The organism is Streptomyces collinus (genome assembly GCF_031348265.1).
Taxonomy (GTDB): domain Bacteria; phylum Actinomycetota; class Actinomycetes; order Streptomycetales; family Streptomycetaceae; genus Streptomyces; species Streptomyces collinus.
In genome coordinates this window covers 8327369-8551158 of record NZ_CP133771.1, presented here as the reverse complement: position 1 = coordinate 8551158, position 223790 = coordinate 8327369, and the positions used below count along the sequence as shown (strand labels likewise).

The window sequence follows — 223790 nt, the reverse complement described above, 5'->3', positions numbered from 1 at the left end:
CCGTGCGCCCTGCCGGAGACCCCCTCCCCCGTCCACACGGAGAAGTCGAGGTCCACGGCGGCCACGTCTCCCCAGGCCAGCAGGGACTCCGCCAGCGATTGTGCGGTCTCGCCGATGTCCAGCGAGGTGCCGATCGCCGTCTCGGCGGCGTAGAGGTGCAGTCTCCTGGCCATGGCGATCACGGAGACCGTCAGGCCGCCCTCCGGCGCAGCGGAGGGCAGGATGCTCATCGAGACCACCAGCTCCGACCCGTCGCCGCGCCGCAGGCGCTGGATGCGGGCGACATGCGCCTCACCGCTGTCGATCACCTGCCGCAACCGCCGTGTCACCGTCGGTACGTCCCCGGGCGGCAGGAGGTCGACGAACGGCCGGCCCGCCGCCGCGTCCAGACCCGCGAACACGGGGGCTTCCAGATTGCAGCGGGTGATGATCAGGTCCCGGTCCAGGTTGACCGCGCCGAGGATCTGCTCCTGTGCGCCGGCAGCCGGGTTGTCGGGCACCTGCCGGCGCGTGGTGCGGTCACCCCGCGGTTCGGCCGCTGCCGCTCCGCCTTGCGGGATGTAACGCCCGAGGGCGCGGCTCACCAGGTCGAACGCCGAGGAGGACGAGGGCGAGGGTGTGGAGTCCATGCGGCTCTCTCAGCAATCCCCGACGCGATGCCGGGGCCGGGTCCGGACCCGTGCGGTCGGGGCCCCGAGCTCCCTGACCACACACCTCATTGAATAACACCGCGGGCGGCTTCGCACACATCAGCGAATCGCGGGAGGCCGGCCGTCCGGAGCGGACGCAGCCGTCAGAGCCCGGCCAGGGGCCTTGCCCGGGCGATGAGCAGCGCGACGTCATCGTGGTCGGCGGGGCCGCGCAGTTGCCGGAGCAGCAGGTCGCAGGTCTCCTCCGCGGAGCGGCAGGGCGGGGACAGCAGGCGCAGGAGGTCGTCCAGGCGCTGGTCGATGGGGTCGTCGCGGGTCTCCACCAGGCCGTCGGTGTACAGGACGAGTTGATCGCCGGGGTTCATGGTGAGGGCGGCGGTCTCGAAGGGACCGCTGCCGACTCCCAGCGGGGTGCCGGTGGGCAGGTCGAGCAGTTCGGGCGGTCTGCCGTCGCGCACCAGGACCGGGGGCAGGTGGCCGGCGCAGGCGACGTGCAGGCGGGAGTGGTGCGGGTCGTAGACGGCGTACACACACGTGGCGATGAAGGGGTCCAGACCCTGGGTGATCCTGTCGAGGTGGGTGAGGATCCGGCTCGGGGCGAGGTCGAGGTCGGCGAGGGTGGAGGTGGCGGTGCGCAGCCGGCCCATGGCGGTGGCGGCCGGGATGCCGCTGCCCATGACGTCACCCACCGCCAGGGCGGTCCGGTCGCCGCTGAGAGGCAGGACGTCGTACCAGTCGCCGCCGACTTCGCTGAAGGCCTGGGCGGGCCGGTACCGGGCGGCGATCTCCAGACCGGGGCGGCGGGGCGAGGGCTGGGGCAGCAGGCTGCGCTGGAGGGTTTCGGCGGCGCTGCGGATGTGCTGGTGCAGGACGGCGTTGTCGATGCTGAGCGCGGCGGACGAGGCCAGTTCGCAGGCGAGGGTGAGATCGTCCTCGTCGAAGGGCTGGGGGTTGCGTGCGCGGGCGAGGCCCATCACCCCGATGATCTCTCCGCGCGCGATGAGAGGGACGGCCATGTCGGTGTGGACACCGGCTTCGGCGAGCAGGCCGGCGGCAGCGTCGTCGGCAGCGATGCGGCTGAGATCGCCGCTGTCGAGATGGGTGATCAGCAGGGGCTTGCGGGTGCGGAAGCAATGGGCTGCCGGGTGGTCCGCGTGGTACGTGGCGAGGTGGCCGGGCGCGATGATCGCATCGGAGGCGGCGGTGGGATAGGCGGTCTTCACCGCCAGGGCGCGGAACAGTGCCGGGCCCTCGCCGCGGTCCGGACGGCCCGTCCGCAGGACGGAGTCCAGGATGTCCACCGCGATCATGTCGGCCAGGTCGGGCACCAGGACGTCCGCCAGCTCCTGGGCGGTCCGCTCCACCTCCAGGGTGGTCCCGATGCGGGCCGAGCCGTCGGCCATCAGGCGCAGACGCTGCTGGGCCCGCTCGGCCTGCCTGGCCGCCTCGTACCGGTCGGTGACGTCCACCACCACGCTGGCGATCCCGAGCACGTGGCCGCCGTGGTCCTCCAGGCGGTAGAGCGACACGGCCCAGGCGTGGTCGTTGTCGGGGTCGGCGCGGGTACGGCCCACCACCTGCTCGTCCACCATGGGCCGGCCGGTCTCCAGGACCTCCAGCATCTGGTTCTCCGCGGTCGTGAAGGGCGCTCCGGGCAGGATCTCCCGGAAGTGGCGGCCCACATGGTCGGCTTCGGGGACGCCGTGCATCGAGGCGAGGGCCCCGTTGACGGCCACGTACCGCAGCTGGGTGTCCAGGACGGACAGGCCGATCGGCGCCTGGGTGACCAGCTGGCTGGACAGGGCCACCTTGCGCTCCACCTGCCGCACCGTGGCCCTGTCGGTGGCCAGCCCCAGCGCGTAGTGATCGCCGAGGCTGTCCGTCAGCCGCATGTTGCGGAACTCGATGATCCGGGTGCTGCCGTCCTTGAGCCGGACGGGGAAGGGCCCCGCCCAGTGCCGGCCGGTCTCCATCACCTCGGCGAACAGTCCCATCCCCGCCTCGCGGTCTTCGGGGTGGAGAAGCAGGATGGCGGCGTACTGCCCGACCGCTTCGTCGCCGGTGTAGCCGAACAGTTCCTCGGCCTGGGGACTCCACATGTCGATCCGGCCGTCGGCCTCCACGAGCACCGCGGCGACGCCCAACAGGTCCATCAGCCCGCTCGGGTCCGATGCCGCCTTCTCCGGATCGGCCGCCCGCTCCGGAGGCTGCTTCGCTCGGCTCATCACATTCGCCCCTTAGGCCTGTCGACCTCACCGGCGCACCCGTCTGGCTCAGCAGACGTCCACGGCGGTCTCCCTGCAGGTCAGCAACCCGTTCACGATGCGGTACGCGACCTGCGAACGGCCAGGGGACGCGCCGGTCGGGCGCCGTGCGCAGTCGAACCCCGCGGCCCCGGGGCGGCCAGAACGAACATCACGCGTGCCGGTTGGCTGGGTCGTTCCTTACCCTTCCACCCTTCCACACCTGCCGGCTCCGGCCGAGGAGGTCAGCCTCCGGTCGGCCCGCCGCGCGGGGCCGGAAGCTCTCGCCCCAGGCGTGCGAGCGGGGAGAAGGCCATCACCACCGGGGACAGCATCATGCCCGCGGCCGCCACCAGCAGGCCGGTGCGCAGCCCCCACTCCCCCGCGAGGAATCCGCCGGACAGGGAGCCGAGCGGGGCCAGCCCCATACCGGCGAACGTGATCGTGGCGGCCGCGCGGCCCTGCATCCCGTCCGGCGTGACGGCCTGGCGGACGGCCATGATCGTGACATTCACCAACTGGCCGCCGAACCCGAACACGAATCCGACCGCGAGCAGCGCGGGAACGGTCGCCGCGGAAGAGCCGTGCAGCGCGGGCACACACAGGAACATGCCGTCGCCGAGCGCTGCCGCGCACACGAGCACCGTGCCGTGGCCGAACCGGCGCGGCAGCCGGGCCGCCAGCAGCGAGCCCAGCAGCGCGCCCGGTCCCGCCGCCGCGAGCGCCAGCCCCACGACGGTGCCCGGCAGGTGCAGCTCCCGCGGCAGGAACAGCAGGTAGACGGTCATCATGGCCGCGAAGGAGAACTGGAACGCGGCCGAGGCCAGGCACACGGCACGGAGCACGCGGTCGCGGGCGACGAAGCGCAGGCCCTCATGGATCCGGTGCCCGACCCCCGGCGGGTGTTCCGGGCGCTTCGGGACCGCCTCGGCTCGGCGGATCCGGCGGATCGACAGGAACGACAGCGCGAAGAACAGCGCGCCGGAGGCGGCGGCGATCGGTGCCGACAGCAGGGACACCAGCGCACCGCCGAGCGCGGGACCCCCGATCTGTGCCGCGGACCGGCTGCCCTCCAGCGCGCTGTTCCCGCGCAGGAGTTGGTCGCGATTGACCAGACGTACGAGGGACGCCTGGTACGCCACGTCGAAGAAGACGGACAGGGCCCCGACGGCGAAGGCGAGCACGAACAGGCCGGGCATGCCGAGCCGGCCGAAGAGGCAGGCCAGGGCCACGGCGCCGAGGGCCAGGGCCCGGCCGGCGTCCGCGAGCACCATCGTCGTACGGGTGCGCCATCTGTCTACCCAGGCACCGGCGAAGAGCGAGAGCAACAGGATCGGGGCCTGCCCCACCGCGCGGAGCACGCCCAGCCGGCCGGCACTGGCGTCGAGTGTCAGGACGGCCAGGAGCGGCAGAATCACCAGGCTTGCGTGTTCACCGAGTTGGGAGGCCGTCTGCCCCAGCCAGAGCCGCCGGAAGTCGGCGTCCCGCCGCAGGCTGGACGGAACAGGACGGAAGGAATCGGAGGAACCGGAGGAAGCGGAGGGCACAGGGATCCCTTGTGGCAGCGACAACGAGACCCGGCACCGGGCGCAGGAGGGCGCGTCGGCGGTCCGGGCAGGGGAAGGCTCGCTGTGCCGCGACATCAAGGGCGGCACGCGATGACAGGCCGGTCACGGCCGACGACGTCAACGCGCGCTCGGGAAACCGACCATGTCTCAGCTCCTCGTGGATCACTGGCTTCGCGCCGACCCTAAGGTCGGCGGGCCCCGCACCGCACGCGGTTTACGGCTGGGCTCGTGACGTGTGGCGCAGGATCTCAGCGGCCAGCCGGTCGTCCAGGCAGCTGGGCAGGGTGTGACCCATGCCGTCGATCATGATCAGACGGGCGCCGGGGATGGCGGCGGCGGTGGCCTCGGCGTGCTCGGGCGGGAACATCGGGTCCTCCGTGCCGTGCAGCACCAGCGTCGGTGCGGTGACCGAGGCGAGGCCTGCCGTGGAATCCGAGCCGGCGGCCCCGGCGAGCGTGTGGTTGAGCCCGGCCGTGAGATCCCGCGCCCGCTGGTACACCCGCCGTTCCATCGCGCGGTACTCGCCCTCGTCGAACGGCAGCACCCCTGCGTGCAGGACGCGCCAGAGCGGCATGCGGGCGGCTAGGTACTCCTCCGGATCCGCGTCCGGCCGGGGGAAGGCCGTGGTGAGCGCGGCCAGCAGTTCGGGACGGGGCGGGGGCAGTTCCCCGGGGATCGGGGACGCACCCTCCAGGGCGCGCTGCACCACCGCCGCGGTGTCCGTACCGAGCGGCTGCGACGACAGGCTCGTCAGGGTCAGGACCCGGGGGGCCTCGGTGACGGCCAACCGTTGGGCGATGAGACCACCGAGGGATGCGCCCACCAGGTGGGCCCGTGCTGCTCCGAACGCGTCCAGGACGGCGAGCGCGTCGGAGGCCAGGTCGGCGACGGTGTAGGGGTGGGTGGTGAAGTCGACGGTGGAGGAGCGGCCGGTGTCGCGGTGGTCGTACCGGATGACCCGCCGGCCCCCGTCGACCAGCCGGCGGACGATGCCGTCGTTCCACTGGACGCCCTGTGCCTGGGCGCCCATCACCAGCAGCACCGTCGGGTGGCCGGGATCGCCGAAGTCCTCTGCCCACAGCTCCACGCCGTTCGCCCGGACGATCTGCTCGCGGCCCGTCAGGTACTCGTTCTCGATTTCATTTTCCTGCATGGTCATTCAAGATAATGGCTCCGGGCACGACGCGCACCGGATTTCCCGTCACATCCGGGTTGGACGCCACGGGCCCCGTCCGGGCAACCTGATCGCATGACCGGAGTCAAGGGGCAGGTGCAGAAGCGAGGCGTGGAGCGCCGACGCGCCATGGTCGACGCCGCGATCGACCTGTTCGCACGTCAGGGGGTGCGGGGCACCGGAGTCGCCGCGATCGCCGAGCGCGCCGGCGCGACGCCCTCGGCCCTCATCCACCACTTCGGCAGCAAGGACGGCCTCGTGCGGGCCGTCCTGGAGGAAGCCGACCGGCGCGCCCTGGCGCGGTTGTCCGTCCCGGCCGGGGCCGAACCCACCCTGGACCAGGCGTTCGACTGGTTCATCCGCGACGCCGGGCACACGGCCGCCACGGAAGGCCAGTTGGCCGCGCTGCACACCACCCTCACCGCGGAGAACCTGCAACCCGGCTCCGTGCTCCACACCTGGTTCCGGGACCGCGGCCGGGCGCTGCGGACCCATCTGTCCGACCTGTTCACACGCGCCGTCGCCGACGGCTCGGCCCGGCCCGGCCTCGACCCGGTGGTCCTGGCGGCGGAGACTGCCGCGTTCCTCGAAGGGGCACACCTGTTGTGGCTGCTCGACCCCGAGCAGGTGGACCTCGTCGGCGTCCACCGCAGCTACTTCGAGGGCTTGGCGGCCCGCCTCCGGCCGTGATGAGACGTGCAGCGGTTCGCGACCGGTACCGCGTGCCGGGCCGCCTGCCCGGACGCCGGCCGTGGTAGCCCGCCCGTAGCCACTGGCCGCGTGTCCGGGCGGCGGTCCGGTGACGGGCCGTCGCCGCTGCTCACACTGGCCGCATGTCCGATGCGTCCCCGGTCCTCGCGACCGATGCCCGGCGGGTGGCCGTCATGACCGTGCTCACCGTGCTGGCGGGTGCGGTCGACGCCGTGAGCTTTCTGACCATGGGGAAGGTCTTCTGCGCGCTGGCGACCGGCAACGTGCTCTTCCTGTCGTTCGCGCTCGCCGGGGAGGGCGATGTCCCGGTGGCGCGGCCCGCCACCGCGATCGGCGCGTTCGTGGCCGGGGCGGCCGTCGCGGGCGTCGTACTGAAGTGGCTCGCGGACCGCGGACGCCGGTGGTTCCCGGCCGGGCTCGTCTGCGAGGCGGTACTGCTGGTGTGCGCCGGTTTGCTGGCCCTGGCGAGACACGGCACCGGGCCCGTTCCCGCCCAGGACGACCGCGGGGTCGTCGCACTCGTCGCGCTGGCCATGGGAGTACGGGCCTCCACCGCCCTGCGCGTCCATGTGCCGGGCATGCCGACACTGCTGAGCCAGACCGCCATCGCCGAGCTCCTCAACGACGTGCTGAGGCGCCCACGGGCAGCGCTGCGCGGGATGACGGCGAAGCAGCGGCTGGCCCGGACCAGGTGGACGGCCACCGTGGGCGGGATCTTCAGCGGGGGTGTGCTCGGCACGCTGCTGCTGGTGCCGCTGGGCACGGGGCGAGCGCTGCTCGTCATCGCGGCGGCCGTGCTGCTCCTCGCGGCGGCGGGCCTGATCGTACGGCCGGGCGCGCGGGAACGGGTCCCGGGCGGTCCATGACCCTCGGTGCGGAGCCGGGCGGACATCGCGGGACGGGCTTCGCGAGCCGCAGTTGCGACCAGCGGCACCCGCAGATGAAGGCGTGAACTCCGCCGTCCTGGGCGACGTTGACGAAACCGGCCGGTGTTGGGCCAGGTCCGGCATCGTGGCGTGACGCTCCACCGGCCCCGCTCACCGCCGGAGTGCGCCGCCGCGGTTCGCGATCCCTCCGCCGCGTCGGCAAGATGGGATCATGACCGACATCCGCACACCCCGCCTCGTCCTGCGCCGATGGCTCGACGACGACCTCGTCCCCCTCTCCGAGATCCACGCCGACCCGGCGGTGATGCAGCGCATCGGCGACGGCGTGCCTCGCTCCATGGAGCAGACCGCCCAGGACATCGAGACCTGGGAGGAGGAGTGGGACGAGGAGGGGTTCGGGATGTTCGCCGTCGAACTCCTGGGCTCTGGCGAGCTGGTGGGCGCCGTCGGTCTGTCCGTGGCCGACGCTCCGGCCGAGATCGCCGGCCAGGTGGCGATCAGCTGGCGGCTCGGGCGGGTGTTCTGGGGGCAGGGATACGCGTCGGAAGCGGCGCACGCCACCCTGGAGTTCGCTCTTCAGGACCGGGGCCTGGACCGGGTGGTAGCCGTGTGCCGCACGGACGACAGTGCCTCGGCGAACGTGCTCGGCAAACTCGGCATGGAGCCGGAAGGCGCCGCTCAGCACCCGGTCCACGGCCACGACCTCACGGTGTACGGCATCGACCTCACACAGTACGAGGGGTAGCTCCGGCGCGCGCTCAGCCGCCCGGCGGGCGCACGGCCGCATCGAGGACGGGGCCGAGTTCCCGGGCCACGGTCGTCAGGGCCCGGACGTCACGCTCGGCCCGGGCGAGCAGGATCGCCCCCTCCAGGCTGCTGATCATGAGCGTGGCGAGTGCCCCGGCCCGTTCCCCGGGAACGCCCATCTCGGTCAGGGCCTGGGCGACCGCGCCGGTCCAGGTGGCGAACGCGGCCGATGCGGCCTTCCGCGTGGAGGGGACCGACTCCGCGCAGTCCACCATGGCGGCGGCCACCGGGCAGCCGCCCGCGAAGCCGGCAGCCTCGTACTCGTCGGTCCACTGGCGCACCATCGAGCCGAACAGCCCGCTCGGCGTCGGCTCGGGCAGCGCGGCCAGGAAACGGGCGACACGGCCTGCCGCGTAATCACCTGCCCAGCCCACCGCCTCGTCGACCAACTGCGCCTTGCCGCCGGGAAAGTAGTGCTGGAGCGAACCGCGTGGCGCGGCGGCGTCGAGGGCGACTTCGCGCATGCCGGTGGAGACGACTCCGTCGCGCCGGATGAGCTGGGCGGCACTGAAGATCATCCGCTCACGCGGCCCCCGCTCGGCTGTCGCCATCGTCGACCTCCGTCAACTCGCTCACACGTCTTTCCCGGGCTCCACTCTATGACCGCCGTCATAACCACGGCTACTATGACCACGGTCATAGTCGAGGACGGCGGTGGCGGCTCGGCCCCGGCCCGAGCCGGAGGAGGCGGTGCGTCATGTACGTCGGTTTCATCGGTCTGGGGGTCATGGGGCAGCCCATGGCACTGAACCTCGCCCGTGCCGGGACGCGGCTCGTCGTCTGGAACCGCACCCCCGGGCGTTGCGAACCGGTGCGGGCAGCCGGCGCCGAGGTGGCGGCGAGCAGCGCCGAGGTCTTCCGGCGGGCGGCCACCGTTTTCCTCATGCTGGCCGACGAGCCCGCCGTGGACGCGGTGCTGGGCCGCGGCACCCCGGGCTTCGCTCAGCGTGTCGCCGGTCGGACCGTCGTCCACATGGGCACGACCTCCGCCGAGTACTCCCGCACCCTCCAGGAGGACATCCAGGCCGCGGGCGGCCGTTACGTCGAGGCCCCGGTCTCCGGCAGCCGTGTCCCTGCCGAACGGGGCGAACTGGTGGGGATGCTGGCGGGTGACGGCGACGCCGTGACGACCGTGCGGCCCCTGCTCGGTCCGGTGTGCCGGGAGACGTTCGTGTGCGGGGCCGTCCCGGGTGCGCTGCAACTGAAGTTCTCGGTGAACCTGTTCCTGATCACCGTGGTCACGGGCCTTGCCGAGGCATTCCACTTCGCCGAGCGGCACGGGCTTGATCAGCGCCTCTTCCGGGATGTGCTGGACGCGGGCCCGATGGCCAGTGCCGTCTCCCGGGTCAAGGCTTCGAAGCTGCTGGAGCGCGACTTCTCGGTCCAGGCAGCCGCAGCGGACGTCCTCAAGAACAATCGCCTCATCGCCGAGGCCGCCCGCGAGGCAGAACTGGCGTCCCCGCTCCTGGACGTGTGCCACGCCCTCTACACCGAGACCGTCCAACAGGGCCACGGCGGCGAGGACATGGCGGCCGTCCTGCGCGCCCTGGAGGCCCGGACCGACGGAACACCCGTCACGGCGCAGGGAGTCGCCGGCACGTCCGCATAGGCTGGGTGGAAACGACACCTGTTCATGAGCGCCAGGCGCGCGAGGAGGCCGACCGGATGGGGCTCATGCTCTGCCCTGCGGACGACGAAGTGACGAGCCCGGACATCTCGTGGTCCTACTACGGGTTCCGCCTGTTCAGGGAGTGGCTGGCCCAGACCGAGGGCTTCGCCCTCCCGGAGATGGCCGGCTTCGGGGGAAACCGGCCGTGGAGCAGCCTGACCACCACGCTGGCACCGCTGCTCGACCATCCGGACGACGACGGTGACATCGCACCCGCGCACTGCGCGGCCATGCTGCCCCGCCTGGAAACGATCATCGAGGAGCGGCCGCACGCCGCCGACGATCCTGTTCTCCGACGACGCATCGATGACACCCGCCGGCTGATCGACGTCATGACGTACTGCGTGGACAAGGACATCCCGCTCGCCTTCTGCTGAGCACGGGACGGGACTCGGCCGGTCCGGCAGCCACGCCGCGAAGCCATGCCGTCACATCACCGGCCTCGGCCGCCCGTCATCGACATCAGCAGCGCGTGGGCCTCCTTGTCGGCAGCGACCACGAGCCCACGGCCCGCCTCCTCCAGCGGACCACCGTCGATCCCGGTGACGACGCAGCCGGCCGCCCGGCACAGAGCGATCCCCGCCGCGAAATGCACGCTGCCGGTGAAGCCGCCGCCATCGGTGACATAGGCGGCGCGCTTGCCGGCGGCGACCCAGGCCAGGGCCAGCGTGGTGGACACGACGCGCGGCCGGAAACGTGCGACGAACTCGGGGTGGGCCAGCAGGTCGACAGCCCGGAATCCGGGAGCGTTCGGGAACGGCGGATCCAGGTTGACGTCCACCAGGCGGGTGGCCGACGTGGGCGTCAGCAGCGCGTCGCCGGACCCGTCGTGCCGGACCCGGGCGCTCTCCCCGTCGGTGAAGAAGACCTCGCCGCTGAACGGGTCGGCCACCGTCGCCGCCCCGTCGCGCAGCGCCACGTTGACGGCCACCAGCATGGTGCCGACGGCGTAGTTCAACGTGCCGCACAGGGGATCCACCAGCCATTGGCGCCGGGCGCCGGCGGTGCCCTGCTGCCCGCCTTCCTCGCCGAGCACCGCGTCATCGGGCCGTGCGGCACGGATGACGGCGAGGATCGCCTTCTCGGCCTCCACATCGGCGGCGGTGGCGAAGTCCCCGGCGCCCTTGTCGATGCGGCTGAGTTCCCGGCCGTACATGGCGCGCACCACCGCCGCGCCGGCCGACGCCCCGGCTGTCGCGACCTCGGTGTCGCTCACAGATGACTTGGTCATGCCGTGCAGGCTATCGAGGCGAACCCCCGCCTGCGGCGAGGACGGTGTGCCGTCAGGCATGGGACAGCGCGAAGGAGACCAGGAAGCCGCCGACCGTGACCAGCCCGATCGCCAGGTGGGCTTCCTGGAACGCCTCGGGGATCATCGTGTCGGCGATCATGGCCAGGATCGCACCGGCGGCCACGGCCGTCACCCCCGCGATCACGGTGGGTGAGAAGCCCCCGAGGACGGCGTATCCCAGGACTGCGGAGACGGTGCTCGCGACCGCGATGGCGCCCCACACACCGAAGACGTACGCCTTGCCGCGCCCGGACTTCTTCATCCCTGCCGAACTGGACAGGCCCTCCGGGATGTTGCTGATGAACACCGCCGCGACGGTCACGAGGCTCACCGCCCCACCGTCGAGCAGACTGACGCCGATCACCGCCGACTCGGGTACTCCGTCCAGCAGCGCGCCCAGCGCCAGCGCCAGGCCCGAGCCGCTGTTCTGCGCCTCGGACGGCTGGGTCTGCTCCGTGTGGTGGCCCGATCGCTTGCGATGGCGGGCACCCCGGCCGGCCAGCCACAGATTGCCCGCCGTGTAGGCCGCCGCACCGGAAAGTGTCCCCACCACCGCCGGGCCCAACCCGCCTTGCTCATACGCTTCGCCGACCAGCTCGAAGGAAACGGCCGAGAGCAGCACACCGGCGCCGAAGGCCATCACCAGCGCGATGACCTTCTGCGACACGCGCATCCCGTACCCGAACACCGCTCCCAGCAGCAGGGCACTCCCCGCCAGCAACCCCCAGCCACCTGCTTGCATCACCTCGGACATACAGCGCCGCGTACCCGCGCGAGCAAGCATCACGTCACTCATCGAGCAGCCGGCATGGCAGCGCTCGCTCGACGGCCTCATCCGCGCCGTCTGCCTGCACCCAGTACAGGCGGGCATCCGGAGTCCGGCTGACCGCTTCGTCGAGACGTCCGTCCGCGAACAGGGCACCCACTCCGTCCTCGATCGCCCACCCGGCGGACAACCTGCCGGTCGCCACGGCTTCCCGGTAGGAAGCGCGACGCCCTGGTTCGCTGTCGTAGTGCGGGCACACCGAGCCCGGCAGGAGACCCAGCCCGTCCTGGAGGAACGTCAGCGGACCGAAGGAGTCCGTGTGCGAGCCGCTGGCCCAGCAGTTGGCGCCGGCACTGATGCCGCACAGCAGCGTCCCGCGGTTGCAGGCCTCGCCCAGCACCCGGTCGACCCCGTGCGCACGCCACACCGCCAGAAGGTTCGCGGTGTTGCCGCCGCCCACGTACACGACATCCTGGTCGAGCAGGAACCTCCGTAGAGCCTCGTCATTCAACTCCCGCCGGAACAGCGACAGGACGGACGGCTCACACCTGCGTGGCGCGAACGCGCTCAAGAACTGATCGATGTATGCGGGTGCGTCACCACTGGCCGTGGGGACGAAACACACCTTGGGGCGTGGGCGGCCTACGTGGCCGAGCAGCCAGTCGTCCAGCAGCCCGTCCTCGTCCGTCGAGAAGCCTCCCCCCAGAAGAGCTACGCGTCGAGCCGGTGTGACCATCGCTGTGCCTCCGGAGGCGTAGGTGTCGTGTGGTCAGGAACGGGACACTTGCCCCGGTTCACTTTTACGTTCACGCGAAGGTGACACCCACCCGGCCCTCGGCCAGGACGTCGAGGACCAGGGCGACCAGGTCGTACGGTTCACCCTCTGCGGTCAGGACGTGGGAGAGGTGCTCGCGTGCGGGTGCGATGTCCCGCCAGAGGAGGGTGGCGGGGGCGGTGTACCCGAAGTCGCCCCGGAGGCAGTCCGCGAGGGCGGCCACGCAGGCGCCGAAGTAGCCTCCCGGCCCGTTGAAGGCCTCGCCGAGTGCCAGGTAGAGGCTCGGCTCGTCGGTGATGTGGCGGCCGTCCAGCTCGTACGACTGTCCGGCCGGCCGGTCCTGGTGCTTGAGCAGGCAGCCCCGGTCGCGGACGAGTTCGAGCCAGGCCTCGCGCTCCCGGGTGTCCAGGCCGGCCCAGGCGCCGGGGGCTTCCGGCGGGCCGGCGAGCCAGCGATCCCAGAGGGGCCGGGCGTATCCGGGGACGGGTCTGTCGAGTTCTTCGTCGAGTTCCAGGTCGATGAGATCCGGCCCGTGGGAGGAGGGGCGCCACGAACGGACCTTGGGCCGCAGCAGCCGGTCGGCGAGCGGCTCGCCGCTGTCGTCCCGGATCTCCAGCCAGGCCTGGTCCAGGTCCAGGGCGCGCCGGGTGCCCGTCGCCAGTGCCTGTCGCAGCCGGTCACCCGGCGAGAGTCCCCGCAGGACGAGCGAGGGAGCGGCCTGCTCGTCCGGCAGGACGCGCGTGAACTCCCGGCACGTGCCCAGCCATCGGTACCCGTCGTGCAGGCGGACCGGAGCCCGGTGCCCTTCCGGTGGGCCCATGTGGTCGTCCAGGCCCGTCAGCACGAGAGCATCCGTTCGCCGTTGCCGTCCGAGGCTTGCCGCGTCCTCCAGCAGCCATGGGTCGAGCGCTTCGTCCTGCGGTACCAGCCACACCCGGCATCCGACCCAGCCGCGCACCTCGGCAGCGTCCGGCACCCAGTCGAAGAGTTCGTAGGTCGCGCGCCCGGGCTCCCTGAAGAGTCCCTCCACCTCGGCACAGACTCCCCAGACGTGGCCGTGCTCCGACTCCGTAAGGGCGTACCGCCACCGACCGCCTCGTCCTCTGCCTCCATGCACGGGGGGAATCATGCCGTGATCAGGGCCGTCTGTCTCCGCCGTTCGAGCGGTCCGGGGCCACGTGTGGCGGGCGGAGCGATGAGTTTCGCAAGCGCGCCGGGTCCAAGGGTGCGACGGTCACCGGAACGCATCCGAAGACGATCGCCCGTTGTGTACGTCCCCCGACCGACCGCACGCGAGGAGAGCCACATGACCGCCACCTACACCTTCGACGTCTTCTCCAGCCTCGACGGCTACGGCGCCGCCGGCGCCGACTGGACCGGCTACTGGGGCAAGCAGGGCCCCGAGCTGCTCGACCACCGCCTCGCCCTCTACGGCGAGGAGCAGCGGATGGTCTTCGGGGCGCGTACGTACCGGGCCTTCACACAGATGCTGGCTTCGAGCACCGAGGAATCCGACGTGCGCGACCCATGGGTGACGCGGATGCGGAGTTTGCCGGCGACGGTGGTGTCGAGGACGTTGGAAGGTCCCCTCGACTGGCCCGACGCGACACTCGTCAGCGGTGACGCCGTCGAGGTCGTCGCCCGGCTCAAGGAGGAGTCCGAGGTGCCGTTGCGCTCCCACGGCAGTCTGTCGTTGAACCGCGCGCTGATGGCGGCCGGACTGGTGGACCGCTTGCAGGTGACACTCTTCCCCGTCATCACCGGCCGGACCGGGCTGGACCGGATCTTCGAGGACGCAACGGACTTCGATCTGGAGCTGGTCGAGAACCGGACGCTCGACGGACACATCCAGGAGCTGGTCTACCGCCCCACCCTCCACTGACCCCCGGTAGCCTCACGCTCATGGACCAACTGCCCGCGAGCGTGGACCACGACATTCTGGCGCACCGGAGCATCGCCGCGATCGCAACGATCCGCGAGACGTTCGGCTGCACGATCCATCAGGCACTCGACGCCTATGCCCAACGGTACGAGGAACTCCGTCGCGACCGCCCGGGCGACTTCCACCCCTCCTAGGCGTTGGCGTGGCGACGCCAAGCCGGCCTGCGCGGAGCTGCGTGATGCGCGGGCTCGTCCGGGTGGTCGGCCTGCTGACGCCTCAGCCAGATGGCCGTCATGACGAGCAGGGCGGCGAAGACCACCAGGAACGCCACCGAAACCCACATCTGCCTGCTGCCGGGGTCGTCCCACCCCGCCGACACGGCCGAAACGGCCCACAGGAAGGCGCCCCCGGCGTAGAACGTGCGCATCCGGCGCAGCTGCCGGAGGGCTCGTACGGATTCAGCGTGATCGTTTTCGGTAGCCATGCCGACGCAGGTACCCCGATCCGCGCCGCCTATCAGCCCTCGCCGATTTCCCGCCTCGCGGCCACGCCCGGACGGTGGTGTGAGACGAGGTACGGCTCGTCGAGGCGGGCGTCGTCGGCGCGGTCGCGCACCTCGGTCAGCAGCCAGCTCAGCAGCTCGGCGGAGGCGTCGTACTCGTCGTAGAAGCCCATGTGCAGTTCGGTGATCTCGTACTCGACCAGCACGTCGTCGATGAAATCGGCCAGTTGCGCGTCGGCGGCGTCGGTGCGGGTGGCGGTCCAGATGTCCAGCCAGGGGCGCAGGGCTCCGGTGGCGACGGTGATGAGGCTGAGGGTATCCCTGACGGAGACGGGACCGGGACGGCTGTGCAGGGTGGCGTGCCACCAGACGGCCCAGACGTCGTGAAGTGCGCCGGCCAAGGGCGCGTCCCAGGTGGTCCATTCCGCTGCGACCAGGCGTGAGGCGATGAGGTTCTCGTCGACATGGAGACGGCCGGTGACGGCGCTGCGGACGATGCGCGGGGCGAGGCGGCGGTAGAGGCGGGGGAAGTCGTCCCAGTGGCTGGGGACTTCCGCTGCCACGGCGCACAGCAGGTCGTCGGTTATCAGGTCGAGCGGTCCGGAGAGTTCGGCCAGACCCTCGTCGCCGTAGCAGTACGTGCATCCGCTGACGGGGAAGGGTTCTTCCGAGGCGAAGGCGCGGTCCAGGGCGTCGAGCGCTGATGCGAGCTGCTGTTGGTGGCGGGACATGGCGACCTGCAAGGGGGACTCCGACCGGATGACCGGCGAAGATCGCAGGGTATCAGGTGTCTTGCGAGAGACTCGGGCCATGGGGGGCGTACAGGCCGACGGTGGTGGCCTCGTTCAGGCCTCGTGGCTCCGGCGCGCGAGGTGGACGGTGATGTCGGAGGTCATCTCGACCGTGTCCGGGAGGACCTGCCGGATCCGGCTGAACACCTGATCTCGCACCGAGGCCGGCAGAACGAGATAGGCCGAGACGGTGGACAGTTGCCCGACGTAGTCGCGGGCGGTCATCGTCACCTGCCGTTCGATCACGGCCTGTCGGACATCGGTGAACCACTCGGACCGTTGCAGCTCGCTCCCGGGCCACTGCATCTCATGACCGGGAGGGGTCCCGTCGGGGGACGGAATCTCGTCGCTCTCCAGGAACGGTGCCCTCGCCGCGTGGACGGCTTCCCGCACGGCCGGGTCGGTCAGCCGGAACGGCCCGCCGAACGAGGCGAACACACCACCCGGCTCCAGTAGCGCGGCGACGCGTGGCCACCGGCCCTCCGGGTTCGTCCAGTGCAGCGCTGCCGCCGCGTAGACCAGCCCGTAGCGCTCCCCCGGCCGCAGGCCCTCGAACGCGGTCTGCACCGTGGTGACGTTCGCCGGCACGTGCTTGCGCAGCTCGGCGAGCATGGACCCGTCGGGCTCGGTCGCGGTGACCGCGATCCCCCGCCGGGCGAACAGCCGGGTTGCCTTCCCCGTCCCGGCACCGATCTCGAGGGCGGTCCGAACCGGGCGGCCCGCGTACGCCGTCACCATCTCGAACAGCTCCACGGGGTACCCGGGCCGGAAGCGCTCGTAGGCTTCCGCGACCCCTCCGAAGCTCAGGGCACGACCCGACATGCCGAGCATCCTGACACACGGGTATGAGGGACGAGCGGCCGGGGAGATCATCCGCCGTGCGGGTCGGGGCGGCTCAGGAGCCCCGGGTGTGGTGGTCCAGCAAGCGAGTGAGCAGCTGCACGAACTGGTCGCGTTCGGCCCGGCTCAGCGGTGCGAGGAGCCGGTCGTGGAGGTCGTCCAGGACGTGGTCCAGGCGGCGCAGGTGGCGGCGGCCCCGGGCGGAGATCGTGATGACGTTGCGGCGCCGGTCGTCGGGATCCGGCGCCCGCTCGACGAGGTCACGCTCTGCCAGTTCGTTCAGCACGCCCACCATGTCGCTGCGGTAGATGCCGGAGCGTCTGCTCAGCTCCGCCTGGCTGGCCGGCCCGTACTCGTGCAGTGAGGCGAGCACGGCGTAGTGCCACTTGCGGGCATCGGCCTCGGCCAGGCCCTCGGTGATCAGCCGGTCCGACCGGGTGGTCAGGTGCGACAGCAGTCGGCCGGCCTGCCGGCGCAGCCTGTCGGGCGTCCGGAGGGCGCCGTCATCGGGCAGGTCGGCTGCTTCGGCTCTGGTCACGGCACCGACCCTACCCGTTGTGTTAGTCCCACTAACGATGTACGTTCGCCGAGCCAGAACGTCAGTGCGACCAACGCCAGTTGAGTGCTTTCACGACGGGACGATGTTGCCCACCAAGACACTGCTGATCCCCACCGAGGACGGCCGGGCCGACGCCTTCGCCGCCCATCCCGACGACGGCGAACGGCACCCCGGGGTGCTGATGTACCCCGACGGTTTCGGCATCCGGCCCGTGCTGCGGGAGATGGCCCGCGAACTCGCCGGGCACGGGTACTACGTGCTCGTCCCCAACGTCTTCTACCGGCACGGCCCGGCTCCGGTCATCGAACTTCCCGAGCACATCGGGGAAGAGGCCCGGCCCGCGATCTTCGCCCGGCTGATGCCCATGATCGAGGCGCACGGCACCGAACGCGTCCTGAGTGACGCCGCCGCCTACCTCCGGTTCCTCACCACCCGGCCCGAGGTCGGGGCCGGGCCGGTGGCGGTGACCGGCTACTGCATCGGCGGCCTCCTGGCGATGCGCACCGCCGCGGCCCGTCCCGGCCTGGTCGCCGCCGTCGCCGGGTTTCACGGCCCCGTGGCGGCCGACGGGCCCGAGGGTCTGCACCGCCTCCTGTCCGGGCTCACCGCCGAGGTGCTGCTCGGTCACGCCGCATCCGACCTGACGCCCGAGGCGCTCGGCGAGCTCAACGGTGCATTGGATGCCGCGGGGGTCTCTTACACCTCCGAGATCTATCCCGGCACCGTCCACGGCTTCACGATGTCCGACACCGACGCCTTCGACCCGAAGGCGCTGCGACGGCACTGGGACCGGTTGCTTCCCCTCCTCGGACGCACGCTGGCCGTCGGCTGACACCCGCTCGACATCGCGACCGGCGCACAGGCCCGGGCTCATCATGAAGGCATGACCCACCGTGACGACTTCCTGGCGTGGGTCACCACCGCCCTGTACGAGGCGGAGCTCGCCCTGCACAACGGAGACGCCTCTCCCCGCCGGGCGCTCTGGTCGCGCAACGAGCCCGGGTGAGAGTGCCCGCCCCCGACCGGTAGTCCGCGACCTGCGCCGGACGCTCTCGCCCTTCGGTGCCTCACCGGGAAGTCGCGACCCCCGTCCATGACTCCCCGGCGCGTTCGGCCCACTCCCGGGCCGCTTCCTGGCGGCCGGTGAGCAGCAGGAGAAGGGCCGCGATCGGGCCGCGGACCTCCGGGCCGGCCCCGCGCGTGAACTCGATGTCGGTGGCGACGAGCCGGGCCTTCGGCAGGGGCCACGGGCGGGGCGGGATGCGCATGGTCCACACCCGGTCGGCGGCGTCACGGGCGGCGGCAGGGGGCATCCGGCGCGTCCGGCCGAGCGCCAGGGCGATGTCCTGCCCATGGACGAGGAGGTCGAGGAGCGGCTCGCGGGGCGAGGTGGTGGGCGCCAGGCGGCGGGAGCCGACGATCGAGCGGAGGTGGGCGGCGATCTCGGCGACGGGCAGCGCCCCTTCGCGCACCGCCGAGTTCAGATGCGCGGCCACGTCCCGCACTCGCCAGTCACCGCACCGCGTGCGCGTCTCCCATCCCTCGGGGCTCAAGCCGTCCAGCAGGTCGGCCAGGCTCGTCCGCTCCTGGTCGACGATCCGCCAGAGCTCGTCGGTGTCCAGCACTGCACTCACGACATCACCCACCCAAATGGTAAGCTTCTCTGACCAAAGTAGTCAGGGAAGCTGACTAATGTCAAGAGGAGCGGGGTATCCACGGCCATGGGTGCGGGAAGCGAGCCGACGCCGGCGACGGAGAGCGACCTGAACACGGGGGTGCTCCTGTTCCTGCCCTACCGGGCCCTGGAGAACCGAGTCTTCGCCGCGCTCGCCGAGGCCGGTTTCGACGACTTCACGCCCGCCCAGGCCCGGGTCATGCAACGCATCGGCCCGGAGGGCACGCGCCTCACCGAGCTGGCCGAACAAGCCCAGATCACCAAGCAGACCGCGGGCTTCCTCGTCGACCAGCTGGAGAAGGCGGGCTACGTCACCCGGGTGCCCGACCCGACCGACAAGCGGGCCCGCCTCGTCCGCGGAGCGGAGAAGGCCTGGGCGGCCAAGGAGGTCGCCGACGCGGTGGTGGCCGAGGTGGAGAGGGAGTGGGAGGAACACCTGGGCAAGCGGCGGATGAAGCAGCTGCGGGAAGCGCTCACCCTGCTCAGGCAGATCACCGACCCGTGGGCCGTGTGAGGTAGAACCACCAAGAGGGTCCCGGCGGATCAAAGAGACCTGAGATCCGAACCGAATGATGAGCGGGCCGCTGCGATCGCGGCGCTGTGGACGCCCCCTCAGACGTTCATGACCGGTGCGCGTCGTGGTACCTGCGCAGCCGGGGGGTGCGTATGGCGGGCAGGCCGACCAGGGTGTACTCGAAGGCGCGGTGGTGGGGCGTCAGCGGGCACCAGGGGCGCGGCGGCAGGGGATAGTCGTCGCGCAGGACTCCGTCCGGAAGCACCCCGGTCGCGGGCATCGGTGAGGTCTCGCCCTGGTGGGCGAGGTACGCCCAGACCCCGCTGTCCAGCGGCACCAAGACCCCATCGTCGCCGGGTGGGCGCCAGGGTGTGCCCGTGAGGGGGTGCCGGGGGACGAGGAGGACGTCGGGACGAGGGTGGGGCGTGCGGATTCCCGGACCGGCCAGCCCCACGGTACGGGCATCGGGCCCGGCTGGCAGGTACCGGCCGACGGCGTGGCCGAGCAGCTCGGTGACGGGGCCGGCGGGAAGGATCACGGGGCGGTCCTCAGTGGCTGCCACGAGGTGGGCCAGCGCGACCCCGAGCGCCGCCTCCCAGCGACGGCTCCACGACCCGTCGGGTTCGACCGGTGGGACGCGGTGCTCGGGGCGCTCCAGCTCGTCCCAGTCGGGAGGCGGACCGGCGGGGAGTCCCGAAGGGTGGCGTACGACCGCGTCGGGCTCCAGCCACACCGTCTGCCACATTCCGCAGTCGTCCATGCGGGTCGCCACGGCCCGCCCGCACCCCTCGCACGCCAGGTTGGGGCCGTTTCGGCCGTCCACACCCCGGCAGTAGCCCTCGCACTTCTCGGGTATCAGGGCCATGGACCGGGAGTCTCCGGGAGCGATGACGATCCTGTTCCGTGCGCCGAAGGAGACGGAGTACACCGGCGCGTACACGCCCTGCCGGGCAGCCGCGTCCTCTCCGGCCTCCTCCCACAACCGCCACGGCGGTCCGGTGGGCCGGGGGTCGACGGCGTACGTCGCGGGCTCCATCAGCGGAGGATGAAGTTCCTCCCATCCCCCGTGATGGGTGTGGACCGGGAGGGCCACTCGGGACACCGGCGCAGTCAACTCCGTGCCGCACCCGGCACACGCGAACACGTCCAACCAAGCTCCCCCTCGCCCCGATTCCCCGGGAATTGTGACTCACCCATGGCGAAGGACCCACCGGATTTTCGGTAGGGCCGGTTCGCGGCGCGAGCGTTTGCCGACCCTGGACGGCGTTCTCGGCGTCCTCGGCGTCCTGGGGCCGGCGCAGTTCGGTGGTCGGTGCGAGCTCGCAGGAAGGAGCCGCGGTCGAAGCCGTAGACGCCGATCGTCACCATTCTGAGCATCACCCATCACCCACCTGCCCGCTGCACGTGCCGGTGCGTTGTGGCCGGCACGGGCAGCACGAGGGGGCGAGGTCGCGTCACGCGACGGCGGTTCCCTCAAGTTCCACCATCTGACCGGGGACGGCCAGCCGCGTCACCCCGAGCATCGTGGTGGCCGGTGCCACCCCGGCGGCGCCCAGCCGCGACGCCAGCACTCCGTAGTGCGGGAACAGCAGATCGACGTCGGTGGTGTAGACGTTGAGCCGGACGAGGTTCGCGAGGGACATGCCGGCCTCGCCGAGCACGGCCTCCAGGTTGTCGAGGCTCAGCGCCAGCTGTGCGGCCATGTCACCGTCGTGCCGGGGCTTGCCGTCGCCGCCCATCGCGGTCTGTCCGGAGCAGTACAGGGTCCGGGTGTGCTCGGAGACGACCTCACCCTGGTTGAATCCCATCCCGGCCGACCAGGTCACCGGGTTGATCGCCGTTCGTTCCACTGCCACATCCGCTCCATTCGGGTCATGGGGATGGCGTACGTCCATCGGCGCGGGTGCCACCGTCGTCGACGTCGCTGCTGGAGAGCCTTCCAACGAATCACGACACCCTTGGTCATGTATTCGTTAAGGTCCCCGTATGCGCGCCGATCGGCTGGTCTCCTTGGTGCTGCTGCTGCGTCAGCGCGGTCGGCTGACCGCGGACACGCTGGCCCGCGAGCTGGAGGTGTCCACCCGTACGGTGCTGCGCGACATCGAGGCGCTGTCGGCGGCCGGGGTCCCGGTGTACGCCGAACGCGGCCGGCACGGCGGGTTCGCGCTGCTGCCCGGTTTCCGGACCGAGCTCACCGGCCTGAACCACGACGAGGCCCTTGCGCTGCTGACCGCCGGATCGGGGCGCGGTGAGCAGGCGTTCGGCCTCGGCTCGGCGCTCGCTTCGGCCATGCGCAAGGTGGTCGACGCACTGCCCGAAAGCCATCAGACCACCGCGAGCCACGCGGCCCGGCGATTCCTCGTCGAGCCGGAGACCGACCTGCTCTCACGCCGGGCGGTCACCGATGAGATCCCCGAAGCGACCATGGTCGAGATCCGGCGCGCGGTGCTCGCCGGACACAAACTGCGCGTCCACTACGCGGCCACGGGCCAGTCACCGCAGTGGCGCACGGTGGACCCGATCGGCCTGGTAACCGTGCGCGACCGGGGCTACTTGCTGGCCACGAGATCCGGCGCGGACCGCACCTACCGGTTGTCGCGGGTGCTCGCGGCCGAGGAACTCCCCGAAACCGCGCAGCGACCGGACCGGGTCGATCTGGACCGGATCTGGCGGGAACGCTGCGCCCAGTTTTTGTCCGGTGACCACATCGCCGTGCTGGTACGGGTGGACCCGAAGCGGCGGGAAGAACTGCTGGGCAGCGCGGTGGCCGTCCGCACCGCGGAACTCGACGCCGACGGCCGACTGCGGCTGGAGGTGACGTTCCAGGATCTACGACACGCCGAGTGGGCACTGTGGCAGCTCGGCACGGACGCGGAAGCCCTGGCTCCGGGGGCGTTGCGCACCGCCCTGCGCGACCGCGCCGCCGCGATGGCCGCCCGGTACGCAGACACGTAGGAGGCCGATCGCTCCTCCGCGTCCCGGCATGCCGTTCCAGGCAGCTGGCATCTGTGCTGGTCAGCGCCCGTTCCAGCGTTCCGGCGTCCCGAAGTGACCCTCTTGTGTGGCGGCTGGGACGCGTCGCGGAACAGGCTGAGGTCGTCCGAGCGGCTTGCCGGACAACCCACTTCGCACCATGGAGATCTCGAATGCGCTCGCGCTTTGCCGCCCCGTCCGCCCGCCTCGCTCTGGCCGCGGTCGCCGCGGTGGCCATCACCGCCACCGCGACCGCCCCGGCCACGGCCACCGCCGACAGCCGAAGCACCGCCGTGCGGGCCTGCGTGACCAAGGACCTGACCTACAAGGTCAGCCTGAAGACGCAGGCGGGCGGCTACTTCCTCGTCACCGCCAAGGCCAAGTCCGGCGTGACCTGTTACCTGGAGGGCGTCTTCCCCTCCGCCTCCTTCGGCTCCTCCGCCGACACCGAGGTGTCGCCGGCCGAGCACGCCGTCAGCGACAGGGTCACCGTGTCCGGCTCCACCGCCGCGTACGCCGGCATCAACCCGAAGACCACGAACAACGACCACGGCAGGGAGTTCGGCTTCCTCCACCTCGCCGTCGCGGGCGACGAGAGCAACGCCGTCACCCTCGCGCTCCCCGAGACCGCCACGGTCGACCGGCCCATCGCCACCAACTGGCACGCCGACCCCGACGACGCGGTTCCCTTCTCCGCCTGACGGCTCCGGCACCAGCCGCGCCCCGGCCCAGGGTGTGTCCCTGGGCCGGGGCGCGGCCGTCTCCTCGGCCGCACGGGGCTCTTTGCCGTAACGGCAAGATTCCGTACCGAGCGCGAGGCGCCCGTCGAGACTGGGCCTCCACCCGCACAAGGAGGCCCGATGAGCACCACCGATGCGCTCGCGTTCTGGGACGGCGTCTACGCGGCCCGGCCGGCAGCCGACGCCCCGCGGCCCAACGCCCGCCTCACCGAGACGGTTTCGGACCTGCCACCCGGTCAGGCACTGGACCTCGGATGCGGCGAGGGCGGCGACGCACTGTGGCTCGCCTCCCAGGGCTGGCATGTCACCGCGGTCGACATCTCGGCCGTGGCGGTCGAGCGGCTCACCGCCCTCGCCGGCTCCCAGGGGCTGGGCGATCGCGTCAACGCCGTGTGCCACGACCTGCAGGCGTCCTTCCCGCAGGGCGGGTTCGACCTGGTCTGCGCCCACTACCTGCACACCCCCTTCGGCCTGGACCGTTCGACCGTCCTGCGCTCGGCCGCCCACGTACTGCGCCCGGGCGGACGGCTGCTGGTGGTCGACCACGGATCGACCGCGCCCTGGTCGTGGAACCAGGATCCGGACATCCGGTACCCGAGCCCGCGGGAGGTCGCCGCCGGAATCGGCCTGGACCCGGAGACCTGGACGGTCGAGCGGGCCGAGACACTCCACCGGGTGGCGACCGGCCCGGACGGCCGCACCGCAGAGGTCACCGACCACGTCCTCCTGATCCACCGCGTCGCCTGACCGCCGCCCGGAACGAGCGACGCCGCCCGCGTCGGTCACATCACTCCGAGGCCTCCGTGAGGAGGGTGCGGCCGGCTGCGAAGAGTCGTGCGCAGCGCTGCGCCATGGCTTCGGGGGACTCGTCGGGGTGGCTGACCCACCAGCGGACCAGTGCGGTGCACAGACCGCGCCAGGCGTAGGCGAGGGCGTCGGCGTCGAGCGGGTCACTGGAGCAGGTCGTCCGCAGGAGGTCGGCGGTGCCGGTCGCGGCGAGGTCGTCGATGGCGCGGCGGTAGTACGCAGCGCGCCGTGCGGCGTCGCTGTCGGGCGGCAGCGTGGTGTCGTAAAGGACGAACCATGCCTCGCGCTGCCCGTCCAGGGCGGAGAACAGGGCGTGCAGCACGCGCAGGGCGGTGGGCTGCCCGACGGAGGCGGGTCCGGTCACGGCGGTGGACTGCGCGGCGGAGGCAGGTCCGGTCACGGCGGTCGACTGCGCGGCGGAGGCGGGTCCGGTCATGGCGGTGCGGACGGCGTGCAGCAGCCGGTCGCCCACGGGGTTCAGACACGCGAGGTAGAGGTCCTGCTTGCTGCCGAAGTAGTGGTGCAGCAGGGGCTTGGTGACACCGACCCGGGTGGCGACGGCGGCCACGGTGGTGGCTTCGTAGCCGCGGCGTCCGAACTCCTCGGTCGCCACGTCCAGAACCTGTCGTTCGCGGGCGGCCCTGGGGACCCCCTTGGTGCCGGCCTTCGAGGGAGGCGTTGTCATGAAGTGGATATTACCCTACGGTAAATTTCCGATGGGTCACTTCACCGGCCTCGATGGGAGCGCGCATGCCTGCCTCACCCTCCGGCCCCGTCACCTCCCGCACCCGCTCCTGGTGGGGCTGGGGGTACACGGACGCACACCCCGACGACGCCGAATGCGTGGCGCTGGGGGCCCTGTTGCCGGGCACCCCGGGCCGTCCGCTGCCGGTGCCCCGGGTCGCCGACCTGTCGATCGGCCGCCCCGGCGTGACACCCCCGACCGCGCTGGCTCACCTCGTCACGACCGATCCCGGCGTGCGCGCCGCCCACGCCATGGGCAAGGCCTACCGCGACGTCATCCGGGCCCTGCGCGGCCGGCCGGGCCGGATCCCCGACCTGGTCGCCCGCCCGACCGACGACCGGGAGGTGGCCGACCTGCTGGACTGGGCCGGCGGGCGGGGTGTGGCCGTCATCCCCTTCGGCGGCGGCTCCTCCGTGGTCGGCGGCGTGGAGTACCGCGGCGACGCCCACCGGGCCGTGCTCTCACTCGACCTGACGTCGATGGACCGGGTCCTGGAGGTCGACACGGTCAGCCGTTCGGCCCGCATCCAGTCAGGGGCGCTCGGTCCCGTGCTGGAGGCGCAGTTGCGGCCCCACGGCCTGACCCTGCGCCACTTCCCGCAGAGCTTCGAGTTCTCCACCCTCGGCGGCTGGCTGGCCACCCGGGCCGGAGGCCATTACGCCACCGGCCGCACGCACATCGACGACTTCGTGCAGTCCCTGAGCGTGGTCACGCCCGCCGGACCTGGCACGTCCTGGCGGCTGCCCGCCTCCGGTGCGGGACCCTCGCCCGATCGTCTGTTCCTCGGCTCCGAGGGCGCGCTCGGCATCATCACCGAGGCGTGGATGCGCCTCCAGGAGCGGCCACACCACAAGGCGTCGGCGTCGGTGGCGTTCGCCGACTTCCAGCAGGCGCTGGAGGCGGTGCGCGCCATCGCCCGGTCCGACCTCTCCCCCGCCAACTGCCGTCTGCTCGATCCCGGCGAGGCGCTGCTGTCCGGCGCCTCCCACGACGGCTCCTCCGTCCTGGTGCTGGGCTTCGAGTCCGCCACCTCGCCCGTCGACGACCGCCTCGCGAGCGCCCTGGACCTGGCCCTCGCCCATGGCGGGCGTGGCGCCCATGGCGGGCGTGGCGGCCATAGCGGGCGTGGCGGCCATAGCGGCCTTGGCGGGACGCCGGCAGCGGACGGCGGGGCCCCCGCCGACACGGCGGTGAGCGCCTGGCGTTCGGCATTCCTGCGCATGCCTTATCTGCGGGACGGTTTGGCCCGCATGGGCGCCGTCGTCGAGACCTTCGAGACCGCCGCCACCTGGGACCGGGTTCCGTCCCTGATCGACGCCGTCCGCACCGAGGTGAGCTCCGTCGCCTCGAAGGCCACCGGGCACCCGGCCACGGTCAACTGCCGCCTGACACACGTCTACCCCGACGGCGCCGCGCCCTACTTCACCGTGGCCGTCGCCGGCCGCCCGGGCGACGAAGTGCGCATCTGGGACGACATCAAGGCTGCCGCGAGCGAAGTCCTCCACCGCTACCGCGCCACCATCACCCACCACCATGCCGTCGGCCGCGACCACCGTCCCGGCTACGACCTCCAGCGCCCGGATCCCTTCGCGCTGGCGCTGCGCGCCGCCAAGGACGCCCTGGACCCCCATCGCATCCTCAACCCGGGCGTCCTGATCGACTGACCGTTCGCCTCAACTCCGGTGCGTGCCGGTCGTTATGCGAGCCAGAGCGAGCTACGCCGATGACGCGCCGGCACGATGTCGATCGTGTCCACCGCATCGAGCGCGAGCTCGTCGGCGGTGGAGTTCACCAGCCGCAGGAGAGCGCCTGCCTGAGCTCGTAGCCGCTGCCGCGCCCGGCGTTCCTCCGTGACGGACCACTCGGCCACGGAGCGGTCCCGCTGGTGTCGGGCGAAGGAGTAGATCGCAACCGTCCGGCGGACCGTGCGAGGTTGGGGCCGCCTGGACTGTCGTGCGGCGTCGGTGAAGGTACGCGCGCTGTACCTGAGGTCGTAGAGGATCACGGAGCGCCAGGGCTTTCCCGACGAGGCGATGGCACTCCGGCTGTGCGCAGGGGGAAGGTGATGAGCGGTGCGTGTCACGGAACTCCGATCGCAGCCACCGCCAGGTATGTCCTGGCGGGCTACCGGAAGCCCGTCGGTCCTGTCGAACGCATGTTTCCCATGGGCGTGAGCCTATCTCGCTGCGCCGCTACGTGCGGCCGATGTCCGGCAGACGCAGTCGCCCGGGGTCCGGTGTGTGCGGGCTTGGCGCGGCTCACAGTCGCCAGGTGTTCAGGACCGGTCGCGGAGGTCTTCCATGCCCGGACCATGTGATCAGGCGCCTCCCGCGCGGTCTCTTGACCGTGCCTGTCAATGTCGAGTGCGCCATCGAGGACCACAGCCTCCGGGTCCATCAGGACCACCTCAAGGACATGGGCCGCGTCCGCGAACGGAAGTACTACGCGAGCCTTGATGGCTCAAGTCCCGATGTGCAGCCAGCTGTCGCCGGCGCGGAGCCAGAGGACACCGTCGCGGCCCTGGGCGCAGTACATGACCACCGGCCCCGGTAGTCGCAGCTTCTCCTGAGTGGTGATCACCCAGGCATCGTCGACGAGCTCCGCGCGGCTCAGTCCGACGCCGGGACGGTTGTGGAAGCGGCGAGTGAGGAGCATCCGGGTGCCGCGGACGGCGATGCCGTCGGTGTCTCTCAGGGGGGTGCGGTAGTTGGTGAGGTCGCCGGTGCCGGGGACGACTCGGGAGAGGAAGGCACCCTTGTGGCTGTACCAGGCGAGCCAGGTCATGCCATCCTCGGTGGCTGCCGCGTGTCCGCCGAGGGGCCATACGGGGAGTCGTCCTCGAGGGCCCCAGGTGTGGGCACCGTCGGCGTCCCAGCGGGCAAGGCCGGCACCTGACTCCGGGTGATCCCCATAGATGCCCTCGTCACCGTGCGAGGTCCAGATGCCGCCGTCGCGGTCGGTGAGGATGAAGTCGATGTCGTCGCCGATGCACAAGCGGCTCACCGGCTGTCCGTCGCCGGAGTACACGACCGCGTTCTTCTCCCAAGTCCCGTTCCGATCCCGGGATGTGCGGCCTGACGCCAGCAGGAACCGGGACCGCGGGAGCAGGGCCAGGTGGCTGGTCCACGCGGGTATGCCGGTCACGGAGACGCGATGCTCAACACCGCCCGAGACCACGACCAGGACGCCGTCACACGGAGCCGCCACGCTCCATCCCACCCATCCCTTGACATGCGGGGAATGGCGCAGGTGCCTCTCCTGGACCAGCATCACCGCGAGTACGCCGCTCGGTCCGACGGTCCAGCACAAGGCCCGCCATCCAGCTCGGGCGTCCTCTGGGGGCACGCTCCATGCGACAGGCAGTTCACCAAGCGTCATCGGCCGTTCACCTCTTGGACTCCGGGACCCAACGGCGCCCGAAGAGATGTACGTTACCCGGCGGGATCCGCGCCCCGTACGGCCTGGACCTGTGGCAGGGCCTGCCGGAGGCCGAGGAGCCGCGGTTCCTCAGCACGCTGCCGATGCCGCCGACGCCCGAGCAGCAGGCCGAGATCGACGCCCCCCGTACAGCCCGTACATCTGGGCGGCATGGCGTTCAACGAGCACGCGCCCAACAGCGTCGAGCTGGAGGACTTCGCGAACTCGCGCCTCGTCCGCGCGAAGGCCGGCTGCATCCGAGGCGGCATCAACGGCCAGGCGAGTGCGGCGATGGGCGAACAGCCCGGCGATCAGGCGCGGGCAGCTGTGGCAGGATGCCGGCATGGTTCTGATCCGAAAGGGCAATGCCGCGTAGGCGCCCGAAGGCCGTCCGCGCCGAGCGGTGGCGGCCCCCCAAGCACACGCCGGTTCGCCGGATTCCGGCCGTGTCGGCCCGAACTCGGGCAGCAGTGCGGCGTGTTGAGGCCGAACGTCTGTGGCCCGACGCCGTTGCTGTAGCTCTCAGCCGCTTCGAGAGGGCCTTCAGCCAGCCGGGGCGTTACCTGGAGGGCCCCTACGAGAGTCCCGGCATCGAGATCGAAGACGGTCGTGACGACCTGGAAGAGGTCCTGCGACACCTGCCCACAGGTGCCCGGGCGGATCTGGGCCGCCTGGTGGAGCGGATCGACGCGGAGTTCGAGCGCCGCACGCTTCCGAATCCGGGGTGGGTGAGCGAGTGGACCGCGGGGCGCTGGTGGTGGTGGCGCCTCCGGGAACGATGACGCGGCGCGACCGGCGGCCCCGGGCGGGTGTCGCAACCGGGGGCCGGAGCGGTGAAGCCGGTGATCTTGGGAAGACGGTGGGAGTGATCTTGCTGTTGGTCCCAAGAGGGGGGATGTAGTGACAGTGCCTCCGCAGCGCACTCGGCTCATGAAGCGCCGTCGGTATGGGTTCGATCTTCGGTCGACGGCCCTGTTCTTCGTGTTTCTCGCGGTGGTCGTGATCGTCCTGGGCCTCGCCGCCCGTGTGGCGGCGAACACCGTCGAGCAGCGTCCTGCCTGGGTGTTCGTCCTGGTCGTGATAGGTGTCGCGGGTTGCCTGAGCCTACGGCGCCGGATGCGCGTGGCGGGAGTGGCACGCCGGGCCGCCGCAGCACTCGACGAGGCGGCCAGGGCGGCGGCCGAGGAGCTTCAGGCTCCACCGGTTCCCCGCCGGCGGGCGGCCGCCGAGGTCGTCGTCGACTACGAAGCCCTGACGCCGGAGGAGTTCGAGGAGGCGATCGCGGCGCTCTGCGAACGGGACGGCTGCTCAGGTGTTGAAGTCGTGGGAGGCGCTGGGGACTTGGGCGCCGACGTCCTGGCCGCGACGCCCGACGGGCGTCGCATCGTCATCCAGTGCAAGCAGTACGGCGAGACCCACCGGGTCGGTTCGCAGGATCTGCAGCGTTTCGGCGGCACCTGCTTCACCGTGCACGAGGCCGACGTCGCCGTGCTGGTCAGCACGAGTGACTTCACAGCGCCGGCGCTGGAGTACGCCGAGCAGTGCGGGATCGTGTGCGTGGACGGGGAGACGCTGGAGGCGTGGACGGACGGCACCGGTCCCCGGCCCTGGGACATGGCCCCGGGCGTCGGGGCGGCCGGGTGGGAGACGGCCGGTGCCGAGTTCTGAGATGCCCGCGAACGCGGCCCATGTGTCCCGGCCGCGGTCCCTTCGATGCCGCCGGGACCGCGGCCGGGATCGTGCCCGCATGCCGACGGAGATCGCGGGGTCCCGGGGATATTCGCTTGATCGGGCGCGGGGCGGGCGTGGCAGGCTTGCGCGGTGATACCTGTGCTGGCACCTGGGTTCCTGAGCTGGGACGAGGCGGACCCCGCCCGCCACCCCTTCGACGCCGCGTCCGCGGAGCAGGTGGTCCGCTCGCTCGGGCCGGCCCGCTGTGTGCCGCGTCGGCCGGATGTCGCGTTCGCCGATCCGGTGATGAGCGACTGGAGTTGGGGTGAGGCCAGGCGGTGGGCCGATGCCATGTCGCATGCCTTGATGGAGCATTACGGCCGTTGGGCGGCGGGCTGGCGCTGGTCGCACGACGAAGGAGACTTCGACGGCGGGCCGGTCGGGCACTGGTGCTGCCCGCGCGACTCGATCACCACCCCCGAGGAGACGCTCACCCGCGTGGTCGCGGCCCTGTGCGAATGGCGCGCATGGCTCGAAAGTCTCGCCGGGTGGATCGAGGCGTACCCGCTGGACCTGGACACCGTCGAGGACGACCGGATCCTGTGGGACCGGGCCGCCCGCAACCTGATCCTTCAGGTGACCGACCGCACCGGCTGCGGCAGCGGCTGGCACAGGCACTGCCACCAGGTGCTCACCTGGTTCCTCGACCGCTGGACCGTCCCACCCGACCTCGCGGAGGAGCTGGTCGACCGTGCCATCGGCGGGCGGTTCCTGAGCTGGACCGGCCCTGACGCTGCGCTGGTCGACGACGTCGCGGAGCGGCTGGCGCAGTCCTTGCGGCCGGCCGACCGGGCGCCGTCCGCCGAGCCGCTGCCGGACCATCTGGAGCGCTGGCTCGCCGTACGGGAGAGCGTGCCGTGGCAGCGGGCCCCGGACAGCGGGGCGGACGGGCCGGTGACCCCGTCCCGCGACGGCGCGGCAGAGGACGTCCGCGAATTCGACGGCGCTCTGGACCCGGACCGGGCCCGCGGCCTGCTCACCGCCCTGGAGCTGCTGCGGGCCGACGCCGCCCGCGACGCCCGCCTCGACTTCGGGCTGCTGCAGCGCTGGCAGCAGCACGTCCTGGGGACGGAGGAGCCCCCGTCGCTGCGCAGCCGGCCCGCCTTCGCGAAGGGCGGCCGGGAACGCTACGGCATCGGCCCCGGCATCCGGGCCCGCCTGGACGCCTGCCTGGCCGAGAGCGCACGCGACACCGCACGGCCCCTCCCCCTGACCGCTCGCGGCGCCCGCGCCTACCTCGACGTCTGCTTCTTCCACCCCTTCGACGACGGCAACGCCCGCGCCGCCTTCCTCACACTGGTCTACGTCCTCGCCCGCGAAGGCATCACCCTCGACGGCGTCATCCTGCTGCGCCGGGTCGCCTTCCACGCCGACGAGCCCAGGGACCCGCTCGTCCTCGCCTCGTACATCGACACCCACATCGCCGAGACCCGGCGCCGCGCCGCCACCCCCGCATGAGCCTCGTCCCCCGTCAGCCGAGTGGTGTTCCCTCTCAGCGGTGATCGGGCTGTATTCCGCGCGCGGCGGGGTAATGGGATGTCGATCAGCACCCTGGAGTGAAGGAGCCGAGGATGACCGACGACGCCTACCTGTTTCTGCTTGACGACGCGTCCGCGCAGCTCGGCGTGGTTCCGGCGGCCGTCGGTGAACTCGCGTGCATGGAGACTCCCGCGGTGCGCGCCTGGCTCGACGCTCAGGGAAGCACGCCGACCTCGCCGCACCTGCGTCTGCTGCCGCCGGAGGAGAGGGCAGCCGTGCCGGAGGGAGCGGAGCGGCTGCCCGTCCCGCTGAGCGAGGAGGAGCTGAACCGCCTCCGCCACCAGATGGCGCCGGAGCCGCTGGCCCGGGTCGAGGAGGAACTGCTCGCCTACCGCGACTGCGCGGACGGGCGGGACGGCCTGATCGGACGAGCACTGGCCGCCGGTGTGGCACCGCACCGCATCGTCGAACTGACCGGGGTGGATCCCGCCACGGTGACCGCCGCCGCGAGCAGTTGACGCCGCGGGGCACCCCGTCGGACGAGAACCGTCTGACGGGGCCGGGCATCAGTCCGCGTGTCTCATCCCTGACCGCCGAGGCCGGATCAGCGACTGCGGGTGAAGACCTTGTCCTGGGCGGAGCCGCCGGCGCACAGCTGCTTCTCGCCGGAGGTCATCTTGCGGGACTTGACCACGACGGCGCTGTGCTTGCCGTCCGTGCCGTTCGGGGCCGGGCCGGTGACCGTGTCGGGCACGAACCAGTAGTAGTGGCCCCACTTGGGGTCGTCGTAGTGGGTCTGCCACGTGCCGGATATCTGCTGCATGACCTGCGCGCGGGAGATCCAGCCCACTTCTCCGGGCTTCACGGTGACGGTGAAGGAACTCGTCTCCGTGTGCGAGCTCTGCCAGGTGTAGTTGTACGTCGCGGTCACACTGGCCGTGATGATGCCCTCGATACCGCCGCCCACGGTGACCGAGCCTCCCACCGAGTGGGATGAGCCCACGGTGTCGGCCCATGACATCGACTGGGAGGCGGGCGACTCGGTGCAGTTGAAGAGCAGTTCAGAGACCTGGCGGGGCTCACCGAGATAGGCCTTGCCGAGCTGCGGCGAGTTGAAGCTGCACTTGCCTTCTCCGGAAGCGCAGTCGGCCAGGATCTGCTCCGCCGTGGGCTGTTCGTCGGCGGCAGCCGGGACGGCCGTCGCGATCACCCCGAGTGCGGTCGCCGTCAGCGCGAGCGTGCGGCTGCCGTACCGCAGGGCGTGGTTCATCGTCATCGTCGGTGCCTCTCACCAGTGCGTGGGGGGAGAGTGACCGCAATTGCCCTTGCTCTGGGAGGGGTTGTGGTCACCGGGTGATGCTCATGAGGCTCACGTAATCGCCGGTCGAGCTACACCAAGGGATGGCAAAGTTGTATTTGATTTTCAAAACTGATGAAGAGCCAACTATATGGTCGTGGAATGGCCAGGACCTGTCCGGTGTGGGGCGGGTGATCTTTCTGATGACGAGTGGGCTCGACTCGAACCAAGTCCGGATGTCAGCCACTGCACGTCAGTCATCGGCGGCGACGATGAGCGTGATCCGCCCAACCGAGCGGTCGATGAGCACGAACTCGTGGAAGCAGTCGTGTACGCGTCCCCAGTCATGAATCGCCTCATCACCGAGATCGCCGAGGTAGTAGATGCCATCGGCAGCGGCCAGGCGGGCGAACACCTCCCGCTGCAGATCTGCGTCCAGCTCGGTGGGCACGTCCCAGAGCGGATCCATCCACTCCCGCAGGATCTGCACGGCCTTCTCCTGGCTGATGTACTCGTACAGGTCGGCAGTGATCAACCGCAGCCAATACGGACCGTGCCGGGTCCCGTCCGGCAGCACTCCACCACGTGCATAGTCGTCCCAGAACTGCTCATGCCCGATCAGCGTGGCAAGCAGCCCTCTATCGGCCACCGACTCCGCAGAGAAGCGGAGCTGCTTGATGTCGACCCACCGAAACCCGTGCTCCTTCGGATCCGGGACGTAGCGCCGAAAGTTGATGAACGCGCTTTCCTCGTGAGCGAGCCCCTTGTCCATCGCGCCAGCCTAGAGGGCAGGCACGGGGACCTGCCGACTCAAGTGACTCAGTGCGGCCTCGCTCTGCGTGCTGTCGACGGCGAAGGCCGCAGTCGGTCATGTGCAGTCTCCAGCCCGCTCGCAGGTGCCGGAGCCCCCTGACCACACCCCCGGGCGACACGGCAAAGCCGCCGCCACCGCGTTGAGTTCGCGGTGCCGGCGGCAATGTCTCGCCGCTCAGCTGAGGGGATCCAGCGTGAGGTAGGCCTGCCGCGGGCTTCCGTCGTGGACGAGTGATTCGTGATGGCCCACGTCGTCGAACGCGAAGGCGTATGCCTTTCCGTCCGCCATCTGGGCGTGGATCTTGCGCGCGTAGTGATTGGTGACGTTGTCCTTGTAGAAGTCGGCGGCACTGGCGTCGGGCTGGCTGGAGTTGACCAGCAGTGTGGAGCGGTTGAAGCCGGCACACAGGGTGCGTGATATCGGCCCGCGCACCTGGTCGTTCGGGGCGTCGAGCCTCCTGTGGCAGCCGAAGACCGAGGATGCGTCCGGCTTCTGGAAGCTCGTGACGACGGCACCGGCGCCGTCGGTGAAGTTCATGACGCCGCCGGAGACCCTGCCGTAGTACTTCGTTCCGGGCCGGTCGGCGAAGGGGGTGACCGTCAGGGTCGACGTGGAGTACTTCTGCCAGACACGGTTGATGTAGTCGTCCATGACGGTGGCCGGCAGGGCGCCGGTCTCCAGGCCGTACAGCGGTGACAGGGCGCGCAGTACGGTGCCGTCGGAGCGGGTCTGGATCAGGTTGGCCCAGCCTCCGGGCTGCCCCCTGAGGGCGTTGAAGAAGCCGTTGTACCCGCCGGGCTTGAGCCGGCCGGTGCTCGCGGTGCTGCCGTCGGCTCGCTGCACTCCCACCGCGTAGGGAGCGGAGAACATGTCGACCTGTGTGCTGTTGATCCACAGGCCGGAGTCGTTGAGCGTGTACTCCGACCAGTTGAACAGAATGTTCCGGTTGGGGTCGGACGGGTTCTGCACCGCCGGCTGGACCAGGCCACCGGTGGTGAGCTTGAAGACCAGCTTCTGGCCGTAGGAGAAGTACACGCGGCCGGAGAACTTCGGCATGCGGATCGTCGCCGACTGGCCCGCGGCCGGGCCCGGGATCGAGGCGTCGGGAGCGGGGGTCGGCGGGTTGCCGCCCGCCGGCCAGGGGTGGAAGGTGCCGGCCGCGTCGGCCCAGCCCTGCCGACCGGTCGAGAGTTCCGTGCCGAGGTTGTAGATGTACAGCTGCTCGCCTCGGGCCGAGTTGTTGGTGATCTTCAGTGGGATCGTCGCCGGGACGGCGGCGTGGGCCGGAGCACCCGTCCCGGTCGCCAGCAGTGAGCCGGCGAGGATCGTGGCGAGGGACAGCCCAGCGGCCGTGGCCCGGCGCCTGAGAGTTCGCAACACGCGCTGCCTCCGTTCGAAAGGTGGCCGATTCGAAACTCTGAGAGCGCTCTCAGATTCACCTCTTGGTCCGGACCTGTCAATGCTTCGGACCGCGCGGTCAGCGCGGACGCCCGAGCGGCCTCGGCTCCCCCGAGCCGCCGCGCGGGGATCCTCGCAGGCAGGAGAGGACGACGACGAAGGGCCAGACCGACTGGAGGGTCGTCACCGCGCGCTCGGCCACACCGGCCACGCCGTGGAGGTTCAGCTCGATCAGGAACCAGGCCGCGCCGGCCGCCATGACCGCGGTCGCCCCCAGGGAGGGGAAGGGGCGCAGGGCCCACGGCACGCCGGTACCGGCCCGGGCCGCCAGGACGGGCCAGGACGCCAGGACGGTGAAGCCCAGGACGGCCAGGGAACCGTGACTCAGGGACCCGCCGCTGCTCGGCGCCGGAACCATCGCCACCGCCAGCGCCGACACGCCCCCTGCCGCCAGGGCCGTCCGCCCCGCGGTCGCGGCCGGGCGCAGACCCCAGGCCGTCAGCAGGTGGCAGAACCCCAGTGCGATGAACGCCGCCGTCATCACCCAGGACCCCGAGTTCCCGGGCGCGGCCAGGACGCTGATCGTCTGGGCGGCGGGGTCGTAGTGGGGGCCCTGCAGCGACGCCGCCACCAGCCAGCCCATGATCAGGAAGAGCGGCGCGCATCCCGACGACACCAGAGCCCATGTAGGAACAGATCGCATCAGGGCACCGTAAAGCGCGGCATCCGTGTGCCCGGGTTCCATCGGGCTGCTCGCCCCGCGTGGCGTAGCTCCCCCTCCGTCCGGGGAGCGCACGATGGAGGCGTGCGGCCGGGCGTCGGAAGGTGATCGGGCATGGAGCTGACACTCGTGGTGCTGATCATCATCGTGGGACTGACGTTCGACTTCACCAACGGTTTCCACGACGCCGCGAACGCGATCGCCACGTCCATCTCCACCCGGGCCCTGACGCCGCGTGTGGCCCTCGCCATGGCCGCGGTGATGAACTTCTTCGGCGCCTTCCTCGGCACCGGGGTCGCCCAGACCGTCGGCAGCGGCATCATCGGGGCACCGGAGGCGACTTCAGGGCTGCTGCTCGTCCTGTGCGCGCTCATCGGCGCCATCGGGTGGAACGTCTTCACCTGGTGGCGGGGGCTGCCCACCTCGTCCTCGCACGCCCTGATCGGCGGGCTGGTCGGTGCCGCGCTCGCGGCATCCGCGACGGTGCACTGGTCGGGCATTCTGGACAAGGTCATCCTGCCGATGCTGCTGTCCCCGCTGGTCGGCGTGGTCCTCGGGTACCTGCTGCACACGGGCATCCTGTGGGCGTTCCGCCGTTCGGCGCCTCGGCGCACCACTCGGCGGTTCCGTATGGCGCAGACCGTTTCCGCCGCCGCCATGGGCCTGGGGCACGGTCTGCAGGACGCGCAGAAGACCATGGGGGTCATCGTCCTGGCGCTGGTCACGGCCGGCTGGCAGGACGACTTCTCGGTGCCGGTGTGGGTGATCGCCGCCGTGGCGGCCGCCATGGCCGCCGGTACGTACACCGGTGGACGTCGCATCATCACCACCCTGGGGCGGCGTATCGTGCACCTCGATCCGCCGCGCGGTTTCGCCGCCGAGACCGCTGCCGCGGCCGTCCTCTACACGACCGCGTTCCTGGTGAAGGCCCCGATCTCCACCACGCAGACCATCACCGCCGCCATTCTTGGCTCCGGCGCCACCCGGCGCTTCTCCGACGTACGCTGGCAGGTGGCCCGTTCGATCGGCACCGCGTGGCTCCTCACGTTTCCCGGCGCGGGGATCCCGGCCGCGGCGCTCTACCTCTTCCTGCACGCCGTCACCCCTGTGTGAGCACAGCCGGGAGGCCGCCCATGATCGCTCTTCCCGGCCGCCGGGCGTCCATGGAGTCGCCGGCCGGGGCACCGTCCGGTCTTCCGGTGCCGGGGCGTTTCGCCCATCTGCACCCGGACGACGGTGCCTGCCTGATGGAGGCCGCCGCGCTGCTGGCCGCCGGCCGTTTCACCGACAGCCCGGCCGGGACGCATCCGGCGCTCGCGGCCCTGGCCCGGGTGGTCAACGACAACGTCGGCGACGACACCCGGCACGCGCTGTGGCCGCTGGCCGCCGACCTCGCCGACGCCCGCCCCGCGAGCCGTGCCTACCCGCCGCTGCTCGTCGGCACGGTCGTGGACGCTGCACGCCGGGTGCGTCCCTCGTCGCGGCGCCTGGCACGGAACGGCCGGGCGTGCCGGCGCAGGGCGGAGCGACTCGCCGGCGCGCCTGTGAGCGGTCCGGCGGTCCGGATCGCCGATCTGCTGTGGTGGCGCGGGCCGGGGCGTCGGCGCCTGGAGCAGGCGCTCCGGGTGCTGTGCGCCGCGCCGGAGGCCGACCGGCTGCTGTCCCGGCTGCTGCGCCAGGCCGTGACCCAGGCACGGGAGTACACGGGCGTCCCGGCTGCGAGCAGGGAGATTCACTGCAACCGGTAGGCGCACCGGCCCGTCCTACAGGGCACCATGATCCCTGCAAGCATCGCCGGCCCCTTGGCCGCTCCGGTTCGCCAGCTGCTCGCGTTCGCCTGGACCCAGACGCGGGCCTGCGCGTTCGCCTTCGCCCTGCTGTCCGGTGTGGCCGTGTCCGCGCTGCTGCCCGAACTGCCCGTGGCGCGCTACGACTTGCTGGTCGTCTACGGTGTGCTGCTCACGCTGCTGTTCTGGGCTCGCGGCTGGGAGAGCGGGCGGGACATCGCCGTCATCGCCGCCTGTCATGTCATCGGTCTCGCCTTCGAGCTGGTGAAGGTGGCGCTCGGCTCCTGGAGCTACCCGGAGCCGGCCGTGCTCAAGTTCGCCGGTGTCCCCCTGTACGGCGGGTTTCTGTACGCGGCCGTGGGCAGCTACGTCTGCCGGGCCTGGCATCTGTTCGATGTGGGGCTCGTGCGGTATCGGCCGCGGGCGACGGCCGTGGTCGCCGCGGCCATATACGTCAACTTCTTCAGCCACCACTGGCTGCCCGACGCGCGCTGGGTGCTGGCCGGGCTGCTCGTGGCCGTCACGCTGGGGACGTCGGTGTGTTTCACCGTGCGGGGAGTGCGCCGGCGGATGCCGCTGGCGTTGTCGTTCGTGCTGATCGGGTTCTTCCTGTGGGTGGCGGAGAATCTGGCGACCCTGGTCGGCGCGTGGCGCTATCCGTATCAGCAGCACGGCTGGGAGCCGGTGGGGGTCGAGAAGTTCGGGGCCTGGGCGTTGCTCATCAGCGTGACGTTCGTGCTGGCGGCGGTGGGGCGGCGGACGGATCCGGAGCCGGAGCGGGCAGCTCCTTGAGGGCTCCTGAAGAGCGTGGAGTCGTCGCGAAAGCGTTCGCCTGCGTATCATCCTATGGACGTAAATCGGGTGATTCGCCTTCCGGGTCATCACCTACCGTGGCCATCCTCGCCGGAGTGATCAATGTCCCGCACCGGCACGACGGACGACGGCGACGAGCTGCTGACCAGGCTCGGGGCCCTCACGGCTCAGGCGCGTGCGCATGCCGAGATGCAGCGGTCCCGGGTCGAGCTGGCGATCGCGCTGCAGCGCGGCATGCTGCCGCGGGACCTGCCCGTCGCCCGCCGGCTGCATCTGGCCGTGCGCTACACACCCGCGTGCCAGGGCCTGAACGTGGGCGGCGACTGGTACGACGCCTTCACCCTGGGCGACGGCCGGATCGGCCTGGCCATCGGTGACGTCCAGGGTCACAACATCGAGGCCGCGGCCTTCATGGGACAGGTGCGGGCCGGGCTGCGGGCACTGGCCTCCGTCACGAGTGAACCGGGTGAAGTGCTGGCCCGGACCAACGATCTGCTGCTGTCCCTGGGCTCCGACTTGTTCGCCACCTGCACGTTCATGCGGCTCGACCCGTGTGCCGGGGTGCTGGAGAGCGCGCGGGCCGGCCATCTGCCCTGCATCTGGGCCACGGCGGACGGGAAGTCCGGCGTCACCGAGGACGAGGGCGGGCCACCCCTCGGGGTGCAGGCGGGGATGCCGTACCCGGTGACGAGGTACGAGCTGACCACGGGCGGCGTGTTCGTCCTGCTCACGGATGGTGTCGTGGAGGGCCCGTCGATGCGGCTGGAGGAGGGCCTGGACCAGGTGACGCGGCTCGCAGGCATCGCGGCGGTGGCGGGCATGGACGTGGACGCGCTCGCAGCCGCCGTGATCAAGGGGGCCGAACGGGTGGGGCACGACGACGACGCCGCCGTCCTGGTGGTCGGCCTCGACGGGCCGGACGCTCAGCCATAGGGCCGCACGACACCGGCTCCCACCTCGCTGAGGCGGCGGCCCCGGTGTCTGATGGCTGCTGTGGTGGGTAGCAAGGATCTGCGTACGCCGGTCGTCGTCGCTCTGCAGACGTCGGCCGTCGCCGCCTGCTACTACGGGTCGGCGCAGCTGGGGCTGTTGCGGGAACTGGTCGTCGAGGGCGCGGTCGTCACCCCCATCTGGCCCCCCACCGGCGTCTCGGTGGCCTGCCTGCTCCTCCTCGGGCTGCGCTGCTGGCCCGGGATCGCCCTGGGCGCCTTGTTCGTCATCCTCTCCCTCACCTCCCTGACGCCGTCGGCCCTCTGTGTCCTGGCGGGCAACACGGCCGCCCCCGTCGCCGGGTACCTGCTGCTGCGGCGGGCCGGTTTCCGCACCGATCTCGCGCGGCTGCGGGACGGTCTGGCCCTGGTCTTCCTGGGCGCGTTCACCGCGATGCTGATCAGCGCGACAATCGGCGCCGGCACCCTGCTCGTGACGGACAAGATCGAACAGTCCGGCTTCTGGGCGGTCTGGCTGGCCTGGTGGGTCGGTGACGCGATGGGCGTGCTCATCGTCACGCCGGTACTGCTCCTGCTGTCCCGGGTCCGCCTGCCGCTGCCCCTGTCGCGCTGGAAGGAGGCCGTGGGGCTCGCGGTCATCGCCTGCTGCCTCGTACCCCTGGCCGCGCACAGCTCCGTCAGTCTGCTGTTTCTCGTCTATCCCCTGCTGATCTGGGCGGCTCTGCGGTTCCAGCTGGCCGGCAGCCTGCTGTGCGCTCTGTTCGCCTCGGTCATGACCACGGTGGCCGCGACCGACCGGGTGGGGCCGTTCGAACGGCTCAGCCGGGTCGAAGTGATGATGAAGCTGCAGGCCTTCAACGGGGCGATGGCACTCACCGCCCTGATCCTGTCCGCAGTGATCACCGAGCAGATCTACACACGGCGTTCCGTGGAGCGCGCCTGTCAGGAACTGGTCGAGGTCCTGGAGCACCTGACCGCGGGCGAGGCGGCGGACGGCCGGGCTCCGCTGGAGGACCGCGGGCTCGGGCGGCGGGAGTGACCGGCCGAGGCTCCGGTCCCCTCGGCGGTGGGTCACGAAACGTAGGGTGGGCGTCATGACCGAGGTGGAGGTTGTGCAGCTCCTGGTGTCGCCGGCGCACCGGATGTCCGGACGGCCGTCCGACGGGGTGTCCCCCGGTCCGTCCGACGAGCGGGTCAGCCGGGTCGAGGTCCGCGGCGAGCTGGGACTGGTCGGCGACCGCTACTACGCCCGGCCCGCCCACCGCAACGCGGCGGTGACCATCATGGCCGCGGAGAACCTCCCGCCCGACGCCGATCTGCGGCACACCCGCCGGAACATCCTGCTCCGGGGCGTCGACATCGATGCGTACGTCGGTGCCACGGTCTCGCTCGACTGCGGCACCGGGCCGGTGGTGTTCGCCGTGAAGCGCCCCGCCCGGCCCTGCGCGTGGATGGACGTGACCATCGGCCCCGGGGCGCAGCGGGCCCTGCGCGGCCGGGGCGGCGTGCGGTGCAGCCCCCTGAGCGACGGGGTGCTCACGCTCGGACCGGCCACGTTCCGGGTCGTGGCCGGGTCCGACGCCCCGTCGTGAAGCGCCCCGGCGCGGTCAGCCGCCCGCGGGCGGCGTACGGATGGCAGCGATGTCGAGCTGCAGGCGCACCTTCTCGCTCACCATCGCGCCGCCCTCGGCGAGCCTGCTGTTGTACGTCAGGCCCCAGTCCGAGCGGTTGATGGTGGTGGTGCCGTCGAAACCGACCCGGTCGTAGCCGAAGGGGTCGGTGACATTTCCGATATAGGTCATGTCGAGTACGACGGGGCGGGAGACCCCCTTGATGGTCAGTTCTCCCGACATACTGAACAGGTCGGCGCCCGTCTGCTGCACCCCCGTGCTCGTGAAGCGCATCCGCGGATAGGTCGCGGCGTCGAGGAAGTCACGGCCGACCAAGTGGGCGTCGCGTTGTTCCACTCCGGTATCCACACTGGCGGTGAACAGAGTGATGTCGGCCCGTGACCGTGTGGGGTCGTACGCGTCGAAGTAGAGCCGGCTTTCGTACTCCAGGAAACAACCGCGCACGGTGGTCACCATGGCATGCCGGACGGAGAAGCCGATCCTGCTGTGCGCGGGGTCGACGACCCATTCACCGGACAGATCGGCCAGGTTGGGGTCCGGCAGCACGGCAGTGGAGGATGCCGGTGAGCCGACGGGGCGCTGTGGGGGGAGCTGTGCCTGCCGGCGGGACGGCACAACGCGGTTGAACAGGTTCATGATTCATCTAGGTACTTGAGTTTGGTTATAGCCGCAAGTCCCCTCCCGATTTGCGGCTGTTGAGAACAAGCCCCTGACCCCTTTTGCCGCCGCTTTGCACAAAATCCACACATCGCTGTCGCGGCGCATCACCGAAACGACCATCCGAAACTCCAGGGATTTTCATTTCGGGCATTTCGGCGAATCGGTCTTACGTCGCCTCTATCGCGAGGTCGTTGTCGACGGTGTAGTAAGGGCGGAGAGCGGAACCGTCCGTCTCGACCGCCGGATAGACGTACACGTGCTTGCGGTCGGCCACGTCGTCGAGCAGCCGGCCGACCCTGATCGGCGGCACCCCGTCCGTGGGGCCGACGAAGACGTCCCAGACGCGGGCCGCTCCCCCGCCGCCGTCCGCCAGGTCCCCGGGGCCGACGGTGAAGGAGAAGCCCCTGGCGTCGCCGTCGGTCCGGGGGCGGACGGTCCGGACGGTGTCGGTGCCGCGCAGGCGCAGACGCACGGTGGCGTCCGCATGGAGCTCGGCGCCGTGCAGGCGGGCCGTGATCGTCATGGCCCGGTCCGTGACGTCGATGGCGCGGGCCTCCGCGTGGGCGGTGCGCCGCCACGCCCTGAGGGCGAGGAAGCCGTCCTTCGTGACGTACGGGATCCTGACCGCGACCGGCGCGGGGCGGTCGCGCAGGTGGCCGTCGACGAGGCTGCGCAGATCCCGCAGGCCGGGGCGCAGCCGCCGGCGCTCGGCACCGGGTTCGGGCAGCAGGTACACGTCCCAGCGGCCCTCGTCGAGGGCGGGATGCGGTTCCAGTACGGCGTGCCGGTGACCGTCGGACCCGTCGGACTCCAGGTCGAGGAGGTGACGGGTCGTCTCCGAGCGCCCCTTCTTGGGCCGCAGCCGCAGGAGCAGCTGGGGGTGTGCGCCGGGGACCGGCGGAAGACGGAAGGTGATCCGGCCGTCGCTGTCGGTCGCGCAGTCGGCGCGCAGGGGGGAGCCGTGCTGCGGGCTCGGCGCCGTGGTCTGCGGGGTGGTCGGCGTCGCGCCCTCGTGCAGCGTACCCGGCGGTTCCTGCGGCGCGCCCGGCGTCACACCCTCGTGCGGCCCGCCCGGCGTCACACCCTCTCGCGGCTCCCCCGGCGTCCTGTCTTCCGGTGTGCTCATCGGCGTCCCTTCCGTATCGAGCGCAGTACGCCGGAGGCAGCGGCGTGGGCGGCGTCGCGGGCGGCGTGGCCGCGGCCGGTCAAGGCGCTCTGGGTGCGGTGGTGCTGCGGGGTGGCCGTCCGGCCGGTGCTCCGGGCCGCGGCGGCGGCCTCCAGGAGGCGTTCGGCCTGGGCGACGACGGGGCCGGGGGCGAAGCGGCGCGCGTTGTCCAGGGCGGCCCGGCTCATGCGGCGGCGGCGCTCGTCGTCGCCGACGAGGTCCAGCAGGGCCGCGGCGAGCGCGTCACGGTCCCCGACCGGTACCAGCCTGCCGTCGGTGCCGTCCGCGATGATCTCACCGGGGCCGTAGGGGCAGTCGGTGCTGACGACGGGCAGTCCGCAGCGCATCGCCTCGACGATGGTCATGCCGAACGGCTCGAAGTTGGACGCGGCAGCGCCGATCGAGCCCTTGGCCCACTCGGCCTCCATGGGGGTGGCGGCCCCCATCAGGAACACGTTGTTCCACATCCTGAGCCGCTCGATGAGCTGCCGCAGCCTGGGCTGCTCCTCGCCCTTGCCGTAGATGCGCAGCTGCCAGTCCGGGTGCACGGCGGCGACCTGGGCGAACGCCTCGATGAGGAGGTCGTAGCGCTTGACCGGGACCAGGCGGCCCGCGGCGATCACCACCTTGGCGGTGCTGTCGGCGGGAGGCAGGGCGGGGTCGGGAACGCTGTTCGGAAGGGCCTCCACATGGACGCCAGGCAGCCACATCTTGCGCCGGTAGGCGGCGGCATCCGCTTCCGTGACCGTGGTGATCACATCGAGGCGGCGGTAGGCGCGACGCAGGGCGGTGCGCAGCCGCGGCGAGTGGTTGTCGAGCGTGAGGTGCTCCTGGCCGACGCGCAGGACGTGCCGCGGGGCCTGGCGGGCGATGTGCACGTTGAGACCCGGGCGGGTGCCGATGACGACGTCGGCGTCCAGCGCCCCGAGGCACTCGCCGATGCGCTGGTCGGTCAGCTCGCTGTACTGGTGATGGCGGTACTCGGCGGCCGGGAACACTTTCGCCGGTCTTTGGTGCAGCGGATGGTCCGCCTCCTTGCGCAGGTCCACCAGCGCCCGCAGCCGCACCCGTGGATCGGGGACGAGGTTGGGGTGTTCCCGGTGGCGTAACGCGGAGACGATCTCCACGTCGTGCCGTTCGGCCAGGGCCCCGGCCAGGTTGAACGTGGTGGTGATCGTGCCTCCGATTCCGTAGGCGTTATGGATCAGGAAAGAGATCTTCATGGTGGCCTAGACCGTGTCAACGGCCCGACCGTTGTTCGTCGTTACCACTCTGTGCCGTGCCCGGTGGCCGGGCCGGTCCGGCCGATTCCGGAATGATCTCGGACATAAGTGGTCTGGGCCATACCGGTTCGCCCCTGATGTGTGGATAGCTTGCTGTGTTTGCCCGCGCATCGTCGCGTCATCGGGTGCACCCTCGTATCGATCTTCTGGAGACCCATGCGCCCCCGTACCGCCCTCGTCCCGCGCATCACCTCCCTCCCGCCCGTCGCCCTGGCCGGCGGCGCGCTGGCCGTGGGGGTCGGTGGTCTGTATCTCGCCGGGTTGCTCCTCACGGGCGGCCAGATCGACTCCGGCACGACCGTGCGCGGGGTGGACATCGGAGGGCTGAGCCGCGCGGAGGCGGTGCGGAAGCTGGAGCGGGAGCTGGGCGCGGCCGGCGCCCGGGAGCTGCCCGTCAAGGCCGGGGACCGCACGGGCCGGGTCGATCCGAAGCGCGCGGGCCTCTCCTACGACATCGGGGAGACCGTCGACCGGGCGGCGCGCACCGGCGCCGATCCGGTCAGCGTGTTCGGCGGGTTCTTCCGCTCGGGCGGCGACGTCGAGCCGGTCGTGCACCTCGACGAGGACAAGGCGAGAGCAGCCCTCGGGCAGCTGGCGAAGGGCCTCGACCAGAAGGTCAGGGACGGCGGCGTCGCGTTCGACGACGGCCGGGTGAAGGCGGTCACGCCCCGGACGGGGTACGCGCTGGACGTGGACGCCGCGGTCCGGCCCCTGCGCGACTCCTTCCTGCGCGGTGACACCCGCACGGCCACTCCCCTGCCCACCCGCGAGACCCGCCCGGAGGTCACCGCCGGCGAGGTGGAGCGAGCGATACGCACCTTCGCGGAGCCGGCCATGTCGGGCCCCGTCACGCTCACCGCCGCCGGCCGGCCGTTCACGGTCGGCCAGGACGTGCTGGGCGAGCATCTGACCATGCGGCCGGACGGCAGCGGCGAGCTGAGACCGAAGCTGGACGTGAAGGGGCTGCGCGCCGAGCCGTCCGTGGCCGGTCCCCTGGACGACGTCACCACGACCGCCGCGAACGCGAAGCTGAAGCCGGAGGGCGACAAGGCCGTGGTCGCCGAGGATGCCACGGTGGGCCGGTCGGTCACCGACAAGGCGCTGGGCAAGGCCGTGCTGCCGCTGCTCACCGCGTCGGGCGCCGCACGCAGCGGCGAGGTGGAGGTCCGCGAGACCCGGCCGGAGGTGACCCGCGAGAACGCCGCGGAGCTGGGGCTGACGGAGAAGATGTCCTCCTTCACCGTCCACTTCGAACCGGCCGAGTACCGCACGAAGAACATAGGCCGGGCGGTGGAACTCATCAACGGCTCCGTCGTCATGCCGGACGAGACCTGGAGCTTCAACCGGACCGTCGGTGAGCGCACCGAGGCCAACGGCTTCATGGACGGCATCATCATCCTGGACGACAAGTTCACGAAGGCGTCCGGCGGCGGTGTCTCGTCCGTGGCGACGACCGTGTACAACGCGCTGTTCTTCGCCGGGCTCAAGCCCCTGGAGCACGGAGCGCACTCGTTCTACATCGAGCGCTACCCGGAGGGCCGTGAGGCGACCGTCGCCTGGGGCAGCCTGGACCTGCGGTTCGCCAACGACTCCGGCAAGGCCGTCTACATCCAGGCCGAGTCCACCGACACCTCCGTCACCGTCTCCTTCCTCGGCACCCGCAAGTACGACGAGATCAAGTCGGTCACGGGCCCGCGCACCGGCGTGAAGAAGCCGGAGAAGCAGGTGAGCGACGACAAGGAGTGCGTCCCGCAGACCCCGCTCGAAGGGTTCGACGTCACCGTGGAGCGGGTCTTCTACAACGACGGCCGGGAAGTGAAGCGGGAGCCGTACCGCACCCACTACACCCCGCGTGACGAGATCGTCTGCGAGTGATCCGCCCAGCGTCCGGCTTCCTCCCCGACCCTCCCTCGATTGCCAACGCTCCCTTGAGACCAGAGCGTTGACCCGGCCTCGGAGCGCCAGCACAATGAGCGCGCACGGGACTGAGAGCGCTCTCAAGGGAGATCCATGACTGGCAGACAAGGCCCGGCGCTCAGCCGGCGTTCGCTCATCGGTGCCGGACTCGGCATCAGTGCCGCGGGGCTCACCGCCGCCGGCTCGGGACAGGCCGTCGCGGCCGGTGCCACCGGTGCCCGCCCCGCATCGGCCCCGGCCCGAGGGCTGGCCTTCCTCGCCGCCGCCATGGACGCCTACCCCGACCACGGCGCCGTGCGTCTGGCCCAGAGCTACACCGACCAGGCCGGCCTGTTCAGCACCGCGTTCACCTACGACAACGCCCTCGCGATCCTCGCCCACCTCGCGGCCCGGACCCCGGCGGGCCTGGCCAGGGCCAGGGGGTTGGGCGACGCGCTGCTCCACGCCCAGGGCCACGACCCGGCGTACGACGACGGCAGGCTCCGGCAGGCCTACAACGTCGGGCCGTACACCTTCTACGACGGCTCGCTCCAGCCCGACGGCTTCGTGCGGGCGGACGGCACCGTGAACGTCGGGACGCAGTTCGGCTTCACCGGCACCGCCGTGGGTGACATGGCCTGGGCGGGCATCGCGCTGAGCGCCCTCGCCCGGCGTACCGGGGCGCGCCGCTTCCTGGACGGTGCCGTGCGGATCGGCGAGTGGATCGAGCGGAACGGCCGGACCGACGAGCCCCTCGGCGGCTTCAAGTTCGGGGTCGACGGGGCCGATAAGAAGCTGCCGTTCACCTCGACCGAGCACAACACCGACCTGATCTGCCTGTTCGGCCGGCTCGCCCGGCTCACCGGCGACCGGGTGTGGCTGGAACGGCGGGGGCGGGCCGAGGCGTTCGTGCGGCGGATGTGGGAGCCGTCCGGCGGGTTCTTCTACACCGGCACCAACGACGGGGTCACGGTCAATAAGTCCCCGGTCCCGGAGGACACCCAGACCTGGACGCACCTAGCGCTCGGCTCGCGCCGCTACTCCCGTTCGCTGGACTGGGCCGCGGCGGAGCTGGCCGTCACGGACCACTCGGGACGCGTCAACAGCACTGTGCCCGCGGGGCAGTCGTACGAGGGGGTCACCTTCAGTTCGGCGAGTCTCCTCGCGAACGAGGACGCCCCGATCGCGGCCGGTCAGCCCAAGCCCGACCGCAACGGCGTGTGGTTCGAGGGAACGGCCCACCTCGCGCTCGCCCTGCGCGACCGGAGGGCACGGGGCGACGAGGGGCGCGCCCGGCGTCTGATCGCGTCCACCGAGCAGGCCCAGGATCTGCTGGGCGGCGGTCAGACCGTCGGCGGGAAGGCGCTGCCCGAGCGCTGTGGGGTGGTGTCCGCGAGCAGTCCGCTGGACACCGGATTCGGCTTCGGCTACTACCCGTACCGGCACACGGGGGCGACCGCCTGGTACGTGATGGCGGCGGCGCGGTACAACCCGCTGCGGGCGTGATGGAGCGGCCCGGTCCGCTGCCTCGCGCAGCGGACCGGGCGGGTGGTCAGGCCAGGCGGTGGACCGCCTGGGTGGTCAGTTCGTAGCGGGCACCGACGATCGCCAGCTTGCCCGTGCCGATCCTGGCGGCCAGTTCGGGCTCGGCGGCCAGCCGGGAGCGCACGAGCCGGACGTTGGCGCTCACGGTCGCGTCGATCCGGGCGTCCCCTTCCTTGCCGTGGTCGATGGCCGGGCCTATCTGGTCGACGAGGTACTGCATGTGGGCGGGCAGTTTCGTCCCGGACTCCTCCGCCTCGACTGCGGCCCGGACCGCGCCGCACGACTGGTGTCCGAGGACGACGACCAGGGGAATGGCGAGTTCCAGGACACCGTAGGCGACGCTGCCGAGAACGGCCTCGTCCAGCACCTCACCGGCGGTGCGCACGGTCATCAGGTCGCCGAGGCCCTGGTCGAAGACGAGTTCCGGGGGCACGCGCGAGTCGATGCAGCCGAGGACGACCGCGAAGGGGTGCTGGCCGGTGGCCAGCGTCCGGCGCAGGGCGGGGTCCTCGTGCGGGTGGCGTTCCCGGAAGGCGCGCCAGCGGCGGTTGCCGGCGGCCAGTTCCCGCAGGGCTTCGGCGGGGGTGCCGGGCCTGGGGCGGGTGTCCCGGGTGGGGGCGGCGGCGGTGGCCGGCCGGGCGGCGCCGAGGCCCGCACCGAGCGCTGCGGCCCCGGTCAGGGCGGTGCGCAGCAGGGTGCGGCGGACGGTACCGCCGGTGGTGGGCCGTGCAGCGGCGGAGGGGTGCGGTGCACGGCCGGCGCCTCTATGGGCAGCGGAATCTGTGTTCACGGCCCGAACGTATGCCCGGTTCCGGGCGTGGGCGCGTTCCTTGCCCTTTCATGGTGAGAGTTGGGTAAGTGATGTTCTTACCTTGAAGTGCTTTTGACGATCCCTCAGGCAACGCTGCCGGGACAACGCGGGACGCCCCGGGCCGAGGGCCCGGGGCGTCCTGTCATGCGGAGGTGATCAGACCAGGTCGAACCGGTCCAGGTTCATGACCTTGACCCACGCCTCGACGAAGTCGTTGACGAACTTCTCCTTCGCGTCGTCGCTCGCGTAGACCTCGGCCAGGGCGCGCAGCTCGGAGTTCGAGCCGAAGACCAGGTCGGCGCGGGAGCCGGCCCACTTGACCTCGCCGGTGGCGGCGTCGCGGCCCTCGAACGTGGTCTGGTCCTCGGACGTCGACTTCCACTCGATGCCCAGGTCGAGCAGGTTGACGAAGAAGTCGTTGGTCAGCGAGCCGGGCGTCTTGGTGAGGGCGCCGAGCTGGGACTGCTGGTAGTTGGCGCCCAGCACCCGCAGACCGCCGACCAGGACGGTCACCTCGGGGGCGCTCAGGGTGAGCAGGTTCGCCCGGTCGAGCAGCAGGAACTCGGCCGGCAGGCGGTTGCCCTTGCCGTGGTAGTTGCGGAACCCGTCGGCGGTCGGCTCCAGCGCCTCGAACGACTCGGCGTCGGTGTGCTCCTCCGTGGCGTCCACACGGCCCGCGGCGAAGGGGACCTGCACCTGGAAACCGGCTTCCTTGGCGGCCTTCTCGACGGCGGCGGTGCCGCCGAGGACGATCAGGTCGGCCAGGGAGACCTTCTTGGTGCCGGAGTTGAACTCCTGCTGGATGCCTTCCAGGACCCGCAGGACCTGCGCCAGCTCGTCGGGCTCGTTGACCTCCCAGCCGCGCTGCGGCTCCAGGCGGATCCGGGCGCCGTTGGCACCGCCGCGCTTGTCGCTGCCGCGGAAGGTGGACGCCGAGGCCCACGCGGTGGACACCAGCTGCGAGACCGACAGACCCGACTCCAGGAGCTTGGTCTTGAGCGTCTCGACGTCACCGGCGTCGATGGTCTCGCCCTCGGCCTCCGGCAGCGGGTCCTGCCACACCAGCGTCTCCGCCGGGACCTCCGGGCCGAGGTACAGGGACTTCGGGCCCATGTCACGGTGGGTCAGCTTGAACCAGGCGCGGGCGAAGGCGTCCGCGAACTCCTGCGGGTTCTCGTAGAACCGGCGGGAGATGGGCTCGTAGATCGGGTCGAAGCGCAGCGCCAGGTCCGTGGTGAGCATCTTCGGACGGTGCTTCTTGGCGGAGTCGTGCGCGTCCGGGACGATCTCGGGGGCGTCCTTCGCCACCCACTGGTTGGCGCCGGCCGGGCTCTGCTCCAGCTCGTACTCGAACTCGAAGAGGTTCTTGAAGAAGCCGTTGCTCCACTGGGTGGGCGTGCTCGTCCAGGTGACCTCGAGGCCCGAGGTGATGGCGTCGCCGCCCTTGCCGGTGCCGTAGGTGCTGCGCCAGCCCAGGCCCTGCTCCTCCATGGAGGCGGCCTCGGGGTCGGCGCCGACGTTGTCGGCCGGGCCGGCACCGTGGGTCTTGCCGAAGGTGTGGCCGCCCGCGATCAGGGCGACGGTCTCCTCGTCGTTCATCGCCATGCGGCGGAACGTCTCACGGATGTCGCGGGCCGCGGCGAGCGGGTCCGGGTTGCCGTTCGGGCCCTCGGGGTTGACGTAGATGAGGCCCATCTGGACGGCGCCGAGCGGGTTCTCCAGCTCGCGGTCGCCCGTGTAGCGCTTGTCGTCGAGCCAGGTGGTCTCGGGGCCCCAGTACACGTCCTCCTCGGGCTCCCAGACGTCCTTGCGGCCGCCGGCGAAGCCGAAGGTCTCGAAGCCCATCTGCTCCAGCGCGACGTTGCCGGTGAGGATCATGAGGTCGGCCCAGGAGATGGACTGGCCGTACTTCTTCTTCACGGGCCACAGCAGACGGCGGGCCTTGTCGAGGTTGCCGTTGTCCGGCCAGCTGTTGAGCGGGGCGAACCGCTGCTGGCCGGCGCCGGCGCCGCCGCGGCCGTCGCTGATGCGGTAGGTGCCCGCGCTGTGCCAGGCCATACGGACCATCAGGGGGCCGTAGTTGCCGAAGTCGGCCGGCCACCAGTCTTGCGAGCTGGTGAGCACCTCGGCGATGTCGCGTTTGACGGCGGCGAGGTCGAGGGCCTGGAACGCCTCGGCGTAGTCGAAGTCCTCACCGAGGGGGTTGGCCACCTCGGGGTTCTTGGCGAGGATCTTCAGGTTGAGCCGCTCGGGCCACCACTGGCGGTTGCCGCCTCCCTGGGTGGGGTGCAGGGCGCGGCCGTGCGCCACGGGGCAACCGCCTCCCGTCTCCTCCGACTTGGAGTCGGTGACGATCGCGTCGTGGTTCTCAGTCATGGAAATCCTTCCGGACGGGGTGGATCACGGTGCTCGGGTGGATCACGGTGCTCGGGTGGATCACGTGCTCAGGAACTGCGAGCGGTGGAGCAGGCGGGGCACAGGCCCCAGTAGATGACCTCGGCCTCGTCGACGGCGAAGCCGCGGTCGTCGGACGCGGTCAGGCAGGGGGCATGGCCCACCGCGCAGTCGACGTCGGCGACGGATCCGCACGACCGGCACACGAGGTGGTGGTGGTTGTCACCGACCCGCCCCTCGTAGAGCGCCGGGCTCCCGGGTGGGTCGAGGCGGCGTATCAGCCCCGCCGCGGTGAGGGCGTGCAACCCCTCGTAGACGGCTTGGACGGAGATGTGGCCCACGCGGCCGCGCACCTCGGAGGCGATGGCCTCGGCACCGAGGTGGTCACCGTCCCGTACGGCTTCGAGCAGCGCGACGCGGGCGGCCGTCACCCTCAGGCCGGCACCGCGCAGCTCCTCGGCGGTGGTCGGGTTCCCGGATGCGGTCATGCGGACAACCTAGCCACACAAACACGACTGGTTCAAGAAAACGAACGGTTCAATTTTGGTGTCGTGCGTGTGGAGCCGTGTGGGACGGCTTACTTGAGGGGTGTGAGTTGAGTCACAGCCACATGATGACGCCCCGGCAGGCGTTGGGCGGCACGCACCGCCGCGCCGGTCCGTCGATCAGGCGTCCGATGAGGTGAGGCGTTCGAGCCGATCAGCGGCCGTCGCGGCCTTGCGGCCGGCCTCACGGACCCGGCGGCCGGCCGTGCGTGCCCGTTCCCGGGCCGTCCGTTCGGCGAAGCGGGCCTGCTGGTGTTCGCTCCTGACCCGTTCCAGCTCGCCGGTGAGCTCCTCCACCTGCCGCTGGAGGGCGTCCACCTGCCGCTTCGCCTCCCCCGCCGCCCGATCTGCCGCCGCCGCCTCGTCCCGCAGCCCCCGCAGTTCCCGCTCGGTGGCTTCGGCCTCCTTCCGGGCCCGATCCAGCCGGCGTCGCTGCTGCTCGCTCGCCTTCCTGCCCGGGCGGGAGGGGGCGGGGGCGGGCGCGGGGCGCTGCGGCCGGGCGCCCTCGGCCACGGCGGGAAAGCCGACGGCCGCGTCCAGCGGCTTGGTCAGGCGGGCGCCCGCCCAGGCGCGAGCGGCCTCGGGGTCGGCCAGGACGGCGTGCAGGGTGTTCTCGACCTCGCGCTGCACGCCCTCGCCGATCGGATGGCCGGCCTCTTTCGCGAGCTGCCGGGCCTGCAGGGACAGGGCCCGGATGAGCGCGTGCTGCCGGCGGCTCAGCTCACGCAGCTGCGCGCCGTCCAGGTCCTGATGGGCCTGCCGCAGCCCCTCCCCCAGGCGCAGCAGGGGCTCGACCTCGCCGGGGCTGCTGCGGACCAGCAGGTTGCTGACCCAGGCGGCGAGGCTGGGCTTGCGCAACGCCCCGATCCGTGCGGCGAGTTCCCGGTCGCCGGCGGTGCGGGCGGAGGCCATGGCGGAGGCGCGGGCGGCGGTGAACTCCTCCGGGCGCAGGGCGTACAGCTCGTCGGCCACGGAGTCGTAGTCCATGTGCACCCCTTTCGCATGGAAGACCCTCTTTCGATCGTCTCAGGACCTGCTCCGAGGGGCGCGCGGAGCGGCCGCCGAACGCATCGGAGGCCCCCGTTCATGACCCGGAAATCGACGGTTTAACATATGAGCGCCGCCTAGCTCGAAAGATGGACTCGTGACTCTCAACGACGACTCGTTCACCAACTGGAAGAACCGCGAGGAGATCGCGGAGTCGATGATCCCGATCATCGGGAAGCTGCACCGGGAGCGGGACGTGACGGTCCTGCTGCACAGCCGCTCCCTGGTGAACAAGTCGGTGGTCAGCATCCTCAAGACCCACCGGTTCGCCCGGCAGATCGCCGGCGCGGAGCTCTCGGTCACCGAGACCCTCCCGTTCCTGCAGACTCTCGCCCAGCTCGACCTCGGGCCGTCCCAGATCGACATCGGCATGCTCGCCGCGACGTACCGCGAGGACGACCGCGGTCTGTCGGTCGCGGAGTTCACCGCCGAGGCCGTCGCCGGTGCCACGGGCGCCGACAAGATCGAGCGCCGTGAGGGCCGGGACGTCGTCCTCTACGGCTTCGGCCGCATCGGCCGGCTCGTCGCCCGGCTGCTCATCGAGAAGTCCGGCTCGGGCAACGGTCTGCGGCTGCGGGCCATCGTGGTGCGCGGGGGCGGCGAGCAGGACATCGTCAAGCGTGCCTCGCTGCTGCGCCGCGACTCGATCCACGGTCAGTTCCAGGGCACGATCACCGTCGACGAGGCGAACAGCACGATCGTCGCCAACGGCAACGCGATCAAGGTGATCTACGCGAACGACCCGTCCGAGATCGACTACACGGCGTACGGCATCAAGGACGCCATCCTCATCGACAACACCGGCAAGTGGCGCGACCGCGCGGGCCTGTCCGAGCACCTGCGCCCCGGTATCGACAAGGTCGTACTGACCGCGCCCGGCAAGGGTGACGTCCCCAACATCGTGCACGGCGTCAATCACGACACCATCAAGCCGGACGAGCAGATCCTGTCCTGCGCGTCCTGCACCACGAACGCGATCGTGCCGCCGCTGAAGGCGATGGACGACGAGTTCGGGGTCCTGCGCGGCCACGTCGAGACGGTTCACTCGTTCACCAACGACCAGAACCTGCTGGACAACTACCACAAGGCCGACCGCCGCGGCCGGTCCGCGCCGCTCAACATGGTCATCACCGAGACCGGTGCCGCCTCCGCCGTCGCCAAGGCGCTGCCCGACCTCAAGGCGCCCATCACCGGCAGCTCGATCCGCGTCCCGGTGCCGGACGTCTCGATCGCGATCCTCAGCCTGCGGCTCGGCCGGGAGACCACCCGCGAGGAGGTCCTCGACCACCTCCGCGACGTCTCCCTGACCTCGCCGCTCAAGCGTCAGATCGACTTCACCACGGCCCCCGACGCGGTCTCCAGCGACTTCATCGGCTCGCGCCACGCCTCGATCGTCGACGCCGGCGCCACCAAGGTCGACGGCGACAACGCGATCCTCTACCTGTGGTACGACAACGAGTTCGGCTACTCCTGCCAGGTCATCCGTGTCGTGCAGCACGTGTCCGGCGTGGAGTACCCGACGTACCCGGCCCCGGCGGTCTGACCCCGGAAGACGGAGAGCGCGGGGCGTGCGGGCCCCGCGCTCTCCGTGTGTTCAGCGGCGGGTCAGCTCGATCCGGTACTCCCGTGTCCGTGAGCCGTCCTCACCGGTCACGGAGACGGTGTGGACCGTCCTGCCCCCGGCCGTGTCTTTGCGGACCGTCACCTTCGCGTAGGGGTCACGCGGTGTGGCGGTGATCCCGGCGCGGTCCGGGCGGTCGACCACCACCCGGTAGCTCGTCCGGTCCGGATCGAAGCCGCTCAGGGGCTTGCCGTCCACCGCGATCGACGCGGCCGCGGCGTCGGCGGAAGCGCCCGGCGCCTTGGCGAGGACCTCGATCTCCCCGAGGGTGATGTAGCCGCCCGGACGGGCCGTCATCACCACGCGCACGCCCGTCGCCGGTCCGGCCGCGCGCACCGGCACGTCGGCCACGGGCGTCCCCTCGGTGCCGACGGCGACCTGGTCGCTCGCGTCGGACCAGGTGCCGTCGGAGCCCCGCACCTGCACCTTGAGGGACTCCGCGAAGCTGACGTTGGTGCCGTCACGGTGGAAGTGGGTCACGACCCGGCTCACATCGCGGGCTTCCGGCAGCGTGAAGGTGATGGTGTCGGAGGGGTTCTTCGTGCCGGACTTCCAGTTCGACCAGGCCTTCTCGGACGTGGTGCCGTTGCGCAGGCCCTCGGCGGAGTAGCCGCTCTCGGTGTAGGTGGCGCCCACCGTCACGCCCTCCTCGCGCCCGGCGTCGGTCTCCCGGGGTGCGGTGACCTGGACGCGTACGGTCGCCGCGGCCGTGTCCGCGCCCGGGACCCGGGCCGTGCCGCGCAGGGTCACCACGCCGGTGTCGTCGAAGGCGCCTTCGGGTGCGGGCTCCCAGGTGACCGGGAGTTCGGCGGTGCCGCCGTGCCGTCCCACGCCGGTCACCGTGGCGGGCAGCGAGGGCCGTCCGCCGGTGTAGGCCTTGGCGCGGGCCGGGAGGGTGGCGGCGATGGTGTCCACGGTGACCACCGCTTCGGCCGGGACGGTCCGGCCGAGGGCGTCGGTGGCCCGGCCCTTGACGCGTACCGTCCCGGGCTTGCGCCAGCGTGCGTCGGAGGGCGGCGTCCACTGCACGGGGAGCGCGCCCCGGGCGCCGTCACGGAAGACGGGTGTCACGGTTTCGGGCAGTACGGGAGCGCGCCCGGGCACGGTGAACGCCTTCGCCGGCTCCGTACGGAGCACCGTCTCGTCGGTCACTCCCCAGCGCTGGTTCGCACCCGAGGTCGGGAGGTGCGCCGAGACGCGGGCGCCGTCCGCGGTCGACTGCCCGACGACGTCGAGGAGGCGGCCCGTCACGGCGTTGACGAAGGTCCAGGTGCCGTCGCCGGTGGTGGACATGATCCACTGGGCGGCCGGTGTGGCCCCGTCTTCGAGTACGGCCTCGTCGTCGCGTACGGCCAGACGCCTGCCGTTCGCGGCGTTGACGAGGGCGTAGCGTTCACGGTTGCCGTCGCCGCGGGTCAGCTGCTTCACCCTCCACAGCTGGGACCCGGCGGCGGGGTCGGCCGTACGGACGACGACGCCGTCGCCGTCGGCGGACGGTGTGAGGGACTTGCCGCTCTGGGTGCCCTGGAGGCGGTAGACATGGCCGGGCTGGACGAGCCCGGCGTCGGCGGCGGTGCCGGACACGCCGTCGACGAGGAGGGTGGTGACCGACTTGGCCGGGACGGTCACGGTGGCCGAGTCGTTCTTCACCCTGACGGGAGTGCCGCGGACGAGTGCGCCGTCGGCGCTGGTCACGATGGGGGTCACAGTGGCGCCGGGAGCGACCCGCCGGAACTTCGAGAGGTCCACCGTCACCGCGCGCGGGGTCGTGCCGTTGTTGACGTGCACCACCGTCGCTCCACGGCCGGACTTGCGCACGGCGGCGACGCTGGAGGGGTCGTCGGACTTGACGAAGTGGTCGCCGGGGCGGATGTGGTGGGTGAAGTTGCGCAGGGTGTCGAACTTGGTGTTGGCCTTGACCGGGCAGGTCTCCAGGGTGTCCTTGGCCGTGCAGTTGAACGGGATGTGGATGCTGCCCCAGTTCTTGCCGGCCTGCGCCTGCGGGATGGAGTCCTCGATCGGCTGCCACAACACCCAGGCCGACGGCTCCAGTTCACGCATGTCCTCGACGACCCGGGTGGCGATGCCGAGTCCCGGTTCCATGCCGGTGAAGTCGGTGCCGGTCCCCCAGGTGCCCTCGACCTCGCTCATCCAGAACGGCTTGTCCGCGGCCTTGGCGCTGTCGCGGGCGCTGGTGCGCATGCCGGTGCCGTAGGTGTGCACGTTGAGCTGGTCGACGGCGGCCCGGGCGGTGCTGTCGTAGGCGTTCCAGTTGCGGACGAAGGTGCTGGGGTTGGTCTCGTCCATCGCGGAGATCGTGGCGCGGGTTCTCGCCTTCCCCAGTGCGCGTTGCAGGGCCAGCACGACCTTCTGCTGGAGTTCGGGGCCGGCGTGCGCGCCCTCCTGGCGGCCACCGGTGGGCTGCCCGTCGGGACCGATCTGGGTACCCCAGTAGTTGGTGTTGGGCTCGTTGAGCGGGGCGATGGTGTCGAACTCGATGCGGTGCTTCTTCTCCAGCTGATCGGTGACCTTGACCAGATAGGTGGCGAAGTCGTCGACGCGGTCCGCGCGTATCTGGTCGGTGTTCGCGTCGAAGCCGCCCGAGACGTAGCCGCTGACGGTCTGGAACCAGGGCGGTGAGTTGCTGAACGCCTCCCAGCGGGTCACCTTGCTCTTGACGCGGTCCACCCACCAGCGCTGGCCCGGGTCGGCGGACCAGTCCCAGTGCCCCGGGTCGTCGGGGTTCCACCAGTCGGTGTCGTCCCTGGTGGTGCCCTCGGGCGCCTTCCAGAAGCCGTCCATCGTCGCGCCGGTCTTCATGTAGTCCTTGCGGACGTCGGGGGCGTTGCCGCCGCCGATGTTGTAGCGCGCGATGTTCAGGCGGAGTCCGTCCTCGCCGAACAGCATGTCGGCGAGCTTCTGCCGGATCGGTTCGGGGTAGCGGCCGGTGATGTTGGCGAACCAGACGAGGCTCGTCCCCCACCCTTCGAACTCCTGCTGCCGGTAGGACGGGTCGATACCTACCGTGACGGAACTCGCGGGCGGATCGGCGGCAGCGGCGGCGGGCGGCACGGCCATGAGGCCCGCACCGAGCGCCAGGGGGATGGTGATCGCCAGTGCCGTCCGGGCGAGGCGATGTCTGCTGGACATGGATTCCCTTCGGGAGCGAACAGAACCGCGCAGAATCAATCGAGTTTCCCGAATGTTTTAGGACGGCAATCAACACGTCAAGAGGTGGGGCGAGTTGAGAACCGGCGCGCACCCCTTGACGCGTTCCGGCCGGGCGCCTCCATAATGATCGTCCACATATCTAAACAGCGTTCTCTGTTGTGCACGCGAGTGAACGCGGAGGAACCGTGTCCGGCCCAGGCTTGTCCCGCAGTCGTCCGAACGTCACGTCCCTCGTCGTCCTGCTCGCCGCCTCCGGCTGTTCGGTGGCGGGTGCCGACCCCGTCGGCGGCGGCCCGGGCACCCTGCGCATCGTCCTTCCCGAGGAACCGCCCACCCTCGAACCCTGTGACGCCTCGCTGACGGCGACCGGCAGGGTGACGCGGGCCAACATCACGGCGCAAGGTGCAGATGGTCTTCCAGGATCCGTTCGGTTCGCTCAACCCCCGCCTCACCGCCGCGGAACTCATCGGCGAGCCCTGGCTGACCCACCGGTCCCTCGTGGCCGCGTCGCGGCGTGCGGCGCGCGTGAGGGAGCTGCTGGAGATGGTCGGCCTGCGTGCCTCGGACGCGCGTCGCCTTCCGCACGAGTTCTCCGGAGGGCAGCGGCAGCGGATCGGGATCGCCCGGGCCCTGGCACTGGAGCCCGAGGTGATCGTCTGCGACGAGCCCGTCTCCGCGCTGGACCTGTCGGTGCAGGCACAGGTGCTCAACCTCCTGTGCGACCTGCGGGACGAGCTGGGCCTGTCGTACGTGTTCATCCCGCACGACCTGTCCGTGGTGCGGCACCTGGCCGACCGGGTCGCCGTGATGTACCTCGGCAAGATGGTGGAGTCGGGCCCCACGGAGGAGGTCTACGAGCGTCCGCTCCACCCGTACACCGAGGCGCTGCTGTCCGCCGCACCCTCCCCCGTGGCCGGAGGGCGCCGAAGGCAGCGCATCCTGCTCACCGGTGAGCTCCCGTCACCGGCCGACCCGCCTTCCGGGTGCCGATTCCGGACCCGGTGCCCGCGCGTGCGGGACCTGTGCGCCGAGACCGCGCCCACACCACCGCCCGGTGCGCCGCTCCACGGAGCCGCCTGCCATTTCCCCCTGGAAGCGGCCTCTGCGGCGTGACGGGCCACTCCAGAATCGTGCAGCCCGGAACATGGCGGTGCCGCGTCCCCCACGGGGCGCGGCACCGCCACATGACTTCGGTTCTCGTGCGAGCGACTCAGTGCTTGAAGACGTCCTTCGTCTTCTCCTTGGCCTGCCGGGCGTCACCCTTCGACTGCTCGGCCCGGCCTTCGGCCTCCAGCCGCTCGTTGCCCACCGCGCGGCCGATCGTCTCCTTGGCCTTGCCCTTGGCCTGCTCGGCCTTCGCCTTGCCCTTCTGATCTCCAGCCACGGTTCGCTCACTCCATGTCGTGTCCGACTACGGGTCACCGCACGAGTGACCGGAGGAGCGGCAGCCCAAACGTGTCACAGCCCCGAGGTCCGTCGGCGGCGGTCAGTGGAGCAGTTCGCGCACCAGCACCCCGCACCACCACTGTTCCACCTGGTCGGGCGACCATCCACGTTCGCCGGTCAGTACGGCGTACACGTCGATGTTGCACAGCGCCGCGTAGACGTCGACCGCCGACGGCACGTCCAGTCCGGTTCGCAGGACACCCGGCGGCCAGGAGGAGAAGACCTGAACCCGGGTCAGGTCGCCGCGCCGGCGGCTGTCCTCGTACAGCGTGGCGAGCTCCGGCTCGGAGCGGCCCGCTTCCCGTACGAGGGTGATGACGTCGCCGGCGCGCTCGTACAGGCGCCGGTCGTAGCCGGCCATGGCGGCGAGTTGGCCTGCGGGGTCCGCGGTGGGTGACTCCAGCGCCGCGACGAGCCGGGGCACATCGGCCGAGAGGTCGGCCGCGTCGGCCAACGCCCGGGTCAGGCCCGACTTGTTGCCGTACGCGGCGTAGACGGTCGGCACGGACACCCCCGCCTCGCGCGCCACGTCCCGGATCGTGGTCGCCGCCCATCCCCGGGAGACGAACAGGTGCAACGCGGCGCGGGCGACGTCGGCACGGGTCTGCTGCGCCTGTGCCGTCCGGCGCAGCGAGTCGTACCGCCGTCGCCCCGGCTCCTCGCTCATGGCTTCTGCCCCTTCCACACTTTGGATTTACGGACCTTATAATCAATACATGTTACGTACACTGCCGGGGAGCGCCCCGGCCGCCATGAGTTTCACCCGTGTCAGCGGCTTGGCCGCGCTGGGGTTCGCCCTCCTGATCGTCGCCGGGAACGTGGTCCTGGTCCCTGCCGGCCTGCCGCGCACCGGTGCCGGCATCGAGGAGGTGGACGGGTTCTTCCGGGCCCACCACGACCTGGTCGGCATCGGTTCCGCGCTCACGCCCGCGGCCTGGGTCCTGGCCACGGTGTTCGGTGCCGGAGCGGTCCGGGTGCTGTGGCAAGCCGAGGGGGAGCGCGGCTCGGCGTGGGCGCTGGTCGGCTTCGCCGGGCTCCTGTCGCAGAACGCGGCTTTCGCCGGCGTCATCGCCCTACGGCTGGCCCTCGCGTCCACGGCGGCGGACGGCGTCGGCGCGGACCTGGGCCTGTGGGCACTCCACGACGCCCTGTTCACCCTCAACGGCACCTTCCTCGCGCTGGCCCTGGTCGGTCTGTCCCTGGGTGGGCTGCGTACCGGGCTGGTCCACCCCTGGCACAGCGCGTGGGGTCTGGTGTCGGCCGCCTTGATGTTCGGCTCGGCCGTGCTGACGCCATGGGTCATCGACCGCCTCGGCCCGCTCGGACTTCTCGGGCTCGCCGGATGGCTGATGTGGGTGGTGTGGCTCGTCGGGTACGGAATCGTCCTGCTGCGCGCCGAGCCAGGACGGCCAACCGGCCGTTGACCGTGGACCGTTCACCTCGTGAAAGCCTGGGCGTGATCATGACCGGTGCGACGAGCGGGGACAGTACATGACCATCAACCGGCCGGGGCTGCCCGGGGATCTGCCGCCGCCGGAGGTGCTGTGGGCGCGCTGGGCGCTCATCGCCGTACTGGAGGCCACCTCGGCGGACGAGGAGGCGTATCACCGTACGGGGACCTGGGTGGACGACACGGGGCTCCGTCTGGACGATGCCGGTTGCACGTGGTGGGGGCTCGCACCGCGGGGCGCGGGGCGGTACGTGCTCTACGGCGAGGACGAGTCGAGCGGATGCAAGTGGCACCAGCCGCCGGTCGACATGCTCGCCGGCGCCCCCGCATGGCTCCCCCACGATGAGCTGGCGGACTACCTGAGCGGCAATGAACTGGGCTGTGTCTACTGGTACGAGAACGGGTCCTGGGCCCGTGCCGCGTACCCCGGCACCCTGGGCGACGACGGCCTCGACTGCGGTATGAGCCGCTTCACCGACCGCGACGATGTGCTGCGCACGATCGCCGACGAGGACCACGGCGCCACGTCGGCCCGCGACGCGCAGGCCCTGCTGGCGAACGCCGAGGACCACCGGCTGACCCCGGAGCTCCTGATGTCCCTCACCGGCGACCCGGCCGGCCGACCGCGGGACCGGCCCGCGATGACCCGGGCGCTGGAGCTCGCGCGCCTGGACCGGCCCTGACCGCGGGGGTCACTGGCAGCACCCGCCGGCGGGCTCCGCGACCTCCAGACGGCAGAAGCAGGACGCCTGCACGGGCACGTCGGCCAGTGCGCTCGCCATCTTGAGCTGGTGGGCGACGAGGGCCGCCTCGCCGGTCTTGCCGGAGCGGAGCAGGCATTCGTGGAAGCCGTGCAGCGCCCAGACGTTGCCCGGGTGCTGGAGGGGCCGGGGCAGGGTGTCGTCGAGGCCGAGGTCGGCGCGGTAGACCGCCTCGGCCTCCGCCACCCGGTCCTGCTCCAGCAGCAGTGCGCCGTAGGCGTGGCGGGTGGGCTGCATCCAGCCCCAGGGCTCGTCGTAGGGGAGGTTGTCGTCCAGCTCGATGGAGCGCTCCAGGGCGGCGAAGGCGAGGTCGTGATGGCCCCTGCGGTATTCGAGTTCACCGTCCAGCATGGCCGCGGCGATCGCGAGGATGTCGTGGCAGGTGTTGTTGAACAGCATCCGCGTCTCGGGCACGCGGCCCACCGCCGCCCGGAAGAGCTCGCGCTCGGCCTCCGCCCGGTCGACCTCGCCGGTGGCGGAGAGCGCGACGCCCCGGGCGTAGTGCCGCATGGCGACGGTCATCGCGTACAGCTCCGGGTCGGCGGGGGCGGGCAGTTCGAGGATCTCCCTCCAGCGGCCGAAGCGGATCAGGACGTGAACGCGCATGGCCAGGAAGGCTTCCAGCCAGTCGGCCATCGGGGGGCTCGGTACGCGGAGCAGGTCTTCGGGGATGGCCGCCTCCAGCTGGGCGGCGGTGTCGAGGGCGACCTGCGCCTGGCCGAGGAACATGGCGCCGTAGATCTTGAAGTGGTAGTTGTGCGCCCGGTAGAGGGTGTAGAAGTTCATCGCCCCGGCCTGCCGGTGGTACTTCTCGTCGGCGGCGATCGCGTCGCTGTTCGCCGCGACGACCTGGCGGTAGTCGCCGCACAGGACGTCCAGGTGAGAGGGCATGTGGAGCAGGTGCCCGGCGTCGGGCACGATGCCGCGCAGCCGGTCGGCGACGGTGAGGGCCTGCTCCGGGGTCGGGGACATCTCCATGAGGTGGATGTAGAGGTGCAGGACACCTGGGTGCCGTACGCCGGCCTCGGTGGCGAGGGCGCCTTCCAGTACGGCCCTGGCCTCGGTGGTCCGGGCGCCCTCGGCCGGCTGACCGGTCTTGAGGTCCCACAGCTGCCACGGGGTGAGGTTCATCGCGGCGTCGGCGTGCAGGGTGGCGATGTCCGGGTCGTCGGGCGCCAGTTCGTACACGGCGCGCATCGCGTCCGCGTAGGGCTCGTTCCACACCGAGCAGTCCTCGACGGCCTCCGGCTGCGGATAACGGGCCCGCAGGGCGCCGATGAGGGCCCGCTCGACGGGGGTGGCGCGGGCGGCCTTCTCATGAGCGCGTTCCACGGCGGCGTGCGTGCGTTCCACGGTCCGCGCCAGTTCCTCGCCGTCGAAGAATTCCCAGGGCTTGTTGTAGTTCGGGCCGAGCGCGTAGGCGATGCCCCAATACGCCATCGCGCACTCCGTATCGGCCTCGGCCGCCTTTTCGAAGCAGGCGACGGCTTCCTCGTGATGGAAGGAGTACGTCCACACCAGGCCTCGGTCGAACCAGAGTTGAGCCTCGGCGGAGGACGTGGTGACGGGACGGCTGTGCGTGCCGAGGTCGTAATAGTCGCCCATGAGTTTCTCCTGGAAAAGCGGCCGGGGCCGTGAGAATAGCGGTTACGGACACGCCCTCGACTTTCCGATCAATTCTCGTATTTCCAGGTTAGCGGTTCGGATGGCGGTGAAGCGCGCGGGCGCGGCTCGTCCCCCTCCCACGCAGGGACGACGCACTGCCGCCGACGGGAACCCTCCCCGGGCGCCGGTGACACAAAGCAGGCGAACGACTACTCAAGGCACACAGGCCGACGCGGGAGGCGATCATCTTGTCGTTCGATCGTGGGCACCTTCGCCGGTGGGCTGGCACCGCCCAACTCCCGCTCTCTAGGATGTACTTCCCGTCCAGCCAGTCCGTTGGCGCGGCACCTTGCAGGGGGAACGATGCACTCCGAGAAGCAGCTGTCCACCGAGATCGACGCGAACGTGCCGACGGCAGCGCGCATGTACGACCACTATCTGGGCGGCAAGGACAACTACGCGGCGGACCGCGCCGCGTGCGAGGAACTCGACAAGGTCGTCCCCAGCACGCGCCGCCTGGCCCTGAACAACCGGCGCTTCCTCCAGCGGGTCGTGCAGACCCTCTCCGCGGAGTACGGCATCCGGCAGTACCTGGACCACGGATCCGGCCTGCCGACGCAGGACAACGTGCACCAGGTCGCCCAGCGCATCGACCCGACGACCCACGTGGTCTACGTCGACAACGACCCCATGGTGCTGGTGCACGGCCGCGCGCTGCTGGAGCAGGACGAGCGGACGACCGTGATCCACGCGGACATGCGCGAGACCGACCAGATCTTCGGCCACGCCGACACCAAGCGGCTGATCGACTTCGACGAGCCGGTGTGCGTGCTGTTCAACTCCGTGTTCCACTGCATCCCGGACAGCGACACCGACGGGCCGCTCGCGGTGGCCCGGCGCGTGCGGGAGCGGCTCGCGCCCGGCAGCTTCCTGGTGATGTGCCAGCTGGTCAGCGAGGACCCCGAGGTCCGTGCCTTCGTCACGAACTTCATGGACCAGGCGACCCAGGGCCACTGGGGCCGCGTGCGCGAACCGAAGGACGTGGAGACGTACTTCGAGGGCCTGGAGATCCTTGAGCCGGGGCTCGTCGAGGTGTCGACCTGGCGTCCGGACACCGAGGTGGCGCCCCGTCAGCTCACCCACGAATGGATCGAGTTCGGCGGTGTCGGGCGGATCCCCCTGGAGACGTGACCCGGAGATGCGACCGATGCGGTGCCTCGTGCGGGACGGCCGTCGCCCCTCACGAGGTTCCGCGGGTCACGGGTAGCGCTGCTCCATCGTCTGCCGCAGCAGCTCCATCGAGTCACGGGGCTTGAGCGCCTCGTCCGCGAGCCGGTCCAGCGCGATCCGGTACTCCTCGGTCTCGTCGCGGTCCTCGAGGAAGTTCGCGCTCTTGATGTGCTCCAGGTAGACCACGTCGGGCAGATCCAGACCGCCGAAGCGCAGATACGTGATCGGAATGGCGGGCGCCGAGGCGTTGGTGACGCTCAACGGCACGATCTGCAACGTCACATTGGAGCGTCCGGCCATCTCGACGAGGTGCGCGAGCTGCTCCCGCATCACGTCGGTGCTGCCCAGGACGCGCAGCAGCACGGACTCGTCGATGATCGCCCACAGCTGCGGGGCGTCGGTCCGCGACAGCAACCGGGCCCGGTGCCTGCGCAGTTCGACCCGACGCTCCACCTCGCTCGCAGGCGCGTTCGGCAGGCCGCGCTCCACCACGGCCCGGGTGTAGGCGGGTGTCTGCAACAGGCCGGGCACGTACTGGATCTCGAAGGTACGAATGGTGGCGGCGGCCTCCTGCAGCCCGACCAGCCGGTCGAACCACTCGGGCATCAGCCGCTTGTCGTACCGCTGCCACCAGCCGGGCTCGCCGGCCCGCTGCAGCAGCTTGAGCAGCACGGAGACTTCGTAGTCGTCGGTGCCGTACAGCTCCAGCAGGGCTCGGACGTCGTTCTCCGTCGGCGGGCGGCGGCCCTTGCCCGACTCGATGCGGGACAACTTCGCGGCACTGAACCCGACAGCGCGCGCGGCCTGGTCCTGGGCGAGCCCGGCGTCCTCGCGGAAGCCGGCGAGCTGTACACCGACCAGCATCTTCAGCAGAGTCGGCGCCGGCTCGCGCCTGTCCAGGTAGGGTTCCAGACGGGAGATGCGATGCGACGCGGCGGACATCCTGACTCCCAGCAGACCGGCACAAGGGCGACTAACACTATCGCACTTCACCGGGTCTTCACGCATCCGCCCGCAAAGCCCCCGCAGAAGTGGGGAGTTGGACTCCGCTCCTCCGCGAGGGCACCGCACAGGAGCGGGAGCAGGACCGTTCCTCACAGCAGGTGGTCGAACTCGCCGTCCTTCGCTCCGGCCAGGAAGGCCGCCACCTCCGCCGAGGTGTAGACGAGGGCGGGCCCGTCGGGGTCGCGGGAGTTGCGCAGGGCGATCCCGCCGTCGACGAGGGGGGCGACTTCGACGCAGTTGCCCTCGGCGTTGCTGTGCCGGCTCTTCATCCAACAGGCTTCCAACGAGCTTGCCCGCACTCCGTTCTGCACTGGTGGCACCGCAGTCTCCTCGCTGTTCTCGTTCCCCGCCGCGCACGAAGTGCCCGGCCGTCCGGACGAGTGGCGGGCGCATCCCTTCGACCGCACTCGTCCCGGCTTGCGTACCCACAACGGCTTGATTCTCACGCAATTTCTCGTGCAATTGCACGCGAGCTCCTTCAGCGTGGATAATAGCTGCGGCGTCAACCCCCGGGTGGGCGCCGCGTCCTGACGTCGCATCGGGGAGATGCCGTGTCATCACCTGCGCAGCACGTGCTCCGGCCGCCGAGTGGGGCTGCGGCACACGCAGGCGCACCCGCGGCGGACCACGCCTTCCCGGCCGGCCCGCACACGGCCTCGCCCTACGGGGCTCAGCTCTCGGTGCCGAGGACACTGCCGCAGTTCCCGGGTGCCCTGTCCGCCTCGGCCGCACTACAAGTCGAGTGCAGCCGGGAGGGGTTCGCGCGAGCCCGGTCCTTCACCCGCGACACCCTGCACGGCTGGTCGCTCGACCACCGCTGCGACGACGCGACCCTCGTCATCACCGAGCTGACCGCCAACGCCGCGACGCACGCGGCACCGAGAGCCTCGAAGGCACCGGGCGTGCCGGAGATCCGGCTCGGATTCCACCTGGACCCCGGGCACCTGCTGGTCACCGTCTCCGACCTCGACGACCACCCGCCCGTGTACCGGCCGGCGGGCATCGCCCTGGAGGAGCACGGCCGGGGGCTGTGCATAGTCGACGCCCTGTCCGAGGAGTGGGGCTGGGCCCCCAGTCCCCCGGCGGGCAAGACCGTCTGGGCCAGGATGTCGACCCGGCCCGCCACGCCCTGTCCACCCATCTGACACGACTGCCGCGGAAAGGCCCCTCGCCATGCGCAGCGCTTCGACGGAACACCCGAGCGGCGAGCGCCCCCAGCGCCCCGACGCCCCGGCCCGGAACACGCCGCTCACAGCACTGGACCGCGTGCCGTGGGGCGACATCCAGGACTCCACCGGTTCAGCTGCGGCCATCCCCCACCTGCTCACCGGCATCGCGGGGGGTGACGCCGACGCGGCCCGATCCGCCCTCGACGACCTGCGGAAACGGATCTGCCAGTTCGGTTTCGTGGTGGAGCAGGCGACCGCCGCCACGGTTCCGTTCCTGTGGGAGCTGGCGAAGCTGCCGCAGGTGACCTGCCGCGCCCAGATCATCCGGCTGCTCCAGAACATCGCCGACGCACGGCAGTGGGAGAGCACCGCCGCCGTCTATCCGAAGCTGCTGAACCACCGGGAGAACCCGGTGGTGTGGGAGCGTGCGGCGCGCCAGGCGGTGCGGTCCCGGCGCGGCGAGCTGGGCCGGCTGATGGCGGACGAGGACGGCGAGATCGCCCGGGCCACGACCGAGCTGGCCCGCTCGCTGGGCGCCTGAGACTGCCGTACGTTCTCCGTTGGGCAGGTCGCACGTTCACCGGTGGGTCGCGAGCCCATCAGGCCCGAGACGTGACGAAACGGTGAGGACCCCCTGTCACCATGGGTGATGCCCCTCGCCTCCCGGGGCCGGGCAGTGTAGACATGGCACATGGTCCGACTCTTGGGTCGATCCGGGACTCGATCGCCCCTGCGGCCCGGCGCTGCGCCGTCGGCACGGCAGCGGCGGGAGGCGGGCTCGCCACGGTGGCAACCGGGGGCGGGGCTGCGGTCGGTGCTGGGCGGACGCAGCGTCGCCGGACAGGTGTTCCTGCTCGTCGTGGTGATCGTGCTGCTGCTGGTCGTCGCGGCCGTGGTGGCACTGGTGCTGCAGGTGCGGCACGACACGACGAAGGAGGCCCGCAACCGTTCGCTCGCCGTCGCGGAGACCTTCGCCAACGCGCCGGGCACCGTCGAGGCACTCCAGAGCCCTGACCCCACCGCCGTGCTCCAGCCCAGGGCCGAGGCCGCCCGGGAGCGGTCGAAGGTCGACTTCATCGTCGTCATGAACACCGACGGGATCCGCTACACCCACCCCAAGCCGGACCGGATCGGGAAGAAGTTCGTCGGAACGCTCGCGCCCGCGCTGGCCGGGAAGTCGTTCACCGAGGAGATCGAGGGCACCATCGGCCCGCTCGTGCAGGCCGTGGTGCCGGTGAAGGACGCGGACGGCCGGGTCGTTGGCCTGGTCTCGGCGGGGATCACGACCAAGAGCGTCGGCGGCACCGCCGACCGTCAGCTGCCGCTCGTGCTCACGGCCGCCGCCGCCGCGCTCGTCCTGGCGACTGCGGGTGCCGCACTGGTGAGCCGGCGGCTGCTGCGCCAGACCCACGGGCTCGGTCCGCACGAGATGACCCGGATGTACGAACATCACGACGCCGTGCTGCACGCCGTCCGGGAGGGGGTGCTCATCGTCGACGACGGGGGCACCCTGGTCCTCGCCAACGACGAGGCGCACCGGCTGCTCGGCCTGCCCGCCGACGCCGAGGGCCGGCACGTCCTCAGTCTCGGTCTCGACCCGGGCACCGCCGACCTGCTGGCGTCCGGACGCGTCGCCACGGACGAGGTGCACCTCGTCGGGGACCGGCTCCTCGCCGTCAACCAGCGGACGACGGACCGTGCGGGCGTGCCGCCCGGCAGTGTCGCCACCCTGCGCGACTCAACGGAACTGCGGGCGCTGTCCGGGCGGGCCGAGACCGCGCGGGAGCGGCTCAACATGCTGTACGACGCCGGGGTGGGCATCGGCACCAGTCTGGACGTGACCCGTACGGCCGAGGAGCTGACCGAACTGGCCGTGCCGCGGTTCGCCGACTTCGTGACCGTGGACCTGTTCGACGCCGTGCTGGGCGGCGGGCAGCCGAACGCCGCGGCCTCGCTCAGCCGGACGGCGGTGAACGGGACCCGCAAGGACGCGCCGCTCTACCCGGTCGGCGAGCGGATCAGGTTCGTCGAGTCCTCTCCGCAGGGCCGCAGTCTCGCCACCGGCGGCCCCGTCCTGGAGCCCCGGCTGGGCGAGGCCCCGGGCTGGCAGGTACAGGACCTGGAGCGCTCGGCCGCGATCGTCGCGTACGGCATCCACTCGCTGATCACGGTGCCGCTGCGGGCCGGCACCCTGGTGCTGGGCGTGGTCAGCTTCTGGCGCTGCGAGAAACCGGAGCCCTTCGACGCGGACGAGCTGGCCCTGGCCGAGGAACTGGTCGCGCGGGCCGCCGTCTCCATCGACAACGCGCGCCGCTACACCCGCGAGCACAGCATGGCCGTGACGCTCCAGCGCAGCCTGCTCCCCCGCAACCTGCCGGAGCAGGGCGCCCTGGAGATCGCCTACCGCTACCTGCCCGCGCAGGCCGGGGTGGGCGGTGACTGGTTCGACGTGCTGCCGCTGTCGGGGGCCAGGGTGGCGCTCGTGGTCGGGGACGTCGTCGGTCACGGACTGCACGCCGCGGCCACGATGGGGCGGCTGCGCACCGCGGTGCACAACTTCTCCGCCCTCGATCTGCCGCCCGAGGAACTGATCGCCCTGCTGGACGAGTTGGTCGGCCGTATCGACCAGGACGAGACGGAGGACGAGGGCAGCGCCCCGGTCACCGGCGCGACCTGTCTGTACGCCGTCTACGACCCGGTGTCCCGGCGCTGCACCGTCGCGCGGGCCGGTCATCCCCCGCCGGCGCTGGTCCACCCGGACGGCACGGTGGAGTATCCCGACGTGCCCGCCGGCCCCCCGCTCGGGCTCGGTGGTCTGCCGTTCGAGACGGCGGAGCTGGAACTGGCCGAGGGCAGCCGGCTCGTCCTCTACACCGACGGGCTGGTCGAGGACCGGGAGCGGGACATCGACGTGGGCCTGGAGATGCTGCGCGAGGCACTGGGCCGGGCGGGGCAGTCGCCGGAGGACACCTGCCGGGTCGTGCTCGACTCGCAGCTCACGGCCCGCTCCAGCGACGACATCGCGCTGATCGTCGCGCGCACCCGGGCGCTGGCCCCCGGCCAGGTCGCCGAGTGGCCGGTGCCGGCCGATCCCGCGGCCGTGGGCGAGGTACGGGCGGCGGTGAGCCGGCAGCTGACCGAGTGGGGCCTGGACGAGCTGACGTTCAGCACGGAGCTGATCCTGAGCGAGCTGGTCACCAACGCGCTGCGGTACGGCGGCGACCCCATACGCGTCAGGATGCTGCGCGACCGCAACCTGATCTGTGAGGTGTTCGACAGCAGCAGCACCTCACCGCACCTGCGGTACGCGACCATGACGGACGAGGGCGGGCGTGGCCTGTTCCTGGTCGCGCAGCTCGCGGAACGCTGGGGCACGCGCTACCTGCCCGCAGGGAAGGTCATCTGGGCGGAGCAGCCCCTGCCATAAGGGGAACCATGGACTCCCCATAAAGTAGCCTTATGAGCTCATAGACCGGACCCTCGTACCGACTTAGGCATGCCTTAGTTTAGGCTTCCCGTCGAGATCGCTTGTCGCCGCTCGAAGGGAACCTGACCATGCCCCGCCCCCTGCGGGTAGCCATCGTCGGATCCGGCCCCGCCGGGATCTACGCCGCCGACGCCCTGCTCAAGTCCGAGGTGGCCGCCGAACCCGGCGTTTCCATCGACATCTTCGAGCGCATGCCGGCGCCGTTCGGTCTGATCCGTTACGGCGTCGCTCCCGACCACCCGCGGATCAAGGGCATCATCACGGCCCTGCACCAGGTGCTCGACAAACCGCAGATCCGGCTCTTCGGCAACGTGGACTACGGCACCGACATCGGCCTGGACGACCTGCGTGCGTTCTACGACGGCGTGATCTTCGCCACCGGCGCGACGGCCGACCGGGCGCTCTCGCTGCCGGGCATCGACCTGGACGGCTCGTACGGCGCCGCGGACTTCGTGTCCTGGTACGACGGCCACCCGGACGTGCCGCGCACCTGGCCGCTGGAGGCGGAGAAGGTCGCCGTGCTCGGCGTCGGCAACGTGGCACTCGACGTCGCGCGCGTCCTGGCCAAGACGGCGGACGAACTGCTGCCGACCGAGATACCGGCGAACGTCTACGAGGGTCTGAAGGCCAACCGGGCCAAGGAGATCCACGTGTTCGGCCGACGCGGCCCGGCACAGGCGAAGTTCAGCCCGATGGAGCTGCGGGAGCTGGACCACTCCCCCAACATCGAGGTCATCGTCGACCCCGAGGACATCGACTACGACGAGGGCTCGATCACCACGCGGCGCGGCAACAAGCAGGCCGACATGGTGGCCAAGACCCTGGAGAACTGGGCGATCCGCGACGCCGGAGACCGGCCCCACAAGCTCTTCCTGCACTTCTTCGAGTCGCCGGTCGAGGTCCTCGGCGAGGACGGCAAGGTCGTGGGCCTGCGCACCGAGCGCACGGAGCTCGACGGCACCGGCAACGTCAAGGGCACCGGCACGTTCAACACCTGGGACGTCGGCGCGGTGTACCGCGCGGTGGGCTACCTGTCCGACAAACTCCCCAAGCTGCCCTGGGACATCGACTCGGGCACCGTTCCGGACGAGGGCGGCCGGGTCATGCAGGAGTCGGGCGAACACCTGCCGTCCACGTACGTCACCGGCTGGATCCGGCGCGGCCCCATCGGCCTGATCGGGCACACCAAGGGCGACGCCAACGAGACGGTGGCGAACCTGCTGGACGACTACCGCAACGACCGGCTGCAGACGCCCGCGACTCCCGCCCCGGAGGCCGTGGACGCGTTCCTCGCCGAGCGCGACATCCGCTTCACCACCTGGGACGGCTGGTACAAGCTGGACGCGGCGGAGAAGGCTCTGGGCGAGCCCGAGGGCCGCGAGCGCGTGAAGATCGTCGAGCGTGAGGACATGCTGCGGGCCAGCGGCGCCTGACGCTGCACACCTGACGTTTTACCTCCCGCGGGGCGGGTTCGGTGGCAATGTCACCGGACCCGCCCTTCTGCGTACTTGAAGCGTGTACGATCCGGATGCTTCACCGAACCATCACATCGCCTTCACCTGAAGGCCATGCAGGGGGGACGAACGTCCATGCGCATACGCCTTGTCGCCACCACGGCTCTCGCCGCCGGGGCCCTGACCGCCCTGTCGGCGGTTCCGGCCCAGGCCGCCGAGTACGACTCCGCGCTGAAGATCCGGGGCATCCAGTACGACGCTCCCGGGAGTGACTCGAACCGCTGCTCGGGCGGGAACACCGCCGAGGAGTACCTGACCATCAAGAACTACTCGCGCTCCACGACGGTGAACCTCAAGGGGTACGTCGTGAAGGACGCGGCGGGGAACAAGTTCACCTTCACCGCGACCCACACCCTTCAGCCGGGTGACTACGTGAAGCTGCGCGGCGGCAACGGGGCCGACTCCGACACCAAGAACGTCGTCTACCGCGACAACTGCAACTTCATGTGGAACAACGACAAGGACACGATCTACGTGTACAAGCCGTCCGGCAGCCGTGCCGACGTGCACTCGTACACCAAGAGCGGCTCCGACCCGGACCGCAACGGGTACATCACCTTCCACGGCTGAGCCCCTTGCCGGACCGGCGCCGGCCTCCTGTCCTAGGAGGCCGGCAGCCAACGGTCCACGTAGGCGCGCAGGGCCGTGAGGTCGGTGCCGCGGGCCAGGTGACCCACGTATCCGTCAGGCCGTACGAGGGCCTGGGTGACGCCGGGCCACGGGCTCCGCGTACCCAGGCGGTGCACGCTCAGCAGGCCGTGCCGTTCGCCCAGCGGCAGGTCCTGGGGCCAGTGGTGGGCGGGGCCGGTGAGCAGAAGGTGGTAGCCCGGCCCGGCGATGCGCCGCTGGAGCCCGGCCGGGGTGTCGGGCAGGCGGTCCCCCGCGCGGGGGCCCTGCCGCGGGCGCTGCGGCCCGGTGGCGGAGGCGGGGCCGCTGCGGTAGTGGATGCCGAGTTCGGACACCGTACGGAACAGGCGTGCCCGGGCACCGGTCGCGCGCAGGAGCAGCGGGGCCAGGTGCGGGGCGAGGCGCGTCCGCGCCAGCCGCAGAGCCGGGTGGCCGCTCGTACCGACGGTGAACGCGCGGTCGGTGAGCCTGCGTACGCCGTGGCCGACCGGGGCGCGCTCGGCCTCGTACGTCTCCAGCAACTCCTCCGGTGCGGCCCCGCGGCAGACGTGGGCGAGTTTCCAGCCGAGGTTGAGCGCGTCCTGGATGCCGGTGTTCATGCCCTGTCCACCGGCCGGGCTGTGGATGTGCGCCGCGTCGCCCGCGAGGAAGAACGGGCCCTTGCGGTAGTGGGTGGCGCCGCGGTTGTGGATGCGGAAGCTCGTCATCCAGACCGGGTCGTGCAGGGACGGCTTGTCGGGCGTCCAGTCGTCGGCGATCCGCTGGAGAAGCTCCAGGGTCACCTCTCCGCCGGGGGCGCCCGGCGGCTGCATCGCGATCATCCGCCAGGTGGCCGGAGTGCCGAGCGGGAAGAAGAACAGCAGCCCGGCCGCCGTCAGGTACGTGTGCGCGGCGCCCTGCTCCAGCCCGTCGGCTTCCAGGTCCGCCAGCAGGAACGTCTGAGGATAGGCGTAACCCTCGAAGGCGATGCCCGCCCGGGCGCGCACGGTGCTGTGTGCTCCGTCGCAGCCGACGACATAGCGGGCCCGTACGGTCTCCTCGGTCCCGTCGCTGCGTCGCAGGCGGCAGGTGACGTACTCGCCCTCCGGTGCGGCGCCGAGCAGTTCGGTGCCCCGCTCCACCGTCACGTCCCGCTCGGCCAGATGAGCCGTCAGAGCGGCTTCCGTCTCCGACTGCGGGAGGAACAGCAGGAAGGGGTACGGCGTGTCGTCGCAGCCGACGTCGAACACCGGGACGCGCAGCACCCGTCGGGGCAGATGCAGGTGCAGCCGGACGGCCGTACTGCCCCGCTCGACGAGGTCGTCCGCCACGCCGAACGCGGACAGCATCTCCAGGGTGCGCGGCTGGATCGCGGGGGCGCGTGACTCCCGCGCGCGGTCCAGTGATCGGTCGACGATCCGGAACGGGGTTTCGCAGGCGCGCAGTTGCGTCGCGAGGGCGAGCCCGGTGGGGCCCGCGCCCACGACGAGCACGTCCAGAGGTGCCGTCATGGCACTCACCGTAGACGCGGCCGGCCGCGCGCGGGCCGTCGCCGTGCGGCGTGCCGGAGCCCTCCGCGACGTGTCCGTGGCGGAGGGCTCCCGTAGGTTGGTGCCGGTTCAGACCTCCAGGTCGGCCTCGATGCGGCGCAACTGGTGGCGGGCCATGGCGAGGTTGGCCCGGCTCCCGTCGAGCACGAGGTAGAGGAAGAGTCCGCTGCCTCCGCGGCCCTTCAGGAGGCGGATGAGGTGGTACTGGGTGTTCAGGGTGATGAGGATGTCCTCGATCTCCTCCTTCAGTCCCAGGTGCTCCATGGTGCGCAGCTTGGACCGCACGACGTCGGTGTTGCCCGCGGCGGCGACTTCCAGGTTGAAGTCCTTGCTGCCTCCGAGGGTGCCGAGGGCCATGCCGCTGGTGTAGTCGACGAGTGCGACGGCCGTCGCTCCGTCGATGGAGCTCAGGCATTCCTTCAGCGCGGTCTCCGTGTTGGCCATGCGCTCGGTTCCTTTCCTTCGGTCTGCTACTTCGGTGGGTCGGAAGGTTCGGTGGGTCTGGCGGTTCGGTGGGGCTGGTGGCTCTGTGGGGCTGGTGGCTCTGTGGGGCTGGTGGCTCGGTGGGGCTGGTGGCTCAGTGGGGCTGGTAGTTCAGGTGGCTCAGATGCCGGTCTGCGGGCGCGGCTGGTGTGTGGGCCGCTGCGGGGTGCGTACCGGGAGGGTGCCGATGGGACGGTCGGCGGCCGGGGGCACCGTGGCGAGGTGCTCTTCGGGTGCCGGCCGGTCGGCGTGGCGGCCGGTGCCCGGGCCCACGCCCGTGGCCACCAGGTCGGCGATCCGGGCACCGCTGCGCCGGCCTTCGAGGTGCAGACGGCCGACGTTGACGCGGTCCTCGGCGAGGAGGGTGAGCACGGCGGTGGTTCCGGCGGCGTAGGTCGCGACGTAGCCTCCGGAGCCCCGCACCAGCAGTTCGCGGAAGTCACCCCGGGCGGCGGCGTCGGTCATGCGGTAGGCGACGCCGAGGGCGGCGGCGGTCAGCGCCGCGAGTCCCTCCGGCTCGGTGCCCGGCACGTCGTGGGCGAGGACGAGTCCGTCGACGGTGGCCGCGAGGGAGCCCGTCAGCCGGGGTATGCGGGTGCGGAGCCGACGCAGTTCGTCCAGGACGTCGGTCTCGACGGCCATGAGCAGTCTCCTTTCGGCACGCTGTCTTCGCGCGCGGATCACAGTGCCTCCAAGGCGTGCAGGAGCCGTCGCAGCAGTGCGGTGTCGGGCTCGTCCGGTGCCGCGGGACGAGGTGAGGGGCCCGGCTCGGCGGACACGGTGGCGGGGGCGGACGCTGGGGCTGGGGCTGGGGCGGAGGTGGGGACGGGAACCAGGGGGGCCACGGGCGTGACCAGCCCCGCGGCCGCGAGACGGCGGAGCTCGACGAGGGTGTGGAAGGTGCGGCAGGCAAGGGCGGTGGCGATCTGGGCGGCGGTGCGGACGCCGTCGACCTGGGCGAGGGTCCGGCCGCGGCGGACCGGCAGGTCGGCGGCGTCCGGTCCGGGCACCCGGGCGAGGGGCGCGCGGTCGACGGCGGGCTCGGGCCATATGCGGTGCAGCAGTTCACGGCGGCGTCTGGACTCGCGTAGGACGGTGTCCACCGGTACGGAACGGACCGCGCCGAGCCAGTGAGCGGCACCGGGCCGGAAGCGGAGCGCCGGGCCGTCGTGGGCGAGGACGAAGTACGCCGCGTCGAAGAGGGCGCCCAGGTGGCACAGTTCGAGCGCGCCGGCGGCGAGGTGGCCGCTGTCGACCAGTTGCCGTCCGACACGGCAGCGGCGGCCTGCCTGGTCGATCGCCTCCCACCAGCCGTCCGGGGCGAGTGCGCCGCTGTGGGTGAGCAGGTCGCCGAGGTCGGGGGTGACGGCGGACTCGACGTGGACGACATGTCCCGCGGCGAGGTAGACGATCCCCGTCTCGGTGGACAGGGCGCCGGTCGCGCCCTGCTCGGCGAGGGTGCCGAGCCGGGCCGAGGCGGGTTCGCCGGTGCGCAGGGTCCCGGTCGGCGTGGTCATCCGAGCACCAGCCGGTCCGCCATCTCGGCCAGCCGGATGCGGGCCAGGGCCAGGTTTCCTTCGTCACGGTCCAGCCACAGGTGCACGAACACCGTGCTGTCGAAGGTCGTGGTGACGAACCTGAGCAGGTGGTACGAGTCGGCGTTCGTGATGATCAGATCCTGTACGGGGGGCTCCTTGCCGGAGGCCGCGTCGGACGGTCCGCCCGAGTCGTCGTCGGGCGGCCCGCCCGGGCCCTTGCCGGTCAGGGCGAGCGCGCCGCTCTCGGTGGCGAGGCGGGCGAGTTCGGCGGTTTCCGCAGCCGTCGCCTCCACATCGCCACCAGGCGCGTCACCCACCGCTCCCAGCGCAAGACCACTGATCCAATCGACCACCGACGCCCCTCGAGCACCTTGCAGTCGCATGGCGTCCAGCAGACTCTCGTCGATTCCGGGCACGCCGAATCCCCTCCCCCTGCACGGCCGTTCCCGCGAACGTGAGCACGACACTACGCACCGTGCTTGGCCCAGGTGAACGCTTTGGCATTTTCCAAAGGAATGTGCAGGGAAGCGGGCGGGGGGTGAGCGGGGTTGATCGGAAGCGGGCAGGATGGATCGCGGGGCGCAGCAGGGCAGTTGGCCGTCCGCCGCGACCTGCACCTTCAGGAGCCGGGCACACCACGGCATCCCTGCTGCGGCTCTCCTGTCCGGCAAGCTTTCGCAGGGTGCGCAGGACCGATGCCGGCCCCTTGCCGACTTACTGACGAGCCATCAGGTCAAGTCGATGCCTTCGTCCGCGGTGCCCCACATCCGCCGCAGAGATGCCGGTCCGAGTTGCCGGTCCGAGTTGCCGGTGAGCGATGAGGCAGCAGGCGAGTTCGAGGAACGTTCCCCTTCCCGGGTCAGGCCAGATTGAACTTCTCGGCGTGCACCTGTCGCGCGGGGACCCGGAGGTCTCGCAGGCCGGCGAGCACGGCCCTGGTCATGGCGGGCGGGCCGCAGACGTACACGTCGCGTTCGGTGATGTCGGGGACCAGCCGGTGCAGACTGTCCGGGCCGAACGGCGGGGTGCCGCCCTCGCCGGTTCTGCCGGTGAGCAGGTGCAGCCGTCCGCCCCGTAGCGCGACCAGGTCGCGCACCTCGTTCAGCAGCACCGCGTCGGCCTCGCTGCGCACCCGGTACAGCACGACGACGTCGCCGGTCGCCTGCTCCTCCAGCATGGCCCGCACAGGCGTGATCCCCACGCCCCCGGCGATCAGCAGGGTGCCGGGCCGGGTCCGGTGCAGCGAGGTGAACGCCCCGTACGGTCCCTCGACGAAGGCGCGGCTGCCGACCGGGAGGTTCCGCAGGCCGGCACTGACATTGCCCGCCGCCTTCGCCGTCAGGCGCAGCCCCTGTCCGCCCGGCGCCGCCGACAGGGAGAACGGATTGGCCAGCCACCAGTGGTTGTGCCCGGGGAACCGCCAGATGCAGAACTGCCCCGCCCGGGCCGGGAGTTTGTCGAGGTGCCGGCCGGTGATGTACACGGAGACCACGTGGTCCGACTCCGGAACCACGGCCGCGACACTGAACCGGTGGTAGGCATTGCGCCACAACGGCATGGCGACACGCCCCGTCAGCAGGGCGCCGAAAGCCAGCAGCCACAGAATCCACCAGTAGGCCGTGGCGAACGCGGAGGACGCGAAGGTCGTGGTCTCCTCCAACTGGTGGACGAACGACAGGCCCAGGGCCACGTAGAGCAGCAGGTGCAGACCGTGCCAGACCTCATACCGCAGTCGCCGCCGCAGGGGCCGGGTGGAGATCACGGCGATCACGACGATGACGGCCGCGGCGAGCATGCCCAGCAGGGAAGCCGGCACTCCGCTCAGTGCGACGAACGTCTTCCCCATGGACGCGTCGTCGAGGTTCGCGTACCCGAGCACCACCAGCGTGGCGTGGGTGAGGACGGTCCACAGCAACAGGAACCCGACCCAGCGGTGCCACACCGTGAGCCGGTCCATCCCGATACGGCGGTCCAGCCACGGCATCCGGGCCACCAGCAGCAATTGGAACAGCATCAGCAGGGCTGCATGCAGTCCGAAGAACTTGGCGATCGTGAGCACCCCGTTCTTGCCCGAACCGGCGCTGAGGAACAGCACCTCGACGATCACCGCGTTGGCGATGACGAAGGTCCACATCGCCCAGCGCGCCGCGTCCACTGGAAGCACGGTGCCTCTGCGCACCGTGTTGCTCGCCGTCGCCATGGTCGCCTCGCATCCCCCCGGGGCCGCGGCACTCGCGGCCCTTAAGCACAAACCGCATGAAGATCGAGAAATTCGTCCGGATACGCACCTCGATCGGATAAGCATACGGAGCCCCGATCCGATTCGTTCACGCCAGAACCGGCGAGTCGCAATTGCTGCTCGTCGTTCGGTGCGTCCTGTGGCACAGGGTTCTGCAGTAGTTCACGATCGGCCGTTGCAGGCCCTGGTAGAACACGCGTGTGACCTACAGATTCACTGCGAAGATCGCCTACGGGTGGCACGAGCCGGGGCCGGACGTCTATGCCCTGACTGCCGGAGTTGCCGAGTCAGAAAGCGGAGAAGGCTTCGCGCTCGAGTTCCAGTGTGGCTTCGAGGAACCTGATGCGCAGAACATCCGCAACGGCTGCGACTCGTACTGCGTTGTCACCCCCGGCCAAGGCACGGAGCTGGAAGGAGACATCCTGCGGGTCACGCTCGACCCCGATTCCTTGGAAGCCCTGTTCCTGGATGATCCGGTGGTCGAGGCAGTGCTGCATGCACCGGCCGCGGACACAGCCCACATGAAGCAGGCACTCACGCGCATCCTCGCTTACGGCCGGACGGACGCACTCCCGATCGTGGTCGGGGTCTGAATCACGGTCGCCTCTCGGGCCGTCTCCAAATCGAGGACGCCAACATCCCGAACGCCGCGATGGGCGTCGTCGCCGGCATCTTCGCCGCGGCCGGGCAGACCTGTATCGCGGGCAGCCGGGTGTTCGCGCACCGGTCGGTCTACGACGAGCTGCTGGAGCGGGTCACCGAGCGCGCCCGGACCATCCGCATCGGGGACCCCCTGGACGAGAAGACGGAACTCGGCCCGCTGGCCTTCGAGGACCAGCGCGACAAGGTCGCCGGGTACGTCGACCTCGGACGCGGCGAAGGCGCCCGGGCGCTCACCGGCGGCCGGGCCACCGACGGCGGCCTCGGCAGTCATGTCGTTCGACACCGAGGACGAGGTCGTACGCCTGGCCAACGACACCGACTACGGCCTCGCGGCCGGCGTGTGGACGACGAACCTCTCCCGGGCACACCGCATGGCGGCCCACCTGGCCGCGAGGACCTCGACCATCAGGCCGGGGGTGGGAAGATCGGCCGTACGAGTCCGAGCCGAGGAAGTCGGTATCACGCCGTGGAACGACCAGCCGTGCCTTTTCCTCCTTCACCGTGGCACCTCACCGGCGACATGGTCGTCTCGCTGTGCCGCGTCCCGGCGGACGAACTGCCGCCCTGGCCCCTGCCCCACGGGGTCAGCCCCTGGATCGTGCGGCGCCGTGCCACCCTGCTGACCTTCTGGGTGGACTACCGGCCCGGCGGCGTCCTCGCCTACCGCGAATTCCTCATCGCCCTGGCCGTTCGCCACGGCCGCAGCCTCGCCGGCAGCACCGTGGCCGCCTGGGTCGACGACGAGCGCTCCCTGGCCGGGGGACGCGCCCTGTGGGGTATCCCGAAGGAGCAGGGCGTGATCGCGCTCCGCGCGGACGGCCGGGGCAGCCGGGGCGAACTGACCGCCGACGGCATTCCGCCGGTCCGCGTCACCTACCGGGACGTGCTGCGGCTGCCCTTCCGGCTGCCTGCCCGCGCCCATCTGGTCCAGCAACTGCCCGACGGTACGGAGTGCCGCGTGCCCATGCGGATCAGCGGACGGCCGGCCCTCGGCCGCAGCCGCGTCACGACCGGGCCCGGCGTCCGGGGGCGGTCGCTCGACGGGGCGGCGGGCCGGCAGCCCGGAGATGCCCTCGGCGCGGGCGCTCCGCTGTCCGTCCTCGCCCGGCATCGGCCGCTCCTCTCCCTCGCCGTCCGCGACTTCCGCGGCACCGTGGGCAGGTGAGCCCGTGCGGTGCCGCGGGAGCCCTTCAGCAGCAGCGGCTGCGGGTGCGGGCCTCCTGATGCCGGGTGCGCAGCACCTGGTACTCCCGGCGGGTGGGCACCGGGGCGAGCGGATGGTGACGTCGGTGCCGCTCGCAGTGGCGGTCGTACTCGGCCTCTCCGGTCAGCTCGCGCAGATACCAGCGCACCGCCCGAGCCCAGTGCCGGATCCTCACGAGCGGGCTCCGGCCAGGGGCTCGACGGGGTCGCCGGGTGCGTCGATGCGTGATTCGACGTACGGGGCCTCGGTGGTCGGCAGCGGCGTCGCGGACCGTATCGCGCGCACGCAGACCACCGCCGCGTTGCCGATCACCACGGCGACCAGGAGCAGGAAGAGGGCGATGAGGACGCCGTCGACGGTGGAGTTGGTGACCACGGTGTGCATGTCGGCGGTCGTCTTGGCGGGGGCGAGGATCTGCCCGGCGTCCAGGGCGTCGGCGTAGTGGGCCCGTTGGGCGAAGAAGCCGATCTTCGGGTCGGCGGAGAAGACCTTCTGCCAGCCGGCGGTGAAGGTGATCGCGGTGACCCAGGCGAGGGGAACGCCGGTGACCCAGGCCCAGCGCAGCCGCCCGGACTTGACGAGGACGGTGGTGCAGACGGCGAGGGCGATGGCGGCGAGCAGCTGGTTGGCGATGCCGAAGAGCGGGAAGAGCTGGTTGATCCCGCCGAGCGGGTCGGTGGCGCCGGTGTAGAGGAAGTAGCCCCAGGCGGCGACGACCAGGCCGCTGCACAGCCAGATGCCGGGCTTCCAGTTGACCCGGCCGATGGGCTTCCAGACGTTGCCGAGCATGTCCTGGAGCATGAAGCGGCCGACGCGGGTGCCGGCGTCCACCGTGGTCAGGATGAACAGTGCCTCGAACATGATCGCGAAGTGGTACCAGAAGGCCTTCATGGCAGCCCCGCCGAAGACCCCGGAGAAGATCTCCGACATGCCGACCGCGAGGGTCGGGGCGCCGCCGGAGCGGGCGATCAGGGTGTGTTCCTCGACCGCCTTCGCGGCCTGGGTGAGCTGGTCGGGGGTGATGGTGAAGCCGAGGCCCGCCACCGCGTGGGACGCGGACTCGGCGGTCGCGCCCAGCAGACCGGCCGGTGCGTTCATCGCGTAGTACAGGCCCGGCTCCAGCGTCGCCGCGGCGATCAGCGCCATGATCGCGACGAACGACTCCATCAGCATCGCGCCGTAGCCGATCAGCCGGACCTGGGACTCCTTCTGGATGAGCTTCGGGGTCGTTCCGGAGGAGACCAGGGCGTGGAAGCCGGACAGCGCGCCGCAGGCGATCGTGATGAAGAGGAAGGGGAACAGCGCCCCCGCGAAGACCGGGCCCGCTCCCGACGTCGCGAAGTCGCTCACCGCGTCGGCCCTGAGCACGGGCGCGGCCACGATCACGCCCACCGCGAGCAGGGCGATCGTGCCGATCTTCATGAAGGTGGAGAGGTAGTCGCGCGGCGCCAGCAGCATCCACACCGGCAGCACCGAGGCGACGAAGCCGTAGCCGATCAGGCAGAAGACGAGGGTGGTGGGGCTGAGGGTGAACGTGCCGGCGAGGGAGGAGTTCTGCACCCAGCCGCCGCCGACGATCGCCAGGAGCAGCAGCGCCACGCCGATGAGGCTGGTCTCGACGACCCTGCCGGGACGGACGCGGTGCATCCAGAAGCCCATGAAGAGGGCGATGGGGATGGTCATGGCGACGGAGAACGTGCCCCACGGGGAGTGGGCCAGGGCGTTCACGACCACCAGGGCGAGCACACCGAGCAAAATGATCATGATGGCGAACACCGCGACCAGGGCGGCCGCCCCGCCCGCCCGGCCGATCTCGTCGCGGGCCATCTGGCCGAGCGACGTGCCGTCCCGGCGCATGGACAGGAACAGCACCACCATGTCCTGCACCGCCCCGGCGAAGATCACCCCGGCGACGATCCAGAGGGTGCCCGGGAGATAGCCCATCTGGGCCGCGAGCACCGGGCCCACCAGCGGCCCGGCGCCGGCGATCGCGGCGAAGTGGTGGCCGAGCAGCACGCGGCGGTCGGTCGGCTGGAAGTCGACGCCGTCCTCCAGGCGCTCGGCGGGCGTGGCCCGGCGGTCGTCCGGCCGGAGTACCCGGCGGGCGATGAACCGCGCGTAGAAGCGGTAGGCGATGGCGTACGAGCCGAGCGCGGCGACCACCAGCCAGACCGCGGAGATCTTCTCGCCTCGGGCGAGCGCGAGGACGCCCCAGGCGACGGCGCCGAGCAGGGCGACGCCGGTCCACAGCAGGGCGGATCGAAGTGATATACGCGACTTTTCGGGCGCGGTCGGGCCGGATTCGGGCAGGGTGGACGCAGGCATGGCGGCTCCTCACCAGGGCGGTGCGGGACACCTCGTGACCCGAGGTGCCCGGGGGATCAGCGAAGCGGCGGCTCTCCCGCTCGCTGTGGGTCTGTGCAAGAGTTGCCCACCCCCCGGAACCGGTTGACAGCGAACTTCCAGAGGATTTTCCGCCGGTTCCGTGTCCTCCGATCCGGGCCGCCGCGCAACTCTTGCGCGAGGGATCAGGCACACCAAGGACGGTGACCCATGGCCGACGGCACCATGACCGCGACGTTCCTCGCCGTGACCGGCGGAGCGTCGCTGCTCGCCGTCACCGCGCGGCGCCTGCGGCCCAGCGGCCGGCTGCCGTCCCTGGAAGGCTGGGCGCTGGCCGACCGCAGCCTGGGCCCGGTGTGGACCTGGTTCCTCTTGGGCGGCACGATCTTCACCGCGTACACCTTCACCGCCGTGCCGGGTCTGGCGTACGGCAACGGCGCCGCGGCGTTCTTCGCCGTGCCGTACACGGTGATCGTCTCCCCGCTCGCCTTCGTGCTGCTGAGCCGGCTGTGGACCGTGGCCCGCGCCCACGGCTACATCACCGTCGCCGACTTCGTCCGCGGACGGTACGGGTCACCGCCCCTCGCCCTGGTGGTCGCACTGACCGGGATCCTCGCGACCATGCCCTACCTGGCGCTCCAGCTGCTCGGCATACGAGCCGTGCTGACGGCCGGCGAGGTGTACCCGCGCGGTGCCGCCGGGGATCTGGTGATGGTGGCGCTGTTCGCGGGACTCGCCGTGGCCACGTACCGGCACGGGCTGCGGGCACCCACCGTCATCTCGGCGCTGAAGGCGGTGGCCGTCTTCGTGTCGCTCACCGCGGTCACCTGGCTGGTCCTGGAGCGGCTCGGCGGTCCGGGTGCCGTCTTCGACGGAGCGGCCCGACGGCTCGGCGGCGACGCGCTGGCGCTGACCCCGGCCCAGCAACCGGCCTACGCCACCCTCGCGCTCGGTTCGGCGCTCGCCCTGATGATGTACCCGCACGTGCTGACGGCGGGGTTCGCCGCCGACGGGCCGCGCACCCTGCGCAAGGTCGCGGTGGCGCTGCCCGCCTGGACGGGACTGCTCGCGCTCTTCGGCGTCCTCGGCTTCGCGGCGCTCGCGGCCGGGGTGCGGGCGCCGGAGGGCGGGGCGGAGGCGGCCGTGCCGATGCTGGTCGACCGGCTGATGCCGGGGCCGCTGGCCGGGCTGGTGTTCGGCGCGATCACCGTCGGGGCGCTGGTCCCGGCGGCGGTGATGTCGATCGCGGCCGCCACCAGTTTCGTCCGCAACGTGTACGTCGAGTACGTGCATCCGACGGCCACGCCCAAACGGCAGGTCCGCATCGCCAAGGCCGTCTCGCTCATCGCGAAGGCCGGGGCGGTCGCGTTCGTCTTCGGGCTGCGCGACCAGGACGCGATCAACCTCCAGCTGCTCGGCGGGGTCTGGATCCTGCAGATCTTCCCGGCCGTCGCCGTGGGGCTGTTCACCGGGCGGCTGCACCCGCTGGCGCTGCTCGCCGGGTGGGGCGTGGGCATGGCGGCCGGGACGTACCTGGTCGTCCGCGAGGGCTTCTCGTCCATCGTGGGCTTCGGTTCCGGGCCGCTGGAGATCTACGCCGGACTGGCCGCCCTGCTGCTCAACCTGATCGTCGCGGTGGCCGGCACCGCCGTACTCGAACGTCTCGGCGTCCCGCGCGGCGCCGACCTGACCGACCTGCCGTCCCGCCTGACCGTCAGGCGGCGTCCGGAGACGGGAGCGAACCAGCAGTGAGACACAGACACCCGATACCCGTGCCGGAGCCCGAAGTCGAGGCGCTGGCGCCCGCGCCGGCCGACCCCGCGGAACGGGAGCGCGAGGCCGGACTCGCCGGGCTCTTCGAGCTGCACTACGCCTCGATGCTGCGCCTGGCGGTGCTGCTGGGCGCGGACGACCCGGAGAACGTGGTGGCCGAGGCGTACTACCAGATCTACCGGAAGTGGCGGCGCCTGAGGGACATCGAGGCGGCGGAGGCGTATCTGCGCTCCACGGTGTGCAATCTGACCCGGATGCGCATCCGGCACCTCCAGGTCGCCCGCAAGCACGTGGAGAGTCCGCCGGAGGAGACCGTCGTCTCCGCCGAGAGCGCGGCGCTGCTCCGCGACGACCAGCGCGTCCTGATCGACGCGCTGCAGCAGTTGCCGGCCCGGCAGCGCGAGGCACTCGTGCTGCGGCACTGGCTCGGACTGAAGGAGGGCGAGATCGCCGCCGCGATGGGCATCTCCTCCGGTTCGGTGAAGACACACACGGCGCGCGGTCTGGCCGCGCTGACCCAGGCGATGGAGGCCCGGCGATGAACCACACCGATCCGGACCGTACGGAGCGGGAGCTGACCGAGGCCCTGGCCGCCCTCGCCGGCGGGGTGCGGGCCGCCCCTGACGCCTACCGCACGGCACGCGGCGAGTGGCTCCGGCGCGAACGCCGTCGCCGGCTCGTCCTCGCGGTGCTCATCACCGTCGTGTTCGCGCTGGCCACGCTGATCGGCCTGTGGGTGCTGAACGAGGCTCCGTCCGACCCGGGAGTGATCTTCTCCGGTCTTCCGAGCGCTCAGGTCGGCACGAGGTAGGTCACGGGTGTGACCCGGCCCGCCGCCCGCGGGGTAGCGGTTGACGGTGGGCGCACCGCCGAGGACGGTGACGCCGCCGTCGGTGAGCACTCCGGGGCCCCGCACGCGCCGCGCGGATGCGAAGGTTTGATCGCCCGTACGACGCATCGGAAGGGAACCCTCGGCATGGCCGTCATCCACCACACCACCCTGAAGCCGACCAAGCTGGAACTGCTCACCGCCTGGCTGCCGTCCCGTCCGTGGTACCGCGGCACGGGGGAACCGGAGTTGGCGAAGGCGGGCGGCTTCCGGCTCGACGATCCGCAGGGCGAGGTGGGGATCGAGTTCATGGTGGTCACCGACGCCTCCGGCCCTCGGCCGGTCGCGTACCTGGTGCCGCTGGCCTATCGCGGTGCCCCGCTCGAAGGGGCGGAACACGCTCTCGTCGGCACGATGGAGCACGGGGTGCTGGGGCAGCGCTGGGCCTACGACGGCTGTCATGATCCCGTGCTGGTCGCCCGGTTGGCGGCCCTGATCGAGGGGCGGGCGCAGGCCCAGGACCAGAACGTCAGCGACACGCCCGCTCAGGATGTCGTCGTCTCCCGCGCCGAAGAAGGCTCCCTCTCCCCGGACTTCACCGTCACCGACGACCGGGACGGCACCGCGCTGACCACACCGCAGGGCCCGTTCCTCCGCGTGCACCGGGCCCTGCCACCCGCTGCGGACGGCCTGTTCGTGCCTCCGCAGGGTGCGATCGGCCATGTCTCCGGCTCCTGGGAGGCGCCGGACGGCACCCGCGCGCAGGGGGCGCTGGCTGTCCTGCACGACGGCAGCAGGGCGTAGCTCGCCGGGATCAGCGTGCCCGCGAGCGGAACGTCCTGCGGTACGTGTCCGGGGGCACGCCGACCGTGCGGTTGAAGTGGCGGCGCAGCGTCGTGGCGGTCCCCATGCCGGTGGCCGCCGCGATGGTGTCGACGCTGTCGTCGGTCTTCTCCAGCAGTTCCTGGGCGTGCCGGATGCGCTGGGTCAGCAGCCACTGCAGAGGGGTCGTGCCGGTGACCGCTCTGAAGTGCCGGCCCAGGTGGCGGGAGCTCATTCCGGCCCGGCGGGCCAGGTCCTCCACGGTCAGCGGCTGGTCGAGCCGCTCGATGATCCAGGGGAAGAGGGCGGCGAGCGGGTGGTCGTCCCGGTCGGGCACCGGGCTGGTGACGAACTGGGCCTGGCCGCCTGCCCGGTGCGGGGGTACGACCAGGCGGCGGGCGACGGCGTTGGCGACCGACGAGCCCAGGTCGAGCCGGACGAGGTGCAGGCACAGATCCAGTGCGGCGGCCTTGCCGGCGGAGGTGAGCACCCTGCCGTTGTCGACGTACAGCACGTCCGGGTCGACCTCCACCAGGGGGTGACGGGCGGCCAGTTCGCCGGTGTGCGCCCAGTGCGTGGTGGCGCGCAGCCCGTCGAGAAGCCCTGCCGCGGCCAGTACGAACGCGCCCGTACACAGGGAGACCACCCGCGCACCCGCCTCGTGGGCCTCGCGCACCGCGTCGACCAGGCCTGCGGGCGGATCTTCGTCGACGTCGGCCCAGCCGGGGACGATCACGGTGCCGGCGTGGCGGAGCCGGTCGAGGCCTGCATCGGGTTCCAGCCGGAACCGGCCGATGTGCACGGCGGCCGGGCCGCAGACCATGAGGTCGTACCAGGGGCCGGTCACGCCGGCCGGGGCGGCGGCGAACACCTCGTGGGCCAGGGCCAGTTCGAAGTGCAGCATCCCGTCGGTGGCGGCCAGCGCGACAGTGGTCATGTCCGTAATTGTATGGCACGTGTCGTTCCGGACACTCACGATCGGATGTCCGTCGCCGTCAGGATGGTCTCAGTTGATCAGTCGAGCACAGGGGAGAGCTCATGGGACCGGGTCAGACAGTGACGGTATTCGGCGCGTACGGTCACACCGGGCGGTTCATGGTGGCGGAACTGCTGGAGCGCGGGTTCGTCCCGGTCCTCTCGGGCCGCGACGAGGTGAAACTCAAGGCGCTGGCGGCGTCGTATCCCGGGCTGGAGGTCCGTCCGGCGGCCGTCGACGATCCGGACGCGCTCGACCGCGCGCTGGCCGGGGCGGCGGCGGTGGTCAACTGTGCCGGGCCGTTCGCCACGACGGCCGCTCCGGTGATCGAGGCGGCCCTGCGCGCCGGCGTCCCGTATGTCGACGTGGCGGCCGAGATCGAGGCGAACGCGGACACGCTCGCGCACTTCGCGGACCGCGCCCGCGCCGCGGGAGCGGTGATCGTCCCGGCGATGGCGTTCTTCGGCGCGCTCGGTGACCTGCTGGCCACCGCGGCGATGGGCGACTGGACCGGTGCCGACGAGGCGCACGTGGCGTACGCGCTGAGCGGTTGGCAGCCCACGGACGGGACACGGGCCGCCGGCGCGGTCTCCCGGGAGCGGCGGGGCGGTGCGCGCGTGGTGTACCGGAACGGGCGGCTGGACTACCGCCGGGACCAGGCCACGACCCTCCAGTGGCCCTTCCCCGAGCCCGTGGGCTCCCGGGAGGTCATCGGGGAGTTCACGATGGCCGACGTCGTCACCATCCCCAGCCACCTCGCCGTCCCCGAGGTGCGCACCTACATGACGGCCGAGGCCGCCCGGGACGTGTCGGCGCCCGGCACCCCGACGCCGACCGCGGTCGACGAACACGGGCGGTCCGCACAGACCTTCCTCGTCGACGTCGTCGTGCGCTCCGGCGGCGCCGAACGGCGCGCCGTGGCGCGAGGGCGGGACATCTACGCGGTCACGGCGCCCCTCGCGGTGGAGGCAGTGCACCGCATCCTCACCGGGCGGACCCGGACGGCCGGTGTCGTCTCCGCCGGCGAGATCTTCGACGCGGCCGACTTCCTCCGCTCGCTGTCCTCGCACCTCTCGGTGGAACTGCGCCACTGAGGGGCCCGCGGGGGAGGGTGCGGCGGCCGTGCGGGGCACCAATGGTCTCCGGGGCCCCCGCCGCAGGCTCTGTGAAGAAGGCACTTTTCCTGGTAAACACTGACCAAAGATGCACGAGGCAACAGGCCGACCAGGAGACACCCTCCGTCACGGATCATCCAGAGGGCACTGTGGAGGCAGCCGGTGGGAGACATCGCACTCGACCGCAGAGCCTTCCTGACCGGAGTCGGAGGGCTCGCCTCCGGCGCGGCCGCAGCCTCGCTCACGGGGTGTGAGACCCGTACCGGACGGAGTGCCGCCGAGAGCAGCAGAGTGCTCGTCGTGCGGAACTTCGGCGGTTCCTACGGCGAGGCGAACCGGAAGGCCGTCTACGACCCGTTCACCAGGGAGACCGGCATCCGGATCACCGTCGTGGACTTCGGACACGAGCAGATGCTCGCCCAGATCAAGGAAGGCCGCCCGCGGTTCGACGTCATGGACATCGACATGTCCAACCTGGTGCTGTTCGAGCACGAGGGCGCCTCCGAGCCACTGGACTACGGCCGGTTGAAGAACACCCGGAACGCCGGCATCGCCCAGTCGCTGCTCACCCCCAACGGCGTGGGCAAGAGCTACTGGGCCAGCGTCCTCGCCTACCGCACCGACACGTTCGGCGGGAGGAAGCCCGAGTCCTGGGCGGACTTCTGGAGCCTCCGGCGCTTCCCGGGCAGCCGCGCGCTGCAGGGTGAGGTGGACTGGCCGGAACTGGAGTTCGCGCTGCTCGCGGACGGTGTGCCGCTCGACCGGCTCTACCCCCTCGACGTGGACCGGGCCTTCAAGGTCATGGACGAGGTCAGGGGTTCGGTGCGGACGTTCTGGGAGTACGGCGCGGAGCCCGGTGAGCTGCTGTCCCGCGGCAGTGTCATGGCCACCAGCACCTGGGCCGGCCGGCTCCAGAGCCTGCTCGGGCGCGGGGCTCCCCTCGCCTACGAGTGGAACGGCGCCCGCAGGCAGAGCAACGGTTTCGGCATTCCCAAGGGCTCGGCGAACCCGGACGCCGCCTACCGGCTGATCGATTTCGCGCTGCGGCCCGAGGTGCAGGCCCACATGGCCCGGCTCTATCCCGACGGCCCCGTGGTGCCCGCCGCCTACGGGTACCTCACCGAGTCCACCGCGGTGCATCTGGCGAGCACTCCCGGCCATTTGCTGTCGGGCTTCGACCTGGACATCGACTGGTGGCTGGAGAACCGTGACGCGGTGACCAGGCGCTGGCTGGAGTGGACCCGCACCTGACCGACCGAATGCAGCCATATGGCTGAATATGAACGTGCATGGTAAAGAGTCGGTATGTCCCGGCACCCCGGTCGAATCTCGGCCTTCCGCTCCTCCCCGCGCAGCGGGGGGCGTACCCGGTCGGCCTCACGACGGCCAGGGCAGCCGGACGCGCGGCAGGAGTCGGGCGCCCGGTCTCCGGGAGCGCGATGGCGGGCCCTGCCGAGGGTGCGCAGCGTCGCCGGCCAGGTGTTCCTGCTGCAGTCGGTGATCATGGTGCTGTTCGCCGCCGCCGCGGGAGGAGCCCTCGTCGTGCAGGCGCGGGAGTCGAGCACGCAGGAGGCGCGTCAGCTCTCGAAGGGCGTCGCCCAGTCCTTCGCCCGGGCCCCGGGGACGCTGGACGCCATGAAGTCCGGCGACCCCACCGAGCTGCTCCAGCCGCGCGCCGAGGACGCCCGGAAGAACACCGGCGTCGACTACGTGGTGACCTTCGATCCGCAGGGTTTCCGCTGGACCCATCCCGACCCGAAGCTGATCGGCAAGCACATCTACGCCGTGCGCGAGGGCGGCGCCGCCGACCGGCCGTTCACCAAGACGTTCGAGGGCAGTCTCGGTCTTGCCGTGGACACGACGGTTCCGGTCTACGACACCAACGGGATCACCATCGTCGGCTTCGTGTCCGTCGGGGTCACCGTGGCCAGCGTGGACGACGTGGTGATGGACCAGCTGCCCCAGCTGCTGGGCTTCGCCGGCGGCGCGCTCGCGGTGGCCGCGGGCGGCACCGCACTGGTCTCGTGGCGGTTGCGGCGACAGACCCGCGGCCTGGATCCGTCCGAGATGACCCGCATGTACGAGCATCACGACGCGGTACTGCACGCGGTGCGTGAGGGCGTGCTGATCGTCGGGAGCGACGGCCGACTGCTGCTCGCGAACGACGAGGCGCGGCGGCTGCTGAACCTGCCCGCGGATGCCGAGGAGCGCCGGTTCACGGACCTCGGTCTGGAGGCGGGCACCGCCGAGCTGCTGGGTGCGGGCCGGCCGGCGACCGACGTGGTGCACCTGGCCGGCGACCGGCTGCTGGCGGTCAATGTGCGGCCCGTCGACCCGGACGACCACACGGCGGGCAGCGTGGCGACCCTGCGCGACACGACGGAGCTGCGGGCGCTGGCGGGCCGGGCGGAGGTGGCCCGGGAGCGGCTGGGGCTGCTGTACGAGGCGGGAGTGCGGATCGGAACGACGCTGGACGTGGTGCGCACCGCCCAGGAACTGGCCGAGGTGGCGGTCCCCCGGTTCGCCGACACCGCCACCGTCGATCTGCTGGATCCGATCCTGCGCGGTGCGGTGTCGGCCGGGCCCGGTCCGCAGATGCGCCGGGTGGCGGTGCACGGCGTCGACGGTGCCCGGTCCCTCTATCCGGTGGGTGAGCTGATCCGCTTCGTCCCCTCGTCGCCGGCGGCCGTCGGTGCCGAGCGCGGCCGTGCGGTCCTGGACGTCGACCTGACGGCTCCGGGCGGCTGGATGAGCGCCCAGGACCCCGAGCGCGCGCGGCGCGTGCTGGACCTCGGTTTCCACTCCCTGATCACGGTGCCGCTCCAGGCCCGCGGTGTGGTGCTGGGCATGGCGAGCTTCTGGCGCTCCACCGGCCCTCCCTTCGGCAGGGAGGATCTGGCCTTCGCCGAGGAACTGGCCGCCCGGGCCGCGGTGGCCGTCGACAACGCCCGCCGCTTCACCCGCGAGCACACCCTGGCGGAGTCACTGCAGCGCAGCCTGTTGCCGGGCTCCCTGCCCGACCACGCGGCCGTCGAGGTCGCCCACCGCTATCTGCCCGCCCTGGAGGGCGTGGGCGGCGACTGGTTCGACGTGATTCCCCTGCCCGGTGCCCGGGTCGCCCTGGTGGTCGGCGACGTCGTGGGGCACGGCCTGCACGCCGCGGCCACGATGGGCCGGCTGCGTACCGCGGTGCACAACTTCTCCGCTCTCGACCTGCCCCCGGACGAGCTCCTCGGGCACCTGGACGAGCTGGTCGCGCGGATGGACAGCGACGAGAACGGGGAGCGTGACCACGAGAGCGTCGCGGGCGCCACCTGTCTCTACGCCGTCTACGATCCGGCGTCCGGGATGTGCTGCCTGTCCCGGTCCGGGCATCCGGAGCCGGCCCTGGTGCATCCCGACGGCACCGTGGAGTACCTGCGGGTGCCCGGTTCTCCGCCGCTCGGCCTGGGCGGCGCCGAACCCTTCGAGACCGCCGAGGTCAGTCTCTCCGAGGGCTCGCGGCTGGTCTTCTACACGGACGGTCTGGTCGAGGACCGAGAGCGGGGCATCGACACCGGCCTGGAGGCGTTGCGCCACGCTCTGGCCGGAGCCCGCCGCTCTCCGGAGGAGACCTGCCAGGACGTCCTCGACGCGCTGCTGCCCGCCCGGTCGAGCGACGACATCGCCCTGCTCGTCGCCCGCACCCGGCTGCTGGACCCCTCGCGGGTGGCCGAGTGGGAGGTGCCCGGCGATCCGGCGGTCGTGGCGGGCATCAGGGCGGACGTCACCGGGCGGCTCAGGGTCTGGGGACTGGAGGAGCTGGCCTTCACGACCGAGTTGATCGTCAGCGAGCTGGTCACCAACGCCATCCGCTACGGCATCGGACCGATCCGGCTGCGGGTGCTGCGCGACGGCGACAGCCTGATCTGTGAAGTCGCCGACGGCAGCAGCACCTCACCCCATCTGCGCAGGGCCGCGATCACCGACGAGGGCGGGCGGGGACTGTTCCTCGTCGCCCGGTTCGCCCGGCGGTGGGGAACGCGCTACATGGCCCGCGGCAAGGTCATCTGGACCGAACAGTCCACCCGGAGTCCGGAGGCCGAACCCGAGGAGGTGTCGGCCGACGCCCTGCTGGAGCAGTGGGAGGACGCGGCCTGGTGAGGGGGCTCGTCACCTGCCGATGCTGTACACCTTGCGGAACGTCTCCTTGACGTCCCGGAGCTTCAGCACCTCCCCGGGCCGCACGGGGCCGTTCGTGCCGCCTCCCAGCCCCCTCCTGACACAACGTCCGAACATCGTGTCCGCAACGGACAGATCACCCGTCGGCCCCGTGCGGGACCCCGGAAACACTTGATGGACGGCAACCGGTCGGACGATCCACGCCACCGGTGGCGTCCGCCCTCGTATTGCGTCGTTCCTGAACCCTCAGAAGGAAAAGCATGTCGCTCCTGAAGACCATCGATCCCAACCCCTCCTTCGCACCCCAGGAGTCCGGCCCACTGCCGGAGCGCCTGATCTCCGGCGACCCGGCCTACAAGACCTGGGCCCAGGACGCCGCCTGCGGGGAAACGATCAAAACCGGCGTCTGGGAAGCCACGCCCGGCGAGACGCGCTCGATCAAGGGCGAGACGTTCGAGTTCTGCCACATCCTCTCCGGCGTCGTCGAACTCACGCCGGAAGGCGGCGAGCCGGTGGTCTACAAGGCAGGCGACAGCTTTGTCATGAAGCCGGGCTATGTCGGTGTCTGGAAGACCATCGAAACGGTGCGCAAGATCTACCTGACCGTGTCGTGACCCCGATGCCGCACGGCAGAAATCCAGCGAGTCAGATGCCGAGCATCCGGTTGAGCTCGTCCAGGGACTTCACGGTCACGTACTCGTAGCCGTGGGTGACCGGGTCGCAGCCACGGTCCAGGAGGACGAGGTTGCGGAAGCCCATGTCGTGCATCGGCATCAGGTCGTAGCGGGTGTGCGAGGAGACGTGCACGAAGTCCTCGGGGGACGCGTCGAGCTGGTCGAGCATGTACTCGAAGGCGGCGTACCGGGGCTTGTAGTAGCCGGCCTGCTCCGCGGTGAAGACCGCGTGGAAGTCCGCCCCGAGCCGGGGCACGCTCTCCTGGAGGAACGAGTCGTCGGCGTTGGAGAGGATCACCAGCTTGTAGTTCTCGCCCATCTTCTTCAGCGGCTCCGGCACGTCGGCGTGCGGGCCCCAGCTGCGGACGCCGTCGGCGAAGCGCTGGCCGGCGTCCGGGGCGGCCTTCACGCCCCACTTGCGGCAGACACCCTCGAAGGCGTCCTGCAGCGTCTGCTCGTAGGGGCAGTACTCGCCGCAGACCGAGTCGTAGCGGTAGCCGCGGAACTCCTTGACGAACTGCTCCCAGTGCTCGGCCGGGATCTGGTCGCCGACGAGTTCACGCGTGATGGGGGTCATCGGCCACTCGATCAGCGTGCCGTAACAGTCGAAGGAGACGTACGTCGGGCGGAACTGGAACGAGGGAATGGGCATGGAAGTGCTCACTTTCCTGCTTCGGGGAACTGGTTACGGGCCACACCGCTTTCGGGCATGCCCATGACAGGGGTGTCGGGGTGCGGGTGATGACGTCGGCGTTCGCCGGGGATCAGGCGGCGCCGGCTCCTGCCGGAGCGAGGAAGTCGATGGGGTGCTCCGTGGTGCCGTCGAGCGCCAGGTCGGCGGCGATCTCCCCCATGGCGGGCGACAGCTTGAAGCCGCTGCCGGAGAACCCGGCCATGACGATGATGTCGTCCTCGCCGGGGAGATGACCGACGAGCGGGTTTCCGGAGTCGGTGTAGCCCTCCATGTAGGCCGACAGCCGGATGGGGTCGGGGTTCAGGTCGGGCATGAGGTCACCGATGAGCTCGCGGAAGATGCCGAGTTCTTCGGGGCGGACCGTACGGTCGAGCCGTTCGGGCTCGGGAACCGGCGCATGGTATTTGAAGGAGAGACCGAGCTTGACGGAGATGCCGTCGGGCGACGGGATTCCGAAGCAGTCGTGGGGTGCGGCGCGCACGAAGGAAGGGGCACCGCCCGCGAACCAGTCGTGGCGGGTGGGCAGGTGCCAGGAGCAGAGCACCCGGCGGACGTCGACGGTCTGTGGCAGGTCCGGGAGCAGGGTGTTGACCCAGGGGCCCACGGTCACCACCGCGGCGTCCACGTGGTCCGTGCCCTGGTCGGTGACGATCTGTACCCCGCCGCCCGCCGCGCGGGCGACCTCCCGCACCGGGGTATAGCGGCGCAGCCGGGCGCCCAACTGCTCGGCCCGGGCGGCGGCGGCCTGGATCGACGCCTCCGGCCTGATGACGGCACCCAACCGGTCGAGGACCGCGGTGTGCCCGTCCGGGAGACGGTGCTGCGGGTAGCAACGCGCGAGTTCCTCCCGGTCCAGCACCTCGTGATCCAGGCCATGGGCGGCGCTGGTGGACAGCAGGAGACGCATGGCCGGTGAGACGGTCTCTCCCATCACGAGGCTGCCGCTGCGGCGTCGCAGCGACCGGCCCGTCTCCGCCTGGAGCTGCTCCCACAGCCCGTCCGCGAGCCGCAACAACGGAATGTACCCGGGCTCGCCGAGGTGGGCGGCTCGGAAGATGCGGCTCTCACCCCCGGCCGCACCGCGGTCGTGGCCCGGCGCGTACCGGTCGTAGCCGATGACCTCGGCTCCGCGGGCGGCCAGCCGCCACATGGCCTGGCTGCCCATGCTGCCGGCGCCGATCACGGCGACGCGCTTCGGGATACTCATGAGGTCGCTCCTTTGTTCTGGAGTTCGGTCCCCCTGGGAGTGGCGCTCACTATCAGTCCGGGAAACCCGCAGGTCAACCCATGCTGTGAGCCACCTTGAGACAGATAGAGACGGCTCAGAGGAACTCGATCAGCCCGTCGGTGAACTCGGCGGTGGTCGCAGTTCCGCCCAGGTCGCGGGTGCGGACATCGCTCTTGGCCAGGACCGAGGCGATCGCGTCCGTGATGTCCCTGGCCGCGGCGGGATGGCCGAGGTGGTCGAGCATCATGGCCGCGGACCAGATCGCGCCCAGCGGGTTGGCGATGCCCTGGCCCGCGATGTCGGGCGCGGAACCGTGCACCGGCTCGAACATCGAGGGGAAGTCCCGCTCGGGGTTGAGGTTGGCCGCCGGGGCGATGCCGATGGATCCGGCGACGGCGGCCGCGAGGTCGCTGAGGATGTCGCCGAAGAGGTTGGAGGCGACGACGACGTCGAAACGGGCCGGCTCGAGGACGAACTTGGCCGCGAGCGCGTCGATGTGCTCCTGGTCCCAGGCCACCTCCGGGAACGAAGCGGCCCGCTCGGTGACGAGCTGGTCCCAGAACGGCATGGTGTGCACGATGCCGTTCGACTTGGTCGCTGAGGTCAGGCGGCCGCCGCGCCTGGAGGCGAGCGTGAAGGCGTAGTCCAGCAGGCGTGAGACGCCGGCCCGGGTGAACACGGCCTCCTGCACGGCGATCTCGTCCGGGAAGCCTCTGTTGAGCCGGCCGCCGACCTCGCTGTACTCGCCCTCCATGTTCTCCCGCACGACGACGAAATCGACCTCGCCCGGCCGTGCGCCGAGCACCGGACTGTCGACGCCCTCGAAGACACGGATGGGCCGGAGGTTGACGTACTGGCGGAAGCTGCGCCGGATCGGGATCAGCAGCCCCCACAGCGAGACATGGTCGGGCACCCCCGGGTATCCCACCGCGCCCAGCAGGATCGCGTCCTTGTCACGCAGCTGGTCGATCCCGTCGGCGGGCATCATGGCGCCCTCCCGCAGGTACCGCTCGCACGACCAGTCGTCGTACGACGTGTAGGACAGGCTGAAGCCGTGGCGGCGGCCGAGCACATCGAGCACCTGCCGTGCCGGGGGCAGTACCTCGGCGCCGATGCCGTCGCCCGGGATCAGGGCAATGCGGTGGTTCGTCGTCATGGCGTCGATTGCAGCAGGGTGGTCCGTGGGGCGTCCAAGACGCAAAGCGGATCTCCCTTATAAGTGGTACCTATCAGCTGTCGGCGGCCGAGGTCGCGGCCGTGACGAACGCTGCGGCTGCGGGCGAGAGGCTGCCGCGGCGGGCGACGAGGGCGATGTCCAAGGTGTTCTCCGGCTCGATGTCCAGGACCCGGGCGCCCAGCCGCCCGGCGAGGTCCCGCCAGGATTCCGTGACCACCGCCAGCCCCACCCCGGCCAGCACCAGAGGCATCAGCGACACCCGGTGCTCGGTCTCGACGGCGACGGCGAACTCGATGCCCTGCTCCCGCAACGCGTCGACGTAGGCACGCATCCCGGTACCCGACTGCCCGACGATCAGCCGCTGTCCCGCAAGCTCCCGGAACTCCACCGCCGTCCGGCCGGCGAACGGGCCGTCGGCAGGCACCACCAGCACGAAACGCTGCCGCCCCAGCGCATACGAGACGACCTCCTTCTCGGAAAGAGGACCAGCGGAAGCCAGAAGCCCCAACTCCACCGCCCCCGTACGCACCATGTCGATCACATCGCGCGACGTGAACGCCGCATTGATCGCCACAGAGACACCGGGATAACGGCGGCTGAAGGCACTCACCAAGCTCGTCAGCGGCTCCACCGCCTGCGACGGCATCGACGCCACGTCCAGGCGCCCCTCACGCAGCTCGTGCACCGCAGCGACACTCGCCCGCGCCGTCTCCAGACTCCGCACGGCCTCCCGGGCAGGCTCGATCAGGGCTCTTCCGGCATCCGTCAGGACTGCCCTGCGCCCGATGCGATGGAACAGCTCCGAGCCGAGATCACGCTCCAGTGCCCGCACGGCCTGCGACAGCGACGGCTGCGACACGTACAGAGCAGAGGCCGCACGGTTGAACCCTCCGCGATCGACAATCGCAAGGAAGTATTCCAGCTGCCGAATGTCCATACGCGCCCTCTGTCCCTCAGGAAACCAACTGACGACTCGACCGGTTCCGACCATGGTTGCGTGAAGGATCGGTTCGACGAAGTACGGACTTGCTTTGAACGTGATCCTGCTCACCGAAACACGGTCACGGCTGCGTCGGTGATCGTGACGGATGGAAAGGGGCCTTGTTCAGCGCAGGAGCGAGGCAGGTCGCGGGGGCGTGTGCCGCGTCCGGCCTGGACGGGGAGGGCGGTGCGTGCCGGTCCGATGCGTCACGGGGTGCGAAAGCCACGGAACGTCACGTGCTTGCGCGTCTCGAAGCCGAGCCGTTCGTACAGCGCGAGCGCCCCGCTGTTCTCCTCGGCCACGTGCAGGAAGGGGCGATCACCCCTTGCCACGACGCGTGCGATGTGGGCGCGCAGCAGGCGGACGGCGTGCCCCCGGCCGCGTGCCTCGGGGGCGGTGCAGACGGCGCTGATCTCGGTCCACCCGGGAGGCTTCAGCCGCTCCCCCACCATCGCCACCAGCTTTCCGCCTTCGCGGATTCCGAGGTAGCTGCCGAGTTCGTGCGTGCGGGGCCAGAACGGCCCCGGCCGGGTGCGTTCGATGAGGTCCAGCATCTCGGGCACGCTCTCGGCGCCGAGTTCGACGATGCCGGAGTCGGTCTCGGCACCTGACGGATCCGGGCCGGTGTGGCCGGCCCAGATCATCTGCCGGCCTTCCAGGACGAAGACGGGCTCCCAGTCCGGCGGCGGAACGGCCGGACAGCTGAACATGTCGGCGAACTCGCCCGGCCCCAGCAGCTTGGCCAGGTCGGCCCATGCTTGCGCGTCCGGCTCGGCGGGCACCGCGGAGAAGGTCGCGACCCCGGGCTCGTAGGTGGCGGCGGCACCGAGGCGGCGGGCGAGATGTGCGTGGTGCCCGCGGAGGGACTGGCCCACCGGGTCGTCGAGTGCGTCGGCGTCGCTGAGCCCCGTCATCGTGCTGCGTCTTCCCTGCCGTCGGTCGGTGCCGGCCGGACATGAGGCCGGCGGCGTGTTGAGATGCCGCTGGCCATGCTAGGGCCTGTCTGACAAATGATCACCGAGTGTGTAGGTGCTCGGTTCAATTGCCTTGCCGTCCTGGCACCGGCCGGTGATTCTGGGCGGGTGCCAGGACAGGGGAAGAGAAGGCGGCGGCAGGAGGACGCGCGGCAGCGGCTTGCTGCGCGCGCTGCGCCAGACGTAGGGCAGTGGGAAGTGGTCGTTGAGACTCGGGACCAGGCGGAGATGCGTACGCGGTTGCGCCGTCTTCAAGAGGCGGGAGTCGACGGTTCGATGATCCGGATCGACACGCTGTGCGGGCGCCTGGGGCTGCCGACCACCTACCGGTTGAGCCGCTTCGTAATCGACCCCGCTCGGGAGTTCGAGCTCGAGCACTCCGATCATTGATCTTGTGGCAGGCCGAGGTGAACTGACGGATGCGGCGTGGGAGCGAATAGAGACCCTGTTGCCGCGGGTGGACGGACGCGGTCGTCCGTGGCGTGATCACCGGCAGGTGGTCAACGGGGAAGTGTGACCGTGCGGGTGGGGAAACACGTGACGCTGATCATGTAGATCGTCGGGAGATGCTGACCGCTGACACGGGCCCGATGCGGACACCTGGAACTGCCGGGCGACGGCCGCGGGCGCGGTTCCTGTCGTCGTGGGCCGTCTGCGCGGTGGACACCGCCTCATATGCCGCAGGTTCTACCGTCACATCCCCTTCGCCAGGAGGTCGGCCCCGCGCTGCTCGACGGGCGGGGCAGCGGCACGTCACGTCCCCGGCCGGCGGAACACCAGGCGGCAGTGGTCCTTGTCCAGGACGTCGCCTGCGGGCAGCAAGTCGTCGGGCGTGCCGGCTGGGTGGGCGGTCAGCGCGGGATCGGCGTGCTTGTCGTTGTCGTCGGCTCGCACGTGGCGGTCCCAGGCCCGGACCGTGGCCGCCAGCCGCTCGGCGAGCTTGGCCCTGCTCGCCGTAGGCGTGAACGACCCCCTCTTCCGACTGAACCATTCAACTCGGGGCTGATGCGGGTGACGATCACTTGGCGTGCAGCAGGTACCGGGCGGAGTGTCGCAGGCCGGGCATGAGACGTCGCGGACCTGCTCGCGGGTCAGCTCCTCGAGGACGCTCTCACGGCTGGTGTCGGGCATCGACCGCGTGACCTGCTGTCCGTCCGCTGGCTCACGTCACGTCAGATGCTCGCCGTCTCACTGTCGGGGGTCCGCGGCTGTGCGGTCCGGGTCTCCTTCTTCAGAGCCGTCGCCAGCTCCACCCCTTGGGCGATGTGCTCCTGATGGGGCAGCTTGCGCACCAGAGCACAGCGCTGCCGACCGGTCAGGCTCGGGTCGGCGGCCTCGCGGATGAGCATGTCGGCCCGGGTGCGCTGGCAGCATCGTCCGAGCGGCCGCGACGAAGGGCCCCGACCGGTTGACCGGTCGGGGCCCTGAAGTCCGCGCGGGCTACTTCGTGGCGGTCACCCGCAGTGGCGCGAGATCCGGGCTCGGCGCGGACCCGGTTCCGCCGGACAGCGGCTGCGCGGTCGTGGTCTGCGGCGCCACGCCCTTGTAGTAGGGCGTGTAGATGTAGTGGGTGCCCACGCCGATCGCCGCACCGATCTTGGGGAGGACGGAGGCGTCGACCGATCCCGAGCCGCCGAAGACGGCCACGTGGTACATGCTCGACGACATCCGCATCAGGTACCGCTTGGTGTCGTACGACAGCGAGGTGACGTCGGTCCACAGCAGCGGTCCATGCGTGGCCATCGCCGAGGACGCGGAGACACCGCCCCGCCAGCTCCCCGCGGAGGCCACGGCGGCGTTCGACGGCAGAGACCACCACAGGTCGGCGAGCTGCATGGCGTTCGACTGCGGGGTGGAGCCGGCGACCCGGTAGTAGCTGTACGAGCCGGGCCAGTTCGGCATCTTCCCGGCCTTGTACGCCTTGGTCAGCGCCGACTCGGCGTCGGTCCCCACCGTGATGATCTTCGTCGTGCCGGGACTGTACTTGTTGAGGTACCCGTAGACCGACGCGGTCATGGTCGAACCGTCGGTCAGCAGGACGGTCGCGGTACCGGCGGAGCCCATGGAACCGGCGGCGGAACTCGCCGCGAGGGCGTTGTGGTAGTCGGTGCCGGTGGCGAGGAAGACGTACTTCGGCGTGCTGGTGATGGCCTTGGCCACGGCCACCGAGGTCGAGTAGCGCGAGACGTCGGACAGCCGCTTGGCCACGTACCCGAGCGAGGTCACCTTGGACGCCACCGCGCTGCTGAGGATCTTGGTGCCGCCGACGAGGTATACCGTCCTGCCCTTGGGCAGCATGCGCTTGAGCTCCGTCTGCACCGAGGAGTCCAGGCCCGTCCCGGAGGTCATCAGCACCGGCCCCCGCTTCTTGCCGGCCAGCGATGTCGCGGTGGTGGCGTAGGCCGCGTCGGACTTGCTGATGAGCACCGCCGCGTTCGCGTTCGGCAGACTGGTTGCGCCGGCGCCGACCGTGTTCCAGGTCCACTTGGACGACGCGATGTTGGTGTCGTAGGTGTCGGAGCCGTAGACCCGGGAGATCGCGTTGTCCCTGAGCGGCTGCCAGGCCACGTCGGTGCCGGTGCCCTGGGGCACCTGCGTCTGCGTGCCCGCGCCGAGGTCGTGGATCCACACCTGGGGTCCGCTGGGGACGTCGGGGTCGCCGGAGACGAAAACGTCGTACGCGATCCGGTTGCCCTGCGGCGACCAGGCGGGCCGATGGTGGTCCACGGCGTCGGTGGTGAGCTGGGTGAGCCCGGTGCCGTCGGTGTTGACCTTGAAGAGCTGCCTGTGCCCGTCGACCGACCGTGTGAAGGCCACCGACCGGCCGTCCGGGGAGATGCTCGGGTCCTTCGCGCTGTCGGCCAGCTTGGTGAACGCCCCGGAGCGTCCGTTGTAGACCCAGACGGCAGGGGCGCCCGCGGTCCCGCAGCTCGTGCCCGTGCGCACGAAGGCCAGCATGCCGTTCACCGCGCCGCTGGGCTCGGAGTCGCAGCCGTCGACATCGGTGCCGAACAGGGCCTTCGGTGTGCGGGTGCCGTCGGCCGCGGTCAGCCGCAGCCGGCCGCCGGCCGTGAAGACGATGTCGCCGCCGCCGTACCAGAAGGTCGGATCGGCAGGATGCCAGCCACTGCCCGACGGCATGGCGATGTCGACGCCGGTGTCCGCGGAGTCGGCCCATGCCGTGCGGATGTGGTCGTCGTAGTGGTTCACGAAGGCGACCTGGCTGCCGTCGGCGGACCAGGCGCCCTGGTCTCCGGTCGGGTGGAACTGGGACCACGATGACCCGTCGGAACGGACGAACGCCATCTGACCGCCGACGTCCGTGTAGAGCAACTTCCCGTCGGTGGCCGGCCAGTTGCCGGGAACGGCGGCGGACGGCCCGGGAAGCACGGCGATGAGGCCCGCCGCGAGCGCGGTGGCAGTGGTGAGCGCCGCGGATCTGCGGCGCGTACGCAGGTTCAATGTGCCCCCACAGTGAATGGATGGCTGCCGATCCCCTCCCCCAAGGCGAATGGACGGCTTCACGTTCGTCCGCACGACAGCGGCGAAACAATAGCCGCAGGTCACAACCTCTGTGAAGGCAGGGGCTCCGGCTTTGCCCGCCGACGATCAAGCGGCCCGGAACCTGCGGTCGGCCAGCGGTGTGTGTCGCCACCTCGCAGGTCGCACCGGGCGGTGTCCCGGGCCCGTCCGTGCGGTGGGGGCATGAAGACGTCCTCCGCCTCCGAGCCGGTGCTGGTGCCCATCCGGGGCCCGGGGACCAGGAGGTCTCGCCCGTCTGTGGTCCCGGCGCAAGGCGCCCGACGGCTGGAGGTACGAGGTTGGCCTACCGGCGTACCGCGACGGCCCCTGCGGACTCGGTGAAGCCTGCCGAGTACCGGGTCTGGGGTCCGCGCTCCGGACCACGTGCGGCCCGTGGAAGGCGTCTCGTACAGCGCCGTGCCCACACCGAGTACCTGAAGCCGCCCCCGCCCGTGATCACCTGAAGCGATGACGCGGCGTGGCGATGCGCACCGACAAGCTCGCACTGGCTACCGGCACGGCCCTGATCCTGACAGAACGCAGCCACCATGGCGCATGGCGAAGGCCTCAAGGTCTACGGCGAGCGGCGATGCCTGCGGAGAACGTCGACCAGGATGCCAACGCCCTGGACGCGCAGACTGCGAAAGGGTTCCGCTCGCTGCATCCGGCATGTTGTGTGCTCCACTGCGAACCCCCGCCGTCCGGCAATATGACATTGTGACCCTGATCCCCAAAACGTACGACGGCGCCGCAGACCCACTCCGGATCCGACTGGCAGCTGCCGGGGCCGCGGTGATGACCGTCGGCATGGGATTGGGGCTCAGGGCCGTGGCGGCAGGGAACGTGGCCAAGTACGGTGGAGACGCGCTGTACACGATCTTGCTGCTCACTCTTGTCGTTCTGGTGAGGCCACGGGTCACGCCCCTGCGGGCCGCCGCAAGCGCGCTGACCGTCAGTTGGGCAGTCGAGTTTCTACAGCTCAGCCAGGTACCCGCAGAACTCTCCCAGCGCAGCACCCTCGTCCGCCTCATGCTCGGTTCCACCTTCAATCCACCGGACCTGTTCTGGTACACGGTCGGGGCGGCAGCGGGCTGGCTCAGCCACACCGCAGTGCGTTCCTTCCCCACAGGCCGAGGTACCAGGGACGGTTGAGGCCAACCTCCTAGGGAGCGTATCCAGTTGTGATCAATCGGCGGTTTCACTCCGGTAGCGGGGCGGGCTCCGGTAGATCGTCATGCATGACGCAGGTGCAACTGACGGTTACCGAATGAGAGTTCAGCGGACCGTACCTGCCGACAGGTGAATACAGCCGACACCCCGAGCGGCTGCGTGCGCGAAGCTCTCCGCGCGGCCGGAGCCGGTGATCAGCACTGCTAGTAGTTGCGACCGTGCCTACTTGCGCACGTGGAAACGCAGCATGGTGACCCCGCCCGACTGGACGTTGCTGAACGGTTCCAGGTCGATCCGGTGGAGGCCCGGCGGCGCGAAGCGGACGCCGTCGCCGAGCAGCACCGGCAGCACGTACACCAGGATCTCGTCGACGAGGCCGCGCTGCAGGCACTGGGCGGCCACGTCGGCGCCGAGGATCTCCAGGTTCTTGTCGCCGGCGGCGCGGCGTGCCTTGGCCACGGCTTCCTCGATGTCGCAGGTGAGGAAGGTGACGTTGGGGTCCGGCTCGTCGGGCGGGCGGTGGGTGAGGACGAACTGCGCCCCTCCCTCGTAGTCGGCGTTCTCGTCGGACATGCGCTTGCCGACCTCGTACGTGCCCCGGCCGATGAGCATGGCGCCTGTGGCCGCCATGACCTCCGGGAACGTCTCCGACGTCATGTGCTCGAAGATCCAGTCCATCGTGTGGCCGGGACCGGCGATGAACCCATCGAGGGACATCACCCTGTTCACGACCACTTTGCCGGTGCTCGCATCCGTCATGCGTCTTCTCCAAGCAGGTGGAGGGCCGGGATCGCATGATAGGTCGGTGAGCAACATCTTCTCCGACGGTAGCCACGACCTGGACCTGTCTAGTGGTGCCTACATCGGCACCCTGGGAGCCGGCCGGTACTAGGTCGAAGGGCCGAGGCGAACCAGCCGATACGCCAGGACCTGATCGACCACCTCATCAGCCGAAAGGTCCCGTTCCGGCGGCCAGAAGATCAAGTCACTGACGTGACCGTAGCGGCATGCCAGGGCTCTGCCGAGCCTGTCCAGCCATCCAGCCACCTCGTCATCTGAGGCGCAGTCCGCATCCATGATGCGCTGCACGAGCGCGACTGCCTCCGCGCGGCTCATCTTCACTGCACTCACCGGCCCCCTCCACCACAACCACCGTAATGGGACCAGTGATCGCCCGGACACGACCAAGTGCGGTGACCGCCGGGGCCGGCGGGCGGGGCGGGTGCGATGGAGAGCCGGTCCCGGCTTCACCGGCGCGATCGCTGCGTCGATGCGCTCGCGGAGCAGTTCGGCGTGGCCGTTGTGACGGGCGTACTCCTCGCTCATGTGGATGAGTACCAAGCGCAGCGACACAGGCACCGGGGAAAACCACGGACCCGAACAGGTCCGAACAGCAGACTGGACAGAATCCTTGACGAGGCATCAGCTCGTTCTTACGCTCCCACCCCATGGGAGCGTTCCCATACCCCCCACGCCCCGGAGGCCACCGTGACCGATCCGTACCGGCGTCCCCGCACCGCCCCACGATCCCGGCGATCGCCCTTCCGGCCGGGCGGCCGCTTCATCGGCTGCGTCTCCGCCGCCGCACTGGCCGTCTCCGCACTCGTCGCACTGCCGCAGACCGCGAGCGCGGCGACCGCCCGGCAGGTCGAGAAGCTCGACCGCGGACTGACCAGTGTGCACACCGGCAGCGGAAACCTGGTGGCCTGGCGGTGGCTGGCGACCGACCCGAACGACGTGTCGTTCAACGTCTACCGCGGCGGCACCAGACTCAACTCCTCCCCCGTCACCGCCTCGACGAACTACTTCGACGCGGGCGGCGCGGCCTCGGCCGACTACACGGTGCGCGCCGTGGTCAACGGCACCGAGCAGGCCGCGTCCCCGCCCGCGGTCCAGTTCCGCACGGGATACAAGGACGTGCCGGTCTCCCCGCCCGCGGGCGGTACCGCTCCGGGCAACTCGGCCTACACCTACGACGCCAACGACGCCTCCGTCGGCGACCTCGACGGCGACGGTGTCCTGGACCTCGTCCTCAAGTGGCAGCCCACCAACGCCAAGGACAACTCCCAGTCCGGCTACACCGGCAACACCATCGTCGACGGCATCAAGCTCGACGGCACCCGGCTGTGGCGCATCGACCTGGGCCGCAACATCCGCTCCGGCGCCCACTACACGCAGTTCCAGGTCTACGACTACGACGGCGACGGCAAGGCCGAGGTCGCCATGAAGACCGCCGACGGCACCCGCGACGGCACCGGCGCGGCCATCGGCAGTTCCTCCGCCGACCACCGCAACTCCAGCGGCTACGTCCTGTCCGGGCCCGAGTACCTGACGATGTTCAACGGCCAGACGGGCAAGGCGATGCAGAGCGTCGACTACGCCCCGGGCCGCGGCACCGTCTCCTCCTGGGGCGACAGCTACGGCAACCGCGTCGACCGCTTCCTCGCCGGCACCGCCTACCTGGACGGCGCCCGCCCCTCCTTGATCATGGCGCGCGGCTACTACACCCGCACGGTGATAGCCGCCTGGGACTGGCGGGGCGGCGCCTTCACCCGCCGCTGGACCTTCGACACCACCTCCTCCACCAACAGCGGCAAGGGCTACGACGGCCAGGGCAACCACAGTCTCTCCGTCGCCGACGTCGACGCCGACGGCAGGGACGAGATCGTCTACGGTGCGATGACGGTGGACGACAACGGCAGCGGGCTGTGGACCACCCGGTTCGGCCACGGCGACGCCGGCCACGTCGGCGACCTCAACCCCGGCCGCGCGGGCCTGGAGTACTTCAAGGTCTCCGAGGACTCCGGCAAGCCCGGTTCCTGGATGGCCGACGCCCGGACGGGCCAGATCCTGTGGCAGACGGCGTCGGGCTCCGACAACGGCCGTGGCGTCGCCGCCGACGTCTACGCCGGCAGCGCGGGCGCGGAGGCGTGGTCCGCCGCCGACACCACCCTGCGCTCGGCCACCGGCGCCTCCCTGGGCCGGGAGCCCTCCAGCATCAACTTCCTGTCCTGGTGGGACGGCGACCCCGTCCGCGAGCTCCTCGACGGCACCCGCATCGACAAGTACGGCACGTCCGGCGACACCCGGCTGCTGACCGGCTCCGGCGTCGCCTCCAACAACGGCACCAAGTCCACGCCGGTCCTGTCCGGCGACATCCTCGGCGACTGGCGCGAGGAGGTGATCTGGCGCACGAGTGACAACAAGGCGCTGCGCATCTACTCCACGCCGAACCAGACCAGCACGAAGATCACCACTCTGCTCCACGACACCCAGTACCGCACGGCGCTCGCCTGGCAGAACACGGCCTACAACCAGCCCCCGCACCCGAGCTTCTTCATCGGAGGCAACATGCCGACGGCTCCCCGGACCGCGGTCTACACCCCCTGATCCAGGGGCCCTTCCGCGCTGTCAGGTGTCGCGCAGCGCCTTGTCGATCTCGCCCAGCGCGTGGGTCAGTCGTGCGTAGTCGGCGCGGGCCACCGGCGCCACGAAGTACCGCTCGACGACCTGCGCGTGCACGGCGGCAGCACGGAGGAACACCGCCCGACCGTGATCGGTCGCCTCGACCAGGACGCTTCGGCGGTCTCCGGGAGCCGGCCCGCGCCGCACCAGGCCCGCTCCCTCCATGCGGTCGATCAGGCGGGTGATGCCGCTGCTGGTGAGGGTGAGGTCGTCGGCGAGCCGGCGTTGCGAGATCTCCTCGTCCGGGCGGCGGCACAGCCGGATGAGGACCTCGAACATCGTGTGGCTGACCTCGCACTCCCGGCGCAGGACGGTGTCGATCCGCTGTTCCAGGCGGGTGGCGGCCTTGATCAGCAGCCCGAAGTCCTGCACGAGCCTGCTGCCGGCGGCGCGGGCCGCATCGTCGTTCTCTCGGTTCGCGGGGTTCACCCGGCCGACTTTACTGCCTCTTCACCTACTGCTTCTTCACCTACTGCCGTCTCAATTGCTGAGCAATCAATTGCTGAGCAGTCAACAATTGCCTAAGGTGGACACCCATCACCCACCACGTCGGCAGAGAGGGAGATCAGTGGACCTGCAGCACTGGCTCGGCCGGGCCAACGACGCGATACAGCAGTGGGCCGACACTTTCGGCCCCTACGAGCAGCACCCGTCCCTCTTCGTCGACGACGACCGCTTCGCCGTCGCCTTCGAGGAGCTCACCGGAAGACTGAAGGAGAACTACCCCTTCTTCCATCCGCGCTACGCGGGGCAGATGCTCAAGCCCCCGCACCCGGCGGCGGTCGTCGGCCACCTCGCGACGATGCTGATCAACCCCAACAACCACGCCCTGGACGGCGGCCCGGCCACCGCCCGCATGGAACGCGAGGCCGTCGCCCAGCTGGCCGCGATGTTCGGCTACGACACCCACCTCGGCCACCTCACCACCAGCGGCACGATCGCCAATCTCGAAGCCCTCTTCGTCGCCCGCGAACTCCACCCCGGCCGCGGCATCGCCTACAGCGCCGACGCGCACTACACCCACGGACGTATGTGCCACGTCCTGGGCATGAAGGGGTACCCCGTCCCGACCGACGACCGCGGCCGGATCAGCATCGACGCGCTCGAGGGCATCCTGCGGACGGGAGAAGTGGGCACGGTCGTGCTCACCGCGGGCACCACGGGCCTCGGAGCCGTCGACCCGGTCCACTCCGCCCTCGCTCTGCGGGACCGCTACGGGGTCCGGCTCCATGTCGACGCGGCCTACGGCGGGTTCTTCACCCTGCTCGCCGGCGCCGACGGCCCGGAAGGACTCCCGGCGGAGCCCTGGCGGGCGATCGCCCGGTGCGACTCGATCGTCGTCGATCCGCACAAGCACGGGCTCCAGCCCTACGGCTGCGGTGCCGTCCTCTTCCGCGACCCCGAGGTGGGCCGCTTCTACCTCCATGACTCGCCCTACACCTACTTCACGTCCAGCGAGCTGCACCTCGGCGAGATCAGCCTCGAATGCTCCCGCGCCGGCGCCTCGGCCGCCGCCCTGTGGCTCACCTTCCAGGTCCTCCCGCCCACCCCCGACGGGCTCGGCCGCGTCCTCGGCGCCGGCCGCCGGGCCGCCCTGCACTGGGCCGACCTGATCACCGCCTCGGACGCCCTGGAGCTTTACCAGCGGCCCGAGTTGGACATCGTCGGCTACTTCCCCTCGGTGGAGCCCGCGACCCTCAGCGGTGTCGACGCGGCATCGGCGCGCGTCCTGGCCGACGGGATGGCGGGAGGCGATCCCGTGTTCCTGAGCACCCTCAAGGCCGGCCGCGACGCCTTCACCGCACGCCACCCGGAGGTCACCGCCGACGCCGAGGGCGCCCGTATCCTGCGCAGCGTCCTGATGAAGCCGGAGTCCGAGGACCACGTGCAGCGCCTGCACGACCGGGTCGCGCGCCTCGCCCGGCCATGATCCCCGGTCCCGTGCGCCGCTCCGCCGTCAGGAGGTCACACGTGTCAGGGCGAGGAACTCGCTGCGGGAGCGGGCGTCGGAGCGCAGGAGGCCGAGCAGGGTGGAGGTCAGGGTGTCGGAGCCGGTGGCCTGCACGCCGCGCAGCGTCATGCAGGAGTGCTCCGCCTCGATGACCACGCCGACACCCTTGGGCTCCAGCTGCGTCTGCAACCACTCGGCGACCTGCTTGGTCAGGCGTTCCTGAACCTGGGGGCGGCAGGCGAAGTGCTCGACAACGCGCGCCAGCTTGGACAGGCCCAGGATGCGGGCCCCGGGCAGGTAGCCGACGTGTGCGACGCCGACCACCGGCAGCAGATGGTGCTCGCAGACGGTCCGGACGGGGATGCGCCGGGCGAGGACGAGTTCGTCGTAGCCCTCGTCGTTGGGGAAGGTGGTCAGGTCGAAGGGGCGGGGGCTGAAGAGTTCGGCGTATGCGCGGGCCATCCGGCCGGGGGTGCCGCGCAGGCTCTCCGAGGCCGTGTCGACACCGAGGGCGTCGAGGAAGCGGCCCGCCGCGGCCTCCGCGGCGGCCAGGTCGATCCCGTCGGACTCGTGGACCACCCGCAGGGCGGGCCGCGCGGGCGCTGTCGCCTCCTGGTCGAGCAGGTCGCTCCGGAGAGAGGTCTGGGCGGGGAAATCGGTCATGTCAGCAGTCTCCGATGCCGAGGACGGTGAGTAGGACGGGAGGAGGGTGACCGGGGCGAGCACGCCCGGCCTCCAGGGCGGATGCGCCGGACGGGTCACCCGGAGGGGCGGGAGCGGCTCGCGCCGCGGCCGGGTGTGTACCCCTCGGCCTGGGTGTTCTCGTCGGCGACGCGGACGCCGTAGCGGTACGCGAGCTTGCCGCCCAGGTATCCCGAGAGGCCCAGGACTGCCACGCTCACGGCGGACAGGACGAGTTGGCCGACGCCGACCCTGCCGCCGCCGGTGTGGTCGCCGTAGCGCCACAGGAAGTTCACCACGTAGGCGCCGGTGACCAGGAGGTTCAGCGTCATGTGGACCAGGGCGGTACGGAAGGCCGGGGTCGCTCGGGGAACGGCGAACAGGTCGAGGAATCCGGTCAGGGCCGCCACCAGGGCACCGATCACGCCGACCGCGATCAACCACTGCGAGGCCTGGGTCAGGAAGCCCGGACTGCTGACGACGTGGGAGGCGATGTCGAACACCAGGCCGGTGACCCAGGCCCCGATCGGCACGGTCACCAGGATCGGGTGGAACGGATGGCCGTACGGCCCGGCGAGCGGGGCGCTGACGGGGCGCTTCGCCTGAAGTTGTGGCTCTGTGACCATGAGGACCTCCAGGAGTTTCACCAACAAGTGTTTCCTTTATTCCGGGCGAACGTCAAGTGCTGCAGAACAGAGCACTGAAAGAGCTCTCGCTCCCATGCTGGTCGGAGTTAAAGTTGTCCTGTGGCTTCCGATCCGCCCGCGCAGGCCGACCCGGCCGACAGCGCCATCGACTCCGTCAGCGTCCTGAGCGAGGACTCGCGCCGGCGCATGTTCGCCTTCATCCGGCGTGCCCGCCGCGCCGTCACCCGCGACGAGGCCGCCGCCAGTGTCGGCATCTCCCGCAAACTCGCCGCCTTCCACCTCGACAAGCTGGTCGACGCGGGCCTGCTGCGCGCCCGCTACGAAACGCCGGGCGGCACCCGCAAGGTCGGCAGGCAGCCGAAGATGTACGAGCCCACCGACGCCCAGATCACCGTGAACATCCCCGACCGGCGCCACGAGCTCCTGGCGGACCTGCTCCTGGACGCGGTGCTCACCGAGCGGGCCGGCGAGAACGCCGCGCAGGCGGCGATGCGCGCCGCGCAGGAGCGCGGCCGGCAGGTGGGCGAGGCCGCACGGCACGAGACCCGCCCGGGACGGCTGGGCCCCGAGCGCGGACTGACCACCTGCGAGCGCCTGCTGGACCAGTACGGTTACGAGCCCGTGCGGGAGGCCCCGACCCGGCTCCGGCTGCGCAACTGCCCCTTCCATCCGCTGGCCGCGAGGGCTCCGGACCTGGTGTGCGGCATGAACCACGCGTTCCTCAGCGGCTACCTCGGCGGCCTTGAGGTCAACGGCGTATGCGCGGTGCTGGCGCCGGAACCGGGGGAATGCTGCGTCCGGCTGGGCACGGGCGAGGCCGAGGCCGCCGAGGGTGAGACGCCAGGGGGCCGGTGAGGATCGCCGTCGCCGCGCACCGGCAACGGTTCGTCCGGCAGGCCGGGCGAGCCGGCCCGGGGCGGGTCTCCTGCGATTGCCGCGCCGTTATGCGCCGCGTTACGACATGACTACCGTGCGTCAGCCGGGATCGTGGCGACTCCTGGGAGAGATCACATGGCAGTGGAGATCAGGCCTCTGGTGAAACCCTCACGGCTCAGGCGTCGCGCAGGCTTGGCGGGCGAGTGCCTGGCGGAGCTCCTCGGGACGTTCGTCCTCATCGCCTTCGGATGCGGTGTGGTGGCGATGGCGGTGGCGGCACTGCCGGGTTCGGGGCGCACCGAGGGACCCACCGTCTTCTTCCTCGGCGCCGGGGACTGACTGCTGATCACCTGGGGCTGGGCCATGGCCGTGATCCTCGGCATCTACGTGGCCGGCGGCGTCAGCGGGGCGCACATCAACCCGGCGGTCACCCTGGCCTTCGCCGTGCGCCGGAAGTTCCCCTGGGTCAAGGTCGTGCCCTACTGGGTGTCCCAGGTGCTCGGAGCCCTGGCCGGGGCGGCACTGGTCTACGCCGTGTACCACGACGCCATCAACGCCTTCGACGAGCCATGGAGGGGCCCAAGACGAACGGGCACACCCTCGCGTCGTTCTCCATCTTCGCCACGTTCCCGGCGCCGTACTTCAACGGCGGTGTGTGGGGCCCGCTGGTCGACCAGATCGTCGGCACCGCCTTCCTGGTCATGCTGGTGGTGGCGATCATCGACCTGCGCAACACGGCCGTGAAGGCCAACCTCGGCCCGCTGGTGATCGGCTTCGTCGTGGCCGCCATCGGCATGTCCTTCGGGGCGAACGCGGGGTACGCCATCAACCCGGCCCGCGACTTCGGCCCGCGGCTGTTCACCTGGATGGCGGGATGGGAGGACCTCGCGTTTCCGGGCAGCCTGGCCGGGGCGTTCAGCGACTACTGGTGGATCCCGATCGTCGGGCCCCTGGTGGGCGGTGTGATCGGCGTGCTGGTGTACGACCTGTTCATCGGGGACGTACTGCACGCCCGCGCGCAGCAGGGCGAGGCGCCGGAGCCCGGGCGGACGCGCCCCACCACGTCCGACGAGGAGTGACCGGGCACCGGCCCGGGCGAGGACCGGTGCTAGATTCCTCGGGGCATCCGCCCGTGCGCGGTGCGGATCGCCTGCCGGACAGGTGAACCGGCCCAGGGCAGGCCCGAATCGGACGGTGGCACGATCCATGACTGACCCGGAGGGGTTCCCCGGCGCGGCCGACGCTCCCGTTCCGCGAATCCTGGGCAACACCGACTCGCTCGCCGCGAGCGCCCCGGGATCGGCCGGCGCCCTGTGGCGTCTCGCCGAGCCCGGCCGCCAACTGGACGCCAACCTCATCCGCGTCCCGCCCCTGGGGTCCATCGACACCCACGCCGAACCAGACCTCGACGTCCTCCTGCTCGTCGTCACCGGCGACGGCACGCTCGGCGCCGCGGACGGCCCGCACCCGGTGGAGCCCGGCAGCCTCGTCTGGCTGCCGCACGGCAGCGTCCGCAACGTGATCGCGGGCGAGAGCGGCCTGACATACGTGACGGTCCACCGCCGCCGGCCCGGCATGCAGATCCAGGGGCGCCCCCGCCCGTAACAGCCTCATAGGGCACGAAGCGAGCGGTCGCAGACCCCGCGTTCACGGCAGGGCGAGCACGAGTATTGACGGTGGCGCTGCGGCGGCCCTACGGTCCCATCCGGCAACACGAACATCGTTCGGTATATCGATCGAGTGCGGTGAAGCGCAGCCCCTCCCGAAGCTGAACAGGGGACCGGCCCTCCCCGACTCCGCCCGGCAGAGCGGCAGTCCGGCACCCTCGCCTCCTTGGAGACCAAGATGAGCGCAAACCCCCACCTCTCCCGCCGCGGGCTCCTCGGCATGAGCGCCGCCGTGCCGCTCGCCCTGGCCCTCGGCAGCGGCACCGCGCACGCCGCCGACTCGGCGTACGCGATGGTCTACTTCACCGAGTCGACCAAACTCGGCGACGGCACCGACTACGGCCTGCACCTCGCCATCAGCCCCGACGGGCTCAACTGGACTCCGCTGAACCAGAACAACGCCCTGGTCACCCCCACGGCCGGGGCGCTCGGGCTGCGGGACCCCTTCCTGATGCGCAAGCAGGACGGCACCTTCGTCGTGCTCGCCACCGACCTCAAGGGCACCGACTGGAACTACAACAGCCAGTACATCCACGTCTGGGACTCGGCCGACCTCCGTACCTTCACCGGCTACCGGCGGCTGAAGCTGCACGACATGGCCACCCACAGCTGGGCTCCCGAGGCGTTCTGGGACGCGGGCCGGCGGCAGTACGCGGTGATCTACTCCTCGGTCAACTCCAGCGGCCACAACGTGATCATGGTCAACTACACGACCGACTTCGTGACCGCCTCCGCCCCGCAGGTGTTCTTCGACCCCGGCTACGACGTGATCGACGGCGACATGGCCGTCGGCGTGAACGGCTACAACTACCTCTACTTCAAGAAGAACCAGACGCTGGTGGGCGCCAGATCCACCACCCTGAACCCGGGCAGCTTCACCGAGTTCGGCACCGGCGTGGCGCACGGCGGCACCGAGGCGCCGACCGTGGTGAAGTCGCTGACCTCCGGCACCTGGTGGCTGTGGGGCGACACCTACACGCCCAACGGTGTGTTCTACGCCTGGCAGTCCACCAGCCTCGCCTCCGGCACCTGGGCGGCCCTCGACCAGCGGACGTACACGCAGCCGGTCAACTCCAAGCACTGCGGCATCGCGACGATCACCACGGCCGAGTACGACAACCTGCTCGCGAAGTGGGGCGCGCCGGCCTGGAACCGGCTCAAGTCCTACAACTTCCCGTCCCGTTACGTCCGCCACGCCGACTACCTGGGCCGTATCGACGCGTACCCGATCGAGCCGTACAAGGACTCCCTGTGGACCCTGGTCCCGGGGCTCGCCGACAGCTCCGGGGTCTCCTTCCGGTCCGTCAACCACCCCACCCGCTACCTGCGGCACTACAACTACGCGCTGCGCCTCGACGTCGACGACAACACGTCGACGTTCGCCGCGGACGCGACCTTCCACCGCACGGCGGGCCTGGCGGACGCCACCTGGTCCTCGTTCCGGTCGCACAACAACCCGACCCGCTACATCCGCCACGCCGACTACGCTCTGCGCATCGACCCGGTCTCCACGACGACCGACCGGCAGGACGCGACCTTCCGCGTCGGCTACTGAGAGCCGGCGTTCGACCGGCCACGTCGGGTGCCCGGGCCCAACAGCCGTGTGATCCGGTGCGTGTCTCCTCGCGGGGCGCGATCCGGCGGAAGGAGGCAGTCTCATGCGAGGAGCACGGAGCCGGATCCTGGTGACCGGGTCCGCGGACGGGCTGGGGCGGGCCGCGGCTCAGGCGCTGCTAGCCGCGGGGCACGACGTGGTGGTGCACGCCCGGAACCAGGAGCGGGCGGCGGCGCTCGGCCGGTTCGCCGACCGCGGGGCACAGATCGTGGTGGGCGACCTCGCCGAGCGTGACGCCGTGCGGCGGGTCGCCGAGGAGCTGGAGGCATCGCCGCCGCTCGACGCCGTCATCCACAATGCCGGAGTGTGGAGCGGACGGGCGGTCATGCCCGTCAACATCGTCGCGCCCTATCTGCTGACCGCCCTGCTGCGCGGGCCGCGCCGGCTGGTGTACCTGAGCAGCAACTCGCACCTCGGCGGGGACCCGTCGTCGCTGGAAGGAGTCGACTGGCGGGGCGGGAGCCCCGGGTCGTACGCCGACAGCAAGCTCTTCGTGACGACCCTGGCGACCGCGGTGGCCCGGCTGCGCCCCGGAGTGCTGAGCAACGCCGTGGACCCCGGCTGGGTACCGACGAGGATGGGCGGGCCGAGCGCGCCGGACGACCTGGAGCTCGGCCACCAGACGCAGGAGTGGCTGGCGTCGAGCGACGACCCGGAGGCCCTGACCGCCGGCGGGTACTGGTACCACGGCCGGCGGTTGCAGCCGCATCGCGCCGTTCACGACGAGGCGTTCCAGGACCGCCTCGTGCGGGCCCTGGCCGAGGAGACGGGCACCGCCCTCTGAGCGGCCGGGCCCGTCCTCAGTCCGCGGAGCCCGTCCGGTCCGGCCCGTCGGGGCCGGTCGGCTCGTAGTCGAACCAGTCGAAGTGGACGGTGCCCGCAGCGGCGTACATGCCGATGACACGGCCGGTGAAACCGCCGGCGACCTCGGTGGACAGGTACCGGCCGTCCAGCGCGGCGAGTTCGGTGAAGGCGCCCTGCGGGTCCTCGAAGCCGAGGGAGACGGTGTCCGGCCCCTGGCGGGCGTCACTGACCTGCCCGGTGACCGCCGTCCCGATCCTCAGCACCACCGGGCCCGCGGCCGTCGCACGGGAGGCCACCTGCGAGCGGAACGGGCCGACGCGCGTCAGGACCCGCACCTCGCCCGGCGTCACCTCGATCTCGTAGTGATGCTCCTCGTCGAGACGGACGGCCAGGCCTCCGCGCCCCTCCGCCGGGTCCACCAGCACCCGCGCGCGGCACGAGACATGCTGCTGGCGGCGGCCCACGAAGGTGACCTCGGGGTCGTCGAGCGACTCGCCCGCCGCGCGGAGGCTCAGCCAGCCGGCCCGTTCCTTCGTGGTGCAGTTCTCCGCGGGCCGGGAGCGCAACGAGATCCAGGCGGGGGCGAGTTCACCGGATTCGAAGTCGTCCCGGACCGGCGGGGCCGCGGGCTCCCGCAGCGGCCACGGGGGCGGAACCAGGACGGTGGAGAGTTCTCCCACCACCGGCCAGCCCTCGGACCAGGTCACCGGCACCAGGAAGGTCTCGCGGCCCAGTACGTGCCAGCCCGGCGTGCCGCCGTGCGGCCGGACGCCGAGCAGGACCATCCACCACGAGCCGTCCGGGCCCTCCACCAGGTCGGCGTGGCCGGTGTTCTGGATGGGGTGGTCGGTGCCCCGGTGGGTCAGGACCGGGTTGGCGGGGCAGGGCTCGAAGGGGCCCTGCGGGCTGCGTCCGCGGGCGATCGAGACGCCGTGGCACCGCTCGGTGCCGCCCTCGGCGATGAGCAGGTACCAGTAGTCGCCGATGTGGTACAGGTGCGGCGCCTCGGGTGCCTTGGCGCCGGGGGCGCCGGACCAGAGAGGTCGCCGTTCGCCGAACGTCTCCCCCGTGCGGGGATCGATGCGGATCTGCCCGACCCCGGCGGTGGTGCACCAGCAGGTGCCGTCGTCGTCCCAGGCGAGGTCGGGGTCGATGCCGTGCACGCCGGGCAGCGGGATCGGGTCGGACCAGGGTCCGGCCGGGTCGGTGGTCGTGAACAGCAGGTTCCCGTCGCCGCTCACGTTCGTGACGATCAGCCAGAAACGCCCGTCGTGGTGGCGCAGGGTCGGGGCGTAGATGCCGCCGGAGGAGGGTGTGCCGGGCGGCAGGCGCAGCTGGCCCGGCCGGTCGAGCGCGTTGCCGATCTGGGTCCAGTGCACCAGGTCCCGGCTGTGGAATACCGGTACGCCGGGGAAGTACTCGAAGCTGGAGCACGCGAGGTAGTAGTCCTCGCCGGCCCGGCAGATGCTCGGATCCGGATGGAAGCCGGGGATCACGGGGTTGGTGACGGGGGAGCTGGTGCGGGGCATGCTCGACACCCTCATCGGGTCCTTTCGCCGGGAACTGGTCTTCCACAAAAGGCCGTGCGTCAGCGCGGTCGGCTCGTCACGCGGTATGAGCGAGACGGCGACCGGTAGGAGGCTACGCCGTCCACGACGGTGTGGCACCGGCGTCCGGCCGCGAGCTCACATGGGACGGGCCAGGCGGGGCACACGTGAGACCGTTGACCTGCGGGTGCGAGCCGAACGGGGAGTCGAGTGATGAGCGCCGAAGACGCGGACAAGCTGCTGGACGGGCTGACCGTCGACACCAGCAGAAGAGAGCAGCCGATCGTCCTGGACGGGGACGGACGCCCCATCCGGACGTGGCGGGAGAACTACCCCTACGACCGCAAGGTGAGCCGCAAGGAGTACGAGCGGACCAAGCGCATCCTGCAGATAGAGATGCTCAAGCTGCAGCGGTGGGTCAAGGACACCGGTGCCCGCGTGGTCGTCGTGTGCGAGGGGCGTGACGCGGCGGGCAAGGGCGGCACGATCCAGCGGTTCACCGAGCGGCTCAACCCGCGCGGCGCCCGCGTGGTCGCCCTGGACAAGCCCACCGAGCGCGAGGTGGGCCAGTGGTACTTCCAGCGCTACATCGCGCATCTGCCGACGGCCGGGGAGATCGTCTTCTTCGACCGCTCCTGGTACAACCGGGCCGGCGTGGAACGGGTGATGGGCTACTGCTCCAAGGACGAGTACGAGCTGTTCCTCGACCAGTGCCCGGCCTTCGAGCGGATGCTGGTGGACGACGGCGTCCTGCTGGTGAAGTTCTGGTTCTCCGTGTCGCGCTCCGAGCAGCGCACGCGCTTCGCGATCCGGCAGGTCGACCCGGTGCGCCAGTGGAAGCTCTCCCCCACCGACCTGGCCTCCCTGGACCTCTGGGACGACTACACCGAGGCGAAGGTGGACATGTTCCGGGCCACCGACACCGCCCACGCCCCCTGGACCGTCGTCAAGAGCAACGACAAGCGGCGCGCCCGGCTGGAGACCATGCGCAGTCTGCTGTCGCGCGTGGACTACGCCAGCAAGGACCGGCAGGCGGTCGGCACACCCGATCCCCTCATCGTCGGCGCCGCGGACACCCTGCTGGAGCCGGGCGAGGAGGATTCGGCGCTGTCGCCCACCCCGCTGTCGCCCGGCGTGCACGGGCCCGGCACGCACCCCGAGAGCGACTGACGCTCCCGGGCCCCTGCCGCAGCTGCGAGGGGGCCCGGGCCCGCGTCATCGCCGGGCGGCCGCGCGCGTTTCCGTGCGGTGGTCGTAGTACGCCCAGACGCTCACCGCGGCCACGGCGGTGAGCGCGACGGTCAGGACCCGCACGGCGCCACCGGTCAGGTAGGCGACGAGGCCGGTGAGCCCCGCTCCGGACAGCATGATCAGGCGGCTGACGAAGCGGTTCTCGGGAGGCTGGGGGTCCTCCCGGTCCTTGAGGTCGTGCAGGGCGTCATGGGCCGGATGCGTGGAACCGCGCCGGGCACGGGCGCGGTACGCCAGTGCGTAGCTGATCAGTGCATACAGCGCGACAGCGCCCAGGACCCAGAGCCAGAGGTAGGGGTCGTCACTCGACCCGCGTGCCAGGTACACGACGCTTCTCCTTCAGGAGCGGGCCTCACCGGCGCCGGGGTCGGGGTCGGGGTCAGCGGGACGGAAGCAGGCCGTCACCGTCTTGCCGTGCCGCTGGCACCTCATCCCCCACTCGTCGGCCAGCTTGCGCACGATCGACACCCCGCGGCCGGAGACCTCGCCCGGCTCCGGATCACGCTGGCGCGGCAGCGTCGGGTCCTCGTCGTGGACGCTGACATGCAGGCAGTCGCCGTCCCACGTCAGGACGAGGTGCGCGTCGCTGTGCGCGTGGATGTGCGCATTGGTGATCAGCTCCGACACCGCCAGCACGATGGCGTCCACCGTGTCCGGCTCGGCAGCGGCCCAGGGCAGGGACTCAAGACGCCTGCGTGTCCACTCCCGTCCTGCGCGTACGCCTTCGGACATGCGGAACGAATGCGCCCAGCCCATCGCCTTCACCGACACTCCCCCGGTCCCCTCTCCTCCGTCCACACCATCCCGTGCACGGACCGTGTACCCGGACCCCGCCTGGTCAGGCCTGAGGAGCCCTCAGCGGGGCCCGGGTCAAAGCCCGGTCAGGGGCTCGGTCACAGCGTGAGCATGGCCTTGACGGCACGGCGCTCGTCCATGGCCCGGTAGGCCTCGGCGGCCTCGTCGAGCGGGACGACGAGATCGAAGACCTTGCCGGGGTTGATCTTCCGCTGCCAGATCAGGTCGATGAGTTCGGGCAGGAACCGGCGCACCGGGGCGGGGCCGCCGTGCAGGTGGACCTGGGAGAAGAAGAGTTCCTCACCGCTGAGGGCCACGTCGTGGTTGACGCCCACGAAACCGACGTGCCCGCCCGGCCGGGCGGAGCGGACCGCCTGCTGCATGGACTCCTGAGTGCCGACCGCTTCGACGACGGAGTGGGCGCCGAGGCCACCGGTCAGCTCCTTGAGCTTCGCCACACCTTCGTCGCCACGTTCGGTGACGATGTCGGTGGCGCCGAACTCGCGGGCGAGGCGCTGCCGCGGCTGGTGCCGGCTCATCGCGATGATCCGCTCCGCGCCGAGCTGCCGCGCGGCCAGGACCGCGAGCAGGCCGACCGCGCCGTCGCCGACGACCGCGACGGTCCTGCCGGGGCCGGCCTCGGCGGCGACCGCGCCGAACCATCCGGTGCCCAGCACGTCCGAGGCGGCGAGCAGGTCGGGGATCAGGGCGGCGTCGGGCGTGCCGGGCAGGGGGACGAGGGTGCCGTCGGCGTGCGGGATCAGGGCGCGCTCGGACTGGGTGCCGACCTGGGCCATGAACACGCGGTGCACACAGGAGGAGGGGTAGCCGGAGCGGCAGATCTCGCAGCTGCCGCAGGAGGCGACGAAGGAGCCGACGACGTACTGGCCGGGCTTGACGTTCGTGACGTCACCGCCGACCTCCTCGACGACGCCGACGTACTCGTGCCCCATCGGCAGGGGGCCGTCGAGGGTCTCGACGCCGCGGTAGGGCCACAGGTCCGAGCCGCAGACGCAGGCGGCCGTCAGCCGGATGACGGCGTCCGTCGGTGCGGTGATCTTCGGGTCGGCTATCTCCTCCACCCGGATGTCGCCGGGGGCATGCAGAACAGCAGCGCGCATGGGTTCACTCCTTGGTTGTGAGCCGGATATGGATCTTGACGTGGGGTTTCAGGCGTTTTCGGGTGCTGAGCGGTGGACGACCGCACCGCTGGACGCCGTGGGCAGGCGTCGCTGGACGACGGCGATGGCGATCGTGGGGATCAGCGTGACCGCGGCGATGGCGGTGCCGACGGCGGCCTTCCTCGAACCCGGCTCGCGCGACTTCTTCGACGACTGGGACACCGGCGCCAGGACGACCGTCGCGCTGTTGCGCGCCGAGGCGGGCCGCTTCCCCCACGACAGGGCGCTGCGCGAGCTCGTGGGTGAACTGTCCACGGTCAGCGACGAGTTCCGCACCCGATGGGCCGCCCACAACGTGCGGATCCACCACGGCGGGGTCAAGCGCTTCCACCATCCCGAGGCGGGCTTCCTGGAACTGACCTACCAGCCCCTGGACCTGCCCGTCTCCGCCCACGAGGCCCACGCCCTGACCCTCTACACCGCCGAGCCGGGCACCGCGTACGAGGAGCGGCTGAATTTCCTCGCCAGTTGGGCGGCGACCGGTTTCGAGGCGGCGGACTCCGCCGGTGACCGGGAGCGCTGAACGGCGCCCTGCGCATGGCGGAGCGAGCAGGACCCGCCCCGATGCGGATGGTGGGCGGGCCCTGCTCGTGCGCACCATTGTCGGGACGGCGTGGCGGACGGGCCACGCGTGAGCCCTCCCGATGCGCGCGCGGCGCGCACACCCCGCGCGCATGGCGCACATCCCGTGCCCCCGGCACCACTCCGGAGCGCCGCCGGGTGCCGGATCGCGCTGCCCGGTGCCCCATCACGCCGGACGACCGCCCCACACGGCCGTCCTTGTGTCACATGGCACGGGCCGGCACGGGTAGGCGGTGCGCATGACCGACGGCGCACGCCGCGGCCGACCCGGGAGGTGAAGGCTCGTGGACACATACCCCACCGCCGCCCGCGGCGGGGTGCGACCCCGGGTAGCACCCGTGGGCCTGCGGCGACGATACTGGCAGACGCACGTACCCCCGCTCATAGATGGACCCATGCAGACCTCCCTCACCGTCCGCTCCATGACTCCCGCCACGGTGTGGCCGGCGCGCGGCCGCCACGCCCCGGGTGACGCGGAAGACGTTCTCCGGCGCTCGCTCCAGCAGCGCAAGGACAGTCAGGCCATCGACGACTTTCTGGAGTTGCCCGAAGACGAGACCGGGCCTGCGGAGCGGGTCTTCGAAGCCCGCTGGCGGGTCGGCGACGGCGTGACCGTGCGCGCCCGGCTGAGCCTGAAACCCGGCGTGGGCGAAGGCGCCGGGCAGGAGTGGATGCTGGTCGCCGAGGCCGAGCAGCCGTGGGACCACGCGTGGCCCTCCCCCACCGGCCTGTTCTGGCCGCAGGAGCCGGACACTGCCTGGGACCAGGACGCCGCGACGCGCCTGGTCCCGGGGGAGATCAACCCGCTGCCGAAGGACGACAAGGAGATCCGCCGCCTGCTGAGGAACGCGGTGCGCGGCGGATGGCACATCCACGTGGTCGTCCACGAGGCGATGAGCACCGACGACCGGGGGCGCACGCCGCTGGCGCAGTGGCTGCCGCCGGGCCTGCGCCACCGTGTGGTGGAGCATCACGCCGCCCCGCAGCAGCTGCGCGGCCTGAACTGGGCCCTGCGCGACTCCGGCGTCCAGGTGCCGCGCGGCGGAGCGGTGGTGCTGCCGGGCGTCCCCGCTCCGGAGGGCTACGAGGCCCAGGACTTCTCCGTGCGCGCGGTGTTCCTCGACGGTTCGGAGCCGGCCGACCTCGTCGACGCGGTGACGCGGTTCGCCGCGCTTCCGAGGCCCCTGCCCGACGGCGCCGAGGACGCCCTCACCGCGTTGCGCGAGGACTGGCACCTGCTGACGCTCCAGGAGGAGCTGGAGCGCCAGCGCGGTCTGGTGGCCATGTACGCCGAGGCGCTGGAGGCCATGACGAAGTCCCGTGACCTCTACCGGGAGGCGGCCGAAAGCGCCCACGAGGCCCTGACCGCCTACCAGGAGTCCGCCGAGACCGCTCCCGCCAGACCCCAGCCGTCCGATCCGCCGGCCGGGTCCCCGCTCCAGCAGCTCACACGGACGTTCGAACGCTTCAAGGTCAAACGTCCCGCGACCGCGCCCGCCGATGAAGGGACCACCGCCCAGCGCGTGACGTCGGAGCAGTAGGGGCGCGGGGGCGGGAGGGGCATCCTTCTCGCGGGGCGCACGTGTCAGTCGTGCCCTCCTGGATACGCGGTCCGTACGGCATCACGGCCCGCCCGGGAAGGTCCTCCACGACATGGGCAACCTCCAGCACCACGCGCAGACCACGCTCCGCGTCAACGGCAAACCCCACTCACTCACCGTCGACCACCGCCGGGTCCTGCTGGACCTCCTGCGGGAGGATCTCGACCTCACGGGCGCCAAGAAGGGCTGTGACCACGGCCAGTGCGGAGCCTGCACGGTCCTGGTCGACGGGCGGCGCGTCAACAGCTGTCTGCTGTTCGCGGTCGCCCTCGACGGCTGCGAGGTCACCACCGTCGAGGGCCTCACCGGCAACGGCGACGGGGAGGAACCCCATCCCCTGCAACGGGCCTTCCTGGAACGCGACGCGTTCCAGTGCGGCTACTGCACCCCGGGCCAGATCTGCTCCGCTGCCGGTGTGCTCGCCGAGGCGGCGGCCGGCCACCCCTCGCACGTCACCGACCCGGCGGCGCCCTCGGGCGGGCCGGTGCCGCTGGACCGGGAGGAGATCCGGGAACGGCTGAGCGGCAACCTGTGCCGGTGCGGTGCGTATCCGCGGATCGCGGAGGCCGTGGAGGACGTGATCCCGTGAAGGAGTTCGCCTACGTCCGCGCCGGCAGCGTCGAGGAGGCGACCTCCGCGTACGCCTCTCACACCGGAGCGCGTTACCTCGGGGGCGGCACGAACCTCGTCGACCTGATGAAGCTCGGCGTCGAGGCGCCCACCGCCCTGATCGACGTCACCCGGCTGCCCCTGGCCACGGTCGAGGAGTTGCCCGGAGGTGCGCTGCGCGTCGGGGCGATGGTCCGCAACAGCGACCTCGCCGCCCACCCTCTGGTCCGCGACCGGTACCCGGCGCTGTCGCAGGCGGTGCTCGCCGGTGCCTCCGGGCAGTTGCGCAACGCGGCGACGACCGGCGGGAACCTGCTCCAGCGCACCCGGTGCCCGTACTTCCAGGACCTGTCGAAGCCGTGCAACAAACGTGAGCCGGGCAGCGGCTGCGGAGCGCGGGACGGCGTCCACCGCGATCACGCGGTGCTCGGGCACTCCGCGCACTGCATCGCCACCCATCCGTCGGACATGGCGGTGGCACTCTCCGCCCTCGACGGGCGTGTCGAACTGGTCGGCCCCGAGGGGGCCCGGAGCGTCGCGGCGGCGGACTTCCACCGGCTGCCGGGTGACCGGCCCGAGCAGGACACCGAGATCCGTCCCGGCGAACTGGTCACCGCCGTGGTGCTCCCGGCTGCCGCAGCCGGGCTGCCGTCGGCGTACCGCAAGGCCCGCGACCGGGCCTCGTACGCCTTCGCCCTCGCGTCCGTCGCGGTCGTGCTGCGCCTGGAGAACGGTGTGGTCGGGCACGTGGGGCTCGCCTTCGGGGCGCTGGCGCACCGGCCCTGGCGCGCACAGCGGGCGGAGGAGGCACTGCTGGGCGCGGCTCCCACCCGGGCCGCGTTCGAGCACGCCGTCGATCTCGAACTGGCCGCCGCGCAGCCGCTGCGGGACAACACCTACAAGGTTCCGCTCGCCCGCAACCTCGCCGTGGACGTGCTGTCCCGGCTCACGGACACCGAGCTCCCCGGGAGGGCCTCATGACCGGCAGTGTGGGCGCCCCCGCCGAGCGCCGGGAGGGACGGGAGAAGGTCAGCGGCACCGCCCGCTACGCCGGAGAGTTCCCCTCCCCCGGCCGGGCCCAGGCATGGCCCGTGCCGGCGGGTGTGGCCCGGGGCCGGGTGACCGGTGTCGGCACGGCGGCCGCCCTGGCCGTGCCCGGAGTCCTCGCCGTCCTCACCCACGAGAACGCGCCGCGGCTCGCGGAGCCGGACGATCCCACGCTCGCCCTGCTGCAGAACGCGCGCGTCCCGCACCGCGGCTGGTTCGTGGCCCTGGTGGTGGCCGAGACCCTGGAGGCGGCCCGCGCCGGTGCCGCCGCCGTCCGCGTCACCTACGACGCCGCAGAGCACGACGTGACCCTCACGGCCTCGCATCCGGGTGTGTACGTGCCCGAGGAGGCCAACGGCGGTCATCCGGCCGTCCGTGAACAGGGCGACCCCGACGGGGCGTTCGGTTCCTCCACCGCCCGGGTGGACGTCGCGTACCGGGTGCCGCCGCTGCACAACCACCCCATGGAGCCGCACACCAGCACCGCCCGGTGGGAGGACGGCCGGCTCACCGTGCACACCTCCAGCCAGGGCACCGGTGCCGTGCGGGCGGTGCTCGCCGGGCTGTTCGGCCTGCCCGAGGAGCGGATCGTCGTCACCGCCGAGCACGTCGGCGGCGGTTTCGGGTCCAAGGGCACGCCACGCCCGGACGTGGTGCTCGCCGCCATGGCGGCACGCGAGACGGGGCGGCCGGTGACGGTGGCCCTGCCCCGCCGCTTCCTGCCCGCCGTCGTCGGGCACCGCGCTCCGACCCTGCACCGGCTGCGGCTCGGGGCCGATGCGGACGGCCGTCTCGTCTCCCTGACGCACGAGGTCACCACGCACACCTCCCGCATCAAGGAGTTCGTGGAGCAGGCGGCGGTGCCCGCACGGGTGATGTACGCCGCGCCCCACAGCCGTACGGTGCACCGGGTCGCGGCACTGGACGTGCCGTCCCCGTCGTGGATGAGGGCGCCCGGCGAGGCGCCGGGCATGTACGCGCTGGAGTCCGCCCTGGACGAACTCGCCACCGAACTCGGCATGGACCCGGTCGAGTTGCGCGTCCGCAACGAACCGGACGTCGAGCCCGACAGCGGCCGGCCGTTCAGCAGCAGGCATCTGGTCGAGTGTCTGCGCGAGGGCGCCCGGCGCTTCGGCTGGTCCGGGCGCGATCCCCGCCCGGGCGTCCGCCGGGACGGCCCCCTGCTGCTGGGGACGGGTGTGGCGGCGGCGACGTATCCCGTCATGGTGGGGCCGTCCACGGCGACGGCGCGCGCACTGCCCGACGGTTCGTTCCTGGTGCGGATCAACGCCACCGACATCGGGACGGGCGCCCGGACCGTGCTCGCGCAAGTCGGTGCCGACGCCCTCGGGGTGCCGCTGGAGCGGGTGCGGATCGAGGTCGGCAGCACGGAGCTGCCGCCGGCGCCGCTGGCCGGCGGCTCGTCCGGGACCGCCTCCTGGGGCTGGGCGGTGCACGACGCCTGCGCCGGACTGGCCCGGCGGCTGGCCGGGCACGTGGGAACGCTGCCCGGGCAGGGCCTCGAATTCCGCGCCGACACGACGGGAGCGGCGGACGCCGGGAGCGACTTCGCGCGGCACGCCTTCGGTGCGCACTTCGCCGAGGTCGCCGTGGACACGGTCACCGGCGAGGTCCGCGTCGGCCGGCTCCTCGGGGTGTACGCGGCGGGCCGCATTCTCAACGCCCGTACGGCACGCTCGCAGTTCGTCGGGGGCATGACGATGGGGCTGGGCATGGCGCTGACCGAGGGCAGCACCATGGACGCCGCGTTCGGCGACTTCACCGAGTCGGATCTGGCGTCGTACCACGTGCCCGTGCACGCCGACGTCGCCGGGATCGAGGCGCACTGGCTCGACGAGGAGGATGCCCGTCTCAACCCCATGGGCAGCAAGGGGATCGGGGAGATCGGCATCGTCGGGACGGCCGCGGCGATCGGCAACGCGGTGCACCATGCCACGGGCGTCCGCCTCCGTGAACTCCCGCTCACCCCGGACCGGGTACTGACCGGGCTGCTCGACCGCCGGACCTGAGCAGGACCGCCGGCCGGAGCCCGGCCGAGGCCTCACTCCGTCATACAGCGTGCCTCGGACGCGGGCGCCGCCGCCCACTGCCGGGCGGCGATGGGCACCGGCACCCGGAAGACCAGCGCGACGAGGGACAGCAGTGCCGTGCACCCGGCGACCGAGGCGGCCGGCCACGCCGGGGCGAGCGCGAGGTCGAGGGGCCCGGGACAGGGACGCCGACGGGAAGGAACTCCCGTACGCCTGGGCCCCGGCCGCACCGTGGGCACCAGCACCGCCCCGGCCGGCACCAGCGCCACGGGGTGCAGGGCCAGCAGCAGTGCCGGCTCCGTGCACAGCACCGACAGGCCGAGGGCGAACGCGTGCAGCCGCAAGGACGCGTCGCCGCGCTGCAGCGGGCAGTGGACCACCGCGCACACGGCGAGGGCCGGGGCGGCGAGCCAGCCCGACCAGGACACGGACCGGGCGAACCGGTCCGTGGCACGCTCCCGGTCCGGCGGTGCGTCCTCCAGGGTGCGGTGGGTCTCGCGGTCCGCGTCCGGGCGTGCTGTACGACGTCTGCCCGCGCGGCGGGCGTCCCGGGCTCACCGGTCTCCCCCTCGGGGCGCGAAGTCCCGTTCGGGCGACGGCCGTTGCGGTCCAGCCGTTCCAGGCCCAGGCGGTCGATCAGCTCGACCAGTTCCCCGACGGAGCGGCCGGTGGCGGCCACGCGGAGTGCCTCCTCGCGGACGTGGGGCTCCTGCGGCTCCTTGTGCAGCAGGGTCACCTCCTCCATCGGCCGGTCTGCCACTACCGCGTGCACCAGGTCGCTGACGGCGTCGCCGTACGGCGCGCCGGATGTCGGGCCGGTGCCGGGTCTGAGCTCCACCGGGTTGTCGTCGAGCGACCGGATGGCGACTGGCGACGCCGACTGGTCGGTGTCGGCCACGCCCGTACCGGGTCCGGCAGGTGGACCGGCCTCGTCCGGGCCGACGGTGTCCGCCTGGGCGGGCGCGAGGTGCTCGTCCGCCTGGTCCGTCCGGTCCGGGACGGGCTGAGCGGGCCGCGCCTCCGCGGGATCCAGCCAGTCGTCGGCGGGCGGCGCGGGCGCCCGACCCGGGCCGGTGTCCGGGGGCTGGGCGGCGGACGGGTCCGTCGCGTCCGGGTCAGGGGCAACGGGCCGGGCTGCGGTCCGGCCCGGCTCGGGGGTCGGCGGCTGCGTTCCCGCCCCGGCCCCCGGGAGGGGGAGCCGAGGGTGACGGGCCCGGCGGCCGGGGGGCCGACCTGGTGGGATGCGGCGGCGGGCTGTGGGTACCCCGCCCGGTACGTGTCGTACCGGTCGGCGGCGGGCTGCGCGCTCGTCTGCTCCACCTGGTGCGTGCCGGTGGCGACGGTTGTCTCGGCGGACGGCTGGGCGGACCCGTTCGGCTCGTCGGGTATGGCAGGTTCGTTCGAGCGGGGTGATGAAGAGCAGGTCGTCATACTCGCCTCCGTGGGAAGAGTGCGGCCGCTCCTGCGCCCCGTCGTGTGACGAGCGACGTTACGGTGACCATTACCAGGCGCCACCGGCACCCCGTGCCACTCGGGTGAGCCACCGGGATGACCGCCCGCACGGGAAAATCCGCCGACTCGCCGACATGTCGGGCCCGGCCGCAATACAGCCGCCGGAAACGGGAATCCACATAGGGGGTGTTCGGGAGGTCCCGTGTCACGGCATGCCAGGAGGAGGGCAACCCGTGGATACGACCACAAAGCTCATCGTTCTGGCCGCGGTTCTCGCGGCCGTCGTCCTCGTCTTCGCCGTCGTCGTCCTCGTGCGACTGGTACGGACCCGGCGCGAGTTGAAGCGCGCGGGGCTCCCCACCGGCCCGCGCTGGGTCTTCTGGGGCGCGGTGCTCTATCTGGTGCTGCCCACCGACCTGGTGCCGGATCCGGTGTACCTGGACGACATCGGCGTCCTGCTGCTCGCTCTGCGCACCGTCCGCGGCTCCCTCGGCGAACGGGAGCGCAGTACGGCACACCGGCCGGACCGGCAACCGGCAAATAACTACGGAAAGTAAGGAAACCAACCACCCGTTCGATTCGTATAAGTCTCTGGAAGCCGAAACAGGACGGCGGACCGGGCGACCACGCCCCGGGGCACCGCCTGCTCGGCGCAGTACCGACGAGGGAGAGACGATGCAACCGTTCGCGCTCAACTACGCGCGCCCGGCAGTGGAGTTGGAAGCTGCCATTCCGTACGTGTACGACGCCGGACAGCAGTTGAACGTGCTCCGCGACGGACGGGTCGCGGCCTCCGACTTCGCCCTGTTGAGAGAGTTCGGCACCACGACGTCCACCGCCGGCTCCAAGACGCATTTCGACGACTGACCACGGGCCGCCGAAGATGACCGTACTGATCCTCACCTGTGAGGAGGACGTCACCGCGGACATGGTCGTCGTGCATCTCAACGCGACGGGGGTTCCGGTGGTCCGGGTCGATCCCGCGGACCTGACCGGTGGTGTCGCGTTGTCGGGGGAGTTCGTGCACGGCCGGTTCCGCGGCCATCTGTCCGCCGGGGGGCGGCTGGTGAGCATCGGGGGGCTCCGGTCCGTGTGGGTGCGCCGGCCCGGCGTACCGGCCGCACGGGCGGCCCAGCCGTCCGCATGGCTGACCGAGGAGGCCACCCAGGCGCTCTACGGCATGCTGCGGGGCTCGGACGCGCGCTGGATGAACCATCCCGACGCGGCGCGCCGGGCCCGGCACAAGCCGTGGCAGTTGCGCCTGGCCCAGAGATGCGGCCTGCCCGTGCCCGCGACGCTGATCACGACCTTCCCGCGCGCCGCCCGCGAGTTCGCGGAGCGCTACCCGGAGCTGGTGGTCAAGCCGGTCTCGGGCGCGCATCCGCAGGACCCGCCCCGGGCGGTGCCGACGAGCCGGGTCGCGCCGGAGACGGACTTCTCCGCCGTCGCGTTCGGGCCGACGCTGCTGCAGCGGCGGATCACCAAGCGGGCCGACATCCGGCTCACCGTCGTGGGTGAGCGGATGCTGGCCGCCCGCAAAGCGACCGCCGAGGACGCGGACCCGGACGAGGTGGACGTGCGGTTCGCCGCGCCCGGCTCGCCGTGGCGTCCCGTCGATGTGCCGTCCTGTATCGCGCCGGGGGTCCTGTCCTATCTGCGTGAGGCGGAACTGGCCTACGGGGCTTTCGACTTCGTGGAGGACTCCGACGGGACCTGGTGGTTCCTGGAGTGCAACCAGTCGGGGCAGTTCGGGTTCGTCGAGGTGGAGACGGCTCAGCCGATCGCCCGGACCATCGCCGAATGGCTGGCCCGGCCCGTTCCGGTCCAGCCGTTGCACGTCAACGGAGCGAACACGACGCTCCGTTGACCACCGGGCCCGGCGCAGACCGGGCCCGGGCCCGCCGGGTTCACTGCGGCCGCGGGCCGGGGAGCATGCCCGCGCGCTGCCAGCCCGCTCCGGGGGTTTGCGGACGGTCGTAGCCGAGGGACTGTGAGGGCCGCATGACCAGCTCCAGTTCCCTGCTCACACGTTCGGCCTCGCGGCGCACCTGTGCGGGTACGTCACCGCGCTCCGCGATGAGTCGGTCGTAGATGGGGGAATCCTGGAACACCCGTCAACGTGCCTTTCTGCTCGTCGGCCCCGTGCGGGGGCGAGACTGCGAGTGTAGGCGGCACGGTGTCCCGGAGTGTGAATTCCTTGGGATGACTTGACGCAGACCGGACATCCGTGACAGGCGATCGCGAGACTTCCTCAGGCTCCCGTGGTGGACCCCGGCCGGACGATCATCAGGACGGTGACCGTGGCCCACAGCAGGTTGAAGACGCCCGTGAACATGGCCAGTCGGGCGGTGCTCCGCCGGTCGACGGCCTGCTCGTCCTTCAGCCGGCCGAGGAGTTCCTCCTGGCGGGGCAGGACGAAGGCGATCAGGATGCCGGCGGCCGCGGCGGTGAGGGCGATGGAGGTGACGAGCCATCCGCTGCCGAGGACGCCCATCGCGGCCGCGGTGGCGAACCCGAGGAGGGGGACGGTGAGTCCGACCTTGGCGTAGACGCGGCAGATGCGGTGCAGGAGCGCTGCCGTTCCGACGCCGGCGGGAGCCGCCTGACGCACGGCGGGCGGGAACATGCTGGCCGCGACGGTCACGGGACCGATGGCGACGATGGCGGCCAGGACATGGAGGGACAGCAGGATCTTGGTCACCGGGGCTCTTTCCATGAATGCGGTCGACGAGCCCACGCTAGGACGCCCCCGGATGATCCCCCATGGGCTGGAACGACAGCTTCCAACGGGTTCTCGCCAACTGGTCCGACCTGCTCTCCTGCTCCAGAGCTGCCGCGAACCCCACGTCACAGGACCGGCGGGAACCCGCCTAGGGTGACGGTCATGCACTCTGTGGCGATCCTGGTCCTCGACGGAGTCGTGCCCTTCGACATGGCGGCGCCCCAGCAGACGTTCGCCTGGACGCAGCTGCCGGACGGGCGGCCCGCCTACCGGGTCCGGTTGTGCGCCGAGAGGCCCGAGGTGCGCGCGGACGGCGGCTTCACCCTGCGGATCGATCGGGGGCTGGAGGCGCTGGCGGAGGCGGACACCGTCATCGTGCCCGGCTGCTCCCCCGACGCGGCGCCGCCGTCCGCCCGGGTGCTGGCGGCCCTGCGGGAGGCGGCCGGGGCCGGGACCCGGATCGCGTCGGTGTGCGTGGGGGCCTTCGTGCTGGCGGAGGCCGGGCTGCTGGACGGGCTGCGCGCCACCACGCACTGGGTGGCCGCCGGCGAACTGGCCCGGCGCTTCCCGCGGGTCGAGGTGGAGCCGGACGTGCTGTACGTCGACAACGGGCAGATCCTCACCTCGGCCGGTGCGGCCGCGGCGCTGGATCTGTGCCTGCACATGATCCGGCGGGACCTGGGATCGGCCGTCGCCGCGAACATCGCCCGCATGTCGGTCATGCCGCTGGAACGGGAGGGCGGGCAGGCCCAGTTCATCGTGCACGAGCATCCGCCCGTGCCCCGGGGGTCCGCGCTCGAACCGGTGCTGGAGTGGATCGAGGACCATCTCGCGCACGAGGTGACGCTGGGCACGCTGGCGGCGCGGGCGGGGATGAGCGAGCGGACCTTCAGCCGCCGCTTCCGCGAGCAGACCGGCACCACACCGCTGCAGTGGCTGCTGCGGGCGCGGGTGCGGCGCGCCCAGTACCTGCTGGAGAACTCCGACCACTCCGTCGAACGGATCGCGCGCCAGGCCGGTTTCGGCTCGCCGACCGCGTTCCGGGAGCGGTTCCGCAAGGTGGTGGGCACCACGCCGTACGCCTACCGCACGGCGTTCCACGGTCGGACGAACGCCTCGGCGGCCCCTCCCTAGGGGCCGCCGAGGCGTGCCGCCCGGTCCGCGCCGGGCCGTTCGTCAGCGGTCAGCCGACCAGCGTCAGGCCGCTCTCCCCGTCCGCGTCGGCGGCGTCCGGCCGCCCCTCGGTGAGCAGCAGGACATCCGCCTTGGCGATGGCGTCACTGATGTCGGACGTCCCCATCATCACGCACAGCGTGTAGCTGACGTCCTCCAGCTCGCGTGCCGCCTTCGGCACGTGCCTCTCCGACTGAGCGATCCTCAGCGACGCGTACCGCGTCAGCAACTCCCTGACGATCTTCCGGTCCGGTACAAGCACGTAGCGCCCCTCTCTGTGTTTTCGCTGCGTATGCCCGAACCACGCGGAAGCATTCACACGATTTTCTCACCTGTAGCGGATTTGACGAGAACTGATCGGTTGCGTCCGGTATTAGGTGAGCTGGCCTCTGTGCAGAGCGGTGTATGCCCCGCCCTTGCGCAGCAGCTCCTCGTACGTGCCGATCTCCTCGATGCGTCCGTCGCCCATCACCACGATCCGGTCGGCGCCCTGGACGGTGGACAGCCGGTGCGCGACGACGAACGTGGTGCGCCCGTCCAGCAGCCGGGCCGGCGCCTGCTGGACGAGGACCTCCGAGCGGGTGTCGAGCGCCGAGGCTCCGGTGCCCGGTCGGTCAGTCCCCATCGGACGGCGGCTGGTCGACTCGGCCGCCCTTGTGCGGCGTGGGGATGTAATCCTGCGCACCGCCGGGCAGTGCGGCGACACACGCCGATGAGCAGGCGTTCACCAACAGGGGCAATACGTCAGAGGCCACGCGCAGTGAAATCCACATCTGCTGGAGCCCAGCCTGTCCTGTCGGGCGGTCGCAGACACTGCATCTGTGGACGGCCGTGGTGCCCCAGCGCCGGGGATCCAGCTCGCCCGTGGCGAGGCCCGCGACGGAGTCCAGGGAAGGCTGCAGGTGCGGGAACGGCGGTCGCAACTTGTAGTTGCCGAACAATGCCCGTGTACTCACCGTGCTGCGGGTGAGCTTCTTGCACCGGGTGAGTTCGTAAGGAAACCAGTGCAGCCGGTAAGAGGTGTAGGGCGTGAACTCCTCCAGGTTCGTCATGGCCCCGATCTCGGGCGGAATCCGCACCAGATTGCTGCCGTAGAGCACAAGGTGCTTGACCTTGGTCAGCCGCGCGATGCTCGGAGGCAGGGTGACGATCTGCCGCCGTTCCTCCGCGCTGAGCTCCACGAGAGGGCGGAATTCCTCGCGCCCGTCGGCTGCGGCTTCGTCAATCAGTTCCAGCAGACGCAGCCAGCCCGGAGCGGACGTGTCCTGGCGCTCGGTGTGAAATCCGACCCGGGCTCGTGGATGCGGCCTGGACTGGTCGAAACACGCGCAGGCATCCTGGCGAATCCCGCGCCGTTCCAGGGTCGGATCCGACGTGTCACCCCAGCGGTTCACATAGAGCTGTGGATCTCTCTCGCTCGTCATGGCGCAAAGATACGAGGGCGACGCCAACCCCCTGAGGCCATTACGTCGTCTGTGGGGCTCGGACTTGCTGATCAGCGTGGTGCGACATCAGCGGCGCGGCAGGGGGACCTGCCCCACTTTCGAGAAGGACACCAGTGTGTTGTTGAACGTGCTCCGCTCACGGCGGAGCCGCTGGAGCTCATCGCGGCGGGACGGTACGTCGGCGACACGCCCCTCTCCAGGGCGTGGGCGTCGCGCAGGGCCGCCCGGACCGTCTCCCCGTCGGCGTCGTCCATGCCGTGGGCGACGTTCGCGCGGATCGTGCAGAGACCCGGGGCGGCGTGCGGCGTCCCCGGCTCTCAGGTGGCTGGTCAGGCGGCGTCCAGCTCCGCCAGTTCCTCGGCGGTCAGGGTCAGATCGGTGGCGGCGAGCGAGTCGCGGATCGTTTCGGGCCGGCTCGCGCCGGGGATCGGGACGACCACCGGCGACTTGGCGAGCATCCAGGCCAGGCACACGCGCTGCGGGCTCACGCCGCGAGCCTCGGCGATCCGGGCGAAGGGGGCATGGCCCGAGCCGAGTTCACCGGCCTTCGAGATCCCGCCGAGGGGGCTCCAGGGCAGGAACACGATGCCGAGTTCGTCGCACAGGCGCAGTTCCGGCTCGCTGGAGCGGAAGGCCGGGGAGAACTGGTTCTGCACGGAGACCAGACGCCCGCCGAGGATCTCCTGGGCCTGCCGGATCTGCTCCGGGTTCGCGTTCGAGATGCCGGCCCTGCGGATCTTGCCCTCGTCGAGCAGGTCCCGGATCGCGCCGACGGACTCGGCGTAGGGGACGCGCGGGTCGGGGCGGTGGAACTGGTAGAGGCCGATGGCGTCGACGCCCAGCCGGCGCAGGGACTCCTCGCAGGCCGCCTTGAGGTGGCGGGGGCTGCCGTCGAGCGTCCAGCTGCCGTCACCGGGGCGCAGGTGGCCGCCCTTGGTGGCGACCAGGACGTCACCGCCGCGGTCGTGGGAGGCGAGGGCCTTGGCTATCAGGGTCTCGTTGTGACCGACCTCGTCGGCGTCGCGGTGGTAGGCGTCCGCGGTGTCGATCAGGGTCACCCCGGCGTCGAGCGCGGCGTGGATGGTGGCGAGGGAGCGTTCCTCGTCCGGTCGTCCCTCGATGGACATGGGCATCGCGCCCAGGCCGATCGCGCTGACCTCGACGTCACCGATGCGGCGGCTGTGCATGGGTTCGTGACCTCTTCCGGCTGTCGGGCGATGGTGCACTCCAGCCTGGACGCCGCGCGGCCGGGGGTCCAATAGAAGAAGGCGAACGCATTCAGCACCCGGGCCGCTGAATCGCGCCCCGGCTCTCGGAGCACGCTTGTCACACCCGGATGAAAGCCGGCGCCCGAAGACTCAACTCCCCCAAACAGAACGGCGAGCCGTACGGCACTCCCCCGCCTCGCTGCCATATTCGAGAGCCACTTCGGAGGTGGTTGTGAGCACAGAGGTGAGAGCATCCGGTCCGGGGGAGACGGCGACGCACACGCCCGGGGGCACCGCGGAGCGCGTCGCCGGCCTGGAGCACCGCCGGGAGCGGGCGGTGGCCCCGGGCGGGCCGCGCAGACGCGGGGAGTTCTCTGCCCGGGAGCGGATCGACCGGCTCCTGGACAAGGACTCGTTCACCGAGACCGGCCTGTTCGTCCGGGCCAGGCCCGCGGGGCACGACGCCCGTCGCCCGTACGGCGACGGCGTGGTCACCGGGTACGGCACGGTCGACGGCCGCCCGGTGTGCGTGTTCGCCCAGGACTCCACGGTCTTCGGCGGCAGCATGGGCGAGGCCTTCGGCGAGAAGACCGTCGCCCTGATGGAGCTGGCCCTGAAGACGGGCTGCCCGGTGATCGGCCTGAACGACTCCGGCGGGGCGCGGATCCAGGAGGGGGTCGCCGCCCTCGCCCTCTACGCCGAGCTGGTCCGGCGCAACGTCAAGGCGTCCGGGGTGATCCCGCAGATCTCGGTGGTCCTCGGTCCGTGCGCGGGCGGTGCGGCGTACTCGCCGGCGATCACCGACTTCACGGTGATGGTGGACGGCGCCTCGCACATGTTCGTCACCGGTCCCGACGTCATCGAGACGGTCACGGGCGAGCGCACCACCGCCGAGGAGCTGGGCGGCGCCCGCACCAGCAACACCGTCAACGGCAACGCCCACTTCCTGGCCGCCGACGAGGAGGACGCCCTCGACACCGTGCGCGACCTGCTGTCGTACCTGCCGGCCAACAACCTGGAACGGCCGCCGGAGTACGCCCCCGGGCACGCCCCGGCCGGTGCCGGGCTCGACGGGATCGTCCCGGACCGGCTCGGCGAGGCCTACGACATGCGGGACATCCTGCACGCGGTCGTCGACGACGGTGAACTGCTGCCGGTGCAGGAGCTGTTCGCACCGAACATCATCTGCGCCCTGGCCCGGATCGAGGGCCGCTCGGTGGGCGTCGTGGCCAATCAGCCGCTGCACGCCGCCGGGGTCCTCGACATCGACGCGTCCGAGAAGGCCGCGCGGTTCGTGCGGTTCTGCGACGCGTTCGGCATCCCGCTGCTGACCTTCGCCGACGTGCCCGGATATCTGTCCGGGGTGCGGCAGGAGCAGGCCGGGATCATCCGGCGCGGCGCGAAACTGCTCTACGCCTACGCCGAGGCCACCGTCCCCAAGGTCACGGTCGTGGTGCGCAAGGCGTACGGCGGCGGATACGCGGTGATGGGCTCCAAGCACCTCGGTGCCGACGTCAACCTCGCCTGGCCCACCGCCCGGATCGCCGTCATGGGCGCCGAGGGGGCCGTGGGCGTCCTGCACCGGCGCGAACTCGCCGCGTCCGACGACCCGGAGGCGCTGCGCGCCCGCCTCCTCGCCGCGTACGAACACACCCACGGCACCCCGTACCTCGCCGCCGAGCGCGGCTATGTCGACGCCGTCATCGCGCCGCGCGAGACGCGGGAGCAGGTCTGCCGCGCCCTGCGCGCGCTGCGCGGCAAACGCGCTCCGATGCCGGAACGCCGGCACGGCAACATCCCCCTCTGACCGCCCCCTCCCCCTTCCTTCGTGACCCTAGGCCGATCCGCGCCGTGAGGAGCCCCGCCTGATGGACAGCCGCCGCCCCCCGCTCGCGCCCGCGTGCCCCACACTGCCGGAATACGTACGGCACTGGGCCGAGACCACCCCCGACCGCCGGGCGTTCACCTTCGTCGAGCACCCGGCACAGCACTCGCGCGGCGTCCACCGCACCCTGACCTGGCGCCGTCTGGACGTGCGGGTGCGGGCGCTCGCGGCGCGCCTCGCGGACGAGACGGCCCCCGGGGACCGGGTCGCGCTGCTGTGCCCGCAGGGCACGGAGTACGTGACCGCCTTCCTCGCGGCCCTGTCCGCCGGGCTGGTCGCCGTGCCCCTGTACACGCCGGGCCTGCCCGGGCACGCCGACCGGCTCGCGGGCGTCCTGGCCGACGCGCGCCCGTCGGTGGTGGTGACCACGAGCCGGACGCGGGACGAGGTGCGGGACTTCCTGGGGGCAGGCGGGCCGCGGATCGTCGTCGCGGACGAGGTGCCCGACGACGCGGGCCGGGGCCGGGAACCGGTCGCCCCGGACGCCGGGGCGACCGCCTACCTCCAGTACACGTCCGGTTCGACCCGCGCCCCGGCCGGTGTGGAGATCAGCCACGGCAATGTCGTCGCCAACGCCCGCCAGGCACTGTCCGCCTACGGCCTCGACGCCCGCCCGATGACGAGTGTGGGCTGGCTGCCGCTCTACCACGACATGGGACTGGTGCTCAGCGTCGCGGCCCCGGTGGCGCGCGGGGCGCTGTCGGTGCTGATGGACCCGGCGGCGTTCCTGCACGAACCGGTGCGCTGGCTGCGGCTGCTCGCCGCGCATCCGGACGCCGTGAGCGCCGCCCCCAACTTCGCCTATGACTACTGCGTCGCGACCGTCACCGCCGATCAGAAGGAGGGTCTGCGGCTCGACAAGGTGACCGCGCTGATCAACGGCAGTGAGCCGGTCCGCCCGGGCACGGCCGACCGGTTCCACGCGGCGTTCGCGGACCAGGGCCTGGCTCCCGGGACGCACTGCCCCTCGTACGGGCTGGCCGAGGCCACGGTGTTCGTGTGCGCGGCCCGGCCGGGTGAGCCGCTCAGCCGGTTCGCGCTCGACCGCGACGCCCTGACGGCCGGCAAGGCCCTGCCCGCCCGGCCCGACGATCCCCGGGCGGTGCTGCTGGCGGGCTGCGGCACTCCGGCGGGTCAGCGGGTCCGGGTCGCCGACCCGGTGTCGCGGGCCCTGCTGTCGGAGGGTGAGGTCGGGGAGATCTGGGTGCAGGGGCCCAACGTGGGCCGCGGCTACTGGAACCGGGACTCGGAGGAGGTCTTCGGCGCGGAGTTCGCGGACGCCGCGGCCGGTCCGGGCCGCTGGCTGCGCACGGGTGATCTGGGGACGGTGCTGGAGGGGCAACTGGTCGTCACGGGACGGCTCAAGGACCTGATCATCGTCGACGGGCGCAACCACTATCCGCAGGACGTCGAGGCTTCGGCCCAGGAGGCGCACGCGGCGGTGCGCCGGGACCGGCTCGCCGCCTTCGCCGTGCCGGGCGGTGCCGGTGGCGAGTGTGCGGTCGTCGTGGCGGAGCACGCGCGGACCGCGCACCTCGCCGAGCTGGACGTACCGGCCCTGGTGCGTGCCGTACGCGGTGCCGTCTCCGCCCGGCACGGGCTGCGGCTGGCCGACGTCGTCGTGGTGCCGCCGGGCACCGTGCCGCGCACCTCCAGCGGCAAGGTGTCGCGGGCGCTGACCCGCGCCCGGTATCTGGAGGGTGTCTACGGCGGGCAGGCCCGGGCGGGTGCCGCGGGATGAGGTCTGTCGACGAGGCGGCGCTGCGCCGGCTGATCGCCGAGCGGGTGGCCGCCTGGACCGGTACGTCCCCGGACGACGTCCCGTTGGACCGGCCGCTCGCGGACCTCGGCATGGCCTCGCGGGACGCCGTCGCCCTGGCCGGTGAGCTGTCCCGTGCCACGGGCCGGGAGCTGCCGACGACGCTGCTGTGGGAGACACCCACCGGGGAGGCTCTGGTGGCGCGGCTGTGCGAGACACCTGCCCCGGGAGCCGACGTGAGTCCGGTGCCGCGTCCCGCGGTGCCGGGCGCGACGGCCGAGCCGGTCGCGGTCGTCGGGGTGGGCTGCCGCCTGCCCGGCGGCGTGCACGGCCCGGACGACTACTGGCGGCTGCTCGGCGAGGGCGTCGACGCGATCCGGCGCGTCCCGGAGGACCGGTGGCGCGACTTCACCGCGTTCCCGCCCGCCGACGCCCATCCGTACGGCGGCTATCTGGACGACATCGCCGGGTTCGACGCGGACTTCTTCCGCATCACACCGCGCGAGGCCGCGGTGATGGACCCTCAGCAGCGGATCCTGCTGGAGGTCGTCCACGAGGCTCTCGACCATGCCGCCGTGCCGGCCGGGTCTCTGGCGGGCACGGCCACCGGCGTGTTCGTCGGCATCTCCGCACCGGAGTACGGGCAGTTGACGGGTGCCGACCCGGCCGCCGTCGACCCCTGGGCGCCGGCGGGGGGCGCGCTCAGCGTCGCCGCCGGACGGCTCGCCTACGTCCTGGACACGCGGGGGCCGAGCCTGGCCGTCGACACGGCCTGCTCCTCCTCGCTGGTCGCCGTGCACCACGCCTGCGTCAGCCTGCGCACGGGCGAGAGCGACACGGCGATCGCGGCCGGGGTCAACCTGCTGCTGTCGCCGGCCGTCACGGTCGCGTTCCGGCGGGCGGGCGCCCTCGCACCGGACGGCAGGTGCAAGCCGTTCTCGGCGGCGGCCGACGGCATCGGCCGCGGCGAGGGCTGCGCGGCCGTGATCCTGAAGCGGCTGTCCGACGCCGAGCGGGACGGCGACCGGGTGCTGGCCGTCGTCCGCGCCACCGCGGTCAACTCCGACGGCCGCTCGAACGGCCTCATGGCCCCCAACCCGGCCGCCCAGCAGGCACTGTTGGAGAGGGTGTACGCGCAGGCCGGGCTCGCCGCGGACCACGTCGACTACGTGGAGGCGCACGGCACCGGCACGCCGCTGGGCGATCCGATCGAGGCGGGCGCCCTCGGCGCGGTGCTGGGCGCGGGCCGGGACCCGGACCAGCCGCTGCTGCTGGGGTCCGCCAAGGGCAACCTCGGTCATCTGGAGTCGGCGGCGGGCATCGCGGGGCTGGTGAAGACCGTGCTGGCCCTGCACCACGACACCGTCCCGCCGTCCCTGCACTGCGAGCGGGGCAGTTCTCTCACCGATCCCCGGCTGCGGGTGGTGACCGAGCCGGAGCCCTGGCCCCGCTACGGCGGCACGGCGGTCGCGGGCGTCTCCGGGTTCGGCTTCGGCGGCACCAACGCCCATGTGGTGCTGGAGGAGGGACCGCCCGGCCTGGTCCCGGTGCGGCCGGCCGAGGAACCGGCCGCCCGTGTGCACCTGCTCTCCGACCTCGACACCGAGCGCCTCCGGGACACGGCGGGCAGGCTGGCCGACCGGCTGCGCGACCGTCCCGCGCACCCCGCCGACGTGGCCCGGACCCTGGCCGGGCGCACGGGCCGGGGCCCCGTGCGCGCCGCGGTGGTCGCCCGCGACCGGGCCGAACTGGCCGACGCGCTGGAGGAGTTGGCGGCCGGGCGACCGGACGCAAGGGTGACGACGGGGCAGCGCGACCGGGTGGGGCGCGGCCCGGTGTGGGTGTTCTCCGGCTACGGCAGCCAATGGCCCGGCATGGGGCGCCGGCTGCTGGCCGAGGAGCCCGCGTTCGCCGCCGCCGTCGAGAAGCTCGACCCGCAGCTCGCCCCGGAGTGCGGCCTGTCCCTGTACGACCACCTGTCCTCGGGCGACGGCCTCGACCGCCTCGAGGTCGCCCAACCGGTCCTGTTCGGCCTTCAGCTGGCGCTCGCCGAGCTGTGGCGCTCCTACGGTGTCGAGCCCGCCGCCGTGATCGGCCACTCCATGGGCGAGGTGGCGGCGGCCGTGTGCGCGGGCGCGCTGGACGTGGCGGACGGGGCGCGTGTCATCGCCGTACGCGCCCGGCTGCTGAGCGGCCTGCGCGGCGGGGCGATGGCCGTGGTGGACCTGGACGACACCGAACTCGACGCGCTGGCACGGGACTTCCCGGAGGTGCATGTCGCCGTGCACTCCTCTCCCCGGCAGAAGGTCGTCACCGGTGAGGAGGCGGCGGTGGCCGGTCTCGTGCGGCGGCTGGAGGGACAGGGCCGGGCGGCGCGGGCCATGCGGGTGGTCGGCGCCGGGCACTCGCCGCAGGTGGACGGGCTGTTGCCGGAACTGGTGGACGCGCTGTCCGGGATCCGGGCACGCCGCCCCCTGGTTCCGGTCCACTCCACGGTCCTCGACGACCCGCGCGGGGACTGCCTGTTCGACGCCGCGCACTGGGCGGCCAATCTGCGGCGGCCCGTGCGGCTGGACCGGGCGCTCGCGTCGGCGGCGGCCGACGGCCGCACGGCCTTCGTGGAGATCTCCCCCCACCCGGTGCTGACCGGGGCCGTCGCCGACACCGTGCCCGGCGCCCTCGCCCTGGCCACGCTGCGCCGGGACGCCGACGGGTCGGAGGCGTTCGCCGGGCAGCTGGGCGCCCTGTACGCGGCCGGACAACGGCTGCCCGTGCCGCCGGGGCGGGTCATCGACCTGCCGCCGCCCCGGTGGCGGCACGTACGGCACTGGTGGACGGACGGCCGGGCGGCTCGCACCGGGCCACTACCGGAGGTACCTCCCGCCACGGCGCCGGAACCCTCCTCGGTACTGGCCCGACTGACCCACCACATCGCGTCCGTCACCGGCCACTCCCCCGCCCGTATCACCCCGGACACCGCGTGGGCCGACCTCGGGCTGGACTCGCTGATGGCCGTCCGCGTCCGCACGGCGGTGGAGCGTGAGTTCGGCGTCGAACTGCCCCTGCGCGAGCTGTTCGCCGCCGTCACCGTCGAGGACGCCGCCACCCGCGTCGAGCGTGCCCTCCCCCGCGACGACACCCCCGTGCGGCCTCTGCGCGCCGGCGGCTCGCGGCCCCCGCTGTTCCTCGTGCACGCCGCCGGCGGCCCGGTCGGCGTGTACCGGACGCTCACCGAACGCCTCGGCGACGACCAGCCGGTCTACGGGCTGGAGCGGATCGAGGAGGCCCGGACCGTGCCCGAGAAGGCGCGGCGCTACGCCGAGGCGATCCACGCCGTCCACCCCGACGGCCCCTGCCTGCTGGGCGGTTGGTCCTTCGGCGGCTTCGTCGCCCAGGAGACCGCACGGCAACTGACCGCCGCCGGGCGGGAGGTGCGGCTGGTCGTGCTCATCGACTCCGTACGGCCCCTGCCCCGCCCGGGACTGACGCGCGCGGACCGGATCCGGGCGCACTTCGAGGGCTTCGCCGAGCACGTCGCCGACGCCCACGGCGTGCGTCTGGACCTGCCGTACGACGAACTCGTGGCCATGGACGACGACGCGGCCCGGATCGACACCGTGCTGCGGGCCCTGCGCGAGGCAGCCGACGTGCCGCCCGCGGCCCTGGAGCACCAGCGCGCCTCCTACCTGGACATGGGCATCGGCGAGTCGCACCGGCCCGGCGGCTACGACGGGCCGGTCCTTCTCTACCGGGCCACCGAACCCGCGCCGCACACCGTGCGCGACCCGGCGTACGAGCGGGACGACCCGGCGCTGGGCTGGGACGAGGTGTGCCCGCGCCTGGAGGTGGTGCCGGTGCCCGGTCACCATCTGTCGCTGCTCGATCCGCCGCACGTCGACGAGATCGCCACCCACCTGAGCCGGACGCTCGCCGAGCCGTCCCCCTGACATGGAACCCGAGGAGCCGTCATGTCCGACCTGCCGCAGAAGCCCGCCGCCGGAGTGTCCCGGCGTACCGTCGCCAGAGCCACGGCCGCCGCCGGTCTCGCCGCCCTGTTCGGGGCCGCTGCTACGGCGCCTGCCCGGGCGGCCACCCGTCTCGGACCCCGCACCTGGGACGTGTCCGTGCCGTCCGCCGCGCTCGGCCGCACCGCGCCGGTCCGGCTGATCCTGCCGTCGGACTTCGCGACGCGCCCCGACAAGACGTACCCCGTGCTGTACCTGCTGCACGGCGCCCACGACGACTACACGTCCTGGACCCGCGAGACGGACATCGAGGCGTTCACCGCCGGCCGCGATCTGATCGTGGCGATGCCGGACGCGGGCCCCACCGGCATCCCGAGCGTCTGGCGCGGCGGCCCCGACTACGAGACGTTCCAGATGAAGGAGGTGCCGGCACTGCTCGCCCGGGACTACCGGGCCTCCGGCGTCCGGGCGGTCGCCGGCGTCTCCACCGGCGGCTACGGGGCGATGGCGCACGCGGCCCGCCACCCCGGGGCGTTCACCGCGGCGGCCTCCTACAGCGGCGTCCTCGACACCACGGCCCCCGGCGTTCCCGCCATCATGGACGCGATCGTGGCCCGCGAGAACCTGCCGACCGCGTCCCTGTGGGGCAATCCGGTGTTCAACCTCCTGACCTGGCGGGACTTCAACCCGCGCGCCCGCGCCACCGGGTTGCGCGGCACCGCCCTGTACGTGTCGCAGGGCAGCGGAGTGGGGGGCGGCGGCGATCCGCTGCCCGGGATACTGGAAAGCGCCCTGTGGCCCTCGGCCCAGGGCTTCGCCCGCACGCTGGCCCTCATGGGGATCCCGGCCACCACACACTTCTACGGGGGCGGCGGGCACGACTGGGCGCACTGGAAGCCGGAGTTCACGGCGTCGTGGCCGATCCTCGCCCGTGCGCTGGGCGTGCCCGAGTGACGGGGGTGCCGTCGGGGCACGGAACGGAGCGGAGGGGTCGTCCGTCCAACACGGGACTTCCCACTCGTCCCACAGGCACCAGCCCGCGGGTGAGCCGCTTCCGGTCGAAAGGAGTGTCCGTGATGGCTGTGCCCACCCCGCACGGCGCACCGGACCACCCCACCGTGCCACCCCGGGTCCCGCCCGAGCTGGCGGAGCTGCTGCGGACGAATCTGGCGGCCGTCGCCGACGAGGTGGAGGAGGAGGTCCGCCGCCAGGTCCCCGAGTACGCGCGGCCCGCCGACGGGGCCTACCGCCAGAACCTGCGGTCCGGGGTGGTGCAGGCGCTGACCCTGTTCGTCGACCACATCGCCGACCCGCGCGACGACGCGGGTGCGATCGCGGCGACGTACTACGAACTGGGGCGGGGCGAGGCCCTGGAGGGCCGCAGCCTGGACGCACTGCAGTCCGCGCTGCGGGTCGGCGGCCTGTGCGCCTGGCGGCAGATGGGCCGGACGGCGGAGGAACTCGGGCTGGACTCCGCGGTCGTGGCCGCGCTGGGAGAGCTGGCGTTCCGGACCGTGCACGAGGTCGCCCAGGCAGCCGCCTCCGGGTACGCCGAGGCCCAGTTGCGCAGCTCCGACGAGCTGGAGCGGCGCCGCAAGCGGCTGCTCGACCTGCTGCTGGAGGACGGTCCGGTGGCGCCGGAGGCCGTGCAGGACCTGGCGCACAGCGCGCGCTGGCCGGTGCCGCGGACGGTCGCCGTCGTGGCGCTCGCGGCGGCGCCGGATCGGCGGGAGGAGGACCGGCCGCTGGCGGCGGCGGGCGCGCTGGTGGACATGGGATCCCGGCCGCCGCGCATGCTGGTGCCCGACCCGGAGGGTTCGGGCGGCATCGGCGGCCGGGCCTTCACGCTCGCGCTGCGCGGCCGGCCCGCCGCGATCGGGCCCGCGGTGGCGGTCACCGAGGCCGCGCAGTCGCTGCGTCTGGCCACCCGGGCGCTCGGGCTGATGGGCCGTGGGGTGCTCCCCCGCCAGGGCGTGGTGCGCTGCACCGAGCATCTGTCAACGCTGCTGCTGCACGGCGACGAGTCGCTGCTGGAGCGCCTCCAGGCGCGGGTCCTGGCGCCCCTCGACGCGGTCTCGGCGGGGCAGCGCGACCGGCTCGCCGAGACCCTGCTGGCCTGGCTGCTCAGCGGCAGCAACGTGCCGGACGTCGCCGTACGGCTGCACATCCACCCGCAGACGGTCCGCTACCGCCTGCGCCAGCTGGAGAAGCACTTCGGTGACGCCCTGCACGACCCGGAGACCCGCCTCGACCTCATTCTCGCGCTGCGGGCGGAAGCACTGCTCGCGCGGCAGGACTGATTCCCGGGCCCGGGCGGCGTACTCAATCGGCGACAAAAACCGGCGGGGTTTCCATAATCCCGTCCATAACAGCAGGCGAGGAAAAGCCCATACGTTCGGGGCGTCCTTTTTCGCAGGCGCTTCACGCGCCTCCCACGCGGAGGATCCCCCATGCGTATCCGTATGTGTCTCGCGGCGCTCTCGCTGGCCGGCGGGGCCGGACTCACCACCCTCGCGGCTCCCCCGGCCATGGCCGCGGCCTGCTCGGACGTCGAGGTCGTCGCGGCCCGCGGCACCTTCGAGCCGGGCACGCTCGGCTTCATCGTCGGCGACCCGGTGTATTCGGCGCTGCAGAAGAAGGCGGTGGGCAAAAGCATTTCCAGCTACAAGGTGAACTACCCCGCCGACCTCTCCCCCACGTCCGCGGCACAGGGAAATCTGGATCTGGTGAACCATGTGAAGAGCCAGGCCGCCGCCTGTCCCGGGCAGAAGTTCGTTCTCGTCGGCTATTCGCAGGGCGCGAACGTCGTCGACAATTCGATCGGCATCAGCAGTGCCGGTGCGGTGGTCGGCAGTCCCATCGTGGCCACGGTGCCGGCGGCGCTGGAGCCGAAGGTCGCCGCCGTGCTGCTGTTCGGCAACCCGATCCGGGCGCTCGGCAAGAGCGTCTCCGGCACGTACCAGAGCCGCACGCTCGACCTCTGCGCGCAGGGCGACCCCGTCTGCGAGAACGGCGGCGGTGACGTCGGGGCGCACCTGAGCTACCGGGACGACGCCGAGGAGGCGGCCACGTTCGCCGCCGGCAGGCTCTGAGCCCGCGTCACACGAAGGGGCCCGGGAGGAGATCCTCCCGGGCCCCGGGTGTGTGTACGGGCTAGGGACGGCTCGGTGACCTCGCGAAGTCGGCGAGGCTGGTGGAGACGGGCTCCGGCCGGCCGTTGTTCTGCACCGGCGCGGCGGTCAGGACGTCGAGGTGCTGGTAGCCGTCGGCGACCACGGGGTGCAGCTCGGCCGGGACCCGGCCGGCCAGCAGGCCCTCCCCGGCGAGCACGGTGAGCACGGGGTTGGCCTTGAGCCCCTCGGGGTGCACGACGAGCTTCTTCACCTGCGGAGACGTGGCCAGCTGGATGTCCGTGACCAGTTTGGTAGGGAAGTACTGCTCGGTGAAGTCCAGCGGCTGTTCGGCCAGACTGCGGGCCAACTGCCGTATATCGGTGACCTCTTCGTCGGCACCGGTGAACGGGGTGCCGTCGGCCGAGCGGTGGCCGGGGTCGTCCGGGTCGCCGACGCGGTCGTAGGTGCGCCAGGTGTAGAGCGGGCCCTGCGGCCGGTCCGGGATGGCCTTGTAGGCGGTGCCGTACGGTCCGGCCTGCTGGTCACCGCCGTTGGCGACGGGGAAGCTCTTGTCGGCGACCGGTCCGCCGTCGAAGAAGCCCACGCTGGTCTGCAGGAACGCCAGCGGCACGGAGTTGTCGTCCAGCAGCGCCCCGAGCACGGCCCCGTTGGTGAGCCGGAAGTCCTTCACCGCCGGCTTGCCGCTGAGGAAGGCGGCGGTGTCCTTGGCGAACAGGAAGCGGTTGGTGGCCTCGATGTTGAGCCCCGGGGGCAGATAGCGGGGCAGGTCGGCCTCGCCCTCCAGGTCGTCGAGGGCACCGAGCCCGGCGATGCCGAGCAGGGTCATGGTCTCGGGGTTGAGCAGCACCGGAGCGGACAGGGTGCGCGGCAGCACCCCGCTGTCCAGCCCGGCCTGCACGACGCCGTGACCGAGGCCGATGTCGGGCAGGTTGGTGTCGCCGGGGATGCTGCCGCTGAGGTCGGCCAGGGAGGTGGAGACGGTCGTGTCGAGGGCGAAGTAGCCGGCGCACTGGTTGTATCCGGCGTCGGCCGTGGTGGCGCGGTTGCCGTCGAAGTCGGCCGTGGCGAAGTACCCGGTGATCACACCGCCCAGCGAGTGCCCGCCGCACAGCACCTTCTGCTTGCGCTGCGCCGGGGAGGGCAACTCGGCGGTCAGCAGGTCGTACTGGTCGCGTACGGTCTGCTCGATCCCGAGCTTCGCCATCCAGCCCAGCTGCGCGTTGCCGGCGAAGCCGGCGAAGGTCCGGCCGCCGACCTGCTTGCCGCGGTAGTAGTAGTCGACCGCGGTGTGCTGGTCGCCGGAGGCGATGCCGGTGCGGTCCTCCAGGCAGTTGGAGCGCCGGTCCAGCGCCCAGAACTCGATGTGCCGCCCTTGCTCGGCGGCGCGCTCGACGGTGTTGCGGGCGACGCTGTCGAACGCCCCGGCGCCTTCCAGGATCCCGGGCTGGGCGATGAGGATCCGGTCGGCGTCGGCCGACGCGGCCGGCCCGGCGGCGGAACGGTAGCGCAGGTACGACAGCCAGTCACAGGCGGCCGGGCGAGGCCCCGCCGACTCCGGCAGCGGAACCTTCACCCGCACCATCGACTCCGTCACCGCGGTCACCGGAGACGTCGACTTCACCGGCGTCTCGGTGCGCGCCCCGTCGGCGTGGGCGCCCGGGGCGGCGGCCGTGAGCGTTCCGGCGCTCAGCAGCACCGCCAGAACGGCACCGCGCCACTTCCCTCTGTGCGTACGGTTCATGTCCATGCCACGGACGCTAGGGTGCGGGTGCGACCGCTCTCAGGGAGTGCTGATGAGAACTCAGCTTCCGGATCGCGCCTTGTCACCGGGGCACAGCGCGCCCGGCACCGGCAATGGGGAGAACGGGCCGTACCGCTTCTGGACGCCACCGAGCTGCGAACCGGCCATTTCGGGAGCATGGTGGGGCTATGGACGGTCAACCCCCTGTGGTCGTGCAGCCGCCCGCGACGGACGGCGGACGGCTGGTGACCATCCACGGCGAGCGCATGGGCGTCGCCTACAGCCTCTTCGACGTACTGGACCTGCTGCACCGCGAGGGCCTGCCCACCACGGACACGGCCGTCGACGACACCGAGCTGATCGAGTGGCAGGGCGGCGGCCCGTACGACTGGAACAACTAGGAGCTGTCCGCAACGACGGCACGAATCGGCTCCGGACCTGTTCGATCGCATGCAGCTCACAGACGGCTCTCGGCCACCGCTGGTGCCCACACTCGTACCGAGATTCGGGGAAGCGTGCTAGGGGGCGCCCCCCTTTTGAGTGACCTCTTCAGAGGGAAGCGCCGTCGAGGGGCACCACTCATGCCCTTGCGGAGCCAGTGACCGGCCGGACACTGCCCCTTCAGCCTGTCGCGGCCCGTGCGGCCCCGGCGAGCCGGTCGAGGCGGGTCCGCTGGGCTGACGTCAGCTCCAGGCCGGCCGCTGCGAGGTTCTCCTCCAGGTGCCCGATCCGGGCCGTGCCCGGGATGGGCAGGACGACCGGTGCACGGCCGAGGAGCCAGGCGAGCGAGACCTGCGTGGGTGTGGCCCCGAGCTCGGCCGCCACGGCGGCGATCTCGCCCTCGGCCCCCGTCTTCCCCCAGGCCACGGGCCGCCACGGCAGGAAGGCGATTCCGGCCGCCGCGCAGGCGGCGAGCACCGGTTCGTGCTCCCGGTCGAGCAGGTTGTAGCGGTTCTGCACGCTCACGACGTCGACGATCTCCCTGGCCCGCTCCAGCTCCTCGACAGTGACCTCCGACAGCCCGATCCGCCCGACCAGGCCCTCGGTATGGAGCTCGCGCAGCGTGCCGAGCTGGTCGGCGAGCGGCGTGTCGGGGTCGATGCGGTGCAGCTGGAGCAGTTCGATCCGCTCGGTCCGCAGCCGGCGCAGGGCCTGCCGGACCTGGTCGCGCAGGATCTCCGGCCGTCCGTCGAGCTTCCAGTCGCCGCCGGGGCCGGTGCGCGCGACACCGACCTTGGTGGTGATCAGCAGGCCCTCCGGGTAGGGGTGCAGGGCCTCGGCGAGGAGCTCCTCATTGGCTCCGCCGCCGTACAGGTGCGCCGTGTCGATCAGTGTCACGCCCAGCTCCACGGCGCGCCGGGCCACCGCGAGGGCGTTCTCCCGGCCGGGGCCGGGCTCGGTGGGCAGATGCATGGCTCCGAAGCCGAGCCGGCGTACGTCCAGATCCCCGCCGATGCGGAATGTCGATGACATGGGCCGCTGTCTCCCCCTCTGCTCAAGAGGCCACGTTAACAGCGCGGTTGGTGACGGCCCCGACGGTGACGGACCCTCGTCCCGCACCGGGCGGGGCCATTCGACGAGCCGTCGCCGGTGCCTGGCGATACGCTGCGCGAATACGAGTTTTGCCCCCTTCTGGGAGGTTTTCATGGCTTCGCGCCTCAACCCGTACCTCAACTTCAACGGCGACGCCCGGCAGGCGATGGAGTTCTACAAGGAGGTCTTCGGCGGCACCCTCGCCCTCAACAGCTACGGAGAGTTCGGGCAGCCGGACGCCCCGAACGCCGACAAGATCATGCACGGCATGCTGGAGACCGCCGGCGGCTTCACCCTGATGGGCGCCGACAACCCGCCGGGCATGGAGTCCGAGCAGGGCGGCTCCTACTCCGTGAGCCTCAGCGGCGACGACGAGGCCGAGCTGCGCGGCTACTGGGAGAAGCTGTCCGAGGGCGGCTCGGTGTCGGTGCCGCTGGAGCAGCAGATGTGGGGCGACGTGTTCGGCATGTGCACGGACCGCTTCGGCGTCCCGTGGATGGTCAACATCAGCACGGCAACCTGAGCAGCCGGGCAGGACGGTCCGCCGACCGTCCGCCCGAGGCCGCCCGTACGCACCGTCCGGCACCGGTGCGTACGGGCGGCCTCCTTTTGTTGGTACGTCCTGACAAAGCTGTTGACATCCCCCCGCGGCGCCCGCATAGTACCTGCCACTAGAGCGCGCTAGTGGCGCGCTCCAGTCACCGAGAACGCAGGGGTCCGCACCCAGGACCACCGCATCACCCATGACCGCCGCCGCCCCGGGCGCCCACCCACCGCCCGCCTCCCAACGGGCGCGGCCCCCTCGTCCCAGCACAGTGAGGTGCACCCGACATGCGCAGACACCACAGAGCCGCCACCCTGACCACCGCCGCCGTCGTCGGCGCCCTGCTCGCCGCGGGCTGCTCCAGCGGCTCCGGCGGGAAGAAGTCCGAGGCAGGCAACACCGACGCCGCCGCAGGCAAGGCCACCACCCCGCGGATGACCGTCGCCCTGGTCACCCACGCAGCGCCGGGCGACACGTTCTGGGACCTGATCCGCAAGGGCGCCCAGGCCGCAGCGGCGAAGGACAACATCAAGCTCGTCTACTCCAGTGACCCGGTCGCCGGGAACCAGGCCAACCTCGTGCAGAACGCCATCGACCAGAAGGTCGACGGCATCGCCCTCACCGCCGCCAAGCCCGACGCGATGAAGGGCGTGGTGGCGAAGGCCAAGGCGGCCGGCATCCCCGTCGTCGGCTTCAACTCCGGCCTGGACGACTGGAAGGAACTCGGCATGATCGAGTACTTCGGCCAGGACGAGAACATCGCGGGGCAGGCGTTCGGCGAGCGCCTCAACCAGGCGGGCGCCAAGCACGCCGTCTGCGTCATCCAGGAGCAGGGCCAGGTCGCGCTGGAGGCCCGCTGCGCCGGACTGAAGAAGGGCTTCAAGGGCACGACGGAGAACCTGTACGTCAACGGCACGGACATGCCGTCGGTGAAGTCGACGCTGACCGCCAAACTCCAGAAGGACTCCTCCATCGACCAGGTCGTCACGCTCGGCGCCCCGATCGCCCTCACCGCCGTGCGGTCGGTGAAGGACGCGGGCAGCGAGGCGAAGGTCGCCACGTTCGACCTCAACAAGGACCTCGTCGGGGCCATTCAGGGCGGCAGCATCGAGTTCGCCGTCGACCAGCAGCCCTACCTCCAGGGCTACCTGGCGGTGGACGCGCTGTGGCTGTACAAGACCAACGGCAACGTCAGCGGCGGCGGCACCGCTCCCGTCCTCACCGGACCGGCGTTCGTCACGAAGGACAACGTCGACAGCGTCGCCGAGTTCGCGAAGAAGGGCACGCGCTGACGCAACCGGGCGGCGGGGTCACCCGCGTCAGGCCGGACCCGGGTCCTCCGGGGCCGGCCCGCTCGTCCCCCGCACCACCAGCTTGGGGTCCAGCACCGCCTCCCGCGGCTCCCGTTCCCGCTCCTCCAGCCGCTCCACGGCGAAACGGACGGCGTGCTCGGCCATCAGGAGGGCGTCCTGGCGGACGGTCGTCAGGCCGATCGGCATCAGGTGGGAGAGGTGGCTGTCGTCGTAGCCGACGACGGACAGATCGCGCGGGACATCCACGCCCGCCCGGGTCAGCGCCATCAGCAGACCCATCGCGCAGCGGTCGTTGCCGGCGAGGACCGCCGTCGGCAACGGCCGTCCGCCGTCCCGCTCGGCCAGGAGCAGACGGCCGGTCTCGATGCCGGACTCCTCGGTGTGGTGACCGGGGATCACCCGCGCCTCGGCCTCCAGACCGTGGCGGCGCATCGCGGCCCGGTAGGCACGCCGGCGCTCCGCCGATCCGGGGCCGCGCCCGCCGTCGATGTGCACGATCCGGCGGTGCCCCAGCTCCACCAGGTGGTCCATGGCCTGCCGGACGCCCTTGCCCTCGGCCGAGTGCACGAAGTCGACCCGGGCCCGGGGCACCCGGCGGCTGACCGAGACGGCGACCGTGCGCTGCCCGAGTTCGTCCAGGAAGGCGGGCTCGGCGTCCGGGCCGAGCAGGATCACCGCCTCGCAGCGGTGACTGAGCAGCGCCTCGACCGCCTTGGCCTCGCTGCGGCCGTGGGTCGCCCCGGAGAGCAGCACGTCGTAGCCGAGGCGTTCGGCCTCGGGGTAGATGCCCGTGATGAGGTCGGTGTGGAAGGTCTGCTGCACGGTGAACATGACGCCGAGCGTGCGGCTGCGGCCACGGGCCAGCAGCCGGGCCGCGCTGTCGGGCCGGTAGCCGATCTCGTCGGCCACGCGCAGCACCCGCTCCCGGGTCTCCTGGCCGGCTCCGGCCTGGTTGCGGAAGACGATCGAGACCAGCGCGCGCGAGACGCCCGCCTTCTCGGCGACGTCCGCCATCGTGGGCCGCTGCCTGCCCGATGCATCCACCTGTGAACCCACCCTCCGACGCCGCACACCTTACGGGGTGCCCCGCACGCAACCTCATGCGAGATCCCGCGATCTCCCGGCGACCAGCTATTGACATGACATTTGCACAGGGGTCATCGTACTCGAACTAGAGCGCGCTAGTAGAGCGCGACAGGCAGCGGAAACCGCAGCGTGAAGGACACCTTTATGGCAACGGCGCCTCCCCCTCTCCGTACCACCGCCGGCAACCTGTGCCTAGGGTCCGCCCCCGACTCCTGGGGCGTCTGGTTCCCCGAGGACGAACAGCAGGTGCCGTACACCCGCTTCCTCGACGAACTGGCCCGGGCCGGCTACGAGTGGCTGGAGCTCGGTCCGTACGGCTACCTGCCCACCGACCCGCAGCGTCTCAAGGCCGAGTTGGACGCCCGGGGGCTCAAGGTCTCCGGCGGTACCGCCTTCGGCGCGCTGCACCGGCCCGGGGCATGGGACGAGATGCTCGCCCACGTCCGGCGGGTCGCTGCGCTGACCGCCGCCGCGGGGGCGCACCACCTGGTCTTCATCCCGCCGATGTACCGGGACGAGAAGACGGGCGCGTTCACCGAGCCGCCCGAGCTGACGCCCGAGCAGTGGGCCGGGTTCGGCCGGGCCGCCGACTGGCTGGGCCGGCTGCTGCGGGAGGAGTACGACGTACGGCTGGTGGTCCATCCGCACGCCGACAGTCACATCCAGACGCAGGCGGAGATCGAACGACTGCTGAACGAGTCCGACAGCCGCTACACCAACCTGTGCCTGGACACCGGGCACGTGGCGTACGGCGGCGGGGACAACCTCGATCTGATCCGCCGGTTCGGTGACCGGGTCGGCTACGTCCACATCAAGCAGATGGACCCGGAGATCCTCGCCCAGGTCGCAGCCGAGGACCTGTCCTTCGGTGAGGCCGTGCAGCGCGGGGTGTGCGTGTCACCGCCCGCCGGGATACCGAAGCCGGCCGACGTGCTCCACGAACTCGCCCGGCTGGAAGCGGAGTTGTTCGTGATCGTCGAGCAGGACCTGTACCCGTGCGCTCCCGAGGTGCCGCTGCCCATCGCGGTCAGCACCCGTGAGCACCTGGCCGGCTGCGGTCTGTCGGGTACCCGGCGCCCGAACTTCGACAGGTAAGGAGCGGCCATGGACGTCAGGGACGACGCGACACCGGCCCCAACCCCCGCCTCCGCCACCGGCGCCACGGACGGGACGCCGCCGGGGGTCTCCCGGCGGCTGCGGATCATCACGGTCATCGCCACCTTCGGCGGTCTGCTCTTCGGTTACGACACGGGCGTCATCAACGGTGCCCTGCCCTACATGACCGAGGACCTCGGCCTGACCCCGGTGACCGAGGGCATGGTCACCAGCTCGCTGCTGCTCGGTGCCGCGCTGGGCGCGGTGACCGGCGGCCGGCTGTCGGACGCGCGCGGCAGGCGGCGCGCCATCCTGCTGCTGGCCGTGCTGTTCTTCGTCGGCGCTCTGGGCTGCACGCTCGCCCCGACGACCGCCGTGATGATCGTGGCGCGGTTCGTGCTGGGTCTCGCGGTAGGCGGCGCCTCGGTGACCGTGCCGGTGTACCTCGCGGAGGTGTCACCCGCCGAGCGGCGCGGTGCGCTCGTCACCCGCAACGAGCTGATGATCGTCAGCGGTCAGCTGCTGGCCTTCACGTCCAACGCGATCATCGCGCGGGTCGGCGGCGAGTCCGGCGGTGTGTGGCGGTGGATGCTGGTCATCGCGACACTGCCGGCCGTGGTGCTGTGGTTCGGCATGCTGGTGATGCCCGAGAGCCCGCGCTGGCTGGCCTCGCAGAGCCGTTTCGGCGAGGCCCTCGACGTCCTCAGGCAGGTGCGCTCGCGCGCCCGGGCCGAGGCCGAGCTGAAGGAGGTCTCCGCGCTCGCCGTGAAGGACGAGCAGGCGAAGCTCGGCGGCTGGCAGGACATCAGGAGCACGCCCTGGGTGCGCAAGCTGATGTTCGTCGGGTTCGGCATCGCGATCGTGCAGCAGATCACCGGCGTCAACACGATCATGTACTACGGCACGCAGATCCTCACCGACGCCGGTTTCGCCGCCGACAGCGCGCTCACGGCGAACATCGCCAACGGTGTGATCTCGGTACTGGCCACCTTCGTCGGCATCTGGCTCCTGGGCCGGGTCCCGCGCCGCCCGATGCTGATGACGGGTCAGGCCGGGACGACCGCCGCCCTGTTGCTCATCGGTGTCTTCTCGCTGGTGCTGCCCTCCGGTGACCCGCGGGCGTTCGCGGTGCTCGCGATGACGGTCACCTTCCTCGCCTTCCAGCAAGGCGCGATCTCTCCGGTGACCTGGCTGATGCTGTCGGAGATCTTCCCGATGCGGATGCGCGGCTTCGGCATGGGCGCGGCGGCGGTGGTGCTGTGGCTGACCAACTTCGTCATCGGGCTGGTCTTCCCGTCCCTGGTCTCCGGGATCGGGATCTCCAACACCTTCTTCCTGTTCGTGGTGGCGGGCGTGCTGTCCCTCACCTTCGTGAAGCGGCACGTCCCCGAGACCAAGGGCCGCACGCTCGAAACCCTCGAAGCGGAGCTCCGGGCGCGCTTTTCCTGACCACCTTCAAGGAGTTCAGCATGACCGTACGTGTAGGCGTCATCGGCGCCGGAATGATCGGCCAGGACCACATCCGGCGGCTCACCGAGGTCGTCACCGGTGCCACCGTCACCGCCGTGGCCGACGTGGACACCGGGCGCGCCGCCGAGGTGGCGGCCCGGGCCGGTGCCACCGCGCTGCCTTCCGGCGCGGACCTGGTCGCCTCCCCCGACGTGGACGCCGTCCTCGTCACCTCCTGGGGGCCCGCCCATGCCGAGCACGTCCTGAACGCGATCGCTGCGGGCAAGCCGGTGTTCTGCGAGAAGCCGCTGGCCACGACCGCCGAGGACTGTCTGCGGATCGTGGAGGCAGAGCGGGCGCACGGCCGCCGGCTGGTGCAGGTCGGCTTCATGCGCCGCTTCGACGCCGGCTACCGGCAGATGAAGGAGGTGCTGTCGACGGGTTCGCTCGGGGCTCCGCTGATCGTGCACTGCGCGCACCGCAACCCCACCGTGCCGGAGTCGTACCACTCCGCCATGGCCGCCCAGGACACGGCCGTCCACGAGATCGACGTGCTGCGCTGGCTGCTCGACGACGAGATCGTCTCCGCCCAGGTGGTCACCCCGCGCGCCACGAGCAGGCGGTTCGCGCATCTGAAGGACCCCCAGATCATGATCTTCGAGACGGCCTCGGGCGTCCGGATCGACCTGGAGGTCTTCGTCAACTGCCAGTACGGCTACGACATCCAGTGCGAGGTCGTCGGCGAGGACGGCCTGGTCCGGCTGCCCGACCCGGCCGCGGTCGGGATCCGCACGGCCGCCCGGCACGGCACGGTTGTTCTGCAGGACTGGAAGGACCGGTTCGCGGACGCCTTCGACACCGAGTTCCGCGAGTGGGTCGCCTCCGTTGCCGCCGGCACCGAGCCCACCGGGCCGTCCTCCTGGGACGGTTACGCCGCCACCGTCATCACCGACGCCGCCGTCCGGTCCCTGGAGGCCGGCGGCGAGACCGTCACCACCGACATGAAGCCCCGCCCCGCGTTCTACGGAGACACCGCGTGAAGATCGCCCTCGACCCGTACATGTTCCGCTCCCTGCCGATCGACGAGATGGTGCGCACGGTCGCCGAACTCGGCTACGAGTACATCGAGTTGTCGCCGCGCTCCGACTTCATGCCGTTCTTCCTGCACCCGCGCGCGGACGACGCGCGGGTGCAGGAGCTGAAGCAGTCGCTGCGGACGCACGGCGTGCGCTTGTCCTCGGTGCTGCCGCTGTACAAGTGGTCCTCGACGGACGAGACCGAGCGGCAGGCGGCCGTCCGCTACTGGAAGCGGATGATCGAGATCACCGCGGACCTCGAATGCCCGCTGATGAACTCGGAGTTCAACGGCCGCCCGGAGCGCGCCGCCGAGAGCGAGGCCGCGTTCTGGCGCTCACTGGAGGAGTTGCTGCCGCTGTTCGAGCGCGAAGGCATCGCTCTGAACCTGGAGGCCCACCCGGATGACTTCTGCGAGGAGAACACCCCGGCCGTCGATCTCGTCCGCGCGATCGACAAGCCGTGGGTGAACTACCTGTACTGCGCCCCGCACACCTTCCACCTCTCGGGCGCCTCCGAGACCGGCGCGGACATCGCGCGGATGATGCGCTACGCCGGTGACAAGCTCCGGCACGTGCACATCGCGGACTCCTTCAACCACAAGGGGTCCAGCGGCCTGCGCTACATCCTCAACCCGCCGGGCACCCCGGCCCGGATCCACCAGCACCTGGACATCGGCCAGGGCGAGGTCGACTGGGACGTCTTCTTCGCCACCCTGCGCGAACTGGGCTTCGACGGGGTCGCGACGGCCTGTGTGTTCGCCTGGGAGGAGCGGGCCCGGGAGTCGTCGGCGTTCATGCTGGACCGCATCCGCAAGGAGCTGGCCGCCTAGGAGTGCCGACCGGGCCGCAGTGTCAGGAGCTCGTGAGGATCACGAGCTCCTGGGTGGCCCGGGTCATCGCCACATAGTGGTCGACGGCGCCCGCGACGCCGTCGCCGAAGTTCTCCGGGTCAACGAGGACGACCAGGTCGAACTCCAGCCCCTTCGACAGCTCCGGGGTCAGCGACCGGACACGGGGCGAGGCAGGCCGGAACGCGGGATCGCCGATCACACAGGCGATCCCGTCGGCGTGACCGGCCAGCCAGGTGTCGAGAACCGGCGTCAGCTCAGCGGCGGACCCGTGGCGGACGGGGACCCCGCTGCCGCGGATCGAGGTCGGCACGTTGGCGTCCGGCAGAGCGGCCCGGATCACCGGCTCGGCCTCCGCCATGATCTCGGCGGGCGTGCGGTAGTTGATGCTCAGCGAGGCCATCTCGACCCGGTCCAGACCGATCCGCTCCAGCCGTTCCCGCCACGACTCCGTGAACCCGTGCCGGGCCTGGGCGCGGTCCCCGACGACGGTGAAGCTCCGGGAGGGGCAGCGCAGCAGCAGCATCTGCCATTCCGCGTCGGTCAGTTCCTGCGCCTCGTCGACGACGATGTGCACGAACGGCCCGGCGAGCCGGTCCGGGTCGGCGGTGGGCAGGGCGCTCTCGTCGACCAGGGAGTTGCGCATGTCCTGCCCGTGCAGCATGACCAGCACGCCCTCGCCGTCGTCGTAGGTGTGGGCCTCCAGCAGGTCGTCGATGACGTCGGCCATGCGGTCCTGCTGTGCGGCCACGGCGGCCTCCTGCCGGCGCCTGCGGCGTGAGGCCTCCGGGTCGCCGAGCCGCTGGCGTGCGGCGTCCAGCAGCGGCAGGTCGGACACGGTCCAGGCCTGGGCCTCCTCGCGTTGCAGGGTGCGCACCTCGTCGCGGCTGAGCCAAGGCGCGCACATCCTCAGATAGGCGGGCACGGACCACAGGTCCCCGACCAGGTCGGTGGCCTCCAGCAGCGGCCAGGCGCGGTTGAAGGCCGTGAGCAGGTCCCGGTCCCGTGCCAGCGCCTTGCGGAGCAGCTCCTCCGGGGCGTCGCCGTCGTGCTTGTCCACGAGGATCGTGAGGAGTTCATCCCAGACCTGGTCGCGTGCCTCGTTGTGCGGCGTTCCGGGTTCCGCCGCCTCGAACGCCAGGGCCCAGTCCCCGGCGCTCAGACGGATGTCGGACCAGTGGGTCGTGACCGTCATCGCCTCGGCGGGCGGCTCCTCGTAGAAGCGGACCGCCATCTCGATCGCCCGCACCATGTCCGCCGACGACTTCAGACGGGCCGCCTCCGGGTCGGTCTCCTCCCCTGCCGTGGCCCCCTCGTCGACGAGGTCCCGCAGGATGCAGGTCTGCACGCCCTCCTCGCCGAGGCTGGGCAGGACGTCGGAGACGTAGGACAGGTAGGGCCGGTGCGGGCCGACGAAGAGCACGCCGCCGCGGCGGTGCTGCCCGAGGCGCGGGTCGGAGTAGAGGAGGTAGGCGGAGCGGTGCAGGGCGACGACGGTCTTGCCGGTGCCGGGGCCGCCGTCGACGACGAGGGCGCCCCGGGACCCGGCGCGGATGATGGCGTCCTGGTCCGCCTGGATGGTGCCGAGCACGTCCCGCATGCGGGGCGAGCGGTCGGTGCCGAGGCTGGCGATGAAGGCGGACTGGTCGTCGAGCGCGGCGTGCCCGTCGAATCCGTCGGCGGTGAACACCTCGTCCCAGTAGTCGACGATCCGGCCGTCGGTCCAGCGGTACCTGCGGCGGCTCGCCAGGCCCATCGGGTTGGCGTGGGTGGCGCCGAAGAACGGCTCGGCGGCGGGGGAACGCCAGTCGACCAGCAGCCGGCGCCCCTCGCTGTCCGTCAGGCCGAGCCGTCCGACGTACACGGGCCCGGAGCCGTCGGCGGCGACCATGTGCCCGAGGCACAGGTCCAGTCCGAAGCGGCGCAGGGCGCGCAGCCGTGCGGTGAGCCGGTGGATCTCGGCGTCCCGGTCCATCGCCTGCCTGCCCTTGCCGCCGGGTGCCCTGCGCTCGGCCTCGAGGCGGTCGGAGAGTTCGGCGATGTTCCGTGCGAGACAGTCGGCGACGGCGGCGAAGTGCTGTTCGTCCCCGGCGATCGACGCCGGGGCGGCCTTGTGCGCGAGGCGGGCGGGAAGATCGAACGCGCTCGTGGTCGCAGGGGTCACGTCATGCTCCCGTTTCCGCAGGTCATGGGATTACGCCGGACAGTCTGCGGGAGTCTGGGGGCCTTGCCGCAAGTCCCCCCGTGGGCTATAACTTGAGACAGGCGAGGAGAACACTCCTCGCCTTTGTCGTTGCCCGCCGTCCGTTTTCCGTGTGGCACGCTCTTCGTCCTGGCAGCGTGGAGAGGCGGCGGCATGCGCATAGGACTGCTCGGCACCGGACCCTGGGCCCAGATGGCCCACGCACCCGCGTTGAGCGGGCACGAGAGGCTGGACTTCGCGGGTGTGTGGGGCCGTCGCCCGGAGGCCGCGAAGGGACTGGCGGAGCGGCACGGCGTCCGCGCCTACGACGACGTCGACGAACTGTTCGCGGACGTGGACGCCGTGGCCGTGGCGCTGCCGCCCGAGGTACAGGCCTCCCTCGCGGCCCGGGCGGCGCGGGCCGGGTGCCATCTGCTGCTCGACAAGCCGCTCGCGCCGACGGTGGAGCAGGCGCGGTCCGTGGTCGCGGCCGCCGAGGAGGCCGGTGTCGCGTCGGTGGTGTTCTTCACGACCCGGTTCCAGCCCGGGCCGGCGGCGTGGATCGCCGAGCAGGCCGCGGTGCCGGGCTGGTTCACGGCGCGCGCCGAGTGGCTCGGGGCGGTGTTCACGAGCGAGAGCCCCTTCGCGACTCCGTGGCGGCGGGAGAAGGGCGCCCTGTGGGACGTCGGCCCGCACGCCCTGTCCGTGCTGCTGCCGGTCCTCGGCGACGTGCGGCGCGTGACGGCGGCGGTGTACGGGCCCGGCGACACGGCGCACGTCGTCCTCGACCACGCGGGTGGGGCGTCGAGCACCCTCACCCTGAGCCTGACGGCGCCGCCCGCCGCGGCCGGTGCCGGCGTGGAACTGCGGGGGGAGGCCGGGGTCGCGGCGCTGCCGGACGGCTCCGACGGGGCGGTGCCCGCGCTGGCGCGGGCCGCGGACGCGCTGCTCGACGCCGCCCGGACCGGCCGCCCGCACGCCTGTGACGCGGCGTTCGGCCTGAGGGTGACGGAGATCCTCGCGGCGGCCCAGGACCTGCTCGACGGCAGGTCCTAGGCCGCGCGGATTCGCGGACGGCCCGGTTACTGCGCCGGGTCGAAGTTGAGCCGCTCCTTCACCACCGGGAAGCCGGCCTTGGCGAAGTTCGCCGCCATCGGGAAGTTGCCCCGGTCCGTGGCCGCGGTGACGAACTCCGCCCCCTGCTCGACCAGGAAGTGCGTGCACTCGGCCAGCAGGTCGTAGGCGTAGCCGTGGCCCCGTTGGTCCGGCAGGACACCGATGAAGCCGATGGTGGGGCCCGACGGATTGTGGGCCGGGATGTGGATGCCGGCCATGTCACCCTGCGGTGTGTACGCCACCTGCCACCACTCGCGCGGCGACGGGCACCAGTGGAAGAAGTCGAGCTCCTCCTGGGCCGCCCGGTCGAGTCCGCCCTGCTCGATGTCCTTGAGCGCGTGGGCGTCCAGGGTGACGGAGTGGATGCGGCGCAGGGCGTCGAAGAACACGGCGTCGTCCGGTTCGGCTCGGAACTCCAGACGCCCCGGCCGCTCGGGCAGGCCGACGCCGGGGGTCCAGCGGTACAGCAGGCGTTCGACGAGGAGCTCGTAGCCGGCCTTGCGGGCGGCGGTAACGAGGGTGTCGGCGGCGGCGCGCAGGGCCGGGTCGTCTCGCCAGTCGGCGGGCAGGTTCACCTCCAGTTCGACCTGCCAGGGGGCGGAGCGCAGGAGTGCGGCGCCCGCTTCCTCCTCGCCTTCGGCCACGTCGAACCAGTTGAGGTTGACGGGCTCGGAGTCGTCGGGGCCGCCCCACCAGGCGCCGCGGGCGACGACACGGCCGTCGCGCAGGGCCACCCGCTTCCAGTCGGGGCGGTGCCGGGTCAGCCGGTGGCCCTCACGGGCGCCGAGCGGGTCGGGCAGGGTGTCGAAGAGTTCGGCGTCGCTCGTGTCGAGCGCGCGGATGACCACATCGGTCATGGGGTGTCCTCCGGGACGCATGCTGCTGAGAGCGCTCCCGGTCGGTCAGTGGAGGCACGCCTGCTGGGCGGGGAGGGAGCGCGGAAACGGGGTGAACTGCACGGCTCGTCCTCCTTCCGCTGGTCTCGGGGCGTGGCGCGCCACACGCTACGTGATCTCCGGCCGGCGGTCCATCGGTTTCGGGAGCGGCTCAACCGCCTTGTGAGGGAGGGGCGTTCGAGGATCCGGCCGAGGCTGACGTCCTTCCGGCCGGGGCCCGCGGCCGTCCGTGGGGCGCGGGGCCCGGCGTGCGGCGGCCGGTCGGGCGTAGCAGCGTGGTGGTGTGAGCAGTGTGCGCGGCCGGCTGGCGCGGCGGGACCCGGACCGGCGGGGCTGGCTGCGCGGCGCACCGCCGCCCGGCTGGGCCCGGGTGCTGCCGTCGGCGCTGCTGGCGGGGGTGTGCGCGGCGGAGCTGATCAGCCCGGAGCCGCTCGACATCGGCTTCCTGCTGGGCGCCATCCCGCCGCTGGCCGTGCTGGCGCACGGCCCGGTGGCGACGGCGGTGCTCGGCGCGCTGGTGGTGGTCGTGCTGACCGTGCCCGTCTTCAAACTCGATGATCCCGGCAGCACGGATCTGCTGACCGTGTGTTTCGTGTCGGTGCTGAGCGTGCTGTTGTCCTATGTCCGCAGCAGGCGGGACGCCCAGCTGGTCACCGAGCGGACCGTCGCCGAGGCGGCGCAGCGGGCCGTCGTGCCGCCGCTGCCGGAGCGGGTCGGGGCGGTGCGGTGCGCGGGGCTGTACCGGGCCGCGCAGCGCGGGACGCTGGTCGGCGGCGACTTCTTCGACGTACGGGCGGGCCCCTACGGCGTACGGGCCGTGATGGGTGACGTGCAGGGGCACGGGCTGTCGGCCGTGGCCACGGTGGCGGCGCTGCTGGGGGCGTTCCGGGAGGCGGTGCTGGACCAGCCGGACCCGGAGGCGGTGGCCGCCCGGCTCGACCGGAGGCTGGCGGTGGACTCGGCGGGCGACCCGCACGCCGAGTTGTTCGCGACGGCAGTGCTGCTCGACTTCTCCGCCGACGCCCGGATCGTGCGGATCGTGGCGTGCGGGCAGGCCGGGCCGCTGCTGCTGCGGGACGGGCGGGCCGTCGAGCTGGACGTCGAGCCGTGCACGCCGCTCGGTCTCGGTCTCGCCGAGGCCGCTCCGCCCCGGGTCGTCTCGGTGCCGCTGCGGGCCGGGGACCGGCTCTTCCTCGCCTCCGACGGGGTGACCGAGGCCAGGGACGCGAGCGGCGCCTTCTACCCCTTGGCCGAACGGCTGCCGGGCCTGGCCGCCGAGGACCCGGTCGCGCTGGCCGAGCGGGTCTGGACCGACCTCGTGCGGCACTGCCCCGACGTACAGGACGACGTCACGATGCTGGTGCTCGCGCCGCGTCCGCGGGACGGGCTCTGACAACGGCGGCCGGTGGCGGGGCCGCGATGCTTCGCAGGCCGCCTCCGGCGGGCCGTACGGCCGGTACGTCAGTCCTTGATCTCGCGCTCGTCGCCGGACGCGGGGTCGAGCAGCCCGATGACGTTGATCGAGTTGCCGCAGACGTCGGCGTTGATGTCGATCGGGATCTGGATGACGTTGCCGGAGAGGACGCCGGCGCCGTCGGTGGCGATACCGACGAGGCCGTCGTGCGCGCTCGCCGTACCGGCGCAGGCCGGGCCGGCCGCGGCGGTCGCACGTGCGCAGGGAGTCGGTCCCGCCCGTGACCCCGCTCGCGGAGCGCGTCCCGGCCCCCGCCGCCACCCTCGTCACGGAGAGCTCCTGCCGTTTCGCGGGGACACGTGACTCCACCGTCACCCGGAGCAGGACGGCGCGACATCCATGGGCGACCGGACGGGGTGCCGGGGCCGGCACCGCGCTCTCCGGATGCAGGCCGCGCTCCCGGGGGCAATGGTGATATCGGACCCGTTTTTCAGCACCGGGGCCGCCCCGGCGATCCGGACCCTAGGAGCAGAGAACATGTCGACGTCAGAGCCCGCCGCATCCCGGCCGTCCGAGGACCGCGCCACCCCGGACCGCCTGCTCCACGCCCGCACCGGCACCGACGTGTCACCGGAGGACCTCGTCCTCGCATCGGGCAAGGACATCACCCCGCGCAACATTGAGTGGGCCAAGCGCAAGCTGGCGGCCGAGGGCCCGGCCGCCCTGGACAAGCTCCTGCCCTAGCACCCCTGGGCAGGCACAGGGAAGGCCACCGGCCCGGCGCGGATGCGCTCGGGTCCGGTGGCCTCGCGCATGCCGGCGTGGGCTCACGCCGGCGGGCGGGTCACACCCGGCCGTCGTCCTCCGGAAGGGCGTCGTCGTCCTCCACGACGTGCACGGCGGCCTCTTCCGCGCCGGCCGCTCCGCCGTCGATGCCGACGTCCGTCGCGACGGTCTCCTTCGTGGTGTCGGCGTGGGTGCCCTCGTCCGGGGCCACCAGCCGGCCGGCGCGGACGGTGCCCGCCTCGGGGTCCACCGGTTCGCCGTCGCTGTCCGGGGTGTCGCCCACCCCGTCCCCGGCGGGCCCGGCGGACACGTCGGGGACCTCCTGGGCCAGCCGTTCGTCGAGGGTCTCGCCCTCGTGCTGCTCGGCGGCGGTGGTGCCGCGCTTGGTGACGCCGAGGGGCTTCTCCGGCGGGGAGTAGCCCTCGTCGAGGGTGTCGTCGTACGTCCGCTCGTCGACGGCGTCCTGCAGGTCCAGCGGCGCGGCGTCCTCCTGCTCCTCGTTGGTCCCGGTGGGCTGGTACGCGTCGTCCGCCATCGGTTCGGGGCGCATCGGTTCCGTGCCCATCACTCCTGCCTTCCTGTCGCGCTGCTCGACTCGTCCGTCTCTCGTGTCCGTTCCGCGTTTCCCGTTACGCGGGCTTCAACCTCGCCGGCTGCGCCCCGGCCGGGGAGGGAGGGACAGAACGTCCCGCAGGCCAACAGGAGTTAAAACCCTGGGCTGCCCCGGACATTACCCACCGGTCAATCTTGAAAGATCAAGGAGTGGGACTATCATCACTCGCACACACGCTGTGACCGGCTGCCGACGCGGCGGCAGCACGGTATCCACGACCCCTGTTTCATCGCACCCGGGCCCGAGGTCATCCTCCTCCGTCCGGCGGCGAGCTCCACCCCACCCCCCAACGCCCCGGGACGGCCTGCCCGCCTCCGGTCGTGCACGAGTGAAAGCAGCGCATCCATGAGCTACAGCAGGGGCAGAGGGCTGCAGGCCAATGTCCTCAGCACGTTCGACACCGTGGTGATGGCGGTCGCCGGCAGCGCCCCGGCGTATTCGCTGGCCGCGACCACCGCCGTCCTGGTCGGCGCGGTGGGGCTGGCCAGTCCGGCCGCCCTGCTGTACTGCGCGATACCCATGCTGGGCATCGCGCTGGCGTTCAGCTACCTCGGCCGGATCGACGTCAACGCGGGTGCCAGCTATTCCTGGGTGGGGCGCACCCTTCATCCCTTCCTGGGATTCATCAGCGGCTGGGCGCTGGTGATCTCGGCGACGATCTTCATGGTGGCCGGTTCGCTGCCCGCCGGGTCGATGACGCTCGCGCTCTTCGACGAGAAGCTGGCCGAGAGCACCGCGCTGTCCACGGTGGTCGGCGCGGCATGGTTCCTCATCATGCTGTTCGTGGTGCTGGGCGGCGCCCGGCTCACCGTCCGGGCGCAGCTGATCATGTCGGGTGTCGAGCTGGCCATTCTGGCGCTGTTCGCGGTACTCGCCTTCTTCCACACCGGCAACGCCCGCGCCTTCGACTGGTCCTGGCTCGGCTTCTCCCACTTCGACGGCATGGCCGGCTTCGCGTCGGGCGCGCTGATCGCCGCGTTCTACTACTGGGGCTGGGACGTCACCAGCAACCTCAGCGAGGAGACCCGCAACAGCCGCCGTACGACGGGCCTCGCGGGCCTGATCGGGGTGGGCATCGTCTTCCTGCTGTTCGAGGTGTTCACCATCGCGGTGAACGTGATCCTTTCCTCGAAGCAGATCGAGGAGAACGACGCGAACGTGCTGGCGGTGCTCGGCGAGGAGATCTGGCCGGGCTGGGGCGGAAAGCTGCTGATCGTGGCCGTGATGCTGTCCACCATCGCCACGCTGGAGACGACGCTGATCCAGGTCACGCGCTCGCTGTTCGCGATGGGCCGGGACCGTACGATGCCGGCGGCGCTGGGCCGGGTGCACCGCCGGTGGAACACCCCCTGGGTGGCGATCGTGGTGGTCGGGGCGGTGGCGCTGGCGATGTTCATCGCCTCCAACGCCCTGGGCTCGGTGGGTGACATCCTCTCCGACGCCATCTCGGCGATCGGCCTGCAGATCGCGGTCTACTACGGGCTCGCCGGCCTCGCGGTGGTCGTGGCCTACCGGAAGATGCTGCTGAAGTCCCCGGCCAACTTCCTCTTCGGCGGCCTGTGGCCGCTGTGCGGCGCCCTGTTCATGTTCTGGGTGTTCGTGGAGTCGCTGGGCGAGCTGAGCAGTGCCGCCATCACGATCGGCATCGGCGGCCTCGCGGTGGGGCTGGTCCCGATGCTCTGGTACTGGCGGCAGGGCAGCGACTACTACCGGCCCGCGAAGCTGGACGCCTCGCGCGCGGTCGAGGCGGACTACGTCCCCGACGAACAGGACGCGCACGCCCGCGTCCACGAGGGTCTCTCCACCGACTTCTGAGGAGGACCCCGATGGCGCGAGGCAGTCTCAGACGTGGTTTCACTCCCGACTTCGACCCCGACTGCGGGGACGCCGACCTCACCTCCGCCCGCCAGGACGTCGTGATCGGCCGCTGGCAGGGGCTGCGCGACCTGCTGGGCGCGACCGGCCGCGACTGGGCGGCGCGGGGGCACCGGATCCGGCAGCTCGCGCAGGTGTGCGCGGGCAGTTCGACGGTGGAGTCCTGGCTCTCGGCGGACGCCCACAGCGCCGACGCGCTGGTGCTGCGGGCGGCGACGGAGACGGCCCGCACCTTCAACGTGGCCATCGCGGCGGGGCGGGGCGTGCCGATCGACCAGCACCGCGTGGACGCCGCCGTGCTGGCCTGCCTGACGGCTGCGGAGGCGTACCCGGAGGATCCGACGCCGTGGGTGTCGCTGATCTCGGTGGCGCGCCTGTACCCGTCGGGGGTGCGCCGGCAGGAACTGGGGCGCTGGTGGGACGAGTTGCACGGGCGCGACCCGTACAGCATCGAGGGGCACCTCCAGGTGCTGCACTACTACTCGGCGCGCTGGCACGGTACGCACGGCCTGATGTACGACTTCGCCCGGGACGCGGCCGGGGTGGCGCCGCCCGGCTGTCCGCTGCCGGTGCTGGTGCAGTATGCCCGGGTCGAGGAGTACCGCTTCGCCCTGGACGCGGCACAGGGCAGGCACTCCGCCGTGGGGCTCTCGCAGCACTGGAGCCACGACGGTGCGGCGAGCGACCTGCGGCGGACCTGGCAGCGCTGGGTCATGAGCCGGACGGAGAGCGGGATCGCGCCCGCCGAACTCCGCGATTTCAGCTACCTGGCCCACGCGGCCTGTTCCGCCGGTGCCAAGGACATCGCGGGCGTCCTGCTGGGCATGCTGGGGCCCCGCGCGACCCGCACCCCGTGGTCGTACACGGGCGATGCGGAGAAGCAGATCGTCAAGTGGCGCAAGGAGCTGCGGCTGGGGGCGTGAGCACCTGCTACGAGTGCTGCTGGGGGGCCAGGTCCCCCGACCACTTCTCCTCGATGCGCCCGGCCCTCCACACCACGAGCGCCACCACCCACGTGGCGAAGAACAGGGCGACGACCACGTAGCCGAGGACGTTGAGGTCGAGGCCGGAGATCCAGTCCCAGAAGGGGCTGTGCAGGTGCAGCTGCCCGGCGAGCAGGCCGAGGAGTTCGACCGAGCCGATGAGGAGGGCCACGGCGACGGACAGGCCGGTGATGGTGAGGTTGTAGTAGACCTTGCGAACCGGCTTGGAGAAGGCCCAGCCGTAGGCGAAGTTCATGAACGAGCCGTCGACGGTGTCCAGGAGGCACATCCCCGCGGCGAACAGGACGGGCAGGCACAGGATCGCGTACCAGGGCAGCCCGGAGGCGGCGCCGGAGCCGGCCAGGACGAGCAGGGCGATCTCGGTGGCGGTGTCGAAGCCGAGGCCGAACAGCAGGCCCAGCGGGTACATGTGCCAGGGCTTGGAGACGGACTGCATGACCCGGCCCAGCAGGCGGTTCATGAGACCGCGGTTGTCCAGCTGCTCCTCCAGGGCGGCCTCGTCGTAGCGGCCCGAGCGCATGGCGCGGAACACCTTCCAGATGCCGGCCAGGATGACGAGGTTGACGCCCGCGATGAGGTAGAGGAACGTCCCGGAGACGGCCGTGCCGATCAGGCCGGTGACGTCGTGCAGCGCGGAGCCGTCGTCCCGGACGGGCCCGGCTAGGGTCTTCACGCCGAGGGTGAGCAGGAAGGCCAGGGCGAAGACGACGCTGGAGTGGCCGAGGGAGAACCAGAAACCGACCGACAGCGGCCGCTGCCCCTGCCCCATCAGCTTGCGGGTGGTGTTGTCGATCGCGGCGATGTGGTCGGCGTCGAAGGCGTGCCGCATGCCGAGGGTGTACGCGGTGACTCCGATGCCGACGCCGAAGGTCTGCGCGCCGATGGCGTGGTGCTCCGGGGCGACGATCGCGACGAGGGTGAACCAGCCGATCACGTGCAGGGCCAGGATGACGGCCGCCATCCCCCCGACCCTGGTCCACTCCCGCCGCGTCATGGAGCTGCGGACGCGGCGCCAGGCCGTGCGCTGGGCGGGGGCCGGGGCGGGGAGGCGCGGAGTGGACTCAGGGGCGGCCGTCATCGGGGGAAGGTCTCTCTGTCGGATGAACGGCTGCGACAGACAGCCTTGCGCCATCCTCCAGCACCTGCAAGTCGTGTGCAGTAAAGCCCGTGACAGGTCTTGTCCATGGAACCGAAAACTCCGCCGGCGGGCCGGCTTTACGGCCGGGGTGTCACACCCCGGCGCTCGGCGGGCCGTCCTTGCCGCCGGGTGTCACACCCCGGCGTTCGGTCCGTCCGGCCGGGTGTGCCGCTGCTCGACCATCTCGCGGCTGAGCTCCTCCGTCTCCCTCTCGGCCAGCCGCTCGAAGCCGTCCTCGGTGATGACGGAGACGATGGGGTAGATGCGGCGGGTGAGGTCGGGGCCGCCCGTCGCGGAATCGTCGTCCGCCGCGTCGTACAGGGCCTGCAGGGCGGCCAGGGCCGCCTCGCGGCGCGACATGCCCGGTCGGTACAGCTTCTTCAACGCGCCCCGGGCGTACGGCGATCCGGAGCCCTCGGCGTGGAAGCCGAACTTCTCGTAGCGGCCGCCGACGACGTCGAAGGAGAAGACGCGGCCCCGTGCGCCCTCGGGAGCCGCGGGGTCGTAGCCGGCCAGCAGCGGGACGACGGCGAGGCCCTGCATGGCCTGGCCCAGGTTGTTCCGGATCATGGTGGCCAGCCGGGTGGCCTTCGCGGCGAGGGTCATGGGGATGCCCTCAATCTTCTCGAAGTGCGCCAGCTCGACCTGGTATAGCTTCACCATGTCCACCGCGAGCCCGACGGTACCCGCGAAGGCGACCGCGCAGTGGTCGTCGGCGGGATGCACCTTCTCCAGGTCGCGCTGGGCGATCAGGTTGCCCATCGTCGCCCGCCGGTCGCCCGCGATCAGCACGCCGTCCCGGTAGGTGAGGGCCAGCACGGTCGTGCCGTGGGGGGCGCCCTCGGCCCGGACGCCGTCCGGAAGGACCCGCCGGGTACTCAGCAGTTCGGGGCGGTGGGCCGCCAGGAAGTCCGTGAAGGACGAGGAACCCGGGGTGAAGAACTCCTCCCCCAGCCTGCCCTCGTGATCGCTCGCCGCCATGCCGTTCCCCCCTCGATCGTGGCCGTCGTCCGACTCCTACCTGAGCCGGACGGCCGGGAAACGTCGGCCGGGGCGTCAGGGGCCCGGTGCGACACGGACGTCCAGGCCGGAGATCCGGTGGACGGGCCAGGAGCGGGCGTAGCGGGGCGGGGTGCCGCCGGCCGGTGCGAGGTGGGCCACCGGGAGACGGTCCGCGGTGCGCAGGATGCCGGCCACGGTGATGTTCTCGTTGTTCCCGGACGTCGCCCCCGAGAAGCAACCGGTGTAGTAGCCGACGGGGATGGCCTCGTGACCGGTCAGCAGGCAGGGCGGGCGGACGCCGAGCCGGTGCAGCGCGTCGGCGCTGCGGTCCCAGTCGCGGCGGCTGTCGATGTTGCGGGACACGGCGCCGTGCAGAACGGCGAGCTGAGCCGCGAGATGCCCGGCCAGGCAGAGCGGGACGACGGCGGCGGCCACCGTGCGCCAGGTCCCGCGCGGAGTTCTGACCAGGTGCCACAGGGCGTCGGCGACCGGGATCGCGAGCAGCGCGTAGGCCGGCTGGAGGAAGCGCGGCGCCGCGTAGCCGATCATGAAGAGGTACGGCAGTGCGGCCGTGGCGGCGCAGGCCAGCGGGACCAGGGTCCGTCCCGTGCGCCCGGCCCGGACCGCGACGGCCAGCCCGAGTCCGGCCAGGACGGGCAGGGCGAACCACCAGAGGGTGACCAGGGGGGTGGGCATCGGCCCGGTGCACGGCCGGCACAGGGCGCGTCCGCCCAGGCTGCGCAACTGGTCGTCGACGGCGATCTGCCAGCCCAGTCCGCCCTGGATCCGGGAGGCCTCCGCCAGCCGCTCCCCCAGCCCGCCGAAGCCGGTGTAGGCCTCGATCGCCCACGGCACGGCACCGGCCGCGAGGCCTGCCACGAGCACGAGCAGGAGTCGCACGTGGCGGCGCACCAGGGCGAGGACCAGCAGCGGCACGGCCACGTAGACGGCGTCCGTGGGACGCATCCACGCCATGAGCGCGGCGCCCGCCGCGAGACCCCACAGGAGCCCAGGGGAGGAACGTTCCGCCCGGGCCCGCAGGAAGCAGCCGACGCTGATCAGGGCTCCGATCGCGACCCAGTAGTTGGGCATGGCCTGCGGACCGTAGAAGAGGGTCATCCACAGGGACGCGAAGAGGGCCCCGCCCAGGACCAGGACGCGGGTCGGGAACAGACCCCGCCAGCAGCGCAGGGCCAGGTAGAGGGCGATGCCGGACAGCAGGGCGAGGTAGACGCGCAGCAGCGGGACGGACGACGACCAGGACGCGACGGGCGCGACCAGCAGCGAGACGCCGCGGGAGCGGGGTGCGCTGAAGAAGGCCGCGGGGTGGTGCGAGGTGACCTGGCTGACGTAGACGATCTCGTCCCAGCCGAGGCCCAGTGCGGGCCGGACGAGGGCGAGCTGCGCCAGGGTGAAGACGGCGGCCAGGGCGGCGAGCGGCCGGTTGCCGCGCGCCCAGCGCGTGGCGCGCGGCCCTGTCGGCTGCTCGTCTCTCCGCCGTTGCACGAGGATGGCGTTCGCGCCATCGGTCATGTTCCGCCCCTTACCCCGTCGGTCGAGAACACGATCAAGCTAATCCGCGGGGCGGTGGTGTGCCGGGTGGAGTTCGGCCGAATGCCTGACCCCCGAGAGCGGGGTCAGCGGGCGTTCGGGGCGCGGTGCGGGGGCTGGCCCGGGGCGGGGCGGTGGGTCAGCTCGGGAATGGGCCGCGAGACGGGGGCGTCCTCGCCGACCGTCAGTTCGGTGCCGTGGTGCCGGATGGTCAGGGGCGTGCCGGAGGTCAGGGTGTACGTGGCCCGGTCGGCGGTCAGTTCCACGCGCAGGCAGCGGCCGAGGAAGCCCACCGTGAAGGCGAGCCGGCTGTACCGCTCGGGCAGGCGGGGTGCGAACCGCAGGGCGCCGTCGCTGCACCGCATGCCGCCGAACCCGGCGACCAGCGCCATCCAGGTGCCGGCCAGGGAGGCGATGTGCAGTCCGTCGCGGGTGTTGTGCTCCAGGTCGCCGAGGTCCATCAGCGCGGCCTCGGCCGTGTAGTCGGCGGCCAGGTCGAGATGCCCGGACCGGGCTGCCATGACGGCTTGGACGCAGGCGGACAGGGAGGAGTCGCGGACGGTCAGCGGCTCGTAGTAGGCGAAGTTGCGGGCGATCTGCTCCTCGTCGAAGAACTCCTCGAAGAACGCGCCGCAGGTGTACATGGCCAGCACCAGGTCCGCCTGCTTGATGACCTGCTTGCGGTACAGGTCGAAGTAGGGGAAGTGGAGCATCAGGGGGTACTGGTCCGGGCCGGTGCGGTCGAAGTCCCAGCGCTGGTAGCGGGTGAAGCCGGCGTGCTGCTCGTGCACACCGAGTTCCTCGTTGTAGGGGACGTTCATGGCCTCTGCGGCGTCCCGCCAGGCGGCCATCTCCTCCTCGTCGGCACCCAGCCGCGCGGCCTCGTCGGGATGGCGCTTGCACGCGTCGGCGGCGGCCAGCAGGTTCGCCCGGGCCATCAGGTTGGTGTACGTGTTGTCGTCGGCGATGGCGCTGTACTCGTCCGGTCCGGTGACACCGTCGATGTGGAAGGTGCCGCGGTCGTCGTGGTGGCCGAGGGAGCGCCACAGGCGGGCCGTCTCCACCAGCAGCTCCACGCCGACCTCGCGTTCGAAGGTCTCGTCGCCGGTGACGGCCACGTACCGCACGACGGCGTCGGCGATGTCGGCGCCCACGTGGAAGGCCGCCGTCCCGGCCGGCCAGTAGGCCGAGCCCTCCGAGCCCTCGATGGTGCGCCAGGGGAACGCGGCGCCGCGCAGGCCGAGTTGGGTGGCGCGTTCCCGGGCGGCGGGCAGGGTGTCCAGGCGCCAGCGCAGGGCCTCGGCGGCGGACTTCGGCGCGGTGTAGGTGAGCAGTGGCAGCACGAACGCCTCGGTGTCCCAGAAGGCATGGCCGTCGTAGCCGGACCCGGTGAGGCCCTTGGCGGGGATGGCGCGCTGTTCGGCGCGGGCACCGGCCTGGAGGACGTGGAAGAGGGCGAAGCGGACGGCCTGCTGGATCTCCTCGTCGCCGTCGATCTCGACGTCGGCACGGGCCCAGAAGTCGTCGAGGTAGGCCCGCTGGTCCTGGAGGAGCCCCTGCCAGCCGCTGTGCCCGGCCGCGGCGAGGGCCGCCTCGACCTGGTCGCTCATGGCGGGCCGGGAACGGACACCGGACCAGCCGTGCGCGACCAGCTTCTCCACGCGCAGCCGCTCCCCCGGCTCCAGCACGGAGGTGACGGTCAGCCGGGACACGTCCACGTTGGACTCGCTGCTCGTGGTGGTCCGTTCGGGGCCGGTGACGGTGTGGTCGGCGGCCACGGCGACCCGCAGGCCGCTGCGGCGGGTGCGGTGGACCAGCCGCAGCCTGCTGCCCTCGGCGAGGTCCTCCTCCGGCTCCAGCGGCGACTTCAGCGCCTTGGCTGCGCGCGGGTCGCCGTCCGGCTCGGGCAGGCTCTCGTTGGCGACGAGTTCCGACTGGACGACCACGCGGGTGCGGCTGTCGACGGGCTCCACCTCGTACGCCACGGCGGCTATCGCGCGCTGGGTGAGGGACACCAGCCGCGTGGAGCGCACCCGGACGGTGGAGCCGGCCGGGGAGGTCCATTCACAGACCCGCTCCAGGACGCCCCGCCGCAGGTCGAGGGTCCGCTCGTGGGTGACGAGCCGCCCGTAGCGCAGGTCGAACGGCTCGTCGTCGACGAGCAGCCGCAGCACCTTGCCGTTGGTGACGTTGATGGAGGTCTGGCCGGACTCCGGGTAGCCGTAGCCGGCCTCGGCGTAGGGCAGCGGGTGCAGTTCGTGGACGCCGTTGAGGTAGGAGCCGGGCAGGCCGTGCGGTTCGCCCTCGTCGAGGTTGCCGCGCCAGCCGATGTGGCCGTTGGACAGGGCGAAGACGGACTCGCTCTGTGCCAGGACGTCGAGGTTGAGTGCCGTCTCGCGCACGGCCCAGGGTTCGACGCCGTACGCCCGCTGTGTGATCACTGCGTGTCCCCCAGTTCGGCGAGGTCCTTCACCACGATGTCGGCGCCGTGCCGGTACAGCGCGTCGGTCTGCCCGACCCGGTCGACTCCGACGACGTAGCCGAATCGGCCCGCGCGGCCCGCGTCCATGCCGGCCAGGGCGTCCTCGAAGACGGCCGCCTCGGAGGGGTCGACGCCGAGGTCCTCGGCGGCGGCGAGGAACGTGTCGGGGTGCGGCTTGCCGGGCAGCTTGCGCTCGGCGGCGACCACGCCGTCGATGCGCACGTCGAAGAAGTGCTCGGCGCCGATCGAACGGAGCACGTCACGGCAGTTGGCGCTGGAGGAGACGATCGCCGTGCTGAGCCCGTGCGCGCGGACGGCCTCCAGATAGCGCAGGGTGCCGTCGTAGGCCTCGACGCCGTCGGTGCGGATCTTCTCCAGGACCAGCTCGTTCTTGCGGTTGCCCAGTCCGTGCACGGTCTCGGCGCCCGGTGGGTCGTCCGGGCCGCCGTCGGGCAGGTCGATGCCGCGGGAGGCGAGGAAGGTGCGCACCCCGTCGGCGCGTGGTCGCCCGTCGACGTACTCGTCGTAGTCCGCCGCCTCGAACGGCCGGAAGTCCGCGCCGTCGCGCTCGCGAAGGAAGGCGTCGAACATCTCCTTCCAGGCGGCCGCGTGCACGACGGCTGTCTTGGTGACGACGCCGTCGAGATCGAAGAGACAGGCGTGGATGGCTGCGGGAAGACCGAGCTGCGTCATAAGGGACCGGTTCCCCGCCCGGCGATGTTCCAGTGAGTGGCGCACGCCACACGCAGGGGCGCGCGAGGGGCTGCCGGGCTCCCGGCGCCCTGGCCCCGGCCGGGTGACAGACTCTCCCTGTGCCGCTCAGCTTCGACGACCTCGTCCACCGTGCCCGGGCCCTCCCCCAGGGCGGCCGGCGCGCGATCCTCGGTATCGCGGGCAGCCCCGGCGCGGGCAAGTCGACGCTCGCCGAGCGCCTGGTGCGGGAGTTGAACGGCGCGGGTGACCCCTGGGTCGCGCACGTCCCCATGGACGGCTTCCACCTCGCCGACGCCGAACTGGAGCGCCTCGGCCTGCGGGACCGCAAGGGCGCGCCCGACACGTTCGACGCGGCCGGGTACGCGGCCCTGCTGCGGCGGCTGCGCGACGAGCCCGGCGACGTCGTGTACGCCCCGGGCTTCGAGCGTGTCCTGGAGCAGCCGGTCGCGGGCGCGATCCCGGTGCATCCGACGGCCCGTCTGGTCGTCACCGAGGGCAACTACCTGCTCCTGGCCAGCGGAGCCTGGCCCCGCGTCCGCCCCCTCCTCGACGAGGTGTGGTTCTGCGAGCTGCCCGAGCGGGAGCGCGTCCGCCGCCTGGTCGCCCGTCACGAGCAGTTCGGCAAGACGCACGAAGAGGCGGCGGCATGGGTCGCCCGCTCGGACGAGCGCAACGCCGAGCTGGTCGCGGCGACCCGGGGGCGGGCGGACCTGGTGGTGCCGGGCGGGGCATGATCTGTCCATGATCCGATCCGCCGCCCTGGACGATGTCCCCGAGATCCTGACGATGATCCGTGAACTCGCCGCGTACGAACGGGCCGAGGAGCAGGCGCGGGCCACCGGTGAGCAGCTGCGCGAGGCACTGTTCGGAGAGCACCCGGCCGCCTTCGCGCTGATCGCCGAGGACGACGACACCGGTGAGACCATGGGTTACGCCCTGTGGTTCCCGCGCTTCTCGACCTGGACGGGCACCCGCGGCATGCACCTGGAGGACCTCTACGTACGGCCGCAGGCGCGCGGCTCGGGACACGGCAAGGCCCTCCTCGCGGCCCTCGCCGCGACCTGCCGGCAGAGCGGCTACGACCGCTTCGAGTGGTGGGTGCTGTCCTGGAACACTCCGGCGATCGACTTCTACACGTCGCTCGGGGTGGAGCTCATGGAGGAGTGGAAGGTGTGCCGGCTCAGCGGCGAGCCCCTTGAGGAACTCGCCGCTCAGGCTCCGCAGGCCGTTGCGCCGGCCTGCGACGGGTGAGCCGTCGTCCGGCGGACCGCGTCCGTGCCGGCTCCCCGTTCACGTCGCCGCCGGGCCGTGGCGGACCGTGAGGACGTGCGGTTCATGCCTGACGTGCCCCTGGCCGGGCCACCGGAGTCACACGGCGGGTGCGGGCCGGCGGGCGCGAAGTGCGACGGTCAGCGTCTGCGGACCGTGCCCCCCGATGTAGACGCGGTTCCCGGTCGTCGCGTCGGTGCCGCCCACCACGGTGTAGTCCTGCCCCGGGTCGTACCGCAGCACGTCGCTCCGGTCCGGCCCGGCCGGCGGTTCGCCCGCCTCGACGCGGGCCTCGACGCGGATCTCGTCGTCACCGACCCGGTAGGTCATCGGCCCGGTCGTCAGGCACCAGCGCCCGTCGCCGATCGGTACGGCGCCCTCAAGGTCGCCACCCGGCCGGAAGGTCAGTTCGAGGGCCCAGGGCACCCGTGGGCCGCTGATGTCGATGCGCAGGTCGGCGCCGTCGTCCAGCAGGTCCACCTCGACGCGGGTGGTGTGTGAGACCTCGTCCCGGGGCCGTTCCGGGAAGGCCATCGCGGCCGAGAAGCGTCCCTCGTCCGCCATCCGGTAGGCGCCGTCGTCCCGGCGCCGGTCCAGCGCCAGCGGCTGGTAGTAGGCGGCCGTGAGGGTTTCGGTGAGCCGGTACCGGTTGGCGGCGCTCTGCTGCATCGCGGCGGCACGGAACGGGCCCAGGTCGAAGAATCCCCGTGACAGGCGCACCGCGTCGAGGACCGCGTCGCCGGCGAACAGACGCAGGAAGGTGGGATTGCAGGCGAGGCCCGAGCGGATGCGCCGGTGCCCGGGCACGTCGGAGCCGCCGTAGACCACCGTGTGCGCGGTGGCCGAGGCGCGGGCCGCGAGGCGGGCGGTGGTGAGGTACCGGTCACGCGGAAGGGTCTCCGCGGCCGGTGCCGGCAGGACTCGGGTCAGGTCCGGGGTGAGGAGGGTCTCGGCGAGCAGGTCGGGGTCGTCGATGCCGCCGGCGGCCGCCAGCCGCGCCGCCCGGCTGAAGTCGCCCCGGCCGGTGCGGATCGCGAGCAGCCGGTAGTGCGGCAGGTAGGGCGCCAGCGGGAACGGCTGGTGCTGGTCCTGCCGGCGCGAGAGGACCGTCTCCACCGTGCCGTCCGGCCTGAAGAGGTCCAGGGTCGTGGCGAGGTTGCGTTCGACGGCGTTCAGCAGGTCGGCGCGGCCGAGCACGCCGGCCAGCAGCAGTAGCGAAGGGTTGGAGACGTGGGCCGCGTAGTTGGCGCTGCGTTCCGAGTACAGGCCCTCCGCGTCGATGTCGACGCCCTCGGCGAGCCATTCCTCGACGCGGTCGAGCAGCCGGTCGTCGGGGAACGACCGGTGCAGCCGGGCCAGCGCTGCGCACAGCTCCCAGCGGTGGTTCGGGGTGTGCACCCCGCCGGTCAGGAGACTGCCGGAGGCGGCGCGGGCGATCTCGGCGAGCGTGGCCGTGACGTCGCGCAGTTCGGGCCCCGCGCCGGCGGCGAGGACGTGCGCGTCGCACACGTCGTTGACGGTGAACCCGGAGTCCGGCGGTGACTGCACGTTGTCGCCGCCGGCGAAGAGACCGGTGGCCGTCTGCGCGGCGCGCAGGGCGCGGAGGTGGGTCGTCGCGGCGGCGACGGCCTGCCCGCTGCCGTGCAGTGCCGACTCCGGCGTGCGGTACGCGGCGATCAGGGTCTTCACCCGGCGGGCCAGAGCGCGGTGGGGCACACCGGCTGGTTCCTCGTCGGGGCCGGCCGCCAGCGGGACGGCCAGCCGGTCGGCGGCGCGGGCCGCCACGCGGACGAATTCGTGGTCGAGCGGGGTGGGCACGGTCAGTCCTTCAGTCCGGCGTTGATGTCGGCGTTCATGACGTACCGCTGGAACACCAGGAAGACGACGATCAGCGGGACCATGGAGATCACCGAACCACCCAGCAGCACCGACCAGTTGATGTTCTGCGCCCCGACGAGGCTCTGGATGCCGATCTGCACGGTGAACTTCTCGGGGTCGTTGAGCATCAGCAGCGGCCAGATGTAGTCGTTCCACCGCCACTGGAAGGACAGGATGGCGAGCGTCAGCATGATGGGCCGGGAGATCGGCACCATGATCCTCAGGAAGATCGACAGCTCACGCGCGCCGTCGATGCGGGCGGCCTCGATCAGCTCGTCGGGGACCGTCAGGAAGAACTGGCGGAACATGAAGCATCCGGTCGCGGTGAGCACGGCCGGGAGGATGATACCGGCGAGCGAGTTGTAGAAACCGAGGTCGCGGACCACCAGGAAGAGCGGGGCGAGCATGACCTCGCCCGGCAGCATCGTGGTGGCCAGGATGCCGACGAAGAAGGCCTTGAGCCACTTGTTGTCGTACTTGGCCAGCGCGTAGCCGGTGCAGCAGCTGACTCCCACCGTGAGGATCGTCGCGATCACACACACGATGGCGGTGTTGATGAAGTACTGGGAGAAGTTGGCGCTGTCCCACGCCGCCTCGTAACCCGACACGGTGGGGTTCGTCGGGAACAGCGTCAGCGGGAGGGAGAACAGGTCTCCGGCCGGCTTGAAGGAGCTGAGGACGAACCACAGCACCGGCACGCCGTAGAGGGCCGCCAGGACCCACAGGAGTGTCGTCGCGGGGATCGCGCGCCGGAGCCCGCCACTGGCCGCGCTGCCGGACCGCTTCTTGGGAACAGCCCGTCCGGGCGTGGAGTCGACCTTGCGCGGCGTGTCTGTGGTTGTCATCGGTTCTCCACCCGCCGGTTGACGATCAGCTGGATGATCGCGACGGCCATCAGGATGAGCATGAGCACGAACGACGCGGCGCTCGCGTAGCCGATCTGGCCCGATTTGAAGCCGGTCTGGTAGATGTACTGGACCAGCAGGTTGTTCGTCGTTCCGGGTCCGCCGTTGTTGAGGGAGGCGAACAGCGGGTATTCCTTCATCGCGTGGATCGTGTTGAGCAGGATGACGATGAAGGACGTCGGCGCGATGCTCGGCAGCGTGATGCTGATGAACTGGCGCCATGGTCCGGCGCCGTCGAGCGCGGCCGCCTCGTAGTAGGACGTCGGTACGTTCTTGATCGCCGCGATGAACAGCAGCATGGAGAAGCCCGTCCAGGCCCAGGATGCCGCGACCACCACGACCAGCAGCGACAGGTCCGCGTTCGACTGCCACGGAACGGCGCTTCCGCCGGCCTTCTCGATGAGGTAGTTGACCAGTCCGAAGTTCTCACCGAACAGCCACCGCCACAGGACACCCACGACGATGGGCGACAGAAGCCACGGGATGAAGAAGAAGATGCGGGCGACCGACACGCCCTTGGCGTGCTTGCTCACCAGCACGTTGGCGATGAGCAGCGAGAACACGAAGTTCAGCGGCACGAAGAGGACGGTGTACAGCAGCGTCCGGGTCGTCGCGTCGTAGAAGGTGGAGTCCCCGAACAGTTTGCTGTAGTTGTCCAGTCCGACGAACTGGAACGCGCCTACGCCCGTGTAGTTCGTGAAGGAGTAGACGAGCCCGATCACCGCCGGCCACATGAAGAACAGCGCGAAGAGCACGACGTTGGCCGCGATGAGGACGAGCGGCGCGACGGTGTACTTGCTGCGTCTCCTGGGCGGGCTCACGGTCACGTCCGAGGCGCGTTGTGTCATCTTCCTGACTCCGTGCTGGTGGAATGGATTGCTGTGGGCTCACGCCGTGAACCCGGCCTCACGTGGGCGCCCGGGGCCGGGCGGCGGGGTCGGGACACCGCCGCCCGGGCCCGTCGGCCTACGATCCCCCGCCGACCTGCTGGTTGTAGCCGGCCACGATGTTGTCCAGCGCCTTGTCGGGCGACTGCTGGCCGTTGATCGCCTTGCCGAGTTCCGTCTTGGTCGGGTCCTCGGTGAGGCTCTTGCCCTTCAGCACCCACTTCGTCTGCGCGCCGTTGAAGTAGCCGGAGATCGGGGCGTAGAGCGGGATCGACTCGTTGTACAGCTTGAACGCCGCCTGCGCCGCCTCGGACTTGAAGGGGTACTTCGGGTTCAGGCCGGTCTCGACCGGCAGGAAGCCCGAGGCCTCGCACAGCACGCGGTAGTTGTCCGGCTCGTAGATCCAGGACAGGAACTTCTGCGCGGCGGTGGCGGCGTCAGCGTTGTTGTTGAAGCCGACCATCATGCCGCCGCTGTTGACGTCGCTGGCCTGCACCGGCTGGGCGGGAGTCGGGACGCTGGCCCAGTCGAACTTCTTGATGCTCTCGGAGAAGGCGGCCACCTGCCACACGCCGGACCAGTAGGCGACCACGTCACCGCTCTGGAACATGGCGGACGGGTCGGCGCCGCTGGTCCACACCGACCTCGGCATGGTCTTGTTGTCGTTCCATCCGACGAAGGTGTTCACGGCCTTCTTGGTGGCCGCGTCCACGGAGAACTTGCCGGAGGAGTCCGCGTGGACGTACTTGCCGCCCATCTCGTACACCATGGCCCGCAGCCGGGACGGCGACTGGTCGAAGGTCAGGGAGTACTTGGCGCCGGTCTTCTCGCGGACCTTGTTCGCCGCCTTGATGAACTCGGTCCAGGTCCAGGTCTTCTGCGGCGAGGTCGGGAAGGGGACACCTGCCTTCTTGAACAGGGTCTTGTTGATGAACATGCCGGACGCGGTGACGTCCGAGGGGATGGACAGCACCTTCCCGGACGAGTCCTTCGCGACGAAGTTGGCGTTGATCTTGTTGCTCTTCTTGTTGGCGATGGAGCTGAGGTCGATCAGCTTGTTCGCCCAGATCGGGTCCAGCGCCGGCACGGCCGCCACATCGGGCAGCGAGTTCGCCTGCGCGGCGTTGTGCAGCTTCGTCGGGTACCCGTCGTAGGGGATGTTGACGAGCTTGACGGTGACGCCGGCTTCCTTCTTGTACTGCGCCACCATCTTCTTCCAGCCCGCGTCCTGCCCCGGAACCGTGGAGATCCAGAACGTCAGCGACTTGGACGTGCCGCCCGAGTCGCCTCCCGACCCACAGGCGGAGAGCAGAAGGGCACCTGCCGTGGCCACGGCAGCGAGGGGAACCACACGGCGTATGCCGCCGCGGCCGAGTCGGCGGGAGCGCCGCACACCCACACTGATCATCTTCGATCCCTTTTCGTCGTAGCGGAGGAAGCACGGCGCCAGCCGAGGCGGCACGGGTGCATTTTGAAGGAGATTTCGCTTTCCGGGGGCACGGCCTCGCCCGGCCGCGTCGCCTTGACGGGTGGTGTCCCCGGCCATGACGGCCGGCGTCGCACAAGCTCGCCCTCGTGCGGCTGCCGTACTTCGCGTACGGGCGGGAGGCTCACCCGGAGTCGGCGTCCCGGCCGACTTAGAAAGCGCTTGTCCGGACATTGGCAGATCGAGTCGGAGGCCGTCAATCCTTCGCCCCCGCGGACTCGGTCACGGTTTGGACTCCTCGGGAGACCGCCAGCCGGGCGGCGCCCACGACGGTGCCGAGATCGCCGACCGTGCTGCTGACGACTTCGGTGGGCCAGCTCAGCCGGGCGAGCTCGGCCCGCACACCCTGCAGGAGCTGCGGGTACGCGCCGGTGCTGCCCCCCAGCACGACCAGCCCCGGGTCCAGCACCGCGGTCACGGCGGCGGCCAGCCGGCCCACGTCCACGGCATGGCGGTCGACCACGGCGCGGGCGGCGGCACGGCCCTGTGCGGCGAGAGTGAAGAGCTGCTCGGCGGTACCGGGGCACGGCCCGTCGGTGTCCGGCCAGGCCTCGGCCGCGCGCCGCAACAGGGAGCGGGCGCCGATGTACTCCTCCAGGGCCTCGTGGCGGGGTTCGCGGCCGTCGTCCCACGGGTAGGGCAGCCGGGCCAGCTCACCGGCGGCGCCGTTCGCTCCGCTCAGCACCTGGCCACCGACGACGATGCCGAGGCCTATACCGACGCCGATGCGCAGGTAGCCGAAGGTGTTCCGGCCCCGGGCGGCACCTTCGTGCAGCTCGGCGAGAGCGGCGCAGTTGACGTTGTTCTCCAGGTGGACGGGGACGCCGGGCGGCAGCGCGACGGCCACGGCGTCGAAGACGGGGCCGGCCTTGGCGGTCGCCGGACGCATACCGGCGCCCTCCTTGCGCGGCGCGGTGACGTCACCGACGGCGACGACGATGGTCCGCAGCGGGGCGTCGGCGGGCAGCGCGTCGAGTGCCTCGCGCACGACGTCGGCGGCGCCCGCCCGGGAGCCGGTGGCCTCGGCGAGCAGCGTGCCGTCCAGGGCGCAGCCGCGGACCCGGGTGAGGGCGGGGCCGAGGTCGACGGCGAGCACGGCCCCCGCGGCCGGCCCGAGACGGTAGACCGCGGCGTTGCGCCCCGTACCGCTGGAGGCCGTGCCGGAGTGTGCGGCGAGCCGGACGCCCTCCAGTTCCGCGACGGCGGCGGACACCGTCGGCTTCGACAGGCCCGCCAGACTCGCGAGCTGCGGCCGGGTCGCCCGGCCGGCCCCGGCCAGTACGGCGAACACCGCGCCCGCGCTCTCGGTCAGGCGGGGGGCTCTTGCCACGTCAGGTTCCAACAGTTCCCCCACACGGGTGATGGGCCGCGCTCCCGGGTCGATCGTCCAGGATCGTCTCGGGTCGTCTCGGATGGTCTCGGGTCGTCTCCACGGGACGCGGCGAAGGGATTCCTCTTGACGCACTGTACTTCGTTAGTTAACTTCCTAACGAAGTTCACGGTACTCGCCTGCCGTGCTCCGCCAGAAGCCCGTCCCGGGGCTTCCCTAGTCCTTCAACTGCCCGTCCTTCAGGCACGGTTCGCCCGCCGTCGCAGCACTGCGCAACGACGAAAGAGGTTCCGTGCAGGACATCGCGACCCTCGTGGTCGGTATCGACGTGGGCGGCACCAAGACGCATCTCCGCGCGCTCGCGGGCGACGCCCTCGTGGCCGACCACGTCCGTGCGAGCGGCGGCTGGCGGCCGCACGACCCCGTGGCGGCCGCCGGGTGGCTGGCCGCGCTGGTCGCCGAGGCGCTTCCGGCAGGTGCCCGCCCGTCAGCCGTGGCCGTCGGCGGGCATGCCTGCGAGACCCCTCGCCAGTGCGCGCAGATCCGCGCCGCTCTCCAGCTGCACTTCGACGCGCCCGCGCTGGTGGTGGGCGACGCCCAGCTCCTCGTCCCCGCGGCCGGTCTGGACAAGGGTGTCGGCCTGGTCGCCGGCACCGGCTCGGTGGCCGTGGGGCGGCTGCCCGACGGCACCCCCGTCCAGGTGGGCGGCTGGGGCGCGGTCCTCGGCGACGAGGGCGGCGCCGCCGGACTCGTCCGGGAGGCGGCCCGGGCCGTGTGGGCGGCCCACGACCGCGGGGAGCGGCCCGACGCGCTCGCGCTCGGGCTCATCGCCGCGCTCGACGTACCCGAAGTCCCCGCGCTCGGCGCGGCTCTGGAGAGCGCCACGGACGTCTCCGCCGAGTGGGGCCGGCACGCTCCCGTCGTCTTCGCGGCGGCCGCCGACGGCTCCGCGCTCGCCCGGACCGTGATCGACGAGGCGGGCTGGGCGCTTGCCGCGCTGGTCACCCGGCTCGCCGACCGCGGGGTGGCGGTCGACGACGTGGTCGTGGCGGGCGGCACGGTGCTGTCCCAGCCCGGGCTGTTCGACGCGTTCAGCGTCGCCCTGGCCGAGACGCTGCCCACGGCCCGCGCCAGACCCCTTCGCGTACCACCGGTCGAGGGCGCGGTGGCGCTGGCGCGGTCGCTCCGGTGAGCCGGGCCGCGCGTTCACCCGCGGGCCACGTCCCGGCCGCCGAACCCTTGTCGACGGGACACCGCCCGCCCATCGAATCAGGCAGGATCGCACGACTTCACCCGGCCGCACGGCCGCAGAACTGAAGAGAGGCACACCCATGCCGTCATCCGCCCGGCACCACTCCCCCACCCTGAACCGGAGGGGTTTCCTCAGGACCTCCCTGGGCGGCTCGGCCGCGCTGGTCGCCGCGCCGACCCTCGTCGGATGGCTGGGCGCCGCGGACGCCAAGGCCGCCACGGCTCCCGCCGCGTTCGTCGACGACTACAAGACCAACGTCCTGGCGAACCTCACGCCCGAGACCAACGCGGTGGTGCGGATCCTCGGCGGCATGGCCGAGGTGTGGAAGACCGGCGCCGCCTGGAACACCGGCACACCGCTGCGCCCCGAGGTGCTGCGCGCCAACATGCGCTACTGCGCCGCGGTCACCGGCGCGCGCACCGAGGCGCAGGCGCGAGAGGCGTTCGTCTACGACCGTCAGCACCAGAGCTACGCGATGATCGCCGGGCTGGGCCCGCTGTCCGGCCTGTACAAGGCGGGCGCCAAGGCGGTCACGTCGATCACCAGCGCCCCGGACACGACTCCCCCGACGACGATCAGCGACTCCGTGCCGGCCGACGCGCCCGCCGGCTCCGCCCTGGGCGCCGGTTCGTACGCCTCCGACCTCGGCCTGGTGGCCAAGCTGGTCGACACCGTGCGCGGCCCGTTCGCCTCGGGGAACCCCGGCAAGTACGCCTTCCAGTACCCGCGTCCGTGGCGCATGAACGAGGACAGCGAGGTCGTCGACACCGGCCGCACGGACGAACTCGGCTACCCGGTGTACGAATCGGACGTGGTCGTCGTCAGGCAGCTGCTGCGTCAGCGCAGCACGTCCCCCGTCGACGACGGCGGCTTCCCCAGCGGTCACACCAACGCCTTCCACCTGGCCGGTCTGGCCTTCGCCTACGCGGTGCCCGAGCGGTTCCAGGAACTGGTGACGCGGGCGTTCGAGCTCAGCCACACCCGGATCATGTCGGGCATGCACTCCACCGTCGACGTCATCGGCGGCCGGATCATGGCCACCGCCCTGACCGCCGCCGCGCTGGCCGACCCGGCGAACGCGGAGCTCAAGGCGGCGGCCCGCGCCCAGGCCCTCTCCTACTTCACGCAGCGCACCGGCACCACGGCGGACACGCTGTACGACTACGCCCACCCGGGCGCCGGGGACGCCTACGCCGACCGCGACGCCAACGCCCGCTCGGTCGGGCACCGGTTGACGTACGTCCTGCCGCGCCGGGGCCGCAAGGACCCGCTCACCGTGCCGAAGGGCGCGGAGGTTCTGCTGGAGACGCGGCTTCCGTACCTGACCGCGGCCCAGCGGCGTGAGGTGCTGCGGACGACCGCGCTGCCCTCCGGCTACGTCCTGCTGGACGGCTTCGAGCAGTGGGGCCGGCTGAACCTGTTCGCCGCGGCGGACGGTTACGGCGCGTTCGACCAGGACGTCACCGTGACGCTGGACGCGGCGGCGGGCGGCTTCCACGCGGCCGACAGCTGGCGCAACGACATCGAGGGCGACGGCGGTCTGGCCAAGCGCGGCTCGGGCACGCTCACCCTGACGGGCCACAACCGCTATCACGGCGGGACCGTCGTCGAGGACGGCGTGCTGGTCGCCGGGTCGCCGAACGCTCTGGGCGAGGGCGACGTCCGGGTCACCGGCGGCACGCTGCGCGCGGACAAGGTGCTGCGGGTGCGCGGCTCGTACGTCCAGGACGGCGAGTCGACGCTGGAGCTGCTGCTCCGCAGGAACCACGGCCCCGCCGTCACGGTGAGCCGGCGGGTCCTGCTCGGCCGGGGCAGCGTGCTGTCGCTGCGGCTCGACCCCGAGCGGCCGCCGGTCGCGGGCACGACCCTTCCCGTCCTGTCCGCCGCGCAGCTGCGCGGCCGGTTCGACCGGGTCGAGCTGGACTCCGAGACGCTGCTGGCCGTGCCCGTCCACACGGCTGACGGTCTGTCGGTGCGACTCGTGCGGAGGTAGCGCTTTCTACGGCGGGGGCTGATGCAGAGTTGGTCCATGAGGGCCCTCCGGATCGCTCCCGCCGTTCCCCGGCCGGTGCCGCTCCCGCCCCCGGCACCGGCGGACGGCGCGCACCGGCCCGGCAGACGGTGGCCGGTGCCGCTCCTCGTGGCCGTGCTGCTCGCGCAGATGGCCTTCGCGATGGTCACGACCGCCGTGCGGCAGACCCCGACGATCGACGAACCGGTGTACGTGGGAGCGGCCGCCCAGTACGTGCGCGAGCACCGGCTGCGGCACAACCCCGAGCATCCGCCGCTCGGCAAACTGGTCATCGGCGTGGGGGTGGCCCTCGCGGATCCTCACATCGACCCGGCCTTCGCCGGGGACCAGGGGCGCTCGGGACGGCATCTGCTGTACGCGTCGGGCAACGATCCCTGGCGGCTGATGCTCCTGGCCCGCCTGCCGGTGATCGCGCTGACCCTGTCGTTCGGGCTGGTGGTGTTCGCCTTCGCCCGTGAACTGGCCGGTCCTGTCGCGGGGTTGACCGCCCTCGCGCTGTACTGCTTCTCTCCCGACGTCATCGCCCACGGCTCGCTCGCCACGCTCGACGTACCGGCCGCCGGGTTCCTGCTGACCTCGGCTTGGCTGGTGTGGCGGGCCCGCCGGAGACCACGGCGGTACGTGCCGCTCGCCGGAATGGCCCTGGGCGCCGCGCTGGCCACGAAGATGAGCACGCTGCCCGCTGTGCCGGTGCTGACGGCACTGACCGCGGTGTCCGTGTGGCGGTCGTCGGGCGGCAGCCGGCGCCGGGCCGTCGCGGCGGCCGGTGGGGTGGCCCTGGCCGCGGTCGCCGTCGTGTGGGTGACGTATCTGATGGTCGATCCGCGGCTGCGCTGGGTTCCGGAGCAGCATGTGCCGGTGGTGCGCGGGCTGCGGGGACTGCTGGTGGAGCTGATGCCGTTCCCGGAGGCCTACCGGGACGGGATGCGGGTGCAGTTCGGGCTGGAGAACCGGCCGTGGCAGGGGTTTCTGTTCGGGCGGCTGTACGACGGCTCGCTCTGGTACTACCTGCCGGCCGCGCTGCTGGTGAAGACGCCGCTGGGGATGCTCGCGCTGTGGGCCGCGGGTGCCGTGGCCCTCGTCACGGTCCGGCGGCTGCGGCCTGCCGCGCCCTGTGTGCTGGCCGTTCCCCTGGTGCTGCTGGCGGCGGCCATGCAGGGAGCGCGGGATTTCGGGACGCGGTACGCCGTGTTCCTGCCGCTGTTCCTCGCGGTGGCGGCGGGGTGCGTGCTCGTGGTGCGGCGGCGGTGGGTCTGCGTGGGGCTGAGCGTGCTGGTGGCGTTCGCCGCCGTCAGTTCGCTGCGGGCGTATCCCTACTATCTGCCGTACTCCAACGAGGCGTTCGGGGGGCCGGGCAGGACCCGGGAGTGGCTGCACGACTCGAACGTGGACTGGGGGCAGGACCTCGGGCGGCTCGCGGACCGGCTCCGCGAACGGTATCCCGGCGAGCGGGTGTGGCTCGTGTACAAGGGCAGCGGTGTGCCGTCCTTCTACGGCATCGAGGCCCTCGATCCCCGGCGGGTGCCGGTCCGTGAGGTGCGGGGACTGCTGGCCGTGTCGGACTCGGCGGCCGCGAAGGCCACGGGGCGGCTGGCCGAACTGATCGGCGACAGCCGCCCCGTGGACGACGTCGGGCACTCGATCACTCTGTACCGCCGTTGAGTGCGGGTGCGCGCGCACGTCACCGGGGGTCGCGTGTCAGTGGGTCGCGTATCAGTGGGTCGCGTAGAAGAACCCGTCCGCGCTCACGTGCTCCATGACCCGGCCGGCCACCCGGTAACGGCCGTTGGGCACGTCGGGGCACCTCGCCACATGGACCGCCAGCGGGCCGGCGAACTCGTAGCCGCGGCGTTCCGCGTGGCGGCACAGGCTGTCGGTGAGGGCCTGGCCCACATCGGTGCCGGTGCGGGTCAGATGGTCGTGCACGTCGTCGGGGAGTTCCACGTCGTAGGCGTTGGGGACCATGACGCGGCCCTCACGGCACACGACGGCGTTGTCGTCGCATGCGCGCCGCAGGGCGTCGAGGACCTCGACGGGTTCCTTGTCGAGGAGCCGCGCCCACAGCGCGTCCCAACGGTTCTCCAGTGTCTGTTCCAGCGCACTCAGCGCGCCCATGCCGTCTCACCTGCCGGAAGCGTCGTCGATTTCGATCGGGGTGCCGCGGGTGTCCTGGAAGGACACCGCCTAGCGGTCGTCGTAGTCGTCGGGGCGCACCTCGGCCTCTTCCAGGGCCTCGCGCATCGTGCGGCCGGTCGCGCCGGGCGGCCGGGAGCGGTGGTCGTCCTGGTGTTCCAGCAGTTCGTCCGTGGTCTCCGTCTTGGGACGGTTCTCCTCGGGGACGGTCATGTCGGCGGCTCCTCTCGGGGGTCGTGTGCGGCGGCGGGTTCCCGCCCGGCGTCCGGGTAACCCCCGGCCGGGCAGCTCATGCTGTCCGTAGAAGCCCTGGTCACCATGTGCGTGAGCTATGTTGAACGTCCGTGGGAGACGAAGGAGGCGCACCGGTGCCATCGCCGCAGCAGGCACGCGCACAGGCATCCGCGATCACCTCGGGGAAGGCCGCCCCCGAAGCGGAGGTCTCCCCGTCCGCCCAGCTCAGGGCGCTTTTCGACCGGCCCCGGCTGTCCCCGGGACAGCGGCGCATCGCGCAGTACCTGATCGAGCACATCACCGAGGCGGCGTTCCTTTCGATCACGGATCTGGCGGACCGGGCCGGTGTCAGCCAGCCCTCGGTGACGCGGTTCGCCTCGGCGGTCGGCTTCAGCGGTTACCCGGCGCTGCGGGAAAAGCTCCAGTCGATCGCGCTGGGCACCCTCGCCGTCGGCCCGGCCGAGGAGATGCGGGGCAACGAACTGCAGGCGGCGGTCGACGCCGAGATCGAGAACCTGGAGAACCTGCGGCGCGACCTGGCCGACCCGGGCGTGGTCATCGACGTCGGCCGCAAGCTCTCCTCGTCCACTCCCCTGACCGTCCTGGGGCTGCGCATCTCCGTCTCCCTCGCCGAGTACTTCGCCTACGCCGCCCGCCGGATCCATCCGGACGTCCGGCTCGTGACGCGGGGCGGCAGCGTCGCCTACGACGCGCTGCTGCAGTCGCGTGAGGCGGGAGGTACGTGGGTGCTTGCGTTCTCCCTGCCCCGGCACGCCCAGGAGACCCTGACGGCCGTGCGGGTCGCGCGGGGCGCCGGGCTCAAGGTCGCGCTGATCACCGACCTGGCGCTCGGGCCGCTGGCGGACGAGGCCGACGTCGTCTTCGCCCTCGGGACCGGGTCTCGGCTGGTCTTCGACTCCTACGCGGCGCCGGGCGTGATGTGCTCGGCGCTGCTGCAGGCGATGACGGACGCGGATCCGGAGCGGACGCAGGCGCGGCTGGAGGAGTACGAGCAGCTCGCCGACCAGCACCAGTTCTTCCTCAGGGACTGAGCGACGGGCGGCGGACCCCGTCGGCGGTCCACACATGGGGACCATCCACAACAAAGCGCGCATGAATGTTTTCATGCTCCTTGCAAACCGGATGGCATATATAAATACTGCTCACGGATCGCGACCCGGCAGTTCCGGATCCGTTCCGCACCCGTGGAGCCGGGTCCTACCCACTCCGGCGTCCCGGGTGTTCGTGGCGGCCCCGGCCATCCCCTAGGCCGGGGCCGCCCCGACCCGTCGTCCACCCTCACGACGCCGCACACCCGGAAGCGATGATCATGCACCTGACCACCACGCGCATCAGCCCGGACTGGCCCTGCCAGGTCAAGACCCCCGGGAGCTACGACTGGGAGCGTTCGGCGGCCAAGTGGCTGCGCGAGCTGGTGCCCACGCGCTACGCCGGATACCCCGTGTTCATCCGCCACCCCGTCCTCCTGGCCCGGCACGCCCAGATCCAGGTCCAGAACGAGATCCGGGTCGCCCGCACCGCGCTGCAGACCGCCCGCGCCGACCTTCCCGGACTCGGCCTGCACGAGGGGGTCATCGAGCACACGATCAAGCTGTACGCGGCCGAGGTCATGCAGCTCCAGCACATCGCGCGCAGCGTCCGGGCGGTGACCCAGGCCCTGGTGGAGGCGAACCGCCAGCAGTGAGCCGCCGGGCATGACCGGCGCCGGGCGTGGCACCCGTGGGTGAATGAGCACCACCACAGCCCGGCGCGGCGAGCCGGTGACCACGGTCCTGACCTGGCAGGTGCGCCCCGGCCGGGAGCAGCGGTTCGAGGAGTGGACGCACGGCATCACCCGCTGCGCCAGACAGTTCCCCGGCAACGAGGGCGTCTCCTGGCTGACGCCCGAGGACGGCCACCGCTACCACGCGGTACTGCGCTGGTCCGATCAGCACCGGCTCGCCGCCTGGCTGGAGTCCGAGGAGCGCGCGCACTGGCACCGGCGGATCGAGGACATCGCCACCGAGGTCAGCAGCGAGCGCCAGTCGACGACCGGGATGGAGACCTGGTTCAGCCTCCCGGGCACCACGGTGCAGGCCCCGCCCCGGTGGAAGATGGTCTTCACGACCTTCCTCGGCGCCTACCCCTTCACCCTGCTCGTCCAGTGGCTGGTGACACCCCACACCGCCGGCTGGCCACTGCCGCTGCGGGCGGCCGTCTTCCCGCTGGTCCTGCTGCCCGTGCTGACGTATCTGGTGATGCCGCGGCTGAGCCGGCTCCTGCGGTTGTGGCTCTATCCGCGCGACGGCCGCTGACCGCTGACCGGCGAGGCCCACGTGATGGATGGAGCGCCAGGGCCGGGCGAGCAGTCCGTGCGTACGAGCCGGTCTTCGAATCGGGCCGGGTGTGCCATGCTCAACGCGTGACGAGCGAGCCCGTGACGCCGGCGCAGTCCGGTGCCGCACCGGACCTGGTCGAACTGGCCAAGATCGTCGCCCGGCAGCGCGCCGAGCTGGACCGGCTGCGCGACCAGGCGGCCACGGCTGCTGTCGTGGAACGGGCCAAGGGCGCGGTCATGGCACTGACCGGTTGCCCCGCGGACGCCGCGGGCGAACTGCTGCTCCAGCGGGCCAAGGCCGCCCGTCACACCCTGCTGGAGGAGTGCTGGATCACCCTGGGCACCCTCGTGCCCGCCCCGCCCGCCCCGGGCAGGGCGAGCGAGTCCCCCGGCGTCGAGGCACACGACTCCGGGGCAGCGGCCCTGGAGCAGTCGGACGCGCCGGACGACGTCAACGCCGCCCTCGCCCGACTCGGCCAGGTGCTCGTTCGGGTGATGACACCGCACGACCTCGCCCGGTGTCTCCTGGAGCATCTCGGCCCCGACATGGGAGCCGACGCGGTCCTGATCTACGCACGCAGGCCCGACGGCGGGCTCGGCCTGGTCGGGCACGCCGGCATCGACGACCGGCTGGCCGCCCAGTGGTGCCAGGTGCCGCCGCTGAGCGGCATGGCGGCGTTGGACGCACTGCGGGCGGGTGAGCCGCGCTGGCTGGAGGACTTCGCCGCGGACGAGCGGCAGTACCTGCTCATCGGCGACCCTCCCGACCGGTGGCGCTCGCGGGCCTGGCTGCCCGTGGCCGCCGCGGGCCCGGCCGAGGTCTGCATCGGCGTGCTGCGCGGCCGGCCGGGGGTGTTCACCTCGCGCGACCGCGCCCACCTGCGGGGCGTCACCAGGCTGTGCGCCGGCCGGCTGCGCGCCTTCGACACCCCGCCCGAGCGCGACGCCGACGCCGCCACGGACGCGGTGCAGGCGCTGTTCGAGGCGCTGCCGGTCGCGGCGATGCTGCTCACGCCGCTGCGGGCCGCGACGGGCGAGACCGAGGACTTCCGGGTGGAGGCCGCGACCGCGCAGGTGGGTGATCTGCTGGGCAGGACCGGTGAGGAACCGGCCGGGCGGCGGCTGCTGGAACTGCGGCCGGCCCTGGCGGCCGAGCCGCTGTGGCAGGGCTGTCTGCAGGTGCTGGCCACCGGGAAGGCCTACGAGGGCGAGCCGTTCGCGCACGAGGGGGTCGTGGCGGGCGTCGCCGAACTGTCCGTGTACACGGCGCGGGTGGCCCCGCTGGGCGACGCCCTCGTCGTCTCCTGGATCAGGCACGGCTCCTCCGACCGCCAGGAGCAGCGGCTGGCGGACCTTCAGCGGCTGGGCAATCTCGGCTGGGCGAACTGGAACCTGGCCACCCAGGAGGCCTCCTGGTCGACCCAGGTGTTCTCCCTCGTCGGCCGGGACCCGGCGCACGGCCCGGTGCGCCTGCCCGAGGTGCCGGAGCTCGCGCTGCCCGAGGACACGCCCGCGCTGACGCGTGCCATCGGTGAACTCGTCCACGGCGGGCGGCCGTTCGACGTACCGTTCCGGATCCGGACGAGCGGCGGCATCCGGCATCTGCGGCTGGTGGCCGAGGCGGTGGCCGACCGGCACGGAACGCCCGTCGAGGTGCACGGCTTCGTGCAGGACATGACGGCCCGGCGGCGGGCGGAGCTGGCCCTGGTCGAGAGCGAGCGGGCGATCCTGACCCAGCACGACGTCATCCAGGCCGAGCGGAATCTGGCCTCCCGGCTCCAGCACGCGCTGCTGCCGATGTCCAACCGGCCCGTGCACCTGGCCGGGCTGCGCATCGAGGTCGCCTACCTTCCGGCCCAGTCGGGTGTGCACGTCGGCGGTGACTGGTTCAGTGCCATCGAACTGCCCGACGGGGACGCGCTGCTGGTGGTCGGCGATGTCGCCGGGCACGGCGTCGACGCCGTGGCCACGATGGCCCAGCTCCGGTTCACCGCGAAGGGCATGGTCATCACGGGCTCGTCGCTGACCGGCGCGCTCGCCCGGCTGAACACCCTGCTGCTGCACTCCCGCGACTCCCACGCGACCGCCACGATGGTGCTGGCCCGCTATGAGCCGCGCCGCCGGCGCCTGGTCTGGGCCCAGGCGGGGCATCCTCCGCCACTGCTGCTGCGGGACGGCGAGGCGCGGTACCTGCGCAGGCCACGCGGCATGCTGCTCGGGGCGACCGCCACGCCGGTCTACCAGGAGGCGGAGTGCCGTCTCGACCCGGGCGACCGGCTCATCCTGTACACCGACGGTCTGGTGGAGCACCCCCCGGACAGCATCGACCGGGGTCTGGAGCAGCTCGCCGAGGCGGTGGCGGCTCCGCATGGTGACGGGCCCGCGTCGCTGGGGCCGTTGCTGGCGCGGATGCTGCCGGACGAGCGGCGGGACGACGTGTGCGTGGTGGACGTCCGGGTTCCCGGGAGTCAGGACGGGTAGGGTCACCGCACCTCACGAGTCGCCGCGGTGACGCCAGTACCACCACAGGCCCACGAGCAGGGCCAGCAGGAACAGGGTGGGCAGCACCAGGCCGGGGATGCGGGAGCCGTTCATGGGCGTGGCCTTCGGTTCGCGGTGGTTCGGGCGCCTCGTGCGTCGCCCCGGCCCAGGATGACGCCGGGTGGCCCCGCCGTCGCCCCGCTTTCCCCAGCCCTTGCCCGGCGTTCGATAAGAGGGGAGCGACGTCAGTCGACCGGGTGGCCCGGGTCGATGGTGACGGCGTCGGAAAGCCGCAGCAACGGGCCGTCGTGCGCCTCGTGTCCGCCCCATTCGACCGGGTCGAGGACGAAGCCGATGTGGTCGCCGCCGCCCACACGGGTCAGGATCCGGCCGACGAACCAGGCGGGCGCGTCCTCCAGGACGAGGGCGCCGCCGTAGGCCTCCCGCAGCCGGACGTCCTGGAACTTGTCCGTCCGGTCACCGCTGTGCCCGCCGAACAGCTCGGCGAGGCCGTACTGTTCGCGGCCGAGCAGGTGCACGGCGAGGAGGTCCGCGTTCCGGGCCACCCGGAAGGTGTGGTTGAGCTCGGACAGCCACACCACGAACCGCACCGGCCGCAGCGAGCACTGCGAGGCGAACCCGACCAGGCATCCCGCCCGTTCACCGCCCGCGGCGGCGGTGACCACGTACATCTCGGGGTTCAGCCGGTCGACGAACTCGTCCATGCCGGCCATGGTCACACATCAGCTCGCCCCCGCCGGTGTGCGGGACTCCAGTGCGGCGCGGGTGTCGTTGCCGTACACGCCGGTCTCGTCGCCGCGGATGCCGTACCAGAGCTGGAAGCGGGCGACCGCCGCGGTGAGGGTGGGGTCGTAGCGGCCACTGGTGGAGCCGTCCCGGTAGACGTCCGGGATGCGCAGGAGGCGTTGCTGGAGGTCGGTCACCTCGGGGCCGGTGGCTCCCTCGCGCAGCGTGCCGGCACCGTCCGGGTCCTCCACGGGTGCCGTGGCCGGCGGGGTGGGCACGGCGGGTGCGGGGTCGGGGGTGGAGGCGGCGGACCGGGGCGGGCCGGGGGCGGGAGCGGCGGTGTCGTCCGGGTGCTCACCGCGGAGCAGGAGCGCGCCGCCGAAGCCGATCACGGCCGCCGCGAGGACGGCCACCGCGACGGCGGCGCGCCGCAGCCCGGCTCCCGGGGGCGCGGCGTCGGCGCGCCGGCGGCTCTCGCGGGCGACGGGCGGGAGTTCCTGCGTCAGGGCCTCGGAGCCGGCCGGCGGTTTCCCCGGCAGCGGGACGGACTCGTAGCCGGCGGGCTCGCGGCCGGCGGGCTCCCGGCCGGCGTCCTGCTGGAACTCCCGCATCAGCTCCGCGAGGGCGTCGGTGCGGCGGGGCCGCAGGACGCGGATGGGTTCGAGGGCCGGGCCGTCGTGCTGCGGCCGGGGCTCGGACGGTGTCGACACGCTGTACTCCTTCGTCCGGGCCGGGGGCGCCCGTCTTCGAGGATCGTCCTGCCGCTAGATACGCGGCCTGCGCGTCCGGGGTTCAGCGACCGGCCGGGCCCGGCCGGCGGGGCACTCAGTACCTCCCACCGCGTGCACTGAGTGCCACACCTGATCTTCCGGGGTGCTACGTTCGCGCCCATGAGCTCCGAGAAGGACGAGACCGGTGCCGGAAAGCCGCCCATGCGGGACGCCCTGGTTGGGGCGGCCTTCCGGCTGTTCCTGGAGCGGGGGTACGAGCAGACCACCGTCGACGACATCGTGGCGCTCGCCGGTGTCGGGCGGCGCTCGTTCTTCCGGTACTTCCCTTCCAAGGAGGACGTGGTCTTCCCGGACCACGAGCGGTGCCTGGCCGACATGACGGCCTTCCTGGCGGGCGGCTCCGACGACGACGAACCCGTGGGGCGGGTCTGCGACGCGGCGCGGCTGGTACTGCGCATGTACGCCGAGAACCCGACGTTCTCGGTGCAGCGCTACCGTCTCACCAGGCAGGTGCCGGGGCTGCGCGCCTATGAACTGTCCGTGGTGTGGCGCTACGAGCGGGCCCTCGCCGAGTACCTGCGCCGGCGCTTCGCCGCCCGCCGGGAGGGCACCCTGCAGGCCGACGTGATCGCGGCGGCGGTGGTGGCGGCGCACAACAACGCGCTGCGGTCCTGGCTGCGTTCGGACGGGCGGGGCGAGGCGAGCTCCGCGGTCGACCACGCGCTGGATTACGTGCAGTCGGTGTTCGGGGCCGTGCCGGTGCCGCCGGTGGCGGAGCAGCCGGAGGACGTGGTGGTCGTCGTGGCGCGGCGCGGGGCGCCGCTGTGGCGGGTGGTGCAGGAGATCGAGGCGACGCTGGGGCGGGGCTGACCTCCTTCACATTGAGGGTACGGAGTGCCTTTACGAGTGGCACTGAGTGCCATACTCTGTGCTGCGTGCACGGTGGCACGGCGAACCGCGCACACGTGTGCGCGGGTGATCGCGTGCGCGGATTCCGGCCGAGTGCAGGGAGTTGACCAGCGTGTACCACTCAGGAAGCGTCGCTCAGCAGGCAGCCGGCTCCGCGACGGGTCTGCTCGACCCGAGGGGCCGTAACCAAGAGGCCATCCTCTTCCAGCGCTGCACCTGGTGCGGCACCGCCATGTACCACCGGCTGCTGTGTCCGGTCTGCCGGGGCAGCGACCTGCGCACGGAGCGCGCCGAGGGCACGGGCACCGTCCGCCACTCCACGGTGGTGCACCGCAACACCCCCGCGGCGCGCAACGTGTCGCAGATAGAGATGTCCGAGGGGTTCGTGGTGCGCGGCCGGGTGATGGGCCCGCCGATCGGCATCCACAGCGGGGACCGGGTGCGGCTGTCCACGGCCAAGGACCCGGTACGGGGCGAGCCGGTCTTCCAGCTCCTGGACGAGCCGTACCGGGCCTGGAGCTGACGCGCCCTCAGCCCGCGATCAGCTCGTCGGTGCGCACCGGCCGTCCCGTCTCGAAGCTCCGGTTCGCCGCGAGTCCCACCGCGAGGGCGAGCGCCCCGTCGCGTTCGGTCGCCGTGGGATGGGCCGCGGCACCGGTGTCCGCCGGGGCAGCGGGGCCGACGGGTCCGAAGAGCGCGTCGAGCATGCGTGGATCACCGCCGCCGTGAGCCTCGTGGGCGACCGCGAGCGGCACGTCCTCGGGGGGCTGCCACAGCGGGCGCAGGGTGAGACGGGCGCCGCCCGCGTGCTCGGCCGCCGTGTCGCCGTGCACCGCGCCCACCGCCGAGGTGATCCGGCTCAACGGCGGCTGCCAGGGGCTCTCCTCCACCTCCACCTCCAGCTCCAGCCGGCCCGCGCTGCCGTTGAACATCACCCGGTAGCCCTCCCAGGGGGAGTAGGCGGTCAGGTGGTACGTCATCGTCGCGCCGCGCGCGTAGCGCACCAGGACGGACATGTCGTCCTCGATGGTCACCGGCCCGTCGAAGACGTTGCGGTCGCGCAGATAGCCGTCGTCGCGTTCGGCGTCCAGATAGAGGGCGCGCAGGGTGGCGTCGGCGGCGAGGTCCAGGGCGAAGGGGTCGTCGGCGGCCGGCTCGGCGCCGTGGGCGCGGTCGTAGTCCCGGCGCAGTCCGTGCCGCTCCCCCGCCTCGCGGCCGTAGAAGCCGAGCCGCCCGTAGCCGAAGGCCTCCCGGGGCTCGTCGGCGAGCCACCAGTTCACCAGGTCGAAGTGGTGCGAGGACTTGTGCACCATCAGGCCGCCGCTGTGCCGCTTCTCGCGGTGCCAGCGGCGGAAGTAGTCGGCGCCGTGCCGTACGTCGAGCAGCCACTCGAAGTGGACCGACAGCACCTCGCCGATCGCGCCGCCGGCGAGCAGGGCGCGGACCTTCTCATGCACGGGGTTGAAGCGGTAGTTGAAGGCGACCGTCAGGGAGTTGCCGGTCTCGCGGACGGTGTCGAGGATGCGGGAGCAGCGCCCGGCGTCGACGGTCATCGGCTTCTCGGTGACGACCCGGCAGCCCGCCTTCAGCGCGGGGACGATGTAGCGGTCGTGCTCGGCGTCGACGGTGGTGACGACGACCTCGTCGATGCCCTCCTCGGCGAGCAGGTCGGTGAACCGGTCGGGCTCCCACGCGGTGGCGGCCGGTGCGCCCCTCTCGGCCAGCAGCCGGTTGTGGAAGGCCATCCGGGTGGGGCTGGGATCGCACAGCGCGGCCACGACATGGCCGGGGCGTTCGGCCAGGCCACGGGTGAACAGCTGGGCCCGGTGGCCGGTGCCGACGACGGCTGCGCGCAGGACGGGAGTTCGGCTCATGGCAGGTGCCCTTTCCCGTGGACGGGGTCCCCACTCCCCTGCGGCCGAAAGCGCTTGCCGGGCCTCAGAGGGTGATGCGGATGCCCACCGTGCCGTCCACGCCCCGGCGCAGCCGGCTGCCGAGCAGGGTCAGCCGGCCCGTCAGGCCGTACTTGCGGCCGATCAGCTGCCGGTAGCGGGCGGTGGCGGCCGCGTCGCAGATCTCCGCCGTCGCGGGCACCTGGTCGCCGGTGGGGTTGCCGCGCAGGTCGCAGGGGCCGACCAGCACATCGGCGCGGTTGCGGATCCGCTTCACCTTCCAGGAGTCGGCGGCCGTCCACACGCCGAGCCCGTCCCCGTCGCGTACCACCCAGACCGGGGTGGCGACCGGCGTGCCGTTCCTGCGGTAGCTGGTGACCAGCAGGTACTTGCCCGCGCCGAGTTCGTCCAGCGTCCTGTCGTCCATGGCGGGAAGTCTACGAGCGTGCCCCCGGGTTCAGTGCAGCGCCGCCGCCATCCTGCGCACGGCCTCCGTGAGCACCTCCTGTGAGGCCGCCAGGTTGAGGCGGACGTGGCCGGTGCCGCCGGTGCCGAAGGGAAGGCCGGAGCTGAGGGCGACGCGGCCGCGGTGCAGGAAGACGTCGGCCGGGTCGTCGCCGAGCCCGAGGGCGCGGCAGTCGAGCCAGGCCAGGTAAGTGGCGTCGCCCGGGCGGTAGCGGACCGCGGGCAGGTGCTCGGCGAGCAGGTCGGCGAGCAGCCGCCGGTTGCCGTCGAGGCCGGTCAGCAGGGCGTCCAGCCAGGTGACGCCGTCGCGCAGGGCGGCGGTGTGGGCGATGACGGCCACGTGGCTGGGGCCGTGTCCCACCTCCTCCGGCATGCGGTCCAGGTCGGCGGCTGCCCCGGGCCCGGCGACCGCGAGGGCGGCCTTGAGCCCGGGCAGGTTCCAGCCCTTGGAGGCCGACATCAGGGACAGGCCGCGCTCGGCGCCCGGCACGCTCAGATACGGCACGAAGCCGGCGCCGTCGAGCACGAGCGGGGCGTGGATCTCGTCGGCGACGACGCGCACTCCGTACCGCTCGGCGAGGCGGGCGACGGCGGACAGTTCCTCTTCCGTGTGCACGGTGCCGGTCGGGTTGTGGGGGTTGCACAGCAGATGGGCGGCTCGCCGCCCGCCCGCGACGGCCTGCCGGAACGACGACTCCAGGACTCCCAAGTCGATGCGCCCGTCCGCCCCGAGCGGGGCCTGCGCCACCCGCCGGTCCATGTGCTCCACGAACAGGTAGAACGGCGGGTACACGGGCGGGTTCACGATCACCGTGTCACCGGGTCCGGTGACCAGTTTGAGCATCTCGACGACACCCAGCATGACGTCGGGCACGATCGCGGTGCGCTCCACGGCGAGCCCTTCCCAGCCCCACCGCTTCCCGGCGAAGGCGGCCAGCGCCTCCGCGTAGGCGGTGCCGGCCGGGTAGCCCGTGTCGCCGAGGTGGAGCGCGTCGGTGACGGCGCGCACGACGGGCTCGGCGAGCAGTACGTCCATCTCGGCCACCCACAGCGGCAGCACGTCCTCCGGGTAGGTGCGCCACTTCATGCTGGTGCGCTGCCGGAGCCGGTCGAGGGTGAGGGCTTGCAGCGGATTCGGTTCACCGGACGTCTCGTGCGGGATCCTGGTCATGGGCACACGATAGGGGGCTGTGCGGTGAGCGGGAATCTTGCGGACGGGCGGCAGGGCGGGGCGGTGGGCGCGTTGCTGGAGATCGCCTGCGACGAGTCGGGGTCGGACGGTGAGAACCTCACCGGCGGCAACACGGACGTGTTCGCGCACGCCGGCGTCTCGCTGTCCATGGCGTCGGCTGCGGCGGTGGTGGGGGAGATCCGGGACCGTATCCGGTCGCCCGCCGAGGAGTACAAGGCGAACCACCTGCTGCGGGAGAAGCACCGCGCGGTACTGGAGTGGCTGCTCGCGCCGGAGGGCCCGATCGACGGGCAGGCGCGGGTGCACCTCATGGAGAAGACGTACCTCGTGGTGGACCGGACCCTCGGCCTGCTGCTGGACGACGCGGCCGAGGCGGCCCTCCTGTTCCGTGCGGGGCGGCCGGTCCTCGGGGAGGACGGCTGGCGGGCGTTCCTGGAGGCGGCCAACCAGTTGCTGCGGGTCCGCCACGACGGGGACCCGGTCGACGCCTTCTACGGCACCGTCGACACCCTGCGCCGGACGCATCCGGGGACGGACGCGGCACGGATCCTGGAGCGGCTCGCCAGGACCCGGCCCCGCGCGGTGGCGTACCGGGACGGGTTCCTGGCCGGACCGCCCCTGATCCCGCTGCTCAACCCGCTGCTCCCGGCGATCGTGCGGACGGCCGCGCTCTGGAGCGGGAGCGGGCGGCCGGTCCACCTCGTGCACGACCGGCAGAACATGCTGACGCCGGAGCGCATCGCCTGGATCGCGGGCACGGCCCGGCGGGCCGGGATCGGCCTGGCGGGGCTGCGGCTCGTCGTGGCCCGTGACGACGCGCGGGTGCAGGTGGCGGATTTCCTCGCCGGGATCGCCCGCAAGATCGCCTCCGACGAGCTGAACGGCCGCGGGGACCCGGTGCTCACCGCCCTGCTGCGGCCCTACGTCGACCCGGATTCGGTGTGGGGCGACGCGCGCAGCGGGGCCCTGCTCGCGGCCCCGGTCACCGGCTGACACCGAAGAGATCACCGGTGCGCTGAACACGGCACGGCTCCGCCCCGTAATGAATGAAGGGCACTCAACTCAAGGAGGGCCCTGCGGTGTTCGCATCGTGATGTTCTGGTTCGGGAGCCATGCATGAGGCACGCACGACGACGGGTCGTCCGGCGAGTGACACGGCTGGCGGCCGTCGGCGGACTCCTCCTCGGAGGAGCGATGGTCACCAACGCCGTGGCGAGCGAGCCGCCGGCCCCGGTCATCGGCGTCCCGTTCACCGCGCCGCCGGCGACGGGCGAGGGCACCGACCTCGTGTCCCGGCTCGGGAACGCGCGCACGGCGGGCAGCTGGATCGACTCCGCCGGGCGGCCGGTCGTCGCCGTGACGGACGAGAAGGCGGCCGCCGAGGTGAAGCGCGCCGGCGCGCAGGCCAAGATGGTCCGTCACAGCATGAGCGACCTCAAGTCCGCTGCTTCGACGTTGCGTTCGGCCCCCCGGGTGGCCGGAACCTCGTGGGCTCTGGACTACAAGAGCAACCAGGTGGTGGTGCGGGGTGACAGCACCGTCTCCGCCTCCGCCTGGTCCCGGATGACCGAGGTCGCCGAGGGCATCGGCTCCTTCGTGCGGATGGAGCGCACCGAGGGCACGTTCACCACGCGGATCAACGGCGCGCAGCCCATCCTGTCGACCGCCGGGCGCTGTTCGGCGGGGTTCAACGTGACCGACGGGAAGAGCGACTTCATCCTCACGGCGGGGCACTGCGGGCCCGACGGTTCCGTCTGGTTCGCCGACGACCGGGGCCGGCAGCAGGTCGGCACGTCGCTCCGGGGGAGCTTCCCCGGCGACGACTACTCCCTGGTGAAATACGACGGTGGCCGTGCGGGCAAGGGCGCGGACGTGGTGGCGGTCGGTGACGGCAAGGGCGTGCGGATCACGGGCGTGGCCGACGCGGAGGTCGGGCAGAAGATCTTCCGCAGCGGCAGCACCAGCGGACTGCGCCAGGGAGAGGTGACGGCGCTCAACGCGACGGTCAACTACCCCGAGGGCACGGTCACCGGCCTCATCGAGACGAACGTGTGCGCCGAACCCGGTGACAGCGGAGGCCCGATGTTCGCCGACGGCATCGCGATCGGCCTGACCTCGGGCGGCAGCGGCGACTGCAAGGCGGGCGGCACGACGTTCTTCCAGCCGGTGACGAAGGCGCTGACCGAGCTCGGCGTCAAGCTCATCGTGGCCAAGTCGTCCGGTGGCACGGGCGCCGCACCCGCGCCGTCGGCCTCGCCCGGAGCGGCCTCGCCCGGTTCGTCGGCGCCGATCACGGGCACGGACGTGTCGACGCTGCTCAGCCGCCTCACCGACCCGCGCAATGTGGGCCCCGGCATGCTCGTCATCGGGGGCAGCCTCGTGGCCCTGGTGGCCACCCGGTGGATCCGTGCGGAGCAGGACCGCAAGGCGTACCGGCAGTACTACTCGGCCACTTGGGGATGACGCGGGTGGCCGGCGGTCGCGGGACGGGCCCGTCAGCCCAGGGTGAGCAGTACGGTCGCGATCCCCGCCCCCAGCAGCCCCACCGCCTGACGGCGGCTGATCCGCTCGCGCAGCAGGGCGAGGCCCAGCACCACGGGGAGGGCCGGGTACAGGGAGGCCAGCACCACGGCGACAGCCAGCAACTGCCGCTGGGCGGCGAGCAGATACAGCACGAGGCCGAGGGCCGCACCGGCCCCGATGAGGACGGCTCGGACGCAGCGGACCGGCGGCAGCTTCAGCCGGCGGGCGTGCCGCGCGGCGTCCGGCAGGAGCACGAGGACCGCGGCGACCCGGCCCGCGGCGACGGGCCACAGCCCGCTTCCGGGCCCGGCCTGTCCGAGGGCGAGGTACTGCACGGCGACGCCCAGACTGGCGACCAGTCCGTCCGCTGTCCCCTTCCCGGCACCGGCCCTGCCACCGGCGACGAACCACAGCGAGGGGACCGTGACGGCGATGCCCAGCCAGGCGACGGCGCCCGGGCGGTCGCCGAGGACGAGCACCCCGCACAGCACCGACAGCGCGACACCGGTGACGGCGCTCACCGGCACCACGACACTCATGTCCCCCCTGCTCAGCCCGCGGTTGAGGAACCACATGGCCGTGCCGCTCCCGACGCCGGACAGCGCTCCCCAGAGCAGGTCGGCGAGGTGGACGGCGTCGGCGGGCAGGAGGAGCGCGGCGGCGCAGGCGAGCAGTAGCCCGCCCAGCTGGCCGAGGAAGGTGACGGCCGTGTGATGCACGCGCCGGGACAGCAGACCGCCGGCGAAGTCCACGATGCCGTAGACGACGGCCGAGGAAAGTGCGAGAAGGGCACCCATCGGATCAGGGGTGCCCCTCGACGAGGGTCCGATGCCCGGGTGACGGGGGCGAGGGTCAGGCCGCGGGGGCCGGCTGCGGGGCCGCGGCGGCCCACTCCAGGACGAGCCGCTGGTACTCCTCGCGCTGCTCGACGCTCAGTGTCCCGCCCGACCGGCGCCACAGCGCACGGATCTCCTCGTTGACCTCGTCAGCCGATCGCTCGGATGATGTTTCAACGGTGGTGGACATGCTGTGAAGCATACGTCGCCGGACGTGAAGGCGATGTGAGTAATCAGGAGCCAATCGGGCATTTCGGACAGTGTTGCTGATCACGTCCATCTCCCGGTAAACGTGAGGCTGTTCACATCAGCCGCCTGTGAGTACCTTTCGGCACCGGGAAGTTCACCGTCGTTCACGCTTCGGCCGACCCCAGCACCAGCACCTTGATGGCCAACACGGCCGCGCCGCGGGCCCAGTCGTGGAAGTCGGACACCTTCGTCTCCAGACCGACCGGGGCGGCCAGCGGGTGACGGTGCTCACGGATCGTCTCCTCGACCGTCTTCCCGGCCACGTCCATCAGCCCGACCCCCTCCCCCGCGAGCAGGATCTTCTGCGGCATCACGAAGTTGGAGATCTGCGCGACGAGCGTCCCCAGGGCACGCGCGGCCTCGTCGACGACCCGGGCGGGCATCGGGTCCCCGGCGGCGGCCAGGGCGAGGATCTCGTCGTAGGTGTGGTCGCCGCCGGTAGCGGCCCGGATCTGGTAGCGGATGCTGGGGATGGTCAGCAGTGAGACGGCGCTGCCGCGCCTGCCGTCCGGGGTGAGCGGCCCGTTGGAGTCGACGATCCAGTGCCGGCCGAAGCCGCGGTCCTCCTCCGCGAAGGGCACCCGCCTGCCGCCCAGCACGAGCCCGTAGCCGAGGCCGGCGCCGATGGTGAGGACGACGAAGCGCTCCAGGCCGCGTCCGGCTCCGAACCAGGTCTCGGCCTCGACCAGGGCGGCGACGTCGTTCTCGACGACCACCGGCAGCCCGGTGCGCTGCTCGACCAGGTCGGCCAGGGGGACGTCCCGCCACAGCAGGAAGGGGGATTCGCCGACCACGGCACGGTCCTGGACGAACCCGCCGACCCCGATGCCGATCCCGGCGAGGCGGGGGTGGCCGGTGGCCAGTTCGGCGGTCATCTCGGCCAGTACGTCGGCCACTTCGCCGGGGTCGTGGGTGGTGAGCGGGCGGTCGTACCGGGCGACGATGTGGCTGCGCAGGCTGGTGACGACGCCGTAGACCATGTCCTCGGTGATCTTGAAGCCGAGGAAGAAGCCCGAGTCGGCGACGACCTCCAGCGGCTGGGAGGGGCGGCCCTGGCGCGACTCCCCGGGCGCATCGGCTTCAGGCACCTCGACGAGCAGGCCCGACTCGATCAGCGGCTTGGTCAGCCGGGTGAGACTGCCGGCCGACAGACCCAGTCTGCGGGCGAGTTCCGTGCGCGAGAGCGGGCCGTGGACGAGCACTTCGATCGCCACGGAGCGCTCCCCCGCGCTCAGCGGCAGCCAGCCGGCGGTGCCTTCGGTCATGAAGGTCCGACTCCCCTCACCCATTTTTTTCACACCGAAACCAACATGACCACTCTAAGCCGATGTCGGCTTCTGGGAAACAATGTTTGCCGACCTCTTGACGCGACAATTGTTTCGCACCAAAAGTAAGTCCCGCCAGAGGACGAGCCGCCGCAGCGAGGGAGTCTCCCGATGACCATCGCCTCCAGCAGTCCTCCTTCACGTCTGCCCACGGGCGGCGCGGCGGAGGCCAGCAGCAGGACCGGGACGCCACAGGGGGTGTCCGGCGAGGACCGGGGGGACGGCAGGCTGGCCGCACTCTTCATCGCGCCGGCCCTGCTCGGTTTCCTGGTCTTCCTGCTCTGGCCGACCCTGCGGGGCATCTACCTGAGCTTCACCCGCTTCAACCTGCTGACGCCGGCGGAGTGGGTGGGCCTGGACAACTACGTCCGCATGGTCAACGACCCCATCTTCTGGGACTCCCTGTGGGTCACCGTCGAGTATGTCGCCATCAACATCGGCGTCCAGACGGTGGCGGCGCTGGCCATGGCCGTCCTGCTCCAGCGGCTGACGCAGTCGGCGATGCTGCGCGGGATCGTGCTGACGCCGTATCTGATGTCGAACGTGGTCGCCGGTCTGGTCTGGCTGTGGATCCTCGACACCCAGCTCGGCATCGGCAACGAGATCATCAGCGGCCTCGGGGTGGACCGCATCCCGTTCCTCGCCGACGAGACCTGGGCGATCCCGACCATCGCGCTCATCAACGTGTGGCGGCACGTGGGCTACACCGCCCTGCTGCTGTTCGCAGGCCTCCAGGCCATCCCCAACGACATGTACGAGGCGGCCCGCGTGGACGGCGCGAGCGAGTGGCGGATGTTCTGGCGGATCACCATGCCACTGCTGCGTCCGGTACTGGCGGTCGTGCTGATCATGACGGTGATCGGGTCCTTCCAGGTGTTCGACACCGTCGCCGTGACCACCGCGGGCGGTCCGGCGAACGCCACCAACGTCCTGCAGTACTACATCTACAGTTCGGCCTTCGGCCGCTTCCAGTTCGGCTACGCCTCGGCCATGTCCGTCGCCCTGCTGGTCGTGCTGAGCGCGATCACCATCCTCCAGTACCGGCTCACCCGGGCCGGCCGGACCGACCTCGGCTGACGGAAGGGAGACACCGCCATGGCTGCCGTGACGACACCGACACCGACGACCCTGCGGCCGGTCCGGCGCAGGTTCCCCTTCGGGCGGGCCGCCGCCTGGACCGTGATGGGACTGATCGTCCTCATCACCCTGCTGCCGTTCTACTGGATCCTGCGCACCGCGCTCTCGACCAACGCGGGCCTGAGCGCCGACCCCACCAACCCCCTGCCCGTGGACCTCACCACCAGCGGCTTCGAGCGGGCGCTGGGCCTGCAGTCCGCCGAGGAGGCCGTCGCGCAGGGCGGCGCGGGCGGCGGGCTGGACTTCTGGCGCTACCTGCTCAACTCGGTGCTGGTCTCGACCCTGATCACCGGATGCCAGATCTTCTTCTCCGCGATGGCCGCGTACGCCTTCTCGCGGCTGCGCTGGCGTGGCCGGGACAAGGTGTTCGGGCTGTTCCTGGCCGGGATGATGGTGCCGGCCATCTTCACCTTGCTGCCGAACTTCGTGCTCATCAAACAGCTGCACCTGATCGACACGCTCCTCGGCATCGCGCTGCCCACCATGTTCATGACGCCGTTCGCGGTGTTCTTCCTGCGGCAGTTCTTCATGAACATCCCCAAGGAGGTCGAGGAGGCCGCACTGCTCGACGGCGCCGGAAAGATCAAGATCTTCTTCCGGGTGGTGCTGCCGATGGCGTCCACGCCGATCATCACGCTGGGGGTGCTGACGTACATCACCTCCTGGAACGACTACTTCTGGCCGCTGATGGTCTCCTACAGCGACAGCTCGCGGGTGCTGACCGTGGCGCTGGCGGTCTTCCGGGCGCAGACCCCCGCGACCGGCGTCGACTGGTCCGGGCTCATGGCCGCGACGCTGATCGCCGCGCTGCCGATGCTGGTGCTCTTCGCCTGCTTCGCCCGCCGCATCGTCAGCTCCATCGGCTTCACCGGGATCAAGTAAGGGGCATGTGATGCGAATTCGACTTCGTCCGCTCGTCGCGGCGACCGGAGCGCTGGCGCTGTCCCTGGTCAGCGGGTGCGCGCAGGGAGGTGCCGCCGGATCGTCCGCGAACACCGTCACCTACTGGCTGTGGGACGCCAACCAGCTGCCCGCCTACCAGGCCTGCGCCAAGGGGTTCGAGAAGGAGAACCCCGGACTGAAGGTGAAGATCACGCAGCTGGGCTGGAGCGACTACTGGACCAAGCTCACCGCCGGGTTCATCGCGGGCACCGCGCCGGACGTGTTCACCGACCACATCCAGAACTTCGGCCAGTTCGCCGACCTGAAGGTCCTCGAACCGCTCGACGACCTCGGCATCAGGGACTCCGACTACCAGACGGGCCTCGCCGCCAACTGGATCGGCCAGGACGGCCACCGCTACGGCGCTCCGAAGGACTGGGACACCGTCGCGCTGTTCTACAACTCGAAGATGACCGAGGAGGCCGGGCTCACCGCCGATCAGCTCAACAGCCTGTCCTGGAACCCGAAGGACGGCGGCACCTTCGAGAAGGCCATCGCCCACCTCACCGTCGACAGGAACGGCAAGCGGGGCGACGAGGCGGGCTTCGACAAGAACAAGGTCAAGGTCTACGGCATGGCCACGGGCGGCGGCGGCTTCGGCGACGGCCAGACGCAGTGGAGCCCCTTCACCGGCTCGGCCGGCTGGAACTACCTGAACAAGCCGCGCTGGGGCACGAAGTACCAGTACGACAGCAAGACCTTCCAGTCGGTCGTCAAGTGGTACTTCGGCCTGGCGAAGAAGGGCTACATGCCGCCCCTGTCGGACTACAACATCCAGTCCAACCAGCAGAACACCCAGATCGCGGCGGGCAAGGCGGCCACCGCGTTCGACGGGGCCTGGATGATCTCCACCTACGCGGGCTTCAAGGGCAAGGACATGAGGACCGCCCTGACCCCGGTCGGCCCGACCGGCAAGCGCGCCACCATGATGAACGGCCTCGCCGACTCCGTCACGAAGGCCTCCAAGAACAAGGCGGGCGCCAAGAAGTGGGTGGCGTATCTGGCCTCGGACAAGTGCCAGACCGCCGTGGGCCGGTACGGCGTCGTCTTCCCCGCCACGCCGGCCGGGACCGAGGCCGCTGTCGCCGCGTACCGGAAGAAGGGCATCGACGTCTCGTCGTTCACCGAGCCCGTGGCCGACAAGCAGCACGCCCGGACCTTCTCGTACCCGATCGCCAGCTACTCGGCGGACATGACCGCGCTCATGCAGCCCGCGATGGAGGACATCTACGGCAACGGCAAGCCCGTGAGCAGCCTCGATCAGACCAACGACCAGATCAACCTCATCCTCTCCCAGTGAAGGGCACGCGCTCCATGACGTTCTCCATCGGCATCGTCGGCGCCGGACAGTTCTCGGGCCAGTTCGCCACCCTGTTCCAGGCCCACCCCGGCGTCGGCGACGTCTACGTCACCGACCTGCTGCCCGAGCGGGCCGCCCAACTCGCCTCCGCCCAGGGGCTGGCGGGCACCTTCCCGTCCTACCAGGCCATGCTGGAGTCGGAGGACGTCGACGCCGTCGCGATCTTCACCCAGCGCTGGACGCACGGGCCGCTGGTGCTGCAGGGCCTGAACGCCGGCAAGCATGTGTACTCCGCCGTCCCCATGGCGATCAGCACGGAGGAGATCGCGGCGATCATCGACGCGGTCAAGGCCACCGGGCTGACCTACATGATGGGCGAGACCAGCGAGTACAACCCGGCCACGGTCCACGCCCGCAACCAGATCGCCGAAGGCGCCTTCGGGCGGCTGTTCTACGCCGAGGGCGACTACGTCCACGACATGGACCTGGGCTTCTACGAGGCCTACCAGTACAGCGGCGGCGAGAACTGGAAGGCGACCGCGAGCTATCCCCCGCTGCTGTACCCGACGCACGCCGTCGGCGGGGTGCTGGGCGCCTGGAAGACGCACGCGGTGAGCGTGTCGGCGATCGGTGTCGTCGACGGCCGGGGCGACGGTGTCTTCGACAAGGACGTCAGCCAGTTCGGCAACGACGTCTCCAACGCCACCGCGCTGTTCGAGGTGGCGGGCGGCGGCTCGTTCCGTACGAACGAGTTCCGGCGGGTCGGCTACCCCTCGCACATACGGGAGTCGCGCTTCCGCTTCTTCGGTACCGAGGCAAGTATGGAGCAGCTGGCCACGGTCGCCCTGTGGCAGGACAAGAAGGGGGTGCAGGACATCAGCGAACTGCTGGAGCCCAAGCCCACCATGGCGCCGGACGACCCCTCACTCCAGCACATCGCGCCGGAGCTGCGGGCCGCCTTCACCTCCGGGTCGGCGCCCGTGCACGACCGGGCGCGGCTGCCGAGGGAGTTCGACAGCCTGCACAACGGCCACGAGGGCAGCCACCACTTCCTGGTGGACGACTTCGTGACCGCCGTCAACGCCCGCACGCTGCCGTCGGTGAACGCGTGGGTGGCCGCCCGCTACACCCTGCCGGGCATCATCGCGCACGAGTCGGCGCGGCAGGGCGGGGTCAGGCTGGAGATCCCGGACTTCGGGGACGCGCCCCAGTAGGGGACACCGCCGGAAGCGAGCCGGGTGCCTGGTATCAGGTTCCCGGCTTGCGGCCGTAGACGAAGACGTCGTCGCCCTTCTTCAGCAGCGACCAGTACTTCTTGGCGTCGGTCTTCGTCATGTTGGTGCAGCCGTGCGAGCCCGGCGGGTTCCACATGCTGACGCCGACCGAGTGGAAGGCCTGGCCGCCGTCGAAGAACTGCGCGTAGGGCATCGGCACGTCGTAGATGGACGAGACGTGGTCGATGTTGCGCCAGTAGATCTTCTTCAGGCCCGTGCGGGTCTCGTACCCGTTCCGGCCGGTGCGGACCGGGACGGGGCCGTAGACGAGCTTCTCGCCGTCCTGGATCCAGCTCAGCTGGAGCGTCAGGTTCACGCAGGCGATCCGGCCCTTGTTCACCGGGCACTTGCCGTCCTTGTTGGGCTTCGAACCGACGGCCTTCTGCTTCTGCATCAGGTCCATCACGCCCCAGGTGACGGAGCCGGCGTAGCCGATGTTCGGCGAGATGCCGTGCTTGGTCTGGAAGGCCTTGATGGCCTTGCAGTCGGCGGCGGACTGCTTGCCGTCGACCGGGCGGCCGAGGAACTTCTCGACCTTCTTCTGGTACGGGCCGGCCTGCGTGGTGCAGCTCGCGGCCTGCGCCGGTGCGGCGCCGAGTGCGAGCGTGAGCGGTGCCACCAGACCGGTGATCCCCAGTGCGACGGCACTCCGTCTGCGTACGTCCCCCATGGCTGGTCATGCCCTTTCGCGAAAACGGGTCTGCGATGTCTGCCAGCTAGACGGCCGAAGGGCGCTTCCGGTTGTGCGGTCGGCGGGGCTGCGACGGAACAGTGACATTCCCCCTGGGGCGGCACGAGCGGGTGCGACGTCGCATACGAACAAAACCGACGGCGTAAGTTGCACATGTAGGTATACGACGTAAGCTTATGGACATGAGGTGATTCTTCCCCCCATCGCACGGAGCACGTGATGATCGAAACGTCCTCACCCACATCAGCGGAACCGCAGTCGCCCCGGGTGGTCGTGCTCGTGCCCGCCTACCGGGAAGTGGATTCACTTCCCCAGGTGCTGGAGGCACTGCGGATGCAGACGCGTCCCGCGGACCGCGTCATCGTGACACTCGATCCGCACCGGGAGAGCGGCCGGACCGCGCAGCTGGAACGCATCGCCCACGAGGCCGGAGCCGAGGTCTGGCACTCGGTCGGCAACCGGCACAAGAAGGCCGGCAATCTGAACGGGGCCCTGAGCAGACTGCTCCCGGACCTCTCCGACCAGGACGGGATCCTCGTCCAGGACGCCGACACCTGTCTGGATCCCCACTTCATCGAGGTGACCCGCAGGAAGATGGGCCAGGGATACGGCGCTGTCGGCGGAACCTTCCGCGGTCGCTCCGGCGGCAGACTGTGCGGGGCGTTCCAGCGCAACGAGTTCGCCCGGTACGCCCGTGACACGGCACGGAAGAAGGGCAAGGTGCTGTGCCTGACCGGCACCGCGTGCCTCTTCCGGGCCGGAGCCCTGAAGGACGTCCTGGAAGCCCGGAAATCAGGTCGGCTCCCTCCGGCCGAAGGCGTCTACGACACGAAGGCGCTGACCGAGGACAACGAACTCACGCTGGCTCTGAAGCACCTCCACCACCGCATCGTCGCCCCGCCGCGGGCCACGATGACCACGGAAGTCATGGAGACCTGGACGGCCCTCGCCAAACAGCGGCTTCGCTGGAAGCGCGGCGCACTGGAGAACCTGATCGACTACGGCGTGACCCGGTACACCGCCGAAGGCTGGGCCAGACAGCTCGTGGCCTTTCTCGGAGTATCCGTGTCGACCGCCTACATAGGTTTCGTCATCTGGTACCTCGCTATCGGCGCGGGGCTGAGGATCGCTCCGTTCTGGATCGCCTTCACGGCGTTCTACGCCATCGAGCGGGCGATCACCGTGAAATCACGCGGCTGGCGCGTGTCGATCGCCTCCGTGCTGGTCCTGCCCGAATGGTTCTACGACCTGTTCCTCCAAGGCGTCCACCTCCGCGCGCTCGCGGACACGGCCCTGCGGAGGGAACGCGCCTGGTGACATCCGGACGGCTCACACAACCCCTCACACAGAGAAAGCACGAAGAAGGGAAAAGATCATGGCGAACTACGCAGGCGCCGGCACCACGGCCGGTGGAACCACCGGGGCTGGGCTGCTGCCGGTCACCGGGGGCCCCGAAAGTATCTGGTTCTGGATCGTCGTCTTCGTTCTGGTCTCGGCGGGATGCGCCGCACTGCGGCTGATCCCGCGCAAGGTCGAGGACGACGCCTGACGAGGTCGCCGAGGTGGGGCCACGACAGTGGCCCCACCGCAACCCTGGAGGTCCGGAATGAGAAGGGTGATCCACCTTCTGAGCATCGGCCTGATTCTCGCCGGACTGACGTTGGGCGGCCTCGGACTGTTCCACGGCCGAAAGGCCGACGACGCCTACGCCCATACGCAGCAGGCACTGCGCGACGACCTTCGGCAGTCGGCCGCTCCCCCGCAGAAAGCACGGGCGGACGAACCCGCTCCGCGGGCGGGCGAGGCCATCGCGGCACTGCGCGTCCCCCGGTTCGGACGGGAATTCGCCCCGGTGATCGTCGAGGGCGTCTCCCCGCGGGCCCTGGAGAAGGGCCCCGGGCACTTCCCGGAGACGGCGCTGCCGGGCGAGACGGGCAACTTCGCGGTCGCGGGTCACCGGACCGGGTGGGGAGAGCCCTTCAACCGGCTCCCGGAGCTGAGGAAGGGCGACACGATCGACGTCGAGTGGAAGCGGACGACCTACACCTACCGGGTCACCCGCAGCAAGGTCGTGGAGCCCTCGGACGTCGGTGTACTCCTTCCGGTCCCAGGCAAGCCGGGGGCCCGGCCCGACAAGGCCCGGATCACCCTCATCACGTGTACGGACCGCGGCTGGGACGGCACGTACGTCCACCGGTTCGTCGTGTGGGGCGAGCTGGACAGGCCGTGACGGGACACGGCATCTCCACGGAGGAGGCGGGTGATGGTGGACGGCGCGGGGCGGGGCGGCGACGAGGACGGACGTCCCGGCAGGCTCAGTCGCGAGCGGGTCCTCGCCGCGGCCCTGGACCTCGTCGACCGCGAAGGTCTTCCGGCCCTGACCATGCGCCGGCTGGGAGCCGAGCTCGGGGTGGAGGCCATGTCCCTGTACCGCTACGCGCCGGGCAAGACCGCGCTGCTGGACGGCGTGGTGGAGGCTCTGTTCCTCCAGCTGGAGGACCGGCTGGCCCGGACACCCGCCCCGGAGACGGCGGCCGAGGCCGCGAGCCCCGAGTGGCGGGCCGAACTGCATCGCATCGCCCGGATCACCTACGAGGTCTGCCTCGACCACCCGGAGGGTGCGCCTCTGATCTTCACGCGCTTCACCGAGGTGCCGCTGGCGCGCAGGGCGCCGGCGGTCCTCAGGGACCACGAACGGGTGCTCGACGCGCTCTGGGACGCCGGCTTCGAGGAGAGCCGGTCCGCCCCGGTCCTGCGCGCCTTCACCGCGTGGGTCCTCGGGTACGTGTCCGTGGAACTGCGGGCCGTGGTGGACAACCCGCGGGAACCGGACCCCGCGTTCCGGCTCGGCCTGTACCGCATGCCGTCGGAGAAGCTGCCGAAGCTCCGCGCGACCGCACCCGCCCTCGCCGAGCGGGGCGGTCCGGAGGGCTTGGCGGCCGGGCTGGACGCGCTGCTGGACCGTTTCCTGGAGAGCGACCCGTGACGATCCGGCGGCCCGTCCGCCTCACCGGTACCCGGTGACGTCCGCGGGCTTCCCCGCGTCCTGAACCTCCACGAGGTACCGCCAGGCGTCCGGGCGGCTGCCGTCGAGGTCGGTAAAGCCGTACACCTGGGCGAGTCCGCCGCTGGACAACGATTGCCCGTTCCAGCGCGCCACGTCTGCGTCGGCGGCGAGTGCGGCCACGGCACGGCCCACGTAGTGCGGGGTCTCCGAGATGGCGAAGTGCGGGACGCGTTCCAGTGCGTCGCGCCAGTTGTCCTCGCTCACCCCGAAGCCGTCCAGCATGATCTCCGAGCGCAGCCAGCCCGGGGTGAGGGCGACGGCGGTGGCGCCGCGCGGGCCGAGTTCATGGCCGAGAGCGAAGGCCATGCGCAGCACGGAGGCCTTGGCGAGGTCGTAGAAGAAGTTCACGCGGTAGTTGTCGGCGTTGTAGTCGGCGGTGCCGTCGGTGACCTCGACGACCAGGCCGCCGGGGTGACGCAGCAGCAGGGGCAGGGCGTGGTGGCTGGTGATCGCGTGGGTCTCGACGGCGAGCCGGAGCAGGTGCAGCCCGTTGTCGAGGTCGTGCTCCCAGACCGGGGCGTCCCATGCGAAGAGTTTCTCGCCGCCCCAGATGTCGTTGACGAGGACGTCGAGGCGGCCCTGCTCGCCGTCGATCCGCTCCACGAGCGTACGGACCTGCTCCGCATCGAGGTGGTCGGTGGGCACGGCGATGCCCTGTCCCCCGGCCTCGGTGACCAGGTCGGCGGTGTCCTCGATGGTCTCGGGCCGGTCGTACTCCGAGCGGCGGCCGCGCGTGCTGCGTCCGGTGACGTAGACGGTGGCGCCCGCCGCGCCGAGTTCCACCGCCATGCCCCGTCCGGCGCCCCGGGTCGCACCGGCGACCAGTGCGACCTTGCCCTTCAGCGGAGCTGACATGTCCGACCTCCCGTTGCCGTGAATGCGTGGTGCTTCGAGAGTGACGGGTAAGCCGGACATCTTCTGTCGCCTTTTCCCGGCGACACGCGGTCAGTGACCCCGGGCGATCCACTCCTGCAGATTCGGGGCCTCCGCGCCGATGGTCGTGGGGTCCCCGTGGCCGGTGAGGACCTTCGTCCCGGGCGGCAGCGTGAGCAGCCGGTCGCGGATCGAGTCGATGATCGTCGGGAAGTGCGAGAACGAGCGGCCGGTGGCGCCCGGGCCGCCCTGGAAGAGGGTGTCGCCGGTGAAGACGGTGCCGAGGCCCGGGTCGTAGAGGCAGACCGCGCCGGGCGCGTGGCCCGGGGTGTGCAGGACCCTGAGGTCGGCACCGCCGGCCTCGATCGTCTGGCCGTCGACGAGCCAGGCGTCCGGCTCGCGGTCCGGGTGGGTCTGCTTCCACAGCGGCAGGTCGTCGTGGTGCAGCCAGATGGTGGCGCCGGTGCGCTCGGCGAGGGCGGGGGCGGCGTCGATGTGGTCGTTGTGGGCGTGCGTGCACACGATGGCGGTGAGCCGGCGGTCCCCGACGGCCTCGGCGATGGCGTCGGCGTCGTGGGCGGCGTCGATAACGATCGCCTCATGGTCGTCGCCGACGATCCACACGTTGTTGTCGACGTCCCAGGTGCCGCCGTCGAGGCTGAACTGCCCGGAGGTGACGAGGTGTTCGATGCGCGTCGCCATCACAGCACCACCACCGAGCGCAGCACGTCGCCGTGGTGCATCCGCTCGAACGCCTTCTCCACCTCGTCGAGCTGGATCGTCTCCGTGACGAACGCGGCGAGGTCCAGACGCCCCTGCAGATGCAGGTCGATCAGCATGGGGAAGTCGCGGGAGGGCAGGCAGTCGCCGTACCAGCTCGACTTCAGCGCTCCGCCGCGGCCGAAGACGTCGAGCAGCGGCAGGTCGAGCTTCATCTCGGGGGTGGGGACGCCGACGAGGACGACCGTGCCGGCGAGGTCACGGGCGTAGAAGGCCTGCTTGTACGTCTCGGGGCGGCCGACGGCCTCGATGACGACGTCGGCGCCGAAGCCGCCGGTGAGTTCGCGGATCGCCTCGACCGGGTCGTTCTCGCGCGAGTTGACGGTGTGGGTGGCGCCCATGGAGCGGGCGGTCTGCAGCTTGCGGTCGTCGATGTCGACGGCGATGATCGTCGCCGCTCCGGCCAGCCGCGATCCGGCGATGGCCGCGTCGCCGACCCCGCCGCAGCCGATGACGGCGACCGAGTCGCCCCGGCCGACGTTCCCCGTGTTGATCGCGGCGCCGATGCCGGCCATCACGCCGCAGCCCAGCAGTCCGGCGACCTGCGGGGCCACGCGCGGGTCGACCTTGGTGCACTGGCAGGCCGCGACCAGCGTCTTCTCGGCGAAGGCACCGATGCCGAGGGCCGGGGACAGCTCCTGGCCGGTCGAGGCCAGGGTCATCTTCTGCTGCGCGTTGTGCGTGTCGAAGCAGTACCAGGGCCGCCCACGCAGACAGGCCCGGCACTTCCCGCACACCGCACGCCAGTTGAGGATCACGAAGTCACCGGGCTCGACGTCGCTGACGCCGGGGCCGACGGCCTCGACCACGCCGGCGGCCTCGTGGCCGAGCAGGAACGGGAACTCGTCGTTGATGCCGCCCTGCTTGTAGTGCAGGTCGGTGTGGCACACCCCGCAGGCCTGCACCTGCACCACGGCCTCGCCCGGGCCGGGGTCGGGCACCACGACCGTCTCGATCCGCACCGGCTCGTCCTTGCCGGGGGCGATCACGCCGCGTACTTCCTGGGCCATGGTGCTGACTCCTTCGTCGGCCGGGGTCCGTTCCTCTCCGACCCTACGCGCGACTGATCGGTAAGGAACGCGGATCGGCCACCCTCCTCGGCCGGGAAAGGGCGGAAAGGGCAGGCCGGGCGTGTCGGCGGCGACGTAGCCTGAACGCTCCGCCGACGCCCAGGGAGCGCCGTGAGCATCGCAGAGACCGAGACGGCCATGCCCGCGTGGCGGCAGCTCCTCGGATACGTACGGCCCCACCGCTGGTCCCTGCTGGCCGGGGCGCTGCTCTCGCTCGTCACCGGGGCGACCGGACTGCTGCTGCCGCTGGTGGCGCGCGAGCTGATCGACGACCTCTCGCACGAGCGGGCCATCACCGGCGCCCTGCTGGCGATGTCGGCCCTGGTCGTGGCCAACGCGGCGGTGGGCGCGCTGGGTTCGTACGTGCTGACCCGCACCGCCGAGTCGGTGGTGCTCGGCGCGCGGCGTGCCCTGTCGTCGTATCTGCTGCGGCTGCGGATCACGGCCGTGGACCGCAGCGAGCCCGGAGACCTGATGGCCCGCATCACCTCCGACACCACGCTGCTGCGCGCGGTCACCACCGACTCGCTGGTCGGCCTGGGCACGGGCGGGCTGACGCTCGTCGCCACCGTGGTGATGATGGGCGTGGTGGACTCCGTGCTGCTGGGCGTCACCCTGGCCGTGATCCTGGGCGCCGGTGTGGTTCTCGGAGTGATCGTGCCGCGCATCAACAAGGCGAGCCGGCAGGCGCAGGACGCGGTGGGTGTCATGGGTGCCTCGCTGGAGCGGATCCTCGGCGCCCTGCGCACCGTGAAGGCGTCCGGCGCGGAACACCGCGAGGAGCGGACGCTGCACGAGGCGGCGCAGGAGTCGTGGCGGCAGAGTGTGCGGGCCGCCAAGTGGTCGGCCGCCGCGGGCAACACGGCGGGGCTGTCCATGCAGGTCGCCTTCATCACGGTGCTCGCGGTGGGCGGCGCCCGGGTCGCGACCGGCGCGATCGACGTGGGCACGCTGGTCGCGTTCCTGCTGTTCGTCTTCTACCTGATGTCGCCGATACAGCAGGTCGTCGGCGCCGTCACCCAGTACCAGACGGGCGCCGCGGCCCTCACCCGCATCCAGGAGGCCCTGCGCCTGCCCGCCGAGCCGGCCGCCGGGGCCGCCCCGCTGCCCTCCCCCGGCGCCGAGCCCGCCGCCCTCGCCTTCGACGACGTCCGCTTCCGCTACGCCGACGACCTGCCCCACGTCCACCAGGGAGTGACCTTCACCGTGCCCGCGCAGGGCATGACGGCCTTCGTCGGCCCGTCCGGCGCCGGCAAGACCACCGTCTTCTCCCTGATCGAGCGCTTCTACGACCCCGAGTCCGGCGTGATCACGCTGGACGGGCGGGACCTCGACGACTGGGAGCTGCCCCGGCTGCGCGCCGCGATCGGCTACGTGGAGCAGGACGCTCCGGTCCTGTCGGGCTCCCTGCGGGACAACCTGCTGCTGGGCAACCCCGAGGCCGACGAGGACGCCCTCGCTCGGGTACTCAAGACGACCCGGCTCGACGGCCTGGTCGCCCGGCTGCCCGGCGGCCTCGACACGCTGGTCGGGCACCGCGGCACCAAGCTGTCCGGCGGTGAGCGGCAGCGCGTCGCCATCGCCCGCGCGCTGCTGCGCCGGCCCCGGCTGCTGCTGCTCGACGAGGCGACCTCGCAGCTGGACGCGGTGAACGAGGCGGCGCTGCGCGACACCGTCGCGGACGTGGCCCGCACGACCACGGTCCTCGTGGTGGCGCACCGGCTGTCGACGGTGACGATGGCCGACCGGATCGTGGTGATGGACGCGGGCCGGGTCCGGGCCGTCGGCACGCACCGCGAACTCGTGACGGCCGATCCGCTCTACGCGGAGCTGGCGGCGACGCAGTTCCTCGCCACCGCGGACTGAGCCCGGACACGCGTGTTCAGCCGGCCGAGGTCGTTGAGGCGGTGGAGCCCGGCCGGCTGCGAGGAGGGCCGCGGGATCCCGTCCTTGTGCGCGGCGGGGATGTCGCTCACGGTCAGCGAGTCGAACGTGGCCATCGGGCTGAGCGGGCTCTTCGCTTCCGCGTCGGCCGCGTTCGCCATCGGCGCGGCGAGGCCGGTGACCCCGGCGGCGAGACCAACGGCGCCGCCGATACGTCGTGTTGAGATCGTGCCTGTCGCATCGCGTGCGGGTCCCCGGCGGCCACGGGCGGGCGGTGCCTCTCACCCGTCAGGCCCAGTGTTCCGGTTGCGCTTGCCGAGCCCGCCGGGCGGGAGGACGCTCGACAGGAGAGGCTTTTCGCGGTCCGCTCCCGGCGGGCCGCGGCCCTGCGAAGGAGGTCATCATGGGAACCGCGGCAGACCCCGCCTTCGACCGGGACACCCTGCGCCAAGGCGTGGAAGGGGATCCGGACATCCTGCTCTCCCTGTACGCCGACGATGCGGAGCTGCGCATCGTGGACCGCACGACCCAGCCCAGCCACCCCAAGGTCCTGCACGGCCGGGAGGAGATCGGCCGGATGCTGGAGGACGTCTACAGCCGCGACATGTCGCACAAGCTGGAGCGGTGCGTCATCCAGGGCGACGAGGCCGCCTACAGCGAGAGCTGCCAGTACGCGGACGGGGTGCGCGTGCTGTCCGAGTCGATGATCGGGCTCCGCGACGGCAAGATCGCCGAGCAGACCCTGGTCCAGGCCTGGGACGAGTAGCCGGATCGTCACCGGGCTCCGTCAGGGTGGGCCGGGCCATGACGGGCACTGAGGTGGAGCACCACAGGTCGCACGCTGCTGGAGCAGACGGTGGAGGCCGCCGCCCGGCGGCTCGGTGCCGCCGGGGTGTGATCAGCGCATCCAGGCGCTGTACGACATGACGGCGCCCTTTTCGACGCCGTACTCGGGATCCGGCTCCTTGAGGGTGCTCTCCAGTCCGAGGACGGCGCCGGTGGCCACGTCCATGATCAGCATGCGGCGGACACCGCCGGTGTCGTTCACGTAGGCCTGGCCGCGCCGGCCCAGCCGGTCGGTCACCCGGCCGACCGGCCGCAGTCCCTCGGCGCCGGCCAGGAGCCGGGCGAGCGCCGCGCTCTCCCGTGCGCCGAGGGTCCAGTTGTCGAGCAGCGTCGCCATGGCGTCGAGCAACTCGGGCGTGGTCAGCGGGGTGTCGGTGTACTGAGCCTCCATCAGGTAGGCGCGCAGCCGGGCCGGGTCGCGGGGCGGGGGCGACTTGGGCGGGGCGTCGCTCCAGCTCGGCGGGTAGGTCCGGTCGAGCAGGACGTGGCCGTCGTCGACGAGGTGCGGTTCGCCACCCTCGTCCGAGAGGACCGGGCGGCCCGGATGCCTGGGGTCCGTGGCCACGACGAGTTCGGTGTGGCTGTCGTCGGCCCGCCAGCGCACGATGCGCTCCTCGGGCAGGGTGATCGGGGGCCTGTCGTCGGACATGCCGAGACTCCAGGACTGCACGTGCGTGCCCTTGCGCAGGCGGGGCGCGTCGTCGGTCCCGGCCACGGCCGACGCCCGCTCGGCCATGCGGTGCAGGGGCACGGGTGTGGAGCCGGTCTCGACCACCAGCGGTCGGGGCGCGGCGACCGCGGGCGGGGTGCTCGGTCCGCTCAGGACGAGGGTGAGGGTCAGGGCGGCGACGACGGCGGTGGCGACGAGGCCCCAGGCCAGCCGGAGCCGGCGGGGCCCCGGGAGCAGCAGGACCCGCACGGGGCCGGGGCGCCGGCCCTCGGGGTACCGACGGTCGGAGAGCAGGCCGCGTCGGCCGCGTGGCCGTGCGGGGAGTCCGTTCCCCGGGTCGCGCAGCAGTTGTTCGAGCCGGCGCTCGGCGTTGTGGTCCAGGGGGCCGTCGCCGAAGTGGGGGCCAAATGGCGGCGCGGGGTCGGCGCTGCGCAGCAGTTCGAGTTCGTCAGCCATGGCCGTGTTCCTTCGGGGCGGTCATGCAGGAGTGCTCGGCGATCGGGGGCTCGGGACGCATCCGGTCGATCTCGGCTCTGAGGCGGCGCCGGGCCCGGTGCAGCCGCATGGACGCGGCCCGGGTGCCGCAGCCGAGGACGACGGCGACCTCGTCGATGCCGAGTTGCTCCCAGGCCGTCAGCCGCAGCACCTCCTGGTCGGCGGCGGAGAGCCGGGCGAGTGCCTCGTGCACCCAGCCGCCGGGCGTGTCGGCGTCGGGGCCCACCGCGATGTGCCGGCCGTGCGCGGTGTCGTCGTTGCCGAGCCGGTCGACGAGCCTGCGGCGACGGCCGTGGCCGCGTACCGCGTTGGCCAGGCAGTTGCGTGCCACGCCGTACAGCCAGGGCAGCGCGGCGGCCGGGAGGTCGGCCCGGCGCCGCCAGGCGACCGTGAACACCTCCGCCACCACTTCCTCCACGTCGCCGGCCCGCCCGTCCAGTCGCCGGGCGACATAACGGCTGACCGCCCAGTAGTGCTCGCGGTAGGCAGCGGCGAAGATCTCGTCGTTGCTCATGTCCCGTACGTGTCCGGCATCTTCTCGATCGTCACACCCTGTTTCGTGATTCTCGTCGCGCCGGTGAAGTGTGACGTCCGGGCGGGGCGCGGAAACAGGCGGGGCATGAGGCACCTCAAGTGGCTGACGACCACTGATCACAAGACGATCGGCACGCTGTACCTGGCCACGTCGTTCGCGTTCTTCGTCATCGGCGGCGTGATGGCGCTGTTCATGCGCGCCGAGCTCGCCCGGCCCGGTCTGCAGATCATGTCGAACGAGCAGTTCAACCAGGCGTTCACGATGCACGGCACGATCATGCTGCTGATGTTCGCGACGCCGCTGTTCGCCGGCTTCGCGAACTGGATCATGCCGCTGCAGATCGGCGCGCCGGACGTGGCGTTCCCGCGGCTGAACATGTTCGCCTACTGGCTGTACCTGTTCGGCTCGCTCATCGCGGTGGGCGGCTTCCTCACCCCGCAGGGCGCGGCCGACTTCGGCTGGTTCGCCTACAGCCCGCTCTCGGACGCGGTCCGCTCCCCGGGCATCGGCGCCGACATGTGGATCATGGGTCTGGCCTTCTCCGGCTTCGGCACGATCCTCGGCTCGGTCAACTTCATCACCACGATCATCTGCATGCGCGCCCCGGGCATGACGATGTTCCGCATGCCGATCTTCACCTGGAACGTGCTGCTGACCGGTGTCCTGGTCCTGCTCGCCTTCCCGGTCCTGGCCGCGGCCCTGTTCGCCCTGGAGGCGGACCGGAAGTTCGGGGCGCACATCTTCGACTCCGCCAACGGCGGGGCCTTGTTGTGGCAGCACTTGTTCTGGTTCTTCGGCCATCCGGAGGTGTACATCATCGCGTTGCCGTTCTTCGGCATCATCTCCGAGGTCATCCCGGTCTTCTCCCGTAAGCCGATGTTCGGTTACACGGGTCTGATCGGCGCGACGATCGCGATCGCGGGCCTGTCCGTGACGGTGTGGGCGCACCACATGTACGTCACCGGCGGTGTGCTGCTGCCGTTCTTCTCCTTCATGACGTTCCTCATCGCCGTACCGACCGGTGTGAAGTTCTTCAACTGGATCGGAACGATGTGGAAGGGCTCGCTGTCCTTCGAGACACCGATGTTGTGGGCCATGGGCTTTCTGATCACGTTCGTGTTCGGCGGGCTGACGGGTGTGCTGCTGGCCTCGCCGCCGATCGACTTCCACGTCTCGGACACGTACTTCGTGGTGGCCCACTTCCATTACGTGATCTTCGGGACGGTCGTGTTCGCGATGTTCTCCGGCTTCCACTTCTGGTGGCCCAAGTTCACCGGCAGGATGCTGGACGAGCGTCTCGGCAAGATCACCTTCTGGACGCTGTTCATCGGCTTCCACGGCACGTTCCTGGTCCAGCACTGGCTGGGCGCCGGGGGCATGCAGCGGCGGATCCCGGACTATCTGGCGGTGGAGGGCCTGACCACGCTCAACACGGTGTCGAGCGTCTTCTCGTTCCTGCTCGGCATGTCGATGCTGCCGTTCTTCTACAACGTGTGGAAGACGGCCAAGTACGGCAAGCCGGTCGAGGTCGACGACCCGTGGGGTTACGGCCGCTCCCTGGAGTGGGCGACCTCCTGCCCGCCGCCGCGCCACAACTTCGCCGCCATGCCGAGGATCCGCAGCGAGTCTCCGGCGTTCGACCTGCACCATGACGCCATCGCGGCGGCGGAGCGGGAGTTGACGCACCGATGACCGCCATGGAAGGGCTCCCCGTGGACCTGCGGGCGTTCCACAACGAGGTCGAGGGCCATCTGCTGGCCGCCGCCGCGCGCGAGGAGTCCCGGAGGGCCGCCGCCCGCTTCACCGCCGGGCTCGACGGGTTGCCGGAGGCACAACGGGCGGAGGTGGAGCGGCAGTTCGCGATAGAGCATCTGGCCCTCGCCCGGGCGTCGTGGCAGCGCACGGCCCGGCGAGGGGAGGAACTGCGGGGCGAGTACGAGACGGTGTACCGCACGCTCCGCGCACGGCTGCTGGCCGGGCTGCTGCTGGGGGTCGCACTGCTGGTGGCGGTGGATCTGGTGGTACTGGCGTCGGTCTGAGCGGTTCCGGTGCCCCTCGTGCTTTCGCCCGAGCCCCGGCCGTTCGAGGAGCAGGGGCTCGGGTGGATCGTGCGTCACCAGGAGGGAAGGCGTCAGCGTGCTGTTCGGCGCGCCGAGTTCTCTCGCCACTCCCGGCCGATCGACCGCATGAGGGCCGGGTACACGCCCAGGTACCGGAAGGGTCTGATACCGAGCATGTACAGGGAGCCGAGGCGGCCGTTGGGCTTCACCAGGACGGCCATCTGGCCGCGGTAGCCGCCGCTCCCGTCGGAGACCCAGCCGATGTGCATCACCCCGTGCATGGTCTTGTTGGCGTACTCGGCGGCCCATTCGTCGTGTGTCTGGAAGACCGATGTGAAAGGCGCCGAGCTGAGGTCGGGCCCCTGCGGCCCTGCGCGCAGGTCGTCCGGCAGCCGGTCGCGCAGCGACGCCACCCGGCCGCCGACGGCCGAGTCCGGCTTGTCCCAGCCGAGCAGCGCTCCGAGCTTCCAGCGCACCGCGAAGAGGAAGCGACCCACGCGGTTGCCGCCGTCCGGACCGCCCTCGCCACCCGCCATCTGCTGGACCAGGTGGTGCAGGTCGTCCGGGCCGCCCGGCGTCGGCAGCGCCCACAGATCCTCGAGCCGGAAGTCGCCGGCGATCTCGTGAATCCGCCAGGGGCGGGACGTGTGGTCGGTCGAGGGGAGGCGCAGATCGCTCATGGCAGATCCTTGTCTATACGGTGGCGTATAGATCGAGCATAGACCCATCTATACGGCTCCGTATACTTTCCGGGACATGTGAGGGGAGACACGGCATGGGCGCGATCCGTACACCGCGGGACAAGTGGATCGAGGAGGGGCTGCGGGCGCTCGCCGCCGGCGGCCCCGAGGCCGTCCGGGTCGAGGTCCTCGCCCAGGCGCTCGGCGTCAGCAAGGGCGGTTTCTACGGCTACTTCCGCAACCGCGCCGGCCTGCTGGAGGAGATGCTCGACACCTGGGAGCGAGCGGTCACCGAGGATGTCATCGAGCGGATCGAGCGCGACGGGGGCGACGCCCGCGAGCGGCTCGGCCGTCTCTTCGACTTCGTGGGATCGGGCGAGACGCACGTGACCAGCGCCGGTGTCGAGCTCGCGATCCGCGACTGGGCCCGGCGCGACAAGGGCGTCGCGCGTTGCCTCCGCCGGGCCGACAACCGGCGCATGGACTATCTGCGCGAGCTCTACGGGGCCTTCTGTCCCGACGAGGGCGATGTCGAGGCCCGCTGCCTGATCACCTTCTCGCTGCGCATCGGCGACCACCTCATCGCAGCCGACAACGGCCCGCGCAGCCGCACGGAAGTCCTCGCCGCGGTCAGGAAGCGCTTGTTGAACCCATAGCCGGTCAGACCCTGGCCGAGGGGGCTCCTCGGCACCCGGCTCAGGCGCCGCCGACGTCCGGTCCCTGGTCCGCGGTGCCGGTCTCACGGCGGTGGCCGTGAGCTGCACCGGGGAGTGCCGGCGCAAGTCCCGCCCGGCAGGGGCCGCGACCGGTCAATGGCCGGGACCGGTCAGGGTCCGTGCGGCGTGCGGCGTGCGGCGTGCGGCGTGCGGCAGGGCGCTCTCCCGCCCCCGGCAGCCACCCTCACCACCCGGCCCCCGCCCTCACTCACCCTTCCTGCTTCCACCCCGGCGGCCGCAGAATCCCCAGCAACTGCCGGACCAGTTCGTCGACGACCTCGTCCAGCGTCGCGTCGACCCAGCCGGCGCTCCAGTCGTGCAACAGGCCGTTGACGCTGCCGATGAAGCCCGTCGCGGCGAGGCGGTAGTCGCGGAGTGCGGCCTCTCCGCGGGCGGCGGCCGCGTCGGCCTCGGCGCAGATGAGGTCGACCCAGCCGGCCCGGCGGGAGAGTCGCTGCTCCTCCAGACGCGGGCTGACGCCGATGATCTCGACGAAGGTGATGCGGATCCGGCGCGGATCGGCGGCGACGTTCCCGGCGTAGGCGCGGAAGACGGCGGTGGCGCGTTCGACGAGCGGCAGCTCCGCCGCACCTGCCGCCGCCTCCAGGACCGCCGCCTCGGCCCAGCCGTTGACCTGGAGGTGCAGCGCGGCGAGTACGTCCTCCAGGGTGCGGAACTCCTCGTAGAACTGGCGGGTGGAGAGCCCGGCCGTCTCACTGAGGGCCGCGACCGTGGTGGAGCGGAAGCCGGGGGTGTCGCCGAACAGTTGGAGCGCGGCGTCGAGGAACCGCCGGCGCCGTTCGGCCTGCCGTTCCTCCGCGGTCTTGCCGCCGTAGCGGCCGGTCGGCGCTCTGAGCCTGCCCGGCACCGGCTCTCCCTTCGTCGTTCGAACACCGATTTTGTCGTGCACGCGGTCTTGTGGAGAAGGCCGCCCCTTCCTTACTTTGCAGTAAGTTGACTCTGAAAGCACTTGTGTTCAGATTCCGCGCCCCCCGCTTTGGCATGTCCCACTCACGATGCTCACCCCGCAGCAGAGACCCCCCAGCAGAGAGGGGAGCAGTCATGCCCGTCTTCCGACGCCGGCACCTGTGCTCCGTAGCCGCAGCCCTCGCCCTGACCGTCACCGTCCCCGCGACCGCCGCCACCGCGGCAGCCCCGGGCTCCTCCGCCGCGCTGCGCGAGGTGCTGTTCGTGGGCAACAACTGGGACGGCACCGCCGATGTCATCCGGTCCACCGGTGACTTCGCGAAGATCGGCCGGATCAACGTCATCCCCGACAAGGACGAGCGGATGGCGGCGATCAACGCCGATCCGATCAAGTGGATCTACTTCATGGCGATCCGCAACAGCGTCGGCGAGGGCCACGACCAGTTCGTCGACGACATGTACTCGACGCCGGACGGGACGTCGGTGGTGGTCTCCCGGCCGAGCTTCGCCGACGTCGTGTCGATCGACCTCGCCTCCGGGCGGCTCAACTGGCGCTTCCCCGTGTCCGGTTACCGCTCCGACCACATGGCGGTCTCCCCCGACGGCAAGAGGGTCGCGGTCTCGGCGTCGACCTCCAACACCGTGCACGTCCTGGACATCGTCTCCGGGAAGGAACTGGGCAAGTTCGGAACCGGCGACAAGCCGCACGAGAACATCTTCACCCAGGACGGCAAGTACATCTACAACATGGCGATCGGCGACGTGAACACGCAGACCGACGCCCCGTGGCTGGACTGGACGAAGGGCGACCGGCGCATCACCGTCGTCGACGCCACGACGTACAAGCAGGTGAAGGTCATCGACATGCGTCCGCAGCTCGACGCGCTCGGTCTCAAGGACCACTCCGACGCCGTCCGCCCGGCTGTCTTCTCGCCGGACGAGTCGAAGCTGTACTTCCAGGTCTCCTTCTTCAACGGCTTCTTCGAGTACGACATCGCCACCGACAAGATCACCCGCACCAAGACCCTGCCGGAGAACCCGGCGACCAGCGACGACCGCACGACCTTCGTCAACGACTCGCGACACCACGGCATCTCGATGAGCCCGGACGGCCGCAAGCTGTGCGTCGCGGGCACGATGGACGACTACGCCACCGTCGTCGACCGCGCCACCCTCCAGGAGGGCCCGCTCGTCACCGCCTCCAAGCCCTACTGGGCCACGGTCAGCGGTGACGGCAAGTCCTGTGTGGTCTCCGAGAGCGGCACCGACCAGGTCACGGCCATCGACTTCGCCACCGGGAAGAAGGTCGTGTCCGTGCCGGTCGGTGACCACCCGCAGCGCGTCCGGCTCGGCAAGGTGCAGGCCGACTGGACTAGCCCTTCCGCTGGTTGACCTCCTTCGCCGCCCACGCCGCCAGTTCGGAACGGGCCGCGGCGAGCAGGTCCGCCGAGGGAGCCGTCGCCCCGTTGGTCACCAGCGCGTAGTGCAGGACGCCCGAGTCCGGCGCGGTGAGCAGCAGGCGGCGGCTTCCCGTGCCGCCGGGCTCCTGGGCCACGCCGACCGGCGTCGACGCGGTGTACGCCGGCGGGGCATGGACCGTGCCCACGTCGGAGACGACCGTGGTGGACGCGGCCGGGAAGCTCGCCGGGAGGTGCAGTTCGGTGGGTGCCGGGCCGCCGTTCGAGCGCCACAGCAGCAGCCCGTACTGCCCTGACCCCACCAGCCGCTGCACGTTCGGCAGGGAGCCGGGCACCGGGTTCCAGGTCAGGGTCGTCGAGCCGTCCCGGGAGCGGTCCTCGTAAGTGAAGCCGACGGTCTCACCGGCCGTGGCGCTCGGGTAGAGCCGGTCCAGGAGCCGTGCGTCCTGGCGCAGCTCCGGTTTGCCGGAGTCGTCGAGGCGTACGGCGGAGAGATCCTCGTCGTTCCAGGCGTCGCCGGTGGTGAGGACCTTGTCGGGGTTTCCGTTCATCAGTTCGCGGTGGCGGCCGTTGTAGATGTCCCACTGCCACTGGGAGCCGGAGAGCACGGATCCCGAGGCGGCCGGGTCGGCCCACCAGTCGGCGCCCTTGATGCGGGAGTCGAGGGCCTGGTACATCGCTTTGAGGACCGTCGGCGCCTTGTCGGAGACGTTGCCCGCGAGGGGGTGTCCGAACTCGCTGACCACGGCGGCCGTCCGCCCGGCGGCGGCCCGGTCGCGGACGGTGCGGAAGTCGCCCGCGTACTGGCCGTCGGCGGCCTTGCCCCACATGAAGACGCCGGAGATGGCCTTCTGGTCGTAGAAGTGCGTGTTGAAGACGTAGCGCGGACCGAGGCTGCCGGCATCGAGCAGACCGCCCTCCTGCTTCTGGAAGTCCAGGTTGGCGTTCCAGAAGAGGTTCGGCTCGACGAAGGCGGGCTTGTCCCGCCAGCCGGCCGTGTCCATGCGCGTGCGGAACTTCTCGTAGAAGGGCCAGAGCACGTCCTTCTCCCAGGTGCGGCTGGCCTGCCCGGAGTCGTAGACGCCCGCGTGCGGCTCGTTGTAGGGGTCGAAGCCGGCGATGCCTCTGAACTGCTCGGCGCTCAGGTGCTGTTGCACGTACCGCATGGTCTTCTCGGCGGTGTCGAGGAAGCCGTCCTGCACGCCGTGCGCGTTGTGCCAGAAGTCGTACGTGGCGCGCTTCACGGCCTCGTTCTGGGTGATGTTCTGCCCCCAGAAGAGGCAGATCCCGCAGGACTCGTCGGGGTAGTTCCCGGCGTCCACCGCCCACTTGGGGGCGCCGTCGCCGGTGTACCAGCTGTCGGCGTCGAACAGGTGCCGGGAGTAGAGGTCCTGGTGGAAGTCGGGGTAGACGCGGACACCGACGTCGAGGAAGGCCTTCATCTGGTCGGTTGCGGCGGCCAGATAGGCCGTGTCCACCTGTCCTCGCTCGGGCTCGGCGTAGGCCCAGGAGAGCAGGAAGCGGACGGTGTTGCCGCCGCCGAGGGCGCGCAGTGCGGTCGCCGACTTACGGGCGTCGGCGACCGAGGCGAAGGGCAGGCCCTTGTTCTCCGCGAGCTTGGTCTCGCCGGAGACGTTGTAGCCGCGCAGCACGATCTCGCGGCCGCGGGCGTCGGTGAAGCGGCCGTCCCGCACGGTGACGGTCGGGTCGTCGAACCAGAGGGAGCCGGGAGGGGGCGCGGCGGTGGCCGGCGGGACGCCCGCCACCGACACCGAACCGAAGAGGACGACCAGGACGACCAGGAGACGCGATCGGATAGTCGGCATGTCCACTACAGTCCGGCGATATCAGGACACCGTCAACACCTCTGACTCTGGAGTAAGTTCCCGCCCTGACAACCCTCACACGTCAGCCACCGACCCTCCGTGTCACGTTCAACACGTACTCCTTCCTGTTCAGCGGGTTGTGGTCGGTGCGCGGGCGCTCGGGGATCGTGCCGTGCGTGACGGGCGCGTAGCGGGCGAAGGAACTCTCCAACTCGCCCTCGCCCCGGGTGAGTCCCGGCAGCCGCTGTTCGAGGGCGTGCACCCGGGCGGCCGGCACGGTGCCTTCGAGGACGCAGACGTCGTCCCGGTTCCGGGTCGTCTCGGGTACGGCCGCGAGCTGGGCGAGGACCGGCAGCAGGGCGCCCAGCGTGTCGGCGGGCGCCTCGATCCTGAAGCGGTGCATCGGCTCGTGGACCCGCGTCCCGGCCCGCCGCAACGCCTCGATCAGCACCAGCGGGGTCACGCCCCGGAAGTCGGCCCCGGTGCTCGACATGCTCTTGTCGAAGCCCTGGTGGGCATGGCTCTGGCGGGGCCAGTAGCCGCTGTGCGTCATGGTGACCGCGCAGTCGGTGACCTGCCAGCCGTGCAGACCCTGGTCGAGGGTCTCGCGCACGGTGTCCTCCACGGCCTTGAAGAAGGCGTACGGCATCGCGCCGAGCTCCACCTCCAGCCGGAAGGCCACGCCCGAGCCGACCGGCGCGGGCTCGACGCGCAGACCGACCGTCGCGAGGAACGGGTTGGCATCCTTCTTGATGAACTCCGCGGCCTGGCCCGTGCCGACGGGCCGTTCGACGCACAGCGGCGTCGTCTCGCGGAAGCCGACGTCGAGTCCGTACTCGTCGGCGAGGGTGGCCTGGATGACCTCCTTCTGCACCTCGCCGTAGAGGGAGACGGAGGTCTCCCGGCGGCGTTCGTCGTGGCGCAGGCCGATCAGCGGGTCCTGCTCGGCGAGCTGGGTGAGAGCGAGGTGCAGCGCTCCCCGGTGCGCGTCCGGGCCGGGGACGACGACCGTCTCCAGGGTCGGCGGGGCGAAGACGTGCTCGTACGCCGTGCGGGGTTCGCCGATCGCGTCGCCGATCCGGATGTCTCCGAGCCCGGTGAGGCGGGCGATCCGGCCGGCCGCGACGGAGTCGGCACGGGTGTCCGTGCCGTGCCCGAAGACGCTGATGCCGGTGACCCGGCCCTCGGCGCCGTCCGTGCCGAAGGGGACCCGGTCACGGGTGCGCAGGGTCCCGGAGAACATCCGGGCGTAGGCGACCTTCTCCCCCGCCGGGCCCCGGTCGACCTTGAACACCGTGGCGGAGACCGGCCCGTCCGCGTCCCCGTCGGCCGCCGGCAGCAGCGTCTCGATGCCGGACAGGAGCGCCGCCACGCCCGCGCCCGTCGCCGCGGAACCGAAGTACACCGGGTGGACGAGCGCCTCCCGGGTCTGCGCTACGAGGGAGCCGTGCAGGAGGGAGTCCGTGACCGTGTTCTCGACGTACGCGGCCAGCAGGACGTCGTCGCGCCCGGTCAGGACGTCGAGGGCGCCTGCCGCCGGTCCGGGAGAGCGGGTGAAGCGGGCCGCGCGGGTGCCGAGGCCGGTGGCGGTGCCCATCGGGACGATCGCGGGGGTCAGCCGGGCCGCGATCTCCCGCAGCACCTCGTCGTGGCGGGCCCCGCTCCGGTCGATCTTGTTGACGAAGAGCAGGGTCGGGATGCGCAGCCGCTGGAGCGTCCGCATCAGCACACGCGTCTGCGCCTGCACCCCTTCGACGGCGGAGATCACGAGGACGACGCCGTCCAGCACGCCGAGGACG

General features: G+C 71.5%; 214 protein-coding genes and 7 pseudogenes (2 of these 221 running past the window's edge). 114 read left to right on the top strand and 107 right to left on the bottom strand.

Annotated elements, in window-relative coordinates:
- From RFN52_RS38615 to RFN52_RS38600, 4 genes are all read right to left on the bottom strand, one after another.
- On the bottom strand, positions 1 to 629 hold the 5' end (the start) of the coding sequence (locus RFN52_RS38615) for an ATP-binding SpoIIE family protein phosphatase (protein WP_184853555.1). Its footprint begins 1522 nt before the window's first position; the window shows 629 of its 2151 coding nt (coding positions 1–629); it begins with the start codon at positions 627 to 629; its stop codon lies off the left edge, out of view.
- A gap of 164 nt (positions 630 to 793) precedes the next feature.
- On the bottom strand, positions 794 to 2875 hold the full coding sequence (locus tag RFN52_RS38610) for a SpoIIE family protein phosphatase (RefSeq protein WP_184853554.1): 2082 nt from the start codon (positions 2873 to 2875) through the stop codon (positions 794 to 796).
- Between the two features lie 263 nt (positions 2876 to 3138).
- Positions 3139 to 4440, bottom strand: coding sequence for an MFS transporter (locus RFN52_RS38605; protein WP_311241166.1), 1302 nt, complete (start codon positions 4438 to 4440; stop codon positions 3139 to 3141).
- A gap of 235 nt (positions 4441 to 4675) precedes the next feature.
- The gene (locus RFN52_RS38600; RefSeq protein WP_184853553.1) at positions 4676 to 5614 is read right to left on the bottom strand and encodes an alpha/beta fold hydrolase; all 939 of its coding nucleotides are present in this window, start codon (positions 5612 to 5614) and stop codon (positions 4676 to 4678) included.
- A 96-nt stretch (positions 5615 to 5710) separates the two neighbouring features.
- Here RFN52_RS38600 and RFN52_RS38595 point away from each other — a divergent pair, with 96 nt between their 5' ends.
- The 3 genes from RFN52_RS38595 (at position 5711) to RFN52_RS38585 (ending at position 7978) form a co-directional block, all read left to right on the top strand.
- Positions 5711 to 6325, top strand: coding sequence for a TetR/AcrR family transcriptional regulator (locus RFN52_RS38595; RefSeq protein WP_184853552.1), 615 nt, complete (start codon positions 5711 to 5713; stop codon positions 6323 to 6325).
- A gap of 143 nt (positions 6326 to 6468) precedes the next feature.
- Complete coding sequence (locus RFN52_RS38590) at positions 6469 to 7212, top strand: YoaK family protein (protein WP_184853551.1); 744 nt, start codon at positions 6469 to 6471, stop codon at positions 7210 to 7212.
- Positions 7213 to 7444: 232 nt separating this feature from the next.
- A complete protein-coding gene (locus RFN52_RS38585) occupies positions 7445 to 7978 on the top strand; it encodes a GNAT family N-acetyltransferase (protein ID WP_184853550.1) in 534 nt (177 codons plus the stop codon).
- 13 nt (positions 7979 to 7991) lie between these two features.
- On the opposite strand, the gene RFN52_RS38580 is transcribed toward RFN52_RS38585, so the two are convergent.
- A complete protein-coding gene (locus RFN52_RS38580) occupies positions 7992 to 8591 on the bottom strand; it encodes a TetR/AcrR family transcriptional regulator (RefSeq protein WP_184853549.1) in 600 nt (199 codons plus the stop codon).
- A 146-nt stretch (positions 8592 to 8737) separates the two neighbouring features.
- On the opposite strand from RFN52_RS38580, the gene RFN52_RS38575 reads away from it, so the two are divergent.
- Positions 8738 to 9649 carry an NAD(P)-dependent oxidoreductase gene (locus RFN52_RS38575; protein ID WP_184853548.1) on the top strand — a complete coding sequence of 304 codons (912 nt, stop codon included), beginning with the start codon at positions 8738 to 8740 and terminating at the stop codon, positions 9647 to 9649.
- Positions 9650 to 9654: 5 nt separating this feature from the next.
- Positions 9655 to 10086: a hypothetical protein gene (locus RFN52_RS38570; protein ID WP_308432028.1), complete on the top strand. Its 432-nt coding sequence runs from the start codon at positions 9655 to 9657 to the stop codon at positions 10084 to 10086.
- 56 nt (positions 10087 to 10142) lie between these two features.
- On the opposite strand, the gene RFN52_RS38565 is transcribed toward RFN52_RS38570, so the two are convergent.
- The 4 genes from RFN52_RS38565 to RFN52_RS38550 all read right to left on the bottom strand — a co-directional run bounded on the left by RFN52_RS38565 (position 10143) and on the right by RFN52_RS38550 (position 13670).
- Positions 10143 to 10940 carry an inositol monophosphatase family protein gene (locus RFN52_RS38565; protein ID WP_184853547.1) on the bottom strand — a complete coding sequence of 266 codons (798 nt, stop codon included), beginning with the start codon at positions 10938 to 10940 and terminating at the stop codon, positions 10143 to 10145.
- 52 nt (positions 10941 to 10992) lie between these two features.
- Positions 10993 to 11754 (bottom strand): ZIP family metal transporter, encoded by a 762-nt coding sequence (locus RFN52_RS38560; protein ID WP_184853546.1) that lies wholly within the window; start codon positions 11752 to 11754, stop codon positions 10993 to 10995.
- 34 nt (positions 11755 to 11788) lie between these two features.
- A complete protein-coding gene (locus tag RFN52_RS38555; protein WP_184853545.1) occupies positions 11789 to 12502 on the bottom strand; it encodes a Type 1 glutamine amidotransferase-like domain-containing protein in 714 nt (237 codons plus the stop codon).
- Positions 12503 to 12572: 70 nt separating this feature from the next.
- On the bottom strand, positions 12573 to 13670 hold the full coding sequence (locus tag RFN52_RS38550; protein WP_184853544.1) for a barstar family protein: 1098 nt from the start codon (positions 13668 to 13670) through the stop codon (positions 12573 to 12575).
- Positions 13671 to 13847: 177 nt separating this feature from the next.
- On the opposite strand from RFN52_RS38550, the gene RFN52_RS38545 reads away from it, so the two are divergent.
- Both RFN52_RS38545 and RFN52_RS38540 read left to right on the top strand, forming a co-directional pair.
- The gene (locus tag RFN52_RS38545) at positions 13848 to 14423 is read left to right on the top strand and encodes a dihydrofolate reductase family protein (protein ID WP_184853543.1); all 576 of its coding nucleotides are present in this window, start codon (positions 13848 to 13850) and stop codon (positions 14421 to 14423) included.
- A 20-nt stretch (positions 14424 to 14443) separates the two neighbouring features.
- The gene (locus RFN52_RS38540; protein ID WP_184853542.1) at positions 14444 to 14617 is read left to right on the top strand and encodes a hypothetical protein; all 174 of its coding nucleotides are present in this window, start codon (positions 14444 to 14446) and stop codon (positions 14615 to 14617) included.
- Here the strand turns inward: RFN52_RS38540 and RFN52_RS38535 are convergent.
- The 4 genes from RFN52_RS38535 to RFN52_RS38520 form a co-directional block, all read right to left on the bottom strand.
- A complete protein-coding gene (locus tag RFN52_RS38535) occupies positions 14614 to 14907 on the bottom strand; it encodes a hypothetical protein (protein ID WP_184853541.1) in 294 nt (97 codons plus the stop codon). The two genes, RFN52_RS38540 and RFN52_RS38535, sit on opposite strands and share 4 nt — an antisense overlap.
- Before the next feature lie 32 nt (positions 14908 to 14939).
- Entirely contained in the window at positions 14940 to 15656 is a 717-nt protein-coding gene (locus RFN52_RS38530) for a hypothetical protein (protein WP_184853540.1), read from the bottom strand.
- A 114-nt stretch (positions 15657 to 15770) separates the two neighbouring features.
- Positions 15771 to 16538 carry a class I SAM-dependent methyltransferase gene (locus RFN52_RS38525; RefSeq protein WP_184853539.1) on the bottom strand — a complete coding sequence of 256 codons (768 nt, stop codon included), beginning with the start codon at positions 16536 to 16538 and terminating at the stop codon, positions 15771 to 15773.
- A 73-nt stretch (positions 16539 to 16611) separates the two neighbouring features.
- Complete coding sequence (locus tag RFN52_RS38520) at positions 16612 to 17094, bottom strand: MarR family winged helix-turn-helix transcriptional regulator (protein ID WP_184853538.1); 483 nt, start codon at positions 17092 to 17094, stop codon at positions 16612 to 16614.
- 106 nt (positions 17095 to 17200) lie between these two features.
- On the opposite strand from RFN52_RS38520, the gene RFN52_RS38515 reads away from it, so the two are divergent.
- Both RFN52_RS38515 and RFN52_RS38510 read left to right on the top strand, forming a co-directional pair.
- Entirely contained in the window at positions 17201 to 17947 is a 747-nt protein-coding gene (locus tag RFN52_RS38515; protein ID WP_184854201.1) for a dienelactone hydrolase family protein, read from the top strand.
- A gap of 51 nt (positions 17948 to 17998) precedes the next feature.
- Positions 17999 to 18121, top strand: coding sequence for a hypothetical protein (locus RFN52_RS38510; protein WP_268254268.1), 123 nt, complete (start codon positions 17999 to 18001; stop codon positions 18119 to 18121).
- A 61-nt stretch (positions 18122 to 18182) separates the two neighbouring features.
- Here RFN52_RS38510 and RFN52_RS38505 read toward each other — a convergent pair whose 3' ends face one another.
- Positions 18183 to 18740: a maleylpyruvate isomerase N-terminal domain-containing protein gene (locus tag RFN52_RS38505; RefSeq protein ID WP_184854200.1), complete on the bottom strand. Its 558-nt coding sequence runs from the start codon at positions 18738 to 18740 to the stop codon at positions 18183 to 18185.
- Between the two features lie 96 nt (positions 18741 to 18836).
- On the opposite strand from RFN52_RS38505, the gene RFN52_RS38500 reads away from it, so the two are divergent.
- A complete protein-coding gene (locus RFN52_RS38500; RefSeq protein ID WP_184853537.1) occupies positions 18837 to 19304 on the top strand; it encodes a MarR family winged helix-turn-helix transcriptional regulator in 468 nt (155 codons plus the stop codon).
- 106 nt (positions 19305 to 19410) lie between these two features.
- Here RFN52_RS38500 and RFN52_RS38495 read toward each other — a convergent pair whose 3' ends face one another.
- Positions 19411 to 20340, bottom strand: a complete 930-nt coding sequence (locus tag RFN52_RS38495; RefSeq protein WP_374050203.1) for a hypothetical protein — start codon at positions 20338 to 20340, stop codon at positions 19411 to 19413.
- Between the two features lie 418 nt (positions 20341 to 20758).
- A complete protein-coding gene (locus RFN52_RS38490) occupies positions 20759 to 21154 on the bottom strand; it encodes a RidA family protein (protein ID WP_184854199.1) in 396 nt (131 codons plus the stop codon).
- A 136-nt stretch (positions 21155 to 21290) separates the two neighbouring features.
- Here RFN52_RS38490 and RFN52_RS38485 point away from each other — a divergent pair, with 136 nt between their 5' ends.
- From RFN52_RS38485 to RFN52_RS38475, 3 genes are all read left to right on the top strand, one after another.
- Positions 21291 to 22259 carry a helix-turn-helix transcriptional regulator gene (locus RFN52_RS38485; protein ID WP_184853535.1) on the top strand — a complete coding sequence of 323 codons (969 nt, stop codon included), beginning with the start codon at positions 21291 to 21293 and terminating at the stop codon, positions 22257 to 22259.
- Positions 22260 to 22450: 191 nt separating this feature from the next.
- Complete coding sequence (locus RFN52_RS38480) at positions 22451 to 22978, top strand: DUF4232 domain-containing protein (RefSeq protein ID WP_184853534.1); 528 nt, start codon at positions 22451 to 22453, stop codon at positions 22976 to 22978.
- Positions 22979 to 23137: 159 nt separating this feature from the next.
- Positions 23138 to 23764: a class I SAM-dependent methyltransferase gene (locus RFN52_RS38475; RefSeq protein WP_184853533.1), complete on the top strand. Its 627-nt coding sequence runs from the start codon at positions 23138 to 23140 to the stop codon at positions 23762 to 23764.
- Between the two features lie 40 nt (positions 23765 to 23804).
- On the opposite strand, the gene RFN52_RS38470 is transcribed toward RFN52_RS38475, so the two are convergent.
- Entirely contained in the window at positions 23805 to 24509 is a 705-nt protein-coding gene (locus RFN52_RS38470) for a TetR/AcrR family transcriptional regulator (protein ID WP_184853532.1), read from the bottom strand.
- 65 nt (positions 24510 to 24574) lie between these two features.
- On the opposite strand from RFN52_RS38470, the gene RFN52_RS38465 reads away from it, so the two are divergent.
- Positions 24575 to 26233, top strand: a complete 1659-nt coding sequence (locus tag RFN52_RS38465) for an FAD-binding oxidoreductase (protein ID WP_184853531.1) — start codon at positions 24575 to 24577, stop codon at positions 26231 to 26233.
- 796 nt (positions 26234 to 27029) lie between these two features.
- On the opposite strand, the gene RFN52_RS38460 is transcribed toward RFN52_RS38465, so the two are convergent.
- Positions 27030 to 27776 (bottom strand): hypothetical protein, encoded by a 747-nt coding sequence (locus tag RFN52_RS38460; protein ID WP_311241165.1) that lies wholly within the window; start codon positions 27774 to 27776, stop codon positions 27030 to 27032.
- A 680-nt stretch (positions 27777 to 28456) separates the two neighbouring features.
- On the opposite strand from RFN52_RS38460, the gene RFN52_RS38455 reads away from it, so the two are divergent.
- The 4 genes from RFN52_RS38455 (at position 28457) to RFN52_RS38440 (ending at position 31714) form a co-directional block, all read left to right on the top strand.
- The gene (locus tag RFN52_RS38455) at positions 28457 to 28768 is read left to right on the top strand and encodes a hypothetical protein (RefSeq protein WP_229856960.1); all 312 of its coding nucleotides are present in this window, start codon (positions 28457 to 28459) and stop codon (positions 28766 to 28768) included.
- Between the two features lie 118 nt (positions 28769 to 28886).
- Positions 28887 to 29654 carry a restriction endonuclease gene (locus tag RFN52_RS38450; protein WP_425579480.1) on the top strand — a complete coding sequence of 256 codons (768 nt, stop codon included), beginning with the start codon at positions 28887 to 28889 and terminating at the stop codon, positions 29652 to 29654.
- A 153-nt stretch (positions 29655 to 29807) separates the two neighbouring features.
- Positions 29808 to 31175, top strand: coding sequence for a cell filamentation protein Fic (locus RFN52_RS38445; protein ID WP_184853527.1), 1368 nt, complete (start codon positions 29808 to 29810; stop codon positions 31173 to 31175).
- Between the two features lie 113 nt (positions 31176 to 31288).
- Positions 31289 to 31714 (top strand): DUF6003 family protein, encoded by a 426-nt coding sequence (locus RFN52_RS38440; RefSeq protein WP_033308871.1) that lies wholly within the window; start codon positions 31289 to 31291, stop codon positions 31712 to 31714.
- Between the two features lie 86 nt (positions 31715 to 31800).
- On the opposite strand, the gene RFN52_RS38435 is transcribed toward RFN52_RS38440, so the two are convergent.
- The 4 genes from RFN52_RS38435 to RFN52_RS38420 form a co-directional block, all read right to left on the bottom strand.
- Entirely contained in the window at positions 31801 to 32472 is a 672-nt protein-coding gene (locus RFN52_RS38435) for a hypothetical protein (protein ID WP_184853526.1), read from the bottom strand.
- A gap of 274 nt (positions 32473 to 32746) precedes the next feature.
- Positions 32747 to 33265, bottom strand: a complete 519-nt coding sequence (locus RFN52_RS38430; protein WP_184853525.1) for a hypothetical protein — start codon at positions 33263 to 33265, stop codon at positions 32747 to 32749.
- A 216-nt stretch (positions 33266 to 33481) separates the two neighbouring features.
- Positions 33482 to 34687, bottom strand: a complete 1206-nt coding sequence (locus tag RFN52_RS38425) for a glycoside hydrolase family 64 protein (RefSeq protein ID WP_184853524.1) — start codon at positions 34685 to 34687, stop codon at positions 33482 to 33484.
- Between the two features lie 97 nt (positions 34688 to 34784).
- Positions 34785 to 35408: a DUF998 domain-containing protein gene (locus tag RFN52_RS38420; RefSeq protein WP_184853523.1), complete on the bottom strand. Its 624-nt coding sequence runs from the start codon at positions 35406 to 35408 to the stop codon at positions 34785 to 34787.
- Between the two features lie 132 nt (positions 35409 to 35540).
- Between RFN52_RS38420 and RFN52_RS38415 the strand changes: the two genes are divergently transcribed.
- From RFN52_RS38415 to RFN52_RS38390, 6 genes are all read left to right on the top strand, one after another.
- On the top strand, positions 35541 to 36539 hold the full coding sequence (locus RFN52_RS38415; RefSeq protein WP_184853522.1) for an inorganic phosphate transporter: 999 nt from the start codon (positions 35541 to 35543) through the stop codon (positions 36537 to 36539).
- 20 nt (positions 36540 to 36559) lie between these two features.
- Entirely contained in the window at positions 36560 to 37174 is a 615-nt protein-coding gene (locus RFN52_RS38410) for a hypothetical protein (RefSeq protein ID WP_184853521.1), read from the top strand.
- Between the two features lie 27 nt (positions 37175 to 37201).
- Complete coding sequence (locus RFN52_RS38405) at positions 37202 to 38005, top strand: DUF817 domain-containing protein (RefSeq protein WP_184853520.1); 804 nt, start codon at positions 37202 to 37204, stop codon at positions 38003 to 38005.
- A gap of 123 nt (positions 38006 to 38128) precedes the next feature.
- Positions 38129 to 38959 (top strand): PP2C family protein-serine/threonine phosphatase, encoded by an 831-nt coding sequence (locus RFN52_RS38400; protein WP_184853519.1) that lies wholly within the window; start codon positions 38129 to 38131, stop codon positions 38957 to 38959.
- Positions 38960 to 39019: 60 nt separating this feature from the next.
- Complete coding sequence (locus RFN52_RS38395; protein WP_374050202.1) at positions 39020 to 40015, top strand: MASE1 domain-containing protein; 996 nt, start codon at positions 39020 to 39022, stop codon at positions 40013 to 40015.
- 55 nt (positions 40016 to 40070) lie between these two features.
- Positions 40071 to 40568 (top strand): molybdenum cofactor biosysynthesis protein, encoded by a 498-nt coding sequence (locus RFN52_RS38390; protein WP_184853517.1) that lies wholly within the window; start codon positions 40071 to 40073, stop codon positions 40566 to 40568.
- A gap of 15 nt (positions 40569 to 40583) precedes the next feature.
- Here the strand turns inward: RFN52_RS38390 and RFN52_RS38385 are convergent, their stop codons facing one another.
- The 3 genes from RFN52_RS38385 to RFN52_RS38375 all read right to left on the bottom strand — a co-directional run bounded on the left by RFN52_RS38385 (position 40584) and on the right by RFN52_RS38375 (position 43655).
- Positions 40584 to 41243, bottom strand: a complete 660-nt coding sequence (locus RFN52_RS38385) for a YceI family protein (RefSeq protein WP_184853516.1) — start codon at positions 41241 to 41243, stop codon at positions 40584 to 40586.
- A 190-nt stretch (positions 41244 to 41433) separates the two neighbouring features.
- Positions 41434 to 42393 (bottom strand): transferase, encoded by a 960-nt coding sequence (locus RFN52_RS38380; RefSeq protein ID WP_311241164.1) that lies wholly within the window; start codon positions 42391 to 42393, stop codon positions 41434 to 41436.
- Positions 42390 to 43655 carry a glycosyltransferase family 4 protein gene (locus RFN52_RS38375; protein ID WP_184853515.1) on the bottom strand — a complete coding sequence of 422 codons (1266 nt, stop codon included), beginning with the start codon at positions 43653 to 43655 and terminating at the stop codon, positions 42390 to 42392. The genes RFN52_RS38380 and RFN52_RS38375 overlap by 4 nt, the downstream gene beginning before the upstream one ends.
- Before the next feature lie 216 nt (positions 43656 to 43871).
- Here RFN52_RS38375 and RFN52_RS38370 point away from each other — a divergent pair, with 216 nt between their 5' ends.
- Positions 43872 to 45590, top strand: a complete 1719-nt coding sequence (locus tag RFN52_RS38370; protein WP_184853514.1) for a VanW family protein — start codon at positions 43872 to 43874, stop codon at positions 45588 to 45590.
- Between the two features lie 135 nt (positions 45591 to 45725).
- Positions 45726 to 47117, top strand: a complete 1392-nt coding sequence (locus tag RFN52_RS38365) for a Tat pathway signal sequence domain protein (protein ID WP_184853513.1) — start codon at positions 45726 to 45728, stop codon at positions 47115 to 47117.
- Positions 47118 to 47163: 46 nt separating this feature from the next.
- Here RFN52_RS38365 and RFN52_RS38360 read toward each other — a convergent pair whose 3' ends face one another.
- From RFN52_RS38360 to RFN52_RS38345, 4 genes are all read right to left on the bottom strand, one after another.
- Positions 47164 to 47946, bottom strand: coding sequence for a carbonic anhydrase (locus RFN52_RS38360; protein WP_184853512.1), 783 nt, complete (start codon positions 47944 to 47946; stop codon positions 47164 to 47166).
- A 177-nt stretch (positions 47947 to 48123) separates the two neighbouring features.
- Complete coding sequence (gene katG, locus RFN52_RS38355) at positions 48124 to 50343, bottom strand: catalase/peroxidase HPI (RefSeq protein WP_184853511.1); 2220 nt, start codon at positions 50341 to 50343, stop codon at positions 48124 to 48126.
- Between the two features lie 68 nt (positions 50344 to 50411).
- Complete coding sequence (locus RFN52_RS38350; protein WP_184853510.1) at positions 50412 to 50849, bottom strand: Fur family transcriptional regulator; 438 nt, start codon at positions 50847 to 50849, stop codon at positions 50412 to 50414.
- Positions 50850 to 51026: 177 nt separating this feature from the next.
- Positions 51027 to 51893 carry a hypothetical protein gene (locus tag RFN52_RS38345; RefSeq protein ID WP_184853509.1) on the bottom strand — a complete coding sequence of 289 codons (867 nt, stop codon included), beginning with the start codon at positions 51891 to 51893 and terminating at the stop codon, positions 51027 to 51029.
- Positions 51894 to 52050: 157 nt separating this feature from the next.
- Here RFN52_RS38345 and RFN52_RS38340 point away from each other — a divergent pair, with 157 nt between their 5' ends.
- Positions 52051 to 53496 carry a glyceraldehyde-3-phosphate dehydrogenase gene (locus tag RFN52_RS38340; RefSeq protein WP_184853508.1) on the top strand — a complete coding sequence of 482 codons (1446 nt, stop codon included), beginning with the start codon at positions 52051 to 52053 and terminating at the stop codon, positions 53494 to 53496.
- Between the two features lie 51 nt (positions 53497 to 53547).
- Here the strand turns inward: RFN52_RS38340 and RFN52_RS38335 are convergent, their stop codons facing one another.
- Entirely contained in the window at positions 53548 to 56724 is a 3177-nt protein-coding gene (locus RFN52_RS38335; protein ID WP_184853507.1) for a glycoside hydrolase, read from the bottom strand.
- Positions 56725 to 57138: 414 nt separating this feature from the next.
- Here RFN52_RS38335 and RFN52_RS38330 point away from each other — a divergent pair.
- A pseudogene (locus RFN52_RS38330) lies at positions 57139 to 57858 on the top strand (oligopeptide/dipeptide ABC transporter ATP-binding protein); the annotation flags it as partial.
- Positions 57859 to 57955: 97 nt separating this feature from the next.
- On the opposite strand, the gene RFN52_RS38325 reads toward RFN52_RS38330, so the two are convergent.
- Both RFN52_RS38325 and RFN52_RS38320 read right to left on the bottom strand, forming a co-directional pair.
- Complete coding sequence (locus RFN52_RS38325) at positions 57956 to 58129, bottom strand: CsbD family protein (RefSeq protein WP_078625313.1); 174 nt, start codon at positions 58127 to 58129, stop codon at positions 57956 to 57958.
- A 102-nt stretch (positions 58130 to 58231) separates the two neighbouring features.
- Positions 58232 to 58858: a TetR/AcrR family transcriptional regulator gene (locus tag RFN52_RS38320; protein ID WP_184853505.1), complete on the bottom strand. Its 627-nt coding sequence runs from the start codon at positions 58856 to 58858 to the stop codon at positions 58232 to 58234.
- A gap of 49 nt (positions 58859 to 58907) precedes the next feature.
- On the opposite strand from RFN52_RS38320, the gene RFN52_RS38315 reads away from it, so the two are divergent.
- Together RFN52_RS38315 and RFN52_RS38310 are read left to right on the top strand one after the other, a co-directional pair.
- Positions 58908 to 59615 carry a 2-oxoglutarate/malate transporter gene (locus RFN52_RS38315; protein ID WP_229856962.1) on the top strand — a complete coding sequence of 236 codons (708 nt, stop codon included), beginning with the start codon at positions 58908 to 58910 and terminating at the stop codon, positions 59613 to 59615.
- A gap of 67 nt (positions 59616 to 59682) precedes the next feature.
- The gene (locus RFN52_RS38310) at positions 59683 to 60324 is read left to right on the top strand and encodes a hypothetical protein (protein WP_184853504.1); all 642 of its coding nucleotides are present in this window, start codon (positions 59683 to 59685) and stop codon (positions 60322 to 60324) included.
- Between the two features lie 9 nt (positions 60325 to 60333).
- Here RFN52_RS38310 and RFN52_RS38305 read toward each other — a convergent pair whose 3' ends face one another.
- Positions 60334 to 62007 carry a hypothetical protein gene (locus RFN52_RS38305; RefSeq protein WP_184853503.1) on the bottom strand — a complete coding sequence of 558 codons (1674 nt, stop codon included), beginning with the start codon at positions 62005 to 62007 and terminating at the stop codon, positions 60334 to 60336.
- Between the two features lie 363 nt (positions 62008 to 62370).
- On the opposite strand from RFN52_RS38305, the gene RFN52_RS38300 reads away from it, so the two are divergent.
- Positions 62371 to 63198: an SAM-dependent methyltransferase gene (locus tag RFN52_RS38300; protein ID WP_184853502.1), complete on the top strand. Its 828-nt coding sequence runs from the start codon at positions 62371 to 62373 to the stop codon at positions 63196 to 63198.
- Between the two features lie 66 nt (positions 63199 to 63264).
- Here the strand turns inward: RFN52_RS38300 and RFN52_RS38295 are convergent, their stop codons facing one another.
- Together RFN52_RS38295 and RFN52_RS38290 are read right to left on the bottom strand one after the other, a co-directional pair.
- On the bottom strand, positions 63265 to 64179 hold the full coding sequence (locus RFN52_RS38295; RefSeq protein ID WP_184853501.1) for a helix-turn-helix domain-containing protein: 915 nt from the start codon (positions 64177 to 64179) through the stop codon (positions 63265 to 63267).
- Positions 64180 to 64331: 152 nt separating this feature from the next.
- Positions 64332 to 64562, bottom strand: a complete 231-nt coding sequence (locus RFN52_RS38290) for a DUF397 domain-containing protein (protein ID WP_062930994.1) — start codon at positions 64560 to 64562, stop codon at positions 64332 to 64334.
- A gap of 231 nt (positions 64563 to 64793) precedes the next feature.
- On the opposite strand from RFN52_RS38290, the gene RFN52_RS38285 reads away from it, so the two are divergent.
- The 5 genes from RFN52_RS38285 (at position 64794) to RFN52_RS38265 (ending at position 70982) form a co-directional block, all read left to right on the top strand.
- Positions 64794 to 65387, top strand: a complete 594-nt coding sequence (locus RFN52_RS38285; protein ID WP_311241163.1) for an ATP-binding protein — start codon at positions 64794 to 64796, stop codon at positions 65385 to 65387.
- A 28-nt stretch (positions 65388 to 65415) separates the two neighbouring features.
- Positions 65416 to 65952, top strand: a complete 537-nt coding sequence (locus tag RFN52_RS38280; RefSeq protein ID WP_184853500.1) for a hypothetical protein — start codon at positions 65416 to 65418, stop codon at positions 65950 to 65952.
- A gap of 150 nt (positions 65953 to 66102) precedes the next feature.
- Positions 66103 to 68838 carry a SpoIIE family protein phosphatase gene (locus RFN52_RS38275; protein WP_184853499.1) on the top strand — a complete coding sequence of 912 codons (2736 nt, stop codon included), beginning with the start codon at positions 66103 to 66105 and terminating at the stop codon, positions 68836 to 68838.
- A 128-nt stretch (positions 68839 to 68966) separates the two neighbouring features.
- Positions 68967 to 70331 carry an FAD-dependent oxidoreductase gene (locus RFN52_RS38270; RefSeq protein ID WP_184853498.1) on the top strand — a complete coding sequence of 455 codons (1365 nt, stop codon included), beginning with the start codon at positions 68967 to 68969 and terminating at the stop codon, positions 70329 to 70331.
- A 156-nt stretch (positions 70332 to 70487) separates the two neighbouring features.
- Positions 70488 to 70982 (top strand): lamin tail domain-containing protein, encoded by a 495-nt coding sequence (locus RFN52_RS38265; RefSeq protein ID WP_184853497.1) that lies wholly within the window; start codon positions 70488 to 70490, stop codon positions 70980 to 70982.
- A gap of 32 nt (positions 70983 to 71014) precedes the next feature.
- On the opposite strand, the gene RFN52_RS38260 is transcribed toward RFN52_RS38265, so the two are convergent.
- The 6 genes from RFN52_RS38260 to RFN52_RS38235 all read right to left on the bottom strand — a co-directional run bounded on the left by RFN52_RS38260 (position 71015) and on the right by RFN52_RS38235 (position 76789).
- Entirely contained in the window at positions 71015 to 72529 is a 1515-nt protein-coding gene (locus RFN52_RS38260) for an FAD-dependent monooxygenase (protein WP_184853496.1), read from the bottom strand.
- Positions 72530 to 72637: 108 nt separating this feature from the next.
- A complete protein-coding gene (locus tag RFN52_RS38255; protein ID WP_030847269.1) occupies positions 72638 to 73012 on the bottom strand; it encodes a roadblock/LC7 domain-containing protein in 375 nt (124 codons plus the stop codon).
- 159 nt (positions 73013 to 73171) lie between these two features.
- The gene (locus RFN52_RS38250) at positions 73172 to 73693 is read right to left on the bottom strand and encodes a roadblock/LC7 domain-containing protein (protein ID WP_184853495.1); all 522 of its coding nucleotides are present in this window, start codon (positions 73691 to 73693) and stop codon (positions 73172 to 73174) included.
- 38 nt (positions 73694 to 73731) lie between these two features.
- Positions 73732 to 74568: a hypothetical protein gene (locus RFN52_RS38245; protein ID WP_184853494.1), complete on the bottom strand. Its 837-nt coding sequence runs from the start codon at positions 74566 to 74568 to the stop codon at positions 73732 to 73734.
- On the bottom strand, positions 74565 to 75005 hold the full coding sequence (locus RFN52_RS38240) for a hypothetical protein (RefSeq protein ID WP_184853493.1): 441 nt from the start codon (positions 75003 to 75005) through the stop codon (positions 74565 to 74567). Before RFN52_RS38240 ends, RFN52_RS38245 begins: the two co-directional genes overlap by 4 nt.
- A gap of 443 nt (positions 75006 to 75448) precedes the next feature.
- Entirely contained in the window at positions 75449 to 76789 is a 1341-nt protein-coding gene (locus RFN52_RS38235; protein WP_184853492.1) for a ferredoxin reductase family protein, read from the bottom strand.
- Between the two features lie 239 nt (positions 76790 to 77028).
- Here RFN52_RS38235 and RFN52_RS38230 point away from each other — a divergent pair, with 239 nt between their 5' ends.
- From RFN52_RS38230 to RFN52_RS38215, 4 genes and pseudogenes are all read left to right on the top strand, one after another.
- On the top strand, positions 77029 to 77421 hold the full coding sequence (locus tag RFN52_RS38230; RefSeq protein ID WP_184853491.1) for an Imm10 family immunity protein: 393 nt from the start codon (positions 77029 to 77031) through the stop codon (positions 77419 to 77421).
- A gap of 59 nt (positions 77422 to 77480) precedes the next feature.
- Positions 77481 to 77678: pseudogene (locus RFN52_RS38225) on the top strand (aldehyde dehydrogenase family protein); the annotation flags it as partial.
- Positions 77679 to 77760: 82 nt separating this feature from the next.
- On the top strand, positions 77761 to 78114 hold the full coding sequence (locus RFN52_RS38220) for an aldehyde dehydrogenase family protein (protein WP_311241259.1): 354 nt from the start codon (positions 77761 to 77763) through the stop codon (positions 78112 to 78114).
- A complete protein-coding gene (locus RFN52_RS38215; protein WP_184853490.1) occupies positions 78012 to 78656 on the top strand; it encodes an acetoacetate decarboxylase family protein in 645 nt (214 codons plus the stop codon). Before RFN52_RS38220 ends, RFN52_RS38215 begins: the two co-directional genes overlap by 103 nt.
- Before the next feature lie 25 nt (positions 78657 to 78681).
- Here RFN52_RS38215 and RFN52_RS38210 read toward each other — a convergent pair whose 3' ends face one another.
- Both RFN52_RS38210 and RFN52_RS38205 read right to left on the bottom strand, forming a co-directional pair.
- Positions 78682 to 78870, bottom strand: a complete 189-nt coding sequence (locus RFN52_RS38210) for a CstA-like transporter-associated (seleno)protein (protein ID WP_184853489.1) — start codon at positions 78868 to 78870, stop codon at positions 78682 to 78684.
- Complete coding sequence (locus tag RFN52_RS38205; RefSeq protein ID WP_184853488.1) at positions 78867 to 81020, bottom strand: carbon starvation CstA family protein; 2154 nt, start codon at positions 81018 to 81020, stop codon at positions 78867 to 78869. Before RFN52_RS38205 ends, RFN52_RS38210 begins: the two co-directional genes overlap by 4 nt.
- A 228-nt stretch (positions 81021 to 81248) precedes the next feature.
- On the opposite strand from RFN52_RS38205, the gene RFN52_RS38200 reads away from it, so the two are divergent.
- The 4 genes from RFN52_RS38200 (at position 81249) to RFN52_RS38185 (ending at position 84444) form a co-directional block, all read left to right on the top strand.
- Positions 81249 to 82790 (top strand): sodium:solute symporter family protein, encoded by a 1542-nt coding sequence (locus RFN52_RS38200; protein WP_184853487.1) that lies wholly within the window; start codon positions 81249 to 81251, stop codon positions 82788 to 82790.
- 14 nt (positions 82791 to 82804) lie between these two features.
- On the top strand, positions 82805 to 83353 hold the full coding sequence (locus tag RFN52_RS38195) for a SigE family RNA polymerase sigma factor (protein WP_184854194.1): 549 nt from the start codon (positions 82805 to 82807) through the stop codon (positions 83351 to 83353).
- Complete coding sequence (locus tag RFN52_RS38190) at positions 83350 to 83622, top strand: hypothetical protein (RefSeq protein ID WP_184853486.1); 273 nt, start codon at positions 83350 to 83352, stop codon at positions 83620 to 83622. Before RFN52_RS38195 ends, RFN52_RS38190 begins: the two co-directional genes overlap by 4 nt.
- A gap of 165 nt (positions 83623 to 83787) precedes the next feature.
- Positions 83788 to 84444 carry a maltokinase N-terminal cap-like domain-containing protein gene (locus RFN52_RS38185; RefSeq protein WP_184853485.1) on the top strand — a complete coding sequence of 219 codons (657 nt, stop codon included), beginning with the start codon at positions 83788 to 83790 and terminating at the stop codon, positions 84442 to 84444.
- 10 nt (positions 84445 to 84454) lie between these two features.
- Here RFN52_RS38185 and RFN52_RS38180 read toward each other — a convergent pair whose 3' ends face one another.
- Positions 84455 to 85399, bottom strand: coding sequence for a helix-turn-helix domain-containing protein (locus tag RFN52_RS38180; protein WP_184853484.1), 945 nt, complete (start codon positions 85397 to 85399; stop codon positions 84455 to 84457).
- 101 nt (positions 85400 to 85500) lie between these two features.
- Between RFN52_RS38180 and RFN52_RS38175 the strand changes: the two genes are divergently transcribed.
- From RFN52_RS38175 to RFN52_RS38160, 4 genes are all read left to right on the top strand, one after another.
- Complete coding sequence (locus RFN52_RS38175; RefSeq protein ID WP_184853483.1) at positions 85501 to 86532, top strand: saccharopine dehydrogenase family protein; 1032 nt, start codon at positions 85501 to 85503, stop codon at positions 86530 to 86532.
- Between the two features lie 183 nt (positions 86533 to 86715).
- Positions 86716 to 87804: an ABC transporter substrate-binding protein gene (locus tag RFN52_RS38170; RefSeq protein ID WP_184853482.1), complete on the top strand. Its 1089-nt coding sequence runs from the start codon at positions 86716 to 86718 to the stop codon at positions 87802 to 87804.
- Positions 87805 to 87858: 54 nt separating this feature from the next.
- Positions 87859 to 90696, top strand: a complete 2838-nt coding sequence (locus tag RFN52_RS38165; RefSeq protein ID WP_184853481.1) for a SpoIIE family protein phosphatase — start codon at positions 87859 to 87861, stop codon at positions 90694 to 90696.
- A 278-nt stretch (positions 90697 to 90974) separates the two neighbouring features.
- Positions 90975 to 91328, top strand: a complete 354-nt coding sequence (locus RFN52_RS38160; protein WP_184853480.1) for a cupin domain-containing protein — start codon at positions 90975 to 90977, stop codon at positions 91326 to 91328.
- Between the two features lie 31 nt (positions 91329 to 91359).
- On the opposite strand, the gene RFN52_RS38155 is transcribed toward RFN52_RS38160, so the two are convergent.
- The 5 genes from RFN52_RS38155 to RFN52_RS38135 all read right to left on the bottom strand — a co-directional run bounded on the left by RFN52_RS38155 (position 91360) and on the right by RFN52_RS38135 (position 96383).
- Positions 91360 to 92040, bottom strand: a complete 681-nt coding sequence (locus tag RFN52_RS38155) for a haloacid dehalogenase type II (RefSeq protein ID WP_184853479.1) — start codon at positions 92038 to 92040, stop codon at positions 91360 to 91362.
- Positions 92041 to 92152: 112 nt separating this feature from the next.
- Positions 92153 to 93289: an N-methyl-L-tryptophan oxidase gene (solA, locus tag RFN52_RS38150; protein ID WP_184853478.1), complete on the bottom strand. Its 1137-nt coding sequence runs from the start codon at positions 93287 to 93289 to the stop codon at positions 92153 to 92155.
- A gap of 115 nt (positions 93290 to 93404) precedes the next feature.
- A complete protein-coding gene (locus RFN52_RS38145; protein WP_184853477.1) occupies positions 93405 to 94466 on the bottom strand; it encodes a tartrate dehydrogenase in 1062 nt (353 codons plus the stop codon).
- 73 nt (positions 94467 to 94539) lie between these two features.
- Positions 94540 to 95424 (bottom strand): LysR family transcriptional regulator, encoded by an 885-nt coding sequence (locus RFN52_RS38140; RefSeq protein WP_184853476.1) that lies wholly within the window; start codon positions 95422 to 95424, stop codon positions 94540 to 94542.
- 251 nt (positions 95425 to 95675) lie between these two features.
- Positions 95676 to 96383, bottom strand: coding sequence for a GNAT family N-acetyltransferase (locus RFN52_RS38135; RefSeq protein ID WP_184853475.1), 708 nt, complete (start codon positions 96381 to 96383; stop codon positions 95676 to 95678).
- A 454-nt stretch (positions 96384 to 96837) separates the two neighbouring features.
- Between RFN52_RS38135 and RFN52_RS38130 the strand changes: the two are divergent.
- Positions 96838 to 96951, top strand: a pseudogene (locus RFN52_RS38130) (transposase); the annotation flags it as partial.
- Positions 96952 to 97196: 245 nt separating this feature from the next.
- Here RFN52_RS38130 and RFN52_RS38125 read toward each other — a convergent pair.
- The 3 genes from RFN52_RS38125 to RFN52_RS38115 all read right to left on the bottom strand — a co-directional run bounded on the left by RFN52_RS38125 (position 97197) and on the right by RFN52_RS38115 (position 99905).
- A complete protein-coding gene (locus RFN52_RS38125) occupies positions 97197 to 97337 on the bottom strand; it encodes a hypothetical protein (protein ID WP_311241162.1) in 141 nt (46 codons plus the stop codon).
- 278 nt (positions 97338 to 97615) lie between these two features.
- Positions 97616 to 97792, bottom strand: a complete 177-nt coding sequence (locus tag RFN52_RS38120; protein WP_184854238.1) for a hypothetical protein — start codon at positions 97790 to 97792, stop codon at positions 97616 to 97618.
- A 91-nt stretch (positions 97793 to 97883) separates the two neighbouring features.
- Entirely contained in the window at positions 97884 to 99905 is a 2022-nt protein-coding gene (locus tag RFN52_RS38115) for a cell wall-binding repeat-containing protein (protein ID WP_184853473.1), read from the bottom strand.
- A 544-nt stretch (positions 99906 to 100449) separates the two neighbouring features.
- Here RFN52_RS38115 and RFN52_RS38110 point away from each other — a divergent pair.
- Positions 100450 to 100686, top strand: a complete 237-nt coding sequence (locus tag RFN52_RS38110) for a hypothetical protein (protein ID WP_311241161.1) — start codon at positions 100450 to 100452, stop codon at positions 100684 to 100686.
- Positions 100687 to 100760: 74 nt separating this feature from the next.
- Positions 100761 to 101117 (top strand): ribosomal maturation YjgA family protein, encoded by a 357-nt coding sequence (locus RFN52_RS38105; protein ID WP_311241257.1) that lies wholly within the window; start codon positions 100761 to 100763, stop codon positions 101115 to 101117.
- 240 nt (positions 101118 to 101357) lie between these two features.
- On the opposite strand, the gene RFN52_RS38100 is transcribed toward RFN52_RS38105, so the two are convergent.
- The 3 genes and pseudogenes from RFN52_RS38100 to RFN52_RS38090 all read right to left on the bottom strand — a co-directional run.
- Positions 101358 to 101894 carry a dihydrofolate reductase family protein gene (locus tag RFN52_RS38100; RefSeq protein ID WP_184853471.1) on the bottom strand — a complete coding sequence of 179 codons (537 nt, stop codon included), beginning with the start codon at positions 101892 to 101894 and terminating at the stop codon, positions 101358 to 101360.
- Positions 101895 to 102023: 129 nt separating this feature from the next.
- Positions 102024 to 102266 carry a bacteriocin immunity protein gene (locus RFN52_RS38095; protein WP_374050201.1) on the bottom strand — a complete coding sequence of 81 codons (243 nt, stop codon included), beginning with the start codon at positions 102264 to 102266 and terminating at the stop codon, positions 102024 to 102026.
- Positions 102267 to 102392: 126 nt separating this feature from the next.
- Positions 102393 to 102521 (bottom strand): annotated as a pseudogene (locus RFN52_RS38090) (mycothiol transferase); the annotation flags it as partial.
- Positions 102522 to 102623: 102 nt separating this feature from the next.
- Between RFN52_RS38090 and RFN52_RS38085 the strand changes: the two are divergent.
- Positions 102624 to 104525 (top strand): rhamnogalacturonan lyase, encoded by a 1902-nt coding sequence (locus RFN52_RS38085; protein WP_374050200.1) that lies wholly within the window; start codon positions 102624 to 102626, stop codon positions 104523 to 104525.
- Between the two features lie 21 nt (positions 104526 to 104546).
- On the opposite strand, the gene RFN52_RS38080 is transcribed toward RFN52_RS38085, so the two are convergent.
- A complete protein-coding gene (locus RFN52_RS38080) occupies positions 104547 to 105029 on the bottom strand; it encodes a MarR family winged helix-turn-helix transcriptional regulator (protein ID WP_184853470.1) in 483 nt (160 codons plus the stop codon).
- A 139-nt stretch (positions 105030 to 105168) separates the two neighbouring features.
- Here RFN52_RS38080 and RFN52_RS38075 point away from each other — a divergent pair, with 139 nt between their 5' ends.
- Positions 105169 to 106530 (top strand): pyridoxal phosphate-dependent decarboxylase family protein, encoded by a 1362-nt coding sequence (locus RFN52_RS38075; protein WP_184853469.1) that lies wholly within the window; start codon positions 105169 to 105171, stop codon positions 106528 to 106530.
- Between the two features lie 27 nt (positions 106531 to 106557).
- Here the strand turns inward: RFN52_RS38075 and folE are convergent, their stop codons facing one another.
- Together folE and RFN52_RS38065 are read right to left on the bottom strand one after the other, a co-directional pair.
- Positions 106558 to 107214 carry a GTP cyclohydrolase I FolE gene (gene folE / locus RFN52_RS38070; RefSeq protein ID WP_184853468.1) on the bottom strand — a complete coding sequence of 219 codons (657 nt, stop codon included), beginning with the start codon at positions 107212 to 107214 and terminating at the stop codon, positions 106558 to 106560.
- Between the two features lie 95 nt (positions 107215 to 107309).
- Positions 107310 to 107858, bottom strand: a complete 549-nt coding sequence (locus RFN52_RS38065) for a DUF2231 domain-containing protein (protein ID WP_184853467.1) — start codon at positions 107856 to 107858, stop codon at positions 107310 to 107312.
- 120 nt (positions 107859 to 107978) lie between these two features.
- On the opposite strand from RFN52_RS38065, the gene RFN52_RS38060 reads away from it, so the two are divergent.
- The 5 genes and pseudogenes from RFN52_RS38060 (at position 107979) to RFN52_RS38040 (ending at position 112821) form a co-directional block, all read left to right on the top strand.
- Positions 107979 to 108734, top strand: a complete 756-nt coding sequence (locus tag RFN52_RS38060; RefSeq protein ID WP_311241160.1) for a helix-turn-helix transcriptional regulator — start codon at positions 107979 to 107981, stop codon at positions 108732 to 108734.
- A 156-nt stretch (positions 108735 to 108890) separates the two neighbouring features.
- Positions 108891 to 109834 (top strand): annotated as a pseudogene (locus RFN52_RS38055) (MIP/aquaporin family protein).
- Positions 109835 to 109961: 127 nt separating this feature from the next.
- Positions 109962 to 110360 (top strand): cupin domain-containing protein, encoded by a 399-nt coding sequence (locus RFN52_RS38050; RefSeq protein ID WP_184853466.1) that lies wholly within the window; start codon positions 109962 to 109964, stop codon positions 110358 to 110360.
- A gap of 240 nt (positions 110361 to 110600) precedes the next feature.
- A complete protein-coding gene (locus tag RFN52_RS38045) occupies positions 110601 to 111977 on the top strand; it encodes a glycoside hydrolase family 43 protein (protein WP_184853465.1) in 1377 nt (458 codons plus the stop codon).
- A 103-nt stretch (positions 111978 to 112080) separates the two neighbouring features.
- A complete protein-coding gene (locus RFN52_RS38040) occupies positions 112081 to 112821 on the top strand; it encodes an SDR family NAD(P)-dependent oxidoreductase (protein WP_184853464.1) in 741 nt (246 codons plus the stop codon).
- Between the two features lie 16 nt (positions 112822 to 112837).
- Here RFN52_RS38040 and RFN52_RS38035 read toward each other — a convergent pair whose 3' ends face one another.
- Positions 112838 to 114370, bottom strand: coding sequence for a glycoside hydrolase family 43 protein (locus RFN52_RS38035; RefSeq protein ID WP_311241159.1), 1533 nt, complete (start codon positions 114368 to 114370; stop codon positions 112838 to 112840).
- Positions 114371 to 114601: 231 nt separating this feature from the next.
- Here RFN52_RS38035 and ppk2 point away from each other — a divergent pair, with 231 nt between their 5' ends.
- The gene (gene ppk2, locus RFN52_RS38030) at positions 114602 to 115558 is read left to right on the top strand and encodes a polyphosphate kinase 2 (RefSeq protein ID WP_184853462.1); all 957 of its coding nucleotides are present in this window, start codon (positions 114602 to 114604) and stop codon (positions 115556 to 115558) included.
- Positions 115559 to 115603: 45 nt separating this feature from the next.
- Here the strand turns inward: ppk2 and RFN52_RS38025 are convergent, their stop codons facing one another.
- From RFN52_RS38025 to RFN52_RS38015, 3 genes are all read right to left on the bottom strand, one after another.
- Positions 115604 to 115966: a hypothetical protein gene (locus RFN52_RS38025; RefSeq protein WP_184853461.1), complete on the bottom strand. Its 363-nt coding sequence runs from the start codon at positions 115964 to 115966 to the stop codon at positions 115604 to 115606.
- A 12-nt stretch (positions 115967 to 115978) separates the two neighbouring features.
- On the bottom strand, positions 115979 to 116410 hold the full coding sequence (locus RFN52_RS38020; RefSeq protein ID WP_184853460.1) for an ATP-binding protein: 432 nt from the start codon (positions 116408 to 116410) through the stop codon (positions 115979 to 115981).
- A gap of 122 nt (positions 116411 to 116532) precedes the next feature.
- A complete protein-coding gene (locus RFN52_RS38015; RefSeq protein WP_184853459.1) occupies positions 116533 to 117555 on the bottom strand; it encodes a zinc-dependent alcohol dehydrogenase family protein in 1023 nt (340 codons plus the stop codon).
- A gap of 40 nt (positions 117556 to 117595) precedes the next feature.
- Between RFN52_RS38015 and RFN52_RS38010 the strand changes: the two genes are divergently transcribed.
- The 5 genes from RFN52_RS38010 (at position 117596) to RFN52_RS37990 (ending at position 123484) form a co-directional block, all read left to right on the top strand.
- Positions 117596 to 118138 (top strand): MmyB family transcriptional regulator, encoded by a 543-nt coding sequence (locus tag RFN52_RS38010; protein WP_374050199.1) that lies wholly within the window; start codon positions 117596 to 117598, stop codon positions 118136 to 118138.
- Between the two features lie 454 nt (positions 118139 to 118592).
- Entirely contained in the window at positions 118593 to 119738 is a 1146-nt protein-coding gene (locus RFN52_RS38005) for a hypothetical protein (protein ID WP_184853457.1), read from the top strand.
- A gap of 112 nt (positions 119739 to 119850) precedes the next feature.
- Positions 119851 to 120387: a (2Fe-2S)-binding protein gene (locus RFN52_RS38000; RefSeq protein ID WP_184853456.1), complete on the top strand. Its 537-nt coding sequence runs from the start codon at positions 119851 to 119853 to the stop codon at positions 120385 to 120387.
- Complete coding sequence (locus RFN52_RS37995; protein WP_184853455.1) at positions 120384 to 121388, top strand: FAD binding domain-containing protein; 1005 nt, start codon at positions 120384 to 120386, stop codon at positions 121386 to 121388. The genes RFN52_RS38000 and RFN52_RS37995 overlap by 4 nt, the downstream gene beginning before the upstream one ends.
- Positions 121385 to 123484: a xanthine dehydrogenase family protein molybdopterin-binding subunit gene (locus tag RFN52_RS37990; RefSeq protein ID WP_184853454.1), complete on the top strand. Its 2100-nt coding sequence runs from the start codon at positions 121385 to 121387 to the stop codon at positions 123482 to 123484. The genes RFN52_RS37995 and RFN52_RS37990 overlap by 4 nt, the downstream gene beginning before the upstream one ends.
- A 32-nt stretch (positions 123485 to 123516) precedes the next feature.
- On the opposite strand, the gene RFN52_RS37985 is transcribed toward RFN52_RS37990, so the two are convergent.
- Complete coding sequence (locus RFN52_RS37985) at positions 123517 to 123933, bottom strand: hypothetical protein (RefSeq protein ID WP_184853453.1); 417 nt, start codon at positions 123931 to 123933, stop codon at positions 123517 to 123519.
- A gap of 86 nt (positions 123934 to 124019) precedes the next feature.
- Between RFN52_RS37985 and RFN52_RS37980 the strand changes: the two genes are divergently transcribed.
- From RFN52_RS37980 to tgmB, 4 genes are all read left to right on the top strand, one after another.
- Positions 124020 to 124985: a hypothetical protein gene (locus RFN52_RS37980; RefSeq protein ID WP_184853452.1), complete on the top strand. Its 966-nt coding sequence runs from the start codon at positions 124020 to 124022 to the stop codon at positions 124983 to 124985.
- Positions 124986 to 125190: 205 nt separating this feature from the next.
- Positions 125191 to 125514: a YkvA family protein gene (locus tag RFN52_RS37975; RefSeq protein WP_184853451.1), complete on the top strand. Its 324-nt coding sequence runs from the start codon at positions 125191 to 125193 to the stop codon at positions 125512 to 125514.
- A 118-nt stretch (positions 125515 to 125632) separates the two neighbouring features.
- Positions 125633 to 125824 (top strand): putative ATP-grasp-modified RiPP, encoded by a 192-nt coding sequence (gene tgmA, locus RFN52_RS37970; RefSeq protein WP_031111424.1) that lies wholly within the window; start codon positions 125633 to 125635, stop codon positions 125822 to 125824.
- 16 nt (positions 125825 to 125840) lie between these two features.
- Entirely contained in the window at positions 125841 to 126824 is a 984-nt protein-coding gene (gene tgmB, locus RFN52_RS37965) for an ATP-grasp ribosomal peptide maturase (protein WP_184853450.1), read from the top strand.
- Positions 126825 to 126864: 40 nt separating this feature from the next.
- Here tgmB and RFN52_RS37960 read toward each other — a convergent pair whose 3' ends face one another.
- Together RFN52_RS37960 and RFN52_RS37955 are read right to left on the bottom strand one after the other, a co-directional pair.
- Complete coding sequence (locus RFN52_RS37960; RefSeq protein ID WP_184853449.1) at positions 126865 to 127068, bottom strand: hypothetical protein; 204 nt, start codon at positions 127066 to 127068, stop codon at positions 126865 to 126867.
- Positions 127069 to 127208: 140 nt separating this feature from the next.
- The gene (locus tag RFN52_RS37955) at positions 127209 to 127658 is read right to left on the bottom strand and encodes a DUF2269 family protein (RefSeq protein ID WP_184853448.1); all 450 of its coding nucleotides are present in this window, start codon (positions 127656 to 127658) and stop codon (positions 127209 to 127211) included.
- A 183-nt stretch (positions 127659 to 127841) separates the two neighbouring features.
- On the opposite strand from RFN52_RS37955, the gene RFN52_RS37950 reads away from it, so the two are divergent.
- Positions 127842 to 128813 carry a GlxA family transcriptional regulator gene (locus RFN52_RS37950; protein WP_184853447.1) on the top strand — a complete coding sequence of 324 codons (972 nt, stop codon included), beginning with the start codon at positions 127842 to 127844 and terminating at the stop codon, positions 128811 to 128813.
- A 49-nt stretch (positions 128814 to 128862) separates the two neighbouring features.
- Here the strand turns inward: RFN52_RS37950 and RFN52_RS37945 are convergent, their stop codons facing one another.
- The 4 genes and pseudogenes from RFN52_RS37945 to RFN52_RS37930 form a co-directional block, all read right to left on the bottom strand.
- Positions 128863 to 129114, bottom strand: a complete 252-nt coding sequence (locus RFN52_RS37945; protein WP_184853446.1) for a DUF5133 domain-containing protein — start codon at positions 129112 to 129114, stop codon at positions 128863 to 128865.
- A 111-nt stretch (positions 129115 to 129225) separates the two neighbouring features.
- Positions 129226 to 129447 (bottom strand): annotated as a pseudogene (locus RFN52_RS37940) (ABC transporter ATP-binding protein); the annotation flags it as partial.
- Positions 129448 to 129466: 19 nt separating this feature from the next.
- Positions 129467 to 130276, bottom strand: a complete 810-nt coding sequence (locus RFN52_RS37935) for a leucine-rich repeat domain-containing protein (protein WP_311241158.1) — start codon at positions 130274 to 130276, stop codon at positions 129467 to 129469.
- Between the two features lie 350 nt (positions 130277 to 130626).
- The gene (locus tag RFN52_RS37930) at positions 130627 to 131484 is read right to left on the bottom strand and encodes an aldo/keto reductase (protein WP_184853444.1); all 858 of its coding nucleotides are present in this window, start codon (positions 131482 to 131484) and stop codon (positions 130627 to 130629) included.
- 247 nt (positions 131485 to 131731) lie between these two features.
- Here RFN52_RS37930 and RFN52_RS37925 point away from each other — a divergent pair, with 247 nt between their 5' ends.
- The 6 genes from RFN52_RS37925 to RFN52_RS37900 all read left to right on the top strand — a co-directional run bounded on the left by RFN52_RS37925 (position 131732) and on the right by RFN52_RS37900 (position 142206).
- On the top strand, positions 131732 to 133312 hold the full coding sequence (locus tag RFN52_RS37925) for an acyl-CoA carboxylase subunit beta (protein WP_374050198.1): 1581 nt from the start codon (positions 131732 to 131734) through the stop codon (positions 133310 to 133312).
- 61 nt (positions 133313 to 133373) lie between these two features.
- A complete protein-coding gene (locus RFN52_RS37920) occupies positions 133374 to 135131 on the top strand; it encodes a fatty acyl-AMP ligase (RefSeq protein ID WP_184853442.1) in 1758 nt (585 codons plus the stop codon).
- Positions 135128 to 139096 carry a type I polyketide synthase gene (locus RFN52_RS37915; RefSeq protein WP_184853441.1) on the top strand — a complete coding sequence of 1323 codons (3969 nt, stop codon included), beginning with the start codon at positions 135128 to 135130 and terminating at the stop codon, positions 139094 to 139096. The genes RFN52_RS37920 and RFN52_RS37915 overlap by 4 nt, the downstream gene beginning before the upstream one ends.
- Positions 139097 to 139117: 21 nt before the next feature.
- Positions 139118 to 140068, top strand: coding sequence for an alpha/beta hydrolase (locus tag RFN52_RS37910; RefSeq protein ID WP_184853440.1), 951 nt, complete (start codon positions 139118 to 139120; stop codon positions 140066 to 140068).
- Between the two features lie 122 nt (positions 140069 to 140190).
- On the top strand, positions 140191 to 141414 hold the full coding sequence (locus RFN52_RS37905; protein ID WP_184853439.1) for a PucR family transcriptional regulator: 1224 nt from the start codon (positions 140191 to 140193) through the stop codon (positions 141412 to 141414).
- A gap of 150 nt (positions 141415 to 141564) precedes the next feature.
- A complete protein-coding gene (locus RFN52_RS37900; RefSeq protein ID WP_184853438.1) occupies positions 141565 to 142206 on the top strand; it encodes a cutinase family protein in 642 nt (213 codons plus the stop codon).
- A 61-nt stretch (positions 142207 to 142267) separates the two neighbouring features.
- On the opposite strand, the gene RFN52_RS37895 is transcribed toward RFN52_RS37900, so the two are convergent.
- Positions 142268 to 143995: a hypothetical protein gene (locus RFN52_RS37895; protein WP_184853437.1), complete on the bottom strand. Its 1728-nt coding sequence runs from the start codon at positions 143993 to 143995 to the stop codon at positions 142268 to 142270.
- Positions 143996 to 144177: 182 nt separating this feature from the next.
- On the opposite strand from RFN52_RS37895, the gene RFN52_RS37890 reads away from it, so the two are divergent.
- The gene (locus tag RFN52_RS37890) at positions 144178 to 144390 is read left to right on the top strand and encodes a hypothetical protein (protein WP_033312487.1); all 213 of its coding nucleotides are present in this window, start codon (positions 144178 to 144180) and stop codon (positions 144388 to 144390) included.
- A 220-nt stretch (positions 144391 to 144610) separates the two neighbouring features.
- Here RFN52_RS37890 and RFN52_RS37885 read toward each other — a convergent pair whose 3' ends face one another.
- A complete protein-coding gene (locus tag RFN52_RS37885; protein ID WP_184853436.1) occupies positions 144611 to 145462 on the bottom strand; it encodes an aldo/keto reductase in 852 nt (283 codons plus the stop codon).
- A gap of 172 nt (positions 145463 to 145634) precedes the next feature.
- Between RFN52_RS37885 and RFN52_RS37880 the strand changes: the two genes are divergently transcribed.
- Both RFN52_RS37880 and RFN52_RS37875 read left to right on the top strand, forming a co-directional pair.
- Positions 145635 to 146045, top strand: a complete 411-nt coding sequence (locus tag RFN52_RS37880; protein WP_184853435.1) for a VOC family protein — start codon at positions 145635 to 145637, stop codon at positions 146043 to 146045.
- A 308-nt stretch (positions 146046 to 146353) separates the two neighbouring features.
- Positions 146354 to 147358 carry a sugar ABC transporter substrate-binding protein gene (locus tag RFN52_RS37875; RefSeq protein ID WP_184853434.1) on the top strand — a complete coding sequence of 335 codons (1005 nt, stop codon included), beginning with the start codon at positions 146354 to 146356 and terminating at the stop codon, positions 147356 to 147358.
- 27 nt (positions 147359 to 147385) lie between these two features.
- Here RFN52_RS37875 and RFN52_RS37870 read toward each other — a convergent pair whose 3' ends face one another.
- Positions 147386 to 148393, bottom strand: coding sequence for a LacI family DNA-binding transcriptional regulator (locus RFN52_RS37870; RefSeq protein ID WP_184853433.1), 1008 nt, complete (start codon positions 148391 to 148393; stop codon positions 147386 to 147388).
- Between the two features lie 216 nt (positions 148394 to 148609).
- Here RFN52_RS37870 and RFN52_RS37865 point away from each other — a divergent pair, with 216 nt between their 5' ends.
- From RFN52_RS37865 to RFN52_RS37850, 4 genes are read left to right on the top strand one after another with little or no spacing between them, the layout of a single operon-like run.
- Complete coding sequence (locus RFN52_RS37865) at positions 148610 to 149560, top strand: TIM barrel protein (protein ID WP_184853432.1); 951 nt, start codon at positions 148610 to 148612, stop codon at positions 149558 to 149560.
- Between the two features lie 9 nt (positions 149561 to 149569).
- The gene (locus tag RFN52_RS37860) at positions 149570 to 151009 is read left to right on the top strand and encodes a sugar porter family MFS transporter (RefSeq protein WP_184853431.1); all 1440 of its coding nucleotides are present in this window, start codon (positions 149570 to 149572) and stop codon (positions 151007 to 151009) included.
- 20 nt (positions 151010 to 151029) lie between these two features.
- Entirely contained in the window at positions 151030 to 152049 is a 1020-nt protein-coding gene (locus tag RFN52_RS37855; RefSeq protein WP_184853430.1) for a Gfo/Idh/MocA family protein, read from the top strand.
- A complete protein-coding gene (locus tag RFN52_RS37850) occupies positions 152046 to 152915 on the top strand; it encodes a sugar phosphate isomerase/epimerase family protein (RefSeq protein ID WP_184853429.1) in 870 nt (289 codons plus the stop codon). The genes RFN52_RS37855 and RFN52_RS37850 overlap by 4 nt, the downstream gene beginning before the upstream one ends.
- Before the next feature lie 22 nt (positions 152916 to 152937).
- Here RFN52_RS37850 and helR read toward each other — a convergent pair whose 3' ends face one another.
- The gene (gene helR / locus RFN52_RS37845; RefSeq protein ID WP_184853428.1) at positions 152938 to 155097 is read right to left on the bottom strand and encodes an RNA polymerase recycling motor ATPase HelR; all 2160 of its coding nucleotides are present in this window, start codon (positions 155095 to 155097) and stop codon (positions 152938 to 152940) included.
- A 192-nt stretch (positions 155098 to 155289) separates the two neighbouring features.
- On the opposite strand from helR, the gene RFN52_RS37840 reads away from it, so the two are divergent.
- Positions 155290 to 156171 carry a Gfo/Idh/MocA family protein gene (locus RFN52_RS37840; RefSeq protein WP_184853427.1) on the top strand — a complete coding sequence of 294 codons (882 nt, stop codon included), beginning with the start codon at positions 155290 to 155292 and terminating at the stop codon, positions 156169 to 156171.
- Between the two features lie 26 nt (positions 156172 to 156197).
- On the opposite strand, the gene RFN52_RS37835 is transcribed toward RFN52_RS37840, so the two are convergent.
- Entirely contained in the window at positions 156198 to 157088 is an 891-nt protein-coding gene (locus RFN52_RS37835) for a GNAT family N-acetyltransferase (RefSeq protein WP_184853426.1), read from the bottom strand.
- 322 nt (positions 157089 to 157410) lie between these two features.
- Between RFN52_RS37835 and RFN52_RS37830 the strand changes: the two genes are divergently transcribed.
- Positions 157411 to 158520 (top strand): PP2C family protein-serine/threonine phosphatase, encoded by a 1110-nt coding sequence (locus RFN52_RS37830; protein ID WP_311241157.1) that lies wholly within the window; start codon positions 157411 to 157413, stop codon positions 158518 to 158520.
- A 68-nt stretch (positions 158521 to 158588) separates the two neighbouring features.
- On the opposite strand, the pseudogene RFN52_RS37825 reads toward RFN52_RS37830, so the two are convergent.
- A pseudogene (locus tag RFN52_RS37825) lies at positions 158589 to 158747 on the bottom strand (chaplin); the annotation flags it as partial.
- A 331-nt stretch (positions 158748 to 159078) separates the two neighbouring features.
- Here RFN52_RS37825 and RFN52_RS37820 point away from each other — a divergent pair.
- Positions 159079 to 159285, top strand: a complete 207-nt coding sequence (locus RFN52_RS37820) for a hypothetical protein (RefSeq protein WP_184853425.1) — start codon at positions 159079 to 159081, stop codon at positions 159283 to 159285.
- Between the two features lie 100 nt (positions 159286 to 159385).
- On the opposite strand, the gene RFN52_RS37815 is transcribed toward RFN52_RS37820, so the two are convergent.
- Positions 159386 to 159877 (bottom strand): DUF5709 domain-containing protein, encoded by a 492-nt coding sequence (locus tag RFN52_RS37815; protein ID WP_184854187.1) that lies wholly within the window; start codon positions 159875 to 159877, stop codon positions 159386 to 159388.
- 408 nt (positions 159878 to 160285) lie between these two features.
- Here RFN52_RS37815 and RFN52_RS37810 point away from each other — a divergent pair, with 408 nt between their 5' ends.
- Positions 160286 to 161755 (top strand): APC family permease, encoded by a 1470-nt coding sequence (locus tag RFN52_RS37810; RefSeq protein ID WP_184853424.1) that lies wholly within the window; start codon positions 160286 to 160288, stop codon positions 161753 to 161755.
- A gap of 11 nt (positions 161756 to 161766) precedes the next feature.
- Positions 161767 to 162738 carry a hypothetical protein gene (locus tag RFN52_RS37805; protein ID WP_184853423.1) on the top strand — a complete coding sequence of 324 codons (972 nt, stop codon included), beginning with the start codon at positions 161767 to 161769 and terminating at the stop codon, positions 162736 to 162738.
- 7 nt (positions 162739 to 162745) lie between these two features.
- Here the strand turns inward: RFN52_RS37805 and nicT are convergent, their stop codons facing one another.
- From nicT to RFN52_RS37780, 5 genes are all read right to left on the bottom strand, one after another.
- Positions 162746 to 163897: a Nickel transporter NicT gene (gene nicT / locus RFN52_RS37800; RefSeq protein ID WP_184853422.1), complete on the bottom strand. Its 1152-nt coding sequence runs from the start codon at positions 163895 to 163897 to the stop codon at positions 162746 to 162748.
- A gap of 192 nt (positions 163898 to 164089) precedes the next feature.
- Entirely contained in the window at positions 164090 to 164938 is an 849-nt protein-coding gene (gene prcB, locus RFN52_RS37795) for a proteasome subunit beta (RefSeq protein ID WP_184853421.1), read from the bottom strand.
- A 75-nt stretch (positions 164939 to 165013) separates the two neighbouring features.
- A complete protein-coding gene (locus tag RFN52_RS37790) occupies positions 165014 to 166492 on the bottom strand; it encodes a hypothetical protein (RefSeq protein ID WP_184853420.1) in 1479 nt (492 codons plus the stop codon).
- A 104-nt stretch (positions 166493 to 166596) separates the two neighbouring features.
- Positions 166597 to 168951 (bottom strand): glycoside hydrolase family 65 protein, encoded by a 2355-nt coding sequence (locus RFN52_RS37785; RefSeq protein WP_184853419.1) that lies wholly within the window; start codon positions 168949 to 168951, stop codon positions 166597 to 166599.
- Positions 168948 to 169685, bottom strand: a complete 738-nt coding sequence (locus RFN52_RS37780) for a beta-phosphoglucomutase family hydrolase (RefSeq protein WP_184853418.1) — start codon at positions 169683 to 169685, stop codon at positions 168948 to 168950. Before RFN52_RS37780 ends, RFN52_RS37785 begins: the two co-directional genes overlap by 4 nt.
- A gap of 119 nt (positions 169686 to 169804) precedes the next feature.
- Here RFN52_RS37780 and RFN52_RS37775 point away from each other — a divergent pair, with 119 nt between their 5' ends.
- Together RFN52_RS37775 and RFN52_RS37770 are read left to right on the top strand one after the other, a co-directional pair.
- Positions 169805 to 170440: a nucleoside/nucleotide kinase family protein gene (locus RFN52_RS37775; RefSeq protein ID WP_184853417.1), complete on the top strand. Its 636-nt coding sequence runs from the start codon at positions 169805 to 169807 to the stop codon at positions 170438 to 170440.
- A gap of 7 nt (positions 170441 to 170447) precedes the next feature.
- A complete protein-coding gene (locus RFN52_RS37770; RefSeq protein WP_184853416.1) occupies positions 170448 to 170957 on the top strand; it encodes a GNAT family N-acetyltransferase in 510 nt (169 codons plus the stop codon).
- Between the two features lie 117 nt (positions 170958 to 171074).
- On the opposite strand, the gene RFN52_RS37765 is transcribed toward RFN52_RS37770, so the two are convergent.
- From RFN52_RS37765 to RFN52_RS37745, 5 genes are all read right to left on the bottom strand, one after another.
- Complete coding sequence (locus tag RFN52_RS37765) at positions 171075 to 172793, bottom strand: hypothetical protein (RefSeq protein ID WP_184853415.1); 1719 nt, start codon at positions 172791 to 172793, stop codon at positions 171075 to 171077.
- Between the two features lie 2 nt (positions 172794 to 172795).
- On the bottom strand, positions 172796 to 173698 hold the full coding sequence (locus tag RFN52_RS37760; RefSeq protein WP_184853414.1) for a carbohydrate ABC transporter permease: 903 nt from the start codon (positions 173696 to 173698) through the stop codon (positions 172796 to 172798).
- A complete protein-coding gene (locus tag RFN52_RS37755; protein WP_184853413.1) occupies positions 173695 to 174606 on the bottom strand; it encodes a carbohydrate ABC transporter permease in 912 nt (303 codons plus the stop codon). The genes RFN52_RS37760 and RFN52_RS37755 overlap by 4 nt, the downstream gene beginning before the upstream one ends.
- A gap of 118 nt (positions 174607 to 174724) precedes the next feature.
- Positions 174725 to 176053, bottom strand: a complete 1329-nt coding sequence (locus RFN52_RS37750) for an extracellular solute-binding protein (RefSeq protein WP_184853412.1) — start codon at positions 176051 to 176053, stop codon at positions 174725 to 174727.
- 274 nt (positions 176054 to 176327) lie between these two features.
- Positions 176328 to 177461: an ROK family protein gene (locus tag RFN52_RS37745; RefSeq protein ID WP_311241156.1), complete on the bottom strand. Its 1134-nt coding sequence runs from the start codon at positions 177459 to 177461 to the stop codon at positions 176328 to 176330.
- A 292-nt stretch (positions 177462 to 177753) separates the two neighbouring features.
- Between RFN52_RS37745 and RFN52_RS37740 the strand changes: the two genes are divergently transcribed.
- The 3 genes from RFN52_RS37740 (at position 177754) to RFN52_RS37730 (ending at position 182407) form a co-directional block, all read left to right on the top strand.
- Positions 177754 to 178653, top strand: a complete 900-nt coding sequence (locus RFN52_RS37740; RefSeq protein WP_184853410.1) for a BadF/BadG/BcrA/BcrD ATPase family protein — start codon at positions 177754 to 177756, stop codon at positions 178651 to 178653.
- A 139-nt stretch (positions 178654 to 178792) separates the two neighbouring features.
- The gene (locus RFN52_RS37735; protein WP_184853409.1) at positions 178793 to 180706 is read left to right on the top strand and encodes a phosphatase PAP2 family protein; all 1914 of its coding nucleotides are present in this window, start codon (positions 178793 to 178795) and stop codon (positions 180704 to 180706) included.
- Positions 180707 to 180742: 36 nt separating this feature from the next.
- Positions 180743 to 182407: a phospholipid carrier-dependent glycosyltransferase gene (locus RFN52_RS37730; RefSeq protein ID WP_374050197.1), complete on the top strand. Its 1665-nt coding sequence runs from the start codon at positions 180743 to 180745 to the stop codon at positions 182405 to 182407.
- A gap of 51 nt (positions 182408 to 182458) precedes the next feature.
- Here the strand turns inward: RFN52_RS37730 and RFN52_RS37725 are convergent, their stop codons facing one another.
- Together RFN52_RS37725 and RFN52_RS37720 are read right to left on the bottom strand one after the other, a co-directional pair.
- On the bottom strand, positions 182459 to 182860 hold the full coding sequence (locus tag RFN52_RS37725; RefSeq protein WP_184853407.1) for a DUF3662 domain-containing protein: 402 nt from the start codon (positions 182858 to 182860) through the stop codon (positions 182459 to 182461).
- 69 nt (positions 182861 to 182929) lie between these two features.
- Complete coding sequence (locus RFN52_RS37720) at positions 182930 to 183091, bottom strand: hypothetical protein (RefSeq protein WP_181361525.1); 162 nt, start codon at positions 183089 to 183091, stop codon at positions 182930 to 182932.
- Between the two features lie 155 nt (positions 183092 to 183246).
- Here RFN52_RS37720 and RFN52_RS37715 point away from each other — a divergent pair, with 155 nt between their 5' ends.
- From RFN52_RS37715 to RFN52_RS37700, 4 genes are all read left to right on the top strand, one after another.
- A complete protein-coding gene (locus RFN52_RS37715; protein ID WP_184563077.1) occupies positions 183247 to 184164 on the top strand; it encodes a MurR/RpiR family transcriptional regulator in 918 nt (305 codons plus the stop codon).
- A 272-nt stretch (positions 184165 to 184436) separates the two neighbouring features.
- The gene (locus RFN52_RS37710) at positions 184437 to 184817 is read left to right on the top strand and encodes a hypothetical protein (RefSeq protein ID WP_184853406.1); all 381 of its coding nucleotides are present in this window, start codon (positions 184437 to 184439) and stop codon (positions 184815 to 184817) included.
- A 43-nt stretch (positions 184818 to 184860) separates the two neighbouring features.
- Positions 184861 to 185427 (top strand): antibiotic biosynthesis monooxygenase, encoded by a 567-nt coding sequence (locus tag RFN52_RS37705; protein WP_184853405.1) that lies wholly within the window; start codon positions 184861 to 184863, stop codon positions 185425 to 185427.
- Positions 185428 to 185534: 107 nt separating this feature from the next.
- The gene (locus tag RFN52_RS37700; RefSeq protein ID WP_184853404.1) at positions 185535 to 187931 is read left to right on the top strand and encodes a SpoIIE family protein phosphatase; all 2397 of its coding nucleotides are present in this window, start codon (positions 185535 to 185537) and stop codon (positions 187929 to 187931) included.
- Between the two features lie 245 nt (positions 187932 to 188176).
- Here RFN52_RS37700 and RFN52_RS37695 read toward each other — a convergent pair whose 3' ends face one another.
- A complete protein-coding gene (locus tag RFN52_RS37695; protein ID WP_184853403.1) occupies positions 188177 to 188665 on the bottom strand; it encodes a flavin reductase family protein in 489 nt (162 codons plus the stop codon).
- A 9-nt stretch (positions 188666 to 188674) separates the two neighbouring features.
- Positions 188675 to 189388 (bottom strand): peptidoglycan-binding domain-containing protein, encoded by a 714-nt coding sequence (locus tag RFN52_RS37690; RefSeq protein ID WP_184853402.1) that lies wholly within the window; start codon positions 189386 to 189388, stop codon positions 188675 to 188677.
- A gap of 222 nt (positions 189389 to 189610) precedes the next feature.
- On the opposite strand from RFN52_RS37690, the gene RFN52_RS37685 reads away from it, so the two are divergent.
- Positions 189611 to 190279 (top strand): TetR family transcriptional regulator, encoded by a 669-nt coding sequence (locus RFN52_RS37685; RefSeq protein WP_184854186.1) that lies wholly within the window; start codon positions 189611 to 189613, stop codon positions 190277 to 190279.
- A gap of 151 nt (positions 190280 to 190430) precedes the next feature.
- Positions 190431 to 190841, top strand: a complete 411-nt coding sequence (locus RFN52_RS37680; RefSeq protein ID WP_184853401.1) for a Zn-ribbon domain-containing OB-fold protein — start codon at positions 190431 to 190433, stop codon at positions 190839 to 190841.
- Between the two features lie 7 nt (positions 190842 to 190848).
- Here RFN52_RS37680 and RFN52_RS37675 read toward each other — a convergent pair whose 3' ends face one another.
- From RFN52_RS37675 to RFN52_RS37665, 3 genes are all read right to left on the bottom strand, one after another.
- Positions 190849 to 192192, bottom strand: coding sequence for a Gfo/Idh/MocA family protein (locus RFN52_RS37675; protein WP_184853400.1), 1344 nt, complete (start codon positions 192190 to 192192; stop codon positions 190849 to 190851).
- Positions 192193 to 192256: 64 nt separating this feature from the next.
- Positions 192257 to 192637 (bottom strand): PPOX class F420-dependent oxidoreductase, encoded by a 381-nt coding sequence (locus tag RFN52_RS37670; protein WP_184853399.1) that lies wholly within the window; start codon positions 192635 to 192637, stop codon positions 192257 to 192259.
- 30 nt (positions 192638 to 192667) lie between these two features.
- Entirely contained in the window at positions 192668 to 193846 is a 1179-nt protein-coding gene (locus tag RFN52_RS37665; protein ID WP_184853398.1) for a MalY/PatB family protein, read from the bottom strand.
- Between the two features lie 24 nt (positions 193847 to 193870).
- Between RFN52_RS37665 and RFN52_RS37660 the strand changes: the two genes are divergently transcribed.
- The gene (locus tag RFN52_RS37660; RefSeq protein ID WP_184853397.1) at positions 193871 to 194860 is read left to right on the top strand and encodes a hypothetical protein; all 990 of its coding nucleotides are present in this window, start codon (positions 193871 to 193873) and stop codon (positions 194858 to 194860) included.
- A gap of 123 nt (positions 194861 to 194983) precedes the next feature.
- Positions 194984 to 196330 (top strand): S1 family peptidase, encoded by a 1347-nt coding sequence (locus tag RFN52_RS37655; RefSeq protein WP_184853396.1) that lies wholly within the window; start codon positions 194984 to 194986, stop codon positions 196328 to 196330.
- Between the two features lie 32 nt (positions 196331 to 196362).
- On the opposite strand, the gene RFN52_RS37650 is transcribed toward RFN52_RS37655, so the two are convergent.
- The 3 genes from RFN52_RS37650 to RFN52_RS37640 form a co-directional block, all read right to left on the bottom strand.
- Positions 196363 to 197187 (bottom strand): EamA family transporter, encoded by an 825-nt coding sequence (locus RFN52_RS37650; RefSeq protein ID WP_184853395.1) that lies wholly within the window; start codon positions 197185 to 197187, stop codon positions 196363 to 196365.
- Between the two features lie 55 nt (positions 197188 to 197242).
- Positions 197243 to 197428, bottom strand: a complete 186-nt coding sequence (locus RFN52_RS37645) for a hypothetical protein (protein ID WP_184853394.1) — start codon at positions 197426 to 197428, stop codon at positions 197243 to 197245.
- A gap of 151 nt (positions 197429 to 197579) precedes the next feature.
- Positions 197580 to 198740 carry an ROK family transcriptional regulator gene (locus RFN52_RS37640; protein ID WP_184853393.1) on the bottom strand — a complete coding sequence of 387 codons (1161 nt, stop codon included), beginning with the start codon at positions 198738 to 198740 and terminating at the stop codon, positions 197580 to 197582.
- Positions 198741 to 198911: 171 nt separating this feature from the next.
- Between RFN52_RS37640 and RFN52_RS37635 the strand changes: the two genes are divergently transcribed.
- Genes RFN52_RS37635 through RFN52_RS37620 form a run of 4 tightly spaced genes read left to right on the top strand, consistent with a single transcriptional unit; the run spans position 198912 to position 203393 of the window.
- Positions 198912 to 199877 (top strand): carbohydrate ABC transporter permease, encoded by a 966-nt coding sequence (locus tag RFN52_RS37635; protein ID WP_184853392.1) that lies wholly within the window; start codon positions 198912 to 198914, stop codon positions 199875 to 199877.
- Between the two features lie 18 nt (positions 199878 to 199895).
- Positions 199896 to 200819: a carbohydrate ABC transporter permease gene (locus tag RFN52_RS37630; RefSeq protein ID WP_184853391.1), complete on the top strand. Its 924-nt coding sequence runs from the start codon at positions 199896 to 199898 to the stop codon at positions 200817 to 200819.
- Between the two features lie 10 nt (positions 200820 to 200829).
- Positions 200830 to 202179 (top strand): ABC transporter substrate-binding protein, encoded by a 1350-nt coding sequence (locus tag RFN52_RS37625; RefSeq protein ID WP_184853390.1) that lies wholly within the window; start codon positions 200830 to 200832, stop codon positions 202177 to 202179.
- 14 nt (positions 202180 to 202193) lie between these two features.
- Positions 202194 to 203393, top strand: coding sequence for a Gfo/Idh/MocA family protein (locus RFN52_RS37620; protein WP_184853389.1), 1200 nt, complete (start codon positions 202194 to 202196; stop codon positions 203391 to 203393).
- Between the two features lie 34 nt (positions 203394 to 203427).
- Here the strand turns inward: RFN52_RS37620 and RFN52_RS37615 are convergent, their stop codons facing one another.
- Positions 203428 to 204123: a L,D-transpeptidase family protein gene (locus tag RFN52_RS37615; protein WP_184853388.1), complete on the bottom strand. Its 696-nt coding sequence runs from the start codon at positions 204121 to 204123 to the stop codon at positions 203428 to 203430.
- 240 nt (positions 204124 to 204363) lie between these two features.
- Here RFN52_RS37615 and RFN52_RS37610 point away from each other — a divergent pair, with 240 nt between their 5' ends.
- The 4 genes from RFN52_RS37610 to RFN52_RS37595 all read left to right on the top strand — a co-directional run bounded on the left by RFN52_RS37610 (position 204364) and on the right by RFN52_RS37595 (position 207130).
- Positions 204364 to 205461 carry a glycosyltransferase family 2 protein gene (locus tag RFN52_RS37610; RefSeq protein ID WP_184853387.1) on the top strand — a complete coding sequence of 366 codons (1098 nt, stop codon included), beginning with the start codon at positions 204364 to 204366 and terminating at the stop codon, positions 205459 to 205461.
- Positions 205462 to 205519: 58 nt separating this feature from the next.
- Positions 205520 to 205693: a hypothetical protein gene (locus RFN52_RS37605; protein ID WP_184853386.1), complete on the top strand. Its 174-nt coding sequence runs from the start codon at positions 205520 to 205522 to the stop codon at positions 205691 to 205693.
- Between the two features lie 66 nt (positions 205694 to 205759).
- The gene (locus RFN52_RS37600) at positions 205760 to 206374 is read left to right on the top strand and encodes a class E sortase (RefSeq protein ID WP_311241155.1); all 615 of its coding nucleotides are present in this window, start codon (positions 205760 to 205762) and stop codon (positions 206372 to 206374) included.
- A 33-nt stretch (positions 206375 to 206407) separates the two neighbouring features.
- Positions 206408 to 207130 carry a TetR/AcrR family transcriptional regulator gene (locus RFN52_RS37595; RefSeq protein ID WP_184853384.1) on the top strand — a complete coding sequence of 241 codons (723 nt, stop codon included), beginning with the start codon at positions 206408 to 206410 and terminating at the stop codon, positions 207128 to 207130.
- A 21-nt stretch (positions 207131 to 207151) separates the two neighbouring features.
- Here the strand turns inward: RFN52_RS37595 and RFN52_RS37590 are convergent, their stop codons facing one another.
- The 3 genes from RFN52_RS37590 to RFN52_RS37580 all read right to left on the bottom strand — a co-directional run bounded on the left by RFN52_RS37590 (position 207152) and on the right by RFN52_RS37580 (position 209874).
- Positions 207152 to 208066: an SDR family oxidoreductase gene (locus tag RFN52_RS37590; RefSeq protein WP_184853383.1), complete on the bottom strand. Its 915-nt coding sequence runs from the start codon at positions 208064 to 208066 to the stop codon at positions 207152 to 207154.
- 90 nt (positions 208067 to 208156) lie between these two features.
- Complete coding sequence (locus tag RFN52_RS37585) at positions 208157 to 208786, bottom strand: MBL fold metallo-hydrolase (RefSeq protein WP_184853382.1); 630 nt, start codon at positions 208784 to 208786, stop codon at positions 208157 to 208159.
- Positions 208786 to 209874, bottom strand: coding sequence for an S-(hydroxymethyl)mycothiol dehydrogenase (locus RFN52_RS37580; protein ID WP_184853381.1), 1089 nt, complete (start codon positions 209872 to 209874; stop codon positions 208786 to 208788). The genes RFN52_RS37585 and RFN52_RS37580 overlap by 1 nt, the downstream gene beginning before the upstream one ends.
- A gap of 171 nt (positions 209875 to 210045) precedes the next feature.
- Between RFN52_RS37580 and RFN52_RS37575 the strand changes: the two genes are divergently transcribed.
- Positions 210046 to 211800, top strand: a complete 1755-nt coding sequence (locus tag RFN52_RS37575) for an ABC transporter ATP-binding protein (RefSeq protein WP_184853380.1) — start codon at positions 210046 to 210048, stop codon at positions 211798 to 211800.
- Here the strand turns inward: RFN52_RS37575 and RFN52_RS37570 are convergent.
- Positions 211755 to 211979, bottom strand: coding sequence for a hypothetical protein (locus RFN52_RS37570; RefSeq protein ID WP_311241154.1), 225 nt, complete (start codon positions 211977 to 211979; stop codon positions 211755 to 211757). The two genes, RFN52_RS37575 and RFN52_RS37570, sit on opposite strands and share 46 nt — an antisense overlap.
- A 242-nt stretch (positions 211980 to 212221) precedes the next feature.
- Between RFN52_RS37570 and RFN52_RS37565 the strand changes: the two genes are divergently transcribed.
- Positions 212222 to 212584: a nuclear transport factor 2 family protein gene (locus RFN52_RS37565; RefSeq protein WP_033312434.1), complete on the top strand. Its 363-nt coding sequence runs from the start codon at positions 212222 to 212224 to the stop codon at positions 212582 to 212584.
- Between the two features lie 132 nt (positions 212585 to 212716).
- On the opposite strand, the gene RFN52_RS37560 is transcribed toward RFN52_RS37565, so the two are convergent.
- Positions 212717 to 213790, bottom strand: a complete 1074-nt coding sequence (locus tag RFN52_RS37560) for a CU044_5270 family protein (RefSeq protein ID WP_184853379.1) — start codon at positions 213788 to 213790, stop codon at positions 212717 to 212719.
- On the bottom strand, positions 213783 to 214343 hold the full coding sequence (locus RFN52_RS37555; protein ID WP_184853378.1) for an RNA polymerase sigma factor: 561 nt from the start codon (positions 214341 to 214343) through the stop codon (positions 213783 to 213785). Before RFN52_RS37555 ends, RFN52_RS37560 begins: the two co-directional genes overlap by 8 nt.
- Positions 214344 to 214448: 105 nt before the next feature.
- Here RFN52_RS37555 and ctaD point away from each other — a divergent pair, with 105 nt between their 5' ends.
- On the top strand, positions 214449 to 216056 hold the full coding sequence (gene ctaD / locus RFN52_RS37550; protein WP_184853377.1) for an aa3-type cytochrome oxidase subunit I: 1608 nt from the start codon (positions 214449 to 214451) through the stop codon (positions 216054 to 216056).
- Positions 216053 to 216403 (top strand): hypothetical protein, encoded by a 351-nt coding sequence (locus tag RFN52_RS37545; protein ID WP_184853376.1) that lies wholly within the window; start codon positions 216053 to 216055, stop codon positions 216401 to 216403. The genes ctaD and RFN52_RS37545 overlap by 4 nt, the downstream gene beginning before the upstream one ends.
- 92 nt (positions 216404 to 216495) lie before the next feature.
- On the opposite strand, the gene RFN52_RS37540 is transcribed toward RFN52_RS37545, so the two are convergent.
- Positions 216496 to 217104: a DUF2867 domain-containing protein gene (locus RFN52_RS37540; protein ID WP_184853375.1), complete on the bottom strand. Its 609-nt coding sequence runs from the start codon at positions 217102 to 217104 to the stop codon at positions 216496 to 216498.
- Positions 217105 to 217199: 95 nt separating this feature from the next.
- Here RFN52_RS37540 and RFN52_RS37535 point away from each other — a divergent pair, with 95 nt between their 5' ends.
- On the top strand, positions 217200 to 217760 hold the full coding sequence (locus RFN52_RS37535; RefSeq protein WP_184853374.1) for a TetR/AcrR family transcriptional regulator: 561 nt from the start codon (positions 217200 to 217202) through the stop codon (positions 217758 to 217760).
- A 268-nt stretch (positions 217761 to 218028) separates the two neighbouring features.
- Here RFN52_RS37535 and RFN52_RS37530 read toward each other — a convergent pair whose 3' ends face one another.
- Complete coding sequence (locus tag RFN52_RS37530; RefSeq protein ID WP_184853373.1) at positions 218029 to 218688, bottom strand: TetR/AcrR family transcriptional regulator; 660 nt, start codon at positions 218686 to 218688, stop codon at positions 218029 to 218031.
- Positions 218689 to 218882: 194 nt separating this feature from the next.
- Between RFN52_RS37530 and RFN52_RS37525 the strand changes: the two genes are divergently transcribed.
- Positions 218883 to 220139: a YncE family protein gene (locus tag RFN52_RS37525; RefSeq protein WP_184853372.1), complete on the top strand. Its 1257-nt coding sequence runs from the start codon at positions 218883 to 218885 to the stop codon at positions 220137 to 220139.
- Here the strand turns inward: RFN52_RS37525 and RFN52_RS37520 are convergent.
- Positions 220120 to 221991: a glycoside hydrolase family 5 protein gene (locus tag RFN52_RS37520; protein ID WP_184853371.1), complete on the bottom strand. Its 1872-nt coding sequence runs from the start codon at positions 221989 to 221991 to the stop codon at positions 220120 to 220122. The two genes, RFN52_RS37525 and RFN52_RS37520, sit on opposite strands and share 20 nt — an antisense overlap.
- A gap of 82 nt (positions 221992 to 222073) precedes the next feature.
- Positions 222074 to 223790, bottom strand: the 3' portion of a protein-coding gene (locus RFN52_RS37515) for an elongation factor G (protein ID WP_184853370.1). Its footprint extends 260 nt past the window's final position; 1717 of the gene's 1977 nt are visible here — the last part of the coding sequence; its start codon lies beyond the right edge, outside the window — the gene reads right to left on this strand; the stop codon is at positions 222074 to 222076.

Excerpts from the sequence above, each read along its gene's own strand:
- RFN52_RS38610 (WP_184853554.1), bottom strand. The coding sequence starts at position 2,875 with ATGAGCCGAGCGAAGCAGCCTCCGGAGCGGGCGGCCGATCCGGAGAAG.
- RFN52_RS38600 (WP_184853553.1), bottom strand. The coding sequence starts at position 5,614 with ATGCAGGAAAATGAAATCGAGAACGAGTACCTGACGGGCCGCGAGCAG.
- RFN52_RS38595 (WP_184853552.1), top strand. The coding sequence starts at position 5,711 with ATGACCGGAGTCAAGGGGCAGGTGCAGAAGCGAGGCGTGGAGCGCCGA.
- RFN52_RS38590 (WP_184853551.1), top strand. The coding sequence starts at position 6,469 with ATGTCCGATGCGTCCCCGGTCCTCGCGACCGATGCCCGGCGGGTGGCC.
- RFN52_RS38585 (WP_184853550.1), top strand. The coding sequence starts at position 7,445 with ATGACCGACATCCGCACACCCCGCCTCGTCCTGCGCCGATGGCTCGAC.
- RFN52_RS38580 (WP_184853549.1), bottom strand. The coding sequence starts at position 8,591 with ATGGCGACAGCCGAGCGGGGGCCGCGTGAGCGGATGATCTTCAGTGCC.
- RFN52_RS38575 (WP_184853548.1), top strand. The coding sequence starts at position 8,738 with ATGTACGTCGGTTTCATCGGTCTGGGGGTCATGGGGCAGCCCATGGCA.
- RFN52_RS38565 (WP_184853547.1), bottom strand. The coding sequence starts at position 10,940 with ATGACCAAGTCATCTGTGAGCGACACCGAGGTCGCGACAGCCGGGGCG.
- RFN52_RS38560 (WP_184853546.1), bottom strand. The coding sequence starts at position 11,754 with ATGTCCGAGGTGATGCAAGCAGGTGGCTGGGGGTTGCTGGCGGGGAGT.
- RFN52_RS38555 (WP_184853545.1), bottom strand. The coding sequence starts at position 12,502 with ATGGTCACACCGGCTCGACGCGTAGCTCTTCTGGGGGGAGGCTTCTCG.
- RFN52_RS38550 (WP_184853544.1), bottom strand. The coding sequence starts at position 13,670 with ATGATTCCCCCCGTGCATGGAGGCAGAGGACGAGGCGGTCGGTGGCGG.
- RFN52_RS38545 (WP_184853543.1), top strand. The coding sequence starts at position 13,848 with ATGACCGCCACCTACACCTTCGACGTCTTCTCCAGCCTCGACGGCTAC.
- RFN52_RS38540 (WP_184853542.1), top strand. The coding sequence starts at position 14,444 with ATGGACCAACTGCCCGCGAGCGTGGACCACGACATTCTGGCGCACCGG.
- RFN52_RS38535 (WP_184853541.1), bottom strand. The coding sequence starts at position 14,907 with ATGGCTACCGAAAACGATCACGCTGAATCCGTACGAGCCCTCCGGCAG.
- RFN52_RS38530 (WP_184853540.1), bottom strand. The coding sequence starts at position 15,656 with ATGTCCCGCCACCAACAGCAGCTCGCATCAGCGCTCGACGCCCTGGAC.
- RFN52_RS38525 (WP_184853539.1), bottom strand. The coding sequence starts at position 16,538 with ATGTCGGGTCGTGCCCTGAGCTTCGGAGGGGTCGCGGAAGCCTACGAG.
- RFN52_RS38510 (WP_268254268.1), top strand. The coding sequence starts at position 17,999 with ATGACCCACCGTGACGACTTCCTGGCGTGGGTCACCACCGCCCTGTAC.
- RFN52_RS38500 (WP_184853537.1), top strand. The coding sequence starts at position 18,837 with ATGGGTGCGGGAAGCGAGCCGACGCCGGCGACGGAGAGCGACCTGAAC.
- RFN52_RS38495 (WP_374050203.1), bottom strand. The coding sequence starts at position 20,340 with ATGGAGCCCGCGACGTACGCCGTCGACCCCCGGCCCACCGGACCGCCG.
- RFN52_RS38485 (WP_184853535.1), top strand. The coding sequence starts at position 21,291 with ATGCGCGCCGATCGGCTGGTCTCCTTGGTGCTGCTGCTGCGTCAGCGC.
- RFN52_RS38480 (WP_184853534.1), top strand. The coding sequence starts at position 22,451 with ATGCGCTCGCGCTTTGCCGCCCCGTCCGCCCGCCTCGCTCTGGCCGCG.
- RFN52_RS38475 (WP_184853533.1), top strand. The coding sequence starts at position 23,138 with ATGAGCACCACCGATGCGCTCGCGTTCTGGGACGGCGTCTACGCGGCC.
- RFN52_RS38470 (WP_184853532.1), bottom strand. The coding sequence starts at position 24,509 with ATGACAACGCCTCCCTCGAAGGCCGGCACCAAGGGGGTCCCCAGGGCC.
- RFN52_RS38465 (WP_184853531.1), top strand. The coding sequence starts at position 24,575 with ATGCCTGCCTCACCCTCCGGCCCCGTCACCTCCCGCACCCGCTCCTGG.
- RFN52_RS38440 (WP_033308871.1), top strand. The coding sequence starts at position 31,289 with ATGACCGACGACGCCTACCTGTTTCTGCTTGACGACGCGTCCGCGCAG.
- RFN52_RS38435 (WP_184853526.1), bottom strand. The coding sequence starts at position 32,472 with ATGACGATGAACCACGCCCTGCGGTACGGCAGCCGCACGCTCGCGCTG.
- RFN52_RS38430 (WP_184853525.1), bottom strand. The coding sequence starts at position 33,265 with ATGGACAAGGGGCTCGCTCACGAGGAAAGCGCGTTCATCAACTTTCGG.
- RFN52_RS38420 (WP_184853523.1), bottom strand. The coding sequence starts at position 35,408 with ATGCGATCTGTTCCTACATGGGCTCTGGTGTCGTCGGGATGCGCGCCG.
- RFN52_RS38415 (WP_184853522.1), top strand. The coding sequence starts at position 35,541 with ATGGAGCTGACACTCGTGGTGCTGATCATCATCGTGGGACTGACGTTC.
- RFN52_RS38410 (WP_184853521.1), top strand. The coding sequence starts at position 36,560 with ATGATCGCTCTTCCCGGCCGCCGGGCGTCCATGGAGTCGCCGGCCGGG.
- RFN52_RS38405 (WP_184853520.1), top strand. The coding sequence starts at position 37,202 with ATGATCCCTGCAAGCATCGCCGGCCCCTTGGCCGCTCCGGTTCGCCAG.
- RFN52_RS38400 (WP_184853519.1), top strand. The coding sequence starts at position 38,129 with ATGTCCCGCACCGGCACGACGGACGACGGCGACGAGCTGCTGACCAGG.
- RFN52_RS38390 (WP_184853517.1), top strand. The coding sequence starts at position 40,071 with ATGACCGAGGTGGAGGTTGTGCAGCTCCTGGTGTCGCCGGCGCACCGG.
- RFN52_RS38385 (WP_184853516.1), bottom strand. The coding sequence starts at position 41,243 with ATGAACCTGTTCAACCGCGTTGTGCCGTCCCGCCGGCAGGCACAGCTC.
- RFN52_RS38380 (WP_311241164.1), bottom strand. The coding sequence starts at position 42,393 with ATGAGCACACCGGAAGACAGGACGCCGGGGGAGCCGCGAGAGGGTGTG.
- RFN52_RS38375 (WP_184853515.1), bottom strand. The coding sequence starts at position 43,655 with ATGAAGATCTCTTTCCTGATCCATAACGCCTACGGAATCGGAGGCACG.
- RFN52_RS38370 (WP_184853514.1), top strand. The coding sequence starts at position 43,872 with ATGCGCCCCCGTACCGCCCTCGTCCCGCGCATCACCTCCCTCCCGCCC.
- RFN52_RS38365 (WP_184853513.1), top strand. The coding sequence starts at position 45,726 with ATGACTGGCAGACAAGGCCCGGCGCTCAGCCGGCGTTCGCTCATCGGT.
- katG (WP_184853511.1), bottom strand. The coding sequence starts at position 50,343 with ATGACTGAGAACCACGACGCGATCGTCACCGACTCCAAGTCGGAGGAG.
- RFN52_RS38350 (WP_184853510.1), bottom strand. The coding sequence starts at position 50,849 with ATGACCGCATCCGGGAACCCGACCACCGCCGAGGAGCTGCGCGGTGCC.
- RFN52_RS38345 (WP_184853509.1), bottom strand. The coding sequence starts at position 51,893 with ATGGACTACGACTCCGTGGCCGACGAGCTGTACGCCCTGCGCCCGGAG.
- RFN52_RS38335 (WP_184853507.1), bottom strand. The coding sequence starts at position 56,724 with ATGTCCAGCAGACATCGCCTCGCCCGGACGGCACTGGCGATCACCATC.
- RFN52_RS38320 (WP_184853505.1), bottom strand. The coding sequence starts at position 58,858 with ATGAGCGAGGAGCCGGGGCGACGGCGGTACGACTCGCTGCGCCGGACG.
- RFN52_RS38315 (WP_229856962.1), top strand. The coding sequence starts at position 58,908 with ATGTTACGTACACTGCCGGGGAGCGCCCCGGCCGCCATGAGTTTCACC.
- RFN52_RS38310 (WP_184853504.1), top strand. The coding sequence starts at position 59,683 with ATGACCATCAACCGGCCGGGGCTGCCCGGGGATCTGCCGCCGCCGGAG.
- RFN52_RS38305 (WP_184853503.1), bottom strand. The coding sequence starts at position 62,007 with ATGGGCGACTATTACGACCTCGGCACGCACAGCCGTCCCGTCACCACG.
- RFN52_RS38300 (WP_184853502.1), top strand. The coding sequence starts at position 62,371 with ATGCACTCCGAGAAGCAGCTGTCCACCGAGATCGACGCGAACGTGCCG.
- RFN52_RS38295 (WP_184853501.1), bottom strand. The coding sequence starts at position 64,179 with ATGTCCGCCGCGTCGCATCGCATCTCCCGTCTGGAACCCTACCTGGAC.
- RFN52_RS38280 (WP_184853500.1), top strand. The coding sequence starts at position 65,416 with ATGCGCAGCGCTTCGACGGAACACCCGAGCGGCGAGCGCCCCCAGCGC.
- RFN52_RS38275 (WP_184853499.1), top strand. The coding sequence starts at position 66,103 with ATGGTCCGACTCTTGGGTCGATCCGGGACTCGATCGCCCCTGCGGCCC.
- RFN52_RS38270 (WP_184853498.1), top strand. The coding sequence starts at position 68,967 with ATGCCCCGCCCCCTGCGGGTAGCCATCGTCGGATCCGGCCCCGCCGGG.
- RFN52_RS38265 (WP_184853497.1), top strand. The coding sequence starts at position 70,488 with ATGCGCATACGCCTTGTCGCCACCACGGCTCTCGCCGCCGGGGCCCTG.
- RFN52_RS38260 (WP_184853496.1), bottom strand. The coding sequence starts at position 72,529 with ATGACGGCACCTCTGGACGTGCTCGTCGTGGGCGCGGGCCCCACCGGG.
- RFN52_RS38255 (WP_030847269.1), bottom strand. The coding sequence starts at position 73,012 with ATGGCCAACACGGAGACCGCGCTGAAGGAATGCCTGAGCTCCATCGAC.
- RFN52_RS38250 (WP_184853495.1), bottom strand. The coding sequence starts at position 73,693 with ATGGCCGTCGAGACCGACGTCCTGGACGAACTGCGTCGGCTCCGCACC.
- RFN52_RS38245 (WP_184853494.1), bottom strand. The coding sequence starts at position 74,568 with ATGACCACGCCGACCGGGACCCTGCGCACCGGCGAACCCGCCTCGGCC.
- RFN52_RS38235 (WP_184853492.1), bottom strand. The coding sequence starts at position 76,789 with ATGGCGACGGCGAGCAACACGGTGCGCAGAGGCACCGTGCTTCCAGTG.
- RFN52_RS38220 (WP_311241259.1), top strand. The coding sequence starts at position 77,761 with ATGTCGTTCGACACCGAGGACGAGGTCGTACGCCTGGCCAACGACACC.
- RFN52_RS38215 (WP_184853490.1), top strand. The coding sequence starts at position 78,012 with ATGGTCGTCTCGCTGTGCCGCGTCCCGGCGGACGAACTGCCGCCCTGG.
- RFN52_RS38205 (WP_184853488.1), bottom strand. The coding sequence starts at position 81,020 with ATGCCTGCGTCCACCCTGCCCGAATCCGGCCCGACCGCGCCCGAAAAG.
- RFN52_RS38200 (WP_184853487.1), top strand. The coding sequence starts at position 81,249 with ATGGCCGACGGCACCATGACCGCGACGTTCCTCGCCGTGACCGGCGGA.
- RFN52_RS38190 (WP_184853486.1), top strand. The coding sequence starts at position 83,350 with ATGAACCACACCGATCCGGACCGTACGGAGCGGGAGCTGACCGAGGCC.
- RFN52_RS38185 (WP_184853485.1), top strand. The coding sequence starts at position 83,788 with ATGGCCGTCATCCACCACACCACCCTGAAGCCGACCAAGCTGGAACTG.
- RFN52_RS38180 (WP_184853484.1), bottom strand. The coding sequence starts at position 85,399 with ATGACCACTGTCGCGCTGGCCGCCACCGACGGGATGCTGCACTTCGAA.
- RFN52_RS38175 (WP_184853483.1), top strand. The coding sequence starts at position 85,501 with ATGGGACCGGGTCAGACAGTGACGGTATTCGGCGCGTACGGTCACACC.
- RFN52_RS38165 (WP_184853481.1), top strand. The coding sequence starts at position 87,859 with ATGTCCCGGCACCCCGGTCGAATCTCGGCCTTCCGCTCCTCCCCGCGC.
- RFN52_RS38160 (WP_184853480.1), top strand. The coding sequence starts at position 90,975 with ATGTCGCTCCTGAAGACCATCGATCCCAACCCCTCCTTCGCACCCCAG.
- RFN52_RS38155 (WP_184853479.1), bottom strand. The coding sequence starts at position 92,040 with ATGCCCATTCCCTCGTTCCAGTTCCGCCCGACGTACGTCTCCTTCGAC.
- solA (WP_184853478.1), bottom strand. The coding sequence starts at position 93,289 with ATGAGTATCCCGAAGCGCGTCGCCGTGATCGGCGCCGGCAGCATGGGC.
- RFN52_RS38145 (WP_184853477.1), bottom strand. The coding sequence starts at position 94,466 with ATGACGACGAACCACCGCATTGCCCTGATCCCGGGCGACGGCATCGGC.
- RFN52_RS38140 (WP_184853476.1), bottom strand. The coding sequence starts at position 95,424 with ATGGACATTCGGCAGCTGGAATACTTCCTTGCGATTGTCGATCGCGGA.
- RFN52_RS38135 (WP_184853475.1), bottom strand. The coding sequence starts at position 96,383 with ATGACGGGGCTCAGCGACGCCGACGCACTCGACGACCCGGTGGGCCAG.
- RFN52_RS38120 (WP_184854238.1), bottom strand. The coding sequence starts at position 97,792 with ATGCTCATCCGCGAGGCCGCCGACCCGAGCCTGACCGGTCGGCAGCGC.
- RFN52_RS38110 (WP_311241161.1), top strand. The coding sequence starts at position 100,450 with ATGCGCACCGACAAGCTCGCACTGGCTACCGGCACGGCCCTGATCCTG.
- RFN52_RS38105 (WP_311241257.1), top strand. The coding sequence starts at position 100,761 with ATGACCGTCGGCATGGGATTGGGGCTCAGGGCCGTGGCGGCAGGGAAC.
- RFN52_RS38100 (WP_184853471.1), bottom strand. The coding sequence starts at position 101,894 with ATGACGGATGCGAGCACCGGCAAAGTGGTCGTGAACAGGGTGATGTCC.
- folE (WP_184853468.1), bottom strand. The coding sequence starts at position 107,214 with ATGACCGATTTCCCCGCCCAGACCTCTCTCCGGAGCGACCTGCTCGAC.
- RFN52_RS38065 (WP_184853467.1), bottom strand. The coding sequence starts at position 107,858 with ATGGTCACAGAGCCACAACTTCAGGCGAAGCGCCCCGTCAGCGCCCCG.
- RFN52_RS38050 (WP_184853466.1), top strand. The coding sequence starts at position 109,962 with ATGACTGACCCGGAGGGGTTCCCCGGCGCGGCCGACGCTCCCGTTCCG.
- RFN52_RS38045 (WP_184853465.1), top strand. The coding sequence starts at position 110,601 with ATGAGCGCAAACCCCCACCTCTCCCGCCGCGGGCTCCTCGGCATGAGC.
- RFN52_RS38040 (WP_184853464.1), top strand. The coding sequence starts at position 112,081 with ATGCGAGGAGCACGGAGCCGGATCCTGGTGACCGGGTCCGCGGACGGG.
- RFN52_RS38035 (WP_311241159.1), bottom strand. The coding sequence starts at position 114,370 with ATGCCCCGCACCAGCTCCCCCGTCACCAACCCCGTGATCCCCGGCTTC.
- ppk2 (WP_184853462.1), top strand. The coding sequence starts at position 114,602 with ATGAGCGCCGAAGACGCGGACAAGCTGCTGGACGGGCTGACCGTCGAC.
- RFN52_RS38015 (WP_184853459.1), bottom strand. The coding sequence starts at position 117,555 with ATGCGCGCTGCTGTTCTGCATGCCCCCGGCGACATCCGGGTGGAGGAG.
- RFN52_RS38005 (WP_184853457.1), top strand. The coding sequence starts at position 118,593 with ATGCAGACCTCCCTCACCGTCCGCTCCATGACTCCCGCCACGGTGTGG.
- RFN52_RS38000 (WP_184853456.1), top strand. The coding sequence starts at position 119,851 with ATGGGCAACCTCCAGCACCACGCGCAGACCACGCTCCGCGTCAACGGC.
- RFN52_RS37990 (WP_184853454.1), top strand. The coding sequence starts at position 121,385 with ATGACCGGCAGTGTGGGCGCCCCCGCCGAGCGCCGGGAGGGACGGGAG.
- tgmA (WP_031111424.1), top strand. The coding sequence starts at position 125,633 with ATGCAACCGTTCGCGCTCAACTACGCGCGCCCGGCAGTGGAGTTGGAA.
- tgmB (WP_184853450.1), top strand. The coding sequence starts at position 125,841 with ATGACCGTACTGATCCTCACCTGTGAGGAGGACGTCACCGCGGACATG.
- RFN52_RS37950 (WP_184853447.1), top strand. The coding sequence starts at position 127,842 with ATGCACTCTGTGGCGATCCTGGTCCTCGACGGAGTCGTGCCCTTCGAC.
- RFN52_RS37935 (WP_311241158.1), bottom strand. The coding sequence starts at position 130,276 with ATGACGAGCGAGAGAGATCCACAGCTCTATGTGAACCGCTGGGGTGAC.
- RFN52_RS37930 (WP_184853444.1), bottom strand. The coding sequence starts at position 131,484 with ATGCACAGCCGCCGCATCGGTGACGTCGAGGTCAGCGCGATCGGCCTG.
- RFN52_RS37920 (WP_184853442.1), top strand. The coding sequence starts at position 133,374 with ATGGACAGCCGCCGCCCCCCGCTCGCGCCCGCGTGCCCCACACTGCCG.
- RFN52_RS37915 (WP_184853441.1), top strand. The coding sequence starts at position 135,128 with ATGAGGTCTGTCGACGAGGCGGCGCTGCGCCGGCTGATCGCCGAGCGG.
- RFN52_RS37910 (WP_184853440.1), top strand. The coding sequence starts at position 139,118 with ATGTCCGACCTGCCGCAGAAGCCCGCCGCCGGAGTGTCCCGGCGTACC.
- RFN52_RS37905 (WP_184853439.1), top strand. The coding sequence starts at position 140,191 with ATGGCTGTGCCCACCCCGCACGGCGCACCGGACCACCCCACCGTGCCA.
- RFN52_RS37900 (WP_184853438.1), top strand. The coding sequence starts at position 141,565 with ATGCGTATCCGTATGTGTCTCGCGGCGCTCTCGCTGGCCGGCGGGGCC.
- RFN52_RS37895 (WP_184853437.1), bottom strand. The coding sequence starts at position 143,995 with ATGGACATGAACCGTACGCACAGAGGGAAGTGGCGCGGTGCCGTTCTG.
- RFN52_RS37890 (WP_033312487.1), top strand. The coding sequence starts at position 144,178 with ATGGACGGTCAACCCCCTGTGGTCGTGCAGCCGCCCGCGACGGACGGC.
- RFN52_RS37885 (WP_184853436.1), bottom strand. The coding sequence starts at position 145,462 with ATGTCATCGACATTCCGCATCGGCGGGGATCTGGACGTACGCCGGCTC.
- RFN52_RS37880 (WP_184853435.1), top strand. The coding sequence starts at position 145,635 with ATGGCTTCGCGCCTCAACCCGTACCTCAACTTCAACGGCGACGCCCGG.
- RFN52_RS37875 (WP_184853434.1), top strand. The coding sequence starts at position 146,354 with ATGCGCAGACACCACAGAGCCGCCACCCTGACCACCGCCGCCGTCGTC.
- RFN52_RS37870 (WP_184853433.1), bottom strand. The coding sequence starts at position 148,393 with ATGGCGGACGTCGCCGAGAAGGCGGGCGTCTCGCGCGCGCTGGTCTCG.
- RFN52_RS37865 (WP_184853432.1), top strand. The coding sequence starts at position 148,610 with ATGGCAACGGCGCCTCCCCCTCTCCGTACCACCGCCGGCAACCTGTGC.
- RFN52_RS37860 (WP_184853431.1), top strand. The coding sequence starts at position 149,570 with ATGGACGTCAGGGACGACGCGACACCGGCCCCAACCCCCGCCTCCGCC.
- RFN52_RS37855 (WP_184853430.1), top strand. The coding sequence starts at position 151,030 with ATGACCGTACGTGTAGGCGTCATCGGCGCCGGAATGATCGGCCAGGAC.
- RFN52_RS37840 (WP_184853427.1), top strand. The coding sequence starts at position 155,290 with ATGCGCATAGGACTGCTCGGCACCGGACCCTGGGCCCAGATGGCCCAC.
- RFN52_RS37835 (WP_184853426.1), bottom strand. The coding sequence starts at position 157,088 with ATGACCGATGTGGTCATCCGCGCGCTCGACACGAGCGACGCCGAACTC.
- RFN52_RS37820 (WP_184853425.1), top strand. The coding sequence starts at position 159,079 with ATGTCGACGTCAGAGCCCGCCGCATCCCGGCCGTCCGAGGACCGCGCC.
- RFN52_RS37815 (WP_184854187.1), bottom strand. The coding sequence starts at position 159,877 with ATGCGCCCCGAACCGATGGCGGACGACGCGTACCAGCCCACCGGGACC.
- RFN52_RS37810 (WP_184853424.1), top strand. The coding sequence starts at position 160,286 with ATGAGCTACAGCAGGGGCAGAGGGCTGCAGGCCAATGTCCTCAGCACG.
- RFN52_RS37805 (WP_184853423.1), top strand. The coding sequence starts at position 161,767 with ATGGCGCGAGGCAGTCTCAGACGTGGTTTCACTCCCGACTTCGACCCC.
- nicT (WP_184853422.1), bottom strand. The coding sequence starts at position 163,897 with ATGACGGCCGCCCCTGAGTCCACTCCGCGCCTCCCCGCCCCGGCCCCC.
- prcB (WP_184853421.1), bottom strand. The coding sequence starts at position 164,938 with ATGGCGGCGAGCGATCACGAGGGCAGGCTGGGGGAGGAGTTCTTCACC.
- RFN52_RS37790 (WP_184853420.1), bottom strand. The coding sequence starts at position 166,492 with ATGACCGATGGCGCGAACGCCATCCTCGTGCAACGGCGGAGAGACGAG.
- RFN52_RS37780 (WP_184853418.1), bottom strand. The coding sequence starts at position 169,685 with ATGACGCAGCTCGGTCTTCCCGCAGCCATCCACGCCTGTCTCTTCGAT.
- RFN52_RS37770 (WP_184853416.1), top strand. The coding sequence starts at position 170,448 with ATGATCCGATCCGCCGCCCTGGACGATGTCCCCGAGATCCTGACGATG.
- RFN52_RS37760 (WP_184853414.1), bottom strand. The coding sequence starts at position 173,698 with ATGACAACCACAGACACGCCGCGCAAGGTCGACTCCACGCCCGGACGG.
- RFN52_RS37755 (WP_184853413.1), bottom strand. The coding sequence starts at position 174,606 with ATGACACAACGCGCCTCGGACGTGACCGTGAGCCCGCCCAGGAGACGC.
- RFN52_RS37750 (WP_184853412.1), bottom strand. The coding sequence starts at position 176,053 with ATGATCAGTGTGGGTGTGCGGCGCTCCCGCCGACTCGGCCGCGGCGGC.
- RFN52_RS37735 (WP_184853409.1), top strand. The coding sequence starts at position 178,793 with ATGCCGTCATCCGCCCGGCACCACTCCCCCACCCTGAACCGGAGGGGT.
- RFN52_RS37730 (WP_374050197.1), top strand. The coding sequence starts at position 180,743 with ATGAGGGCCCTCCGGATCGCTCCCGCCGTTCCCCGGCCGGTGCCGCTC.
- RFN52_RS37725 (WP_184853407.1), bottom strand. The coding sequence starts at position 182,860 with ATGGGCGCGCTGAGTGCGCTGGAACAGACACTGGAGAACCGTTGGGAC.
- RFN52_RS37720 (WP_181361525.1), bottom strand. The coding sequence starts at position 183,091 with ATGACCGTCCCCGAGGAGAACCGTCCCAAGACGGAGACCACGGACGAA.
- RFN52_RS37710 (WP_184853406.1), top strand. The coding sequence starts at position 184,437 with ATGATCATGCACCTGACCACCACGCGCATCAGCCCGGACTGGCCCTGC.
- RFN52_RS37705 (WP_184853405.1), top strand. The coding sequence starts at position 184,861 with ATGAGCACCACCACAGCCCGGCGCGGCGAGCCGGTGACCACGGTCCTG.
- RFN52_RS37695 (WP_184853403.1), bottom strand. The coding sequence starts at position 188,665 with ATGGCCGGCATGGACGAGTTCGTCGACCGGCTGAACCCCGAGATGTAC.
- RFN52_RS37685 (WP_184854186.1), top strand. The coding sequence starts at position 189,611 with ATGCGGGACGCCCTGGTTGGGGCGGCCTTCCGGCTGTTCCTGGAGCGG.
- RFN52_RS37675 (WP_184853400.1), bottom strand. The coding sequence starts at position 192,192 with ATGAGCCGAACTCCCGTCCTGCGCGCAGCCGTCGTCGGCACCGGCCAC.
- RFN52_RS37670 (WP_184853399.1), bottom strand. The coding sequence starts at position 192,637 with ATGGACGACAGGACGCTGGACGAACTCGGCGCGGGCAAGTACCTGCTG.
- RFN52_RS37665 (WP_184853398.1), bottom strand. The coding sequence starts at position 193,846 with ATGACCAGGATCCCGCACGAGACGTCCGGTGAACCGAATCCGCTGCAA.
- RFN52_RS37655 (WP_184853396.1), top strand. The coding sequence starts at position 194,984 with ATGAGGCACGCACGACGACGGGTCGTCCGGCGAGTGACACGGCTGGCG.
- RFN52_RS37650 (WP_184853395.1), bottom strand. The coding sequence starts at position 197,187 with ATGGGTGCCCTTCTCGCACTTTCCTCGGCCGTCGTCTACGGCATCGTG.
- RFN52_RS37645 (WP_184853394.1), bottom strand. The coding sequence starts at position 197,428 with ATGCTTCACAGCATGTCCACCACCGTTGAAACATCATCCGAGCGATCG.
- RFN52_RS37640 (WP_184853393.1), bottom strand. The coding sequence starts at position 198,740 with ATGACCGAAGGCACCGCCGGCTGGCTGCCGCTGAGCGCGGGGGAGCGC.
- RFN52_RS37635 (WP_184853392.1), top strand. The coding sequence starts at position 198,912 with ATGACCATCGCCTCCAGCAGTCCTCCTTCACGTCTGCCCACGGGCGGC.
- RFN52_RS37630 (WP_184853391.1), top strand. The coding sequence starts at position 199,896 with ATGGCTGCCGTGACGACACCGACACCGACGACCCTGCGGCCGGTCCGG.
- RFN52_RS37625 (WP_184853390.1), top strand. The coding sequence starts at position 200,830 with ATGCGAATTCGACTTCGTCCGCTCGTCGCGGCGACCGGAGCGCTGGCG.
- RFN52_RS37620 (WP_184853389.1), top strand. The coding sequence starts at position 202,194 with ATGACGTTCTCCATCGGCATCGTCGGCGCCGGACAGTTCTCGGGCCAG.
- RFN52_RS37615 (WP_184853388.1), bottom strand. The coding sequence starts at position 204,123 with ATGGGGGACGTACGCAGACGGAGTGCCGTCGCACTGGGGATCACCGGT.
- RFN52_RS37610 (WP_184853387.1), top strand. The coding sequence starts at position 204,364 with ATGATCGAAACGTCCTCACCCACATCAGCGGAACCGCAGTCGCCCCGG.
- RFN52_RS37605 (WP_184853386.1), top strand. The coding sequence starts at position 205,520 with ATGGCGAACTACGCAGGCGCCGGCACCACGGCCGGTGGAACCACCGGG.
- RFN52_RS37595 (WP_184853384.1), top strand. The coding sequence starts at position 206,408 with ATGGTGGACGGCGCGGGGCGGGGCGGCGACGAGGACGGACGTCCCGGC.
- RFN52_RS37590 (WP_184853383.1), bottom strand. The coding sequence starts at position 208,066 with ATGTCAGCTCCGCTGAAGGGCAAGGTCGCACTGGTCGCCGGTGCGACC.
- RFN52_RS37585 (WP_184853382.1), bottom strand. The coding sequence starts at position 208,786 with ATGGCGACGCGCATCGAACACCTCGTCACCTCCGGGCAGTTCAGCCTC.
- RFN52_RS37580 (WP_184853381.1), bottom strand. The coding sequence starts at position 209,874 with ATGGCCCAGGAAGTACGCGGCGTGATCGCCCCCGGCAAGGACGAGCCG.
- RFN52_RS37570 (WP_311241154.1), bottom strand. The coding sequence starts at position 211,979 with ATGGCGAACGCGGCCGACGCGGAAGCGAAGAGCCCGCTCAGCCCGATG.
- RFN52_RS37565 (WP_033312434.1), top strand. The coding sequence starts at position 212,222 with ATGGGAACCGCGGCAGACCCCGCCTTCGACCGGGACACCCTGCGCCAA.
- RFN52_RS37560 (WP_184853379.1), bottom strand. The coding sequence starts at position 213,790 with ATGGCTGACGAACTCGAACTGCTGCGCAGCGCCGACCCCGCGCCGCCA.
- RFN52_RS37555 (WP_184853378.1), bottom strand. The coding sequence starts at position 214,343 with ATGAGCAACGACGAGATCTTCGCCGCTGCCTACCGCGAGCACTACTGG.
- ctaD (WP_184853377.1), top strand. The coding sequence starts at position 214,449 with ATGAGGCACCTCAAGTGGCTGACGACCACTGATCACAAGACGATCGGC.
- RFN52_RS37545 (WP_184853376.1), top strand. The coding sequence starts at position 216,053 with ATGACCGCCATGGAAGGGCTCCCCGTGGACCTGCGGGCGTTCCACAAC.
- RFN52_RS37540 (WP_184853375.1), bottom strand. The coding sequence starts at position 217,104 with ATGAGCGATCTGCGCCTCCCCTCGACCGACCACACGTCCCGCCCCTGG.
- RFN52_RS37535 (WP_184853374.1), top strand. The coding sequence starts at position 217,200 with ATGGGCGCGATCCGTACACCGCGGGACAAGTGGATCGAGGAGGGGCTG.
- RFN52_RS37525 (WP_184853372.1), top strand. The coding sequence starts at position 218,883 with ATGCCCGTCTTCCGACGCCGGCACCTGTGCTCCGTAGCCGCAGCCCTC.
- RFN52_RS37520 (WP_184853371.1), bottom strand. The coding sequence starts at position 221,991 with ATGCCGACTATCCGATCGCGTCTCCTGGTCGTCCTGGTCGTCCTCTTC.